This is a genomic window from Variovorax sp. N23 (genome assembly GCF_025486315.1).
Classification (GTDB): Bacteria; Pseudomonadota; Gammaproteobacteria; order Burkholderiales; family Burkholderiaceae_C; genus Variovorax.
Genome location: NZ_JAOOPY010000006.1, coordinates 111,861 through 335,514 on the forward strand (window position 1 = coordinate 111,861; position 223,654 = coordinate 335,514).

General features: G+C 66.5%; 226 protein-coding genes and 3 tRNA genes (1 of these 229 running past the window's edge). 159 read left to right on the forward strand and 70 right to left on the reverse strand.

What is annotated here, in order from left to right; genetic code table 11:
• A protein-coding gene (gene metK / locus N8A90_RS11210; protein WP_262074945.1) for a methionine adenosyltransferase crosses the window boundary here: on the reverse strand, positions 1-305 show its beginning. 877 nt of this gene lie to the left of the window's left edge; the window shows 305 of its 1,182 coding nt (coding positions 1-305); its start codon is at positions 303-305; the stop codon falls past the left edge of the window.
• A 223-nt stretch (positions 306-528) separates the two neighbouring features.
• Here metK and N8A90_RS11215 point away from each other — a divergent pair, with 223 nt between their 5' ends.
• The gene (locus N8A90_RS11215; RefSeq protein ID WP_262074946.1) at positions 529-1,404 is read left to right on the forward strand and encodes a lysophospholipid acyltransferase family protein; all 876 of its coding nucleotides are present in this window, start codon (positions 529-531) and stop codon (positions 1,402-1,404) included.
• Positions 1,401-2,285 carry a lysophospholipid acyltransferase family protein gene (locus N8A90_RS11220; RefSeq protein WP_262074947.1) on the forward strand — a complete coding sequence of 295 codons (885 nt, stop codon included), beginning with the start codon at positions 1,401-1,403 and terminating at the stop codon, positions 2,283-2,285. Before N8A90_RS11215 ends, N8A90_RS11220 begins: the two co-directional genes overlap by 4 nt.
• On the opposite strand, the gene N8A90_RS11225 is transcribed toward N8A90_RS11220, so the two are convergent.
• Both N8A90_RS11225 and yihA read right to left on the reverse strand, forming a co-directional pair.
• The gene (locus N8A90_RS11225; RefSeq protein ID WP_262074949.1) at positions 2,279-3,193 is read right to left on the reverse strand and encodes an alpha/beta fold hydrolase; all 915 of its coding nucleotides are present in this window, start codon (positions 3,191-3,193) and stop codon (positions 2,279-2,281) included. The genes N8A90_RS11220 and N8A90_RS11225 overlap by 7 nt on opposite strands.
• A gap of 52 nt (positions 3,194-3,245) precedes the next feature.
• On the reverse strand, positions 3,246-3,929 hold the full coding sequence (gene yihA, locus N8A90_RS11230; protein ID WP_262074950.1) for a ribosome biogenesis GTP-binding protein YihA/YsxC: 684 nt from the start codon (positions 3,927-3,929) through the stop codon (positions 3,246-3,248).
• Between the two features lie 70 nt (positions 3,930-3,999).
• Between yihA and N8A90_RS11235 the strand changes: the two genes are divergently transcribed.
• From N8A90_RS11235 to N8A90_RS11255, 5 genes are all read left to right on the forward strand, one after another.
• Complete coding sequence (locus tag N8A90_RS11235) at positions 4,000-4,629, forward strand: c-type cytochrome (protein WP_262074951.1); 630 nt, start codon at positions 4,000-4,002, stop codon at positions 4,627-4,629.
• A gap of 122 nt (positions 4,630-4,751) precedes the next feature.
• Complete coding sequence (locus N8A90_RS11240; RefSeq protein WP_262074952.1) at positions 4,752-6,887, forward strand: cytochrome c biogenesis protein ResB; 2,136 nt, start codon at positions 4,752-4,754, stop codon at positions 6,885-6,887.
• Entirely contained in the window at positions 6,884-8,200 is a 1,317-nt protein-coding gene (gene ccsB, locus N8A90_RS11245; RefSeq protein WP_262074953.1) for a c-type cytochrome biogenesis protein CcsB, read from the forward strand. The genes N8A90_RS11240 and ccsB overlap by 4 nt, the downstream gene beginning before the upstream one ends.
• 83 nt (positions 8,201-8,283) lie before the next feature.
• Positions 8,284-9,294 carry a protein-methionine-sulfoxide reductase catalytic subunit MsrP gene (gene msrP / locus N8A90_RS11250; RefSeq protein ID WP_262074954.1) on the forward strand — a complete coding sequence of 337 codons (1,011 nt, stop codon included), beginning with the start codon at positions 8,284-8,286 and terminating at the stop codon, positions 9,292-9,294.
• A gap of 28 nt (positions 9,295-9,322) precedes the next feature.
• The gene (locus N8A90_RS11255) at positions 9,323-9,970 is read left to right on the forward strand and encodes a sulfite oxidase heme-binding subunit YedZ (RefSeq protein WP_262074955.1); all 648 of its coding nucleotides are present in this window, start codon (positions 9,323-9,325) and stop codon (positions 9,968-9,970) included.
• Positions 9,971-9,993: 23 nt separating this feature from the next.
• Here the strand turns inward: N8A90_RS11255 and lysA are convergent, their stop codons facing one another.
• Together lysA and lptM are read right to left on the reverse strand one after the other, a co-directional pair.
• A complete protein-coding gene (lysA, locus tag N8A90_RS11260) occupies positions 9,994-11,271 on the reverse strand; it encodes a diaminopimelate decarboxylase (protein ID WP_262074956.1) in 1,278 nt (425 codons plus the stop codon).
• Positions 11,268-11,495, reverse strand: coding sequence for an LPS translocon maturation chaperone LptM (gene lptM, locus N8A90_RS11265; RefSeq protein WP_262074957.1), 228 nt, complete (start codon positions 11,493-11,495; stop codon positions 11,268-11,270). Before lptM ends, lysA begins: the two co-directional genes overlap by 4 nt.
• Positions 11,496-11,531: 36 nt before the next feature.
• Here lptM and cyaY point away from each other — a divergent pair, with 36 nt between their 5' ends.
• A complete protein-coding gene (gene cyaY / locus N8A90_RS11270) occupies positions 11,532-11,861 on the forward strand; it encodes an iron donor protein CyaY (protein WP_262074958.1) in 330 nt (109 codons plus the stop codon).
• Positions 11,862-11,879: 18 nt separating this feature from the next.
• On the opposite strand, the gene N8A90_RS11275 is transcribed toward cyaY, so the two are convergent.
• Positions 11,880-14,276 carry a penicillin-binding protein 1A gene (locus N8A90_RS11275; protein WP_262074959.1) on the reverse strand — a complete coding sequence of 799 codons (2,397 nt, stop codon included), beginning with the start codon at positions 14,274-14,276 and terminating at the stop codon, positions 11,880-11,882.
• 241 nt (positions 14,277-14,517) lie between these two features.
• On the opposite strand from N8A90_RS11275, the gene N8A90_RS11280 reads away from it, so the two are divergent.
• From N8A90_RS11280 to hisA, 31 genes are all read left to right on the forward strand, one after another.
• Complete coding sequence (locus N8A90_RS11280) at positions 14,518-15,597, forward strand: pilus assembly protein PilM (protein ID WP_262074960.1); 1,080 nt, start codon at positions 14,518-14,520, stop codon at positions 15,595-15,597.
• Entirely contained in the window at positions 15,594-16,238 is a 645-nt protein-coding gene (locus tag N8A90_RS11285; protein WP_262074961.1) for a PilN domain-containing protein, read from the forward strand. The genes N8A90_RS11280 and N8A90_RS11285 overlap by 4 nt, the downstream gene beginning before the upstream one ends.
• An 11-nt stretch (positions 16,239-16,249) precedes the next feature.
• Positions 16,250-16,927, forward strand: coding sequence for a type 4a pilus biogenesis protein PilO (locus tag N8A90_RS11290; protein ID WP_262074962.1), 678 nt, complete (start codon positions 16,250-16,252; stop codon positions 16,925-16,927).
• A complete protein-coding gene (locus N8A90_RS11295; protein WP_410087661.1) occupies positions 16,924-17,463 on the forward strand; it encodes a pilus assembly protein PilP in 540 nt (179 codons plus the stop codon). The genes N8A90_RS11290 and N8A90_RS11295 overlap by 4 nt, the downstream gene beginning before the upstream one ends.
• Positions 17,460-19,622, forward strand: coding sequence for a type IV pilus secretin family protein (gene pilQ / locus N8A90_RS11300; RefSeq protein WP_262074963.1), 2,163 nt, complete (start codon positions 17,460-17,462; stop codon positions 19,620-19,622). Before N8A90_RS11295 ends, pilQ begins: the two co-directional genes overlap by 4 nt.
• A 6-nt stretch (positions 19,623-19,628) precedes the next feature.
• The gene (locus tag N8A90_RS11305; RefSeq protein ID WP_262074964.1) at positions 19,629-20,210 is read left to right on the forward strand and encodes a shikimate kinase; all 582 of its coding nucleotides are present in this window, start codon (positions 19,629-19,631) and stop codon (positions 20,208-20,210) included.
• A 60-nt stretch (positions 20,211-20,270) separates the two neighbouring features.
• Positions 20,271-21,380, forward strand: coding sequence for a 3-dehydroquinate synthase (gene aroB / locus N8A90_RS11310; protein WP_262074965.1), 1,110 nt, complete (start codon positions 20,271-20,273; stop codon positions 21,378-21,380).
• A 25-nt stretch (positions 21,381-21,405) separates the two neighbouring features.
• Entirely contained in the window at positions 21,406-22,539 is a 1,134-nt protein-coding gene (locus tag N8A90_RS11315) for a deoxyguanosinetriphosphate triphosphohydrolase (RefSeq protein WP_262074966.1), read from the forward strand.
• Positions 22,536-23,795 carry a CynX/NimT family MFS transporter gene (locus N8A90_RS11320; protein WP_262074967.1) on the forward strand — a complete coding sequence of 420 codons (1,260 nt, stop codon included), beginning with the start codon at positions 22,536-22,538 and terminating at the stop codon, positions 23,793-23,795. Before N8A90_RS11315 ends, N8A90_RS11320 begins: the two co-directional genes overlap by 4 nt.
• An 80-nt stretch (positions 23,796-23,875) precedes the next feature.
• On the forward strand, positions 23,876-24,409 hold the full coding sequence (locus N8A90_RS11325) for a DUF1415 domain-containing protein (RefSeq protein ID WP_262075176.1): 534 nt from the start codon (positions 23,876-23,878) through the stop codon (positions 24,407-24,409).
• Entirely contained in the window at positions 24,406-25,266 is an 861-nt protein-coding gene (locus N8A90_RS11330; protein ID WP_262074968.1) for a class I SAM-dependent methyltransferase, read from the forward strand. Before N8A90_RS11325 ends, N8A90_RS11330 begins: the two co-directional genes overlap by 4 nt.
• Positions 25,267-25,272: 6 nt before the next feature.
• Entirely contained in the window at positions 25,273-25,965 is a 693-nt protein-coding gene (locus N8A90_RS11335; RefSeq protein ID WP_262074970.1) for a transposase, read from the forward strand.
• Positions 25,966-26,150: 185 nt separating this feature from the next.
• Positions 26,151-30,890, forward strand: a complete 4,740-nt coding sequence (locus N8A90_RS11340) for a glutamate synthase-related protein (RefSeq protein ID WP_262074971.1) — start codon at positions 26,151-26,153, stop codon at positions 30,888-30,890.
• A gap of 37 nt (positions 30,891-30,927) precedes the next feature.
• Positions 30,928-32,406 (forward strand): glutamate synthase subunit beta, encoded by a 1,479-nt coding sequence (locus N8A90_RS11345; protein ID WP_262074972.1) that lies wholly within the window; start codon positions 30,928-30,930, stop codon positions 32,404-32,406.
• Positions 32,407-32,465: 59 nt separating this feature from the next.
• Positions 32,466-33,323: an ABC transporter ATP-binding protein gene (locus N8A90_RS11350; RefSeq protein ID WP_262074973.1), complete on the forward strand. Its 858-nt coding sequence runs from the start codon at positions 32,466-32,468 to the stop codon at positions 33,321-33,323.
• Positions 33,320-34,102: a lipid asymmetry maintenance ABC transporter permease subunit MlaE gene (gene mlaE / locus N8A90_RS11355; protein WP_262074974.1), complete on the forward strand. Its 783-nt coding sequence runs from the start codon at positions 33,320-33,322 to the stop codon at positions 34,100-34,102. The genes N8A90_RS11350 and mlaE overlap by 4 nt, the downstream gene beginning before the upstream one ends.
• Positions 34,103-34,127: 25 nt before the next feature.
• Positions 34,128-34,616, forward strand: coding sequence for an outer membrane lipid asymmetry maintenance protein MlaD (mlaD, locus tag N8A90_RS11360; RefSeq protein ID WP_262074975.1), 489 nt, complete (start codon positions 34,128-34,130; stop codon positions 34,614-34,616).
• Positions 34,613-35,368: a VacJ family lipoprotein gene (locus N8A90_RS11365; protein WP_410087662.1), complete on the forward strand. Its 756-nt coding sequence runs from the start codon at positions 34,613-34,615 to the stop codon at positions 35,366-35,368. Before mlaD ends, N8A90_RS11365 begins: the two co-directional genes overlap by 4 nt.
• Positions 35,369-35,502: 134 nt before the next feature.
• Positions 35,503-36,162 carry a phospholipid-binding protein MlaC gene (locus N8A90_RS11370; RefSeq protein ID WP_262074977.1) on the forward strand — a complete coding sequence of 220 codons (660 nt, stop codon included), beginning with the start codon at positions 35,503-35,505 and terminating at the stop codon, positions 36,160-36,162.
• A 3-nt stretch (positions 36,163-36,165) separates the two neighbouring features.
• On the forward strand, positions 36,166-36,438 hold the full coding sequence (locus tag N8A90_RS11375) for a lipid asymmetry maintenance protein MlaB (RefSeq protein WP_262074978.1): 273 nt from the start codon (positions 36,166-36,168) through the stop codon (positions 36,436-36,438).
• Positions 36,439-36,471: 33 nt separating this feature from the next.
• Positions 36,472-37,419, forward strand: a complete 948-nt coding sequence (locus N8A90_RS11380) for an ABC transporter ATP-binding protein (RefSeq protein WP_262074979.1) — start codon at positions 36,472-36,474, stop codon at positions 37,417-37,419.
• Entirely contained in the window at positions 37,419-38,183 is a 765-nt protein-coding gene (locus N8A90_RS11385; protein WP_262075178.1) for an ABC transporter permease, read from the forward strand. Before N8A90_RS11380 ends, N8A90_RS11385 begins: the two co-directional genes overlap by 1 nt.
• Positions 38,184-38,187: 4 nt before the next feature.
• Positions 38,188-38,430, forward strand: coding sequence for a BolA family protein (locus N8A90_RS11390; RefSeq protein ID WP_262074980.1), 243 nt, complete (start codon positions 38,188-38,190; stop codon positions 38,428-38,430).
• Between the two features lie 29 nt (positions 38,431-38,459).
• Positions 38,460-39,743, forward strand: a complete 1,284-nt coding sequence (gene murA, locus N8A90_RS11395; protein ID WP_262074981.1) for a UDP-N-acetylglucosamine 1-carboxyvinyltransferase — start codon at positions 38,460-38,462, stop codon at positions 39,741-39,743.
• Entirely contained in the window at positions 39,740-40,381 is a 642-nt protein-coding gene (gene hisG / locus N8A90_RS11400) for an ATP phosphoribosyltransferase (protein ID WP_262074982.1), read from the forward strand. Before murA ends, hisG begins: the two co-directional genes overlap by 4 nt.
• 6 nt (positions 40,382-40,387) lie before the next feature.
• Positions 40,388-41,710, forward strand: coding sequence for a histidinol dehydrogenase (gene hisD / locus N8A90_RS11405; RefSeq protein ID WP_262074983.1), 1,323 nt, complete (start codon positions 40,388-40,390; stop codon positions 41,708-41,710).
• 10 nt (positions 41,711-41,720) lie between these two features.
• Positions 41,721-42,074: a hypothetical protein gene (locus N8A90_RS11410; RefSeq protein ID WP_262074984.1), complete on the forward strand. Its 354-nt coding sequence runs from the start codon at positions 41,721-41,723 to the stop codon at positions 42,072-42,074.
• 7 nt (positions 42,075-42,081) lie between these two features.
• Positions 42,082-43,170: a histidinol-phosphate transaminase gene (gene hisC, locus N8A90_RS11415; RefSeq protein ID WP_262074985.1), complete on the forward strand. Its 1,089-nt coding sequence runs from the start codon at positions 42,082-42,084 to the stop codon at positions 43,168-43,170.
• A complete protein-coding gene (hisB, locus tag N8A90_RS11420) occupies positions 43,167-43,826 on the forward strand; it encodes an imidazoleglycerol-phosphate dehydratase HisB (RefSeq protein ID WP_262074986.1) in 660 nt (219 codons plus the stop codon). Before hisC ends, hisB begins: the two co-directional genes overlap by 4 nt.
• Before the next feature lie 46 nt (positions 43,827-43,872).
• Positions 43,873-44,529, forward strand: a complete 657-nt coding sequence (gene hisH, locus N8A90_RS11425) for an imidazole glycerol phosphate synthase subunit HisH (protein ID WP_262074987.1) — start codon at positions 43,873-43,875, stop codon at positions 44,527-44,529.
• Positions 44,530-44,549: 20 nt separating this feature from the next.
• On the forward strand, positions 44,550-45,293 hold the full coding sequence (gene hisA, locus N8A90_RS11430; RefSeq protein ID WP_262074988.1) for a 1-(5-phosphoribosyl)-5-[(5-phosphoribosylamino)methylideneamino]imidazole-4-carboxamide isomerase: 744 nt from the start codon (positions 44,550-44,552) through the stop codon (positions 45,291-45,293).
• Between the two features lie 17 nt (positions 45,294-45,310).
• On the opposite strand, the gene N8A90_RS11435 is transcribed toward hisA, so the two are convergent.
• Positions 45,311-46,300 (reverse strand): TRAP transporter substrate-binding protein, encoded by a 990-nt coding sequence (locus N8A90_RS11435; protein WP_262074989.1) that lies wholly within the window; start codon positions 46,298-46,300, stop codon positions 45,311-45,313.
• Positions 46,301-46,392: 92 nt separating this feature from the next.
• Between N8A90_RS11435 and N8A90_RS11440 the strand changes: the two genes are divergently transcribed.
• The 9 genes from N8A90_RS11440 (at position 46,393) to tatC (ending at position 51,213) form a co-directional block, all read left to right on the forward strand.
• Positions 46,393-47,232: a D-hexose-6-phosphate mutarotase gene (locus N8A90_RS11440; protein ID WP_262074990.1), complete on the forward strand. Its 840-nt coding sequence runs from the start codon at positions 46,393-46,395 to the stop codon at positions 47,230-47,232.
• 29 nt (positions 47,233-47,261) lie between these two features.
• Positions 47,262-48,041, forward strand: coding sequence for an imidazole glycerol phosphate synthase subunit HisF (gene hisF, locus N8A90_RS11445; protein WP_262074991.1), 780 nt, complete (start codon positions 47,262-47,264; stop codon positions 48,039-48,041).
• 43 nt (positions 48,042-48,084) lie between these two features.
• On the forward strand, positions 48,085-48,474 hold the full coding sequence (gene hisI / locus N8A90_RS11450; protein ID WP_262074992.1) for a phosphoribosyl-AMP cyclohydrolase: 390 nt from the start codon (positions 48,085-48,087) through the stop codon (positions 48,472-48,474).
• Positions 48,474-48,848: a phosphoribosyl-ATP diphosphatase gene (locus N8A90_RS11455; protein ID WP_410087663.1), complete on the forward strand. Its 375-nt coding sequence runs from the start codon at positions 48,474-48,476 to the stop codon at positions 48,846-48,848. Before hisI ends, N8A90_RS11455 begins: the two co-directional genes overlap by 1 nt.
• A 10-nt stretch (positions 48,849-48,858) precedes the next feature.
• Positions 48,859-49,248 carry a DUF4870 family protein gene (locus tag N8A90_RS11460; RefSeq protein WP_262074994.1) on the forward strand — a complete coding sequence of 130 codons (390 nt, stop codon included), beginning with the start codon at positions 48,859-48,861 and terminating at the stop codon, positions 49,246-49,248.
• A complete protein-coding gene (locus N8A90_RS11465; protein WP_262074995.1) occupies positions 49,238-49,597 on the forward strand; it encodes a histidine triad nucleotide-binding protein in 360 nt (119 codons plus the stop codon). The genes N8A90_RS11460 and N8A90_RS11465 overlap by 11 nt, the downstream gene beginning before the upstream one ends.
• Positions 49,598-49,642: 45 nt before the next feature.
• On the forward strand, positions 49,643-49,879 hold the full coding sequence (tatA, locus tag N8A90_RS11470) for a Sec-independent protein translocase subunit TatA (RefSeq protein ID WP_262074996.1): 237 nt from the start codon (positions 49,643-49,645) through the stop codon (positions 49,877-49,879).
• 10 nt (positions 49,880-49,889) lie between these two features.
• A complete protein-coding gene (gene tatB / locus N8A90_RS11475; RefSeq protein WP_262074998.1) occupies positions 49,890-50,351 on the forward strand; it encodes a Sec-independent protein translocase protein TatB in 462 nt (153 codons plus the stop codon).
• A 61-nt stretch (positions 50,352-50,412) separates the two neighbouring features.
• A complete protein-coding gene (gene tatC / locus N8A90_RS11480) occupies positions 50,413-51,213 on the forward strand; it encodes a twin-arginine translocase subunit TatC (protein WP_262075003.1) in 801 nt (266 codons plus the stop codon).
• A gap of 43 nt (positions 51,214-51,256) precedes the next feature.
• On the opposite strand, the gene N8A90_RS11485 is transcribed toward tatC, so the two are convergent.
• Positions 51,257-52,420: a S1C family serine protease gene (locus N8A90_RS11485; RefSeq protein ID WP_262075004.1), complete on the reverse strand. Its 1,164-nt coding sequence runs from the start codon at positions 52,418-52,420 to the stop codon at positions 51,257-51,259.
• A 208-nt stretch (positions 52,421-52,628) separates the two neighbouring features.
• On the opposite strand from N8A90_RS11485, the gene N8A90_RS11490 reads away from it, so the two are divergent.
• Genes N8A90_RS11490 through pdxA form a run of 3 tightly spaced genes read left to right on the forward strand, consistent with a single transcriptional unit; the run spans position 52,629 to position 55,835 of the window.
• Positions 52,629-53,960 (forward strand): MFS transporter, encoded by a 1,332-nt coding sequence (locus N8A90_RS11490; protein WP_262075005.1) that lies wholly within the window; start codon positions 52,629-52,631, stop codon positions 53,958-53,960.
• Between the two features lie 10 nt (positions 53,961-53,970).
• On the forward strand, positions 53,971-54,744 hold the full coding sequence (locus tag N8A90_RS11495) for a Nif3-like dinuclear metal center hexameric protein (protein ID WP_262075006.1): 774 nt from the start codon (positions 53,971-53,973) through the stop codon (positions 54,742-54,744).
• Complete coding sequence (pdxA, locus tag N8A90_RS11500) at positions 54,741-55,835, forward strand: 4-hydroxythreonine-4-phosphate dehydrogenase PdxA (protein WP_410087664.1); 1,095 nt, start codon at positions 54,741-54,743, stop codon at positions 55,833-55,835. Before N8A90_RS11495 ends, pdxA begins: the two co-directional genes overlap by 4 nt.
• Here the strand turns inward: pdxA and mscL are convergent.
• Positions 55,822-56,250, reverse strand: a complete 429-nt coding sequence (mscL, locus tag N8A90_RS11505) for a large conductance mechanosensitive channel protein MscL (protein WP_262075008.1) — start codon at positions 56,248-56,250, stop codon at positions 55,822-55,824. The genes pdxA and mscL overlap by 14 nt on opposite strands.
• A gap of 157 nt (positions 56,251-56,407) precedes the next feature.
• On the opposite strand from mscL, the gene petA reads away from it, so the two are divergent.
• From petA to N8A90_RS11535, 6 genes are all read left to right on the forward strand, one after another.
• The gene (gene petA, locus N8A90_RS11510) at positions 56,408-57,022 is read left to right on the forward strand and encodes a ubiquinol-cytochrome c reductase iron-sulfur subunit (RefSeq protein ID WP_262075009.1); all 615 of its coding nucleotides are present in this window, start codon (positions 56,408-56,410) and stop codon (positions 57,020-57,022) included.
• Positions 57,023-57,035: 13 nt separating this feature from the next.
• Positions 57,036-58,436 (forward strand): cytochrome b, encoded by a 1,401-nt coding sequence (locus tag N8A90_RS11515; RefSeq protein WP_262075010.1) that lies wholly within the window; start codon positions 57,036-57,038, stop codon positions 58,434-58,436.
• Between the two features lie 16 nt (positions 58,437-58,452).
• Positions 58,453-59,208 (forward strand): cytochrome c1, encoded by a 756-nt coding sequence (locus N8A90_RS11520; RefSeq protein WP_262075012.1) that lies wholly within the window; start codon positions 58,453-58,455, stop codon positions 59,206-59,208.
• Positions 59,209-59,309: 101 nt separating this feature from the next.
• Complete coding sequence (locus tag N8A90_RS11525) at positions 59,310-59,921, forward strand: glutathione S-transferase N-terminal domain-containing protein (protein WP_262075014.1); 612 nt, start codon at positions 59,310-59,312, stop codon at positions 59,919-59,921.
• A gap of 28 nt (positions 59,922-59,949) precedes the next feature.
• Positions 59,950-60,528, forward strand: coding sequence for a ClpXP protease specificity-enhancing factor (locus N8A90_RS11530; RefSeq protein WP_262075016.1), 579 nt, complete (start codon positions 59,950-59,952; stop codon positions 60,526-60,528).
• 49 nt (positions 60,529-60,577) lie between these two features.
• A tRNA-Thr gene (locus tag N8A90_RS11535) sits at positions 60,578-60,653 on the forward strand.
• 46 nt (positions 60,654-60,699) lie between these two features.
• On the opposite strand, the gene N8A90_RS11540 is transcribed toward N8A90_RS11535, so the two are convergent.
• Positions 60,700-61,011, reverse strand: coding sequence for a DciA family protein (locus N8A90_RS11540; protein WP_262075017.1), 312 nt, complete (start codon positions 61,009-61,011; stop codon positions 60,700-60,702).
• Between the two features lie 161 nt (positions 61,012-61,172).
• Here N8A90_RS11540 and secA point away from each other — a divergent pair, with 161 nt between their 5' ends.
• The 4 genes from secA to mutT all read left to right on the forward strand — a co-directional run bounded on the left by secA (position 61,173) and on the right by mutT (position 66,612).
• Positions 61,173-63,956 (forward strand): preprotein translocase subunit SecA, encoded by a 2,784-nt coding sequence (gene secA / locus N8A90_RS11545; protein WP_262075018.1) that lies wholly within the window; start codon positions 61,173-61,175, stop codon positions 63,954-63,956.
• A 31-nt stretch (positions 63,957-63,987) separates the two neighbouring features.
• Positions 63,988-65,217 (forward strand): bifunctional glutamate N-acetyltransferase/amino-acid acetyltransferase ArgJ, encoded by a 1,230-nt coding sequence (argJ, locus tag N8A90_RS11550; RefSeq protein ID WP_262075019.1) that lies wholly within the window; start codon positions 63,988-63,990, stop codon positions 65,215-65,217.
• Positions 65,218-65,299: 82 nt separating this feature from the next.
• On the forward strand, positions 65,300-66,166 hold the full coding sequence (locus N8A90_RS11555) for an ATP-binding protein (RefSeq protein ID WP_262075021.1): 867 nt from the start codon (positions 65,300-65,302) through the stop codon (positions 66,164-66,166).
• Entirely contained in the window at positions 66,163-66,612 is a 450-nt protein-coding gene (mutT, locus tag N8A90_RS11560) for an 8-oxo-dGTP diphosphatase MutT (RefSeq protein ID WP_262075022.1), read from the forward strand. Before N8A90_RS11555 ends, mutT begins: the two co-directional genes overlap by 4 nt.
• A gap of 7 nt (positions 66,613-66,619) precedes the next feature.
• Here the strand turns inward: mutT and N8A90_RS11565 are convergent, their stop codons facing one another.
• From N8A90_RS11565 to N8A90_RS11610, 10 genes are all read right to left on the reverse strand, one after another.
• Positions 66,620-66,832 carry a DNA gyrase inhibitor YacG gene (locus tag N8A90_RS11565; RefSeq protein WP_262075024.1) on the reverse strand — a complete coding sequence of 71 codons (213 nt, stop codon included), beginning with the start codon at positions 66,830-66,832 and terminating at the stop codon, positions 66,620-66,622.
• A gap of 60 nt (positions 66,833-66,892) precedes the next feature.
• The gene (zapD, locus tag N8A90_RS11570; protein ID WP_262075025.1) at positions 66,893-67,648 is read right to left on the reverse strand and encodes a cell division protein ZapD; all 756 of its coding nucleotides are present in this window, start codon (positions 67,646-67,648) and stop codon (positions 66,893-66,895) included.
• 100 nt (positions 67,649-67,748) lie between these two features.
• Positions 67,749-68,348 (reverse strand): dephospho-CoA kinase, encoded by a 600-nt coding sequence (gene coaE, locus N8A90_RS11575; RefSeq protein ID WP_262075026.1) that lies wholly within the window; start codon positions 68,346-68,348, stop codon positions 67,749-67,751.
• A 19-nt stretch (positions 68,349-68,367) separates the two neighbouring features.
• On the reverse strand, positions 68,368-69,213 hold the full coding sequence (locus N8A90_RS11580) for a prepilin peptidase (protein ID WP_262075027.1): 846 nt from the start codon (positions 69,211-69,213) through the stop codon (positions 68,368-68,370).
• Complete coding sequence (locus N8A90_RS11585) at positions 69,213-70,436, reverse strand: type II secretion system F family protein (protein ID WP_262075028.1); 1,224 nt, start codon at positions 70,434-70,436, stop codon at positions 69,213-69,215. The genes N8A90_RS11580 and N8A90_RS11585 overlap by 1 nt, the downstream gene beginning before the upstream one ends.
• 22 nt (positions 70,437-70,458) lie before the next feature.
• On the reverse strand, positions 70,459-72,186 hold the full coding sequence (pilB, locus tag N8A90_RS11590; protein ID WP_262075029.1) for a type IV-A pilus assembly ATPase PilB: 1,728 nt from the start codon (positions 72,184-72,186) through the stop codon (positions 70,459-70,461).
• Between the two features lie 411 nt (positions 72,187-72,597).
• Positions 72,598-73,155, reverse strand: coding sequence for a hypothetical protein (locus tag N8A90_RS11595; RefSeq protein WP_262075030.1), 558 nt, complete (start codon positions 73,153-73,155; stop codon positions 72,598-72,600).
• On the reverse strand, positions 73,139-74,299 hold the full coding sequence (locus N8A90_RS11600) for a helix-turn-helix domain-containing protein (protein ID WP_262075031.1): 1,161 nt from the start codon (positions 74,297-74,299) through the stop codon (positions 73,139-73,141). The genes N8A90_RS11595 and N8A90_RS11600 overlap by 17 nt, the downstream gene beginning before the upstream one ends.
• Before the next feature lies 1 nt (position 74,300).
• Complete coding sequence (locus N8A90_RS11605) at positions 74,301-75,701, reverse strand: hypothetical protein (RefSeq protein ID WP_262075032.1); 1,401 nt, start codon at positions 75,699-75,701, stop codon at positions 74,301-74,303.
• 2 nt (positions 75,702-75,703) lie between these two features.
• Positions 75,704-76,258, reverse strand: a complete 555-nt coding sequence (locus tag N8A90_RS11610; RefSeq protein ID WP_262075033.1) for a hypothetical protein — start codon at positions 76,256-76,258, stop codon at positions 75,704-75,706.
• Positions 76,259-76,542: 284 nt separating this feature from the next.
• On the opposite strand from N8A90_RS11610, the gene N8A90_RS11615 reads away from it, so the two are divergent.
• From N8A90_RS11615 to N8A90_RS11660, 10 genes are all read left to right on the forward strand, one after another.
• On the forward strand, positions 76,543-76,881 hold the full coding sequence (locus N8A90_RS11615; protein ID WP_262075034.1) for a helix-turn-helix transcriptional regulator: 339 nt from the start codon (positions 76,543-76,545) through the stop codon (positions 76,879-76,881).
• A 147-nt stretch (positions 76,882-77,028) separates the two neighbouring features.
• Positions 77,029-77,724, forward strand: coding sequence for a hypothetical protein (locus N8A90_RS11620; RefSeq protein WP_262075035.1), 696 nt, complete (start codon positions 77,029-77,031; stop codon positions 77,722-77,724).
• An 87-nt stretch (positions 77,725-77,811) separates the two neighbouring features.
• On the forward strand, positions 77,812-78,027 hold the full coding sequence (gene mads1, locus N8A90_RS11625; protein ID WP_262075036.1) for a methylation-associated defense system helix-turn-helix domain-containing protein MAD1: 216 nt from the start codon (positions 77,812-77,814) through the stop codon (positions 78,025-78,027).
• A gap of 23 nt (positions 78,028-78,050) precedes the next feature.
• Positions 78,051-81,287 (forward strand): helicase-related protein, encoded by a 3,237-nt coding sequence (locus tag N8A90_RS11630; RefSeq protein ID WP_262075037.1) that lies wholly within the window; start codon positions 78,051-78,053, stop codon positions 81,285-81,287.
• Complete coding sequence (locus tag N8A90_RS11635) at positions 81,284-82,072, forward strand: DUF4391 domain-containing protein (protein WP_262075038.1); 789 nt, start codon at positions 81,284-81,286, stop codon at positions 82,070-82,072. Before N8A90_RS11630 ends, N8A90_RS11635 begins: the two co-directional genes overlap by 4 nt.
• Before the next feature lie 34 nt (positions 82,073-82,106).
• Positions 82,107-84,107, forward strand: coding sequence for a site-specific DNA-methyltransferase (locus tag N8A90_RS11640; protein ID WP_262075180.1), 2,001 nt, complete (start codon positions 82,107-82,109; stop codon positions 84,105-84,107).
• A 2-nt stretch (positions 84,108-84,109) separates the two neighbouring features.
• Positions 84,110-84,748, forward strand: coding sequence for a DUF4433 domain-containing protein (locus N8A90_RS11645; RefSeq protein ID WP_262075039.1), 639 nt, complete (start codon positions 84,110-84,112; stop codon positions 84,746-84,748).
• Positions 84,749-84,762: 14 nt separating this feature from the next.
• Entirely contained in the window at positions 84,763-85,824 is a 1,062-nt protein-coding gene (locus tag N8A90_RS11650) for a macro domain-containing protein (RefSeq protein ID WP_262075040.1), read from the forward strand.
• The gene (locus tag N8A90_RS11655; RefSeq protein ID WP_262075041.1) at positions 85,821-88,814 is read left to right on the forward strand and encodes a type III restriction-modification system endonuclease; all 2,994 of its coding nucleotides are present in this window, start codon (positions 85,821-85,823) and stop codon (positions 88,812-88,814) included. The genes N8A90_RS11650 and N8A90_RS11655 overlap by 4 nt, the downstream gene beginning before the upstream one ends.
• Before the next feature lie 238 nt (positions 88,815-89,052).
• On the forward strand, positions 89,053-89,316 hold the full coding sequence (locus tag N8A90_RS11660) for a hypothetical protein (RefSeq protein ID WP_262075042.1): 264 nt from the start codon (positions 89,053-89,055) through the stop codon (positions 89,314-89,316).
• 191 nt (positions 89,317-89,507) lie between these two features.
• Here the strand turns inward: N8A90_RS11660 and N8A90_RS11665 are convergent, their stop codons facing one another.
• The 4 genes from N8A90_RS11665 to N8A90_RS11680 form a co-directional block, all read right to left on the reverse strand.
• Positions 89,508-90,182, reverse strand: coding sequence for a hypothetical protein (locus N8A90_RS11665; RefSeq protein ID WP_262075043.1), 675 nt, complete (start codon positions 90,180-90,182; stop codon positions 89,508-89,510).
• Positions 90,183-90,203: 21 nt separating this feature from the next.
• Entirely contained in the window at positions 90,204-90,827 is a 624-nt protein-coding gene (locus N8A90_RS11670) for a hypothetical protein (protein WP_262075044.1), read from the reverse strand.
• A 458-nt stretch (positions 90,828-91,285) separates the two neighbouring features.
• Positions 91,286-91,591 carry a hypothetical protein gene (locus tag N8A90_RS11675; RefSeq protein WP_262075045.1) on the reverse strand — a complete coding sequence of 102 codons (306 nt, stop codon included), beginning with the start codon at positions 91,589-91,591 and terminating at the stop codon, positions 91,286-91,288.
• 18 nt (positions 91,592-91,609) lie between these two features.
• Positions 91,610-92,512: a hypothetical protein gene (locus N8A90_RS11680; protein WP_262075046.1), complete on the reverse strand. Its 903-nt coding sequence runs from the start codon at positions 92,510-92,512 to the stop codon at positions 91,610-91,612.
• Positions 92,513-93,294: 782 nt separating this feature from the next.
• Here N8A90_RS11680 and N8A90_RS11685 point away from each other — a divergent pair.
• From N8A90_RS11685 to N8A90_RS11695, 3 genes are all read left to right on the forward strand, one after another.
• Complete coding sequence (locus N8A90_RS11685; protein WP_262075047.1) at positions 93,295-93,996, forward strand: hypothetical protein; 702 nt, start codon at positions 93,295-93,297, stop codon at positions 93,994-93,996.
• 311 nt (positions 93,997-94,307) lie between these two features.
• Positions 94,308-95,258 carry a hypothetical protein gene (locus N8A90_RS11690; RefSeq protein WP_262075048.1) on the forward strand — a complete coding sequence of 317 codons (951 nt, stop codon included), beginning with the start codon at positions 94,308-94,310 and terminating at the stop codon, positions 95,256-95,258.
• 81 nt (positions 95,259-95,339) lie between these two features.
• Positions 95,340-95,735, forward strand: a complete 396-nt coding sequence (locus N8A90_RS11695) for a hypothetical protein (RefSeq protein ID WP_262075049.1) — start codon at positions 95,340-95,342, stop codon at positions 95,733-95,735.
• A 394-nt stretch (positions 95,736-96,129) separates the two neighbouring features.
• On the opposite strand, the gene N8A90_RS11700 is transcribed toward N8A90_RS11695, so the two are convergent.
• From N8A90_RS11700 to N8A90_RS11710, 3 genes are all read right to left on the reverse strand, one after another.
• Entirely contained in the window at positions 96,130-97,674 is a 1,545-nt protein-coding gene (locus N8A90_RS11700; protein WP_262075050.1) for a site-specific integrase, read from the reverse strand.
• Positions 97,675-97,837: 163 nt separating this feature from the next.
• A tRNA-Pro gene (locus tag N8A90_RS11705) sits at positions 97,838-97,914 on the reverse strand.
• Positions 97,915-97,967: 53 nt separating this feature from the next.
• Positions 97,968-98,960, reverse strand: a complete 993-nt coding sequence (locus tag N8A90_RS11710) for a polyprenyl synthetase family protein (RefSeq protein ID WP_262075051.1) — start codon at positions 98,958-98,960, stop codon at positions 97,968-97,970.
• 186 nt (positions 98,961-99,146) lie between these two features.
• Here N8A90_RS11710 and rplU point away from each other — a divergent pair, with 186 nt between their 5' ends.
• The 4 genes from rplU (at position 99,147) to proB (ending at position 102,087) form a co-directional block, all read left to right on the forward strand.
• Entirely contained in the window at positions 99,147-99,458 is a 312-nt protein-coding gene (rplU, locus tag N8A90_RS11715; protein WP_262075052.1) for a 50S ribosomal protein L21, read from the forward strand.
• A gap of 12 nt (positions 99,459-99,470) precedes the next feature.
• Positions 99,471-99,728 (forward strand): 50S ribosomal protein L27, encoded by a 258-nt coding sequence (gene rpmA / locus N8A90_RS11720; protein WP_015866991.1) that lies wholly within the window; start codon positions 99,471-99,473, stop codon positions 99,726-99,728.
• A gap of 101 nt (positions 99,729-99,829) precedes the next feature.
• Positions 99,830-100,885: an Obg family GTPase CgtA gene (cgtA, locus tag N8A90_RS11725; RefSeq protein WP_262075053.1), complete on the forward strand. Its 1,056-nt coding sequence runs from the start codon at positions 99,830-99,832 to the stop codon at positions 100,883-100,885.
• Between the two features lie 62 nt (positions 100,886-100,947).
• Positions 100,948-102,087: a glutamate 5-kinase gene (gene proB, locus N8A90_RS11730; protein WP_262075054.1), complete on the forward strand. Its 1,140-nt coding sequence runs from the start codon at positions 100,948-100,950 to the stop codon at positions 102,085-102,087.
• A 13-nt stretch (positions 102,088-102,100) separates the two neighbouring features.
• Here proB and N8A90_RS11735 read toward each other — a convergent pair whose 3' ends face one another.
• Positions 102,101-102,598, reverse strand: a complete 498-nt coding sequence (locus N8A90_RS11735) for a CNP1-like family protein (RefSeq protein ID WP_262075055.1) — start codon at positions 102,596-102,598, stop codon at positions 102,101-102,103.
• Complete coding sequence (locus N8A90_RS11740; protein ID WP_262075056.1) at positions 102,585-103,241, reverse strand: RNA pyrophosphohydrolase; 657 nt, start codon at positions 103,239-103,241, stop codon at positions 102,585-102,587. The genes N8A90_RS11735 and N8A90_RS11740 overlap by 14 nt, the downstream gene beginning before the upstream one ends.
• Positions 103,242-103,383: 142 nt before the next feature.
• On the opposite strand from N8A90_RS11740, the gene N8A90_RS11745 reads away from it, so the two are divergent.
• Together N8A90_RS11745 and N8A90_RS11750 are read left to right on the forward strand one after the other, a co-directional pair.
• The gene (locus N8A90_RS11745) at positions 103,384-105,132 is read left to right on the forward strand and encodes a proline--tRNA ligase (protein WP_262075057.1); all 1,749 of its coding nucleotides are present in this window, start codon (positions 103,384-103,386) and stop codon (positions 105,130-105,132) included.
• Positions 105,129-105,806, forward strand: a complete 678-nt coding sequence (locus tag N8A90_RS11750) for a lytic transglycosylase domain-containing protein (protein ID WP_410087665.1) — start codon at positions 105,129-105,131, stop codon at positions 105,804-105,806. The genes N8A90_RS11745 and N8A90_RS11750 overlap by 4 nt, the downstream gene beginning before the upstream one ends.
• Here the strand turns inward: N8A90_RS11750 and N8A90_RS11755 are convergent.
• The 6 genes from N8A90_RS11755 to hemA form a co-directional block, all read right to left on the reverse strand.
• A complete protein-coding gene (locus tag N8A90_RS11755) occupies positions 105,776-107,104 on the reverse strand; it encodes a hemolysin family protein (RefSeq protein WP_262075058.1) in 1,329 nt (442 codons plus the stop codon). The genes N8A90_RS11750 and N8A90_RS11755 overlap by 31 nt on opposite strands.
• Positions 107,105-107,165: 61 nt before the next feature.
• Complete coding sequence (locus N8A90_RS11760; RefSeq protein WP_262075059.1) at positions 107,166-108,170, reverse strand: AAA family ATPase; 1,005 nt, start codon at positions 108,168-108,170, stop codon at positions 107,166-107,168.
• 115 nt (positions 108,171-108,285) lie between these two features.
• On the reverse strand, positions 108,286-108,609 hold the full coding sequence (grxD, locus tag N8A90_RS11765) for a Grx4 family monothiol glutaredoxin (protein WP_262075060.1): 324 nt from the start codon (positions 108,607-108,609) through the stop codon (positions 108,286-108,288).
• 68 nt (positions 108,610-108,677) lie between these two features.
• On the reverse strand, positions 108,678-109,541 hold the full coding sequence (gene prmC / locus N8A90_RS11770; protein ID WP_262075061.1) for a peptide chain release factor N(5)-glutamine methyltransferase: 864 nt from the start codon (positions 109,539-109,541) through the stop codon (positions 108,678-108,680).
• A complete protein-coding gene (gene prfA, locus N8A90_RS11775; protein ID WP_262075062.1) occupies positions 109,538-110,626 on the reverse strand; it encodes a peptide chain release factor 1 in 1,089 nt (362 codons plus the stop codon). Before prfA ends, prmC begins: the two co-directional genes overlap by 4 nt.
• Positions 110,627-110,713: 87 nt before the next feature.
• A complete protein-coding gene (gene hemA, locus N8A90_RS11780; protein WP_262075063.1) occupies positions 110,714-112,000 on the reverse strand; it encodes a glutamyl-tRNA reductase in 1,287 nt (428 codons plus the stop codon).
• 96 nt (positions 112,001-112,096) lie between these two features.
• Between hemA and N8A90_RS11785 the strand changes: the two genes are divergently transcribed.
• Complete coding sequence (locus tag N8A90_RS11785) at positions 112,097-112,375, forward strand: hypothetical protein (protein WP_262075064.1); 279 nt, start codon at positions 112,097-112,099, stop codon at positions 112,373-112,375.
• Here N8A90_RS11785 and N8A90_RS11790 read toward each other — a convergent pair.
• The 6 genes from N8A90_RS11790 to ugpB all read right to left on the reverse strand — a co-directional run bounded on the left by N8A90_RS11790 (position 112,372) and on the right by ugpB (position 119,880).
• Complete coding sequence (locus N8A90_RS11790; RefSeq protein ID WP_262075065.1) at positions 112,372-114,849, reverse strand: DUF3772 domain-containing protein; 2,478 nt, start codon at positions 114,847-114,849, stop codon at positions 112,372-112,374. The genes N8A90_RS11785 and N8A90_RS11790 overlap by 4 nt on opposite strands.
• A 61-nt stretch (positions 114,850-114,910) precedes the next feature.
• The gene (ugpQ, locus tag N8A90_RS11795) at positions 114,911-115,651 is read right to left on the reverse strand and encodes a glycerophosphodiester phosphodiesterase (protein WP_262075066.1); all 741 of its coding nucleotides are present in this window, start codon (positions 115,649-115,651) and stop codon (positions 114,911-114,913) included.
• Positions 115,652-115,653: 2 nt separating this feature from the next.
• Entirely contained in the window at positions 115,654-116,661 is a 1,008-nt protein-coding gene (gene ugpC / locus N8A90_RS11800; RefSeq protein ID WP_262075067.1) for a sn-glycerol-3-phosphate ABC transporter ATP-binding protein UgpC, read from the reverse strand.
• 10 nt (positions 116,662-116,671) lie between these two features.
• Positions 116,672-117,523, reverse strand: coding sequence for a sn-glycerol-3-phosphate ABC transporter permease UgpE (gene ugpE / locus N8A90_RS11805; protein ID WP_262075068.1), 852 nt, complete (start codon positions 117,521-117,523; stop codon positions 116,672-116,674).
• An 84-nt stretch (positions 117,524-117,607) separates the two neighbouring features.
• Entirely contained in the window at positions 117,608-118,489 is an 882-nt protein-coding gene (ugpA, locus tag N8A90_RS11810; protein WP_262075069.1) for a sn-glycerol-3-phosphate ABC transporter permease UgpA, read from the reverse strand.
• 80 nt (positions 118,490-118,569) lie between these two features.
• A complete protein-coding gene (ugpB, locus tag N8A90_RS11815) occupies positions 118,570-119,880 on the reverse strand; it encodes a sn-glycerol-3-phosphate ABC transporter substrate-binding protein UgpB (RefSeq protein ID WP_262075070.1) in 1,311 nt (436 codons plus the stop codon).
• 226 nt (positions 119,881-120,106) lie between these two features.
• On the opposite strand from ugpB, the gene serA reads away from it, so the two are divergent.
• From serA to N8A90_RS11910, 19 genes are all read left to right on the forward strand, one after another.
• A complete protein-coding gene (gene serA / locus N8A90_RS11820; RefSeq protein WP_262075071.1) occupies positions 120,107-121,336 on the forward strand; it encodes a phosphoglycerate dehydrogenase in 1,230 nt (409 codons plus the stop codon).
• 83 nt (positions 121,337-121,419) lie between these two features.
• Positions 121,420-125,298, forward strand: a complete 3,879-nt coding sequence (locus tag N8A90_RS11825; RefSeq protein WP_262075072.1) for an FAD/FMN-binding oxidoreductase — start codon at positions 121,420-121,422, stop codon at positions 125,296-125,298.
• Positions 125,295-125,735 carry an HIT family protein gene (locus tag N8A90_RS11830; RefSeq protein ID WP_410087666.1) on the forward strand — a complete coding sequence of 147 codons (441 nt, stop codon included), beginning with the start codon at positions 125,295-125,297 and terminating at the stop codon, positions 125,733-125,735. Before N8A90_RS11825 ends, N8A90_RS11830 begins: the two co-directional genes overlap by 4 nt.
• Positions 125,735-126,157 (forward strand): DUF971 domain-containing protein, encoded by a 423-nt coding sequence (locus N8A90_RS11835; protein ID WP_262075073.1) that lies wholly within the window; start codon positions 125,735-125,737, stop codon positions 126,155-126,157. Before N8A90_RS11830 ends, N8A90_RS11835 begins: the two co-directional genes overlap by 1 nt.
• Positions 126,158-126,237: 80 nt before the next feature.
• A complete protein-coding gene (gene ubiE, locus N8A90_RS11840) occupies positions 126,238-126,969 on the forward strand; it encodes a bifunctional demethylmenaquinone methyltransferase/2-methoxy-6-polyprenyl-1,4-benzoquinol methylase UbiE (RefSeq protein ID WP_262075074.1) in 732 nt (243 codons plus the stop codon).
• Between the two features lie 34 nt (positions 126,970-127,003).
• Positions 127,004-128,029 carry a Tim44 domain-containing protein gene (locus tag N8A90_RS11845; protein ID WP_262075075.1) on the forward strand — a complete coding sequence of 342 codons (1,026 nt, stop codon included), beginning with the start codon at positions 127,004-127,006 and terminating at the stop codon, positions 128,027-128,029.
• Positions 128,030-128,080: 51 nt separating this feature from the next.
• Positions 128,081-128,638, forward strand: coding sequence for a hypothetical protein (locus tag N8A90_RS11850; RefSeq protein ID WP_262075076.1), 558 nt, complete (start codon positions 128,081-128,083; stop codon positions 128,636-128,638).
• Positions 128,635-130,200 carry a ubiquinone biosynthesis regulatory protein kinase UbiB gene (ubiB, locus tag N8A90_RS11855; RefSeq protein ID WP_262075077.1) on the forward strand — a complete coding sequence of 522 codons (1,566 nt, stop codon included), beginning with the start codon at positions 128,635-128,637 and terminating at the stop codon, positions 130,198-130,200. Before N8A90_RS11850 ends, ubiB begins: the two co-directional genes overlap by 4 nt.
• 45 nt (positions 130,201-130,245) lie before the next feature.
• A complete protein-coding gene (locus N8A90_RS11860; protein WP_262075078.1) occupies positions 130,246-131,694 on the forward strand; it encodes a sodium:solute symporter family protein in 1,449 nt (482 codons plus the stop codon).
• Between the two features lie 84 nt (positions 131,695-131,778).
• The gene (locus N8A90_RS11865) at positions 131,779-132,123 is read left to right on the forward strand and encodes an FmdB family zinc ribbon protein (protein ID WP_262075079.1); all 345 of its coding nucleotides are present in this window, start codon (positions 131,779-131,781) and stop codon (positions 132,121-132,123) included.
• Between the two features lie 10 nt (positions 132,124-132,133).
• The gene (locus tag N8A90_RS11870; RefSeq protein ID WP_262075080.1) at positions 132,134-132,757 is read left to right on the forward strand and encodes a DUF502 domain-containing protein; all 624 of its coding nucleotides are present in this window, start codon (positions 132,134-132,136) and stop codon (positions 132,755-132,757) included.
• 27 nt (positions 132,758-132,784) lie between these two features.
• Positions 132,785-134,590, forward strand: a complete 1,806-nt coding sequence (gene aspS, locus N8A90_RS11875) for an aspartate--tRNA ligase (RefSeq protein WP_262075081.1) — start codon at positions 132,785-132,787, stop codon at positions 134,588-134,590.
• Positions 134,591-134,681: 91 nt separating this feature from the next.
• Positions 134,682-135,143: a dihydroneopterin triphosphate diphosphatase gene (gene nudB / locus N8A90_RS11880; protein WP_262075082.1), complete on the forward strand. Its 462-nt coding sequence runs from the start codon at positions 134,682-134,684 to the stop codon at positions 135,141-135,143.
• Positions 135,140-135,898: an endonuclease/exonuclease/phosphatase family protein gene (locus N8A90_RS11885; RefSeq protein ID WP_262075083.1), complete on the forward strand. Its 759-nt coding sequence runs from the start codon at positions 135,140-135,142 to the stop codon at positions 135,896-135,898. The genes nudB and N8A90_RS11885 overlap by 4 nt, the downstream gene beginning before the upstream one ends.
• Positions 135,899-135,959: 61 nt before the next feature.
• Positions 135,960-136,691 (forward strand): GTP cyclohydrolase I, encoded by a 732-nt coding sequence (gene folE / locus N8A90_RS11890; RefSeq protein ID WP_262075084.1) that lies wholly within the window; start codon positions 135,960-135,962, stop codon positions 136,689-136,691.
• A gap of 5 nt (positions 136,692-136,696) precedes the next feature.
• Entirely contained in the window at positions 136,697-137,119 is a 423-nt protein-coding gene (locus tag N8A90_RS11895; protein ID WP_262075085.1) for a BLUF domain-containing protein, read from the forward strand.
• Between the two features lie 55 nt (positions 137,120-137,174).
• Positions 137,175-138,005, forward strand: a complete 831-nt coding sequence (locus N8A90_RS11900; protein WP_262075086.1) for a DUF429 domain-containing protein — start codon at positions 137,175-137,177, stop codon at positions 138,003-138,005.
• Between the two features lie 132 nt (positions 138,006-138,137).
• Positions 138,138-138,335 (forward strand): CsbD family protein, encoded by a 198-nt coding sequence (locus tag N8A90_RS11905; RefSeq protein WP_262075087.1) that lies wholly within the window; start codon positions 138,138-138,140, stop codon positions 138,333-138,335.
• 20 nt (positions 138,336-138,355) lie between these two features.
• On the forward strand, positions 138,356-138,850 hold the full coding sequence (locus tag N8A90_RS11910) for a BON domain-containing protein (protein ID WP_262075088.1): 495 nt from the start codon (positions 138,356-138,358) through the stop codon (positions 138,848-138,850).
• 67 nt (positions 138,851-138,917) lie between these two features.
• On the opposite strand, the gene N8A90_RS11915 is transcribed toward N8A90_RS11910, so the two are convergent.
• The 3 genes from N8A90_RS11915 to N8A90_RS11925 form a co-directional block, all read right to left on the reverse strand.
• Complete coding sequence (locus tag N8A90_RS11915) at positions 138,918-139,469, reverse strand: bacterioferritin (RefSeq protein ID WP_262075089.1); 552 nt, start codon at positions 139,467-139,469, stop codon at positions 138,918-138,920.
• 90 nt (positions 139,470-139,559) lie between these two features.
• A complete protein-coding gene (locus tag N8A90_RS11920; protein ID WP_262075090.1) occupies positions 139,560-139,934 on the reverse strand; it encodes a hypothetical protein in 375 nt (124 codons plus the stop codon).
• A gap of 161 nt (positions 139,935-140,095) precedes the next feature.
• Positions 140,096-141,439 (reverse strand): CHASE3 domain-containing protein, encoded by a 1,344-nt coding sequence (locus N8A90_RS11925; RefSeq protein ID WP_262075091.1) that lies wholly within the window; start codon positions 141,437-141,439, stop codon positions 140,096-140,098.
• A gap of 131 nt (positions 141,440-141,570) precedes the next feature.
• Here N8A90_RS11925 and N8A90_RS11930 point away from each other — a divergent pair, with 131 nt between their 5' ends.
• Positions 141,571-142,203 carry a response regulator transcription factor gene (locus tag N8A90_RS11930; protein WP_262075092.1) on the forward strand — a complete coding sequence of 211 codons (633 nt, stop codon included), beginning with the start codon at positions 141,571-141,573 and terminating at the stop codon, positions 142,201-142,203.
• Positions 142,204-142,232: 29 nt separating this feature from the next.
• Here N8A90_RS11930 and N8A90_RS11935 read toward each other — a convergent pair whose 3' ends face one another.
• Positions 142,233-142,637 (reverse strand): response regulator, encoded by a 405-nt coding sequence (locus tag N8A90_RS11935; protein ID WP_262075093.1) that lies wholly within the window; start codon positions 142,635-142,637, stop codon positions 142,233-142,235.
• Positions 142,638-142,935: 298 nt separating this feature from the next.
• On the opposite strand from N8A90_RS11935, the gene N8A90_RS11940 reads away from it, so the two are divergent.
• Positions 142,936-144,951, forward strand: a complete 2,016-nt coding sequence (locus N8A90_RS11940) for an AsmA family protein (RefSeq protein WP_262075094.1) — start codon at positions 142,936-142,938, stop codon at positions 144,949-144,951.
• A gap of 22 nt (positions 144,952-144,973) precedes the next feature.
• Here N8A90_RS11940 and N8A90_RS11945 read toward each other — a convergent pair whose 3' ends face one another.
• The 3 genes from N8A90_RS11945 to gpmA all read right to left on the reverse strand — a co-directional run bounded on the left by N8A90_RS11945 (position 144,974) and on the right by gpmA (position 148,011).
• On the reverse strand, positions 144,974-145,735 hold the full coding sequence (locus N8A90_RS11945) for a HesA/MoeB/ThiF family protein (protein ID WP_262075095.1): 762 nt from the start codon (positions 145,733-145,735) through the stop codon (positions 144,974-144,976).
• 13 nt (positions 145,736-145,748) lie between these two features.
• Positions 145,749-147,191 carry a S41 family peptidase gene (locus tag N8A90_RS11950; protein ID WP_262075096.1) on the reverse strand — a complete coding sequence of 481 codons (1,443 nt, stop codon included), beginning with the start codon at positions 147,189-147,191 and terminating at the stop codon, positions 145,749-145,751.
• A gap of 76 nt (positions 147,192-147,267) precedes the next feature.
• On the reverse strand, positions 147,268-148,011 hold the full coding sequence (gpmA, locus tag N8A90_RS11955; RefSeq protein WP_262075097.1) for a 2,3-diphosphoglycerate-dependent phosphoglycerate mutase: 744 nt from the start codon (positions 148,009-148,011) through the stop codon (positions 147,268-147,270).
• A 95-nt stretch (positions 148,012-148,106) separates the two neighbouring features.
• Here gpmA and N8A90_RS11960 point away from each other — a divergent pair, with 95 nt between their 5' ends.
• The 4 genes from N8A90_RS11960 to N8A90_RS11975 all read left to right on the forward strand — a co-directional run bounded on the left by N8A90_RS11960 (position 148,107) and on the right by N8A90_RS11975 (position 150,388).
• Positions 148,107-148,514 carry a rhodanese-like domain-containing protein gene (locus N8A90_RS11960; protein ID WP_262075098.1) on the forward strand — a complete coding sequence of 136 codons (408 nt, stop codon included), beginning with the start codon at positions 148,107-148,109 and terminating at the stop codon, positions 148,512-148,514.
• Positions 148,515-148,547: 33 nt separating this feature from the next.
• Complete coding sequence (grxC, locus tag N8A90_RS11965) at positions 148,548-148,808, forward strand: glutaredoxin 3 (RefSeq protein WP_262075099.1); 261 nt, start codon at positions 148,548-148,550, stop codon at positions 148,806-148,808.
• A gap of 101 nt (positions 148,809-148,909) precedes the next feature.
• Complete coding sequence (gene secB, locus N8A90_RS11970; protein WP_262075100.1) at positions 148,910-149,368, forward strand: protein-export chaperone SecB; 459 nt, start codon at positions 148,910-148,912, stop codon at positions 149,366-149,368.
• Between the two features lie 21 nt (positions 149,369-149,389).
• A complete protein-coding gene (locus N8A90_RS11975) occupies positions 149,390-150,388 on the forward strand; it encodes an NAD(P)H-dependent glycerol-3-phosphate dehydrogenase (RefSeq protein WP_262075101.1) in 999 nt (332 codons plus the stop codon).
• Positions 150,389-150,404: 16 nt separating this feature from the next.
• Here N8A90_RS11975 and N8A90_RS11980 read toward each other — a convergent pair whose 3' ends face one another.
• Positions 150,405-151,202, reverse strand: coding sequence for a segregation and condensation protein A (locus tag N8A90_RS11980; RefSeq protein WP_262075183.1), 798 nt, complete (start codon positions 151,200-151,202; stop codon positions 150,405-150,407).
• 48 nt (positions 151,203-151,250) lie between these two features.
• Positions 151,251-151,457 carry a DUF3460 family protein gene (locus N8A90_RS11985; protein ID WP_262075102.1) on the reverse strand — a complete coding sequence of 69 codons (207 nt, stop codon included), beginning with the start codon at positions 151,455-151,457 and terminating at the stop codon, positions 151,251-151,253.
• Between the two features lie 38 nt (positions 151,458-151,495).
• Between N8A90_RS11985 and N8A90_RS11990 the strand changes: the two genes are divergently transcribed.
• Positions 151,496-151,996 (forward strand): outer membrane protein assembly factor BamE, encoded by a 501-nt coding sequence (locus tag N8A90_RS11990; protein ID WP_262075103.1) that lies wholly within the window; start codon positions 151,496-151,498, stop codon positions 151,994-151,996.
• An 18-nt stretch (positions 151,997-152,014) separates the two neighbouring features.
• Here the strand turns inward: N8A90_RS11990 and metG are convergent, their stop codons facing one another.
• Positions 152,015-154,147 (reverse strand): methionine--tRNA ligase, encoded by a 2,133-nt coding sequence (gene metG, locus N8A90_RS11995; protein WP_262075104.1) that lies wholly within the window; start codon positions 154,145-154,147, stop codon positions 152,015-152,017.
• Between the two features lie 71 nt (positions 154,148-154,218).
• Entirely contained in the window at positions 154,219-154,671 is a 453-nt protein-coding gene (locus N8A90_RS12000) for a phage integrase N-terminal SAM-like domain-containing protein (protein ID WP_262075105.1), read from the reverse strand.
• Between the two features lie 218 nt (positions 154,672-154,889).
• Here N8A90_RS12000 and N8A90_RS12005 point away from each other — a divergent pair, with 218 nt between their 5' ends.
• The 12 genes from N8A90_RS12005 to fdhD all read left to right on the forward strand — a co-directional run bounded on the left by N8A90_RS12005 (position 154,890) and on the right by fdhD (position 167,083).
• On the forward strand, positions 154,890-155,636 hold the full coding sequence (locus tag N8A90_RS12005; RefSeq protein ID WP_262075106.1) for a hypothetical protein: 747 nt from the start codon (positions 154,890-154,892) through the stop codon (positions 155,634-155,636).
• 119 nt (positions 155,637-155,755) lie between these two features.
• On the forward strand, positions 155,756-156,223 hold the full coding sequence (locus N8A90_RS12010; protein ID WP_262075107.1) for a hypothetical protein: 468 nt from the start codon (positions 155,756-155,758) through the stop codon (positions 156,221-156,223).
• A gap of 146 nt (positions 156,224-156,369) precedes the next feature.
• Entirely contained in the window at positions 156,370-157,005 is a 636-nt protein-coding gene (locus N8A90_RS12015; protein WP_262075108.1) for a LysE family translocator, read from the forward strand.
• An 82-nt stretch (positions 157,006-157,087) separates the two neighbouring features.
• Positions 157,088-157,609 carry a M23 family metallopeptidase gene (locus tag N8A90_RS12020; RefSeq protein WP_262075109.1) on the forward strand — a complete coding sequence of 174 codons (522 nt, stop codon included), beginning with the start codon at positions 157,088-157,090 and terminating at the stop codon, positions 157,607-157,609.
• A gap of 129 nt (positions 157,610-157,738) precedes the next feature.
• Positions 157,739-158,776 (forward strand): isocitrate/isopropylmalate dehydrogenase family protein, encoded by a 1,038-nt coding sequence (locus N8A90_RS12025; protein ID WP_262075110.1) that lies wholly within the window; start codon positions 157,739-157,741, stop codon positions 158,774-158,776.
• The gene (locus tag N8A90_RS12030; protein ID WP_262075111.1) at positions 158,777-159,454 is read left to right on the forward strand and encodes a YceH family protein; all 678 of its coding nucleotides are present in this window, start codon (positions 158,777-158,779) and stop codon (positions 159,452-159,454) included.
• A 78-nt stretch (positions 159,455-159,532) separates the two neighbouring features.
• Positions 159,533-160,624 carry an iron-sulfur cluster carrier protein ApbC gene (gene apbC, locus N8A90_RS12035; protein ID WP_262075112.1) on the forward strand — a complete coding sequence of 364 codons (1,092 nt, stop codon included), beginning with the start codon at positions 159,533-159,535 and terminating at the stop codon, positions 160,622-160,624.
• A gap of 17 nt (positions 160,625-160,641) precedes the next feature.
• A complete protein-coding gene (locus tag N8A90_RS12040; protein ID WP_262075113.1) occupies positions 160,642-161,604 on the forward strand; it encodes a LysR substrate-binding domain-containing protein in 963 nt (320 codons plus the stop codon).
• A 178-nt stretch (positions 161,605-161,782) separates the two neighbouring features.
• Positions 161,783-163,495, forward strand: a complete 1,713-nt coding sequence (locus N8A90_RS12045) for an OFA family MFS transporter (RefSeq protein WP_262075114.1) — start codon at positions 161,783-161,785, stop codon at positions 163,493-163,495.
• 76 nt (positions 163,496-163,571) lie between these two features.
• Positions 163,572-165,926, forward strand: a complete 2,355-nt coding sequence (locus N8A90_RS12050; protein ID WP_262075115.1) for an FdhF/YdeP family oxidoreductase — start codon at positions 163,572-163,574, stop codon at positions 165,924-165,926.
• 9 nt (positions 165,927-165,935) lie between these two features.
• Complete coding sequence (locus tag N8A90_RS12055; RefSeq protein WP_262075116.1) at positions 165,936-166,223, forward strand: hypothetical protein; 288 nt, start codon at positions 165,936-165,938, stop codon at positions 166,221-166,223.
• Complete coding sequence (fdhD, locus tag N8A90_RS12060; protein WP_410087667.1) at positions 166,220-167,083, forward strand: formate dehydrogenase accessory sulfurtransferase FdhD; 864 nt, start codon at positions 166,220-166,222, stop codon at positions 167,081-167,083. The genes N8A90_RS12055 and fdhD overlap by 4 nt, the downstream gene beginning before the upstream one ends.
• A gap of 3 nt (positions 167,084-167,086) precedes the next feature.
• Here the strand turns inward: fdhD and N8A90_RS12065 are convergent, their stop codons facing one another.
• Positions 167,087-167,485 (reverse strand): FHA domain-containing protein, encoded by a 399-nt coding sequence (locus N8A90_RS12065; protein ID WP_262075117.1) that lies wholly within the window; start codon positions 167,483-167,485, stop codon positions 167,087-167,089.
• A 206-nt stretch (positions 167,486-167,691) separates the two neighbouring features.
• Here N8A90_RS12065 and N8A90_RS12070 point away from each other — a divergent pair, with 206 nt between their 5' ends.
• From N8A90_RS12070 to N8A90_RS12140, 15 genes are all read left to right on the forward strand, one after another.
• Entirely contained in the window at positions 167,692-168,276 is a 585-nt protein-coding gene (locus N8A90_RS12070) for a DUF3305 domain-containing protein (RefSeq protein ID WP_262075118.1), read from the forward strand.
• Complete coding sequence (locus tag N8A90_RS12075) at positions 168,269-168,934, forward strand: DUF3306 domain-containing protein (protein ID WP_262075119.1); 666 nt, start codon at positions 168,269-168,271, stop codon at positions 168,932-168,934. The genes N8A90_RS12070 and N8A90_RS12075 overlap by 8 nt, the downstream gene beginning before the upstream one ends.
• Positions 168,858-170,981, forward strand: coding sequence for a 4Fe-4S dicluster domain-containing protein (locus tag N8A90_RS12080; RefSeq protein WP_262075120.1), 2,124 nt, complete (start codon positions 168,858-168,860; stop codon positions 170,979-170,981). The genes N8A90_RS12075 and N8A90_RS12080 overlap by 77 nt, the downstream gene beginning before the upstream one ends.
• Positions 170,978-171,601 carry a molecular chaperone gene (locus tag N8A90_RS12085; protein ID WP_262075121.1) on the forward strand — a complete coding sequence of 208 codons (624 nt, stop codon included), beginning with the start codon at positions 170,978-170,980 and terminating at the stop codon, positions 171,599-171,601. Before N8A90_RS12080 ends, N8A90_RS12085 begins: the two co-directional genes overlap by 4 nt.
• A gap of 100 nt (positions 171,602-171,701) precedes the next feature.
• Positions 171,702-171,929, forward strand: a complete 228-nt coding sequence (locus N8A90_RS12090) for a formate dehydrogenase (protein WP_262075122.1) — start codon at positions 171,702-171,704, stop codon at positions 171,927-171,929.
• A gap of 13 nt (positions 171,930-171,942) precedes the next feature.
• Positions 171,943-174,942, forward strand: coding sequence for a formate dehydrogenase subunit alpha (locus tag N8A90_RS12095; RefSeq protein WP_262075123.1), 3,000 nt, complete (start codon positions 171,943-171,945; stop codon positions 174,940-174,942).
• Between the two features lie 9 nt (positions 174,943-174,951).
• A complete protein-coding gene (gene fdh3B, locus N8A90_RS12100; protein ID WP_262075124.1) occupies positions 174,952-175,572 on the forward strand; it encodes a formate dehydrogenase FDH3 subunit beta in 621 nt (206 codons plus the stop codon).
• A complete protein-coding gene (locus tag N8A90_RS12105) occupies positions 175,569-175,817 on the forward strand; it encodes a hypothetical protein (protein ID WP_262075125.1) in 249 nt (82 codons plus the stop codon). Before fdh3B ends, N8A90_RS12105 begins: the two co-directional genes overlap by 4 nt.
• Before the next feature lie 10 nt (positions 175,818-175,827).
• Positions 175,828-177,039 (forward strand): formate dehydrogenase subunit gamma, encoded by a 1,212-nt coding sequence (locus tag N8A90_RS12110; RefSeq protein WP_262075126.1) that lies wholly within the window; start codon positions 175,828-175,830, stop codon positions 177,037-177,039.
• Positions 177,036-177,446 (forward strand): hypothetical protein, encoded by a 411-nt coding sequence (locus N8A90_RS12115; RefSeq protein WP_262075127.1) that lies wholly within the window; start codon positions 177,036-177,038, stop codon positions 177,444-177,446. The genes N8A90_RS12110 and N8A90_RS12115 overlap by 4 nt, the downstream gene beginning before the upstream one ends.
• Positions 177,447-177,524: 78 nt before the next feature.
• A complete protein-coding gene (locus N8A90_RS12120; RefSeq protein ID WP_262075128.1) occupies positions 177,525-178,535 on the forward strand; it encodes an aldo/keto reductase in 1,011 nt (336 codons plus the stop codon).
• Between the two features lie 549 nt (positions 178,536-179,084).
• Positions 179,085-180,041, forward strand: a complete 957-nt coding sequence (locus N8A90_RS12125) for a universal stress protein (protein ID WP_262075129.1) — start codon at positions 179,085-179,087, stop codon at positions 180,039-180,041.
• A 102-nt stretch (positions 180,042-180,143) separates the two neighbouring features.
• Positions 180,144-182,306 (forward strand): alpha/beta hydrolase domain-containing protein, encoded by a 2,163-nt coding sequence (locus tag N8A90_RS12130; protein ID WP_262075130.1) that lies wholly within the window; start codon positions 180,144-180,146, stop codon positions 182,304-182,306.
• Positions 182,307-182,572: 266 nt separating this feature from the next.
• The gene (gene mntP / locus N8A90_RS12135; protein WP_262075131.1) at positions 182,573-183,145 is read left to right on the forward strand and encodes a manganese efflux pump MntP; all 573 of its coding nucleotides are present in this window, start codon (positions 182,573-182,575) and stop codon (positions 183,143-183,145) included.
• Positions 183,142-183,681, forward strand: a complete 540-nt coding sequence (locus N8A90_RS12140) for a cytochrome b (RefSeq protein WP_262075132.1) — start codon at positions 183,142-183,144, stop codon at positions 183,679-183,681. The genes mntP and N8A90_RS12140 overlap by 4 nt, the downstream gene beginning before the upstream one ends.
• Before the next feature lie 36 nt (positions 183,682-183,717).
• On the opposite strand, the gene mnmH is transcribed toward N8A90_RS12140, so the two are convergent.
• From mnmH to N8A90_RS12165, 5 genes are read right to left on the reverse strand one after another with little or no spacing between them, the layout of a single operon-like run.
• On the reverse strand, positions 183,718-184,794 hold the full coding sequence (gene mnmH, locus N8A90_RS12145) for a tRNA 2-selenouridine(34) synthase MnmH (RefSeq protein WP_262075133.1): 1,077 nt from the start codon (positions 184,792-184,794) through the stop codon (positions 183,718-183,720).
• Entirely contained in the window at positions 184,787-185,575 is a 789-nt protein-coding gene (gene phnE / locus N8A90_RS12150) for a phosphonate ABC transporter, permease protein PhnE (protein ID WP_262075185.1), read from the reverse strand. Before phnE ends, mnmH begins: the two co-directional genes overlap by 8 nt.
• A gap of 20 nt (positions 185,576-185,595) precedes the next feature.
• The gene (locus N8A90_RS12155) at positions 185,596-186,405 is read right to left on the reverse strand and encodes a PhnE/PtxC family ABC transporter permease (protein ID WP_410087668.1); all 810 of its coding nucleotides are present in this window, start codon (positions 186,403-186,405) and stop codon (positions 185,596-185,598) included.
• Positions 186,406-186,422: 17 nt separating this feature from the next.
• Entirely contained in the window at positions 186,423-187,244 is an 822-nt protein-coding gene (locus tag N8A90_RS12160) for a phosphonate ABC transporter ATP-binding protein (protein WP_262075135.1), read from the reverse strand.
• 22 nt (positions 187,245-187,266) lie between these two features.
• Positions 187,267-188,124: a putative selenate ABC transporter substrate-binding protein gene (locus N8A90_RS12165; RefSeq protein WP_262075136.1), complete on the reverse strand. Its 858-nt coding sequence runs from the start codon at positions 188,122-188,124 to the stop codon at positions 187,267-187,269.
• A gap of 87 nt (positions 188,125-188,211) precedes the next feature.
• Between N8A90_RS12165 and selD the strand changes: the two genes are divergently transcribed.
• The 4 genes from selD to N8A90_RS12185 all read left to right on the forward strand — a co-directional run bounded on the left by selD (position 188,212) and on the right by N8A90_RS12185 (position 192,156).
• Positions 188,212-189,279 (forward strand): selenide, water dikinase SelD, encoded by a 1,068-nt coding sequence (gene selD / locus N8A90_RS12170; protein ID WP_262075137.1) that lies wholly within the window; start codon positions 188,212-188,214, stop codon positions 189,277-189,279.
• A 501-nt stretch (positions 189,280-189,780) separates the two neighbouring features.
• The gene (locus tag N8A90_RS12175) at positions 189,781-190,245 is read left to right on the forward strand and encodes a GNAT family N-acetyltransferase (RefSeq protein WP_262075138.1); all 465 of its coding nucleotides are present in this window, start codon (positions 189,781-189,783) and stop codon (positions 190,243-190,245) included.
• The gene (locus N8A90_RS12180) at positions 190,242-191,090 is read left to right on the forward strand and encodes an ImmA/IrrE family metallo-endopeptidase (RefSeq protein WP_262075139.1); all 849 of its coding nucleotides are present in this window, start codon (positions 190,242-190,244) and stop codon (positions 191,088-191,090) included. Before N8A90_RS12175 ends, N8A90_RS12180 begins: the two co-directional genes overlap by 4 nt.
• Entirely contained in the window at positions 191,077-192,156 is a 1,080-nt protein-coding gene (locus tag N8A90_RS12185) for a beta family protein (protein WP_262075140.1), read from the forward strand. Before N8A90_RS12180 ends, N8A90_RS12185 begins: the two co-directional genes overlap by 14 nt.
• Here N8A90_RS12185 and N8A90_RS25485 read toward each other — a convergent pair.
• Positions 192,123-192,932, reverse strand: a complete 810-nt coding sequence (locus N8A90_RS25485) for a sce7726 family protein (RefSeq protein WP_410087669.1) — start codon at positions 192,930-192,932, stop codon at positions 192,123-192,125. The two genes, N8A90_RS12185 and N8A90_RS25485, sit on opposite strands and share 34 nt — an antisense overlap.
• Before the next feature lie 304 nt (positions 192,933-193,236).
• Positions 193,237-193,524: a DUF3253 domain-containing protein gene (locus N8A90_RS12190; protein ID WP_262075141.1), complete on the reverse strand. Its 288-nt coding sequence runs from the start codon at positions 193,522-193,524 to the stop codon at positions 193,237-193,239.
• 97 nt (positions 193,525-193,621) lie between these two features.
• Between N8A90_RS12190 and N8A90_RS12195 the strand changes: the two genes are divergently transcribed.
• Together N8A90_RS12195 and N8A90_RS12200 are read left to right on the forward strand one after the other, a co-directional pair.
• A complete protein-coding gene (locus tag N8A90_RS12195; RefSeq protein ID WP_262075142.1) occupies positions 193,622-193,876 on the forward strand; it encodes a type II toxin-antitoxin system Phd/YefM family antitoxin in 255 nt (84 codons plus the stop codon).
• Positions 193,877-193,951: 75 nt separating this feature from the next.
• On the forward strand, positions 193,952-196,468 hold the full coding sequence (locus N8A90_RS12200) for an ABC transporter permease (RefSeq protein ID WP_262075143.1): 2,517 nt from the start codon (positions 193,952-193,954) through the stop codon (positions 196,466-196,468).
• Positions 196,469-196,486: 18 nt separating this feature from the next.
• On the opposite strand, the gene N8A90_RS12205 is transcribed toward N8A90_RS12200, so the two are convergent.
• A complete protein-coding gene (locus N8A90_RS12205; RefSeq protein WP_262075144.1) occupies positions 196,487-197,587 on the reverse strand; it encodes a helix-turn-helix transcriptional regulator in 1,101 nt (366 codons plus the stop codon).
• A 115-nt stretch (positions 197,588-197,702) separates the two neighbouring features.
• Between N8A90_RS12205 and N8A90_RS12210 the strand changes: the two genes are divergently transcribed.
• The 6 genes from N8A90_RS12210 to N8A90_RS12235 all read left to right on the forward strand — a co-directional run bounded on the left by N8A90_RS12210 (position 197,703) and on the right by N8A90_RS12235 (position 201,820).
• Positions 197,703-198,443, forward strand: coding sequence for an ABC transporter permease (locus N8A90_RS12210; RefSeq protein WP_262075145.1), 741 nt, complete (start codon positions 197,703-197,705; stop codon positions 198,441-198,443).
• Positions 198,440-199,147, forward strand: a complete 708-nt coding sequence (locus N8A90_RS12215; RefSeq protein WP_262075146.1) for a phosphate ABC transporter ATP-binding protein — start codon at positions 198,440-198,442, stop codon at positions 199,145-199,147. The genes N8A90_RS12210 and N8A90_RS12215 overlap by 4 nt, the downstream gene beginning before the upstream one ends.
• Positions 199,144-199,995, forward strand: a complete 852-nt coding sequence (locus N8A90_RS12220) for an extracellular solute-binding protein (protein ID WP_262075147.1) — start codon at positions 199,144-199,146, stop codon at positions 199,993-199,995. Before N8A90_RS12215 ends, N8A90_RS12220 begins: the two co-directional genes overlap by 4 nt.
• Entirely contained in the window at positions 199,995-200,750 is a 756-nt protein-coding gene (locus N8A90_RS12225; protein WP_262075148.1) for an extracellular solute-binding protein, read from the forward strand. The genes N8A90_RS12220 and N8A90_RS12225 overlap by 1 nt, the downstream gene beginning before the upstream one ends.
• A 24-nt stretch (positions 200,751-200,774) precedes the next feature.
• Positions 200,775-201,185, forward strand: a complete 411-nt coding sequence (locus tag N8A90_RS12230) for a group II truncated hemoglobin (RefSeq protein ID WP_262075149.1) — start codon at positions 200,775-200,777, stop codon at positions 201,183-201,185.
• 263 nt (positions 201,186-201,448) lie between these two features.
• Complete coding sequence (locus N8A90_RS12235) at positions 201,449-201,820, forward strand: helicase SNF2 (RefSeq protein ID WP_262075150.1); 372 nt, start codon at positions 201,449-201,451, stop codon at positions 201,818-201,820.
• Positions 201,821-201,904: 84 nt separating this feature from the next.
• Here N8A90_RS12235 and N8A90_RS12240 read toward each other — a convergent pair whose 3' ends face one another.
• Together N8A90_RS12240 and radC are read right to left on the reverse strand one after the other, a co-directional pair.
• Positions 201,905-202,564, reverse strand: a complete 660-nt coding sequence (locus N8A90_RS12240) for a Smr/MutS family protein (protein WP_262075151.1) — start codon at positions 202,562-202,564, stop codon at positions 201,905-201,907.
• A gap of 113 nt (positions 202,565-202,677) precedes the next feature.
• Positions 202,678-203,355 carry a RadC family protein gene (gene radC / locus N8A90_RS12245; protein WP_262075152.1) on the reverse strand — a complete coding sequence of 226 codons (678 nt, stop codon included), beginning with the start codon at positions 203,353-203,355 and terminating at the stop codon, positions 202,678-202,680.
• Positions 203,356-203,431: 76 nt separating this feature from the next.
• Here radC and N8A90_RS12250 point away from each other — a divergent pair, with 76 nt between their 5' ends.
• From N8A90_RS12250 to N8A90_RS12270, 5 genes are all read left to right on the forward strand, one after another.
• Positions 203,432-203,890, forward strand: coding sequence for a peptidylprolyl isomerase (locus N8A90_RS12250; RefSeq protein WP_262075153.1), 459 nt, complete (start codon positions 203,432-203,434; stop codon positions 203,888-203,890).
• An 8-nt stretch (positions 203,891-203,898) separates the two neighbouring features.
• Positions 203,899-204,858, forward strand: a complete 960-nt coding sequence (gene ispH / locus N8A90_RS12255; protein ID WP_262075154.1) for a 4-hydroxy-3-methylbut-2-enyl diphosphate reductase — start codon at positions 203,899-203,901, stop codon at positions 204,856-204,858.
• Entirely contained in the window at positions 204,855-205,829 is a 975-nt protein-coding gene (locus N8A90_RS12260; RefSeq protein ID WP_410087670.1) for a threonine/serine dehydratase, read from the forward strand. Before ispH ends, N8A90_RS12260 begins: the two co-directional genes overlap by 4 nt.
• 39 nt (positions 205,830-205,868) lie before the next feature.
• Positions 205,869-207,200, forward strand: a complete 1,332-nt coding sequence (gene serS / locus N8A90_RS12265) for a serine--tRNA ligase (protein ID WP_262075155.1) — start codon at positions 205,869-205,871, stop codon at positions 207,198-207,200.
• 59 nt (positions 207,201-207,259) lie between these two features.
• Positions 207,260-207,347: transfer RNA gene (locus N8A90_RS12270), tRNA-Ser, on the forward strand.
• A gap of 478 nt (positions 207,348-207,825) precedes the next feature.
• Here the strand turns inward: N8A90_RS12270 and N8A90_RS25405 are convergent.
• Positions 207,826-208,299, reverse strand: coding sequence for an RcnB family protein (locus tag N8A90_RS25405; RefSeq protein ID WP_316044017.1), 474 nt, complete (start codon positions 208,297-208,299; stop codon positions 207,826-207,828).
• Between N8A90_RS25405 and N8A90_RS12280 the strand changes: the two genes are divergently transcribed.
• Together N8A90_RS12280 and N8A90_RS12285 are read left to right on the forward strand one after the other, a co-directional pair.
• Entirely contained in the window at positions 208,298-208,627 is a 330-nt protein-coding gene (locus N8A90_RS12280) for a hypothetical protein (RefSeq protein ID WP_262075156.1), read from the forward strand. The two genes, N8A90_RS25405 and N8A90_RS12280, sit on opposite strands and share 2 nt — an antisense overlap.
• 323 nt (positions 208,628-208,950) lie before the next feature.
• Positions 208,951-210,387: a sensor histidine kinase gene (locus tag N8A90_RS12285; protein ID WP_262075157.1), complete on the forward strand. Its 1,437-nt coding sequence runs from the start codon at positions 208,951-208,953 to the stop codon at positions 210,385-210,387.
• Between the two features lie 163 nt (positions 210,388-210,550).
• On the opposite strand, the gene N8A90_RS12290 is transcribed toward N8A90_RS12285, so the two are convergent.
• The 6 genes from N8A90_RS12290 to N8A90_RS12315 form a co-directional block, all read right to left on the reverse strand.
• Positions 210,551-211,165, reverse strand: coding sequence for a LuxR C-terminal-related transcriptional regulator (locus tag N8A90_RS12290; protein WP_262075158.1), 615 nt, complete (start codon positions 211,163-211,165; stop codon positions 210,551-210,553).
• 59 nt (positions 211,166-211,224) lie between these two features.
• A complete protein-coding gene (locus N8A90_RS12295) occupies positions 211,225-212,535 on the reverse strand; it encodes a tryptophan--tRNA ligase (protein ID WP_262075159.1) in 1,311 nt (436 codons plus the stop codon).
• A 95-nt stretch (positions 212,536-212,630) separates the two neighbouring features.
• A complete protein-coding gene (locus tag N8A90_RS12300; protein WP_262075160.1) occupies positions 212,631-213,266 on the reverse strand; it encodes an L-threonylcarbamoyladenylate synthase in 636 nt (211 codons plus the stop codon).
• Between the two features lie 4 nt (positions 213,267-213,270).
• Positions 213,271-214,191 carry a DMT family transporter gene (locus tag N8A90_RS12305; protein WP_262075161.1) on the reverse strand — a complete coding sequence of 307 codons (921 nt, stop codon included), beginning with the start codon at positions 214,189-214,191 and terminating at the stop codon, positions 213,271-213,273.
• Entirely contained in the window at positions 214,188-215,042 is an 855-nt protein-coding gene (locus tag N8A90_RS12310; RefSeq protein ID WP_262075162.1) for a 3',5'-nucleoside bisphosphate phosphatase, read from the reverse strand. The genes N8A90_RS12305 and N8A90_RS12310 overlap by 4 nt, the downstream gene beginning before the upstream one ends.
• Before the next feature lie 61 nt (positions 215,043-215,103).
• A complete protein-coding gene (locus N8A90_RS12315; RefSeq protein WP_262075163.1) occupies positions 215,104-216,114 on the reverse strand; it encodes a transporter in 1,011 nt (336 codons plus the stop codon).
• 150 nt (positions 216,115-216,264) lie between these two features.
• Here N8A90_RS12315 and ppk2 point away from each other — a divergent pair, with 150 nt between their 5' ends.
• The 6 genes from ppk2 to urtD all read left to right on the forward strand — a co-directional run bounded on the left by ppk2 (position 216,265) and on the right by urtD (position 223,474).
• Complete coding sequence (gene ppk2 / locus N8A90_RS12320) at positions 216,265-217,182, forward strand: polyphosphate kinase 2 (protein WP_262075164.1); 918 nt, start codon at positions 216,265-216,267, stop codon at positions 217,180-217,182.
• A gap of 40 nt (positions 217,183-217,222) precedes the next feature.
• Positions 217,223-218,260 (forward strand): alpha/beta hydrolase family esterase, encoded by a 1,038-nt coding sequence (locus N8A90_RS12325; protein WP_262075165.1) that lies wholly within the window; start codon positions 217,223-217,225, stop codon positions 218,258-218,260.
• Positions 218,261-218,408: 148 nt separating this feature from the next.
• Positions 218,409-219,677, forward strand: a complete 1,269-nt coding sequence (urtA, locus tag N8A90_RS12330) for an urea ABC transporter substrate-binding protein (RefSeq protein WP_262075166.1) — start codon at positions 218,409-218,411, stop codon at positions 219,675-219,677.
• 130 nt (positions 219,678-219,807) lie between these two features.
• Positions 219,808-221,388: an urea ABC transporter permease subunit UrtB gene (urtB, locus tag N8A90_RS12335; protein WP_262075188.1), complete on the forward strand. Its 1,581-nt coding sequence runs from the start codon at positions 219,808-219,810 to the stop codon at positions 221,386-221,388.
• Positions 221,385-222,599: an urea ABC transporter permease subunit UrtC gene (gene urtC, locus N8A90_RS12340; protein WP_262075167.1), complete on the forward strand. Its 1,215-nt coding sequence runs from the start codon at positions 221,385-221,387 to the stop codon at positions 222,597-222,599. The genes urtB and urtC overlap by 4 nt, the downstream gene beginning before the upstream one ends.
• Positions 222,596-223,474: an urea ABC transporter ATP-binding protein UrtD gene (gene urtD, locus N8A90_RS12345; RefSeq protein ID WP_262075168.1), complete on the forward strand. Its 879-nt coding sequence runs from the start codon at positions 222,596-222,598 to the stop codon at positions 223,472-223,474. The genes urtC and urtD overlap by 4 nt, the downstream gene beginning before the upstream one ends.
• The last annotated feature ends 180 nt before the right edge of the window (positions 223,475-223,654 follow it).

Genomic DNA, 223,654 nt, shown 5'->3' on the forward strand with positions numbered 1-223,654 from the left:
TTGCTCTGCTTGTCGTAGGCCACCAGCACGGCGCAGCCCTTGTAGTCGATGCCGTACTCGGTGTTGTCGTAGCCGATGCGCTTGATGGTGTCGCGCGCGACCTGGATGTAGTCGACGTGCGCGTTGGTCGTGATCTCGCCGGCGAGCACCACCAGGCCGGTGTTGGTCAGCGTCTCGGCGGCCACGCGGCTGCGCGGGTCCTGCTCGAAGATCGCATCGAGGATCGCGTCGGAGATCTGGTCGGCCACCTTGTCGGGATGGCCTTCGGAGACGGATTCGGACGTGAAGAGGAAATCGTTCGCCATGTGCTTTTAATACTCCATCAGGTTGAAAGGCGCGTTGCCGATTCCGTGGGGAGCTCTGGCGAACGCTTTAGCAGAAGGCCATGTCGGCCAAGGCACAATCGCGCGGCGCTTGTGCGTGTCGCCCTGCAAGTAGTTCCATAACTCAGCGACAATTTCATTCTATTCGAGCCCGGCGGCCTGTGCATGCGTGCAACAGGCGGGCAAGCACCCCCCAGTTCCCTGAATGATCCTTCTGTTCCGATTGCTCGCCCACGTACCGCTGCCCTGGATGCATCGGCTCGGCGTGGCGTTCGGATGGCTGGTGTGGTGGGGGGCGCCCGGCTACCGGCGCCGCTTCCGCACCAACGCCGAGGCCGCCGGCTTCACGCCCGCCCAGTACCGCCCGGCCATCGGTGCGGCCGGTGCAATGGCAGCCGAACTGCCGTGGCTGTGGTCGCGGCCGCGCGGGGAGAGCGTGCTGCCGCGCATCGTGCGCTGGGAAGGCGCCGAAGGCTTCGAGGCGGCCATGGACGAGCGAAAAGGCGTGATCTTCGTGACGCCGCACATCGGCAGCTGGGAGCTGTGCGGCCAGGCGGTCGCCGAGCGGTACGTCGGCACCTACGGGCCGCTCGTCGCCCTGTACCGGCCGCCCCGCAAGGCCTGGATGAACGAGCTGGTGAAGGGCGCGCGCGACCGTGCCGGCCTGCAGATGCTGCCGACCAGCGTCGCAGGCGTGCGCGGGTTGATCCGGGCCCTGCGCGCCGGCGGCTACACCGGGGTGCTGCCCGACCAGGTGCCGCCGCTCGGCCAGGGGGTGTGGGCGCCGTTCTTCGGCCGGCCGGCCTACACGATGACCTTGCTGCAGCGCCTCGCGCAGCAGACGGGCGCGCATGTGTTCCTGTGCGTGTGCGAGCGCCTGCGAGGCGCGCGCTACGCCATCCGCTTCGAGTCCTTCGACGGCACGGCGATGACCGACCCAGCGTCCACGCCCGAGCAGGCCGCGACAGCGCTCAACGGCGGCATCGAATCCCTGATCCGCGCGCTGCCGGGGCAGTACGTCTGGGACTACGCGCGGTTCAAGCAACCCAAGGCCGAAGCGCCCGAAAGCGCCGCGGGATGAGCGTGGCAAGCCGTCTGGGCATCGTCTTCATGCGGGCGATGGCTCATGTTCCCTTGCCGGTGTCGCGCGGGTTCGGCGTGGTGCTGGGCCGCCTGCTGCATGTGGTGGCCGTGCCGCGCCGGCATGTGGTCGACACCAACCTGGCCCTGTGCTTCCCGCAGAAGTCGGCGGCCGAGCGGCGGCGCATCGCGCGCGAGACCTTCGTCTTCGTCGCGCAGTCCTGGCTCGACCGCAGCTGGCTGTGGCATGCGCCGGAATCGGTGGTGCGGCGGCGCCTGCGCGTGGTCGGGGCGGCGCCCGAGATCGAGGAGATGGCCCACGGCAGCGCACCGATGATCCTGTTCGCGCCGCACTTCTACGGGCTCGACGCGGCGGCCACGGCGCTGACCATGCACACGGCGCGGCCGTCGACCACCATCTACACCACGCAACGCGATCCGCTGATCGACGACTGGATCCGCGAGGGCCGCAAGCGCTTCGGCAACGTGATCACGCTCAACCGCACCGAAGGCATCAAGCCGATCGTGGCCGGGCTGCGCAAGGGCGGGCTGCTGTACCTGCTGCCGGACATGGACTTCGGGCGCGACCAGACGGTCTTCGTGCCCTTCTATGGCGTGATGGCCTCCACCATTCCCTCGCTCTCGCGCTTTGCGCGGCTGGGCAAGGCCAAGGTGGTGCCGATCGTGTCCCGGCTCACCCCCACGGGCTACGACATCGAGGTGCTGCCGGCCTGGCAGGACTTCCCGAGCGACGATGCGGTGGCCGACACGGCATTGATGAACCGGCGGCTCCAGGGCTACATCGACGCGATGCCCTCGCAGTACTACTGGGTGCACCGGCGCTTCAAGACGCGCCCGGACGGCGAGCCCCCCGTCTACTGAGTGCGGCGGATGAAGGCGGCGATTTCGGCGATCACCCGCTGCGGCTGCTCATGGACGATCCAGTGCGTCGCGCCGGCGACTTTCACCACATCGAGCGCAGGCACGTAGTCGTCGAGCCCGTCGAGCAGCCCCGGCAGCAGGGCGCTGTCGTCCAGTGCCCAGAGCACCAGCGTCGGGACGTCGACGGTGAGCCGCTCGCGCGGCAGCAGCGGGATCGCATCGGGCGACTGGCCGTCCAGCGGCGGCTTCAGCGGCGTCACCGCGTAGAGGTTGCAGGCCCCGCGCAGTCCCGCGTCCCACAGCGCGCGGTACTGGTCCTTGACGGGCTCGGTGAGCCAGCCGAAGCGCTCGGCGCCGGCGCCCATCGCCAGGAAGAAGGGCCACAGGCGGCGGTAGTCGTCCTCGGCGAGCAATGCGGGCGCGTCCGGGCGGGCCAGGAAGTGCATGTAGGCGCTGGCCTGCTGCTGCGCCGGGTTCTCGCGCAGCTCGCGCGCGAAGGTGCCGGGGTGGGGCGAGTTCAGGATCACCAGGCGCCGGAGCAGTTGCGGAAAGGCGTTGGCGAAGCCCCAGCCGAAGGCGCCACCCCAGTCGTGCGCCACCAGCGTGTCGATGGTGCCGTCGGCGCTCTCGGTGGCGGCGAGCTGGCGCACGTCCTGCACCAGCAGGTGGGGCCGGTAGTCCTCGACGGCGGGCGGTGCGCTGGACTGCTCGAAGCCGCGCAGGTTGGGCGCGATGCAGCGGTAGCCGCCGTGGGCCGGCTGCGCGAAGTGCTCCAGGAGTTCGTCCCAGATGAAGGCGCCCTCGGGGAAGCCGTGGAGGAACAGCATCACCGGGCGTCCGGGTGTGCCGCTCGCGCGGCAGCTGAGCGTGATGCCGTTGGGCAGCGTGCGCTGGAAGGTCTCGATCATGCGGTGGTCTCCGGTCGTGGGCTCAGAAGCCGGCCGACCGGTGCCGCCGGCGTCAGGGCTCGGGGTGCGCCCAGCGCCAGAGCAGTTCGGCGGCCTCGTCGACGCCTTGCTTCTTCAGCGCCGAGAACAGTTTGACCTCGCCGCCACCGGCCTGCAGTCGCATGATGGACAGCGCCTTGGCGCCATCGGAGCGCGTGAGCTTGTCCGACTTGGTCAGCAGGATCAGGAACTTGAGGCCCTGCTCGACGCGCGGGCGGATGACTTCGAGCAGGATCTCGTCGAGCTCGGTCATGCCATGGCGCGGGTCGCACATCAGCACCACGCCGCGCAGGTTCTCGCGGGTGATGAGGTAGTTGCCCATCACGCGCTGCCAGCGCAGCTTGGCTTCGCGCGGCACCGCCGCATAGCCGTAGCCGGGCAGGTCGGCCAGCACGGCGTCGTCGACCTTCTGCTTGCCGACGCCGAACAGGTTGATGTGCTGGGTGCGGCCGGGCGTCTTGGACGCGAAGGCCAGGCGGGTCTGTTGCGTCAGGGTGTTGATGGCGGTCGACTTACCGGCGTTCGAGCGCCCGACGAAGGCGATCTCGGGCAGATCGAAGGCGGGCAGATGCTCCAGCTGGGGCGCGCTGGTGAGGAAATGGGCGGTGTGCAGCCAGCCCAGGGCCGCGCGGATCCGGTCGGGTGCAGGCGCCGCCGGCGGCGTTGCGGGGGCCGGTGAAGGCGCAGGGGTGGTCATGAGAAGGCTTTCGGGACGGGGCGCCATTGTAGAATCGCGGGGTTTTGCGCCACAAAAACGAGCCCCCGATATGAAGTTGTTTGCCCATTTCCTGCTTGCAGCCCTCATGGGTGCCGCCGTCGGTGCCGCTTCCGCCCAGGCGCCGGCCACGCCGGCGAAGCCCGACCTGGTCAAGGGCGAGGCGGCCTACACGGCCAAGGCCTGCGCGTCCTGCCACAACGCCGACGGCAACTCGGCCATTGCCGCGAACCCGAAGCTGGCGCAACAGCATCCGGAGTACATCCTCAAGCAATTGCAGGAGTTCAAGTCGGGCAAACGCAAGAGCGCCGTGATGCAGGGCATGGCGGCCACGCTCAGCGACGAGGAAATGCGCGACGTCGCCTGGTTCGTCGGCTCGAAGACGGCCAAGCCAGGCTTCGCCAAGGAGAAGGACCTGGTGGCGCTCGGCGAGAAGATCTACCGCGGCGGCATCGCCGACCGCACGATCCCGGCCTGCGCCAGCTGCCACAGCCCGAACGGGGCCGGCCTGCCGGTGCAATACCCGCGCCTCGGCGGCCAGCATGCCGAATACACCACCGCCCAGCTCGTGGCCTTCCGCGATGGCGTGCGCGCCAACAGCGTCCAGATGACCGGCGTCGCCGCCAAGCTGAACGACCGCGAGATCAAGGCGGTGTCGGATTACATCGCCGGCCTGCGCTGATTCCCTCGGTGCCTGCGTGAACTAAGCGCCGACAAACCAACCCAACCAGGCGGGCCGATCCAGAAGGATGGCCCGCCTTTGTGCTTTCTAAAGCGCCGTCTTCCTTCCTCTTCGTCCGCCGCATGTCTGTCTCCACCCATGGTCTCCGCGTCCGCCGCGGCCCCCCGGCGATCCGCGCGGGGGTGGAGCTGTTCTCGTCGATGCGCTTCGCGATCGCGCTGCTGACGATCATCTGCGTCGCGTCGATCATCGGGACCGTGCTCAAGCAGCACGAGCCGATCGGCAACTACATCAACCAGTTCGGCCCCTTCTGGGCAGCATTGTTCCGCGCCGCGCGGCTCGACGCGATCTACAGCGCCTGGTGGTTCCTGCTGATCCTGCTGTTCCTGGTGATCAGCACCTCGCTGTGCATCGCGCGCAACACGCCCCACATCCTGAAGGACCTCAAGACCTTCAAGGAAGACATCCGGGCGCAGAGCCTCAAGGCCTTCGGCCAGCGCGCGGCCGCCACGCTCGGCGAAGCGCCCGAGGCGGCTGCGCAGCGCATCGGTCAACTCCTGGCTGGCGGTGGCTGGAAGGTCAAGCTGCAACACCGCGAAGGCGCCGGCTGGATGGTCGCGGCGCGTGCCGGCGGTGCGCACAAGCTGGGCTACATCGCCGCGCACAGCGCCATCGTGCTGATCTGCATCGGCGGCCTGTTCGATGGCGACCTGGTGGTGCGCGCGCAGACCTGGTTCAACGGCAAGAGCGTGTTCACCGGCGGCGGCATGATCGCCGACGTGCCGGCCGAGCACCGGCTGTCGCCCTCCAACCCGACCTTCCGCGGCAACATCCTGGTGCCCGAAGGCGGCCGCTCGAGCGTGGCCATCCTGAACCAGTCCGATGGCGTGCTGCTGCAGGAGCTGCCCTTTTCGATCGAGCTGAAGAAGTTCATCGTCGACTACTACTCCACCGGCATGCCCAAGCTCTTCGCGAGCGAGGTGGTGCTGCACGACCGCGAGACCGGCGCCGAGGTGCCGGCACGCATCGAGGTCAACCACCCGGCCAGCTACAAGGGCGTGGAGATCTACCAGTCGAGCTTCGACGACGGCGGCTCGACCGTGAAGCTCAAGGCGGTACCGATGGCCGCGGCCACCAAGCCCTTCGAGCTCGAAGGCACGATCGGCGGCAGTTCCGAGATCACCAACGGCAGCGACAAGCTCACGCTCGAATACGTCGCGCTGCGCGTGATCAACGTCGAGAACTTCGGCGACGAGGCGAATGGCCCGATGACCAGCGGCGCCGACGTGCGCAAGGTCGACCTGCAGCACAGCCTCGAGTCGCGCCTGGGCGCGGCCAACAAGACCAACAAGCCGAAGGTGCTGCGCAACATCGGCCCGAGCATCGGCTACAAGCTGCGCGACGCGGCCGGCCAGGCCCGCGAGTACCAGAACTACATGGTGCCGGTCGACACCGGCGACGGCCAGCCGGTGTTCCTGCTGGGCATGCGCGAACGGCCCGAAGACCCCTTCCGCTACCTGCGCGTGCCGGCCGACGAGAACGGCTCGATGGACGGCTTCATCCGCATGCGAGATGCGCTGGGCGACGAGGCCCTGCGCGCCCGCGCCGTCGAGCGCTACGTCGCGCGCGCCAGCGATCCGCAGCGGCCCGAACTGGGCGAGCAGTTGCGCGCCTCGGCCACGCGCGCGCTGGCGCTCTTTGCCGGCACCGAGCGTGTCAAGGCCGATGCGACCAGCAAGGGTGGCTGGCAGGCCATTGCCGAATTCATGGAGATCAACGTGCCGGAGGCCGAGCGCGCACGCGCCGGCGCGGTGTTGGTGCGCATCCTCAACGAGGTGCTGTTCGAGGTGCTCAACCTGAGCCGCGAGCGCGCCGGTCTGGCGGCCCTGCCAGGCGACGACAAGTCGCAGGCCTTCCTCACGCAGGCGGTGCTGGCCATGAGCGACGCGCATTTCTACCCGGCCCCGTTCGCCATGATGATGACCGACTTCAAGCAGGTGCAGGCCAGCGTGTTCCAGGTGGCGCGTGCCCCTGGGAAGAGCGTTGTCTATCTCGGATGCCTGTTGCTGATCATCGGCATTTTTGCCATGCTGTACGTGCGCGAACGCCGGTTGTGGGTCTGGCTGGTGCCCGAGGGTGCCGACGGCAGCGGCGCCACGATGGCCTTCTCGGTGAATCGCCGCACGATGGACAGTGACCGCGAATTCGACAACCTCAAGAACAAGCTGCTCGCCCTCGAGAAAGAACCGGCGCCATGACCACCACGACCCTGACCCTCAACGACAGCTGGCTGAATCGCCGCAGCGCCTTCGACTGGGTGTTCGCGGCCATCGTCGTGGCCGGGGGACTCTTTGCGTTCTCGCGCTATGCCGCGGCGATGGACATCTACGAAAAGACGATCCTCGTCGGCACCATGCCCGCGATGATCTGGCTGGGCTGGTTCTGGCGGCCGCTGCGGGTGCTGGCCATCGTGGTCGCCGCTGCGGCGGTGCTGGCCATCACGTCCTACCAGGGCGACCTGGCCCGGGCCGACACGGTGTTCTGGCTCAAGTACTTCCTCTCGAGCCAGTCGGCCATCCTCTGGATGAGCGTGCTGTTCTTCATGAGCACGATCTTCTACTGGCTGGGCCTGTTCGGCGGCAAGCAGGGCGACGCGCTGGAGCTCATCGGCTCGCGCATCGCCTGGGCCGCCGTCACCATGGCGCTGATCGGCACCATGGTGCGCTGGTACGAAAGCCACCAGCTCGGCCCGGACATCGGCCACATCCCGGTCAGCAACCTGTACGAAGTGTTCGTGCTGTTCTGCTGGCTGACGGCGACGTTCTACCTGTACTTCGAAGAGCGCTACGCCACGCGCGCCATCGGCGCCTTCGTGATGCTGGTGGTGAGCGCCGCGGTCGGCTTCCTGCTCTGGTACACGCTGGTGCGCGAGGCCCACGAGATCCAGCCGCTGGTGCCCGCGCTGCAGAGCTGGTGGATGAAGCTGCATGTGCCGGCCAACTTCATCGGCTACGGCACTTTCTCGCTGGCCGCGATGGTGGCCTTCGCCTACCTCATCAAGGAACAGGCGCAGGAGACGCGCTGGTACAAGCTCACGCCGATCTGGCTGCTGGGCGTGGCGCTGTGCTTCGTGCCGGTGGCCTTCCGCCAGCGGGTGCAGGAGGCGGGCGGCAGCTACTGGGTGGTCTATGCGGGCATCTCGGCGCTGATCGCCGCCGGCATTTTGCTGGGGCGCAAGCGCATCGCGGCGCGCCTGCCGGCCAACGAGGTGCTGGACGACGTCATGTACAAGTCCATCACCGTGGGCTTCGCCTTCTTCACCATCGCCACGGTGCTCGGCGCGCTGTGGGCGGCGGATGCCTGGGGCGGCTACTGGAGCTGGGACCCGAAGGAAACCTGGGCGCTGATCGTCTGGCTCAACTACGCGGCCTGGCTGCATATGCGCCTGGTCAAGGGCCTGCGTGGCACCGTGGCGGCCTGGTGGGCGCTGGGCGGCCTGGCGGTTACGACCTTCGCCTTCCTGGGCGTGAACATGTTCCTCAGCGGTCTGCACAGCTACGGCACGCTCTGATCCAGACGCGACGGCGCTGCGTAACCAAATCGGGTTCTGCCACGAATTGAAGGTGAACCATCCCCGTCATTGAAAGGCGCGTCATGCCCATTCGTTCTCGTCAAGATCTCGTCGACCGCGGTTTCATCCACGCGGCCTCCAGCGACATCACGCCCCGCGCCGCCTACGAAGGCCGCCGCGACATGCTCAAACTCCTGGCCGGCGGAGCGGCCGGCGCTGCCCTGGCGTCGTGGGCTGCACGCGATGCGCTGGCCCAGACCGTCGCGCCCGGCAAGCTGGCGCCGCTGAAGGGCGTCAAGTCGAACGTGCCCGGCGCGCAGACGATGGAGAAGCTCACCGACTACAAGGATGCGACGAGCTACAACAACTTCTACGAGTTCGGCACCGACAAGGGCGACCCGGTGAAGAACGCCGGCACGCTGAAGACGCGCCCCTGGACCGTCGAGGTCGAAGGCCTGGTGAACAAGCCGGGCAAGTACGGCATCGAAGACCTTTTGAAGCTCAGCGCCCAGGAAGAGCGCATCTACCGCCTGCGCTGCGTCGAGGGCTGGTCGATGGTGATTCCGTGGGTCGGCTATTCGCTGGCCGAACTCATCAAGAAGGTCGAGCCGCAGGGCAGCGCGAAGTACGTCGAGTTCGTCACCCTGGCCGACCCGAAGACCATGCCCTTCGTCGGTTCGCGCGTGCTCGACTGGCCCTATGCCGAAGGCCTGCGCATGGACGAGGCGATGCACCCGCTCACGCTGCTGACCTTCGGCATGTACGGCGAGGTGCTGCCCAACCAGAACGGCGCGCCGGTGCGCATCGTGGTGCCCTGGAAGTACGGCTTCAAGAGCGCCAAGTCGATCGTCAAGATCCGATTCGTCGAGAAGGAGCCGGGCACCGCGTGGAACAAGGCCGCGGCCAACGAGTACGGCTTCTATTCCAACGTCAATCCGAACGTCGATCATCCGCGCTGGAGCCAGGCGACCGAGCGCCGCATCGGCGACGGCAGCGGCCTCTTCGCCAAGCGCACCAAGACGCAGCTCTTCAATGGCTACGAGGCGCAGGTCGGGCAGCTCTATGCGGGCATGGACCTGAAGAAGTTCTACTGAGCGCGAGCCTTTCCCGATGGGCTCGACCATGAACAAGCTGCTCTTGCACCCGGCCGCCAAGCCGATCGTCTTTCTGGCGTGCCTCGCGCCTTTCGCATGGCTGGTGGTGGGCGCCTTCACCGATGGCCTCGGGCCCAATCCGGCCGAATACCTCATCCGCTCGGCCGGCGACTGGACCTTGCGCTTCCTGTGCATCGTGCTGGCCGTGACGCCGCTGCGCGTGATGTTCAAGCTCAGCGGCCTGGCGCGCCATCGGCGGATGCTGGGCCTGTTCGCGTACTTCTATGTCGTGATCCACCTGCTGAGCTACAGCTGGTTCGACATGGGCTTCGACCTGCCCGAGATCGCGAAGGACATTGCCAAGCGGCCGTTCATCCTCGTCGGCTTCTCGGCCTTCGTGTTGCTCACACCCCTGGCCGCCACCTCGTTCAACCGCGCGATCAAGGCGCTGGGCGCCAGGCGCTGGCAGCGGCTGCACAAGCTGGTCTATGTGATCGCCGGGCTGGGCCTGCTGCATTTCTTCTGGCTGCGCGCGGGCAAGAACAACTTCGCCGAAGTGTTCGTCTACGCCGGCATCGTGGCCGTGCTCTTGGCCTGGCGCGTGTGGCACTTCGTGCGCCAGAAGAAGGCTGCGGCGCGCCCCGTGGCCGTGTCGCGCGCGCAGCCCTCGCGCTGAGGGACGGCGCGCCGCGGCAGGGTTCAGTCCAGGCGTTCCGTGCGCAACTGGTCGTCGAGGCTCTCGCGCCGACGGATGAGCGTGGCGCGGTCGCCGCTCACCAGCACCTCGGCCGCGCGGCCACGGCTGTTGTAGTTGCTGGCCATCGACATGCAATAGGCGCCGGCCGAGAGCACGGCCAGCAGGTCGCCTTCGACCACGTTCAGCGCCCGGTCGCGGCCGATCCAGTCACCGCTCTCGCAGATCGGGCCGACCACGTCGTAGCTCGTCGCGGTGCCGGCGCTGCGCTCGGTCAGCGGCACGATCTGGTGGAAGGCCTGGTACATCGCGGGGCGCGGCAGGTCGTTCATCGCCGCATCGACGATGCAGAAGTTCTTGTCCTCGCCAGGCTTGGTGTAGAGCACCTCCGTCACGCAGACACCGGCGTTGCCCACCAGCGAACGGCCGGGCTCCACGATCAGCCGGCGATCGCCGAAGCCGCGCGCGTCGAGCCGCGCGAGCAGCTGCTTCCACAGCACGTCGGCGGCCGGGGGCGTGTCGTGGTTGTAGTCGATGCCCAGGCCGCCGCCGAAGTCGAGATGGTGCAGCGGGATGCCGGCCTGCTCGATGGTCTCGACCAGGTCGAGCACGCGCTCCAGCGCATCGAGATAGGGCGAGGCTTCGGTGATCTGCGAGCCGATGTGGCAGTCGATGCCCACCACCTCGATGCCCGGCAGCGAGGCCGCGTGGCGGTAGGCGTGCAGGGCGCGGTCGTGCGCCACGCCGAACTTGTTGCCCTTGAGACCGGTCGAGATGTAGGGGTGCGTCTTCGGGTCGACGTTCGGGTTGATGCGGATGCTGATGCGGGCGCGCTGCTTCTGTGCGAGCGCGACCGCGTTGAGCACGTCGAGTTCGGCCTCGCTCTCGACGTTGAAGCAGGCGATGCCCGCGGCGAGCGCCTGGCGCATCTCGTCGCGCGTCTTGCCGACACCCGAGAAGATCACCTTGGCCGGGTCGGCACCCGCGGCCAGTACCCGGGCCAGCTCGCCGCCCGACACGATGTCGAAGCCGCAGCCGGCTTCAGCGAAGACGCGCAGCACCCCGAGCGAGGAGTTGGCCTTCATCGCATAGCAGACGAGCGCGTTGCGGCCCTCGAAGCCGCGGCGGTAGGCTGCCAGTGCGTCGAGCATCCATTGCCTGGAGTAGACGAACAGCGGCGTCCCGTGCTCGCGGGCGAGCGCGGCGAGCGACAGCGCTTCCATCTGCAGCGTGCCATCGCGCACCGCGACATGCGGGTGGCCGGGGAGGCGGGGCGCCGTCACTTCGTGACCCCCGTGCTCGCGGGCGCACTGCTGGCTGCGGCGGGCGGCGTCACGGCGGCGTCCGCCGGCGCGGTCGTCGCTGCCTCACGGCGTGTCGACGGGAGGATCAGGCTCGGCAACGTGGCGCGGTTGGCCGCCTCCGGCACCGTGGGCATGTACAGCGGGCCCTTGAGACCGCAGCCGGCCAAGCCGACCCCGATGGCGCAGAGGCCAGCGGCGCTCATTAGAATTTGACGGACGTTCAACATCGCGAAATTGTAATGACCGACCTCGAATATATGGATCGTGCGGAATCCGCCCTGGCCGCTATCGAGCGCGCCTGCGATCGTTTGAACGACGCCACGGAGGCCGACATCGACAACCAGCGGGTCGGCGGCATGATCACCTTGAGCTTTCCGAACGGTAGCCAATTGATCGTCAACCTGCAGAAGCCGCTGCAGGAGATCTGGCTGGCGGCGCGCTCCGGCGGTTACCACTACCGGCACGACGGCGCGGCGTGGGTGGACACCAAGACCGGCGAAGAATTTTTCTCGAACCTGTCGCGCGAAGCCTCGCTGCAGTCGGGGCTCCGGCTCGAGTTCGCCGCCTGAGCGGCGGGCTCGCTCAGCTCAATTGCGGAACAGGTCGAGGATGCGGTTGCGCTCCTCGGGCGGTGGCGGGGCGCCGATGGGCGCCCCCACGATGGGCTCGCCGTTGGTCGATGCGGCATCGACCCCCAGGCTGGTCACGCCGCGGCCCGGCCCGTAGTCGTCGTAGTACAGCTCCCCGCCGACGGTGACCACGCCCGGTGGTGTGGTGGGCTCGGTCACCGGCACGCCCTTGAGGGCGGTTTCCATGAAGCTGATCCAGATCGGTAGGCTCAGGCCACCACCGGTTTCGCGGTCGCCCAGCTTGCGCGGGGTGTCGTAGCCGATCCAGGCGATGGCGGTCATGGTGGGCTGGAAGCCGGCGAACCAGGCGTCGAGCGAGTCGTTGGTGGTGCCGGTCTTGCCGTAGATGTCGGGGCGCTTGAGCGTGGCCTGGGCCTTGGCGGCGGTGCCGCCGCTGGCCACCGATTGCAGCAGGCTGTCCATGATGAAGGCGTTGCGCTGTGGAATGGCGCGCATGCTTTCGTTGAGGAGCGGCGGCTGGGTCTCGACCAGGACCTTACCCTTGTGGTCGGTCACGCGGGTGATCAGGTACGGGTTCACGCGGTAGCCGCCGTTGGCGAAGACCGAATAGGCCGTCGCCATCTGCATCGGCGTGACCGAGCCGGCGCCCAGCGCCATGGGCAGGTAGGCCGGGTGCTTTTCCTTCTCGAAGCCGAAGTTGCCGATCCAGTCCTGCGCGTAGCGCGTGCCGATCGACTGCAGGATGCGGATGGACACCATGTTCTTGGACTTCATCAGCGCCCGGCGCATCGACATCGGGCCCTCGAAGCCGCCGTCGTAGTTCTTGGGCTCCCAGGGCTGGCCGCCGGTGGTGCCGGCGTCGAAGAAGAGGGGGCCGTCGTTGATCACCGTCGTGGGCGAGAAGCCCTTCTCGAGCGCCGCCGAGTAGATGAAGGGCTTGAAGCTCGAACCCGGCTGGCGCCAGGCCTGCGTCACGTGGTTGAACTTGTTCTTGCTGAAGTCGAAGCCGCCGACCATGGCCTTCACCGCACCGTCGCGCGGGTCGAGCGCGACGAAGGCGCCTTCGACCTCGGGCAGTTGGGTGATCTCGAAGGTGTTCTTGGGCGTGCGCGCGACGCGGATCACCGCGCCGCGGCGCACCTTGATGTTCGGCGGTGCCTTGTCCGACAGCCCCGACTGCGCCGGCTTGAGCCCGTCACCGGTGATCTGCAGCACGTCGCCATTGGCGCGCACGGCCGTGATCTCCTTGGCGCTCGCTTTGAGCACCACGGCGGACATCACGTCGCCGTTGTCCGGGTGTTCGGCCAGGGCGTCGTCGACCGCTTCGTCCAGTTCCTTCGGGTCGTCGGGCAGGTCGACGAACTTCTCGGGGCCGCGGTAGATCTGCCGGCGCTCGTAGTCCATGATGCCCTTGCGCAGCGCCCGGTAGGCCGCCGCCTGGTCGGCGGCCACCAGCGAGGTGTAGACGTTCAGGCCGCGCGTGTAGGTGCTGTCGCCGTACTGGCTGTACATGAGCTGGCGGACGGTTTCCGCCACGTACTCGGCGTGCAGGCGCGTCGGATCGGCGCCGTCCCGCAGGTGCAGTTCTTCCTTCTTGGCCTCGGTGGCCTGCTCGGCGGTGATGAAGCCGGCATCGCGCATGCGATCGATCACATACAGCTGGCGGCCGCGCGCGCGCGCGGGGTTGCTGACCGGGTTGTTGGCGCCGGGCGCCTTCGGCAGCCCGGCCAGCATCGCCGCCTGGGCGATCGTGATGTCCTTCAGCGGCTTGCCGAAATAGGCCTCGGAGGCGGCGGCGAAGCCGTAGGCGCGGTTCCCCAGGTAGATCTGATTCAGATAGATCTCGAAGATCTGGTCCTTGGTCAGCAGGTGCTCCAGCTTGAAGGTCAGCAGCACTTCGTAGATCTTGCGCGTCAGCGTCTTCTCGGAGCTCAGATAGACATTGCGCGCCACCTGCATGGTGATGGTGGACGCGCCCTGGCTCTTGATGCGGTTCATGTTGGCCAGGCCGGCGCGGACCAGGCCCTTGTAATCGACCCCGCCGTGGTCGTAGAAGCGGGCGTCTTCCGCCGCCAGCACGGCGTCCTTCATGACCTTCGGGATGGTGGAGATCGGCGTGAGGTTGCGGCGCTCTTCACCGAATTCACCGATCAACGTGCCTTCGGACGAGAAAACCCGCAGGGGCAGCTTCGGCCGGTAGTCGGCCAGCTCGGAAATATCGGGTAGGTTGGGATACGCCACCGCGAGCGCGACGGCGATGATGCAGACGACCGCGACGGCACCGGCGACGGCGATTCCGACGCCCCAGGCCAGCAGGCGCAGCAGCCAGGTCAGCCACAAGGGGCGCGCCGGAGCGGGTTTTTTCGGGCGCGCGGGGCGGGGAGAATCGGGCATGGAGGGGGGCTGAGTCACCGCGCATTATAAAAACGCCGACTCCGCAAGCGGGGACTGGCTGGGCGCCAATGCGCCGAAATACGCGCCGCGTCACGTAAGTTTCAGAAGCAAACGTCGGCGTGAACTTTTGACAACGCTGCGGCGGCGGCCCCGTCGGGATTCTTGGAGGTCGCGTGATCTTGCTGCTAGCATGCAACCATACGCAAATTTTTCCAATCGTTACAAACGGATGGGATAGACCTTGACCGCCTTCGGATCGTTGTTTCGTCGTCAACCCGCGCCGTTGGTCGGGTTGGACGTGAGTTCGTCCAGCGTCAAGCTGGTCGAACTGGGCCGCGATGCCGGCGGGAAGCTGGTTCTGGAGCGCTGCGCCATCGAGCCGCTCGAGCGCGGCTGGATCACGGACGGCAACGTCGAGAAGTTCGACGAGGTGGCTGAGGCCGTGCGTCGCGTGGTGCGCAAAAGCGGCACGAAGACCCGCAACGTCGCCCTCGCGTTGCCGCCTTCTGCGGTCATCACCAAGAAAATCGTTCTTCCCGGCGGCATGAGCGAGCAGGAGCTCGAGCTTCAGGTCGAGTCCGAGGCGAACCAGTACATCCCCTTTTCGCTCGACGAAGTCAGCCTTGACTTCTGCGTCATGGGCCAGAGCGCCAGTTCGGCGGGCGACGTCGAAGTGCTCATCGCTGCCTCGCGCAAGGAAAAGGTGCAGGACCGCCAGGGCCTGGCCGAAGCGGCCGGCCTCAAGGCCGTGATCCTGGATGTGGAGTCGTATGCATCGCGCCTTGCCACGGCGCGGCTGATCGAGCAACTGCCAGGCCAGGGGCGCGACGCGGTCGTGGCGCTCTTTGAAGTCGGCGCTTACACGACCAGCATGCAGGTCCTGCGCAATCAGGAGGTGCTGTACGACCGTGACCAGGCCTTCGGGGGCGCGCAGTTGACGCAACTCATCGTCCGCCAGTACGGCTTCTCCGTCGAAGAGGCCGAAGCCAAGAAGCGCAGCGGCGACCTGCCCGACGACTACAACGCAGGTGTGCTCAAGCCCTTCGTGGCCAGCATTGCCCAGGAAATTGCGCGCGCCTTGCAGTTCTTCTTCACGAGCACGCCGCACAACCGCGTCGACTACGTGCTGCTCGCGGGCGGCTCCGCGGCGCTGCCGGGGCTGACCAGTGCGGTGACGCGTCAGACCTCCTTCGCCTGCTCCCTCGTGAACCCGTTCGAGGGAATGGAGATCAGCGCGGGCATTCGCGAGAAGAAGGTCAAGCGCGAGGCGCCCTCGTATCTGACGTCGTGCGGCCTGGCGATGCGGAGGTTTCTGCAGTGATCCTGATCAATCTACTGCCGCACCGCGAAGCGGCGCGCAAGCGCCGCCGTGAGAGCTTCTATGCCACGCTGGGCGCCGCCGCGCTGCTGGGTGGCCTGATCGCCGGCGCCGGTTACGTCTGGTTTCAGGCGCAGATCTCCAGCCAGCAGGCGAAGAACAACTATCTGCAGACCGAGATCAAGAAGCTCGAGTCCGAGATCAAGGAAATTGCGACGCTGCAGGCCGAGATCGCCGCGTTGAAGGCGCGTCAGCAGGCCGTCGAGGACCTGCAGGGCGATCGCAACATGCCGGTGCATCTGCTGAATGAACTGGTGCGGCAGTTGCCGGATGGCGTCTACCTGGCCAGCATGAAACAGGACGATCGGGCCGTCACATTGCAAGGCATGGCGCAGTCGAACGAGCGCGTTTCCGAGTTGCTGCGCAACCTCGGCAACAGCAGCCCGTGGCTGGTCAAGCCCGAACTTGTCGAGATCACGGCCGGAACCGTCGCCCTGAGCCCGCGTGACCAGCGCCGCGTCGCGAACTTCACGATGCGCATCGGCCTGAAGCGTCCGACCGATGTGCAGAAGCCTGCTGCCGGCGCAGCGCCGGCGCCGGCCAAAGGCGCCGCGGGTACCGCCGCCGCACCCGTCAAAGGTTAAGGGGGCTGCGCATGGCAACCAGAAAATCCGCTCCTAAAGTCGACATCGGCGACGCGCTGCGGCGCTTTTCCGACCAGTTCAAGGGACTCAACCCCAACGACCCGTCGGTCTGGCCGGCCGTGCCGCGCTACCTGCTGTGTCTCGCCGTCACGGCGCTGGTGCTGGTCGCGCTGTGGTTCGTCTGGCTGACCAACGCCAATGACGAACTGGAAGCCGAACGCGCCAAGGAGGTGACCCTTCGCGCCGACTACCAGAAGAAGGTGGCGCAGGCCGCCAACCTCGACCTCCTGAAGAAGCAGCGCGAGCAGGCCCAGCAGTACGTGACGCTGCTCGAGAAGCAACTGCCCAGCAAGGCGGAAATGGACGCCTTGCTGTCCGACATCAACCAGGCCGGCCTGGGCCGAAGCCTGCAGTTCGAGTTGTTCCGCCCCGGCCAGGTGGCCGTTCGCGACTACTACGCCGAGTTGCCGATCGCGGTTCGCGTCAGCGGCAAGTACCACGACATGGGCGCTTTCGTCGCCGACGTCGCGAACCTTTCGCGCATCGTCACCTTGAACAACCTGTCAATCACGCCGCAGAAGGATGGCGCGTTGACCATGGACGCCACGGCGCGCACCTACCGCTACCTCGACGAAGAGGAGCAGGCCACCCAGCGGCGCGCAGCGGCATCCGGAGCGAAGAAGAAATGAGAAGCGCCAAAGCGTTGGGACTCTGCGCCGTGGTGATGGTCCTCAGCGGATGCTGGGGGGCTGAACAGAAGGACCTGCAGCAGTGGATGGCCGACGAGCGCGCCAAGGTGCGGCCGACGGTCCCCCCGCTCACGGAACCCAAGAAATTCACGCCGCAGGCCTACACCGAAGGCGCAGCGTTCGACCCGTTCAACAGCCAGAAACTGACACAGGCGCTGCGCCGGGACTCCGCGCAGCCCTCCACCTCCGGGCTCATCGGACCGGAACTGACGCGGCGCAAGGAAGCCCTCGAGTCCTTTCCGCTGGATGCGATGGCGATGGTCGGCAGCATGAACCGCAACGGTCAGCCGGTGGCCCTGATCCGCGTGGACAAGCTGCTCTATCAGGTGCGCGTCGGCAACTACCTGGGATTGAATTACGGGCGCGTCACCCGTATCAACGAAACCGAACTCGGCTTGCGTGAAATCGTGCAGGACGCCGCCGGTGAATGGATCGAACGCGTGGCGACGCTGGAATTGCAAGAGAGGTCGAAATGAGTCAACAAAAAGCGATGGTTGTACGGTGGCTCCGCGGTGCCGGCCTCGCGCTCGGAATGTTCGCCACCATGGCGGCGGCGCAGGCGCAGAACGCGATCGAGTCGGTGACCACGTCGCTGCAGTCTGGCTCGGAGGTCGTGCGCATCGATCTGACGCAGCCGCTGAGCACGGCGCCCACCGGCTTCGCCATCCAGACACCGGCACGGATCGCGCTGGATTTTCCGGGGGTCACCAATGCCATCGGGCGTTCGGCCGTGGAAGTGAACCAGGGCAACCTGCGCTCGATCAATGTCGTGCAGGCGGGCGAGCGCACCCGTCTCGTCTTGAACCTGAAGCAGGCCACGGCCTACAGGACCGAGATCCAGGGCCGCTCGCTGCTCGTCTCGCTCGAGCCCGTGGCCGGTGCTGCGCTGGCGACGTCGGCGTCCGCCAGCTTCGCAGAGAACCGCAACCGTGACACCCTGCCGCTGCGCGATGTCGATTTCCGACTGGGCGCCGACCACACCGGCCGCGTGATCGTCGACCTGGCCAACAACCAGGTGGGCGTCGACATCCGCCAGCAAGGCAAGAACCTGGTCGTCGAGTTCACCAAGTCGACCTTGCCCGAGGGCCTGCGTCGTCGCCTCGATGTGGCCGATTTCGGAACGCCGGTGCAACTGATCACGGCGCAGCAGTCCGGCGATCGCGTGCGCATGACCATCGAGCCCAAGGGCGACTGGGAGCACAGCGCTTACCAAAGCGAGAACCAGTTCGTCGTGGAAGTGCGCCCCCGCAAGGTCGACCCGACCAAGCTGACGCAGGGCGTCGGCTACAGCGGCGAGAAGCTGTCGCTGAACTTCCAGAACATCGAGATCCGCTCCCTGCTGCAGGTCATCGCCGACTTCACGAACTTCAACATCGTCACGTCCGACTCGGTGACGGGCGCTCTGACGCTCCGCCTGAAGGACGTGCCTTGGGATCAGGCGCTGGACATCATCATGCAGGCGAAGAACCTGGGCATGCGCAAGAACGGCAGCGTGTTGTGGATTGCGCCGAAGGACGAGATCAACGCCAAGGAAAAGATGGAGTTCGAGGCCAAGGCGGCCATCGAGACCCTCGAGCCCCTGCGCACGCAGTCGTTCCAGCTCAACTACACCAAGGCCTTGACGATCGCTCAGGGCCTCACCGGCACCGGTGCCAGCGCGGGTGGCGGCGGGGGTGGCGGTTCCAACGCTTCCCGTATCCTGAGCCCGCGCGGCAGCGTGATCGCGGAGTCGCGCACCAACCAGCTCTTCGTGTCCGACGTGCCCACGCGGCTGGCGCAAGTCGCCGAACTGATCCAGAAGCTCGACGTTCCCGTGCGCCAGGTGCTGATCGAGGCGCGCATCGTCGAGGCGTCGGACACCTTCGGCCGGTCGCTGGGCGTCAAGCTCGGCGGCGGCGCCATCAACAGCCGCACGGCGATCGGTACCTACCCCAACGTGACGGGCGGTGGCACCACCACCACCACCACGAACGGCGTGACCACCAGCACGTCGACCAGCCCCACCGTCTCGTTCCCGCAGTTCACCCAGAGCAACTTCGTGAACCTGCCGTCGACCGGTGTGTCGGGCAACGGCAACGACCCGGGCACTTTCGCGATCTCGCTGTTCAACTCCAGCCTGTCGCGCATGCTCAACCTGGAAATCTCGGCCCTCGAGGCCGATGGCAAGGGCAAGGTGGTGTCGAGCCCGCGCGTCGTCACGGCCGACCAGACCAAGGCGCTGATCGAGCAGGGTACCGAACTGCCCTACCAGGTGGCGACGTCCAGCGGTGCGACATCCATCGCCTTCCGCAAGGCCAACCTCAAGCTGGAAGTGACCCCGCAGATCACCCCGGAAGGCAACATCATCCTGACGCTGGACGTCAACAAGGACACGGTGGGTCAGGCGACCACGGCCGGCTTCGCCATCAACACGAAGCACGTACAGACGGAAGTGCTGGTGGAGAATGGCGGTACCGTGGTCATCGGTGGTATCTTTGAAATGACCGAAAGCAACAACGAGTCGCGCATTCCGGTGCTGGGCGAGGTGCCTTACCTCGGGGCCCTGTTCCGGACGCGCGAGCGTACTTACAACAAGACCGAAATGCTGGTATTCATCACGCCGAAGATGATCACCGACCGCAACGCCGCACGTTGATGAAGCGTGGAGACTGCTAGCGTCGTCGGAGAACCGACGATCGCTCTCGTCGGCCTGCCGGGCTCGGGGAAGTCCGCCATCGGACGGCGGCTCGGGCAGCAGTTGGGGTGGCGCTTCGTCGACAGCGACCACTGCATCGAGGAGCGGATCGGTTGCACGATCCGGGAGTTCTTCGAGCGCGAAGGCGAGGACGCGTTCCGCGACGTCGAAGCGCAGGTGCTGGCCGATCTGACGTCCTCCCTGCGGCAGAGCGTGATGGCGACGGGGGGCGGTTCGGTTCTGCGGGCATCGAATCGCCAGCATCTTCGCGAACGGACCCATGTCGTCTACCTCCGCTCCTCGCCGGAAGAGTTGCTCAGACGGCTGCGTCACGACACCAAGCGACCGCTCCTGCAGGTGGCCGATCCGCTCCAGCGATTGAAGGAATTGCACGCTGTGCGCGACCCGCTCTATCGGGAGGTCGCGCACACGACGATCGACACGGGCCGACCGTCGATCGCGATGCTCGTGGCCGGCATCGTCCAGCAGCTCGAGGAATCCGGCGTGCTCCCCACGAATCCGGACCGGGACAGGGGCCCGGTGGCCTGAGAGGCTGAGAGGCCGGGACGTCGAAGGAACGGCGCTGCGCCCAGCGCCTAAACTTGCGGGATGCTCACACCGGTTTCTCCCACGGCGCCCCAGCGTGTCGACATCGCGCTCGGCGAGCGCAGCTACCCGATCCTGATCGGTGCCGGCCTGCTCGACGAGCCCGCCAGCTTCGAGGCCGTGCCGAGAGCCGCGAGTGCGTTGATCGTCACCAACACCACCGTAGGACCGCTCTACACGGCAGCGCTCCAGAAGGCGTTGGCGGGCCGCTTCAACGCTGTCCACGTGCTCGAACTGCCGGACGGCGAGGTGCATAAGGACTGGACCACGCTCAACCTGATCTTCGACGCCTTGCTGGGCCACGGCTGCGACCGGAAGACGGTGCTGTTTGCCCTGGGGGGCGGCGTGGTCGGTGACATGACGGGCTTCGCTGCCGCGAGCTACATGCGTGGCGTGCCGTTCGTGCAGGTGCCCACCACGCTGCTGGCGCAGGTGGATTCGTCGGTGGGCGGCAAGACCGCCATCAACCACCCGCTGGGCAAGAACATGATCGGGGCCTTCTACCAGCCACAACTGGTGCTGTGCGACCTCGCGACGCTGACGACACTGCCGCCCCGCGAACTCAACGCGGGCCTGGCCGAAATCATCAAGTACGGGCCGATCTACGACATGGCCTTCTTCGACTGGATCGAGGTGAACCTGCCGGCGCTGCGCGCACAGGAGCCCGCGGCGATGGCCCATGCGGTGCGGCGCAGTTGCGAGATCAAGGCAGAGGTGGTGGGGCAGGACGAGCGCGAGAGCGGGCTGCGCGCCATCCTGAATTTCGGTCATACCTTCGGCCATGCCATCGAATCGGCGCTGGGCTACGGCGAGTGGCTGCATGGCGAGGCGGTCGGTTGCGGCATGGTGATGGCGGCCCAGCTGTCGCGGCGGCTGGGGGGTGTCGACGACGCCTTCGTGCAGCGGCTGACGGCGCTGATCGATCGGGCCGGCCTGCCGACCGTCGCGCCCCGCTTCGGCGCCGAGCGCTATCTCGAACTGATGCGCATCGACAAGAAGTCCGAGGGCGGCGAGATCCGCTTCGTCGTGATCGACAAGCCCGGCTCCGCCGTGATGCGCCCGGCGCCCGACGCGATGGTGCGCGAGGTCCTGGCGGCATGCGGCGCGGCCTGACGGTGGTGCGTTGCGGCGGCCGGCCATGAACGAACTCGCGCCTCACGCCAGCCACCCGGTGCGTTCGCGCGGGCGTCGCCATCCGGAGCCACCCGCGCCGACCCGCGACGACTTCCAGCGCGACCGCGATCGCATCGTCCACTCCACCGCCTTTCGCCGGCTGGTCTACAAGACGCAGGTTTTCCTCAACCACGAGGGCGACCTGTTCCGCACCCGCCTCACGCATTCGCTGGAGGTCGCGCAACTGGCGCGCTCCATCGCTCGCGCGCTGCAGCTGAACGAGGACCTGGTCGAGGCCATCGCGCTCGCGCACGACCTGGGGCACACGCCCTTCGGCCATGCGGGGCAGGACGCGCTGGACGACTGCATGCGCGAACACGGTGGCTTCGAGCACAACCTGCAGAGCCTGCGTGTGGTCGACACGCTCGAACACCGCTATCCGCAGTACGACGGCCTCAACCTCAGCTTCGAGACGCGCGAAGGCATCCTCAAGCACTGCTCGCGCGCCAACGCCGAGCACATCGAGGCCGCGGAGCCGAACGGCGTGGCCCGCCGCTTCCTCGAGCGCACGCAGCCCAGCCTCGAGGCGCAGCTGTGCAACCTGGCCGACGAGATCGCCTACAACGCGCACGACATCGACGACGGGGTGCGCTCCGGGCTCATCGGCATCGATCAGCTCGCCGAGGTCGAACTCTTCGAGCGCTATCGCCGCGAGGCGCTGGCCGAGCACCCCGGGCTCGCCGGTCGCCGCGTTCTGTACGAAACCATCCGCCGCATGCTGAGCGCACAGGTCTACGACGTGATCGATGCGACGCGCGCGGCCATCGCGGCCGCCGCGCCGGCGGACGCCGATGCGGCGCGACAGGCCGGGCCGCTCGTGCTCTTCGGCGACGCGATGCGCGCGCAATCGGCGGCGCTCAAGCGCTTTCTCTTCCACGGGCTCTATCGGCATCCGCAGGTCATGCAGACCACCGCACAGGCCCGCGTGGTGGTGCAGGAACTGTTCGCCGCGTACCTCGGCCATCCGTCGGACATGCCCGAATCCTTTGCCGTGCGCATCGACCGGCCGCGCGCCGTGGCCGACTACATCGCCGGCATGACCGACCGTTTCGCCATGCGCGAGCACGAGCGCCTCACCGGGCGGGCGTGGACGGTATGAACAGTGCGCCGTCGAGGCTGCCTCCCGCGACCCTGGCTGTGCTGTTCGCCGGTGTGAGTGCCGCACTGCACCTCGGCAAGCTGCCCCCGGCGGTGAGCGCCCTGCAGGCGTCGCTGGGCATCGGCCTGGTCGAAGCGGGCTTTCTGCTGGCGCTGGTGCAGGTCGCCGGCATGACGCTCGGCCTGCTGGCAGGGCTGGCGGCCGACGCGATCGGCCTGCGCCGGAGCATGCTGATCGGGTTGGCCATGCTGACCGTCGCGAGCGTGCTTGGCGGTGGGGTCGGCGTCGCGGGTTGGCCCGGCGCTGGCGCCGTGCACGCGCTGCTCGGCCTGCGCGCGATCGAGGGGCTGGGCTTCCTGATGGTCGTGATGCCGGCCCCGGCACTGATCCGCACGACCGCGCCGCCGGGCCGCGAGAAGTCGGCTCTGGGTTGGTGGGGTGCCTACATGCCGCTCGGCGTGGCAGCCGCGCTGCTCGTCGGCCCCTTCCTGATCGGTGCGGCCGGCTGGCCGGCGTGGTGGTGGGCGATTGCGGCGGTCTCCGCTGCCGCCGCGCTGTGCGTCGCGCTCTGCGTGCCGGGCGACGATGCGCATGTGCCGCCGTCGACCGCACCGCGGGCCGCGTCGTGGTCGGCCCGATCGCGCAGCACGCTGCGGTCGACCGGGCCGTGGCTCGTCGCCGCCGCATTCGCCGTGTATTCGTCCCAGTGGATCGCGGTGATCGGCTTCCTGCCGGCGATCTACGCCGAGGCCGGCGTGCCCGCGAAGTGGAGCGCACTGCTCACGGCACTGGCGGCGGCGATGAACATCGGCGGCAACGTGCTGGGCGGGCGCTGGCTGCAGCGGGGTGTTCCGGCAGGGCGCCTGCTGCGCTGGGGGTACGCGTCGATGGCGGTCGGTGCCGTGGCGGCCTTCGCGCAGGTCGGTGCCGGTGTCGACGCCGTGGGCCTGCCGCCGCCACTGCGCTATCTCGCGATCTGCGGCTTCTCCCTGGCCGGCGGCATGGTGCCGGCCACGCTCTTCGTGCTTGCCGTGCGTGTCGCGCCCGGTGCATCGACCGTGGCGACCACGGTCGGGCTGATGCAGCAGGCGTCGGCCTTCGGTCAGTTCGCCGCGCCGCCGCTGGTCGCCTGGCTGGCGCATCGCGCCGGGGGCTGGCAGTGGACCTGGGCCGTGACCGCGGGGTGCGCGGCGATCGGCATCCTGCTGGCCGGCCGGCTCGCGCGGCGCAGCGCGCCGGCCGGAGTGCCCGCATGACGCACGGGGCCCATTCCGGCGGCGGCGAGCCGGTGCGCGCCGTGGCTGAGACAATCACCGCGGCGCAGGCCGAGGCCGACATGCGCCACTGGCTCGAAGCGGCGGTGATCGGCCTCAACCTGTGCCCGTTCGCCAAGGCCGTGCACGCGAAGCGGCAGGTCCACTACGCGGTGCACCTGCCGGCCGATGACGACGCCGGCCTGCTCGACAGGCTGCTGGCCGAAGCGAACGCCCTGGCCGCCCTCCCGGCGGCCGAGCGCGACACCACCCTTCTGATGGCACCCCACACCTTGGCCGATTTCCTGGACTTCAACGATTTCACCGCGCGCGCCGAGCGCCGGCTGGCGCGCGCCGGTTTCGAGGGCACGCTGCAACTGGCGAGCTTCCATCCGCGCTTCCAGTTCGCGGGCACCGAGGCGGACGACATCGGCAACGCCACCAACCGTGCGCCGTACCCGACGCTGCACCTGCTGCGCGAAGAAAGCATCGACCGTGCGGTGGAAGCCTTCCCGGACGCCGAGGCGATCTTCGAGCGCAACATCGAGACGCTCGAGGCGCTGGGCGCCGACGGCTGGGCCGCGTTGCACGTCGGCCCGGGCGGAGCCGCGCGATGAGCAAGCTCGACAAGGCCGCGAAGGCCGAAGCCGACGTGCTGCAGGAGCTGCGGCCGGGCCAGTCCATCGAACTGCTCAAGGAACTGCACATCCTCACGCGCGAAGGCCGGCTGAACCAGGATTCGCGGCGCAAGCTCAAGCAGGTCTACCACCTGTTCCAGTTCATCGAGAAGCTGCTGCGCGAGCTGCCGGGGGAGGGCGCCGGCGCCACGCTGGCCGACCACGGGGCCGGCAAGTCGTACCTCGGATTCATCATCTACGACCTGTTCTTCAAGGCGCTCGGCGGTGGCCATGTCTACGGCATCGAGACGCGCGGCGAGCTGATCGAGAAGTCGCGCGCGCTGGCCGCGCGGCTGGGCTTCGATCGCATGGCCTTCCTCAACCTGACGGTGGCTGAATCGACCCACGCCAGCGAACTGCCGGCGCAGATCGACGTGGTCACGGCGCTGCACGCCTGCGACACCGCGACCGACGACGCCATCGCCTTCGGCCTGGCGAAGCAGGCGAAGTTCATGGTGCTGGTGCCCTGCTGCCAGGCCGAGATCGCCGCCTGCCTGCGCCAGACCAAGGCGCTGGCCCTGTCGCGCACGCCGCTGGCCGAGCTGTGGCGGCATCCGCTGCACACGCGCGAGATCGGCAGCCAGCTCACCAATGTGCTGCGCTGCCTGTACCTGGAAGCGCAGGGCTACCAGGTCACGGTGACCGAGCTGGTCGGCTGGGAGCACAGCATGAAGAACGAGCTCATCATCGCGCGGCGCACCGGCCACGCGAAGGCGAGCGCGGCCGAACGGCTGCGCAGCCTGCTGGCGGAGTTCGGCCTCTCCTCGCTGCTGGAAACGCGCTTCCGTCTGCACTGAGAGGCCATGGCCCGCCTGCCCCGACTCACGCTGCCCGGCCAGCCGCACCACGTGATCCAGCGCGGCAACAACCGCCAGGCCATCTTCATCGACAGCGCCGACCGGGAGCGCCTGCTGGCGCTCTGGGCCGAGCAGGCGCCGCGCTTCGACGTGGCGCTGCATGCCTACGTGCTGATGGACAACCACTTCCATTTGCTGGCGACGCCGGCGACAGCGGATGGGCTGCCGAAGTTCATGCAGGCGGTCGGTCGCAGCTACGTCCGCGCCTTCAACGACCGCCATGGCCGCAGCGGCACGCTGTGGGAAGGGCGCTACCGCGCCACGGTGCTGCAGGCCGAGCGCTATCTTCTGCCCTGCATGGTCTACATGGACCTCAATCCGGTGCGTGCCGGCCTGGTGGCGGAGGCACGCGACTTCCCCTGGTCGAGCCATCACCACTACGCCGGACTCCGCACCGATCGCTTCCTGTCGCCGCATCCGCTGTACTGGACGCTGGGCAACACGCCGTTCGCGCGCGAGGCGGCCTACGCCGAACTGGTGCGAGGCGGCGTCGGCGCGCGCGACCAGCAGGTGTTGACCGAGTCCGCCCTGCAAGGGTGGGCGGCGGGGGACGAGCGCTTCGTGGCCCTGCTGCAGGAGGCGACGGGGCGGCGTCTGGTCAAGGCGCGGGCCGGGCGGCGGCCGTTGCCAAAGGCCTGAGCAACGGCAACACGGCGAACGTGTTGACGTGCTTCCTTAATATGTCCCCAATTAATATCCGAATGGAATAATCAGAATTAATTTAGTATCTGACCCCTATTAAAAAGCTTGGCATTGTTTGTGCAACGCAATATCCTCCGTTTCCCTGCGAATTTCCCGCGAAAAAAATGAAGGAGTGCGTCCCCATGACGACGGAAGCCGAGATCCAACACCTGGAGCAACACGGTCTGTATTCGGCCAGCCACGAGCATGACGCTTGCGGCCTGGGCTTCGTGGCGCACATCAAGGGCGAGAAGCGGCACGACATCGTGACGCAGGCGCTCAAGATCCTCGAGAACATCGACCATCGCGGCGCAGTGGGCGCTGACAAGCTGATGGGCGACGGCGCCGGCATCCTGATCCAGATCCCCGACGCGCTGTACCGGGAAGAGATGGGCAAGCAGGGCATCGCGCTCCCGCCCTACGGGGAGTACGGCGTCGGCATGATCTTCCTGCCGAAGGAGCACGCCTCGCGCATGGCCTGCGAGCAGGAGATGGAGCGCGCCATCAAGGCCGAAGGCCAGGTGCTGCTGGGCTGGCGCGATGTGCCGGTCAACCGCGAGATGCCCATGTCGCCGGCCGTCAAGAAGACCGAGCCGATCCTGCGGCAGGTCTTCATCGGCCGCGGCAACGACGTCATCGTGCAGGACGCGCTGGAGCGCAAGCTGTACGTGATCCGCAAGACCGCCAGCGCCAACATCCAGAACCTGGAACTCAAGCACAGCAAGGAATACTACGTTCCGAGCATGTCGAGCCGTACCGTGGTCTACAAGGGCCTGTTGCTGGCCGACCAGGTGGGCGTGTACTACCTCGACCTGTCCGACGAGCGCTGCGTCTCGGCCATCGGCCTGGTGCACCAGCGCTTCTCGACCAACACCTTCCCCAAGTGGCCGCTGGCCCACCCGTACCGCTATGTCGCCCACAACGGCGAAATCAACACGGTGCGCGGCAACTACAACTGGATGAAGGCGCGCGAAGGCGTGATGTCGTCGCCGGTGCTCGCCGCCGACCTGAAGAAGCTGTACCCGATCAGCTTCGCGGGCCAGTCCGACACCGCCACCTTCGACAACTGCCTCGAACTCATGACCATGGCGGGCTACCCGATCAGCCAGGCCGTGATGATGATGATCCCTGAGCCGTGGGAGCAGCACGACACCATGGACGAGCGCCGCCGCGCCTTCTACGAATACCACGCCGCGATGATGGAGCCGTGGGACGGCCCCGCGTCGATCGTCTTCACCGACGGCCGCCAGATCGGCGCCACGCTCGACCGCAACGGCCTGCGTCCGTCGCGCTACTGCGTGACCGACGACGACCTGGTCATCATGGCGTCGGAGTCCGGCGTGCTGCCGGTGCCCGAGCACAAGATCGTGCGCAAGTGGCGCCTGCAGCCCGGCAAGATGTTCCTGATCGACCTGGAGCAGGGCCGCATGATCGACGACGACGAGCTCAAGGCGTATGTCGTCAACACCAAGCCCTACAAGCAGTGGATCGAGAACCTGCGCATCAAACTCGACAACGTCGAGGCGCCCGCACCCGAAGTGCACGAGAGCACGGTCTCCCTGCTCGATCGGCAGCAGGCCTTCGGCTACACGCAGGAAGACATCAAGTTCCTGCTGAGCCCGATGGCGCAGGCCGGGGAAGAGGGCATCGGCTCGATGGGCAACGACAGTCCGCTGGCCGTGCTGTCGAGCAAGAACAAGACGCTCTACAACTACTTCCGGCAGATGTTCGCCCAGGTGACGAACCCCCCGATCGACCCGATCCGCGAAGCGATCGTGATGTCGCTCAACAGCTTCATCGGCCCGAAGCCGAACCTGCTGGACATCAACCAGGTCAACCCGCCGATGCGGCTCGAGGTGGCCCAGCCCATCCTCGACTTCGCCGACATGGCGAAGCTGCGCAACATCGAGCAGCACACGCAGGGCAAGTTCCGCAGCACTACGCTGGACATCACCTACCCGGCCAGCTGGGGCCGTGAAGGTGTGGAGGCCAAGCTGGCGTCGCTGTGCGCCGAAGCGGTCGACGCGATCAAGGGCGGCAGCAACATCCTGATCGTGAGCGACCGCGCGTTGAGCGCCACGCAGGTCGCCATCCCGGCCCTGCTGGCGTCCAGCGCGATCCACCAGCACCTGGTGCGCGAGGGCCTGCGCACGACCACCGGCCTGGTGGTCGAAACCGGCAGCGCCCGCGAGGTGCATCACTTCGGCGTGCTGGCCGGCTACGGTGCCGAAGCCGTGCACCCCTACCTCGCCATGGAGACGCTGGCCGCGATCCACAAGGACCTGCCGGGCGACCTGTCGGCTGAGAAGGCGATCTACAACTACGTGAAGGCGATCGGCAAGGGCCTGTCGAAGATCATGTCCAAGATGGGCGTGAGCACGTACATGAGCTACTGCGGCGCGCAGCTGTTCGAGGCCATCGGCCTGAACAACGACACCATCGGCAAGTACTTCTCGGGCACCGCCAGCCGTGTCGAAGGCATCGGCGTCTTCGAGATCGCGGAAGAGGCGCTGCGCATGCATGCCGCCGCCTTCGGCGACGACCCGGTGCTGGCCAACATGCTCGATGCCGGCGGCGAATACGCCTGGCGCACCCGTGGAGAAGAGCACATGTGGAGCCCCGACGCGATCGCCAAGCTGCAACACAGCACGCGCGCCAACAACTGGAACACGTACAAGGAGTACGCCCAGATCATCAACGACCAGAGCCGCCGCCACATGACGCTGCGCGGCCTGTTCGAGTTCAAGATCGATCCGTCGAAGGCGATTCCCGTGGAGGAGGTCGAGCCGGCCGCCGAGATCGTCAAGCGCTTCGCCACCGGCGCGATGTCGCTGGGCTCGATCTCGACCGAGGCGCATGCCACGCTGGCCGTGGCGATGAACCGCATCGGCGGCAAGAGCAACACGGGCGAGGGCGGCGAAGACCCGGCGCGCTACCGCAACGAACTCAAGGGCATTCCGATCAAGCTCGGCGACACGCTCAAGAGCGTGATCGGCGAGGCCAACGTCGAGGTCGACCTGTCGCTCAACCCCGGCGACTCGCTGCGCTCGAAGATCAAGCAGGTCGCGTCGGGCCGCTTCGGCGTCACGGCCGAGTACCTGAGCTCGGCCGACCAGATCCAGATCAAGATGGCCCAGGGCGCCAAGCCTGGCGAAGGCGGTCAGCTGCCCGGCGGCAAGGTGACGGAATACATCGGCAAGCAGCGCTACTCGGTGCCGGGCGTGGGCCTGATCAGCCCGCCGCCGCACCACGACATCTACTCGATCGAAGATCTGGCGCAGCTCATCCATGACCTGAAGAACGTCGCGCCGCACGCCAGCATCAGCACGAAGCTGGTGAGCGAGGTGGGCGTGGGCACGGTGGCCGCGGGCGTGACCAAGTGCAAGAGCGACCACCTGGTGATCGCTGGCCACGACGGCGGTACGGGCGCGTCGCCCTGGTCGTCGATCAAGCATGCCGGCGGCCCCTGGGAAATCGGCCTGGCCGAGACGCAGCAGACCCTGGTGCTGAACCGCCTGCGCGGCCGCGTGCGGGTGCAGGCCGACGGCCAGATGAAGACCGGCCGCGACGTCGCCATCGGCGCGCTGCTGGGCGCCGACGAATTCGGCTTCGCGACCGCGCCGCTGATCGTCGAGGGCTGCATCATGATGCGCAAGTGCCACCTGAACACCTGCCCGGTGGGCGTGGCCACGCAAGACCCGGTGCTGCGCAAGAAGTTCTCCGGCAAGCCCGAGCATGTCGTCAACTACTTCTTCTTCATCGCGGAAGAAGTGCGGCAGATCATGGCGCAGCTGGGTATCCGCAACTTCAACGACATGATCGGCCGCGCCGACCTGCTCGACATGAAGAAGGGCATTGCGCACTGGAAGGCCAGCGGCCTCGATTTCAGCCGCCTGTTCGCGCTGCCGAACGTGCCGGACGACGTGCCGCGCTTTCATGTCGAAGAGCAGGACCACGGCCTCGCCAACAACCTCGACACGCGGCTCATCGAGAAGTCGAAGGCGGCGATCGAGAAGGGCGAGAAGGTCCAGTTCATCGAGGTGGCGCGCAACGTGAACCGCACCGTCGGCGCGAAGCTGTCGGGCGCGCTCACGCGGGTGCACCCCGAGGGCCTGCCGGACGACTCGATCCGCATCCAGCTCGAAGGCACAGGCGGCCAGTCCTTCGGCGCCTTCCTCGCGCGCGGCATCACGCTGTACCTGATCGGCGACGCCAACGACTACACCGGCAAGGGCCTGTCGGGCGGCCGCATCGTGGTGCGTCCGAGCCTGGACTTCCGCGGCGAAGCGGTGCGCAACACCATCGTGGGCAACACCGTGATGTACGGCGCCACCACCGGCGAGGCCTACTTCTGCGGCGTCGCCGGCGAGCGTTTCGCGGTGCGGCTGTCGGGCGCGACCGCGGTCGTCGAGGGCACCGGCGACCATGGCTGCGAATACATGACCGGCGGCACGGTCGCGGTGCTGGGCAAGACCGGCCGCAACTTCGCTGCCGGCATGAGCGGCGGCGTGGCCTTCGTGTACGACGAGGACGGCCGGTTCGCCTCGCGCTGCAACCTGTCGATGGTGTCGCTCGAGAAGGTGCTCACCACCGCCGAGCAGACCGCGACCGTCAAGCCCGCGATCTGGCACAACGGCACGACCGACGAAGCGCAGCTCAAGAAACTGCTGGAAGACCACCACCGCTGGACCGGCAGCAAGCGCGCGCGCGAACTGCTGGACGACTGGACCGTCAGTCGCACCCGTTTCGTGAAGGTGTTCCCGAACGAGTACAAGCGCGCGCTGGCGGAAATCCACGAACGCAAGGCGCTGGTGGCCGCGAGCGGCAACGACGCCAAGGCCGGCCTCGAGCCGCACGCCGTGCGCAAGACCGCAGCGGTCTGACACGCAGTCGCCAAGAACAAAGGAACAGGACAGCACGATGGGAAAGATCACCGGCTTCATGGAGTACGAGCGTCTCGAAGAGGGCTACAGGCCCGTCGAGGAGCGCCTCAAGCACTACAAGGAATTCGTCGTCGGCCTCGACAGGGACCAGGCCAAGATCCAGGGGGCGCGCTGCATGGATTGCGGCACGCCCTTCTGCAACAGCGGTTGCCCGGTCAACAACATCATTCCGGACTTCAACGACCTGGTGTACCGCGACGACTGGCAGAACGCCTTCGCGGTGCTCGACTCGACCAACAACTTCCCGGAATTCACCGGCCGCATCTGCCCCGCCCCGTGCGAGGCGGCCTGCGTGCTCAACGTGAACGACGACGCGGTCGGCATCAAGTCGATCGAGCACGCGATCATCGACCGCGCCTGGAACGAAGGCTGGGTGAAGCCGCGCGTCGCCAAGCACAAGACCGGCAGGAAGGTCGCCGTGGTCGGTGCCGGCCCCGCGGGCCTGGCCGCGGCTCAGCAGCTGGCGCGTGCCGGCCATGACGTGACGCTGTTCGAGAAGAACGACCGCGTGGGCGGCCTGCTGCGCTACGGCATTCCCGACTTCAAGATGGAGAAGACGCACATCGACCGCCGTGTCGAGCAGATGAAGGCCGAGGGCGTGACCTTCCGCACCGGCGTGATCGTCGGCGCTGCCAAGGACACGCTGGGCAAGGATTCCAAGGTCACGAACTGGGCCAAGGAAACCGTCACGCCCGAGCAGCTGGACAAGGAATTCGACGCGGTGCTGCTGACCGGCGGTGCCGAGCAGTCGCGCGACCTGCCGGTGCCCGGCCGCGAACTCGACGGCATCCATTTCGCGATGGAGTTCCTGCCGCAGCAGAACAAGGTCAACGCGGGCGACAAGCTCAAGGGCCAGCTGCGCGCCGACGGCAAGCACGTCATCGTGATTGGTGGCGGCGACACCGGTTCCGACTGCGTGGGCACCAGCAACCGCCATGGCGCGGCCAGCGTCACGCAGTTCGAGCTGATGCCGCAGCCGCCCGAGGAAGAGAACCGCCCGATGACCTGGCCGTACTGGCCGTACAAGCTGCGCACCAGCTCCAGCCACGAAGAAGGCTGCGAGCGCGAGTTCGCCATCTCGACCAAGGAATTCATCGGTGACAAGGGCAAGGTCACCGGCCTGAAGACCGTGCGTGTCGAGTGGAAGGACGGCAAGATGGTCGAGGTGGCCGGCAGCGAGCAGATCCTCAAGGCCGACTTGGTGCTCCTGGCCATGGGCTTCGTCAGCCCGGTCGCGAGCGTGCTCGACGCCTTCGGCATCGAGAAGGACGCACGCGGCAACGCCAAGGCCACGGTCGAGTTCACCGGGGGTTATGCCACCAGCGTTCCGAAGGTCTTTGCCGCCGGCGACATGCGCCGTGGCCAGTCGCTCGTGGTGTGGGCCATCCGCGAGGGCCGGCAGGCGGCGCGCTCGGTCGACGAATTCCTGATGGGCTTCAGCGACCTGCCTCGCTGAAACGTGTCGTAACGTCAACCGGTGGAGTCCCTTATCATGGGGGCTCACCGCGAGCCGGGATGCCTGAAGGGCGCCCCGGCTTTTCTTTTTCAAGTATGGACGCCAACACTCCTTCGCTCATCGAGTTCCGTGACGTGACCTTCGGGTACGGCGCGCGTGCGATCCTGGACGGCGTGTCGTTCGCCGTGCCGCGCGGCAAGGTGACGGCGCTCATGGGCGCCTCCGGCGGCGGCAAGACCACCGTGCTGCGGCTGATCGGCGGGCAACTGCGCGCACAGCGCGGCGAGGTGCTGTTCGACGGTGCCGACATCGGCCAGATGAAGGCCCCGGCGCTCTATGCCGCCCGGCGCCGCATGGGCATGCTGTTCCAGTTCGGTGCGCTGTTCACCGACATGAGTGTCTTCGACAATGTGGCTTTCCCGCTGCGCGAGCACACGTCCTTGCCCGAAGCGCTGGTGCGCGACATCGTGCTCATGAAGCTCGACGCGGTCGGCCTGCGCGGCGCGCGCGACCTGCGGCCCAGCGAGGTGTCGGGCGGCATGGCGCGGCGCGTGGCGCTGGCCCGTGCCATCGCGCTCGACCCCGACCTGGTGATGTACGACGAGCCGTTCGCCGGCCTCGACCCGATCTCGCTGGGCACTGCCGCGCGCCTGATCCGCCAGTTGAACGACACGCTCGGCCTCACGAGCATCATCGTGTCGCACGACCTGGAAGAGACCTTCCGCATCGCCGACCACGTGATCATCCTGGCCAACGGCGGCATCGCGGCGCAGGGGCGGCCCGCACAGGTGCGGGAGAGCGTCGACCCGCTGGTCCACCAGTTCGTCAACGCGCTGCCCGACGGGCCGGTGCATTTCCATTACCCCGGGGCTTCGATCGAAGACGACTTCGGCCCCGCGCCGGGAGGACATCGATGAGCATCTGGAATCCGGCCGACGTCGGCTTCGCCGTCCGCAGCAAGCTGGCCGACATGGGCCGCGGCGCACGGCTGTTCATGCGACTGGCCGGTCCGGGCGCACGCAGCCTGGGCCGCTTCTCGCTGGTGCGCGACCAGATCCACTTCCTGGGCAACTACTCGCTGGCGATCATCGCGATCTCCGGGCTGTTCGTCGGCTTCGTGCTCGGCCTGCAGGGCTACTACACGCTTCAGCGCTACGGATCGGCCGACGCGCTGGGCCTGCTGGTCGCGCTGAGCCTGGTGCGGGAACTCGGCCCGGTGGTGGCCGCGCTGCTCTTCGCGGGGCGTGCCGGTACCTCGCTGACGGCCGAGATCGGCCTCATGAAGGCGGGAGAGCAACTGAGCGCCATGGAGATGATGGCGGTCGACCCGGTGCAGCGCATCTTGGCGCCGCGCTTCTGGGCCGGCGTGATCACCATGCCGCTGCTGGCCGCCGTGTTCAGCGCGGTCGGCATCCTGGGCGGCTACGTGGTCGGCGTGCTCATGCTGGGGCTCGATCCGGGCTCCTTCTGGAGCCAGATGCAGGGTGGCGTCGACGTCTGGAAGGATGTCGGCAACGGGGTGGTCAAGAGCGTCGTCTTCGGCTTCACCGTGACCTTCGTGGCCCTGCTGCAGGGTTTCGAGGCGCAGCCCACGCCGGAGGGCGTGTCGCGCGCCACGACACGGACCGTGGTGGTGGCCTCGCTGGCCGTGCTCGGCCTGGATTTCCTGCTGACGGCGATGATGTTCAGCATCTAGTAGAAACGCACAACGAGATCGAACCATGCAACGTTCCAACAATGACATCTGGGTGGGCCTGTTCGTGCTGATCGGCGCGGCGGCGCTGCTCTTCCTGGCGCTGCAGTCGGCCAACCTGCTGAGCCTGAGTTTCCAAAAGTCTTACACGGTCACGGCGCGTTTCGACAACATCGGCGGCCTCAAGCCCCAGGCCGCGCTCAAGAGCGCGGGCGTGGTGGTCGGACGTGTCGAGTCGATCACGTTCGACGACAAGAATTTCCAGGCCAGTGTGACGCTGTCTTTGCAAAATCGCTACAGTTTCCCCAAGGACAGCTCGCTCAAGATCCTGACCAGTGGCCTGCTCGGCGAGCAGTACATCGGGATCGAGGCGGGTGCCGAGGAAAAGAACCTTCAGCAGGGTGACGTGATCACTTCCACGCAATCTGCGGTCGTTCTGGAAAATCTGATCAGCCAGTTCCTGTACAGCAAGGCAGCCGAGGGCAGTTCGCAACCAGCGCCAGCCACCAAGAAATGATGCCCTCCACCTCCGTATCTCCGGCCGCATCGGCCCCGATCCCGCTGCGGCGCGTCCGCTTCGCCGCCGCAGCGCTGATGCTGGCGACCCTGGCCGGCTGTGCCAGCGGGCCTTACCCGAACAAGGCCGACCCCTTCGAGCCCCTGAATCGCGGTGTCTTCAGTTTCAACGACGCGGTCGACCGGACGGTGCTGGTGCCGGTGGCCACGACCTACCAGAAGGTGCTGCCGTCGCCGGTGCGCACGGGGGTCAACAACTTCTTCGCGAATCTGGGTGACGTCTGGAACTTCGCCAACAGCGTGTTGCAACTCAAGCCGCAGAACAGCGCCGAGACCTTCATGCGGCTCAACGTCAACACCTTCTTCGGCCTGGGCGGCCTGATCGACGTGGCCAGCGAACTGGGCATCGACCGGCACAGCGAGGATTTCGGCCAGACCCTGGGCCGCTACGGCGTGCCCAGCGGCCCCTATGTGGTGCTGCCGATCCTGGGCCCGTCCACGGTGCGCGACACGGCGGCCCTGCCGATCGATCTCAAGGGCGATCTGGTCGGCTATGTCCACGACATCCCGGTCCGCAATTCGATGTACGTGCTGCGCGTCGTCGACACCCGCGCCACCTACCTCCGGGCCGGCCGCCTGATTGGCGATGCCGCACTCGACAAGTACTCCTTCACACGCGATGCGTACCTCCAGCGCCGGCGCAGCGAGGTGTACGACGGCAACCCGCCGGACGACGGCGCCGGTGCCGACTGAGGGGCCGCGCTTGCATCCGGTTGCAAGCGCCCACCCCGCGCCCGGAACCCGGCGCGCGCTTTGTTCTTCCAACAGGCTGGAGCCCTGCGCTGCGGGCTCCGTCTTCTGATTCGCTCGAGGAAACCGCTTTGACCATGAACTCCACCGCTACCGTGCAACGCCGCCACATCGGCCGGCTCGCCCTCGCCAGCGCCTTGCTGTTCGGTGCGGCCGCATTTTTCGTCTCGCCCGCCCGTGCCGCCGACGAAGCGCCCGACGCCCTGGTGCAGCGCATTTCCGGTGATGTGCTGGACACGATCAAGGCCGACAAGTCGATCAAGGCCGGCGACATCAACAAGATCATGGTGCTGGTCGACAGCAAGATCATGCCCAACGTCAACTTTCAGCGCATGACCGCCTCGGCCGTCGGCCCGGCCTGGCGCCAGGCCACGCCGGAGCAGAAGAAGCGGCTGCAGGACGAATTCAAGACGCTGTTGGTGCGCACCTATGCCGGCGCGCTCGACCAGGTGAGCAACCAGAGTGTCAGCGTCCGGCCCTTCCGCGGTTCGTCCGACGACAAGGAGGTGCTCGTGCGCACCGAGATCCGCGGTGGCGGCGACCCGGTGCAGCTCGACTACCGCCTCGAGAAGACGCCGGGCGAGGGCAGCGGCTGGAAGGTCTACAACCTCAATGTGCTGGGCGTCTGGCTGGTCGACACCTACCGCACGCAGTTCGCGCAGCAGATCAACAGCCAGGGCATCGACGGGCTGATCGCGGCGCTGGCAGCGCGCAACAAGAGCAACGACAAGAGCTGACCGATGCTGGTCCTGCCGCCCAAGTTGACGCACGACGAAGCCCCCGCCTGCATGCGGATGCTGCAGCAGGGCCTCGCCGGGCAGGACGGCTCCAGTGCCGTGGTCGATGCCAGCGCGCTCGAGCGCTTCGATTCGTCGGCGCTGGCGGTTCTGCTGGAATGCCGCCGTGAGGCGAGCGCGCTGGGCCGCAGCTTTGCGGTCAAGGGCCTGTCGCCCCGCCTGCGCGAGCTGGCTTCGCTCTACGGTATCGCGGGCCTTTTGCCTGCCGCGCCCTAGAAAAGTGCGACCGGCCTAGAATCTCGGGCTCCCATGCCCGCGATCTCCTTCCAGTCGGTCTGCAAGACCTATCCCGCCTCACGTCAACAGCGCGCCCTGGGAAAACCGGGTCTGCGCGCCGTCGATGACGTCAGCTTCCAGATTGAAGAGGGCGAGTTCTTCGGCCTGCTCGGGCCGAACGGCGCGGGCAAGACCACCCTCATCAGCATGCTCGCCGGGCTCTCCCGGCCGACCTCGGGCAGCGTGAGCGTGCACGGCTTCGATGTGCAGCGTGACTACGCCGAGGCCCGGCGCCACCTGGGTATCGTGCCGCAGGAACTGGTGTTCGATCCCTTTTTCAACGTCCGCGAGTCGCTGCGCATCCAGTCGGGCTACTTCGGCATCAAGAACAACGACGCCTGGATCGACGAGCTGCTGCACAGCCTGGGCCTGGCCGACAAGGCGAACGCCAACCTGCGACAGCTGTCGGGCGGCATGAAGCGCCGTGTGCTGGTCGCGCAGGCGCTGGTGCACAAGCCGCCAGTGATCGTGCTCGACGAGCCCACGGCCGGGGTCGACGTCGAACTGCGCCAGACGCTGTGGCAGTTCATCGCCAAGCTCAACAAGCAGGGCAGCACCGTGCTGCTCACCACCCACTACCTCGAGGAAGCGGAAGCCCTGTGCAACCGCATCGCGATGCTCAAGCAAGGCCGCGTGATCGCGCTCGACCGCACCAGCGAACTGCTCAAGTCCGCCGCCAGCAACGTGCTGCGCTTCAAGACCGACGCCGACCTGCCGTGGGCGATCGCGCAGCATGCGCGCATCACCGGGCGCATCGTGCAACTGCCCGCGCAGAACGCGCACGAGGTCGAGCAACTGCTCGGCGCGCTGCGCCAGGCCGGCGTGGCGGTGGAAGACGTCGAGATGCGCAAGGCCGACCTGGAGGACGTGTTCATCGACCTGATGGCGGGCGAGCAAGCGCCGCTGGAGGTCGCACGATGATGATTCGAACCACCGGCTGGCGCACGCTGCTCTACAAGGAAACACTGCGCTTCTGGAAGGTCGGCTTCCAGACCGTCGGCGCGCCGATCCTGACTGCCGTGCTGTACCTCATGGTCTTCGGGCATGTGCTGGAAGACCACGTGAAGGTCTACGGCACCGTCGGCTACACCGCCTTCCTCATCCCCGGCCTGGTGATGATGAGCGTGCTGCAGAACGCCTTCGCCAACAGCTCGTCGTCGATCATCCAGAGCAAGATCATGGGCAGCCTGGTCTTCGTGCTGCTCACGCCGCTGTCGCACTGGGGCTGGTTCCTGGCCTACGTCGGCTCCTCGATCATCCGCGGGCTGGCCGTGGGCCTGGGCGTCTTCGTGGTGACGATCTTCTTCGCGATGCCGGACTTCGCCGCGCCGCTGTGGATCCTCGTGTTCGCCTTCCTGGGCGCCGCGATGCTCGGGACGCTGGGCCTGATCGCCGGCCTGTGGGCCGAGAAGTTCGACCAGATGGCGATGTTCCAGAACTTCTTGATCATGCCCATGACCTTCCTGTCGGGCGTGTTCTATTCGATCGGCTCGCTGCCGCCGTTCTGGCAGGGCGTGAGCCACCTGAACCCCTTCTTCTACATGATCGACGGCTTCCGCTACGGCTTCTTCGGCGTCAGCGACACCTCGCCGTGGCTCAGCCTCGGCATCGTGGGCGGTGCCTGGTTGGTCGTCAGCGCCATCGCTGTTCATCTCCTTCGCATCGGCTACAAGATCCGAGGCTGACCCCATGACCGCCGACCAACTCCAAGCCATCATCGAAGCCGGCCTGCCCTGCGAGCACATCGCGCTCGAGGGCGACGGGCGCCATTGGTACGCCACTATCGTCTCGGCCGAATTCGACGGCCTGCGCGCCATCCAGCGGCACCAGCGGGTCTACAAGACGCTCGGTGCGAAAATGCATACCGACGAGGTGCATGCGCTGTCGATGAAGACGTACACGCCCGCCGAATGGGCATCGGCACCGCGCTGAGCCCCGCTCCCCTTCCTGCTGGATTTTTCATGGACAAACTTCTCATTCGCGGCGGGCGCACGCTCGGCGGCGAAGTCATCGTTTCCGGCGCCAAGAACGCCGCGCTGCCCGAGCTCTGCGCCGCGCTGCTGACCGATCAGCCAGTGACGCTGCACAACGTGCCGCGCCTGCAGGACGTGTCGACCATGCTCAAGCTGGTGCGCAACATGGGCGTGGCGGCCGAGCGGGACGACAACGGCACGGTGCGGCTCGACGCGGGTGACCTGAACAACCCTGAGGCGCCCTACGAGCTGGTCAAGACCATGCGTGCGTCGGTGCTGGCGCTGGGCCCGTTGCTGGCGCGCTTCGGCCACGCCAAGGTGTCGCTGCCGGGCGGTTGCGCCATCGGCTCGCGCCCGGTCGACCAGCACATCAAGGGCCTGCAGGCCATGGGCGCCGAGATCGTGGTCGAGCACGGCTACATGCTCGCCAAGCTGCCGGCCGGCCGCTCGCGGCTCCAGGGCGCGCGCATCCTGACCGACATGGTGACCGTCACCGGCACCGAGAACTTCCTGATGGCCGCCGCACTGGCCGAGGGCGAGACGCTGCTCGAGAACGCCGCGCAGGAGCCGGAGATCGTCGACCTGGCCGAGATGCTCATCAAGATGGGCGCGAAGATCGAAGGCCACGGCACCAGCCACATCCGCATCCAGGGCGTCGAGAAACTGCACGGCTGCGAGCACGCCGTGGTGGCCGACCGCATCGAGGCCGGCACCTTCCTGTGCGCCGTGGCCGCGGCCGGTGGCGAGGTCTTCCTGCGCCACGCGCGCGCCGACCACCTCGACGCCGTGATCGACAAGCTGCGCGACGCCGGCTGCGACGTGAAGCCGGTCGAAGGCGGCGTGCGCATTGCCAGCAGCGGCGGCGCCACGCTGAAGGCGCAGGCCTTCCGCACCACCGAATACCCCGGCTTCCCGACCGACATGCAGGCGCAGTTCATGGCGCTCAACTGCGTCGCGCAGGGCACGGCGGCGGTGACCGAGACCATCTTCGAGAACCGATTCATGCATGTGAACGAACTGGTGCGCCTCGGCGCGACCATCCACGTCGACGGCAAGGTGGCGGTGGTGGAGGGCGGCACCGCCCTGTCGGGCGCGACCGTGATGGCGACCGACCTGCGCGCGTCCGCCAGCCTGGTGATCGCCGGCCTGGTGGCCGACGGCGAGACGATGGTCGACCGCATCTACCACCTCGATCGCGGCTACGACCGCATGGAAGCCAAGCTGCGCGGCCTGGGCGCCGACATCGAGCGCGTGACGGGAGCCGCATCGTGATCACGTTGGCCCTGTCCAAGGGACGCATCTTCGACGAAACCCTGCCGATGCTGGCCGCCGCCGGCATCGAAGTGACCGAAGACCCGGAGAAATCGCGCAAGCTGATCCTCGCGACCACGCAGCCCGACGTGCGGGTGGTGCTGGTGCGTGCGTCCGACGTGCCGACCTACGTGCAGTACGGCGGCGCCGACCTCGGCGTGACCGGGCTCGACGTGCTGCTCGAGCACGGCAACCAGGGCCTGTACCAGCCGCTCGACCTGAAGATCGCCGCCTGCCGCCTGAGCGTGGCGGTGCGCGCCGACTACGACTACGCCTCGGCCGTGAAGCAGGGCTCGCGCCTGCGCGTGGCGACCAAGTACGTCGGCCTGTCGCGCGACTTCTTCGCCAGCAAGGGCGTGCACGTCGACCTGATCAAGCTCTACGGCAGCATGGAGCTCGCGCCGCTCACCGGCCTCGCCGATGCCATCGTCGACCTCGTGTCGACGGGCAACACGCTGCGTGCGAACCACCTGGTCGAGGTCGAGCGCATCATGGACATCAGCGCCCGCCTGGTCGTCAACCAGGCCGCGCTCAAGCTCAAGCAGGCGCCGATCCGCCGCATCCTCGACGCCTTCGCGTCGGCCATTCCGCAAGACTGAAAGCCCATGACCCTGTCCGCCGCCCCCCTTCGCCTGTCCACCGCTGCCGCCGATTTCGAGACGGCGTTCAAGGCGCGGCTGCATTGGTCGGCGGATGCGGATGCGGCCATCGAAGAGCGCGTGGCGGAGATCCTGGCCGATGTGCAGCAGCGCGGCGACGCGGCGGTGCTGGAATACACCAAGCGCTTCGACCGCCTCGACCTGGCCGACATGACGGCGCTGGAACTCACGGCCGACGAACTGCGCGCGGCCTTCGAGTCCCTGCCCGCCGTGCAGCGCGAGGCGCTCGAAGCCGCCGCGCGCCGCGTGCGCAGCTACCACGAGGCCCAGAAGAAGGCGAGCGGCGAAAGCTGGCAGTACCGCGACGAAGACGGCACGCTGCTCGGCCAGAAGGTCACGCCGCTCGACCGCGTCGGCATCTACGTGCCGGGCGGCAAGGCGGCCTACCCGTCGAGCGTGCTGATGAACGCGATTCCGGCGCATGTCGCCGGTGTCGGCGAGATCATCATGGTGGTGCCCACGCCGGGCGGCGAGAAGAACCCGCTGGTGCTGGCCGCCGCGCACGTCGCCGGCGTCAGCCGCGCCTTCACCATCGGCGGCGCGCAGGCCGTGGCCGCGCTGGCCTACGGCACCGCGACGGTGCCGGCGGTCGACAAGATCACCGGCCCCGGCAACGCCTACGTGGCGGCCGCCAAGCGCCGCGTCTTCGGCACGGTCGGCATCGACATGATCGCGGGCCCGAGCGAGATCCTGGTGCTGGCCGACGGCAGCACGCCGCCCGACTGGGTGGCGATGGACCTCTTCAGCCAGGCCGAGCACGACGAGCTGGCGCAGAGCATCCTGCTGTGCCCCGACGCCGCGTACATCGACCGTGTGCAGCAGGAAATCGACCGCCTGCTGCCGACCATGCCGCGCGCCGGGATCATCGCCGCGTCGCTCAACGGCCGCGGTGCGCTGATCCAGACGCGCGACATGGAAGAAGCCTGCGCCATCAGCAACCGCATCGCACCCGAGCACCTGGAAGTGAGCAGCCGCGACCCGCACCGCTGGGAGCCGCTGCTCAAGCATGCCGGCGCGATCTTCCTGGGCGCCTTCACCAGTGAGAGCCTCGGCGACTACTGCGCCGGCCCGAACCACGTGCTGCCGACCAGCGGCACCGCGCGCTTCTCCAGCCCGCTGGGCGTCTACGACTTCCAGAAGCGCTCCAGCCTGATCGAGGTGAGCGAGCAGGGCGCGCAGACGCTGGGCCGCATCGCTGTGACGCTGGCCGAGGGCGAAGGCCTGTCGGCGCACGCCGAGGCGGCCCGGATGCGGCTGAAGGCCAACTGAGATCCTGGCGATGGCCGTGCTCGCACGCACCGTCCTGTTGGCCCTTCTCGCCCTGGGCGCCGGCGCCCACGCCATGAGCATCCGCGAACTGCGCACGCTCGAGGCCAACGAGAAGGACGGCAAGCTCTACGCCAACTACTACCTGGTCGGCGTGATGGAAGGCTTGCGCGAGGCGAGCGACGCCGCGCAGCGCGCCGGCCAGAAGCCGCCCTTCTGCATCGAAGGCCGCCGGCTGGAGCCCGCGATGGCCCGCTCGCTCTACCAGACCGAACTCTCGCGCAACGCCGACAGCTACGAGGCCGACATGCCGGTGCAGCTCGTGCTGTCGTCGGCGCTGCGCAGCAGCTACCGCTGCACCCACTGAAGAAACCATGACCGCTTCGACCACCCCCGCCGCCCTCCAGCGCATCCGCGCCGATGTCCAGTCCATGCATGCCTATGCGGTGCAGGACGCGACCGGCCTCCTCAAGCTCGACGCCATGGAGAACCCGCACGGCCTGCCGCCGGTGCTGCAGGCCGAACTCGGCGTGCGCCTTTCGCGCCTGGCGCTCAACCGCTATCCCGGCGCGCGCGGCGACGACCTCAAGCGCGCGCTCGCGGACCACGCGCAGATGCCTGCCGGCTTCTCGCTGATGCTGGGCAACGGCTCGGACGAGCTGATCTCGCTCGTCACGATGGCCTGCGACCTGCCGGGTGCGGCCATCCTGGCACCGCAACCGGGCTTCGTGATGTACGCCATCAGCGCGCAGCTGCAGGGCGTGCGCTTCGTCGGTGTGCCGCTCACGGCCGATTTCGAGCTCGACGGCCCGGCCATGCTGGCCGCCATCGCGACCGAGAAGCCGGCCATCGTGTACCTCGCGTACCCGAACAACCCGACCGCCAACCTCTGGGACGACGCGACGATCGAGCAGATCGTCCAAGCGCAGGGTGCGCAGGGTGGCCTGGTGATCATCGACGAGGCCTACCAGCCCTTCGCGGCCCGCAGCTACATCGACCGCGTGGCGCGCCATGGCCACGTGCTGCTGATGCGCACGCTCAGCAAGTTCGGCCTGGCCGGCGTGCGCCTGGGCTACCTGATGGGGCCGCAGGCGCTGATCGCCGAGATCGACAAGGTGCGCCCGCCCTACAACATCAGCGTGCTGAACTGCGAGTGCGCGCTGTTCGCGCTGGAGCATGCCGACGTGTTCGCTTGGCAGGCGGCCGACCTGCGCGCGCAGCGCGAGCATCTGGTCGCAGGCCTCGCCAGACTGCCCGGCCTGAAGCAGTGGCCCAGCGAGGCCAACATGGTGCTCGTCCGGGTGCCGGACGCGACAAAAACCTTCGAGGGCATGAAGGCACGCGGGGTTCTGATCAAGAACGTTTCTAAAATGCACCCCTTGCTGGCGAATTGCCTGCGCCTGACCGTCGGGACCGCCGACGACAACGCGCGGATGCTCGCGGCGCTCGAATCCTCCCTATGAACACCCCCACGGCACCCGAGGCCGTCGCCGCCGGCGGCGACCGCAAAGCCACCGCGGATTCGCAGAATCCGCGTACGGCCTCCGTCACGCGCAACACCGCCGAGACGAAGATCACCGCCTCGGTGAACCTCGACGGCAGCGGCCGCGCCAAGCTGTCGACGGGCATCGGCTTCTTCGACCACATGCTCGACCAGATCGCCCGCCATGGGCTGATCGACCTCGAGATCGACTGCCAGGGCGACCTGCATATCGACGGCCACCACACGGTGGAAGACGTCGGCATCACGCTGGGCCAGGCGGTCGCGAAGGCCGTCGGCGACAAGAAGGGCATCCGCCGTTACGGCCACGCCTACGTGCCGCTGGACGAGGCGCTCAGCCGCGTGGTCATCGACTTCTCCGGCCGGCCGGGCCTGGTGATGCATGTGCCCTTCACCAGCGGCATGATCGGCGGCTTCGACAGCCAGCTGACCTACGAGTTTTTCCAGGGCTTCGTGAACCACGCCGGCGTGACGCTGCACATCGACAACCTCAAGGGCGTCAATGCGCATCACCAGTGCGAGACGGTGTTCAAAGCCTTCGCCCGCGCGCTGCGCGGCGCGCTGGAGCTGGATCCGCGCTCGGCCGGTGTCATTCCCTCCACCAAAGGCTCCCTGTAAGCATTTCTGATTGCGCGAGCCCGACCGCTCGCGATGACGCATCCACATGACCACCGCCGCCAACACCGTTGCCGTCGTCGACTACGGCATGGGCAACCTGCGCTCCGTGTCGCAGGCCGTGCAGCACGCCGCCGACCAGGTCGGCGTGGAAGTCTTCGTCACGTCCGACCCCGAGGTGGTGCGCAAGGCCACCCGCGTGGTGCTGCCGGGGCAGGGCGCCATGCCCGACTGCATGCGCGAGCTGCGGGATTCGGGCTTGCAGGCCTCGGTGCTCGAGGCGGCCGCCAGCAAGCCGCTCTTCGGCGTGTGCGTGGGCATGCAGATGCTGTTGTCGACCAGCGAGGAAGGGCCGACGAACGGGCTCGGCCTCATTCCTGGCCAGGTGATCAAGTTCGACCTGGCCGGCCGCACCCAGCCCGACGGCAGCCGCTACAAGGTGCCGCAGATGGGCTGGAACCAGGTGCGCCAGGCGCAGCCGCACCCGGTATGGGCCGGGGTCCCGGACCAGGCGTACTTCTATTTCGTCCACAGCTTCTTCGCCAGGCCGGCCGATCCCAAGCACAGCGTCGGCGAAGCCGACTACGGCGCGCCGTTCACGGCCGCCATTGCGCGCGATAATATTTTCGCCACCCAGTTTCACCCCGAGAAGAGTGCAGACCATGGTCTGCAGCTCTACCGCAACTTCCTCCACTGGAACCCCTGAGCCTTCCGGCTCGCCCTGCCATGCTGCTGATTCCCGCCATTGACCTCAAAGACGGCCACTGCGTTCGCCTCAAACAAGGCGACATGGACCAATCGACCATCTTCAGCGAAGACCCGGCCGCCATGGCGCGCAAGTGGGTCGAAGCGGGCGCCCGTCGGCTGCACCTGGTCGACCTGAACGGCGCCTTCGCCGGCAAGCCGCAGAACCACGCCGCGATCAAGGCGATCCTGCGCGAGGTGGGCGAAGAGATCCCGGTGCAGCTGGGCGGCGGCATCCGCGACCTCGACACCATCGAGCGCTACATCGACGACGGCCTGCGCTACGTGATCATCGGCACGGCCGCGGTGAAGAACCCCGGCTTCCTGAAGGACGCCTGCGTCGCTTTCGGCGGCCACATCATCGTCGGCCTCGACGCCAAGGACGGCAAGGTCGCGACCGACGGCTGGAGCAAGCTCACCGGCCACGAAGTCGCCGACCTGGGCAAGAAGTTCGAGGACTACGGCGTCGAGTCGATCATCTACACCGACATCGGCCGCGACGGCATGCTGTCGGGCATCAACATCGATGCCACGGTGAAGCTCGCGCAGGCGCTCACCATCCCGGTCATCGCCTCGGGTGGCCTGTCGAACATGGCCGACATCGACCAACTCTGCGCGGTCGAATCCGAAGGCGTCGAAGGCGTGATCTGCGGCCGCGCCATCTACTCGGGCGACCTCGACTTCGCCGCGGCGCAGGCCCGCGCCGACGAACTCGCCCTCGGCTGAACGCGGCAGGGGCAGCCTCAGTCGCTGCCCAGCCGCTTCAGGATCTCGTCGGCGTCCGCGCCGACCTTCGCCTGCCACTGCTTCAACGCACCGGTCGAGGCCGACTTCAGCCCCCGCATGACGTCCGGCGCCACCCGCGTGTCGATCACGACGCCGTTGCTGCGCATCGTGCGGTAGTTTTCGTCGAGCCGGCTGCGGATGCGCTGCCACTGGGCCGCCTCCGTTTCTGCCCCGGCCTGGTCGATGGCGGCCTTCCCCGCGGCGTCGAGTGCGTCGTAGGCGGCGAGGTTGATCGTGGTGATCGAAATCGGCATGGCGTAGTTGATCTCGGCGAAGGCCGGCAGGTACTGCCACAGCTTTCGGCCCGCGCCGCCGTCACCGGACGACAAAACGGCGTCGACGTCACCCGCCGCGATGCGCGGCATGGCGTCGGCGAAGGAGATGTTGAAGGCCGTCGCGCCGGCCGCCGTCATCGTCGACTGGGAGATGCCGTCGTAGGTGCGGATGCGCAGCGCCCGCAGGGCGTCGAGCGACCCGACAGGCTTCTTCGACCAGATGCCCGACGCCGGCCAGGGCGTTGTGTACAGCAGCTTCTGACCGTGCGCTCCCAGGAAGCGCTCGTACGCCGGGCGGGCCGCCTTGAGCAGCGCCTCGGCCCGTGGCAGCGAATCGGCCAGGAAGGGCAGCGACGACACGGCGAACAGCGGGTACTTGTTGGCCACGCCGCCGGCGAACGCATCGGCCGCGTCGAGCTTCCGGGCCTGGACGGCGTCGACCATGTCGCCGGACTTGAAGCCCGCCGATGCATCGAAGCTGGGCTCGAAGACCACGCGGCCTCCCGTCTTCTGGGCTACCTTCTCGACGAAGGTGGACATGCCGAGTCCGGGCATCGAGGTGGCCGGGTACTCGGTCGCGATCTTCAGCGTGACGGCCGGCTGGGCGGTGGCCGCGGCGGCGAAGAAGACGGCGATCAGGATGGAAAGACGGGGAAAGCGCGGGCGGGACATGGGGGTTCCTTGGGTGGTGCGAGGGCCTTGCAAGTTGCAGACCGATGTTGCGCCAGGCCGTGTGAGCATCGCGCTAAATCTAGAATCGCGCCATGCCCTTGCAAACCCTCGACGTCCGCGGCCAGCCCGCGGTGCGCCTCACCCTCCCCGAGGGCAGCACCTGCACCGTCGCGTTGCACGGCGCGCAGGTGCTCGGGTGGACCACGGCCGACGGCGTGGAGCGCATCTACCTCAGTCCCGACGCCGTCTTCGACGGCCTGGCCGCCATCCGTGGCGGCGTGCCCGTCTGCTGGCCACAGTTCAACCAGCGCGGGCCGCTGGCCAAGCACGGCTTCGCGCGCAACATGGCGTGGCAGGTCGAGCCCGTCGATCCGGCCGCACCGGGCGACGTGCGGCTGGTGCTGACGGACAGCGACGCCACCCGCGCGCTCTGGCCCCACGGCTTTCGCGTCACCCTGACCGTCACGCTGACGCCTCAGGCTCTGCGCACCGCGCTCGACGTGGTGAACACCGGCACCGCCCCCTGGGCCTTCACCGCTGCGCTGCACACCTACCTGCGGGTCGACGAGATCGCCGATGTGCGCCTCGAAGGCCTGCTGGGCGCCGCCCGCTGGGATGCGGTCTGCGACCTGCGCCATCCCGAAGCCACCGAGGCGCTGCGCTTCGGCGAGGAATTCGACAGTGTCTACGCCGCGCCAGCCGAACCGTTGCGCCTGGTCCAGCCGCGCGGCACGCTCGAGATCGCGCAGAGCGCGAGTTGCACCGAAACGGTGGTCTGGAACCCGGGCCCCGTGCTCGCGGCCAAGCTGTCCGATCTGCCGGACGACGGTTGGCGCCACATGCTCTGCGTCGAGGCGGCACGCATCGACGAAGCCGTGCTGCTCCAGCCGGGCGCCGCATGGCAGGGCTGGCAGCAACTCAGCGTGCGCTGATCCTTCTTTTTCTTCCCAACACCGATCCTATGCTCGCCAAACGCATCATCCCCTGCCTCGACGTGACCGGCGGCCGCGTCGTGAAGGGCGTCAACTTCGTCGAACTGCGCGACGCGGGCGACCCGGTCGAGATCGCCGCGCGCTACAACGCGCAGGGCGCCGACGAACTGACCTTCCTCGACATCACCGCCACCAGCGACGGCCGCGACCTGATCCTGCCGATCATCGAAGCGGTGGCTTCGCAGGTCTTCATTCCGCTGACGGTGGGCGGCGGGGTGCGCACGGTCGAGGATGTGCGCCGGCTGCTCAACGCAGGCGCCGACAAGATCAGCTTCAATTCGGCCGCCATCGCCAATCCGCAGGTGATCGAGGACGCCGCGCGGAAGTACGGCGCCCAGTGCATCGTGGTCGCCATCGACGCCAAGCGTCGCACGCCCGAGGACGTCGCCACGCGCGGTCCGGGCTGGGACGTGTACAGCCATGGCGGACGCAAGAACACCGGCCTCGACGCGGTGCAGTGGGCCGTCGAGATGGCGCGCCGCGGCGCCGGCGAGATCCTGCTGACCAGCATGGACCGCGACGGCACCAAGAGCGGCTTCGACCTGGCGCTGACCCGCGCGGTGAGCGACGCGGTCAGCGTGCCGGTGATCGCCTCGGGCGGCGTCGGCGCGCTCGATCATCTGTCCGACGGCATCCAGATCGGCGGGGCCGACGCGGTGCTGGCGGCCAGCATCTTCCACTACGGCGAATTCACGGTGGGCGAGGCGAAGGCGCAGATGGCCGCGCGCGGTATTCCGGTGCGTCTTTGAGCCTGTTCGCCGGCCGGCATTGACGGTTTGCGACAATCGCCCGATGGATTGGCTCAATGAAGTGAAATGGGACGCGAACGGCCTGGTGCCGGTCATCGCGCAGGAGCAGGGCAGCAACGACGTGCTGATGTTCGCCTGGATGAACCGCGAGGCGCTCGAAAAGACCGCCGAACTCGGCCGCGCCGTGTATTTCAGCCGCTCGCGCAACAAGCTCTGGTTCAAGGGCGAGGAGTCGGGCCACGTGCAGACGGTGCACGAGATTCGCCTGGACTGCGACAACGACGTCGTGCTGCTCAAGGTGACGCAGCTCGGCCACGAGCCCGGCATCGCCTGCCACACCGGCCGTCACAGCTGTTTCTTCAGCAAATACGAGAATGGCCGATGGATTGCGGTCGACCCGGTCTTGAAGGACCCGGAAACGATCTACAAATAATGGAAACGATGACCACCGACGCGCTCGCCCGCCTTGCCGCCACGATCGAAAGCCGCCTGCCTGCGCGCGGCGGCGACCCCGAAAAGAGCTACGTGGCTCGCCTGCTGCACAAGGGGCCCGACGCCTTCCTCAAGAAGATCGGCGAGGAGGCGACCGAGGTCGTCATGGCGGCCAAGGACGCCGACCACGGCGGCGACCGCCAGAAAATAGTGAACGAAGTGGCCGACCTGTGGTTCCACAGCATGGTGGCGCTCGCGCACTACGGCCTCACGCCGCGCGAGGTCATCGACGAACTGGAGCGACGCGAAGGCACCAGCGGCATCGAGGAAAAGGCGCTTCGCAAGGCGCAGGCCCGCGAAGCCTCCAACGACTGAAAGTGAAGCCATGGCCAACGACATCGTGAACGCCGAGCCCGACGAATCGCTCAGGACCTGGGGCTGGGTCAGCTACATCCTGCACCTGATCGTCGCGGTCGGCGCGGTGCTGCCGGGCGCCCAGGCGTCGATCGTGCTGCTGCTCATCGCGCTGGTGATCGACCTGGTCAAGCGCGACGACGCCCGTGGCACCTGGCAGAAGTCGCATTTCAGCTGGCGCATCCGTTCGGTGCTCTGGGCGGGCATCCTCTACGTGCTGACGTCGTGGCTGTGGCTCCTGTTCTTCGTGCCCGGCTGGATCGCCTGGGGCCTGATCTCGCTGTGGTTTCTCTACCGTATCGTCAAGGGCATGGTGCGCATGAACGCCGGCCGTCCGATGGAGCCTGCCGATGTCGTCTGATCCGAACTGCATCTTCTGCAAGATCATCGACGGGAAGATCCCCTCGAAGAAGGTCTACGAGGACGAAGACCTCTACGGCTTCCACGACATCGCGCCGTGGGCGCCGGTCCATTTCATGCTGGTTCCCAAGCGGCACATCGCCTCGATGGCGCAGCTGACGCCCGACGATGCCGGGCTGATGGGCAAGATCATGACCTTGGCGCCGAAACTCGCGCTCGAGCACGGCTGCCGGCCCTATCCGGACGGCGGCTACCGCGTGGTGGTGAACACCGGTGCCGAGGGCGGCCAGGAAGTGCACCATCTCCATGTTCACGTCATGGGCGGCCCCCGCCCCTGGCTCAAGGGCTGATAGCCGGCCCGGTCTAAAATTCTTCACATTCTTCAGGAGTCATCCATGGGTTCTTTTTCTATCTGGCACTGGCTGATCGTGCTGCTCGTCGTGGTCATGATCTTCGGCACCAAGAAGTTGCGCAACATGGGCTCCGACCTGGGCGGCGCCGTGAAGGGCTTCAAGGACGGCATGAAAGACGGCTCGACCACCGACACGCCGGCCACCCCCACGCAACACGTGACCGGCACGCCGGCCGCCGACAAGTCGACCATCGACGTCGAAGCGCGTCAGAAGTCCTGAGCCGACCCGCGTGATCGACCTCGGCATTTCGAAGCTCGCGCTGATCGGCGCGGTGGCGCTGATCGTCATCGGCCCCGAGAAGCTGCCGCGCGTGGCCCGCACGGTGGGCATGCTGCTGGGCAAGGCGCAGCGCTACGTCAACGACGTGAAGGCCGAGGTCAACCGGTCGATGGATCTGGACGAGCTGCGCAAGATGAAGGACACCGTCCAGGAGGCTGCGCGCGATGTCGAACAGAGCATCCACACGGGTGCCAGCGACTTCGAGAAGCAGTTCTCCGAAAGCGGGCAGACGCTGTCGGCGCTGGCCGAACCCGAGGTGCCGTCGTACCCCGAGTACAGGCACCCCCGCAAGAACTGGCGCCTGAAACAGGGCGCCACGCCGCAGTGGTACAAGTCGCGCAACGGCGTGCGTACCAAGGCGCTTTCCGGCGCGGCGCGTGTCGCCCGCTTCCGTCCGCACAAGATCAACTAGCCGCCACGCCGAACCCGGCCGCGCGCAGTGCGCCTCCGATTTCCTGCCCGCAGCGTCCCCCATGGCCGATTCCACCGACAAGAACAAAGAAGACGAACTGGCCGGCACCGAGCAGCCCTTCGTCGCGCACCTCATGGAGTTGCGCGACCGCCTGCTCTACTGCGTCTACGGCCTCGCCGTGGCGGCGGCGCTGCTCGCCTTCTGGCCCGGCCCGGCAGGGCTGATCGACCTGATCGCGATACCGATCCGCGCCCACATGCCCGAGGGCGCCAAGCTCATCGCGGTGGGCGTGTTCTCGCCCTTTTTCGTACCCCTGAAGGTGCTGGGCATGACGGCCGTGCTGCTGGCGCTGCCCTGGCTCATGTACCAGATCTGGATGTTCGTGGCGCCGGGGCTCTACAGCCATGAAAAGAAGTTCGCGCTGCCGCTGATCCTGTTCGGCAGCCTGCTGGCTTATGCAGGCATCGGTTTCGTGCAGTTCTTCGTGCTGGACAAGATGTTCGGCTTCATCCAGCGCTTCACGCCGCCGAGCGTGAATGCCACGCCGGACATCTCCTCGTATGTCGAGGCGATCCTGTCGCTCTACATCGCGTTCGGCTGCGCCTTCCAGGTGCCGATCGTCGTGATGCTGCTGGTGCGCTTCGAGATGGTCACCATCGAGAAGCTGCGCAGCTTCCGCGGCTACTTCATCGTGCTGTCCTTCGTGGTGGCCGCGGTGCTCACGCCACCCGACGTGGTGTCGCAGCTGGCGCTGGCCATCCCGATGTGCCTGCTCTACGAGGTGGGCATCATCGCCGCGCGCTACTTCGTGAAGCACAGCGCGGCACCGGCGGAAGAGGGCGCCGACTCTCCGCAGTCCTGATCGGTCCCGATGCGCTGGCGGCACCGCGCGGTGCCGCCGGACATCATTCGGGGTCGTTCGGGGTGCGACGCACCGGCGTTTTCGGCCGCAGGCCCGGCACCACGTTCAGTTCCATCTTGTCGGTCCCGCGCTGCAGCGCGAAGCGCGATTCGCTGCCCGGCTTCAGGCCGGCCACGGCCGTCAGCAGTTCCTGCACGTTGTCCACCTTCTTGTCGTCGACGCTGGTGATCACGTCGCCCGGACGGATGCCCGCCTGCGCCGCGGGGCCGTTCTGCAGCACGCCGGTGATGATGACGCCCGCATTGGCCTTCACGCCGAAGGTTTCTGCCAGTTCGGGCGACAGATCGTTCGGCTCCACGCCGATCCAGCCGCGCGTGACCTTGCCTTCCTTCACGATGTCGCCCAGCACCTGCTTGGCGATCGAGACGGGAATCGCGAAGCCGATGCCCATGCTGCCGCCCGAGCGCGAGTAGATCGCGGTGTTGATGCCTTCGAGGTTGCCGTTGATGTCGACCAGCGCACCGCCCGAATTGCCAGGGTTGATGGCCGCATCGGTCTGGATGAAGTTCTCGAAGGTGTTGATGCCGAGCTGGTTGCGGCCCAGCGCCGAGACGATACCGCTGGTCACCGTCTGGCCCACGCCGAAGGGGTTGCCGATGGCGAGCACCTGGTCGCCCACCTGCAGCGTGTCGGAGTTGCCCAACACGATCGCGGGCAGCTTGTCGAGCTCGATCTTCAGCACGGCGAGGTCGGTGTCCGGGTCGGTGCCGATCACCTTGCCGCGTGCATGGCGGCTGTCGTTGAGCGTCACCTCGATCTCGTCGGCCCCCTCGACCACGTGGTTGTTGGTGAGGATGTAGCCATCGGTGCTGACGATCACGCCGCTGCCCAGGCCGACCTGCGGCTGGCTGTCGCCCTGGTCGCCGAAGAAGAAGCGGAACCACGGGTCGTTGCTGCGGGGATGGCGCTGGGCCGCCTTGCTGGTGTTGATGCTCACGACCGCGGGCGCCGCCTTCTTGGCTGCGCTGCTGAGGCTGCCGGGCGCTGCCGGAGCCGGCGCGGTGCCGCCCGGGGCTTCGATCACCGAGACGACGCCGGCGAGCGAGGTGCGGCGGTTCAGCCACTCGGGCTTGAGCGTGGCGACGACGAAGTAGGCCGCCAGCAGGACGGTCACGGCTTGGGCAAACAGCAGCCAGGTGCGTTTCATGAAGAGGTCGGAGAGATGAGGAAGTGCGCGCACTGCAGCGTGGCGCCGGGGGCGGTCATTGTCCATCAAAGGCCTTCACGGCTCCGTCAGCGGAGGCCGGGACCGCTCGGACCAGAGCGGGTAACGGCTGCGACTAGGGGAAACCCTTAAAATCGCCGCCCTTGCGCCACGGCGATGCCGTGCCGCCCGCTTCCATTCCTGCCTGCCCATGACTGCCACCATCCTTGCCGAACACGCCGCTTCCGCGGACGCGGCCGGCCGCACGCTGAACGCGCGCGACTACAAGACGCTCTCCCTCTCCGCCCTCGGCGGCACGCTCGAGTTCTACGACTTCGTCATCTACGTGTTCTTCGCGACCGTGCTGGGCGCGCTGTTCTTCCCCATCGACATGCCGGACTGGCTGCGCCAGCTGCAGACCTTCGGCATCTTCGCCGCGGGCTACCTGGCGCGGCCGCTCGGCGGCATCGTCATCGCGCACTTCGGCGACATCCTCGGCCGCAAGCGCATGTTCACGCTGTCGATCTTCCTGATGGCCGCGCCCACGCTGGTGATCGGCCTGCTGCCGACCTACGCCAGCATCGGCGTGGCGGCACCGCTGCTGCTGCTCGCCATGCGCGTGCTGCAGGGCGCCGCCATCGGCGGCGAGATGCCCGGCGCCTGGGTCTTCGTGGCCGAGCATGTGCCGGCCAGGCGCTACGGCTTCGCCGTGGGCACGCTCACGTCGGGCATCACCGGCGGCATCCTGCTGGGGTCGCTGGTGGCGGTGGCCATCAACACGCACTACGCGCCGGCCGAGGTCAACGACTTCGCCTGGCGCATCCCGTTCATCCTGGGCGGCGTGTTCGGACTGGTGTCGGTGTACCTGCGGCGCTTCCTTCACGAGACGCCGGTGTTCCAGGAACTGGCTGGCCGCCGCAGCGTCGCGCGCGAACTGCCGGTCAGGACCATCCTGCGCGAACACCGCGGCGCCGTCGTCTTCGTCGGCCTGCTGACCTGGGTGCTCTCGGCCGCCATCGTGGTGGTCGTGCTGTACACGCCGACCTACCTGCAGAAGGTGCACCACGTGCCGGCTGCGCTGGCGCTCCAGGCCAATGCGCTGGCCACCCTGACGCTCACCCTTGGCTGCATCGTGGTCGGCTGGGCGACGGACCGCCTCGGCACCCGCGCCGTGATGCTGATCGGCTGGGGCGGCCTGCTGGTCACGTCGTACCTGTTCTACACGAGCCTGCCTGGCACGCCGGCCTCGCTGGTGTGGCACTACGGGCTGGTCGGCTTCTTCGTCGGCACGATCGCCACGGTGCCGATCGCCAGCGTGCGCGCCTTCCCGGCACCCATCCGCTTCTCGGGCCTGTCCTTTGCCTACAACATGTCGTACGCGATCTTCGGCGGCCTGACGCCGGTGATCCTCACGCTGTGGCTGCAGAAGGACCCCATGGCGCCCGCGCACTACGTCGGCACGCTGGCGGTGCTGGGCTTGTTGCTGGCCCTGCTGCCGATGGCTTCGCGCGGCTATCCGATGCGGGCGGCGCCGAAGGCGTAACAATGGCGGGATGACGACCACCCGCCACGAACTTCTCCATGCGTTCGACCTGCTGCTGGCGCCCGAGCGCTTCAAGGACTACGGGCCGAACGGGCTGCAGGTCGAAGGCCGCACCACGGTGCGCAAGATCGTCTCGGGCGTGACCGCCAGCCGCGCCTTGATCGAGGCCGCCATCTATGCGGAAGCCGACGCGATCTTCGTGCACCACGGCCTGTTCTGGCGCGGGCAGGACGGCCGGGTCACCGGCTGGATGCGCCAGCGCCTGGGCCTGCTGCTGGGCGACGACGTGAACCTCTTCGCCTACCACCTGCCGCTCGATGCGCATCCGGAACTCGGCAACAACGCGCAGCTGGGGCTGCAGCTCGGCCTGGTCGCGAACACCGGCGCGGCAGGCCGCTTCGGCGAGCAGGACCTGGGCTTCATCGGCGGTCGTGCCGATGGCGGTGTCTTTGCCGATGCGGCAGCGCTCGCGGCGCATGCGCAGGCGGTGCTCGGCCGGCAGGTCACGCTGGTCGATGGTGGACGGCGGCCGATCAGGACGGTGGCCTGGTGCACCGGCGGGGCGCAGGGCCACTTCGAGGCGGCCATCGCCGCGGGCGCCGATGCCTTCCTGACCGGCGAGATCTCCGAACCGCAGGCGCACTGTGCACGCGAGATGGGCGTGGCCTTCCTGGCCTGCGGCCACCATGCCACCGAGCGCTACGGCGCACCCGCCGTGGCGGCGCACATCGCTGCGCAACTCGGGCTGGCGCACGAGTTCATCGACATCGACAACCCGGCATGAGCATGGCCACTGGCACGAACCGGCTGCCCATCGCGATCACGATGGGCGACCCTGCGGGCATCGGACCGGAGATCGTCGTGAAGGCCTTCCGCGATGCGCCCGCGCTGACCCGTGGCTGCTTCGTGGTGGGCGACCTGGCCACCCTGCGCGCTGCGCAGCGGTTGCTGACTGCACCGGCGGGCGTGTCGATCCCGGTCGCGTCGATCGAACATCCCGATGAGGTGTTGCGCCTGCCCCCGAACTGCCTGCCCGTGCTCCAGGCCATCGCACCGCCGGAAGGCGTGGTGACGGGGCAGGTCGGTGCCGCGGCCGGCAAGGCGGCGGGCGACTGCGTGGTGTGGGCGGCCCGGGCCGCGCTCGCCGGGCAGGTGTCGGCGATCGTCACCGCGCCGCTGCACAAGGAGTCGTTGGCTGCCGCCGGCTTCGCGTTTCCCGGCCATACGGAATTGCTGCAGGCCGAGGCCGCGGCGCACCTCCATCGCCCGGTGACCGAGGTGCCCGTGCGGATGATGCTGGCGAACGACGAGATGCGCACCGTGCTCGTGAGCATCCACATGTCGCTGCGTGACGCCATCGACGCGGTGCGTTTCGACGGCGTGCTGGCGACGATCCGCATCGCGCACCAGGCCCTGGGCGCGGCGCTGGGCCGCCCGCCGCGCATCGGCGTGGCCGGATTGAATCCGCATGCGGGCGAGGGCGGACTGTTCGGTTCGGAAGAGCGCGACATCATCGCGCCGGCGATTGCCGCCGCGCGGGCCGAGGGCATCGATGCGCACGGGCCCTACGCGCCCGATACGGTCTTCATGCGGGCCCGCACGACGCCGGCCCAGCCGGGGGAATTCGACGTCGTGATCGCCATGTACCACGACCAAGGTTTGATCCCGGTCAAGTATCTGGGTGTGGAGAAGGGCGTGAACGTGACGCTCGGGCTGCCGCTGGTGCGCACCAGTCCGGACCACGGCACGGCTTTCGACATCGCCGGCACCGGGCGCGCCGACGCATCGAGCCTGATCGAGGCGATCCGGATGGCGCGTGCGCTCGCGCCGGAAGCGCTCACAGGCTCGGACGCTCAGCCTCTCAGGGGCGCTTGAGACTGTCGCGGATCTCGCGCAGCAGGGCGATGTCTTCCGGCGGTGCGGCCACGGCGGGCGCGGCTTCTTCCTTCTTGCGCAGCTTGTTCACCTGCTTGACCATCATGAAGATGATGAAGGCCAGGATGATGAAGTTGACCGCGATGGTGATGAAGTTCCCGTACGCCAGCACCGCCACGCCGGCCTTCTTGAGGTCGGCCAGGTTGTTCGCCACACCGGTCGGAACCGTGCCCAGCACGACGTAGAGATTGGAGAAGTCGAGCTTGCCGAAGACCAGGCCGACGATCGGCATGATGATGTCGGTGACCAGGGAATCGACGATCTTGCCGAAGGCCGCGCCGATGATCACCCCGACGGCCAGGTCGACCACATTGCCCTTGACCGCGAATTCGCGGAACTCTTTCATAACGCTCATCTCAAGCTCCTCGCCGGTGTGAAGGCCGGCCAGTATAGGAGGCATCGAGGGGCACGCACACACCGTGCCACGCCGTGTCGTGCGCGTTGAGGTCGCCTGTGACGCTCCGCTACAATCGCCGGCTGATCCCACCCCAGCGACAAGATTGAGGACCCCCATGAGTGACATCCCCGTCGGCGCCCCCCGGATAGACAAGAGCAAGCGGACGTGGTTGATCGCCTCCAGCTGCGCCGGTGCGGTGGGTGGTGTGGCGACTGCGATCCCGTTCGTCAGCACGTTCCAGCCCTCCGAGCGCGCCAAGGCCGCCGGTGCGCCGATCGAAGTCGACATCAGCGCCATGCAGGTCGGTGAGAAGCTCACGGTCGAATGGCGCGGAAAGCCGGTGTGGATCCTCAAGCGGACGCCGCAGCAGATCGCCGAACTGCCCAAGCTCGACAGTCAACTGGCCGACCCGAAGTCCGAGCGCAATCCTGCCGAATTCACCCCCGAGTACGCCCGCAACGAAGGTCGGTCGATCAAGCCCGAAGTGCTGGTGGTGGTCGGTATCTGCACGCACCTGGGTTGCTCGCCGATCGACAGGCTCCAGCCCGGGCCGCAGCCCTCGTTGCCCGACAACTGGGAAGGCGGCTTCCTCTGCCCGTGCCACGGCTCGACTTTCGATCTGGCCGGTCGCGTCTTCAAGAACAAGCCCGCACCCGACAACCTGCCGGTGCCGCCGCACATGTACCTGTCGGACACCCGCCTGCTCATCGGCGAAGACAAGAAGGCCTGAGGGAAGAGACGACATGGCTGAATTCAAGGACATCTCCCCCAACGCCCCGGCCGCCGAGAAGCTGCTGAACTGGGTCGACAACCGCTTCCCGCTGACCAAGCTGTGGAACGACCAGTGGGGCCAGTACTACGCGCCCAAGAACTTCAACTGGTGGTACATCTTCGGCTCGCTCGCGATGCTGGTGCTGGTCATCCAGATCGTGACCGGCATCTTCCTGGTGATGCACTACAAGCCCGATGCGAACCTGGCCTTCGCCTCGGTCGAGTACATCATGCGCGACGTGCCCTGGGGCTGGCTCATCCGCTACATGCACTCCACGGGCGCCTCGGCGTTCTTCATCGTCGTCTACCTGCATATGTTCCGCGGCCTCATCTACGGCAGCTACCGCAAGCCGCGCGAACTGATCTGGATCTTCGGCTGCGCGATCTTCCTGTGCCTCATGGCCGAAGCCTTCATGGGCTACCTGCTGCCCTGGGGCCAGATGAGCTACTGGGGCGCGCAGGTGATCGTCAACCTGTTCGCGGCCATTCCCTTCGTCGGCCCGGACCTGGCCCTGCTGATTCGCGGCGATTACGTGGTGAGCGATGCCACCCTCAACCGCTTCTTCAGCTTCCACGTGATCGCCGTGCCGCTGGTGCTGCTCGGCCTGGTGGTGGCCCACCTGATCGCCCTGCACGAAGTCGGCTCGAACAACCCCGACGGCATCGAGATCAAAGCCCATCGGGGCCCGGACGGCCATCCGCTCGACGGCATCCCCTCGCACCCGTACTACTCGGTGCACGACATCTTCGGCGTCGTGATCTTCCTGACGATCTTCTCGGCGATCATCTTCTTCGCGCCGGAGATGGGTGGCTACTTCCTGGAGTACAACAACTTCATCCCGGCCGATTCGCTCAAGACGCCGATCCACATCGCGCCGGTCTGGTACTTCACGCCCTTCTATTCGATGCTGCGCGCCATCACCAGCGAAATGATGTATGCGCTCATCGCCTGCGTCGTGGCCGGTGCCGTGTTCGGCGTGTGGAAGGCGCGCGTCGCGGCCCTGGTCAAGGGCGCGATCGTGGTGGCCGCCGTGGTGGTCGCCGTGCTGATGCTGTCGATCGACGCCAAGTTCTGGGGCGTTGTCGTGATGGGCGGTGCCGTCATCATCCTGTTCTTCCTCCCCTGGCTGGACCACAGCCCGGTGAAGTCGATCCGCTACCGCCCGACGTGGAACAAGTACCTCTACGGCGTGTTCGTCATCAACTTCCTGATCCTGGGCTATCTGGGCGTGCAGCCGCCGTCGCCGCTCGGCGAACGCGTCTCGCAGGTGGGCAGCCTGTTCTATTTCGGCTTCTTCCTGCTGATGCCGTGGTGGAGCCGTCTGGGCGAATTCAAGCCGGTGCCGGAGCGCGTGACCTTCACTGCGCACTGAGCTGGAGAGAAGAACAATGAAGAAACTGATCCTCACGCTGATCGCCGCACTCGGTATCGTCACCGGCGTCCACGCTGCGCAAGGCGGTCTCGCCTGGGACAAGGCGCCCAACCGCACCAACGACCTGGCCTCGCTGCAGAACGGCGCCAAGTTGTTCGTCAACTACTGCCTGGGTTGCCACTCGGCGGCCTTCATGCGCTACAACCGCCTGCAGGACATCGGCATCTCCGAGCAGCAGATCAAGGACAACCTTCTGTTCACGACCGAGAGAGTCGGCGACGTGATGAAGGCCAACATCGATCCGCGCCAGGCCAAGGAGTGGTTCGGCGCCAACCCGCCCGACCTGACGCTGGTGGCGCGCTCGCGTGCCGGCCATGGCGGCACCGGTGCCGACTACCTCTACACCTACCTGCGCACCTATTACCGCGACGACACCAAGGCCACCGGCTGGAACAACCTGACGTTCCCGAGTGTCGGCATGCCGAACGTGCTCTGGGAACTGCAGGGCAACCGCCGCCCGGTCTACGACAAGGTGGAGCAGCACGGCCACGAAGTGGAAGTGTTCAAGGGGTGGGAACAGCTCAGCCCTGGCGCCATGACGCCTTTGCAGTACGACCAGGCGGTGGGCGACCTGGTCAACTACCTGCAGTGGATGGCCGAGCCGGCGCAGAACACGCGTGTGCGCGTTGGTGTGTGGGTGCTGCTGTTCCTGGTGATGGCGCTGGTCTTCGTCTGGCGGCTCAATGCGGCTTTCTGGAAAGACGTCAAGTAGCCGTGCATATGCCGATCGGCACGCGCCCCAGGGCGTGGCCGGTCCCACGGAGTGGGTTGCCAACGCGACCCACTCTTTTTGATTTTTAGGAGTCTCCCGCCATGATGGTTCTGTATTCAGGTACGACCTGCCCCTTTTCCCACCGCTGCCGTTTCGTCCTGTTCGAGAAGGGCATGGACTTCGAGATCCGCGACGTCGACCTGTACAACAAGCCCGAAGACATCAGCGTGATGAATCCGTACGGCCAGGTGCCGATCCTGGTCGAGCGCGACCTGATCCTGTACGAGTCGAACATCATCAACGAGTACATCGACGAGCGCTTCCCGCATCCGCAACTGATGCCCGGCGACCCGGTCGACCGCGCCCGCGTGCGCCTGTTCCTGCTGAACTTCGAAAAGGAACTGTTCGTGCATGTCGCGACGCTCGAGAACCGCACCGCCAAGGGTAACGAGAAGGCGCTGGAGAAGGCCCGTGCCCATATCCGCGACCGCCTCACGCAACTGGCACCCGTGTTCCTCAAGAACAAGTACATGCTGGGCGACAACTTCTCGATGCTCGACGTGGCCATCGCGCCGCTGCTCTGGCGTCTGGACTACTACGGCATCGACCTGAGCAAGAACGCGGCACCGCTGCTGAAGTACGCCGAGCGCATCTTCTCGCGCCCGGCCTATATCGAGGCACTGACGCCGTCCGAAAAGGTGATGCGCAAGTAAGCATCATCCAACGCGTTCCCCGTTCCTCATGCTCAACGCACTCGACTCGTCCTCCACCCGCCCCTATCTGATTCGGGCGATGTATGAATGGTGCACCGACAACGGGTTCACGCCCTATGTGGCGGTGCAGGTCGACGACACCGTCCAGGTGCCGCGCGAGTACGTGAAGAACGGCGAGATCGTGCTGAACGTCAGCTTCGACGCCACCAGTTCGCTCAAGCTGGGCAACGAGTTCATCGAGTTCAAGGCGCGCTTTGCGGGCTCTGCACGCGAGATCATCGTGCCGGTTGGCCGGGTGATCGCGATCTACGCGCGCGAGAACGGTCAGGGCATGGCCTTTCCGGCGCCGGCACCTGCCGGAGCGGCCGATGGCGACGGTTCGGCTCCGGCGCCGGTCGTGGCCTCGACGCCCGTGGCCGCAGCGCGCACGCCGTTGCGCGAGGCGTCCCGCGAAGGCGAAGGCGAGACAGGCAAGGTCGTTCATCTGGTGACGACCGAAGGCACGCCGGATGCACGCGACGAGTCCGATGCCGGCGTCGACGGGACCGAGCCGCCGCGCCCGCCTGCCGGTGGCGGTGCCAAGCCTTCTCTGAAGCGCATCAAGTAAGCGTCATCGGGGCGTGCCTCGGTGACCCTTGGATAGAATCCAGCCCCACGCCGCTTTAGCTCAGTTGGTAGAGCAACCGCCTTGTAAGCGGTAGGTCGTCAGTTCGATTCCGACAAGCGGCACCACTTTCTTTTTTTCGCGTCGAGCCCTTCGACGCTTTGGCTGCGCTGCTCAGCGCCGCGTCTGCACCTTGATGCGGATGCTCGCCACCTTCCAGCCTCGCGCATTCAGTCGCGCCACCAGCGTCGGCGCCAGCTGGCGCAGCTTGGCCGCGGCGGCGCTGCCCTGCACGATCAGGCACCACACGTCATCTTCGGCCGGCCCGGGCTTGATGGCCGGACGCATCTCGACCGGAATCAGGCCCTCGATCGCCTTCAGCCGGTCGGCGGCATCCTGCGCGCGCGCCAGCAGCCCCGCCAGGGTGGGCGATCCGTCCGCGGCCTGCAGCAGCGTGAAGGAATTGAATCGGCGAGTCGATGACATGAGGGGATGAGGTCAAGTGGCTAAAATGCCCGGTTTGCCGGCGTTCGCGCCGGCACGGGCCGCTTGTGTTTTGCATCGGCGCGCCCAAGTGCTTTCACCCTATCTTAGGGATTTCGTCGCGGCATCCGAATCCGTTCGGGTGCTCGATCGATCCTTCACACATGGCCACCAACTTCCTCACCCAAATCTTCGGCAGTCGCAACGACCGGCTACTCAAGCAGTACCGCAAGACCGTGGAACGCATCAATGCCCTCGAACCGCAGTTCGAGACACTCAGCGACGATGCGCTGCGCGCCAAGACAGGGGAGTTCAAGGACCGCGTCGCCAAGGGCGAGTCGCTCGACGACCTGCTGCCCGAGGCCTTCGCCACGGTGCGCGAAGGCTCCAAGCGCGTCATGAAGATGCGCCACTTCGACGTCCAGATGCTCGGCGGCATGGCCCTGCACAACGGCAAGATCTCCGAGATGCGCACGGGCGAAGGCAAGACGCTGACCGCCACGCTGCCGGTGTACCTCAACGCGCTGTCCGGCAAGGGCGTGCATGTGGTCACGGTCAACGACTACCTGGCCAACCGCGACGCGCAATGGATGGGGCGCCTCTACAACTTCCTCGGCCTGACGGTGGGCATCAACCTGCCGAACATGCCGCGCGAGGAGAAGCAGGCGGCCTACGGGGCCGACATCACCTACGGCACGAACAACGAGTACGGCTTCGACTACCTGCGCGACAACATGGTCTACGAGTCGCGCGACCGGGTCCAGCGCGTGCTGAACTACGCGATCGTCGACGAGGTCGACTCGATCCTGATCGACGAGGCGCGCACGCCGCTGATCATCAGCGGCCAGGCCGAGGACCACACCGACCTGTACCTCGCGATCAACAAGGTCGTGCCGCTGCTGGTGAAGCAGGAGGGCGAGGAAGACCCGCGCACCGGCGAGGGCGTGACCAAGCCCGGCGACTTCACCGTCGACGAGAAGACGCACCAGGTGTTCCTGACCGAAGACGGCCACGAGAAGGCCGAGCAGCTGCTGTCGGAATTCAAGCTGCTGCCCGAAGGCGCATCGCTGTACGACCCGGCCAACATCACGCTGATGCATCACCTGAATGCCGCATTGCGCGCACGGCATCTGTACCACCGCGACCAGCATTACGTGGTGCAGCAGGGCGAGGTGGTGATCGTCGACGAGTTCACCGGCCGCCTGATGAGCGGGCGCCGCTGGAGCGACGGCCTGCACCAGGCGGTGGAAGCCAAGGAAGGCGTGGAGATCCAGCCCGAGAACCAGACGCTGGCGTCGATCACCTTCCAGAACTACTTCCGGCTGTACGGCAAGCTGGCGGGCATGACCGGCACGGCCGATACCGAGGCCTACGAGTTCCAGGAGATCTACGGGCTCGAAACGGTCATCATCCCGCCCAACCGCATCAGCCGGCGCGACGACCAGCTCGACCGCGTCTACAAGACGACGCGCGAGAAATACGAAGCCGCGATCGAGGACATCCGCGAATGCTACGAGCGCGGCCAGCCGGTGCTGGTGGGCACCTCGTCGATCGAGAACTCGGAGATCATCGATGCGCTGCTGACCAAGGCCGGGCTGCCGCACCAGGTGCTCAACGCGAAGCAGCATGCGCGTGAAGCCGACATCGTGGCCCAGGCCGGCCGCGCGAAGATGATCACCATCGCGACCAACATGGCCGGCCGCGGCACCGACATCGTGCTCGGCGGCAACATCGAGAAGGTGATCGCTGCCATCGAGGCCGACGAGGGCATGGACGAAGCCGCCAAGGCGGCCGAGGTCGCCCGCGTGCGGGCCGAATGGACGAAGGACCACGAGGCGGTCAAGGCCCTCGGCGGCCTGCGCATCATCGCCACCGAGCGGCACGAGTCGCGCCGCATCGACAACCAGCTGCGCGGCCGTTCGGGCCGGCAGGGCGACCCGGGCTCCTCGCGCTTCTACCTGAGCCTGGACGACCCGCTGATGCGCATCTTCGCGGGCGACCGCGTCAAGGCCATCATGGACCGGCTCAAGATGCCGGACGGCGAGGCGATCGAAGCGGGCATCGTCACGCGCAGCATCGAGAGCGCGCAGCGCAAGGTCGAGGCGCGCAACTTCGACGTGCGCAAGCAGCTGCTCGAGTACGACGACGTCTCGAACGACCAGCGCAAGGTGATCTACCAGCAGCGCAACGACATCCTCGACGCGGCCGACCTGACGGCGCAGATCGCAGGACTGCGCGAAGGCTGTTTCTCCGACCTGGCGCGGCAGTACGTGCCCGCCGAATCGGTGGAAGAGCAGTGGGACCTCGTCGGGCTCGAGAAGACGCTCGCGAACGACTGGGCCCTGGATCTTGCGTTGAAGCAGGAGGTCGAGGCCGCTACCGCCATCAGCGACGAGGAGGTCGTCGAGCGGGTGGTCGGCGCGGCCCATGCGTCCTTCGCCGCCAAGGTGGCCCTGGTCGGCCAGGAGAACTTCACGCAGTTCGAGCGCATGGTGCTGCTGCAGAGCATCGACACGCACTGGCGTGAGCACCTGGCTTCGCTCGACTACCTGCGCCAGGGCATCCATCTGCGCGGCTATGCGCAGAAGCAGCCGAAGCAGGAATACAAGCGCGAGGCCTTCGAGCTCTTCGGGCAGCTGCTCGACTCGGTCAAGAACGAGGTCACGCGCCAGCTCATGACGGTGCGCGTGCAGTCGGGCGAGCAGCTCGAGGAAGCGGCCGAGACCATGGAAAGCCGCGCCGAAGCCATTTCCAACATCACCTACACCGCCCCCACCGAGACGGGCGAGGTCGAGGTGCGTGTCGACGAGGACAGCACACGCCGCGCTGCTGCGGCCGGTCTCGGGCTGAGCGCCGGGGCCGAGGCTTTCGCGCGCGTCGGCCGCAACGACCCGTGCCCCTGCGGCAGCGGCAAGAAGTTCAAGCAGTGCCACGGCAAGCTGACCTGATTCACCTGTTCCTCCTTTTGAAGACAACGCCATGCCAGTGAACCTCACCCCTCCCAATCCGGCGACGCTGCATGCGGTGCCGGGCGTGCGCATCGGCGTGGCGGAAGCCGGCGTGCGCAAGGCGAACCGCAAGGACCTGACGGTCGTGCTGATCGACGAAGGCGCTGCCGTCGGCGGCGTGTTCACCCAGAACCGCTTCTGCGCCGCGCCGGTGCAGGTGTGCCGCGCGCATCTGGCCAAGGGCTACGGCATTCGTGCGATGCTGATCAACACCGGCAATGCGAATGCAGGCACCGGCCAGGACGGCCTGGCGCGCACGCACCAGAGCTGCGTGGCGCTGGCGCGCGAACTGAACATCGCGCCGGAGCAGGTCCTGCCGTTTTCGACCGGCGTGATCATGGAGCCGCTGCCGGTCGACCGCATCGAGGCCGGGCTGCCCGCAGCCTTGGCCGATGCGGCGCCCGACCACTGGGCACGTGCGGCCGAAGGCATCATGACCACCGATACGGTGCCGAAGGCCTTCAGCCAGCAGGTGCAGATCGGCGGCGCCATCGTCACGGTCACCGGCATCAGCAAGGGCGCCGGCATGATCCGCCCGAACATGGCGACCATGCTCGGCTTCATGGCGACCGACGCCTGCATCGACCCGGCACTCATCCAGCCGCTGGCCAAGGCGCTGGCCGATGCGTCGTTCAACCGCGTCACCATCGATGGCGACACGTCGACCAACGACTCCTTCGTCGTCATCGCGACGCAGAAGGCCGCGCATGCGCGCATCGATTCGCTCGACTCGGCCGACGGCCGTGCGCTGGCCGCCGCGATGCAGAACGTCGCGCGCCTGCTGGCCCAGGCCATCGTGCGCGATGGCGAGGGCGCCACCAAGTTCATCACCATCCGCGTCGAAGGTGGCCGCGACGGCGCCGAGTGCCGGCAGGTCGCTTATGCGGTCGCGCATTCGCCGCTGGTCAAGACGGCTTTCTTCGCCAGCGACCCGAACCTGGGCCGCATCCTCGCCGCGGTCGGCTATGCCGGCATCGATGACCTCGACCAGACCGGCATCGATCTGTACCTCGACGACGTGCATGTGGCCGTCAAGGGCGGACGCAACCCGTCTTACCGCGAGGAAGACGGCCAGCGTGTGATGAAGCAGAGCGAGATCACGGTGCGCATCGGCCTGGGCCGGGGCGACGCCACCGACACGGTCTGGACCTGCGACCTGAGCCACGACTACGTGTCCATCAACGCCGATTACCGTTCATGATGGCCCCCACGTTCATCACGGTGTGTATTCACTGCCCCCCGAGGGGGTGCTCAACGCCCTTCGGGCGGCCGGGCGGGCGTCGATGAACGAAAAGTTCGAGCACCTCCTCGAGCGCGCCGAGCAACTCATCGCCCGCATCGAGTCGATCCTCCCGCAGCCGCTGCAGGCGCCGGCCGATTGGGACGCCATCGCCTGGCGCTACCGCCGCCGCAGCTCGGGCCACGGCACGCTGGAGCCGGTGCGCCATGTGGCGCCGATGCCGCTCGATGCGCTCAAGGAGATCGACGTCCAGAAGGAGAAGATCGAGCGCAACACGCGCCAGTTCGTCGAAGGCAAGCCGGCCAACAACGTGCTGCTGACCGGCGCGCGCGGCACCGGCAAGTCCTCGCTCATCCGGGCCTGCCTGCAGGCCTATGCGCCGCAGGGCCTGAGGCTGATCGAGGTCGACAAGGCCGAGCTCACCGATCTGCCGGACATCGTCGAGGTGGTGGCGAACCGCCCCGAGAAGTTCATCGTCTTCAGCGACGACCTGAGCTTCGACGAGGGCGAGCCGGGCTACAAGGCGCTCAAGTCCATCCTCGACGGCTCGGTCGCCGCGTCGACGGCCAACGTGCTGATCTACGCGACCAGCAACCGGCGCCACCTCTTGCCCGAGTACATGAAGGACAACCTCAGCTACACCCACACCGACGATGGCGAAGTGCATCCGGGTGAGGTGATCGAGGAGAAGATCTCGCTGTCGGAGCGCTTCGGCCTGTGGGTGAGCTTCTATCCCTTCAGCCAGGCCGAGTACCTGGCGATCGTGGCGCAGTGGCTGTCGTCCTTCGGTGTCGACGCGTCGGCCATCGCCGCCGCGCGGGCCGACGCGCTGGTCTGGGCGCTCGAGCGCGGCTCGCGCAGCGGGCGCGTGGCCTACCAGTTTGCGCGCGACTACGTGGGGCGTGCATGAGCACCGCGGCGGTCGAGACGCGCAAGCACACCGAGGTGGCGGTGGGCATCCTGATCCGCGGCGAGGACGATGCATTGCTCCTGTCGACGCGACCGGAGGGCAAGCCCTATGCCGGCTACTGGGAGTTTCCGGGCGGCAAGATCGAAGCGGGCGAGACCGTGGAACAGGCGCTGCGCCGTGAGCTGCAGGAGGAACTCGGCATCACCATCGCGGGCGCCGAGGTCTGGAAGGTCACCGAGCACGACTACCCGCATGCGCTGGTGCGGCTGCACTGGTGCAAGGTGCGCGCATGGGACGGCGAGTTCGAGATGCGCGAGGGCCAGGCGATGCGCTGGCAGCAACTGCCGCTGGACGTGACGCCGGTGCTGCCCGGCGCGCTGCCGGTGCTGGCCTGGCTGGCGGAAGAGCGCGCTTCAGGCGAATCACGCGCCGCAAGCGCCGGCTGAGCAGGCACTACTGCAGGCGCGGGTCGCCGAAGGGCTCGTCGTCCGGCGGTGCCTCGGCCGGCATGCGGAATTCTTCGCTGGCCCAGGCGCCGAGGTCGACCCCCTTGCAGCGCGCGCTGCAGAAGGGGCGGTAGGCATTGCCGGGGCCGTAGATGCTGTCCTCGCCGCAGGCGGGGCACCGCACGATGCGATCGCCGGTCGGGGTGGTGCGGGTGGTCATGGCTTTTCTCCTGCGCGCCGTGCCGACACGGGCCGCGACGCCGGTTCGTTCATGCGCGCGTCAGGCGCACAGGGTCAGTTCAAAGGGCGTGTCGTCGAGGCTCGCATGCAGGCGATCGTCCGATTCATGCCGCATCATCCGCACCGAGACCATCAGCCGGTTGCCGCTGATCTCCGGGATCACGCCCAGGCGCGGGTCGATGCGCAGGCGCAGCAACTGGAAGCTGCGGCCCTGCGGCAGGTTCTGCTGGAACTGTCCGCCAGCGGCCATCACCTTGTAGGGCACGTCGGCATCCCGCAGCAGCTTGAGCAGGAGGTAGATCGATTCGGCCAGCGGCGCCAGCGTCGACGACCAGCGTTCCAGATCGACGCGGCGCGCGGTGGCCGGCCGGTTCTGCCAGGCGTGGTAGGCCGGCAGATCGAATTCGCAGGTGCCGCCCGGAATGCCCGCGCGGCTGCGGATGCTCATGAGCCACTCGTTCTCCGTCAACGACTGTCCGGCCTTGCCGGGCACGGTGTTGAGGGTGGCGAAATTGCGTTCGAGCTGGCCCACCACCTGGTCGAGCACGGCCTCGGAGATCGCGGGATTGCCGCGGTAGCTGTTGAAGACGTTCTTGTGCTTGTCGAGGTCGCGCAGCACGTCGGACTTGAGGTCGGCGCGCGCGGCCACATCCATGATCTCGAAGATCGTGACCAGCGCGTAGTGGTGCGAGAGGGCGGACTCTGCGGGGACCAGTTCACCCAGGCGGCGGAACAGGTGCTCCAGCCGCAGGTAAGTCCGGATGCGCTCGTTGAAGGGGTACTCGTAAAGAATCACGCGGTATATCGATTTCCTGTCGCGGGATCATAGCCCCAGGGTGCGCGATGTGGTGTGTCGTGTTGCTTCGGGGGCGATCGCCGAGGCGGGGCCCCAGGGTTCAGGCCGCAGGATGCCCGATCCAGTGGGCCCACAGGCTGCGCACCTCGTCCGCGAGCGCCTCGAGGCTCAGGCCATCGTTGAAGACGACGGCGTCTGCGGCGGCACGGCGATCGCGGCGCGGCGCCTGCTGGGCAATCACGGCCCGCACGGCCTCGGGCGCCCATCCCGAACGCGCCAGCACGCGGGTCAGTTGCGTGGCTTCGCTCGCGTCGACCACCAGCACGCGATCGACGATGCGCCGCCAGCGTTTCGACTCCACCAGCAGCGGCACGTCGAAGACGATCGGCGTGCCCGCGGCCGCCGTGGCCTGCCGCTCGGTCTCGATGCCGATGAGCGGGTGCAGGATGGCTTCGAGCCGCCGCTTGGCCTCGGCATCCGCGAACACGATTTCGCGCATGCGGGCCCGGTCCAATCCGCCGGCCGCATCGAGCACGTTGGCCCCGAAGGCCGACTCGATCGCAGGGACGGCCGCGCCGCCGGGCAGCGAGATGGCGCGCGCGATGGCGTCGGTGTCGATCAGCGTGGCGCCCAGGTCACCCAGCATCGTGGCCACCGTGCTCTTGCCGCTGCCGATGCCGCCGGTCAGGCCGATGCGCATGCTGTGCGATCCCTGAGCGTCAGAGCCCGACGACACGCAGGATCGTGTCGGCGCCGAACAGCATGGCGGTGAAGCCGGCGCCCGCCAGAAAGGGGCCGAAGGGCACGTAGCCGCCTTCGCGCAGGCCGTTGTTGAATTTGAGCGCGATGCCCACGACGACGCCGATGACCGAGGCCATCAGGATGATCGGCACCAGCGCCTGCCAGCCGAACCAGGCGCCGAAGGCCGCGAACAGCTTGAAGTCGCCGTAGCCCATGCCTTCCTTGCCCGTGGTGAGCTTGAAGAGCCAGTAGATGCCCCACAGCGACAGGTAGCCCGCGACGGCGCCCAGCACCGCGTTCGTCAGGTTCACACCGGTGAACCCGAGGATGGCGGCCAGCAAACCGGCCCACAGCAGCGGCAGGGTGATGTCGTCCGGCAGCAGCGTGGTATCCCAGTCGATCAGCGCCAGTGTGAGCAGCGCGGCGGAAAAGCCGCACCAGGCGAGCGCTGCCCACTGCCCTGGCATGCGCCACACGCACCAGGCGAACAGCAGGCCGGTGACCAGTTCGACGATCGGGTAGCGCGGGCTGATCCTCGTCTGGCACGACGAGCAGCGGCCGCGCAGGACGACGTAGCTCAGCACCGGCACGTTCTCGTACCAGCGGATGGCGTGCCCGCACTGCGGGCAGCGGGAATGCGGCACCATCAGGTTGAAGGCTTCAGCAGGCGCTTCGGGTGCTGCGCCGTCGATGGCGGCACAGTCGGCCGCCCATTGCCGCTCGAGCATCTTGGGCAGTCGGTAGATCACGACGTTGAGAAAGCTGCCGATCAGTAAGCCCAGGACGCCCGCGAGCGCGCTGTCCACCCCCTGCGACACCCACATCAGACGACCTGGCCGAGCTTGAAGATAGGCAGGTACATCGACACCACGATGCCGCCGATGATCACGCCCAGGAAGACGATGATGATGGGTTCCATCAGGCTGGACAGGCCGGCGACCATGTCGTCGACCTCGGCTTCGTAGAAGTCGGCGGCCTTGCCCAGCATGTGATCGATCGAGCCGGATTCTTCGCCGATGGCCGCCATCTGCAGCACCATCGACGGGAACACGTTCGCATTCGTCATGGCCGAGGTGAGGCTGGTGCCGGTCGAGACTTCCTGCTGGATCTTGGTGGTCGCGTCGGCGTACACGGAGTTGCCCGAGGCACCCCCAACGGAGTCGAGCGCCTCGACCAGCGGCACGCCGGCAGCGAACATCGTCGACAGCGTGCGGGTCCAGCGCGCCACGCAGGACTTGTCGATCAGCGTGCCGAAGATCGGCAGGCGCAGCAGCAGGCGGTCCATGACGCGCTGTACCTTCTCGTTGCGCTTCCAGGCCTGCAGGAAGAAGTAGATGCCGCCACCGAGCACGCCGAAGATCAGCCACCAGTAGGCGACGAAGAACTCGCTGATGCCCATCACGATCAGTGTCGGCGCCGGCAGGTCGGCGCCGAAGGAGGTGAACACCTCCTTGAAGGCCGGGATCACGAAGATCATGATGATCGCCACCACGATGAAGGCCACCACGACCACGGAGGTCGGGTACATCAGGGCCGACTTGATCTTCGACTTGATCGCCTCCGTCTTCTCCATGTAGGTGGCCAGGCGGTCGAGCAACTCTTCCAGAATACCGGCCGCCTCGCCGGCCTCGACCAGGTTGCAGTAGAGGTTGTCGAAGTACTTCGGGAACTTGCGGAAGGCCGCGGAGAGCGAGGTGCCGGTCTCGACATCGCTGCGGACGTCGTTGAGCAGCTTGGCCACGCTCGGGTTGGCATTGCCGCGGCCCACGATGTCGAAGGCCTGCAGCAGCGGGACGCCGGCCTTCATCATCGTGGCGAGCTGCCGGGTGAAGATCGCGATGTCCTTCGGCTTGATCGACTTGCCGGCACGCATGCGCCGCTTCTTGACCTTGGTGAGCAGCACGCCTTGGCGCCGCAGCGCGGCCTGTACCTGGTTCGTGCCGGCCGCGCGGAGTTCGCCCCGGACCTGCTTGCCGTTGCGGTCCTTGCCCTCCCATTCGTACACAAACTCCTTGTGTCCGCGGGGCGTGGATGTTGCCGTTGCCATGGGAGATCTCCGCTTGTGAGTGCTATTCGTTGGTGACCGCCACCACTTCCTCGAGCGATGTCAGCCCCTGCATGACCTTCTGCAGGCCGGATTGGCGCAGGGAACGCACGCCTTCGGCTTCCGATTGCTTCGCGATGTCCATCGCGCTGCCGTCGCGCAGGATGATCTTCTGGATTTCCTCGGACACCGGCATCACCTGGTAGATGCCCACGCGCCCCTTGTAGCCGCCGTTGCAGGCCGAGCAGCCGACCGGCCGGTACGGTTTCCAGGAGCCGTCGAGGTCGGCCTCCTTGAAGCCTGCGTCGAGCAGTGCTTCGCGCGGCACGTCGGCCGGCATGCGGCAGACGGTGCACAGCCGGCGCGCCAGCCGCTGGGCGGTGATGAGGATGACGCTCGACGCGATGTTGAAGGGCGCGATGCCCATGTTGCGCATGCGCGTGAGCGTGGTCGGCGCATCGTTGGTGTGCAGGGTGGACAGCACCAGGTGACCGGTCTGCGCGGCCTTGATCGAGATGTCGGCCGTTTCGAGGTCGCGGATTTCGCCGACCATGATGATGTCCGGATCCTGCCGCAGGAAGGCGCGCAGCGCCGTGGCGAAGGTCAGTCCGGCCTTCTCGTTGACGTTGACCTGGTTCACGCCCGGCAGGTTGATTTCGGACGGGTCTTCCGCCGTCGCGATGTTCACGCCTGGCTTGTTCAGCAGGTTCAGGCAGGTGTAGAGCGACACCGTCTTGCCGGAGCCGGTCGGACCCGTGACCAGCACCATGCCGTAGGGCCGGCCGATGGCCGCGAGCAGGCGCTCTTTCTCGACCGCGTCGTAGCCGAGCGCATCGATGCCCAGGCGGGCACTGCTCGGGTCCAGGATCCGGATCACGATCTTCTCGCCGAAAAGCGTGGGCAGGGTGCTGACCCGGAAGTCGATCACGCGGTCGGGGCCGATCTTGAGCTTCATCCGGCCGTCTTGCGGGATGCGCTTCTCGGAGATGTCCAGCCGCGAGATCACCTTGATGCGGGAGGCCAGCTTGTCCTTGATGACGGGGGGCGGGCTGGCGATCTCGCGGAGCTCGCCGTCGATGCGAAAGCGCACGCGGTACTGGTGCTCGTAGGGTTCGAAGTGAATGTCCGAGGCGCGCATGCCGAAGGCGTCGAGCAGCATCTTGTGGAGAAAGCGCACCACCGGCGCGTCCTCGACCTCGGCCTGTTCGGCCGCGTCGCTGGCGGTTTCGACCGCCGCTTCATCGAACTCGAATTCCGTACCGACGATGGTGTCGATGCTTTCGGCTGCGCTGACGGCAGCCGCCTCGACCATCCGGGACAGCTTGTCGAATTCGGCGATGACCCAGTCCACGCCCATCTGGGAGGCGAACTTGATTTTCTCGACCGCCTGCTGATCGGACGGGTCGGCCGTCGCCACGATGAGGCGGTTGTTGCGCTTGCTCAGCACGACGATGCGGTAAGCCAGGCACAGCTTGGGGTCGAGCAGATCCTTGGGCAGGCGCTGCGGGTCGATTGCGTCGAGATCCAGCAGCGGTGCACCGAAGGCGCTGGAGAGCGTGTGGGCCAGATCGGCGGCCGACACGGCGCCTGTGCCCGTCAATTCCGCGATGAAGCTCGACCGCGAAATGAGGGAGCGCTGATAGATTTCCTCGGCCGTCTTCGCGGGAAGCTTGCCGGCAGAGATCAGCGCTCGGGCGAGGCCCGGGAGGGCGATGGTCGAGCTATCTTTGACGGGAGGTTCGGCGGCGGCCATCAGCGAATGTAAAAAACGTGAAAAAGTGCTTCACGATCATCGCTGATCGCCCTGTGACTGTAAACCGGCGCGCCTCGGATGACCGCGCAGCATTTGGCGTTACAGCCACAAAGGCTGGTCGGGGTGAGAGGATTCGAACCTCCGGCCTCTACGTCCCGAACGGGCAGTATTCCAAAAAGCGGTGCTTTTACGTCGTTCCTTCACCAGTATATGTCCTAGAGAATCAATGACTTAGCTGGTTGGAGAGGTTCGTTTCGCTCACTTTCGTGCGCCTTCGCGAAAACGCTGTAGTCACAGGATAGGCACAGAGCTGCCGGTCCAAACCGGCGCTTAGACTTTGCTAGTTTGTGGTAGCCGAACTGGCGCATCGGGCTGAAGGTTTCACTGCAGTTCCAAATCCGTGTAGCAAGATTAGGCGGCAAGTACCTGCGCCAACAGAGATTGTTCATCTCTGGGTACACCCATCCGTGCAGATGCTCGCGCACTCTCAACCAAATGCCGTACCTTTGACGGCGCCCAGCCCGCACGGTGGGCGCTTGCGATGAAGAGGCGTAGGGAGCTCACCACTACAAGATTTGGCGCGTTCCCGGCAGCGCGGTTTCTGGCTTTGCGTTCGTCAAGGACGATGCACGCACCTCTGGCTGCGATGGCAAGCGCAGCGCTCTCGCCAACGTCGAGTCGCTGGCCCAGAGGTGGAGACACGTAGCCCAAGTACACGCCGTACTCAACATCGGTCATGCGCACCTCCTCCAGCAGGCCCTGCGTTCGCAGTTCGTCGAGGACTGGCTCAATCCGCAGGTCTGGCACTGGATGTTTGCGAACTTCCTTGAGAGTTCGCTCTTCGACCAGGCTACGATGTCCAAGCGCGCGCAGAACCTCGACCGGCTGGTGCGTGCCAAGAAGGTTGATGATGACGCTCGCGTCCAATACCGGCTGACCGGCGGGTAATTGGTCAATCAGCCAAGTCAAGAACCAACTCCTCGTCACCGGCTTCGGCCTCCTGGAGGGCTCGGCGGACGTCTAGCAGGTTGAGTTCCAGCATGGACGCAATCTGCTGCTCCGACAGAAGCTCGCGGTTGTAGGCCGCACCAGCAAGCAGCAGGGTGCGAGGCGTAAAGGGCCTAGCCTCATCCTCCGCGGCCATTTCTTCGGCGACGCGCTCCCGATGCTCCAAACCGATGCCCTGGACCCGGAGCGACTCGTAGGTGCCCTGTGGCAGCATCTCCAAGGTCTCCATTCGGCGGGTCATCGCTTCGATAGATACACCGAAGAAAACGGCAACCATCAGCAGCTGCCGTACGGAGAACTCGCCGGACAGCTCTTTGAGCTCTTTTGCCTTGCGGCGCACCGCGGCAGCGGGGGTCAAGAACGCCACGCCCAGTAGGTCGCAGAACCGCTCCGCCCGGTCGGTGGAGCGGGCACCTTCGAAGTGCACTGCGATACCGTTCGTGCGCGTCAAGACATGCCCGGCCTCGTGAACGGCAGTGACTCGACGGCGGGGCAGGATGTGCTTCGAATTCAGGAGCACGAAGCCGCCGAACTTCTCATCGAAGGCAACCGCTCCGGAGATGCGTGCAGGTAGGGGGCGCTCAAACACTCGCAGCCCCATCTCGAACTCCATGAGTGCCCAGAGGTTCTGAATGGGACCCATGCCGATGCCGAAGCGAGAGCGCAGATTGAGGGCCACGTCTTCGGCGTGGCGCTCAAGTGCGCCGGTCTTCGGGACTTCGACAAAAGGTAGGTCCACTGGACGATGGGGTTGTCCGAGCAGGGCCTCGATCTGTAGCGAAGAATTGGCGAGCCGGTTGAGCATGTTCGCCACAAGCACTTCTTCTGCGGCCACCTTCGCTGATGGCGTGCTGCGGAACTGGACATCTAGCTCCAGAGGCGCCTCGCCCTGGTCGAGGAGGTCGCCTTCGGTCAAATCGTACAGCCCCGCGAACTGGCGGAGCTCATGGCTTGAGATGCCACGCTTGCCAGCTTCAATGGCCACAAGGGTGGTCCGAGCGATACCGAGCCTTGTCGCAACGGCCTCTTGCGTCATCCTATGTAGGGTCCGGGCATGGCGAAGTTTCGCCCCCAGTACTTCGGGGCGAGTGGTGATGTCGACCATGTCAGTTCCTCGCGAGGTCCGCGACCCAGGAGGAGGGGCCACACATCTCAAGGAACTGCAACCATTCGGCTTTGTGTTGGTGCAGGAACTGCTCCATCTTTTCTCTCACTTCGTCTATTGGCTCGCCAAGGGCGCGAGACAGGCTGGCAACCTCCGTGACCACCCGCGTGTTGCGAGGGACCCCTGCCAAGTCTGAAAGGCGCTGCATGGAGCGGATACTGTTGAGGGCGACGTCGTGTTTCGCCGCCACGGTTCGAGGAGGTCCCTCGGTGAACGATGCTTCAAAGGTAGCGGCGCTCAGGTCATCTGCCTCGTATTCGGTGGAGTCCTTGAGCTGCGCCCACTGCGTGGCGACACGGCGAAGGATGCAGTTCCCGCAGACGCCACAGTGCATGCTTCGCTTGCCTCGACTTGAGTGCCTTGCGTCGTAGGAGCAGGAGCGATGTCCCGCCAGCCATCCTTCAGTTTCTGGATTGTGAGCGGCGAGACCGGCGAGAACCTGCCCCTTGGTCTTAAATAGGGCAGGGTGCTCGATGGTCACAAAGACACCGGTCAGGGCTTCAACGAGGAGTGACAGGCGCGACGTGAATCCGGGGTGGCAACTGCGGTGGGGTGCCTCGAAGCCCAATGGGACTAGCGTCCCACCGAGGCTGCCCTGGCCATTCTCGGGAATGAGCACCTTTGCGGGCTGGGCCATGGCGGCGCCATGGCAAGCCAGCATGTCGTAGATGAGGGGCCGCGAGCGAAACGTCGGTTCGGTCCTGTGCGGTTCCTTGAAGTGGTAGGCCACTTTGACTGCGTTCAGTTCGTTGTCGCGAGTGCGCCCGAGGTTCTTCCAGTCGGTCAAATTGTGTGCCGCCTGGACATTGACCAAGATGAGCTCGACGTCGGAGCGCTCCCGCTGAATCTGAGAGGCAAGAGCGAAGGAGTCGAGCCCGCCGCTGTATGGCAAAAATGCCCGCTCCTGACCGGGTGGAGAAAGCAGGTGTGCCTGAGCAGACACCGTTGGCTGGCCTTGGCGCGATCTGAACTCCACGCTCCAGCGGTCGCCGGTGAGGTACTGCAAGGCTTCCACCAGCGCATCGGACACGCGGGGCGACTGCCACAGCGCACGTTCGTACACAGGAACCTCAATGCCCAGCGAGCGAGCCCAACCCGTGCCGTGGAGGCGAGGGCCAGCGCGGTCGGCCGTGCGCACCGCACTCAGAACCGCTGCGACATCCTCCTGTAGGGCCGAGCCGCCGTTGAAGCAGTAGCGGTGGACATGGTCAGCCTCGATGCGTACGTGCTCGCCAAGCTTCAGGCGAAGCGGCCGATTCGCGCGCCTAGGTAGCCGTCCCTCGTAGAGGACGACGGAGTAGCTCGGCGGTTGTGCCGCTTTCTCTAAGAGATTGGTCCTCATGGTCAGAAGCTCACAGCAAGTGGGGTGCGGAGACCATCTTCAACGGAGGGCTTGGGAAGGCGCTCCTTGGCACGAGGACGTTCGGACAGGTCGCAGTTGTGAATCTCCGAGTACAGCCTGCGCCTAAGCTCTCCGGCATGCTGGCCCGGCCGTTCACACGCAACTCGTGCTGCCGCAGCTTCGATCCCGTCCTCGAGTCCCGCTTCAAGGACAGCCTTTCGAACTTGGCGTAGGACATCCTCGCCGGGTTCGGCATTCAAGAGCAAGGCGTGCGCCACTTCACAAGCTCGGCGCGCGAAATGATCGGGAGCGGTCGCTTCTAAATGACGAAGCGAACGCTCCAGGCGCTGTTGGCTAAACATGTCCTGCTGCGGTGCGTTGAGTAGGTTTTGGAATGAAGCGCCCCAGCCCGAATCCCACCACCCCGCAACTGTTGCCCACACGGCTCGCGTCATCGCGTCCGAGAGGCGCCCGTTCAAACCGGGGTTGCAAGCAATCTTCACCACCGCGCGCCAAGGACTGGTGAGCGGTAGCGAATGATGGAGGTCGTCACGCATAGGAGCTCCTGACATCGTCAGAACCAACTCTACCCAGATTTTTGACAATGTCAAACGAAGAGTGCTGATCTGACTTGACATTGCCGGGGGCGGCCAGAATAGGCGTGACGGCCTCAAAGGGCGGCTCGGCTTGTCACGTCTACCGCGGCCAGCAGAGTGGCGGGTGCACGTAATTTGAAAAACGAGCCGTGAATCGGCCCTGAATCTGCCGTGGGCGCCACCTTGAGCGAAATCATGCGGCATTCGGTGCCCTATATCTCTGAATCAGCACTCATGCAATTCAGATGGACACCCCCACCCCCTTCAAGCCTCTCACGAAAGAAGACGTCGCCGAAGTCTTCCGCGTCACCCCCCGAACGGTAGAAAACTGGGTCGGCCAAGGCTTGATGCCTGCACCTATCAATGTGGGCAATCGCGTCTTCTGGCACCCCGACGTGTTCTGGGGGTGGCTCAATGAATTGCTGCGCGTTTCCGCGGACCGGCCGGCTCGCGAGCGCGTTGCGGAATCGATGGCCTCTGTGCCGAAGAGTCGGCTTGTAGCCGATGCCGCGCGCGATCAGTTGCGCAGCCGGAACCTCAAACGACTCGCCGACCTCGAGGTGACCGACGAACAACCTTCGTAGCCTCACGATTTCTTCGCAAACCCTTTCAAGCCCGCCGCGCAAATGCGCGCGGCCGGCCTCTCGCTCGCATTGAGGTAATTCGCGCGCAGGCTCATGCCCTGCTTCTGAGGTCAGACATGGACGCGAGCGCTTCCAACGGAGCGCCCCATGCCTCAACTCTCCATCCCGACGGCCCACCGCCTGGTCGTCAAGCCTGACCTTGTCAGGAAGACCGAAACAAGTCCGGCGAACCACCGAAAGCGCATCCTGCATCTGAAGCGAAAGCTCGCCAGAATCACCAAGGAGCACTGGCGCATGGCGAAGAGTCATGGGCTGTACGCCGTTGCCTTGACGCTTACCTACGGTGTTGGGTCCCTGCCCTCTGGCAAGGACGTCTCCACCTTCCTAGACAAGCTGCGTGCCAGACTCCGGCGCTTGGGGAAGCCTCTGCTGTACGCCTGGGTACTGGAGTGCAAGCGGGCCTACCACTATCACCTGATGCTCTGGTTGCCGCGCGGCATGCGCCTCGATTCCGAACTGCTGGCTCGCTGGTGGGCACGTGGGCACACCCAAGCAGAGATGTGCCAGTCGCCGTTCCGCTGGTCGCGTTATATGGCGAAGTCGGAGACCAAAATGCATCTGCCGCCGGGGCAGCGATTGTTCGGCTGTGGTGGTTTGGACCAGGCCGGCGAAGACGCTGTGCGGCGGGCCTGCCTGCCGCGCTGGTTGCAGCAGGCGCTGCCCGTGCTATCGCGCCCGCGTCGCTGCCCGGGCGGTGGTTGGGTGGACGTTCTGACCGGTGAGCTGTTCCTCTGCCCGTATGTCTGGACGCCGCGCGGAATCATCTGGCGTCCGAGGCCTTGAACTGAAAGCTCGCGGGTGCGTGATGCCATGCCGTGAGCCCTCTTGTACTCCTTTACACTGGCTTCTCGCCCGCTCCCCTGCCTTGCCATGCACACCGCGACCGACAGCGTCATGACCGTGAAGGAAGTCGCCGACTACCTGCGCGTGAACCAACGCACCGTCTACCGACTTGCCGTGGACCGAAAGTTGCCTGGGTTCAAGGTGGGAACGACTTGGCGCTTCAAGCGTGCGGACATCGACCGTTGGATCGACGCTCAGGCCGCCTCTGGCCTACCTGAGCGGGAGCAGGCATCAGCTCGCTAACTGACACGACAGGAGGAGAGTTCATGAAGCTGGTGCAAAACAGCGGCTCAGACCGCGTGATCGACCTGCTGCTGCCGCACTTGGTGTCCGGCAGCAGGTTGGGCTGCGTCACGCCTTCGTTTTCGCTGCATGCCTTCGCCGAGCTTCGCGAGGCCCTCGACGGGCTCGGACAGGTGCAACTCGTCCTGCCTGCCGACAACAGCCAACTGGAGCTTCTTGGTGGGGAGGGCGACCGCGCCCAGAGGAACCGTCTACAGGCGCGCTGGTTGGCCAACCAATGCGCGCAGTGGCTTGCGCAGAAAACCGAGGTGCGTCGTGCCCATGGTCGAGTTCCGCAGGGTGCAGCCGTACTGACGGGTGCCAGCGATGAGCCTGCACAGGTGGTTCTGGGCTCGTTTGCCCTCAGCTCTGAAGGTTTAGGTCTGGCCCCAGGCAACCCCTTGAACCTAATCCAGGCGTCGCAGTCGCCCGAGGAGGCTCGCACACTGGCGCGTTGGTTCGACCTGCAATGGAGTGGTCTGCGGCACCAGCCAGATGGCGCGCAAAGCCTGATCGACTCCCTCAACCGCATGGCGGCGCATCGAGCACCCTTTGAGGTGTACGCGCTCATCCTGCATCACCTGCTTGGCAGCCGTGACGAAGCGCTGGACGAGGATCGCATCGTCAAGGCGGCCACAGGCATTCGTAACACCGTCATCTGGAAGAAGCTCTTCAAGTTCCAGCGCGATGGCGTCGTGGGTGCCATCGACAAGCTAGCCCGCTTCGGCGGCTGCATCATTGCTGATAGCGTGGGCTTGGGTAAGACCTTCGAAGCGCTGGCCATCATCAAGTACCACGAGCTGCGTAACGACCGCGTGCTGGTGCTAGCCCCCAAGCGCTTGCGCGACAACTGGACGCTCTACAAGGCTAACGACCTGCGCAACATCCTGGCCGCTGACCGGCTCAACTACGACGTCCTGAACCACACCGATTTATCGCGTGATGGCGGTCAGTCCGGCGACATCGACCTAGCCCACGTGAACTGGGGCAACTACGACCTGGTCGTCATTGACGAATCGCACAACTTTCGCAACAAGAAGTCCCCCAAGCAGGGTTCCGAGACGCGCTACCACCGCTTGATGCGCAAGATCATCAGGGAGGGCGTCAAGACTCGGGTGCTGATGCTATCGGCCACACCGGTCAACAACCGCCTGTCCGACCTGCGCAACCAGATCGCCTTCGCCACCGAGGGCGATGACACGGCACTGCAGGACCATGGCATCGCCAGCATCGAGCAGACGACCCGCAAGGCACAGATTCAGTTCAACCGCTGGCTGGACCTGCCCGAGGAGGAGCGTGTCCCCGGCCGCCTGGTCGAGATGCTGGGCTTCGACTACTTCACCCTGCTGGACCATCTGACCATTGCCCGGTCGCGCCGGCACATCGAGCGCTACTACGGCACCGAGGAGACCGGCCGTTTCCCGGAGCGTCGCGCCCCCATCAACATCAAGGCCGATGTCGACACCGCCGGACAGTTCCGGGCCATTCGCGACATCAACCTCGAGATTCGACGGCTCAACCTGGCTTCCTACGCGCCGATGCGTTACGTGCTGCCTCATAAGGCAGAGGCCTACGACGCCAAGTACAGCACCGAAATCCGCGGCGGCGAGAGCATCTTCCGCCAAGCTGATCGTGAAGAGAGCCTGATTCATCTGCTGCGCGTGAACGTGCTCAAGCGCATGGAGAGCGCCGTGTCCTCGTTCGCGCTGACCATCCAGCGGCAGCTCAAGGACGTCGAGGCAACGCTGGCCCGCATCGAAGGCCATGCCGCAGATGCTGACGAAATAGAAGAGCTGGACATCGCTGATGTCGACATCGACGACCCGGCCTTCGAGCAGTTGTTGGTCGGCCGAAAGGTGAAGGTGCTGCTTGGCGACGTGGACCTCCATCGCTGGAAACAAGACCTCATCGAAGACCGCAACCGGCTAGACAACCTGCTCAAGGCCGCCCAGCAAGTGGACTCGACACGGGACGCCAAGCTGGCGAAGCTGCGCGAGGTCATCGAGCTCAAGTGCCGCGAGCCCATCAACCAGGTCAACGGTCGCGCCAACCGTAAGGTCATTGTCTTCACAGCTTTCTCGGACACAGCGCAGTACCTCTACGCGCAGCTCGCGCCTTGGGCGAAAGAAAAGCTGGGGCTTGAGTCCGGCCTGATAACCGGCTCAGCCGGCATCCAGTCCACACTGCCCGGCCTGCGCAAGAGCATGAGCAGCGTGCTCTCTGCTTTCGCGCCGCGCGCCAAGGAACGTCCGGCCGAGCTCGCCGATGAGGGCGAGGTCGACCTGTTGATCGCCACCGATTGCATCAGTGAAGGCCAGAACCTGCAGGACTGCGATTGGCTCGTCAACTACGACATCCACTGGAACCCGGTGCGCATCATCCAGCGCTTCGGGCGCGTGGACCGCATCGGCTCGCCGAACCAGAGCGTTCAGCTCGTCAACTTCTGGCCGAACATGGAGCTGGAGGAGTACATCGGCCTGGAGCAGCGGGTCAGCGGCCGTATGGTGTTGTTGGACGTGTCGGCCACTGGCGAGGAGAACCTGATTGAGCAGCAGTCGGGCAACCCGATGAACGATCTGGAGTACAGACGGAAGCAACTGCTGAAGCTGCAGGACACGGTCATCGACATCGAAGACCTCTCCAGTGGCGTTTCCATCACTGACCTGACGCTCACCGATTTCCGCATCGACCTGGCTCAGTTCCTCAAGGGGCACCCGGGCGTGCTGGAGGAAGCGCCCCTCGGCAGTTATGCCGTGACATCTACCATCGATGCTGACATCCCTCCAGGGATCGTTTTCTGCCTGCGGGCAGAGGCGGCCGCCGCCGCAAAGGGCGAGGCGTCGGACTACCCGCTGGCGCCGATCTACCTTGTCCACGTTGGTGACAATGGCGCCGTGCTTCTGCCATATCCGCAGGCCAAGCGCATCATGGACCGCCTCAAGCGCGTGGCGCTGGGCCGCGAGCTACCCGACGACGGCGCCTGTGCCCGGTTCGACCGGCAGACCCGCCAGGGCGAGGACATGCGTCATGCGCAGAGGCTTCTGGCCGCGGCCATTGCTTCGGTGGTGGGCAAGGCTGAAGAGCGCGCGGTGGCCAGCCTGTTCTCGCCTGGTGGCACCCATGCCATGAAGGGTGAGTTTGCTGGCTCGAATGACTTCGAAGTGATGGCCTTCATGGTCATCCTGCCGAGCAGCCCGCAGGCGCAAGGAAGCGAGGCGTGAGCAACGACGCTGCACGCGCCTTGCACGAGGCCATCGTCGAGTCCCTGGCCCTGCCGGCGAGCAGCAGGGTGAACCAGCGTGTGCCCAAGAAGATGCTCGCCGAGTATGGCGGTGCAACTGCGACAGACCGCCGGCTGCTGACCGAAGGCATCGAAGAGGCCCATTGGCTAGCAGCGATTAAGCCGGCCACGGCGGCCGTGCCGGCATGGCGTGACGAGGTGCGGGAGTACCTGGAGGTGGCGGTACTCAGCGTCGAGCTTCGCGCCAGTCATGCTCGGGCCACGCAGCTCCAGCGCCTGACCGAGCTCGTCCACCGGGCCGTGCCTTATCCGGTCCTGCTAATCCTCCTGACCCCGGGCGCGGTGGAACTAAGCCTGGCGCACAAGCGCGCGGCCCAGAACGAGGCCGGCAAAGTCGTTTTGGATGGCGACATCGTCAGTCTGGCTCTGGACGCCGGGCTGTCGCATCCGGCTAGCCTGCTGGCGGCGCTGCCGGTCGATGCCCAGCCCCACACCCACCTGCATGCCCTGTATCAGGGCTGGATGGATTGCCTGATCGCTGCACAGGCCGAACGCGTGACGGGCAGCTTCAGTGTCGCCGTAACACCCGACCAGGCCGCCATCCGGCGGGCCGCTTTGCTCGAACACCAGCGACTCGAGTTGGAGGCCGCCCGCTTGCGGGCTCTGGCTGCCAAAGAGACCCAGATCGCCAAGCGCGTTGAACAGAACCTGGCCCTGCAGCGGCTGCAGGGCGAACTGACGGCAGTGCGCGCTCGGCTCCAATGACACAAGAACAGACACATTCATGACGAACAAGAATATGCAGAAGATCGACGCCGCCGCGCCCGAGGCCCAGTCCGCAGACCTGGTGGCCGGCAACATCGCCCATCTCAGGGCGTTGTTCCCCGAACTCGTCACCGAGGGGGCTAAGGGTGCCTCCGTCAACCTGGACGTCCTCAAAGCCCTGGTGGGCGACGCCACGGTCACCGATGCGGAAGAGAAGTACGGTCTGAATTGGCATGGCAAGCGCCGGGCACGTCAATTGGCCCTGACGCCCAGCACCGGCACACTGCGTCCCTGCCCAGAGGAGAGCGTGGACTGGGACAGCACCCAGAACTTGATGATCGAGGGAGACAACCTTGAGGTGCTCAAGCTGCTGCAGAAGAGCTACGCCGGCAAGGTCAAGCTCATCTACATCGACCCACCGTACAACACGGGCAAGGACTTCGTGTACCCGGATAACTTTCAGGACGGTATCCAGAACTACCTCGCGCTGACAGGGCAGACGGAGGGTGGCGTGAAGGTGTCTACCAACACCGAGTCTAGTGGCCGCTTCCACACTGACTGGCTAAACATGATGTACCCGCGTCTAAAGCTGGCGCGTAACCTGTTGCGGCCTGATGGCGTGCTTTTCGTCAGCATTGACGACCAAGAGGTTGCGCATCTTCGTGCAGTCTGTGATGAGGTATTTGGCCCTGAGAACCTGGTCGCTGAGATGGTTTGGGAAGGGGCGAACAAGAACGACGCGAAGCAGATTGGGGTATGCCACGAGTACGTCCTGGTCTACGCGAAGAACCGAGAAGCGGTGCCGCGCGAGTGGGGATTGAAGAAGGAAGGGGTAGATGCAGTCCTCAAGGAGGCGAAGCGCCTACGTGCAGCTCATGGTGACGACTTCGATGCGGCCTCTGAGGCCCTCGCCGGTTGGTATCGAGCCATGAAGTCAAGCGAGTCGTTCGCACATAGGCGCTATCGCTTTATTGATGCCAGAGGGGTCTACAAGGAAGAGAACCCCACCGCGCCCGGAGGGCGGAAGTTTCAGCTGCTTGATCCACGAAACGGCAACGAGATTCGACTCCGGGACAACCGGGGTTGGGCCTTCGATCAGCTCGAGTTCAACAAGCTTGTGGCGGAAGACCGCATAAGGTTCGTTACGGAGTCAAGCATCATGCTGAAGCTCTACCTGCACGAAACCGACTCAATGACGCCACCGAGCGTCTTTTATCAGCCCGCGCGGTCGGCATCTGAACGACTTTCCAAGCTGATGGGTACGGAGGTTTTCGACTTTCCAAAGGATGAACTTGTGCTGCAGAAGTTCGTCGAGATGGCGGCTTCCTCAGACGATTTTGATTGCTATGTCGTCGACTTCTTTGCAGGGTCGGGCACAACAGGTCACGCTGTGATGGCCCAGAACGCGCGCGATGGCTCGAAGCGCAAGTACATTCTGGTCCAGCTGCCTGAACAGATAGACTCAGCGAATAAAGAGCAGGCGAGTGCAGCGGTGTATTGCGATGGACTTGGGCGCCCGCGCACTATCGCTGAACTCACCAAGGAACGGCTGCGGCGTGCTGGCGAAAAGGTTAAGACCGAGAATCCCGCGTGGGTAGGAGATGTGGGCTTCCGGGTATTCAAGCTTGAGCCATCGAACGTGCAGGCTTGGAATTCAAGGCCCATAGACTTGGGGCAGTCACTGCTTGAGCATCAGGAGCACTTGTTGGCAGGGCGCACAGAGGAAGACCTCCTGTATGAACTGCTGCTAAAGCTCGGCTTGGACCTCTGCGTCCCCATTCAGCGGCAGACCATTGCCGGCAAGGCCGTGCATGCGGTCGGCGCTGGCGTGCTGCTGGCCTGCCTAGACGAGAGCCTCACCGCCACCGAGGTAGAGAAGCTGGCCGAGGGCATCGTTCAGTGGCACCAGCAACTCGCGCCGGCCGGCGACACCACCTGTGTGTTCCGCGACAGCGCCTTCGCCGACGATGTGGCCAAGACGAACATGGCGGCCATCCTGCAGCAGCACGGCATCCAGAACGTGCGGAGCCTCTAACCATGGCCGTGCCCGACCGCCCGAAGCTGTACCACATCTGCCATGTGGACCGGCTGCCGTCCATCATTGCCAGCGGCGGTCTGCTGTCCGACGCGGCCGTCGTGCAAGCTGCGGCGCCAGGGACGGTCATCGGCATGAATCACATCAAGCAGCGCCGCATGGCGGAACTGCAGCTGACCAGCCACCCGGGGTTGTACGTGGGGCAATGCGTGCCGTTCTACTTCTGCCCTCGCTCGGTGATGCTCTACCTGATTCACAGGCAGAACGTGGACCTGGTCTACAAGGGTGGGCAAGGGCCCATCGTGCACCTGGAGGCTGATCTGCACGCTACCGTGGCCTGGGCTAACGGCCAGGGGTTGCGATGGGCGTTCACGCTCTCGAACGCTGGGGCGCGCTACTTTGAAGACCGTGCCGACCTTGGCCGACTGGGCGAAGTTGACTGGGACGCGGTGGGTGCCCGCAACTGGAGTGGCCAGAAGGAAGGCAAGCAGGCAGAGTTCCTGCTGGAACGTGGTTTCCCTTGGCAATTGATTGAACGCATTGGGGTGCTGTCGCAGCCCGTTGCTACCCAGGTTGCGCATGCGCTCCCCGTTGGAGGCCATAGGCCCACGGTGGAGTTCATGCCTGCCTGGTACTACTGAATCGGAGACTGACCATGATCGAACTCACCAGTGGTGACATCCTGAAAGACGACGCGGATGCCATCGTGAACACGGTGAACTGTGTCGGCATCATGGGCCGCGGTATTGCACTGCAGTTCAAGAACGCCTGGCCCGAGAACTTCAAGGCCTACAAGGCGGCCTGCGAGCGCGAGGAGGTTCAGCCGGGGCGCATGTTCATCTATGAGACGGCGCAACTGGCGGCGCCGCGCTACATCGTCAACTTCCCGACCAAGCGCCATTGGAAGGGCAAGAGCCGCATGCAGGACATCGACGCTGGCCTGGAGGCTTTGGTGCGCGACGTTGCCCGGCTGGGCATCCGCTCGATAGCCATTCCGCCGCTGGGCAGTGGCCTGGGCGGGCTGGAATGGGACGAGGTTCGCCCGCGCATAGAAGCCGCCATGCAGGCGCTGCCTGACGTGCACGTCCGCATCTACGAGCCCAAGGGAGCCCCGCAGGCGGACAAGATGCAGCACAGCCGTGACGTGCCTCGCATGACGGCTGGCCGGGCGGCGTTGGTCGAGCTGATGAACCGCTATGTTCAAGGGCTGCTGGACCCGGCCATCACGCTGCTCGAGGTGCACAAGCTGATGTACTTCATGCAGGCGGCGGGCGAGCCGCTGCGCCTTAACTACGTGAAGGCTGCGTATGGGCCATATGCGGAGAACCTTCGGCATGTGCTGCAGAAGATCGAGGGGCACATGGTGGCGGGGTACGCCGACGGCGGCGACGACCCTACCAAACCGCTGACCGTGGTGCCCGGAGCTATCGAGGAGGCCGGCGCCTTCCTGGGTGAGCACGTGGGCACGCGCGCGCGATTCGACCGTGTCGGTGATTTGGTGGAAGGCTTCGAGACGCCTTTCGGGCTAGAACTCCTGTCGACGGTTCATTGGGTGGCTACACATGGGCAAGCGGGTGTCGTCGTGGATGACGTTGTTCAGGAGACGCATGCATGGAATGACCGCAAAAAGCAGTTCACCCCCCGTCAGATCGGTATTGCATTGAACGTGCTCGAGGCCAAGGGCTGGCTTCCCGCCGCAGAACAGGTGGATGCGTGAAGCTGCATTTCGAGCCCGACCTGGACTACCAGCTGCAGGCCATCGAGTCGGTTTGCGACCTTTTCCGCGGCCAGGAGATTTGCCGGACGGAGTTCACCGTCACGATGCGCCTGCCCGAGCAGCAGTTGACCCTGGGCGTCGCGGAGACTGATCTGGGCGTCGGCAACCGCCTCACGCTGCTAGATGACCAGTTGCTGAAGAACCTGCGGGACGTTCAGCTGCGCAACGGCCTGGCGCCGGCCGGCACGCTGGCGTCTGGTGACTTCACTGTGGAGATGGAGACCGGCACCGGGAAGACCTACGTCTACCTGCGCACGATCTTCGAGCTGAACAAACGCTACGGCTTCACCAAGTTCGTGATCGTCGTGCCCTCGGTCGCGATCAAGGAAGGGGTCTACAAGTCGCTGCAGATCACCGAGGAGCACTTCAAAGCCTTGTACGCCGGCGTGCCGGTGGACTTCTTCCTGTACGACTCGACCAAACTGGGCCAGGTGCGCAACTTCGCCACCAGCTCGGCCATCCAGGTGATGGTGGTCACCGTTGGAGCCATCAACAAGAAGGACGTAAACAACCTCTACAAGGACAGCGAGAAGACCGGTGGCGAGAAGCCCATCGACCTGATCCGTGCCACTCGGCCTATCGTCATCATCGACGAGCCTCAAACGGTGAGTGGCGATCTGAGCGGGGCAGGTAAGGCGGCATTGGACGCGATGAACCCGCTGTGTACCGTTGGTTATTCGGCTACGCCGGTAGACAAGCGCCACATGGTGTTCCGGCTGGACGCGGTGGACGCTTACGAGCGCAAGCTGGTCAAGCAGATCGAAGTGGCGGCGGCCACCGTGGAAGACGCCTTTAACAAGCCCTTTGTGCGGCTGGTGGGGGTCACCAACAAGCGTGGAAGCATCAGCGCACAGCTGGAACTGCATGTTCAGGAAGCTACCGGTCCGAAGGTGAGGGTGAAGTCAGTCAGCGACAGCGACGACCTGCAGCAGGTCACGAAGCGCGCGATCTATGCCGATTTCCGCGTGGGCGAAGTCAACACCTCCAAGGGCTCCGAGTTCGTGGAGCTGCGCTACCCCGGTGGCGAGGTGGTCCTGGCCATCGGCCAGGCACATGGCGGCATGGATGAGCTGGCCGTGCAGCGCGAGATGATCCGCCGCACGATCCGCGAGCACCTAGAGAAGGAGAAGCTGCTACGGCCCAAGGGCATCAAGGTGTTGTCGCTGTTTTTCATCGACTCAGTAGAGCGCTACCGCAAGCTCGACGCTGAGGGGCAGGCGGTGAAGGGCGACTACGCGCGCATCTTCGAGGAGGAGTACCGCCGTGCGGCTAAGCTTCCTAGCTTCCAGAGCCTGTTCGCCGAGGTGGACCTCGCCACGGCTGCCGAGGAGGTCCACGATGGCTACTTCTCCATCGACAAGAAGGGTGGCTGGACTGAAACGGCGGACAACAACGCGGCCGGCCGCGAGAACGCCGAGCGGGCTTACAACCTCATCATGAAGGAGAAGGAGCGGCTGCTGGATTTCGCCACGCCGCTGAAGTTCATCTTCTCCCACTCGGCCCTCAAGGAAGGCTGGGACAACCCCAACGTCTTCCAAATCTGCGCCCTGCGCGAAATGGGCTCAGAGCGCGAGCGGCGCCAGACCATCGGCCGCGGCCTGCGCCTGTGCGTGAACCAGGCTGGGGAACGGGTGCGGGGCTTTGACATCAACCGGCTCACCGTGATTGCGACCGAGTCCTATGAGGAATTCGCTGAGAACCTGCAGAAGGAAATCGAGGCCGACACGGGCATCCGATTCGGTATCGTGGAGCCGCACCAGTTCGCTGGTATCCCGGTGGCGGGCGCTGACGGGCAGGTGACGGCCCTGGGGGTGGAGCAGTCCAAACAGCTCTGGGAACATCTCAAGGCTGACGGGCATATAGACGCCAAAGGGAAGGTGCAGGACTCGCTGAAGCACGCTTTGAAAGACGGCACGCTTGTCTTGCCCGACGCATTCGCCGCACAACGCACACAGGTGCTCGAACTGCTGCGCAAGGTCAGCGGCCGCCTGGAGGTGAAGAACGCGGACGAGCGCAAGTCCGTAGCGCTGCGCAAGGGAGCGGATGGCAAGGCGATCACGCTGGGTGACGAGTTCCAGGCCCTGTGGGACCGCATCAAGCACAAGACTACCTACCGGGTCCAGTTCGACAACGCCAAGCTGCTCCTGGGCTGCACCCAGGCGTTGCGCGACGCGCCCCCGATTCAGAAGGCTCGGCTGCAATGGCGCAAGGCGGACATTGCCATCGGGAAGGCAGGCGTAGAGGCCACCGAGCGCGAGGGTGCGGCTACCGTTGTGCTAGACGAAGCGGACATTGAGCTGCCGGACCTGCTGACCGACCTGCAGGATCGAACTCACCTGACCCGCCGCAGCCTGGTCAGCATCCTGCGCGAGTCTGGACGGCTGGATGACTTCCGTCGCAACCCTCAGCAGTTCATCGAGCAGACGGCCGAGCACATCAACCGCTGCAAGCGCATGGCGCTCGTCGATGGCATCAAGTACCAGAAGCTCGGCGACCAGCATGTCTATGCTCAGGAGCTTTTCGAGCAGCAGGAGCTGACGGGCTACCTCAAGAGCATGCTGCAGGACACGGCCAAGGCTATTCACGAGCATGTCGTCTACGATTCCATGACCGAGCGCGACTTCGCCCAAGCCTTGGAGTTCAACCAGGACGTGGTGCTATATGCCAAGTTGCCTAGCTGGTTCAAGGTGCCCACGCCCTTGGGCAATTACAACCCTGACTGGGCTGTGCTGCTGCAGAAGGACGGCGTGCAGCGGCTGTACTTCGTCGTGGAAACCAAAAGCAGTTTGTTCGTCGACGATCTACGCGACAAGGAGTGGGGCAAGATCGAATGCGGCCGCGCGCACTTCGCTGCCCTGGCTACCGGTGAGAATCCGGCGCGTTATGTCGTGGCGCGGTCGTTCGGTGACGTGCTGCAGTCGGTCAATTGACAGGAGCTGCACACTCCTCGCGCGGATCGTAGCGGCCCCGAGCGCGAAGGCTGTAGGTGCAATTGCGATCCGGTACGGGCCTCACGCGCATTTGGACCAAGATGCGCAACGCCAGCTGGCAATGCATATGACAAGCATATTCACGAGCAAGCAGAAAGCAGGCTTTATCGTTTGCTTCGACTCCTATACGGAATGAGGAGTGGCCGATGTGGCAACTCAAAATCAGCCGTGAGGAAACATGATAATCGTTCAAGCTCAAGACCAGAGTCAGATACCGCTAGACCCACCTGCCTGGACACGCGAAGAACTCGACAGATTCAATGAGGAGTTGCTTTTTGACCGTCACCACCAAAGCGTGCTGGACATGCAAAAGTCCATCAACCTAGACTGGGAACATGCCGTCGATTGGGTGTTGTCGTCGATCCCATGGGCACAAGAACTCGATCTGTATACGCAGGGCATATTAGCATCGGCAGCGCTGCACCTGGGTCTGCCTGACTAGCGCTCTTCCACAACTCTTGGCCCGGACCCGCTCCGGGCCAATTACTCTTTAGGTGCCGTCCTTGCCGGTCCTTCGGGTACGTCCTGGGCGTTCTTAGGTCCTCTTTCCCCACCACTCCCACGACAGTTCGTCGACGCCGTAACGAGCGCAGTCTAGGGTTTCATCGTTCTCATAAGCTTCATTCAAAGCGCTTAGCTAGGCAACCACCCTTTTTCAGTTTTCATGAAGCTTGACCAGGCCTGTCGCGGAATACCGTTTCCTATTTTCGCGTCATCCTTAAAACCAAGTTCATCAAAAAACTCCCATGAGGAGAAAAAGGTTGTAAAACGCACGCTTTCCTCGTTCTTTGAGAGCCCATTGTCGTTTAGATAAACGACGCACGCAGCGCAATTTTCCATCATTTTTAAGTATCTTGGCTTAAAATCGTCACCTTGACTCTCAATCCAATCGTTCACATTGGCTGCTTGCTGTACGGACTCTAGCGTATTGCTTAATGCGTTCATGCCAAGGAAGCCGCCGACGGCTTGTTTTTTCCTCAACTCTACTTCACTCAACAGTTTTTTCGCATTGGCAAGCACTATCTCCGGATAAGGCGTCGTCAACCGCAAGCTATAGTTATATCGAATGGTGTAACGGTTGGGCGCCTGGTTGTCGACCCATCCGTTCTCGCGACTGAAATCCGCAACCTCTAGGCCAAAGCGCGCATCGCGCTCAGCAATTTTCCGGATCGTATCGGAGGCAAGCCTATCGCTAGGCCTGTCTTCGCCGCACGCAACGAGCAAATGCAGTGCGCACAAGACAATCCCCGCTTTCCACCATCGTTCCATATTGACTCCAAAATCTAACATCAGCTCAAGGGAATTCAAGACAATCCGAAATGGCTGTAGCTAATCAGTTTTGCTCTCGACAGAAGGCTCACTGCGTGCCGCTTCGAAGCTCAATGGCACTTCCCTCACAGAGGTGCTGCGCAAAGGCAACGCCTTGCTCAGCTCAATGGTAGAAGCGGCTAAAAATCGTTTAGCCGCTTCATTCTTTTCCGCCATTAATTCCATGCGATTGACAGCTTGCGCAAACCATGGCGGCACCTTGTCCGTTGGCGTGTCTAGCATGTCCCCCGCTGGGAAGTGACTCGTTTTATCGACCATACGCTCTTTGAAGAACTGCTTCCGCGTCACCGGCAAGCCTGCACGCAGGATTGGCTCCGGGTCTTTACCCTTGCAGGCCTTGCGCGTTACGACCGCAACATATCCGACGATGACGTCTGGTTCAGGCGGCAGGACAACCGTTTCGCCGCCGCGTTGAATTTCCTCCGGCCACGTACGGGTATACGGGACCAAAACGCCTGTGAACTCACATTTTCCATTGCCGTCATCACGCCACCATTCTCGGTTGAAGCTCATCTCTACGAACGAGTCTTTCACCGTCGGAACGAGCGTTTCCCCCTGGGGATACAGCGTAATGCTGGAGAACAAGATGGCTCCCAGATAAACGATATTAAGAAGGTCGAGCATCGTGTGTGCAGTTATTAATTTCTACAAATTTCGGGCGGACTGGTCGCGGCATCTATCGGCAAAAAATCTCAACGCTGATCGCATGACGTCGAGCGTCGCGGACCCCGCGGGACGCTGCTTGGTCGCGAGCCTAATCGAACCATCCGATATCTTCCGCAACCATCGCGGTATTTTTCGCTTGGCTTTGCAGATTTCGCGTTTCTTGATATAGAAAAGGTTCTGTTTTTTGGCTTGCGGTCGCTTGCAAACCCTCCACCCTATGCCTCAAGATAATTTGAGTACAGAGGGCGTATATTTCCTCAAGCGATTAATGCGTGCGCCATACATCAGAGTCGGTGGCGACCACAAGCGCACACCCCTGGGCACGACCGGCATCTTTCTCTGCTCGTCTATGCTCAACGGGTGCAACTGCAAAATTGCAAATGGCTCGTCTGCACCTTGGTGAAACCACCGTCACTTTATCGCCCGAATTCCTTTTCGTATGACTTGGTAATCTCACGCTGAACATGTTGGAAGATTGCCAATTCTTGTTGCTCGCGCGCAGCGATTGCAATTTCCTGGGCTGTAGGCATTCTCCCTCCCGAGCTAGTTTCAGCGGGAAGGCTCTCCGGAAGCCACGCTTGCGGAAGCGGTCGAGAGCCGGTTGCCATCTCAGCGCTCTCACGAATGATGTTCGGATCGATAAATCCACCCCATTGCGCGCTTGCTTGAATAGCAAATGCCATCAAGGCTATACATACGATGCTCTTATTCTCGAATTTCATTCACGGCTTCATGTAAGGTTAGAGTGGGCGGCTCTTCAAGACGTCGCAGGTGCGTGTTGCATTTGCGTCCGTTCCGAATCGAGATGCGCATGCGTTGGTTTTGGAAAATTCCTGACACTTCTTTGATGCATCGCTCACATACTTGGTGGCTACGCGCTTGCAAAAGTCTTCTCTGCGGGCGATCTGCGCCTTTGATCTTGCCAATCCTTCTACGATGTCGTCTACGCGGTCCCGGCAAACGCGTGCCTCCGGCGATCCTGGTGCGAATTGAACACAGTATTTCGCCGGCTTTGCTGGGATGAAGCGCGGCAGATATCCCTTCAGTTCAGGCAGCTTTTCCAACACCACATCTGCCTCCTGCATTGCGGCGTCCAACTCGCTGATTCGAGCGCGGGCCTTCCCGACCAGCCCATCGGGATCAGCATTCTGATATCGGATTACGAACCTCTGTAGTTCGGCCTTGTTCGTCGCTGCCGCGAACTGCCTCCGGTATTCGGGGGTCATCCTAGCGATCACAACCGTGTCGATGGCCGCTGGGGCGCCAGCGTTAACCAGCATGGTAGCCATGGCTTTCCAATCAACGCGTCCGCCACTCAAGGCGAAGTGGGTTGTGCAAACAGAGTAATTGGCTTTCGGACCAATCAGGGTGGCGAGTCCGCAGTTGATTGGCTCTAAAGGAGTGGGCACGGGACCCATCGTACCCACGCTGACCTTTTCAAAAACTGGCTTAATTATTTTCTTATCCGGATCGATTGAGAAGACTTCGGATTGCTCATCCGAGCGCTGTCCTGGGCGCTTCTCGAAGACTTCGACACGCCATTGGCCATTCGATTTGCTCGCCTTCAAGAACAAAGTTTCAGGATTGCGAGCATTTCCTTGCGCCAGGCGGTAGGTTCCAACCGCAACAAAGGAACGATCCATTTCAGCGACCTCGCGTTGAAGCTGGGTCTCAGTCGTGATCGTGCATCCAGCCGAGCTGAGCATAATGCCCAACGTAAGGAGCCTGAGCGAGAAGTGTCGTAGTTTAAGAGTCATATTTGCTGCTAAAAATCTCTGGGATCACGCACAGGGCAATCAACGTGCTAAGACGCAACGCGTTCTCCTATAACAATTGGTGAACTCGTCGCGATATCGACTGGTTTACTGTGGTTACAGCCCGTGGTTTGAGTTTGTATCGAACGATGATTAGTGCTTCCAAGGGTATATCGGCAGAATCTCTGAGAACTTTAGCGGAGTTGCTAGCTGATCGATATTCAATGACACCTCGAAGGGGCGTGCGTCGCTTGCAAGATGGCGAATCGGGCCGGGCAAGCACTGAACATCACATGTTGAAGTGCGCACCAGGCGCGGCGCAGCCCATAAAGGGCTAGTGACATCCCCAGGCACCTCGTAGCCCTAAGGAGCGCGCGGGGCGTGCTAGCGTCAGCCAGTCGAGGACTGGCCTTGGGATTGCTTGGCCGCCCGCCCTGGCCAAGCTGATCGGAGGGGCTCCTATGAAAATTCCGGAATACCAATTCCGAGAGGCGTCTAAACCATCAATTAATGTCCCTGTGCCTGCGGACAATTCCTTTCGGGGGCGATCAAATGGCCCACTAAAAGACTTGGTTTTTTATAGCAAAGAATGAGCAATTTGCCAAATTTTGACAAATCACGATTAAGTGTGCTTAAATTTGGCATCCAATTTTCTGGATTGACGTGTGCTAATGAAGAAACTGGTCTTGGACCTTGAGCGGCTTCTTAAGGATGGGAAATTTGAACGAGCCATCGACTTGGCTCGAAATTGGTTGGAATACGCGCAAGCCGGTGAGCCGCAGAAGTTGCTGAGCGCGTGTTCCCCGCGGATGCGCCCCCATTTGGCGCTTCTGATGCGTGACCTTATCGCGGGGTATCCGGAGATGTTGATTGGCTGCCCGGTGCTGATCTACGCAACCCCGGAATTGGAGCTGGACAGCCCGACGCCGCCGTACTTGGCGCTTCCCTGTCCTGAAGTAACTACCGCGCAGCCGTGTGCCAATGTGCAGTTCCTCGGCTGGCTACCCGCAACCGCACGTGCGCCCTTGCCCCAGCCTTTGCAGCTCGAGAGCTTCGACGCAGCCATTTCTTGGTCCGTGCCCACTGCAGCCGTAGCGCTCTTCCGCGCTGGAGCCGAAGCCATAGCGTCGGGTGTCGACCTGCCCGCCACGTGGTGGGGTCAGCTGTTCGCGGCTACGGGAGGCAACGTTTTTCTGACCGGTCGACTCTTGTTGCCGTATCCCGATGCGCTCGAAGCCGCTGGAACGCTGCAAGCGACAGCGCGTCCGGGGTCAGAGCCGGAAGGCGCGGTGTTTCTGACAGAGACTGAGTGGGCTCGAGAAGAGGGCATGCAATTCCAAGCCATGTGCAGCAGGAATCGGTTCCCGGGTTGAAGAGCTTCAGGGGCAATGCGCAAATCATGCGAAGGGCGAATGTGATGACTTCGGCCGGTAAATTGGTGCTGGCGGGTCTGCTAGTAGCCATGACGGTCCTCATCGTGCGGTCGCCGGCCGCGCAACAAGTGGTTGCGCCCGGCGCCGTCGCTACGACGCGTAGTAGTGGTGATCCACTGGGGCGCTCGACTTCCCAACCAGAAATGACGTCCGCCAAAGGCGCACGTCGCGGCGCTGAACGTCCATTTGCCTTAGCGGGCCAAGCAGTCGGCGTTTCCACGCGAATGGAGCTGCGAGCACTGACTCGCCGCATGCCCGCCCTGGATGGCAGCGCTCCCGACGAGCGCGACCCGCGGACCGGCGTAACACGTGCGCTTATCACCGGAGCCCTGATCGGCCGCACATCGACCCGGACTGTATTCAGCTATTCCAGCAATGGCGTCTTGCAAAGCATCGACATTGTCGTTCCAGAAGGCTCGGCGGCGGATGCGTTCAACCGGATCGTCAGGAATGCTCGTCGGTTGCCCGGCAACGACATCGCGTTCAAGCGCGGTCAAACGCTGGCCAGGTTGATCCGGCCCGACCCGAAACTTGCCGACGCTGGTCTGGCACCGGCGACCGCCAGGATCGAACTGATGACGCCTGCGGTGCTCGAAGCCCGCACACGATCCGCGGCCGACAGGAGAACCGAAGAGACTATGTTTGCAATCGCAGTACTGACCGGGCTCTTGCTAATCGCGGCGTTCGTTGCCTACAAGCTCATTTCGTGCCTCAGCAGTTGGCTGAAGCAGGCGAAGCGCGCACGCTTCGCCGAGGTTGCGCTCGCCGACGAGCACAGGACGCGCAGTTCGGCGACGCCAAGCTCAGCCGGAGCGATTTGGAACGCGAGACTGTCTGCCCCCGATTCCGACAATAGAGCCCCTAGCGCCCTCGGCGCGAGGTTGCCCGCGGTGACGCTGATTGCGGAGGGTTTGTCCGGCCTGGATGTTGACATTCTTGCTGCTCAGGGCCCGCTCGACCTACTTCTTCCCGCACCGCCCATGGTGAACATCAACGGGATGCCGATGCTGGGCGGGATTGATGGCGTGGACATCTTCGGCAATGCCTACGGGGAAACGATCAATGATCCACAGGGCGCTAGCAACGATTACCGCGCATTCGAAATTCAGCAAAGCTGCGGCGGAGCGCATTGGTGCGGCTCCCCTATGGACTTCAGTCACGGCGCGGACTATGGCGCGAGCGTCACCCTCTTCGGTGGGTGAGCAATGCACCAGTGGGCTAACCGATGTTCAAGACGATACCGACGATCACGCGCGAGTTTGCGCTAACTCACCAATATGAGAATGACCAATCGAACACACGCATTTCGCGTCATCGAGGGTGGCGCATCCGTCAAAACGCCCGCAGCGGCTCCATGCAGCAAGTCTTCCATGCAAAAGGCGCGGCTGAACCAGGCAATCCTGCGTCTCCCGGTTCCCGAAACCGGCGTGACGGTCGAAGAAGCACTGCAGGAGCTGTCGGACAAGGTCGACAGCGAAGAGGAAGCCGACTTCTTGCGCCTTCGCATCCTCCAGAACCAGGCGGAACACTTGGGCCTCTGGTTCCGGCTAGCGGTTCCGCAAATGAACTTGGTGCGCGAGTGCTACTTTATGCTCGCGTGGCCCGAGCGGCTTGTCCGGGTCCACCCCGAGCTCAGGGCTCTCTACCCCGAATCGCACCCTTTGATGACGGTCGGCTAAGGGGACGCAAAAAAGCGGCGTTCCGAGAAAATGGAACGCCGCAATGCCGCGGAGGAGAGGAAACGTCGGACCGTTGGCGAGGAGCGCGGCGCCCACCTACTTACGTATAGCGCGCCAACTGTAGGTTTTGCGAAGTTTCGACTTGACGGGGCGAAACCCACCGAAAGAGCGCGGGTGAGTACCCGCAGACGGAGCTCTCGTAAAGTCGGACCGCACAGATGGGCTGCATGACTCTTCTCTAACGTCGGATTGCTCGGCTACCCTACGTCGAGAAGCTCTCGGCTTAACCTCTTGCGTGATGCCCCAGGACTGGATCGCGCAGGGATCAGCGAACACGCACATCGCATTCGACTCCTTACCCCGGCATCCCGATACTCGCGTAGAGCGGGGCGAACTACGCTGCGGTCCTGCGATAGGCATCGAGTTTCACGACCTTGTTGGCTCCCGGTTCGCTCATCAGAGGGGTCAACATCAACTCGGACATGGACAGAGCGGCCTTCTTGGTGAGACGCCGCCGGCCATGATGCGTCGTGACATTTGCATCCTCTGCAAACGCAGCATCGAGGCGTTTGGCCAATCCCGTTGGCGTGAGGTGTGCGTAGCGCATGAGCATGCGAGGGTCGCGGTGGCCGCTGAATGCTTGGAGGTCAAGGAGCGAGAAGCCGCCCGGCGTTCGGCTACCTGCTTCGGCAACGCGCGAGATAGCTTCGTGCCGCAGGTCATGGATGCGCAGGCGCTCGTCTCCCTCCGTCGCAATACCGGCCGCCTCGCAGATTCGCTTCCAAGCCTTGCGCAAATAGTCCATCGGAATGGGGAACACGTACTCGCTAGCGCGCGGAAGCTCCTTCAGGAGTGCCACCAAATCTGAGCGGACGGGCAGGGTGCGCGCCCTGCCGTTCTTGGTTTCAGGCAGGAAAGCGGTTTGCTCGTCCAGTTGCAGTTGGCTCCACTTGAGCTGGAGCGTCTCGCTTCGTCGGGCCCCGGTCATAAGCTGGAACTGGATGAAGGTGGAGAACAGAGGCACATGGTGGGACCCCGTCAATACGGTTTCCCGAGCCATCTTCAGCGCCTGAAGGCGCTGGTATTTGGTGTCTGAGTCCATCTGTGCGAACAGTTCGTCGCCGAGTGCGCGAGCCGACCAGAGTTGGTCTTCCGCATGCGCCGACGCCATGATTCGGTTCTCCTCGTCACCGCGCAGGCGCCGGTCTCGCTCGTTGAAATATCTCGGGCGCTTGACCCCAGCCATAGGGTCGGTGTGAACGTGAATGCGCCACTGGTTGATGGCTGCAGTGCAGACGGCGCGAAACACGTCGAGTTCCCGGTCCACCGTGGCAGGTTCTGCCGATTGCAGGCGCTCGTCGATGTACTCGTGAAAGTGTTCCGGCTCGAGGCTCGCGAATGACTTTCGAATAAATGTGGCGGCTTCGCAGGGTTGGGACATGCGTTTGCCAGTTGGCCTGGGAATGTGGAGGCTTCGATTTTGCGGGTTGGGGTGCGCGGCGTGTATGGCCGCGATGTCCTGACGCGGGAGACCGGCGTCGTGCAGCCACGAATTGATTTGATAGCCCGCGACCAGGAAGCCCTTGTTCCGCGGCGCCTCGTCTTGGAGATACCGAATGAGCAGGTCGGCCAACGAAGTCTGGTGAGCCTTGGTGTAGTCCACAAAGAGGCCGCTGTACTGTTCAGCTTCAATGCGTTTCTTGATGGCGATGGCTTCCGCTTCGGTCGTCGCGGTGTGGCTCTTGCGCTTGCCGTTGACATAGAAGCGCACGAGGTAGGCCTCATCAAGGAGGGTGACCATTGGCTTGTGGCCGGCCACCCTAAGGCCAGCGACATACTGCTTGGCCTCGTCTTCTTTGTCGAAAGGGAAGAACTTTGTGAGGGTGATGTGGTTTTTGACCGAAACCTGGGTGCGCGAGCGATTCTCGATGGATGCCATGGATGAAGTTCCAAAAGTTTGAGGAACTCCGTATAGGCAAATCGAGTGGGCATGATTCGCTCACTTTCGCGAGCGGCAGCTATCGCTAGCCACAGATTAGCCACTTGCCGCTACCTTGCCGGTCGAACAACTTGGAAAAGTCGTTGATCTACAAGGAAATATCTGGTCGGGGTGAGAGGATTCGAACCTCCGGCCTCTACGTCCCGAACGTAGCGCTCTACCAGGCTAAGCTACACCCCGATGGTGGTTGCAAGAAAAGAGGAAGTCGTCTGGTTGCCCACGAAGTGGGCTGGCTAGGCGCGTCGCTCAAGCAACTGAGCCGCTAATTGTAGCAAACCCTTCGCGTGCGGATTCGCAGAAAAACCACGCAATGCATCGATGGCGCGTTGCGCCTCGGCGGCAGCGGCCGCGCGCGTGGCGTCGAGGGCACCCGTTTCGCGGACGATGGCAACGATATTGGCCAGCTGGCTCGTGTCGCCGGTCTCGATGGCGCTGCGCACCAGCGCGCTCTGCGCGGGTGCTGCACGCTGCATCGCCAGGATCAGCGGCAGCGTCGTCTTGCCCTCGCGCAGATCGTCGCCGACGTTTTTCCCGGTTTCACTGGCGTCGCCTTCGTAATCGAGCACGTCGTCGATCACCTGGAAGGCGGTGCCGATGGCCTGGCCATAGGAGGCGCATGCTTCCTCGGTAGCGGCATCCGTGCCGGCCAGAACGGCAGCCAGACGTGTGCTCGCCTCGAAGAGCTTGGCCGTCTTCGAGCGGATCACGCGCAGGTAGGCGGCTTCGTCCAGCGAGGCGTCGTGCATGTTCATGAGTTGCAGCACTTCGCCTTCGGCGATCACGTTGGTCGCCTCCGCGAGAATCTGCATGACCCGCATGTTGTCGGCATCCAGCATCATCTGGAAGGCGCGCGAGTACAGGAAGTCGCCGACCAGCACGCTGGCCGGATTGCCGAACGACTCGTTGGCCGTGGGGCGGCCGCGCCGCAGTGTCGATTCATCCACCACGTCGTCGTGCAGCAGCGTGGCCGTATGGATGAACTCCACCACGGCCGCCAGGTTGAAGCGCTGCTCGCCCCGGTATTCGAGCGCGCCTGCCATCAACAGCAGCAGCGCCGGCCGCAGCCGCTTGCCGCCGGCCGAGATGATGTACTGCGACACATGGCTGACGAGCGGAACGCCGGTGTCCAGGCGCCGCGCGATCACGCGATCGACTTCTGCCATGTCGGCGATGATCAGGCCGAGGACGGAGGTGGTCGGAGAGGAGTCGGCGGCGGGACTGGGCAAGGCGAGGGCAGCTGGGCGCCGCGTGAGGTGGAAACGTCGGCCAACGGCCGGGAACCCGCAAATTATAGGGAGCGCGGCCGCAGACGGCAGGGATGCGTGCCGACGTCGAAGGGTTCCGGAGGGGCCGTGCTAGAATCTTGGGCTCTACGGAATTCGCCGTGGAGACTCAATTTCTAAGAGGTTCACATGTACGCGGTCATAAAAACCGGCGGCAAGCAGTATCGCGTTGCTTCCGGCGAAAAAATTAAAGTAGAACAGATTGCTGCGGACGTAGGCCAGGAAATCGTGATCGATCAGGTGCTTGCAGTCGGCAACGGCTCGGACATCAAGATCGGCACGCCCCTGGTGTCCGGCGCTTCCGTCACGGTCACCGTGCTCTCGCACGGCTTGCACGACAAGGTCCACATCTTCAAGATGCGCCGTCGCAAGCACTATCAGAAACGTCAAGGCCATCGCCAGCAGTTCACCGAACTGCAAATCGGCGCGATCGCCGGTTAAGGAGAAGGCACCATGGCACAGAAAAAAGGCGGCGGCTCCACGCGAAACGGGCGCGATTCCAAGCCCAAGATGCTCGGCGTGAAAGCGTTCGGCGGCGAACTGATCAGCGCAGGCTCGATCATCGTGCGCCAGCGCGGCACCCAGTTCCACCCCGGCGTGAACGTCGGCGTGGGCAAGGACCACACGCTGTTCGCCCTGGTCGACGGCCACGTGTCGTTCGGCGTCAAGGGTGCACTGAACAAGCACATGGTCAACGTGACGCCGGCCTGAGCCCCGTCACTTCGATCTGCTCGAAGCCCCGCTTGTCGGGGCTTCTTCGTTTTTCACACCGGCGCCGCAAGACGGCCTCCCGTTTGTAAACTGGACATCCCATGAAGTTCGTCGACGAAGCCTTCATCGACATCGCCGCTGGCGATGGCGGCAACGGCTGCGTGTCGTTCCGTCATGAGAAGTACAAGGAATTCGGCGGCCCCAACGGCGGGGACGGCGGCCGCGGCGGCCATGTCTTCGCGGTGGCCGACGTCAACCTCAACACGCTGGTCGACTTCCGCTATTCGCGCCGTCACGAGGCCAAGCGCGGCCAGCACGGCATGGGTTCCGACATGTTCGGCGCCGCCGGCGACGACATCGTCCTGAAGATGCCGGTCGGCACCATCATCACCGACGCCGAAACGGGTGAGGTGCTGTACGAGCTGCTGGTGCCCGGTGAGATGGTCACCATCGCCAAGGGCGGCGACGGCGGCTTCGGCAACATGCGCTTCAAGAGCGCCATCAACCGGGCGCCGCGCCAAAAGACGCCGGGCTGGCCGGGCGAGAAGAAGAGCCTGAAGCTCGAACTGAAGGTGCTGGCCGACGTTGGCCTGCTGGGCATGCCCAACGCCGGCAAGTCGACGCTGATCAGCGCCATCTCCAATGCCCGCCCCCGCATCGCCGACTACCCGTTCACGACGCTGCACCCGAACCTGGGTGTGGTGCGCGTCGGGCCGGAGCAGAGCTTCGTCGTCGCCGATCTTCCCGGCCTGATCGAGGGCGCGTCCGAAGGCGCCGGGCTGGGGCACCTCTTCCTGCGGCACCTGCAGCGCACGCGCCTGCTGCTGCATGTGGTCGACCTCGCTCCCTTCGACGAGAGCGTCGACCCGGTCGCACAGGCGAAGGCGATCGTCGGCGAACTGAAGAAGTACGACGCCGGGCTGTACGAGAAGCCGCGCTGGCTGGTGCTCAACAAACTCGACATGGTCGCGGCCGACGAGCGCGCGGCGCGCGTGAAGGACTTCGTCAAGCGCCTGCGCTTCAAGGGCCCGGTGTTCGAGATCTCGGCGCTCACGCGCGAGGGCTGCGAGCCGCTCGTGCAGGCGATCTATCAGCATGTGAAGGCGCAGCAGGTGGCCGAGCAGCCGCCTGCGGACATCGATCCCCGCTTCGCCTGAACGACGCCCTCCCGCAGCGCGGTGCCATCACCGTTTCACCTCCGACCATCGACAGACCCCCCATGAGTTCCAGTCCCGGTTCCAATGCACTGCGCGATGCGCGTCGGATCGTCGTCAAGGTGGGCTCCAGCCTGGTGACCAACGAGGGGCGCGGGCTCGACGAGAAGGCGATCGGCGAGTGGTGCCGTCAACTGGCCGCCCTCATGCGCGACGGTCGGGAGGTCGTGATGGTTTCCAGCGGCGCCATCGCTGAAGGCATGAAGCGCCTCGGCTGGCGGACCCGCCCGCGCGAGGTGCACGAGCTCCAGGCCGCGGCAGCCGTGGGCCAGATGGGCCTGGCCCAGATGTACGAGACCAAACTGCGCGAGAACGGCGTCGGCAGCGCGCAGGTGCTGCTCACGCATGCCGACCTGGCCGACCGCGAGCGCTATCTGAACGCGCGCTCCACGCTGCTCACGTTGCTGGGGCTCGGCGTGGTACCGGTCATCAACGAGAACGACACCGTGGTCAACGACGAGATCAAGTTCGGCGACAACGACACGCTCGGCGCGCTCGTGGCCAATCTGGTCGAGGCCGATGCGCTGGTCATCCTGACCGACCAGAAGGGCCTCTACACCGCCGACCCGCGCAAGAACCCCGATGCGCAGTTCGTGCACGAGGCGCGTGCTGGCGATCTGGCGCTCGAGGCGATGGCGGGCGGTGTCGGTTCTGCCATCGGCAGCGGCGGCATGATCACCAAGATCCTCGCGGCCAAGCGGGCGGCAGGGTCCGGCGCATCGACCGTGATCGCCTGGGGCCGTGAGCCCGATGCATTGCTGCGCCTGGTGCGCGGCGAGCCCATCGGCACGATGCTGGTGGCGCAGACCGCCAAGCACCAGGCGCGCAAGCGCTGGATGGCCGACCATCTGCAGCTTCGCGGTTCGGTGACGGTGGATGCCGGCGCGGCCGGCAAGGTCCGCAGCGAAGGCAAGAGCCTGCTGCCGATCGGCATGACGGGCGTCGATGGCGAGTTCTCTCGCGGCGACGTCATCGCGGTGCGCGACCCGAACGGTGTCGAGCTCGCGCGCGGCCTGGCCAACTATTCGAGCGCCGAGGCGCGCATGCTGTGCCGCAAGCCGTCCAGCGAATTCGAGCGGCTGCTCGGCTATGCGGCCGAACCGGAGATGGTGCACCGGGACAACATGGTCCTGACGGCGCGTTGAGCGGCGTTGCCGGTTACTGCACTTCCGGCAGCGGATTCTTCAGCCGCTGCACCATCTCGTTGACCGAGCCGCGCGGCGCGGCGCCACGGCAGAGGCCTTGCTGCGACAGCAGCAGGGTGTAGCTCGAATTGAGCGTGAACATCTTCTTCCACTCCGGGTCGGGCAGCACGTCCCAGCGCCCACTGCCATAGCGGGCATAGGTCTTCATTTCACCCGTGGCGCAGCGCACCCCTTCGTAGAAGGCATTGGTCGCACCGCCGGCCTTGTTGCTCGCCACCACGACGTAGCGCACGACCCCGTCGCCGGTGATCGCGATGGTGGCCGGGTCGACGCCGAATTTCAGCGTCATGTAGCGCGGCATCTCGATCGGCACCAGGCGGGTTTCGTCGAAGGCCGGCGGCGGCGGCACGGGGGTTTCCTTCCACTCCGGGTCCGTGAACACCTGGGCCGACGCCCCGCCGGCTGCGCCGAGCAGGCAGGCCAGCGCGAGCGCGCGGCTAGCGCGGCGCATGAAGGGGGTCGGACGGCGGGAGGTCGGTGGCAGTGTTGGCATTGGGATCCGGGTCGAAGCTGGCGCCCGGAGGCAGGTCGAAGAGGTGGTGGTCCTGGCCGCCGGCAGGGGACTGGCGGTCGAATTCGCGGGTGCGCACATTGCTGCGCAGGAAGCGATTTCGGAAATCCTGCCGTGGCAGGTAGCGTGCGAGTTCGGTCAGCGCCATTTCGTAGACGCCGCGCTTGAACTCCACGACGACGTCGAGCGGCACCCAATAGTCGTGCCAGCGCCAGGCGTCGAACTCCGGATGATCGGTGGCGCGCAGGTTGAGATCCCAGTCGTGCCCGACCAGCTGGAGCAGATACCAGATCTGCTTCTGGCCCTTGTAGTGGCCTCGTGCGTCACGGCGGATGAACCGATCCGGCACCTCGTAGCGCAACCAGTCACGGGTACGGGCGACGATCCGCACATGCTCCGGATGGAGGCCCACTTCTTCGTGCAGTTCCCGGAACATGGCTTGCTCGGGACTCTCGCCGCGATCGATGCCGCCTTGCGGGAACTGCCAGGAGTGGGTGCGTATGCGTTTGCCCCAGAAAACCTGGTTTCTCTGGTTGAGCAGGATGATGCCGACGTTGGGCCTGAAGCCGTCCCGGTCGAGCATAATCAAACCCCAATTTTTGAACTGCGTCGATTATGCCTGCCGGGTCGCACTCGGCAAGTGAGCGGTTCCTGCGGCAAGCCGCCGACGGCCGGCCGATCCCCCGTTTCGACACCCCTTTTCGACACCCTTTCGAGCGCGACCGATGAAAGCTTCCCGTTTCTTTGTCTCCACCCTGAAGGAAGCGCCGGCCGATGCCGAAGTCGCGAGCCACCGGCTCATGATGCGCGCCGGCATGATCAAGAAGCTCGGTGCGGGCATCTACACCTACATGCCGATGGGCCTGCGCGTGATCCGCAAGGTCGAGGCCATCGTGCGCGAGGAGATGAACCGTGCCGGCGCCGTCGAGCTGACCATGCCGGTGGTGCAGCCGGGCGAGTTCTGGCAGGAGACCGGCCGCTTCGAGGCCATGGGCCCCGAACTGCTGCGCATCAAGGACCGCCACGAGCGCGACTACGTCGTGCAGCCGACCAGCGAAGAAGTGGTGACCGACATCGCGCGCCAGGAGATCCGCAGCTACAAGCAACTGCCGCGCAACTTCTATCAGATCCAGACCAAATTCCGCGACGAGCGCCGCCCGCGCTTCGGCCTGATGCGGGGCCGCGAGTTCACCATGAAGGACGCCTACAGCTTCGACCGCGACCTCGATGCTGCCAAGCGCAGCTACCAGGCCATGGCGCAGGCCTACCGCCGCATCTTCGACCGCTTCGGCCTGACCTACCGTGCGGTGGCGGCCGACAGCGGCGCCATCGGCGGCGACCTGAGCGAGGAGTTCCAGGTGATCGCCGCCACCGGTGAGGACGCCATCGTCTACTGCCCGGACAGCGACTACGCCGCGAACATGGAGAAGGCCGAGGCGCTGGCGCCGACCGCCCCGCGCGGCGCCGCCACGAAGCCGCTCGCCAAGACGCCGACCCCGGGCAAGAGCACCTGCGCCGACGTGGCGCAGCTGCTTGGCATGCCGCTGTCGACCACGGTGAAGTCGCTGGTGCTGGCGACGGACGTGCTGGACGACGCCGGGAATCTGCAGGGCTCGCGAATTTGGCTGCTGTTGCTGCGCGGCGACCACGACATGAACGAGATCAAGGTGAGCAAGCTGCCGGGGATGGAGCAGGGTTTCCGCTTCGCGACCACGGCCGAGATCGACGCGCATTTCGGTTGCAAGCCGGGCTACCTCGGCCCTCTCAATCTCGTGGGGCTCCCGGTCACCATCGTGGCCGACCGCGAGGTCGCCGTGATGTCCGACTGGACCACGGGCGCCAACGAGGTCGACTTCCACATGACCGGCGTGAACTGGGGCCGCGACCTGCCCGAGCCCACGTTGGTGGCCGACATCCGCAACGTGGTGGCCGGCGACGCCTCGCCCGACGGCAAGGGCGTGCTCGCCATCGAGCGCGGCATCGAGGTCGGTCACGTCTTCGTGCTCGGCACCAAGTACAGCAAGAGCATGAACGCCACCTTCCTCGACGAAGGCGGCAAGCCGCAGTTCCTGGAGATGGGCTGCTACGGCATCGGCATCACGCGCCTGCCGGCCGCGGCCATCGAACAGAACCACGACGAGCGCGGCATCATCTGGCCCGACGCGCTGGCGCCGTTCACCGTCGTGCTGTGCCCGATCGGCATGGACCGCAGCCCCGAGGTCAAGCTTGCGGCCGAAATGCTCTACGAGCAGTTGCTGGCGGCCGGTGTCGACGTGCTGCTCGACGACCGCGGCGAGCGTCCCGGCGCGATGTTCGCCGACTGGGAGCTGATCGGCGTGCCGCACCGCCTGGTGATCTCCGACCGCGGCATCAAGGAAGGCCAGTTCGAGTACCAGCATCGGCGCGAGACGGTCGCCACCAAGGTGCCGGCCGCGGCGGCGCTCGGCTTCCTGCAATCCAAGCTCGCTGCATGACGATGAAGCCGGCGGCGGACCGAGGCTCGCCCTTGTCTCGTCGGCTGGTGCTTCGTCGGATGGCGCTCGGCGGCGCCGCGGCCGGTGCCTTGATGCTGGCCCTGCCGCGCAGCGCACGGGCCGGCGCGCAGATCGAGGAGCCGCTGATCGATTCGGTGCGCAACGCGCTGAGCGCTGCGATCCACAGCAACGCCCCGCCGCAGCTCGAGTTCCAGGACACCGATTCGCGCCTGGCGTACCTGCGCTGGCTCGGCGAGATGAGCCAGCGGCTCAAGCGCAAGATCCCGGGCCACCAGGAGCGCCTCGAGCTGCTGCAGACGGTCTGGTACGAGAGCAAGCGGGCCGGGCTCGACGTGAGTCTGGTGCTCGGGCTGATCCAGGTGGAGAGCAACTTCCGCAAGTGGGCCATCTCGAGCGCGGGCGCGCGCGGGCTCATGCAGGTCATGCCGTTCTGGACGCGGGTGATCGGTGACGGCGATGCCAACCAGCTGTTCAAGATGCAGCCCAACCTGCGCTTCGGCTGCGTCATCCTGCGCCATTACCTCGACCGCGAACGCGGCGACCTCTTCATGACGCTCGGGCGCTACAACGGCAGCCGCGGCCGCGCGCCGTACCCCGACGCGATCTTCGCCAACCAGCGGATCTACGCCTTCAAGGACCGCGCCGCCGCCTGAGCCGCGCCTTCGACGTCGGTCACCATCACCTGGTCGATGCGGTAGCTGTCGACGTCCATCACCTCGAAGGTGTAGCCGCCCCAGCTCACGCTGTCGGTGCGCTTGGGCACGCGGCGCAGCATCACCATCAGGAAGCCGGCCAGCGTCTCGTACTCGTCGGCGTGGGGCAGAGGGGCGTCGAGGTCCAGCGCCCGCTGCACGTCCTGGATCGGCGTCACGCCGTCGATCAGCCAGGAGTTCTCGTCCCGCCGAACGATCTGCTGCTCCTCGTCCTGCGGACCGACCAGGTCGCCCATCACCGTGCTCATCACGTCGTTGAGCGTGATCACCCCGACCACCAGGCTGTACTCGTTGACGATGATCGCGAAGTCCTCGTGCGCGTGGCGGAACTGCTCGAGCACCTCGGTGAGCGACAGCCGGTCGGGCACCACCAGCGCCTTGTGCAGCGGCACGCCCTGGTCGAGCGCCAGCGGCTGGCCGCTGAGCACGCGCTGGAACATGTCCTTGGCGTCGACGTAGCCGAGCACGTGGTCGATGTCACCGTCGCACACCGGGTAGGCCGAGAAGGGCTCGGCGACGATGCGCGCGCGCAGCACGGATTCGGGGTCGTCCTTCTGGAACCAGGCGATGCGGTCGCGCGAGGTCATCACGCTGTTCACCAGCCGGGTGTCGAGCTCGAACACGTTGGCGATCACCTGCTGCTCGCGCACGGCCAGCACGCCGGCCCGCGCGCCGGCCTCGGTCATGGCGAGAATGTCGGCCGAGGTGATCTGCTCGTCGCGGTGCGCCGGCATGCCCAGCAGCTTGAAGAGCAGGTCGGTGCTGCGGGTGAAGAGCCACACCAGCGGCATGAAGGTGGTGATGAGCACCTGCATCGGGCCGACCATGCGCACCGCCAGCCGTTCGGGGTTGTTCATGCCCAGCCGCTTGGGGAACAGGTCGGCGAACACCAGGAACACCGCGATGATGGTGACGAAGGACGCGGTGAAGGCCGCCGCCTGCGCCGTGTCGGGGCTGAACCACAGGTCGAAGACCCGTGCGAAATAGGGGCTGAGCGAGCCTTCGCCGACCACGCCACCCAGGATGGCGACGGCATTCAGGCCGATCTGCACCACGGTGAAGTAGTGGCCGGGCTGTTCCTGCACGCGCAGCACCCGCTCGGCCCGCACGTCGCCCTCGTCGGCCATCTGGCGCAGACGCAGGCGGCGTGAGGCGGCCAGCGTGATCTCGGCCAGCGAGAAGAAGGCGCTCAGGGCGATGAGCGCAATGATGATGAGGATGCTTTGGGTGAGGGTCATGGCGAGCGCGAACAGCCCGCCAATGGTGCCACGGCGGCCGCCCTCCGCCGTGGCCCGTCGCTTACTGCATGAAGCCGATGCGGCTGCGGCCTGCGGTGCCGCGCGGCAGATCGTCCACCTGCACGTCTTCGCGGTGCGCGAGGCGGGCATTGCCGAAGCCGGTCATCAGCGCCCGCCGCATCTCGCGCGGCGCCACGGTCGCCAGGTGATCGAGCACGTCGTCGCTCGGCTCGGGCGACACGAGGCGGCCCCAGTCGTGGTCGGCGCGGATCGACGCATAAAGTTGCCGCGCGATCTGCCGCGCCGCCTCGTGCGACGGCGCCTCGACCTCGAACACGTTCATCCGGTTGAGGATGGGTTCCGGAATGCCGCGCGCGTCGTTCGCGGTGGTGATCCAGATGACCTGGCTGGCGTCGATCGGCACCTCGGCGAATTCGTCGACGAAGGCATGCGCGGTGTCGTGCTCCAGCAGGCCGTAGAGCGCGCCGAGCGGGTCGTACTGGGCGTCGGTGCCGGCCTTGTCGATCTCGTCGATCACCATCACCGGGTTGGCGTACTCGCCATCGACCAGCGCCTCGAACACCTTGCCCGGCTTGGAGCCCTTCCATTGCGACGAGGCGCCCGAGAGCAGCCAGCCGGCCGTCATCGAGCTCATCGGCACCAGCGACATGCCGGTGCCCAGCAGGTCGGCCAGCTTCTTCGCGAAGTGGGTCTTGCCGATGCCCGGCGGGCCGAGCAGCAGGATCGGCGTCACTTCGAGGCCGTCGCGGCTGTCTTGCGCCAGGGCGACGTGGCGGCGCACGTCGTCGAGCACGTCGGTGAAGTTGGGGAGCTGGGCGTAGAGCGAGGCCATGTCGGGCACGCCGCTCGGCTTGACCTGGAAGCGGTCGGGGCCGCGTTCGAGCATGCGCTCGTAGGTGATGCGCAGGTGTTCGTGCTCGCGGTCGGGGAGTTTGGCGAGCTTGCGTTCGACGTCGTGCGGCTGGAACACGCTGCGCAGCTGCGCCACGGGCAGTTGAAACGACGACGAAGCAGGGACCAGGTCGTGGGACGAGCGGGAATCCATGAACACCTCCGATGACGGACAGTCCAACACAGCATAAGGCGTGCCGGACACCATCGAATGTGGATGTTTTCGCGCTTTCCCGTGTTTGCGACAGCGGTCCCGCGTGTCAGCCGTTTCAGGCGGGCGTGTTTATCACCTGCTGCAGCTCGCCGGACTCGTACATCTCCATCATGATGTCCGAGCCCCCGACGAATTCGCCCTTCACGTAGAGCTGCGGGATCGTCGGCCAGTTGCTGTATTCCTTGATGCCCTGGCGGATTTCCTGGTCGTCCAGCACGTTGACGGTCTTGAGCGCCTTGGTGTCGACGCCGACCGCCTTGAGGATCTGGATCGCGCGGCCGGAGAAGCCGCACATCGGGAAACTGGCGTTGCCCTTCATGAAGAGCACGATGTCGTTGGTCTTGACGAGGTCGTCGATGCGTTGCTGAGCGTCGGGCATGGTGGGGACTCCTGGAATGGGCTGGGTGGATTATTTCACTGCAGCGGTTTCTCCGCCGCCCGTGGGGGTCAAGCCCCGGCGCGCCGTGCGCCGGAGCAGCGTTCGATGCCGGCCAGGTCGGGGCGCGACTGCGCCGCCTCCAGGCCGGCGGCGGTCAGCAGCGCACGCACCGCGGCGGCCTGGTCGTGGCCGTGCTCGAGCAGCAGCCAGCCGCCGGGCGCCAGGTGGGCCGGCGCGTCGGCGACGATGCGGCGGATGTCGTCCAGGCCGTCGGCGCCCGAGACCAGTGCCGATGCGGGCTCGTGCGCCAGCGCCGGCAGGTGCGGGTCGCCGGCGGCGATGTAGGGCGGGTTGGAGACGATCAGGTCGTAGCCCGTGGCCGCACCCGCCAGCCAGTCGGCCTGGGCGAAGCGCACCGGCAGCCCCAGCCGCCGCGCGTTCTCGCGCGCCACGGCCAGTGCGTCGGCACTCGCATCGACCGCGTCGACCCCGGCATCGGGCCGCGCATGCTGCAGCGCCAGGGCGATCGCGCCGCTGCCGGTGCCAAGGTCGAGCACCGTCGGGCGTTCCCGGCCCTGCGCCACCTCCAGTGCCCAGTCGACCAGCGTCTCGGTGTCGGGCCGCGGCACCAGCACGCGGGCGTCGACCTGCAGCGGCAGGCCGTGGAATTCCTTCTCGCCCAGCAGGTAGGCCACCGGCTCGCCCGCCCGGCGTCGTGCGCACAGCGCCGCCAGGCCCGCCCAGGTGCCGGCCGGCAATGCATCGCCATCGTGCGCCAGCAGCCAGGCGCGCTCGTGCACCGGCCGGCCCAGGGCGTGCAGCAGCAGCAACTGAGCGTCGAGCCGGTCGATGCCCAGCGCCGCGATGTCACGCAGGGCCTGCGCCACCGTGGTCGGCGCGGCCTCGTCGATGGGGACAGCCGCGTCGGTCATGCCGGCAGGCTCGATTCCAGCTCGGCCAGCTGCTCGGCCTCGCGCGCGGCCTGCAGGGCGGCGAGCACGTCGCCCAGGTCGCCTTCCATGATCGACTGCAGCTTGTAGAGCGTGAGGTTGATGCGGTGGTCGGTGAGCCGGCCCTGCGGGAAGTTGTAGGTGCGGATGCGGTCGCTGCGGTCGCCGCTGCCGACCAGGCCCTTGCGCAGCGCCGCATCCTTGGCGGCGCGTTCGCTGCGGTCCTTCTCCTGGATGCGGGCCGACAGCACCTGCAGCGCCTTGGCCTTGTTGCGGTGCTGGCTGCGGTCGTCCTGGCACTCGGCGACGATGCCGGTCGGGATGTGTGTGATGCGCACCGCCGAGTCGGTCTTGTTGATGTGCTGGCCGCCGGCGCCGCTGGCGCGATAGGTGTCGATGCGCAGGTCGGCCGGGTTGATCTGCACCGCCACCGTCTCGTCGGGCTCGGCCAGCACGGCCACCGTGCACGCGCTGGTGTGGATCCGGCCCTGCGTTTCGGTGGCGGGCACGCGCTGCACGCGATGGCCGCCGGACTCGAAGCGCAGCTTGCCGAACACATCGTCACCGACCACGCGGACCACGACCTCCTTGTAGCCGCCCAGTTCGCTCTCGCTTTCGCTCACCACCTCGCAGCGCCAGCCGACGCGTTCGAAGTAGCGCGTGTACATGCGCAGCAGGTCGCCCGCGAACAGGGCGGATTCGTCGCCGCCGGTGCCGGCGCGTATTTCCAGGAAGGCGTTGCGTGCGTCGTCCGGGTCCTTGGGCAGCAGCAGGCGCTGCAGCTCGTCCTCGAGCTTGTGCAGATCTTCCTCGGCAGCGGCGATCTCCTCGTGCGCCATCTCGGCCATGTCGGGGTCGTCGAGCATCTCGCGCGCACCCGCCAGGTCGGCCTCACGCTGCTGGTAGCGGGCATAACGCCCGGCGATCTGCGTGACCTCGGCGTGTTCGCGCGAGATGACGCGGTACTGCGCCATGTCGGACATGATGTCCTCGCGCGAGAGCAGGAAGTCCAGCTCGCCGAGGCGTTGCGCATAGCGCTCGAGTTGGTGGCGCAGGAAGGGTTTCACGGAGAGAACGACCAGAAGAAAGAGAGGGGCGTCGCCACGAGCGACGGAAGCGGCGGCCGCTGCGGGCCACCCTGCGAACCCGCGTCGCTAACGCTCTTTGCGCGGTTCGCTGCGCAGGAACAGGCGCGAGATGGTCTGCGCCGTCTGCGCGCGCGCGGCGGCATCGCCGGCATGCAGTTCGGCCAGTGCGCCGTGCAGCATCTTCTGCGTGAGGCCGCGCGACAGCGCCTCGAGCACCGCGTCGACCGATTCGCCCTTGGCCAGCAGCTTGCGCGCACGGGCCAGCTCGGCGGCACGCCACTCGTCGGTCTGCGCATTGAGCTGCTGGATCAGCGGCACGGTGCCGCGCTGGCCCAGCCAGTGCATGAAGTTCTGCACGCCGGCGTCGATGATGACCTCGGCCTGCGCCACCGCGGCCTGGCGGTTGGCCTGGCCCTGCTGCACCACCTGGGCGAGGTCGTCGACGGTGTAGAGGTAAACGTCTTCCAGCGCCTTCACCTCGGGCTCGATGTCGCGCGGCACGGCCAGGTCGACCATGAACATCGGGCGGTGCTTGCGCTGCTTGAGCGCCCGCTCGACCGCGCCCAGGCCGATCAGCGGCAGCGTGCTGGCGGTGCAGCTCACGACGATGTCGAAATCGGCCAGCCGCGCCGGCAGGTCGGCCAGCCGCATGGCCGTGCCGCCGAAGCGCGTGGCCAGCTTCTCGCCGCGCTCGAGCGTGCGGTTGGCGATGGTGATGGACTTCGGCTCCTTGGCGGCGAAGTGCGTCGCGGCCAGGTCGATCATCTCGCCCGCGCCCACGAAGAGCACGCGCGTTTCCCGGATGTCCTCGAACAATTGACTGGCCAGGCGCACCGCGGCGGCGGCCATGCTGATGGAGTGCGCGCCGATCTCGGTGGCGGTGCGCACTTCCTTGGCGACCGCGAAGGAGCGCTGGAACAACTGGTTGAGCGTGCTGCCCAGCGCGCCGGCGCTTTCGGCGGCGCGCACGGCGTCTTTCATCTGGCCGAGGATCTGCGCCTCGCCCAGCACCATGGAGTCGAGCCCGCTGGCCACCCGGAAGGCGTGGCGCGCCACGGCGTCGTTGTGCAGGGTGTAGGCGTGCGAGCGCAGCAGGGCCGGGGCGACGCCGCCGCTTTCGGCCAGCCAGCCGACCGCGTGGTCCAGCGCGGCGGCATGGTCGGCGGCACAGTAGATCTCGGTGCGGTTGCAGGTGGAGATGATGGCCGCCTCGACGGCCGGGTGCCGGCCGGACGCGAAGGAACTGCGCAGGCTCTGCAGCGTGGGGGCGATCTGGTCGAGCGCGAACGCGAAACGACCGCGCAGGTCGAGCGGCGCGGTCGTGTGGTTCAACCCGAAGGCCCAGACTGACATAGACCGCGATTATAAAATTTGTGGAGCGTCGTGCCGTTTGACGCCGCGCAAGTCCCGTCCCGCCGCTGCGGCATGCCCCGTTCTCCACTGCCCCGAATGCCGCCCCTCGCTTTCATCGACCATCTGCTCAACTTCGTCGCGCCCGCCTTCTTCGTGGCGCTGACGCTGGTGCTGGCCGCACGGTGGCTGCTGCGCCGGCAGGCCGGGTCGCCCGGCTTCTGGGCGCAGTTCGTCGTCAACTTCATTGCGGGCGTGGCCGTGCTGGCGGTTGGCCTCGGGTACTTCGGCCGCGATGGAAAGATGGCCACCTATGCCGCGCTGGTCGTGGTGTGCGGCAGCGTGCAGTGGTTCCTGGCAGGCGGCTATCGCCGTTAGCCGGCCGGAACCGGCGCTGCCGTGACCGGCACCGGCTCACCCGGCACGGGTGGCTGAGGGGCGGGCGCCGCCGCATAGGCGGCCAGCGGAAGGTCGGCCTGCTTGAGGCCGTCGAGCATGCCAAAGAGCAGGTCGCTGCGCACGCCGCCGGCCAGCCGCGGGCTCTGCACGTAGGCGATCACCTGGAAGATCAGGAAGCCGTTCTCGATGCCGTCGAGCATCACCGAGGCCGCGGGCGTCGGCAGGACGCCGTCGTGCGCGCTGCAGGCGGCCAGCAGCACCTCGCGCGCCCGGTTGGCGTCGGTGGTCAGCGGCATCGGCAGGCGGATCAGCACACGGCCCTCGGCGTTGGCCAGCGTCATGTTGCGCACGGTCTTCGTGATGAATTCCGAATTCGGCACGATCAGCGTCGAGCGGTCGCCCAGCTGGATTTCGGTGGCGCGCACGTTGATGCGCCGCACGTCGCCTTCGGCGGTGCCGAGCACCACCCAGTCGCCCACCTTCACCGGCCGCTCGGCCAGCAGGATCAGGCCCGAGATGAAGTTCTGCACGATGGCCTGGAGGCCGAAGCCGATGCCCACCGACAGCGCACTGGCGACCCATGCGATGCGTTCCACGCCGATGCCCAGCGCCGACAGCGCCGAGGCGATCACCAGGATGCCGCCGACGTAGCCCAGCAGTGTGGTGAGCGAACTGCGCATGCCCGGCTCGAGCGTGGTGCTCGGCAGGTAGCTGTTGTCGAGCCAGCGCTTGAAGACGCGCAGCACCGCGAAGCCGATGACCAGCACCCCGAGCGCGCCCAGCAGCGCGCCCGGCACCAGCTCGAACTGCCCCACCTTGAGGCTGGCGCCGACCTTGCCGCTGCGCTCGAACAGCTCGTCGGGCGTGGTGCCCAGCGGCGCCAGCAGCGCGATGACGAGGTAGAAGAACAGCGTGATGCGGATCACGCCCGACAGCACCACGGCCGCCTGGTCCAGGGTCGTTGGCGCCACGTTCAGGCTTTTCTGCAGGCGCTGGCCGACATTGCTGCGCGAGGACAGCAGGGCCATGGACAGGTCGTCGGCGAACTTGAACAGCAGGTAGGCCGCCGCGGCCACCACGCCGGTCCAGACCAGCTGGCTGGCGATGAAACTGGCGAGCGACACGTAGCCGACGGCCACCAGCACGCAGATCGCGATCAGCACCGCCGCCACGCCGCCGGTCAGCAGGCCGACCCAGAGGGGGCGCTCGGGCAGGGGGGCGTCCGCAGCGGCCGGCGTTTCGGTGCGCTTGGCGTCGGCCGGTTTGCCCGGGTCGGCGGTGCCGAGGTCGGCCTCGGGCAGGCGCAGGCGCAGCACCATGATGGCCGTGAGCGCGGTCAGCGTCAGCGCGCTCGCCGCATGCGTGACCACGGTGGCCGCAAGGCTCGCATCCATGATCGTGTTGACCTGCGTGGTGAGCCAGCTCAGCGTGCTGACGCCGGCGATCAGCCACGGGAAGAAGGCCATGCGCGCGGCCATGCCGTCGGCCATCGGCGGCAGCCGCCAGGACGGGCGGCGCTGCGCCAGCAGTGCCCGTCCGAGGCCGATCACGAAGCCCACGAAGAGCGCGAAGCGGGCCATCGCATCGCCCAGGCGCTCCGCCATCGGTCCCCACTCGCCGGCGCCCTGCAGCGACTGCCAGGCCCACTGCGCCGCCAGCCCGACGATGAACACCGTCGCCACCACCGTGCTGAGCGCCAGCAGCGAACGCCGCAGGCGGCCCATCGGAAAGACCCGGGCCGCCACCTGCGTCAGGGCGTGCTCGGCGGCCCAGGTGCCGACGAAGGCCAGCAGCAGCGCGCCGATGAGGGCCGTCGTGACCATGCCGCCGTGCTCGCCGCGCAGGGCGGTCGAGGCGCCGGTGCGCACTTCCGCCTCGAAGGTTTTCAGCCGCGCGCTGTCGGCCGGCCAGGCGGCCGCGATACCGCGCCAGAAGGCGCCGCCCAAGGGCGAGTCCGAGCGCTCGAGCAGACGGGCCTCGAACAGGGCGCGGCGCTGCGAACGCAGGTCGCTGGCGCGTTGCTGGGCGTCGACCGATACCAGCCGGGCGAGGCGGATGTCGGCGTCGAGCGCATTGCGCTCCTTCTCCAGGGCCGCGCGCTGGCGTGTGATGTCGGGGTCCTCGGCCGAGCCCTTGGGCGGCGCCGTGCCCAACTCGCCGAGACGGGCGTTGAGGTCGGCCAGGGGGCCCGCGCGCGAGGTCACGAAGCGCTGGGCGAGCGCGACGATGTCCTGCGTCTCGGCGACGAAGGCGGTGATGTCCTCGTTGCGCTCGACCGTCTCGGGAATCTTGTCGAGCCGCGCGCGCAGTGCGGGTACGGTGACCTCGGGATCGAGCGCGGCGGCGCTGGTTGGCGCGGAGGTCGCGGTCGGGCCCTGGGCCCAGGCGGCGCCCGCCGTGGCGAGCACCGTCGCCAGGAGCCAGACCGCGAGCCAGCGTGGAAGGAAAGTCATCCGGTCGATTATGGAAGCCCGGCCGGTGACAGAACGCTACCGGCCGGTGGGCTGCCGGTGCTCAGCCGGCGGGGCTGAACAGGTCGACCCGGTCGGTGATGACGCCGTCGGTGCCGAGCGCGATCAGCCGCTCGGCCGCCCACTCGTCGTTCACCGTGTAGCTCAGGGTGCGCAGGCCGGCATCGCGGGCCTGCGCGACGGTGTGTACGTCCCACAGCGCGTGGTTGCAGACGATGGCCGTGCAGCCGAGATCGTGTGCCGCGGCCAGCCAACCGTCCCACAACGTATCGAGCAGCAGGCCGCGCGGCAGTTCGGGCGCCGTGTCGCGTGCGCCGGCCAGCGCTTCGGTCTTGAAGGACGTCATCAAGGGCGGGATCGCCTGGCCGGCCCACAGCCGCTGGGCGTCGCGCGCCACCACGTCGCCGGTGCGGCGCTCGACACCGGGCGTCGGCTTGATCTCGATGTTGAGCAGGTAGCCGTTGTGCAGGCAGAAGCGCGCGGCGTTTTCCAGCGTGGCCAGGGGCTCGCCGGCGTAGGCGCGCGAATGCCAGCTGCCGGCGTCGAGCTGCGACAGGGCGTGCCAGGGCTGGTCGCCGCCGATGCCGCGGCCACTGGTCGTGCGCTCCAGCGTGGCGTCATGCATCAGGAAAGGCACGCCGTCGGCGCTCAGCTTGGCGTCGCACTCGAACATGCGGTAGCCGTGCTGCGCGCCCAGCCGGAAAGCCGCCAGCGTGTTCTCCGGCGCGAGCTTGCCGGCGCCGCGGTGGGCGACCCAGCGGGGGTAGGGCCAGTCAGCGCGCATCGTCAGGTAGCACGTTTTCCGGAGCCGGCGTCGAACCAGTGCAGGCGTTCCGGGGGGGCGGAGATGTGCACCGTGTCGCCGGCCACCGGCGGGCGGTCGGCCTCGTCGGTGCGCATGATGATCTGCTCGTCGCCGATGCGGCCGTACACCAGGCGCTCGGCACCCAGCAGTTCGACGTGCTCGACCTGCACCGTCCAGCCGGTCTGGTCGAGCTTGAGGTGTTCCGGCCGCACACCGAGGATGTGGCCGGGGCGCACGCCGGGCGCGTGTTTGAGGAGGTTCATCGGCGGCGAGCCGATGAAGCTGGCGACGAAGGTGGTGGCCGGACGGTTGTAGACCTCCTCGGGCGTGCCGAACTGGTCCATCACGCCGCCGTTCATCACGATGATGCGCTGCGCCAGCGTCATGGCCTCGACCTGGTCGTGCGTGACGAAGAGCGAGGTGATGCCGAGTTCGCGGTGCAGCTTCTGGATCTCGATGCGGGTCTGGGCGCGCAGCTTGGCGTCGAGGTTCGACAGCGGCTCGTCGAACAGAAAGACCTGCGGCTGCCGCACGATCGCGCGGCCCATGGCCACGCGCTGGCGCTGGCCACCCGATAGCTCGCGCGGCTTGCGCTCGAGCAGGTGGCCGAGTTCCAGAATCTTCGCCGCCTTGTCGACGCGCGTCTTGATCTCGGGCACCGGCACCTTGGCGATCTTCAGGCCGTAGGCCATGTTGTCGAACACGCTCATGTGCGGGTAGAGCGCGTAGTTCTGGAACACCATCGCGATGTCCCGTTCGGAGGGTTCGAGGTTGTTCACCACGCGTCCGCCGATCGCGATCTCGCCGGCGGAGATTTCTTCCAGCCCGGCGACCATGCGCAGCAGCGTGGACTTGCCGCAGCCCGAGGGGCCGACGATCACGATGAATTCATGGTCGGCGATCTCGGCGCTCACGCCGTGGATCACCTGGTTGGCCTTGGGGCCGACGCCGTAGCGCTTGATGACGTTGCGAAGGGAAAGAGCAGCCATATCTTCTTGTTTACTTTTCTGTGTCGACCAGGCCCTTGACGAACCATTTCTGCATCAGCACCACCACCAGTGCAGGCGGCAGCATCGCCAGGATGGCGGTGGCCATCACGACGTTCCATTCGTTCTGGCCGTCGCCGCCGGCGATCATCCGCTTGATGCCCACGACCACCGGGTACATGTCTTCGCCGGTGGTGGCCAGCAGCGGCCAGAGGTACTGGTTCCAGCCGTAGATGAACTGGATCACGAACAGCGCCGCGATCGAGGTCTTCGACAGCGGCAGCAGCACGTCGAAGAAGAAGCGCATCGGGCTCGCACCGTCCATGCGCGAGGCCTCGGTGAGTTCCTCGGGCACCGTCAGGAAGAACTGCCTGAACAGGAAGGTGGCGGTGGCCGACGCGATCAGCGGCACCGTGAGGCCCGCATACGTGTTGAGCATGTGCAGGTCCGACAGCACCTGGTAGGTCGGCAGGATGCGCACTTCCACCGGCAGCATCAGCGTCACGAAGATCGCCCAGAAGCAGAGCTTCTTGAAGGGGAAGCGGAAGTAGACGATGGCGAAGGCCGACAGCAGCGAGATGGCGATCTTGCCGATCGAGATCACCATGGCGGTCACGAAGCTGACCCACATCATGTGGGCCACGGGCGCATTGGAGCCCGCTGCCGAATCCCGGCCGAACAGCGCGCCCTTGTAGCTGTCGAGCATGTTGCTGCCGGGCAGCAGGGGCATCGGCGCCTGCACGATCTCCTGCGCCGTGTGCGTGGAGGCGACGAAGGCCAGGTAGAGCGGGAAGGCGACGATGAAGACGCCCAGCACCATCACCACATGCGCCAGGATCCCGTGGGTTCCGCGTTTTTCGACCATGTCAGGACTCCCGCCGGGCCGCCCCAAGGGAGGCCTCGCCCCCTCGGGGGGCAGTGAATACACGAAGTGAGGAACGTGGGGGCATCAGTAATTCACTTTCTTCTCGACGTAGCGGAACTGGATCACTGTGAGCGCGACGACGATCAACATGAGCACCACCGATTGCGCGGCCGATCCGCCCAGGTCCATGGCCTTGAAGCCGTCGTAGTACACCTTGTAGACCAGGATGGCCGTGTCCTTGCCCGGACCGCCCTGCGTCGCCGCGTCGACGATCGCGAAGGTGTCGAAGAAGGCGTAGACGACGTTGATCACCAGCAGGAAGAAGGTGGTCGGCGAGAGCAGGGGGAACTGCACCGTCCAGAAGCGGCGCCACGGGCGGGCGCCGTCGATGGCGGCGGCCTCGATCAGCGATTTCGGAATGGACTGCAGGCCGGCCAGGAAGAACAGGAAGTTGTACGAGATCTGCTTCCACACCGAGGCCATCACGATCAGCGTCATGGCATGGCCGGAATTGAGCAGGTGGTTCCAGTCGATGCCGACCTTGCCCAGCGCATAGGCCACCACGCCCAGCGAGGGCGAGAACATGAAGACCCACAGCACCGCCGCGACGGCCGGCGCCACGGCGTAGGGCAGGATCAGCATGGTCTTGTAGAAGGTCGCACCGCGCGCGACGCGGTCGGCGAACACGGCGAGCATCAGCGACAGGCTGATGCCGATGCCGGCCACCAGCACCGAGAACAGCGCGGTGGTCTTGAACGACTCGACGTAGCTCGGGTCGTCGAACAGCTGCCGGAAGTTGTCCAGGCCGACGAATTCGACCGAGGTGCCGAACGGATCCTGCTGCTGCAGCGACTGGAACAGCGCCTGACCCGCAGGCCAGAAGAAGAACACCAGGATGACCAGCATCTGCGGTGTCAGCAGAAGCCACGGCAGCCAGCCGGAGCGGAAGAAGACGCGTTTTTCCATAGGAACCCTGGATAAAGAAAACCCGCCGGGCTCGGAAGCGCGGCGGGGCGAGTCTACTGTGGCCGAGGCCACTTCAAGGCTCAGCTCTTGTTGGCTTTCTGGAAGCGTTCCAGCTGCTCGTTGCCGCGCTTGACGATCGAGTCGAGCGCTTCCTTGGCGGTTTTCTTGCCGCCCCAGACCTGCTCGAGTTCCTCGTCCTCGATGGCGCGGATCTGGACATAGTTGCCAAGGCGGATGCCGCGGCTCTTGTCGGTCACCTTGCGGATCATCTGCGTCACGGCCACGTCGGTGCCGGGGTTCTGCTTGTAGAAGCCGGAGTCCTCGGTGAGCTTGTACGAGGCCATCGTCACCGGCAGGTAGCCGGTGCGCTTGTGGCTGGCGGACTGCACTTCAGGCTGCGAGATGAAGCTGAAGAACTTGGCCACGCCCTTGTACTCGGCCGGCTTCTTGCCCGACATCACCCACAGGCTGGCGCCGCCGATCACGGTGTTCTGCGGGGCGCCGGGCACGTCGGGGTAGTAGGGCAGCGGTGCCACGGCGTAGGCGAACTTGGCGTTCTTCGCGACGTTGCCGTAGAAGCCGGACGACGTGTTGATCATGGCGCACTCGCCCGACACGAACGAGGCCTCGGGCACGTTGCCGCGGCCCTTGTAGATGAACAGACCCTGCTTGGACATGTTCGCCAGGTTCTCGATGTGGCGCACGTGCAGCGGCGAATTGATCTTCATGCGGGCGTCGAGGCCGGCCAGACCGTTGCTCTTGGTCGCGAATTCGACGTTGTGCCAGGCCGAGAAGCTCTCGAGCTGGGTCCAGCCCTGCCAGGCCGTGGTGAACGGGCACTTGTGGCCGCTGGCCTTCAGCTTGGCGGCGGCGGCGGCCACTTCAGGCCAGGTCGACGGCAGCTTCGTCGTGTCGATGCCGGCGGCCTTGAAGGCGTCCTTGTTGATGTAGAAGACCGTCGTCGAGCTGTTGAACGGGAAGCTCAGCATCTGCCCGTTCGGCGCGGTGTAGTAGCCGGCCACGGCGGGGATGTAGGCGGCCGGGTCGAATTTCTCGCCCGCGTCCTTCATGACCTGGCCGACCGGCACGATGGCGCCCTTGCTGGCCATCATGGTCGCGGTGCCCACCTCGAAGACCTGCAGGATGTGCGGTGCATTGCCGGCGCGGAAGGCGGCGATCGACGCCGTCATCGATTCGTCGTACGTGCCCTTGTAGGTCGGCACGATCTTGTAGTCCTTCTGGCTCTCGTTGAACTGCTTGGCCAGGTCGTTGACCCATTCGCCGTTGACGGCGGTCATCGAATGCCACCACTGGATTTCGGTCTGGGCCTGTGCCGTGTTGAACAGGGTGGCTGCCAGCGCCGAGGCCAGGGCGAGCGTTTTGAATCGCATGAAGACTCCTGAGGGGGGATGTGAGAAGCGCGGATGCTAGGGGCTGCGTGTGACACAGCCGCGTCACATTTGTCGCATGGAGGGCGGCGAGCCACCAAGCGGGGAAACCCTTTTGGTGCCATGTGCCCAACGGCGCCCCGTAAGCGTGCTGCGCTGCACCATGCTAGCATTTCCAATCGTTTTTCGGCTCTGCCTCCGAGCCCTGTCGGGGGCCTCCATGACCGCCATGAGCAAGACCTCCCTCGACAAAAGCAAGATCAAGTTCCTCCTGCTGGAGGGCATCCATGCGTCGGCATTGGAGGTCCTGCGCGGCGCGGGCTATACCCAGATCGAGACCTTGCCCAAGGCCCTGCAGGGCGAGGAGCTCAAGGCCAAGCTGGCCGACGTTCACTTCCTCGGCATCCGGTCCCAGACCAAGCTGACGGCCGACGTGCTGTCGGCCGCGCCCAAGCTGGTGGCCGTCGGCTGCTTCTGCATCGGAACCAACCAGGTCGACCTGAACGCGGCGCGCGAACGCGGCGTGGCGGTCTTCAACGCGCCGTACTCCAACACCCGCTCGGTGGCCGAGCTGGTGCTGGCCGAAGCCATTCTGCTGCTGCGCGGCATCCCGGCCAAGAACGCGCTGGTGCATCGAGGCGGTTGGATGAAGTCGGCGGCGCAATCGCATGAGATCCGCGGCAAGACGCTGGGCATCGTGGGCTACGGCTCGATCGGCACCCAGCTGTCGGTACTGGCCGAGTCGATGGGCATGCACGTCGCCTTCTACGACGTGGTGAGCAAGCTGCCGCTGGGCAATGCGCGCCAGGTGTCGCGGCTGCACGACCTGCTCGCGCAGAGCGACATCGTGAGCCTGCATGTGCCCGAGCTGCCGTCGACGAAGTGGATGATCGGCCCGGCCGAGATCGCCGCGATGAAGCCGGGCGGCATCCTGATCAATGCCGCGCGCGGCACGGTGGTCGACATCGACGCGCTGGCCGAGGGCGTCAAGAGCGGCAAGCTCTGGGGCGCGGCCATCGACGTGTTCCCGGTCGAGCCGGGCAGCAACAACGAGGAATTCCAGTCGCCGCTGCGCGGGCTGGACAACGTCATCCTCACGCCGCACATCGGCGGCTCGACGATGGAGGCGCAGGCCAACATCGGCGGCGAGGTGGCCGAGAAGCTGGTGAAGTACAGCGACAACGGCACCTCCATCACCTCGGTGAACTTCCCCGAGGTGGCGCTGCCGGCCCACCCTGGCAAGCACCGGCTGCTGCACATCCACCACAACGTGCCGGGCGTGCTGTCGGCCATCAACCAGGTGTTCGCGGACAACCACATCAACATCGCGTCGCAGTACCTGCAGACCGACGAGAAGGTGGGCTACGTGGTGACGGACATCGACGCGGCGTCGTCGGAACTGGCCCAGGAAAAGCTGGCCCAGGTGCCCGGCACCATCCGCAGCCGGGTGCTTTTTTAATCGGTCAGCGCTGCAGCCGGCACTGACTTAAAATCGCCGGCCCGGTTCAAGGGCGCGCAGCGTCCTGCCGAGGCTGCTCCCCGATGAACGCTCCGATCGCGCTGACTGCGTTGTTGACGCAGGCCGCAGAGCCCGCCCGACTCCGCGAGATTCCGTACAACTACACCAGCTTCTCCGACCGCGAGATCGTCATTCGCCTGCTCGGCGAACGCGGCTGGTCGCTGCTGCAGTCGCTGCGCGACGAGCGCCGTACTGGCCGATCGGCCCGCATGCTGTACGAGGTGCTGGGTGACATCTGGGTGGTGCAGCGCAACCCCTATCTGGTCGACGACCTGCTGGACAACCCGCGCCGGCGCGGACAGCTGGTGGACGCGCTCAACCACCGGCTGACCGAAGTCGGCAAGCGCCGCACCCCCGACGTGGATGCGCAGCGCGATCTGCTCGTCGGCGAACTGACCGCGCTGGTGGCCCAGGCCATCGCCAGCTTCGACACCCTGTTCGACGACGTGGCCGCGCTGCGCCGCAGGGCCACCCGCGCCTTCCGCCGGCTGACGGCCAAGGACAACATCAAGTTCGACGGCCTCTCGCGCGTGTCGCACGTGACCGACGCGACCGACTGGCGTGTCGAGTACCCCTTCGTCGTGCTGTGCCCCGACACCGAGGCCGAGATGGCGGGGCTGGTCAAGGGCTGCATCGAACTCGGCCTGACCATCATCCCGCGCGGCGGCGGCACCGGCTACACCGGCGGCGCGATCCCGCTGACCTGGAACAGCGCGGTCATCAACACCGAAAAGCTCGAAGCCATGACCGAGGTCGAGCTGATGGCGCTCCCCGGGCTCGGCGACCCCGTGCCGACCATCTGGACCGAGGCCGGCGTGGTCACGCAGCGCGTGGCCGATGCGGCCGAGCGCGCGGGCTACGTCTTCGCGGTCGACCCGACCTCGGCCGAGGCTTCGTGCGTCGGCGGCAACGTCGCGATGAACGCGGGCGGCAAGAAGGCCGTGCTGTGGGGCACGGCGCTCGACAACCTGGCCTCGTGGCGCATGGTGACGCCGCAGGCCGAGTGGCTCGAGGTCACGCGCGTGGGCCACAACCTCGGCAAGATCCACGATGTCGAGAGCGCCGTGTTCGACCTGCAGTACTTCGCCGCGGACGGGAAGACGAAGCTGCGCAGCGAACGCCTGGAGATTGCCGGCAAGACCTTCCGCAAGGAAGGCCTCGGCAAGGACGTGACCGACAAGTTCCTCTCGGGCCTGCCCGGCATCCAGAAGGAGGGCTGCGACGGCCTGATCACCAGCTGCCGCTGGGTGGTCCACAAGATGCCCGCGCACACGCGCACGGTGTGCCTCGAGTTCTTCGGCAATGCCAAGGACGCGGTGCCCAGCATCGTCGAGATCAAGGATTTCATGTTCGCCGAGCAGAAGCGCTCGGGCGTGCTGCTGGCCGGTCTGGAGCACCTGGACGACCGCTACCTGAAGGCGGTGGGCTACGCGACGAAGTCGAAGAAGCACGGCGGGCTGCCCAAGATGGTGCTGTTCGGCGACATCGCCGGCCATGACGCCGACGACGTGGCGCGCGTCACGTCGGAAGTGGTGCGCATCGCGAATTCGCGCAGCGGTGAAGGCTTCATCGCCATCAGCCCCGAGGCGCGCAAGAAGTTCTGGCTCGACCGCAAGCGCACCGCGGCCATCAGCCGCCACACCAACGCCTTCAAGATCAACGAGGACGTGGTGATCCCGCTGCCGCGGATGGCCGAATACACCGACGGCATCGAGCGCATCAACATCGAGCTGTCGCTGCAGAACAAGCTGGCCTTCGCCGATGCGCTGGAAGCCTTCTTCGCCCGCGGCGACCTGCCGCTGGGCAAGACCGACGATGCCAACGACATCCCGTCGGCCGAGCTGCTGGAAGACCGCGTGGCGCAGGCCATCGCGCTGGTGCAGGACGTGCGCGCCCTGTGGGCTGGCTGGCTGCAAGATGTCGATGCGCTGTTCCCGCAGTTGCAGGACCATTCGCTGCGCGCCAGCTGGAAGACGCAGATCCGCACGCCGCTGCAGCAGATCTTCACCGGTGCCGAGTTCGCGCCGATCCTCGCCGAGTGCAACGCCATCCACCAGCGCGTGCTCAAGGGCCGCGTCTGGGTCGCGCTGCACATGCACGCGGGCGACGGCAACGTGCACACCAACATCCCCGTCAACAGCGACAACTACGAGATGCTGCAGAGCGCGCATGCCGCGGTGGTGCGCATCATGGCGCTGGCGCGCTCGCTCGACGGCGTGATCTCGGGCGAGCACGGCATCGGCATCACCAAGCTGGAGTTCCTCAGCGATGCCGAGCTGCAGCCCTTCACCGACTACAAGCAGCGCGTCGACCCCGAAGGCCGCTTCAACAAGGGCAAGCTGCTGCGTGCCGACACGCCGGCCTCGCACGGTCTGCATGCCGACCTGACCAACGCCTACACGCCGAGCTTCGGCCTGATGGGCCACGAGTCGCTGATCATGCAGCAGAGCGACATCGGCGCCATCGCCGATTCGGTCAAGGACTGCCTGCGCTGCGGCAAGTGCAAGCCGGTCTGCGCCACCCACGTACCGCGCGCCAACCTGCTCTACAGCCCGCGCAACAAGATCCTCGCGACCTCGCTGCTGGTCGAAGCCTTCCTCTACGAGGAGCAGACGCGCCGCGGCGTGAGCATCAAGCACTGGGAGGAGTTCGAGGACGTGGCCGACCACTGCACGGTCTGCCACAAGTGTCTGAGCCCGTGCCCGGTGAAGATCGACTTCGGCGACGTGTCGATGAACATGCGCAACCTGCTGCGCAAGATGGGGCAGAAAAGCTTCCGCCCCGGCAACGCGGCGGCGATGTTCTTCCTGAACGCCACCAACCCGTCGACCATCAAGGCGATGCGGGTCGGCATGGTCGACATCGGCTTCAAGGCGCAGCGCCTGGCCAACGATTTCTTCCGGCTGCCGGCCAAGAAGCAGACCGCGGCGCCGCCGGCCACGCTCGGCCCGGCGCCGATCAAGGAACAGGTCATCCACTTCATCAACAAGAAGATGCCCGGCGGCCTGCCGAAGAAGACGGCGCGCGCGCTGCTCGACATCGAGGATGCCGACTACGTGCCGATCATCCGCAACCCGAAGGCGACGACGGCCGAGACCGAGGCGGTCTTCTACTTCCCCGGTTGCGGCTCGGAGCGCCTGTTCTCGCAGGTCGGTCTCGCGACACAGGCGATGCTGTGGCACGCCGGCGTGCAGACGGTGCTGCCGCCGGGTTATCTCTGCTGCGGCTATCCGCAGCGCGGTAGTGGCCAGTTCGACAAGGCCGAGAAGATGATCACGGACAACCGCGTGCTCTTCCACCGCGTTGCGAACACGCTGAACTACCTCGACATCAAGACCGTGGTGGTGAGCTGCGGCACCTGCTACGACCAGCTGCAGGGCTACCAGTTCGACAAGATCTTCCCGGGCTGCCGCATCATCGACATCCACGAGTACCTGCTGGAGAAGGGCATCACGCTCGGCGCGGCGAGCGGCGGTGGCTACCTGTACCACGACCCGTGCCACAGCCCGATGAAGCTGCAGGACCCGATGAAGACGGTGAAGGCCCTGGTCGGTGACAACGTGCTGAAGAACGATCGCTGCTGCGGCGAATCCGGCACGCTGGGCGTGACGCGGCCGGACATCTCCACGCAGATCCGCTTCCGCAAGGAAGAAGAGCTGAAGAAGGGCGAGGCCTCTCTGCGCGAAAGCGGCAAGGTCGGCGCCGCCGACAACGTGAAGATCCTCACCAGTTGCCCGAGCTGCCTGCAGGGCCTCTCTCGCTACGGCAACGACCTGAACAATGGCCTGCTCGAAGCCGACTACATCGTGGTCGAGATGGCCAACCGCATCCTCGGCGATCAGTGGTTGCCGGACTATGTGGCGGCGGCGAACAGCGGCGGCATCGAGCGGGTGCTGGTGTGACCAAGGTGTCGGGCTGCGTGCTGTGCGAAGGCGCTGGCGGGCGCCTGGTGTTCGAGGCGCCGGCGTTCCGCGTGATCCATGCGGAAGAGGCCGGCTTCCCGGCGTTCTATCGGGTGGTCTGGAACGATCATGCGGCCGAGTTCACCGATCTGTCGCCGGTCGAGCGCGCGACGTGCATGGAGGCCGTGGCCACCGTCGAGCAATGCCTGCGTGACCATCTGGCCCCCACCAAGATCAACCTCGCCGCGCTCGGCAACATGGTCCCGCACCTGCACTGGCACGTCATCGCGCGGTACGAGGGGGACACGCATTTCCCGGCGCCGGTCTGGGCCGCCGCGCAGCGAGACCGCGACGCCGGCAGGGAGGCCGCGGTGCACGCGCAGCTGCCGGCGGCCGAGGCTGCGATGATCGCGGCACTCAGCAAAAGGACATCCTGATGGCAGGTCTGCAAGCCGGCGCACCGACGCCGCAATCGATCACGGTGCACAACAAGTCGAAAGTGCTGGAAGTCGGCTTCTCCGACGGCGCGAGCTTCCGCATCCCCTTCGAGCTGATGCGCATCTATTCGCCGTCGGCCGAAGTGCAGGGCCACGGCCCCGGCCAGGAGATCCTGCAGACTGGCAAGCGCAACGTCGGCCTGCTCGAGCTCGAACCGGTCGGCAACTACGCCGTGAAGCCGGTCTTCACCGACGGCCACGAGAGCGGCATCTTCTCGTGGAACCTCCTCTACGAACTCGGCCAGAAGCAGGACGAGCTCTGGGCCGAGTACGAACGCCGCCTGAGCGCCGCCGGCGTCGATCGCGACGCCCCCATGGCCGCAGCGACCGGCGCAGGCGGCCATGCCTGCGGCAGCCACTGAGCTGCCCTCCATCAAAGCCCGGCGTCCGAGCGGGGTCGTCCGCTCGATCCCGTCGCCAACGGCCTAACATCTGAGAAACCATGAGCACCACCCACTTCGGATTCGAGAACGTCGACGAGAGCGAGAAGGCGCGCCGCGTGCGCGGCGTGTTCGATTCGGTCGCCACGCGCTACGACCTCATGAACGACCTCATGTCCATGGGGTTGCACCGCGCCTGGAAGGCCTACACCGTGATGGTGGCGAACGTGGGCGAAGGCTCGCGTGTGCTCGACATCGCCGGCGGCACCGGCGACCTGGCGCTGGCCTTCGCGAAGAAGGTGGGTGCCAGCGGCCAGGTCGTGCACACCGACATCAACGAGGCCATGCTGCGCACCGGCCGTGACCGGCTGCTCGACGCCGGGGTGTCGCTGCCGACCATGGTGTGCGACGCCGAGAAGCTGCCGTTCCCCGACAACCACTTCGATGTGGTCACGGTGGCCTTCGGCCTGCGCAACATGACGCACAAGGATGTGGCGCTCAAGGAAATGAACCGCGTGCTCAAGCCCAACGGCAAGCTGCTGGTGCTGGAGTTCTCGAAGGTGGCCAAGCCGCTGCAGAAAGCCTACGACTGGTATTCCTTCAAGGTACTGCCGCGCCTGGGCAAGGCGGTGGCGGGCGACGACGCGAGTTATCGCTACCTCGCGGAATCCATCCGGATGCATCCCGCGCAGGAAGAGCTCAAGACCCTCATGAAAGAGGGTGGTTTCGGTCATGTGGACTATCACAACATGACGGGCGGCGTGGTCGCCCTGCATGTTGGAATCAAGTGTTGAATCCGCGGAGTTCCTTCGCGCACGAGGAGATGAAATGAAGAAGTTGGGATCCCTTTTGATGGTGTGCGTGCTGGCCCTGGCGAGCGTGCAGGCCGACGCGGCCCGCATCGGCGGCGGCAAGTCCTTCGGTCGCCAGTCGGGCAACGTGACCCAGCGGCAGGCCACGCCGCCCGCGAACCAGGCCACGCCGGCCGCGCCGGCACAGAACGCCAACCCGGCGGCGCGCCCTGGCACGCCGGCCGCTGCCGCCGCACCGAGGCGCCCGTGGGGCGCGATGCTCGGCGGCCTCGCCGCCGGCCTGGGTCTGGCCTGGCTCGCGCATTCGCTCGGCCTGGGCGCCGGCTTCGGCAACATCCTGCTGATCGGTCTGCTCGTGCTGGCGGCCGTGGTCGCCTGGCGCATCTTCGCGGCACGTCGCAACAACGCGCCGCGCAGCAACCAGGGCGGCTTCGCCTTCCAGGGTGCGGGCGCATCGCCCTCGGACGCCGCCACGCCGGCGCAGTACAGCCCGGGCAAGGTCGGCAACGACGCCTCGGCACGTCCGTGGGAGCACAACGCGACCGCTTTCGACGCAACGCCCGAGCGCAGCAGTGGTTCGTCCATGGCCGGCGCCGCGGGTGCCGCGGGCGGCAGCATGATCGGTTCGGCGCTGAGCGGCGCGCAGTCCTGGGGCATCCCGGCGGGCTTCGACGTCGACGGCTTCCTGGGGGCGGCGAAGCGCAACTTCGTCACCCTGCAGGACGCCTGGGACCGTTCCGACATCACGATGTTGCGTTCGATGATGACCGACGCGATGGTCGGCGAGATCCGCTCGCAACTGGCCGAGCGTGAAACGCACACCGGCGGCCAGCCCAACAAGACGGAGGTCGTGATGCTCGACGCGCAACTGCTCGGCATCGAGGAACTGCCCGACGCCTACATGGCCAGCGTCGAGTTCTCCGGGATGATCCGCGAAGACGCCTCGGCCGGCCCGAGCCCGTTCCGCGAAGTCTGGAACATGACCAAGCCGACGGACGGCCGGGGCGGCTGGGTGGTCGCCGGCGTGCAGGCGCTGCAGTAAAACGGCGCTGTCCGGCGGCAACGGGCCGCCGACGCCATCGATAATGGGGACATGGCCACACCATCGTCCCCTTTTTCTTTTCTCGACGGCTTGTTCGAGCGCATCGGCAGCCGAATCCAGCCGCCCGCCTGGGCGGTCCACGAGATCCAGCATCGCGCGGTGCTGTTCCTGAACCACGTGCTGCAGCAGGAGCCCGAAGCCCAGCAGCGGCTGGTCCGCCAGAAGGGCCGGGTGGTGCAGTTCGAGTGGCGCTTCGTCTCGATGCGCCTGGTCGCGACGCCTGCCGGGCTGCTCGACCTGGCGCCCGAAGGTGCCATTCCCGAACTCACGCTGATGGTGGTCGATGCGTCGCCGCTGGACATCGCGCGCAGCACACTCCGCGGCGACAAGCCGACCGTGCGCATCGTCGGTGACGTGCAACTGGCGGCCGAGGTCAACTGGCTGGTCGACCATGTGCGCTGGGACGTCGAGGACGACCTGGCACGCGTGATCGGCGACGTGCCGGCGCACACGGTGGCCGGCGTCGCGCGCAAGGTGGCGGCCGCGGTGCGGCAGTTCGCGTCCGGCAAGCCGGGACAACCGGGCTCCGGCGGCGCGAGCGCTGAATGAGCCGCCTGTACCGCGGCGTCTTCATCGTCTGGGTCGCGCTGCGCTACGGCCTGGACGAGCTCGTGCTCACGAGCTTCCAGAAGCCCTGGCTGCGCATCGTGGCGCGCATCGTCTCGGTCGGGCGCAACCTCGACGCGCCGCGCGGCCAACGGCTGCGCGAGGCGCTGGAGCGCCTCGGCCCCATCTTCGTGAAGTTCGGCCAGGTGCTGTCGACGCGGCGCGACCTGCTGCCGCCCGACATCGCCGACGAACTGGCGTGGCTGCAGGACCGGGTGCCGCCGTTCCCGTCCGCCATCGCGATCGCGACCATCGAGCGGGCCTTCCGGCGGCCGATCGCCGACATCTTCGTGCAGTTCGACGAGACGCCGGTGGCCAGCGCATCGATCGCGCAGGTGCATTTCGCGACCATCCGCGACCGCCAGGGCATCGTGCGCGACGTGGCCGTGAAAGTGCTGCGCCCCGGCATGCGCGTCGTCATGGAAAAAGACCTGGCCCTCATGAAGATGATGGCCGGCTGGGTCGAGAGCCTGTCGGCCGACGGCAAGCGCCTGAAGCCCCGCGAGGTGGTGGCCGAGTTCGACAAGTACCTGCACGACGAGCTCGACCTGGTGCGCGAGGCCGCCAATGCCGCGCAGTTGCGCCGCAACATGGAGACGCTCGAGCTGGTGTTGATCCCAGAGATGTTCTGGGACTTCTGCCACCCCGAGGTGATGGTGATGGAGCGCATGCACGGCGTGCCCATCGCCCAGCTCGACCGCCTGCGCGCCGCCGGCGTCGACATCCCGAAGCTGGCGCGCGACGGCGTCACCATCTTCTTCACCCAGGTGTTCCGCGACGGCTTCTTCCACGCCGACATGCACCCGGGCAACATCCAGGTCAGCCTGGCGCCGGCCACCTTCGGGCGCTACATCTCGCTCGACTTCGGCATCGTGGGCACGCTCACCGAGAGCGACAAGGAATACCTGGCGCAGAACTTCGTCGCCTTCTTCCGGCGCGACTACAAGCGCGTGGCCGAGCTGCACCTCGAGAGCGGCTGGGTGCCCGAGGGCACGCGCATCGACGAGCTCGAGGCGGCGATCCGCACCGTGTGCGAGCCGTACTTCGACCGGCCGTTGAAGGAAATCTCGCTGGGCATGGTGCTGATGCGCCTGTTCCAGACCTCCCGCCGCTTCCACGTCGAGATCCAGCCGCAGCTGGTGCTGCTGCAGAAGACGCTGCTCAACATCGAAGGGCTCGGGCGCCAGCTCGACCCCGAGCTGGACCTGTGGGCCACGGCCAAGCCCTTCCTTGAGAAGTGGATGATCGACCAGGTCGGGCCCAAGCGGCTGTTCGCGCAGCTGCGCGCCGAGGCGCCGCGCTACGCGAAGCTGCTGCCGCAGTTCCCGCGCCTGCTGCACGAGTTCCTGCAGAACCGGCCCGCCGACCACCGCCGCGAACTGCTGGAACTGCTGGCCGCACAGAAGCGCACCAACCGCCTGCTGCAGATCGTGATTGCGGTTGGCATGGGTTTTGTATTGGGTCTGATCGTGATGCAGGCCGTGGTCCGCATCCGCCTTTTCTGAGCCCTTGCCGGCGGCTGCCGGATTGAACAACGAGGAGAGTCCGTCGTGCTGTTGACCCTGGTCATCGTCTATCTGCTGGTCACGATCGCCATCGGCCTGTACGCGGCAAAGCGCGTCAGGAACACCACCGACTTCGCGATCGCCGGGCGGCACCTGCCGCTCTTCATGATCGTCACGACGACCTTCGCCACCTGGTTCGGTTCCGAGACGGTGCTGGGCATCCCGGCGAAGTTCATCGAGGGCGGCCTGGGCAGCGTGGTGGAAGACCCCTTCGGCGCCGGCACCTGCCTGATCCTGGTGGGCCTGTTCTTCGCGGGCAAGCTCTATCGCATGACGCTGCTGACCATCAGCGACTATTACCGCGAGCGCTACGGCCGGGTGGTCGAGGTGGCTTGCTCGCTCATCATCATGCTGAGCTACCTGGGCTGGGTGTCGGCGCAGGTCACGGCGCTGGGCCTGGTGTTCAACGTGCTGTCGGCCGGCGCCATCAGCGTGGCCATGGGCATGGTGATCGGCGTGCTGTCGATCCTGGCGTACACGCTGTTCGGCGGCATGTGGTCGGTGGCCGTGACCGACTTCATCCAGATGATCATCCTGGTTGTCGGGCTGACGGTGATCGCCGTCTTCGCCGGGCAGATGGCCGGCGGCGCCGACAAGGTGGTGGCCTTCGCGGTCAGCAAGGACCTCTTCAAGTTCTGGCCCGAGCCGAACTACAAGGACATGGTGTTCTTCTTCGCCGCGGCCATCACCATGATGCTGGGCTCGATTCCCCAGCAGGACGTGTTCCAGCGCGTGATGTCCGCCAACAGTGTGAAGGCGGCCAGGCGCGGGCCGGTGATCGGGGGCATCGCCTACATCCTGTTCGCCTTCGTCCCCATGTTCCTGGTCGCCAGCGCGCTGCTGATCATGCCCGAGCAGACCGCGGCGCTGCTCAAGGACGACCCGCAGAAGGTGCTCCCCACGCTGGTGCTCCAGAAGATGCCTTTCGTGATGCAGGTGCTGTTCTTCGGCGCGCTGCTCTCGGCCATCAAGTCGACCGCCTCCGCCACGCTGCTGGCCCCCAGCGTGACTTTCACCGAGAACATCTGGCGCCAGTTCCGGCCCGCCGGCACCGACCGCGAGAACCTGCTGACCATGCGCATCACCGTGCTCGTCTTCAGCGCCGCGGTGCTGGCCTACTCGATCCGCATGCAGGGCACGCCGATCTACGAGCTGGTGTCGGGTGCCTACCAGGTGCCGCTGGTCGGCGCCTTCGTGCCGCTGGTGTGCGGGCTGTACTGGAAGCGTTCCACCACGCAGGGCGCGATGGCGGCGGTGCTGCTGGGCATCGGCATCTGGCTGCTCTTCCTGGCCATGCCCTGGAGCGCCGAATTCCCGGCTCAGTTGGCCGGCGTGCTGGCGGCGTTCGTGGGCATGGTGGCGGGTTCGCTGGCGCCGCAGTGGGTGGCCAACACCCACACACCGCACCGCCCACTGGCTGTCGATCCCGCCTGAGGTGGACGGGGGCGGCGAGCGCCGACCCTATAATCGAGAGCTTTGCGAGCGGCCGCTGCGCCGCCTATTCTTCGCTCCAATTCCATGCCCATCTACGCCTACAAATGCAGCGCCTGCGGCTTTGCCAAAGACGCGCTGCAGAAAATGTCCGACGCTCCCCTCACGGTGTGCCCGGCATGCGGTGCGAGCGCATTCGAAAAGCAGGTCACCGCCGCCGGCTTCCAGCTCAAGGGCTCGGGCTGGTACGTGACCGACTTCCGCGATGGCGGCGGCAAGACCAGCGCCCCGGCGACGGATGCGGCCGGCACGGCCACCCCGGCCAAGCCGGCAGAAGGTGCCGCGGCGCCGGCCCCGGCTTCTGCACCGGCTGCGGCTGCCCCGAGTCCCGCGCCGGCCCCCGCACCCGCGCCGGCGGCCAAGAACGACTGAGGCCGCCGCCATGCACGCGCTGCGCAAATGGCTGCTGTCGGGCTTGCTCGTCATCGTGCCGCTGGTCATCACGCTGGGGGTGCTCAACTGGATCATCGGCACGCTCGACCAGACGCTCTGGTTGCTGCCCGAACAGTGGCAGACCTGGCTGACCGAGCACCGGGTGCGCGGCCTGGGCGTGCTGTTCACCCTGGCGATCCTGCTGGTGGTCGGCGCGGTCGCCAGCAATTTCGTCGGCAAGCGCCTGCTGGGCTGGGGCGACGCGGTGGTGCGACGCATCCCGGTCGTGCGCTCGATCTATTCGAGCGTCAAGCAGGTGTCCGACACGCTCTTTTCCGAGAACGGCAATGCCTTCCGCACCGCGGTGCTGGTCCAGTGGCCGCGTGAAGGGGTCTGGACCATCGCCTTCGTCACCGGCACGCCCGGTGCCGACGTGGTCGAGCATCTGGGCGGCGGCGACTTCCTCGGCGTCTACGTGCCTACCACGCCGAACCCCACCGGCGGCTACTTCGTGATGCTCAAGCGCAGCGACTGCATCGAACTCAAGATGAGCGTGGACGACGCGCTCAAGTACATCGTTTCGATGGGTGTGGTCGTTCCTGGCGGACCGGCAACCCTCGCAACCCACAAATAACGCGCCCTCCGGCGCCGGAATCGACTTATGGCCATGCGTTCTCACTATTGCGGTCTCGTGACCGAAGCCCTGATGGGCGAAACCGTCACCCTGTGCGGCTGGGTCAACCGCCGGCGCGATCATGGCGGCGTGATCTTCATCGACGTGCGCGACCGTGAAGGCTACGTCCAGGTGGTGTGCGATCCCGACCGTGCCGGCACCTTCGCCGTCGCCGAGGACCTGCGCAACGAGTTCTGCGTGCAGATCAAGGGCCTCGTTCGCGCACGCCCCGAAGGCACCACCAACGACACGCTCAAGAGCGGCAAGATCGAAGTGCTGTGCCACGAGCTGAAGGTGCTCAACCCGTCGGTCACGCCGCCCTTCCTGCTGGACGACGACAACCTGTCGGAAACCACGCGTCTCACGCACCGCGTGCTCGACCTGCGCCGTCCGGCGATGCAGCGCAACATGATGCTGCGCTACAAGGTCACGATGGAAACGCGCAAGTTCCTCGACGCCAACGGCTTCATCGACATCGAGACGCCGATGCTCGGCAAGTCCACGCCCGAAGGCGCGCGCGACTACCTCGTGCCCAGCCGCGTGCACGACGGCAGCTTCTTCGCGCTGCCGCAGTCGCCCCAGCTCTTCAAGCAGCTGTTGATGGTGGCCGGCTATGACCGCTACTACCAGATCGTCAAGTGCTTCCGCGACGAAGACCTGCGCGCCGACCGCCAGCCCGAATTCACGCAGATCGACATCGAGACCTCCTTCCTCGCCGAAGAAGAGATCCGCGAGATGTTCGAAGGCATGGTCCGCACCATGTTCCGCAACGCCGCGGGCATCGACCTGCCGGTGTTCCCGACCATGACGTACGGCGACGCGATGTTCAAGTACGGCTCGGACAAGCCCGACCTGCGCGTCAAGCTCGAGTTCACGGAACTGACCGAGCTGATGAAGCGCGTCGAGTTCAAGGTGTTCTCGAACGCCGCGACGATGGAAGGCGGCCGCGTGGTCGCGCTGCGCGTGCCGGGCGGTGGTGCCGAAGGCGGCCTGTCGCGCGGCGAGATCGACGCCTACCAGGAGTTCGTCAAGATCTACGGCGCCAAGGGCCTGGCCTACATCAAGGTCAACGACGCGGCGGCGGGCCGCGACGGCCTGCAAAGCCCGATCGTCAAGAACCTTGACGACGCGACGCTCGCCGAGGTCGTCGCCCGCACCGGTGCACGCAACGGCGACATCCTGTTCTTCGGCGCCGACAAGGCCAAGGTCGTCAACGACGCGATGGGTGCCTTGCGCGTGAAGATCGGCCACAGCGCCTTCGGCAAGAAGGCCGGCCTGTTCGACGACCGCTGGGCGCCGCTCTGGGTGGTCGACTTCCCGATGTTCGAGTTCGACGAGGAAGGCCAGCGCTGGAGCGCCGTGCACCACCCGTTCACCGCGCCCAAGGACGGCCATGAAGACCTCATGGACACCGCGCCGGAGAAGTGCATCGCCAAGGCCTACGACATGGTGCTCAACGGCATCGAGATGGGCGGTGGCTCGGTCCGTATCCATCGCGAAGAGGTGCAGAGCAAGGTGTTCCGCGCGCTCAAGATCAGCGCCGAGGACGCGCAGCTCAAGTTCGGCTTCCTGCTCGACGCGCTGCAGTACGGCGCGCCGCCGCACGGCGGCATCGCGATCGGCCTGGACCGCCTCGTGATGCTCATGACCGGCGCCGAGTCGATCCGCGACGTGATCGCCTTCCCCAAGACCCAGCGCGCACAGGACCTGCTCACGCAGGCGCCGAGCCCGGTCGATGAGAAGCAGCTGCGCGAACTGCACATCCGCCTGCGCAACGTCCAGCCCGCGGCCTGACACAGGCACCGGGGCGCGCGAGTGAACGCGACACGAAAGGGCATCTTCGGGTGCCCTTTTTTGCGCTTGCCGCACTGACCGTGCCATCGCGATGACGCCTTTCAAGATTCCCGAGTCGGTGCTGGTCGTGATCCACACGCCCGCACTCGACGTGTTGTTGATCAAGCGCGCCGATGCCGACGATTTCTGGCAATCGGTGACGGGCAGCAAGGATGCGCCCGACGAGCCGATTACGCTGACCGCGGCGCGCGAAGTGGCCGAGGAGACCGGCATCGACTGCGGTCCCGGCAGCGCGCTGGCATCGCAATTGCGTGACTGGCGGGTGCAGAACGTCTACGACATCTACCCGCGCTGGCGTGCCCGTTATGCGCCCGGCGTGACGCGCAACACCGAGCACCTCTTCGGCCTGTGCGTGCCCGAACGCATCGTGCCGGTGCTCTCGCCGCGCGAGCACACGGCGTGGCAATGGCTGCCTTATTGCGATGCGGCGCACGCCTGTTTTTCCCCTTCGAATGCCGAAGCGATCCTGCTGCTGCCACAATTTGTCCCATGAACGCGACCGCGAACACCTTTCGGGTGGCGACTTACAACATCCACAAGGGCGTGCAGGGCATCGGGCCGGCCCGTCGGCTCGAGATCCACAACCTCGGCCATGCCATCGAGGGCCTCGACGCCGACATCGTCTGCCTGCAGGAAGTGCGCAAGATGAACCGGCAGGGCGCCTTGCGCTTCGCCCGCTGGCCCGACATGCCGCAGGCCGACTTCCTCGCGCCCGAGGGCTACACCGCCGTCTACGAAACCAATGCCATCACCCGGCATGGTGAGCATGGCAATGCGCTGCTCACGCGCTGGCCGGTGGTGCGCACCAGCCACCGCGACATCTCCGACCACCGCTTCGAGCAGCGCGGCCTGCTGCACGCGCATATCGACGTCGATGGCCGGGCGGTGCATGCCATCGTGCTGCACCTGGGGCTGATCAAGGGCAGCCGCGTGCGGCAGATCGCGCAGCTGCGCGACTTCATCGAACGCGAGATCCCGCCGGAAGACGCACTGATCGTCGCCGGCGACTTCAACGACTGGGGCGCACGCATGCGCTATGCGATGAATGCGATGGGTCTGCGCGACTCGAGCGACCTGCGCGGCCCGCCCACGCTGACCTATCCGTCGCGCCTGCCGGTCACGCAGCTCGACTTCATCTACGCACGTCGATTCGCGCCGGCAGCCTGCAGCGTGCCGCGCGGCCCGATCTGGGCGCGGATGTCGGATCACCTGCCGCTGCTCACCGACTTCATGCTTTCTCATTCGTAGCGCTGCAGGGCGAGCGCCCCTGCAGGGCATGCGTTTTGGGGTTCGCTGGTACGATTCCCGCATGCTCAGGAAGATCGACGCCCCCCAGACCTCCGACACCCCGGCCGACGACGAGGGCACGCCCGTCTCCGTCAAGATCCGCGAGCGCCTGCAGGCTGCGCGCAAGCGCTTCAACGCCAACGACAACATCGCGGAGTTCATCCAGCCCGGCGAACTCGAGGCGCTGCTCGACGAGGTCGAGACCAAGATGAAGGGGGTGCTCGACAGCCTCGTGATCGACGTCGAGCATGACCACAACACCGACAACACCGCGCGCCGGGTCGCGAAGATGTACCTCAACGAGGTGTTCCGCGGCCGCTACGTGCCGGCGCCCTCGCTGACCGAATTCCCCAACGCCGAGCATCTGAACGAGCTGATGATCGTCGGGCCGATCACCGTGCGCAGCGCCTGCTCGCACCACTTCTGCCCGATCATCGGCAAGCTCTGGATCGGCGTGATGCCCAACGAGCACACCAACGTGATCGGCCTGTCGAAATACGCCCGCCTCGCCGAATGGATCATGGGCCGCCCACAGATCCAGGAGGAGGCAGTGGTGCAGCTGGCCGACCTGATCCAGGAAAAGACCCAGCCCGACGGCCTGGCCCTGGTGATGGAGGCCGAGCACTTCTGCATGAGCTGGCGCGGCGTGAAGGAAACGGGCAGCAAGATGATCAATTCCGTCATGCGCGGCGTCTTCCTGAAAGACCCGAACCTGCGCCGCGAATTCCTTTCACTCCTGCCGCGTGATCGCTGAACACCATGCTTGTACGACTTCTCTACGCCAGCCGCGCCGTCGACACCAGCAGCCCGGCGATCGACGCGATCCTCGCGCAATCGCGCGCGCACAACACGGCCTGCGGCATCACCGGCATCCTCTGCTACGGCGGCGGCATCTTCCTGCAGGCCATCGAAGGCGGCCGCAATGCCGTCAGCGAACTCTACGGCCACATCCAGAAGGACGTGCGCCACAAGGACGTGGTGCTGCTGCACTATGAAGAGATCGCCGAGCGCCGCTTCGGCGGCTGGACCATGGGCCAGGTGCACCTCACCAAGATCCATGCGGCGATCCTGCTGCGCTACTCGGAACGCCCGGAACTCGACCCCTACGCCGTCTCCGGCAAGGTCTCGCTGGCGCTGCTCGAGGAGCTGATGGCCACGGCGGCCATCGTCGGGCGCACCTGATCCACCGCCGCTTGCTGTCGCTGCCGGGCGTGACCCGGGCCAGCGGCATTGCCGCATGACGACCCTGCTGCTGGGCTGCGACTTCTCCAGTGCGCCGACCGTGCGCAAGCCGATCGTCGTGGCGCTCGGCCACGAGCGCGGCGGCCGCGTGACGCTGGCGCAGTTGCTGCCCTTCACGACACTCGATGCCTGGGGCCGATGGCTGCACGACACGCCGGCCTGGGTCGGCGGCTTCGATCTGCCCTTCGGCCTGCCGCGCGAGCTGGTGCTGCAACTGGGCTGGCCGGTGACCTGGCCCTCACTGATGGCGCACTACGCGGCGATGAGCCGGGCCGACATCCGCGCCGCCTTCGTCGCCTTCTGCGCCGCGCGCCCGGTCGGCGGAAAGTTCGCCCACCGTCGCACCGACGGCCCCGCCGGCGCGAGCCCGTCGATGAAATGGGTGAACCCGCCAGTCGCCTTCATGATGCATGCGGGCGTGCCGCGCCTGCTGGCCGCCGGCGCTTCGGTGCCGGGGCTGCATGTCGGCCCCGGCGATGGATCGAAGGTGGCGCTCGAGGCCTATCCCGGCCTGCTCGCGCGCGAGCTCATCGGCCGCCGCAGCTACAAGAGCGATACGAGCGCACGTCAGGACACGCCCCGCTGGGTCGCGCGGGCCGACCTGCTCTCGGCGCTGGAGCGCGGCCAGACCCGGCTCGGGCTGCGCCTGTCGCTCACGCACGCGCAGCGCGACCAATTGCTGGCCGACGCGCGGGGCGATGCGCTCGACGCGGTCCTGTGCCTGGTGCAGGCCGCGTGGAGCCAGGCACGTCGCGACAGCCTGGGGCCCGGCTACGGCCTGCCCGCGGACATCGATCCGCTGGAGGGCTGGATCGCCACGGCATAGATGGACAGTGGACTCTGCCCCCGTCCTACAACGCCACGCGGCGCCCGCGCCCGTGCCGTTCGCGGGACCGGTCCTAGATTGGCTTCAGGCGGTTCGGTCGAACCGTTGCAACCAACGCAAAAGGAGTTCGCAATGAACAAGGATCAAGTCGAAGGTCGTGTCGATCAGGTCAAGGGCAAGGTCAAGGAAGTGACGGGCCGCGTGACGGGCGACGCGTCGCTCGAAGCGAAGGGCGCGGTGGAAAAGGCCGGCGGCAAGGTGCAGAGCACCTATGGCGACGCCAAGGAAAAGACCAAGGACGCGCTCAAGTCGGGCGTCGACAAGCTGTGACTACGCTGGCCGGAGCAGGCGTGCCGAGGCCCGTCTTGCGCTGGACGTCCGCCTCGCTGGTGGCACTGGCCCTGGGCCTGGCCGGATGCGGCGACCAGGGCGACGGCCAGACGGCCGGTCAGAAGGTCGATGCCGCCATCGCCAAGACACAGGAGGCTGCCGAGCGCGCCAAGGACAAGGCCGAGGTGCTGGCCACCGAGGCCCGCGACAAGGTCGTGGCGTCGGAGCCGGCGATGCGTGAAGGTGCAGCGAACGTGAAGGAAGCGGCGCGCGAGACGGGCGCGGCCGTGGTGAACACGGTCGACGACATGGCGATCACGGCCAGTGTGTCGAGCAGCCTGGCGAAAGACCCGGAACTCAGTGCGGCGCGCATCGACGTCGACACCCAGGGCGGCGTTGTGAAGCTGCAGGGGCCGGCGCCGAGCGCTGCCGCCAAGGCACGCGCTGGCGACATCGCCAAGGCGGTGAAGGGTGTTTCCAGTGTCGACAACCAGCTGGACGTCAAGGCGATGTGATCGGCATTCACTCGGCCGAAAAAAAGCCCGGCATCGCCGGGCTTTTTTGGGGGGCCGTCCGATGGCCTCAGTGGCCGAGCCAATCCTTGAGCTCGTCGGCGTGTTCTTCCTCGTCGGCCAGGATGTCCTCGAGCATGCGGCGTGTCGTCGGGTCCTTGTCGCCGATCAGCACGATCATCTGACGGTAGGTCTCGACGGCGATGCGTTCGGCCACCAGATTCGCCCGCACCATCGCCTGGAGGTCTTCCGACGCATCGTAGCCGGCGTGGCTGCGTTCCAGCAGCGTCGCAGGCGAGAAGTCCGGGTCACCGCCCAGTTGAACGATGCGTTCGGCGATGCGGTCGGCATGGGCGGACTCTTCGTTCGCATGCACCAGGAATTCGTCGGCGATGGCCGGCGAGGACACGCCGTTGGCGGTGAAGTAGTGGCGCTTGTAGCGCAGCACGCAGACCAGCTCGGTGGCCAGCGCGCCGTTCAGCAGCTTCACGATGTCGTCGCGCCACGGGCCGTAGCTGGGCGTCAACGCCCCGTCGTCCAGGCTCTTGCGCGCAGCGTCGATGGCGTCTTCGTCCAGAGTGAGCCGTTCGCCCGATGTGGGCGGTGATGCTGTTGCATTCATCGTCGATCCTTTGGTGGGGTGGCGGTGTCGTCCTTGCCGTGTCGGGAGCGGTGAGCAGCGGGCCCGCCGGCCACACCGACTGCCGGCGACTCAGTAGTCGTCGCGCGGATTGCGGCGGCTGGCCAGGACGATCAGCGCGGTGATGGCCGCGCCAGCGGCTGCGGCGATGAGCACCGAGCGCATGGGCTGATCGGCAATGTATTTGCCGGTCACGTCCGCAGCCTGCTCCAGGCGGCGCTGCGCGCGCGCGCTGGTGGTCGATGCCGCGTCCAGGCCGCGCTGCACGGCCTGCTGGACGCGTGCGGCGATCTGCTCGACGGTCGGCTCGGCTTCACGGCGCAGATCGCGCACCTTCTCACCCGCGGCGTTCACGGCGTTCTGCGCATAGGCACGGGTCGACTCGATGGCGTCGTTGGCCGTCTTGCTGGCTTCGTCGGCGAGCTGCGATGCTGTCTTGATGTTCATGGGAGTTCCTTTCTGAGGGTGATGAATGTGCGAGGCCTGCCCATCCTAACGACGTTGCGCTCCCGCGCAGCGTGGGGGGAGGGCGCGGCTTGGCTCAACGATAGCGCGGCCGGCTCGCGGCCCTGTCAGCAGCCGCGGGCGAGCGTCGTAGGAGAGGAGCGTCAGCCGGCGGCGCGGCCGCCCGCCTTCGAGCGGGCGCCGACGGGCAGCATGATGCTCACCCGCGTGCCCTTGCCGGGGGAGGATGTCACGGTGAGCTTGCCCTGGGCAGCCTCGACGCGATGGCGCATGCCCGCCAGACCGTGCGTGGCGGGCCGCAGGCGTTGCGGGTCGAAGCCCTTGCCGTCGTCCACCACGTCGACCGTGACATGCGTGCCGTAGTCCTTCATCACGATCGTCGCCTCGGTCGCGTCCGCGTACTTGCCGATGTTCGTGAGGCTCTCCTGCACCATGCGGTAGATCGTGAGCTGGCGGGCCTCGTCGAGCACCACCGGTTCGAGCGCCCACTCGACCTGGATGTCCGAGCGGTCGGCGAACTCCCGGCCCAGGATCTCCAGCGAGGCCACCAGCCCGAGGTTGGCGAGCGAGGAGGGCCGCAGGTCTTCGATGATGCGGCGCTTCAGGGCGATGCCGCTGTTGAGCAGTTCGGTCAGGTGCTGCAGCCGCTGCGCCGCGTCGGGGGCGTCGGCCAGGCGCGACTTCAGCCGCGCCACGTCGAGCTTCGCGGCCGTCAGCAGCGAGCCGAGCTCGTCGTGCAGCTCGCGTGCGAGGTGGCCGCGCTCGTTCTCCCGCACGTCCTGAAGATGGGTCGCGAGTTCGGCCAGGCTGGCGGTCCGCTCCTGCACTTCGGTCTCGAGCGCGTTGCGTTCGCGTTGCAGTGCTTCCTGCTGGCGCTCGCCGATCGAGCGCAGGACGTGCGTCTGCCGCAGGTAGAGGTAGAAGGCGATGAGCGCAATGACCGCGATCAGCGCGATGCCCAGGCGGGCGAGGCGCAGCGACTTGGCGATCTGGGCCTGTCCGCTGCGCAAGGCGACATCGCTGCGGCCGATGAGGGCATTGGCCTGCGTGCGGATCGCGTCCATCTCCTCACGGCCCACATCGGTGGTGATCACGAACTTCCAGGCGTCTTCCTTGCCGTCCTTGCGCAGTCGGACGCTCATGTCCATCTCGGCCATCTTGCGGCCGACGTGCGTGGCCAGCTGCGTCAGCTGTGCGCTCTCGGTGGGCCGACCGGCGTAGAAGGTGCGCAGGGTGCTCAGCTGGCCGTCGACTTTGCGCACCGCCTGGTCGTAAGGTTCGCGATATTGCGCCTCGCCGGTCAACAGATAGCCGCGCTGACCCGTTTCTGCATCGACCACGTTCAGAAGAAGTTCGTGGAGTGTCTGCCGGACGCTCTGGGCGTCCCGGACCTCGGCCAGCGCCCGATGCGACTGCCGGAAGCCGACCTCGTTGATGCCCACGAGCATCAGCGCGGCCAGGGTGGCCAGCGCGAGACTCAGGGCCATCTTCGGAAAAGCTAACCAGCGCATGAGGTCTCCGCAAGACGCCTGACAGTCAAATTCGTGAATAATCGATGCCGTTCAGGGTCCAGCATATTGCGACGGTCGAACGCGCAGGAAAACAAAGAAGGTAACAGATGATCAAGATCGGAATTGTGGATGACCACGCCATCGTGCGCTCCGGCTTGCGCCAGTTTTTCTCCGAGCACGTGGACCTGCGGGTGGTTGGTGAAGCCGGCACGGGGCGTGAAGCCATCGAACTGGTTCGCACGACCGAACTCGATGTGTTGGTGATGGACCTGTCGATGCCCGGCCAGAGCGGCATCGACGCGCTCGCGATGATTCGCGCAAAGGCGCCGGATGTGGGGATCCTCATCCTGAGCGGCTACCCCGAAGAGCACTACGCCATGAACCTGATCCGTCAGGGGGCGAGCGGCTACCTGAACAAGGAATGCGATCCGATCGAGATCGTGAACGCGATCCGTACCGTCTCGCTGGGGCGCCGCTACATCACGCCGGCGGTGGCCGAACTGCTGGCGCGCCAGCTCGACCGCAAGGACGATGCGGCGCCGCACGAGCAACTGTCGGAGCGCGAGTTCCAGGTCTTCCTGAAGCTGGCCAAGGGCGAGACGGCCGGCGACATCGCCAAGACGCTGTCGCTGTCGGTCAAGACGGTGAGCACGTACCGCACGCGCCTGATGGAGAAGATGAATCTCTCCTCCAACAGCGACCTCACGTACTACGCATTGAAGAACAAGCTCATCGATTGATGGACGAGCAGGCCTGTCGAGCGCAAGGCTCAGCGGGCGCTGCTCTTGGGTCGGCGCGCCGAGGTCTGCGCAATGCAGAAGTCGATCAGTGCGTCGATCTCGTTGGATTTGTCGAACACCGCATCCACGCCCAGTTCGGCGCAGCGCTTGCGGATCTCCGTCGTCGCGTAGTTGCTCAGCACCACCACCTTCTGATGCGGCTGCCGCGTGGCGCACGCCTGCAGCACGCCGAGGCCGCTGCCCTGTTTCAGGAACAGATCGACGATCGCCAGCTCCCAGTCGTTGGGATGGTCGCTCAGCCATTGGCGTGCCTCGCTCTCGGCCTCCGCATGCCCGATGGTCTCGATGCAGGTGAGCTCCTCGAGCGTGCCCACGAGGTTCTCGCGGATCGTGGCGTTGTCTTCGACGATGTAGGTTCTCAAGCGGGTGTCCATGCCGAAAAGAGGGCTCCCGTGCGTGTCGCCGGATGGTCTGCTGTGCAGGTGAAAGGCATCGTGAGAGATTCTGGCGACTGCGTGGATGATCGTGCCGGGCGATGCGGACTCGCCCTGTAGGTGGATTCTGACCGTATTTCAAGTCGCTCTGCCGTAGGCAATCGCCCACACCTCCAGCCGGGCGACGCCGACCGCCGTGCATGCAGGCGCGGCATAGGCTCGAGCGTCGTGGTGGCCCGCGGCGACAGGCGGCCATCCGCCTCGTCGCGAAGACACCATCCAACAAAAGGGACAGCCCATGCAGAGCGAATCTTCCCGTGTGCCGCGCAGGGCCTTCATCGTGGGCGCCAGCCTGTCTGCGCTCGTCCTCGTGCTGGTGCTCGTCGTTCTCTTCTTTCCGTGGAACACGCTGCGTGAACCGGTGAACCGCTACGTGAGCGAGAAGACGGGGCGCAAGTTCGAGATCACCCGACGCCTGGACGTCGACCTCGGCTGGCGCACCGCCACCGTGAAGCTCGATGGCATCGAGTTCGCCAATCCGTCCTGGGCGCGCGACCCCTACCTCGTGAAGGCCGAGCGCGCCGAAGTCGAGTTGCGACTCTGGCCACTGTTGCGCCAGACGGTGGTGATCCCGCGCCTCATGCTGGTGTCGCCGACGGTCGGCCTGCAGATGGAGAAGGATGGCCGGCGCACCTGGGCACTCGGCAAGGACACGTCCGACGAAGGCACCGTCCCCACCATCGGGCTCGTGCAGGTCGACCGCGGCGCCATCGACTTCCTGGCCACGCACCTCGGCGTCGACCTGCATGTGGACGTCGACTTCGACAGTGCGCGCGGCGAGATGCCGATGAACTACCGCATCAAGGGCAGCTACCAGCGACAGCCGCTGACGGCGCAGGGGCGCACAGGCAACGTGTTGCAGCTCACCGAAGCGGGGCAGCCGCCGTTTCCGTTGGAGATCGATGCGGCCGCGGGCCAGACCAAGCTCAAGGCCAAGGGCACCGTGGCCGCGCTGAGCGGGCTGGACGGCATCGACGCCAGCTTCGACGTGCGCGGGCAGAGCCTGGGCGATCTGTACCGTCTGCTCGGCATCGCCTTGCCCGAAACATCGCCCTACGCGCTGAGCGGTCGCCTGCACAAGCGCGCTGCGCTGTGGGAGGCCAAGGACATGAAGGGCAAGCTGGGCCTGTCGGACATCGGCGGCGACATGCAGTTCGACCAGGGCCAGAAGGTGCCGCGGCTGGCCGGCAGCCTGCGTTCGGCCGTGATGGACATGGACGACCTCGGGCCCTTGATCGGCCTGCCGCCGACGGAGCGTTCTGCCAAGGCCGTGGAAGGCGTGACGCCGCCACCCTCGGCCGACCCGGCGAAGCGCGCCTCCCGCGCCGGCGGCAAGGTGCTGCCGACCGCCACGCTCGACTTCGAGCGGCTGCGCGCGATGAATGCCGACGTGCGCTACACGGCCGATCGCATCCGCAATGTGCGCGAGATGCCGCTCGACAAGGGCAGCGTGCACGTGACGCTGCAGGACGGCGTGCTCACGCTCGACCCGCTCGACCTGGGGGTGGCCTCCGGCAAACTGGTGGGCGCAATCCGCATCGATGCGGCACAGTCGCCGGCGGACATCCGCGCCTCGCTGGAGATCCGGGCCCTGCAGCTCAACCGGTTGATTCCCAAGATCGAAACCCTGCGCACCAGCTTCGGCCGGCTCGACGGCCGCATCAACCTGTCGGGCCGCGGCAATTCGGTGGCGAGCTGGCTGGGCGGTGCCTCGGGTGACGTGAGTGCCATCACCGGGCGTGGCGCGTTCAGCAACCTGCTGCTCGAATTCATGGGGCTCGACGGCGCCGAGATCGTCAAGTTCCTGCTGCGCGGCGACAACAACGTCACCTTGCGTTGCGCCGCGGTCGCCTTCGACGTGGACAAGGGACTGATGACCGGGCGCAGCCTGGTGTTCGACACCACCGACACGGTCTTTCATGCCGAAGGGCAGGCCAGCCTGGCGAACGAGACGCTCGACTTCGTGGTGCGTCAGGAACCGAAGGACATGAGCATCCTCTCGCTGCGCACACCGCTGGTCATCGGCGGCACCTTCGGCTCGCCCAAGGGCGGCGTCGAGGCGGCACCGCTGGCCGCGCGCGGCCTCGCCGCGCTCGCCCTGGGCGCGATCAATCCGCTGCTGGCCCTGGCGGCGACGATCGAGACCGGCCCGGGCGTGGACGCCGATTGCCAGGAGGTCCTGAAGCGGGCGCGCCAGCCGATCTCGAAGGCCGCCACCGACGGTGCGGCCAAGGGCAAGGGCGCCAGGCAGTGAGGCGTGCCCGGCAGGCCGGCTGTCAGCGCCCCGCGCGCTGCGCTGCGCAAACGGGGCACTCGGGATCGCGCGCCAGCTGCAGGCTGTCGAAGCGCGTGGCGCGCCCGTCGAACATCAGGAGCCGCCCCGCCATCGACGGCGAGATGCCGGCGAGCAGCTTCAAGGCCTCGCTCGCCTGCAAGGTGCCGATGGTCCCGACCACCGGGCCGAAAGCGCCCAGCACGGCGCAGCGCGTTTCCTCGAAATCGGCGTCGGCGGGGAACACGCAGGCGTAGCAGGGCGACGCCGCATCCCGCGTGTCGTACACGCTGAGCTGTCCGTCGAAGCGGATCGCGGCACCGGCCACCAGCGGCTTGGCGTGCGCCACACAGGCGCGGTTGACGGCGTGTCGCGTCGCGAAATTGTCGCTGCAGTCGACCACCACGTCGGCGGCGGCCACCCACACGTCCAGCAACGCCGCGTCGGCGCGCAGCGCGTGCGTGGCGATGACGATGCCGGGGTTGATCGCGTGCATCGCCTCGGCGGCGGAAGCCACCTTGGACTGGCCCACACGCGCCGTGGTGTGCGCGATCTGGCGCTGCAGGTTGGTCAGGTCGACCTGATCGTCATCGACCAGGGTGATGTGCCCGACGCCTGCGGCCGCGAGGTAGAGGCAGACCGGCGAGCCGAGCCCGCCTGCGCCGATGACGAGCACATGGCCGGCATCGACGCGCGCCTGGCCGTCGATGCCGTATTCCTCCAGCAGGACGTGGCGCGAATGGCGCAACAGGGCGTCGTCGTCCACGCGCGCCGCCTCCTCAGTTCTCTTTCTTCTCGTCCTTGTTCTCGACGATGATCTGCGTCTTGCTGACCAGCACCGGCGCGCCCTTGAGTCGGTTGAGCGCCTGCACCAGGGGGAAGTCCGTGGTGGTTCCGAACTCGGGCACCTTGCGGTCCTGCGGCGGCTTCTTGGCTTCTTCCTCGAGGCGCTTGCGGGCCTCGTCGCGGGCCTTCTCGCGTTCCGGGTCCTTCTGCTCGGGGCCCTGGCCGCTGGCCAGGTGCTTCTCGAGGTCGGCCTCGCGCATGCGCAGCGCGGCGAAGGGGCTGCCCTCGGCGCTTTCGTCGACCAGCACGTTGGGCACGATGCCCTTGGCCTGGATCGACGCGCCGCTCGGCGTGTAGTAGCGGGCCGTCGTGATCTTCAGGCCGGTGTCGGGGCCGAGCGGACGCACGGTCTGCACCGAGCCCTTGCCGAAGGTCTGGCTGCCCATGATGGTCGCGCGCTTGTGGTCCTGCAGGGCGCCGGCCACGATCTCGCTGGCCGAGGCCGAGCCTTCGTTGACCAGCACCACCAGCGGCACCGTCTTGAGCGCCGCGGGCAGGCCGCGCAGCGGGTCGCTCCCGGCACGGCGCTGGTAGAACTCCGGCGCCGCCTTGTAGACCGACTTGCTCTCGGCCAGCTGGCCGTCGGTGGACACCACCGTCACGTTCTCGGGCAGGAAGGCCGACGAGATGGCGACGGCCGCGTCGAGCAGGCCGCCCGGGTCGTTGCGCAGGTCGAGCACCAGGCCCTTGAGGTTGGGTTCCTGCTTGTAGATCTCTTCGACCTTCTTGACGAAGTCGTCGACCGTGCGTTCCTGGAACTGCGACAGGCGGATCCAGCCATAGCCCGGCTCCATGACCTTGCCGCGCACCGATTGCGTGCGGATTTCCTCGCGCGTGATCGTCACCGGGAAGGTGCGGTTCTCGTCCTTGCGGAAGATGGTCAGCAACACCTTGGTGTTGGCCTCGCCGCGCATGCGCTTGACCGCGTCGTTGAGCGACAGGCCGCGCACGGCGGTGTCGTCGATCTTGGTGATCAGGTCGTTGGGCTTGAGGCCGGCACGGAAGGCCGGCGAACCCTCGATCGGCGAGACGACCTTCACCAGGCCGTCTTCCTGCGAGATCTCGATGCCGACGCCGACGAAGCGGCCGGTCGTGCCTTCGCGGAATTCCTTGAAGGACTTCTTGTCGAAGTACTGCGAGTGCGGGTCGAGCCCGGCCACCATGCCGGAGATGGCGTCGGAGATGAGCTTCTTCTCGTCGACGGGTTCGACGTAGTCGCTCTTGACCATCCCGAAGACCGCCGCCAATTGCTGCAGTTCTTCGAGGGGAAGGGGGGCCAAGGAGCCGCGCGCCACGGTCTGAAGCGAGACGGTGGTCAGCACGCCGGCCACGGCGCCGGCTGCAACCCAGCCGGTGATTTTGAGTTTCTGGCCCATGGAGTGTCCTAGTCGGGTGTCAAGGCAATATAGCTAGCTTTGAAGCAATTCGCTTGCCGGGGTTCCTTGAACGCGATCAACCTTTTCCCTGCAAGGCCACCGCGGCCGCGGCTTTCTCGGCCGCCGCGGCATCGCCGAGGTAGTAATGGCGCAGCGGCTTGAGCTCGTCGTCGAGCTCGTAGACCAGCGGAATGCCGTTCGGAATGTTCAGCCCGACGATGTCGCTGTCGGAGACGCCGTCGAGGTACTTGACCAGCGCGCGGATCGAGTTGCCGTGCGCCGCGACGACCAGGCGGCGGCCGGCGCGGATGGCGGGGGCCATCGATTCGTTCCAGAAGGGTAGCACGCGGGCCACCGTGTCCTTCAGGCACTCGGTCAGCGGAATCTGTTCGGGCGAGAGCTTGGCGTAGCGGATGTCGCTGCGTTCGCTGCGCGGGTCGTTCGCGTCCAGCGGCGGCGGCGGGGTGTCGTAGCTGCGGCGCCAGACCAGCACCTGTTCGTCGCCGTACTTCTTCGCCGTCTCGGCCTTGTTCAGGCCCTGCAGGCCGCCGTAGTGGCGCTCGTTGAGGCGCCACGAGTGCACCACCGGCAGCCAGGTGCGGTCGAGTTCGTCGAGCGTGTGCCACAGCGTGCGGGTGGCGCGCTTGAGCACGCTGGTGTAGGCCACGTCGAAGTCGTAGCCCTCGGCCTTGAGCAGCCGGCCGGCCTGCTTGGCCTGCTCGATGCCGGTCTCGGTCAGGTCGACGTCGGTCCAGCCGGTGAAGCGGTTCTCGAGATTCCAGGTCGATTCGCCGTGGCGGATCAGTACCAGTTTGTGCATGGGAAAAGGCCTTTGGGCGGGAGGATGGAGGGAGAGGGCGGCGGGCTGCCGGATGCGCCATTCTAAAATCCGTGGTTTGCCATTCAAGGAACACCGTGAAATTCATTGTCGACAACTGGATGCTGATCCTGATTGCGCTCAGCTCGGGTGCCATGCTGGCCTGGCCGCTCATCCGCGGTACCGGCGGCGGGTCGCTCACGGCGCAGGGCGCGGTGCAGTTGATCAACCGTGAACGCGCCGTGATGATCGATGTGCGCGACGCCGCGGAATACGCCCAGGGCCACGCCACCGGCGCGCGCAACGTGCCGCTCGACCAGCTCGAGCAGAAGCTGCCGGGTACGGTCAAGAACAAGTCGGTGCCGGTGCTGCTGATGTGCGCCACGGGCGCCCGCGCCCAGCGCGCGCTGGCGACGGCCAAAAAGCTCGGCTATGAGCAGGCCCAAGTCGTGGGCGGCGGGCTGAAATCGTGGAAAGACGCTAACCTTCCCATCGAAAAGGCCTGAGCATTCCGCCGGGCCACCGGATTGGAAGTGACCATGCAAGCCGTCAAGATGTACACGACCGCCGTCTGCCCCTACTGCATTCGCGCGAAACAGATTCTCAAGAGCAAGGGTGTCGAGCAGATCGAGGAGATCCGCATCGACACCGACCCCCAGGCCCGCGCCGTGATGATGGAAACCACGCAGCGCCGCACGGTGCCGCAGATCTTCATCGGCGACACCCACGTCGGCGGCTGCGACGACCTGATGGCCCTCGACAGCCGTGGCGGTCTTGTTCCCCTGCTGCAGGCTGCCTGAAGAGCCGTCATGTGCAGGGGCGATAATCGCCCGTTCATCCTCTCAGCCCGCTTCGGAACGCCTTCCGGGCGGGCGTTGTTTTGATACCCGAAAGTTCAGCCATGGCCGACAACCAAGATCCCGTGTTCCAGATTCAGCGCGTCTACCTGAAGGACCTGTCGCTCGAGCAGCCCAATTCGCCGGCCATCCTGCTGGAGCAGGAACAGCCCACCGTCGACATCCAGCTGGGCGTGGACGCCCAGCCCGTGACCGACGGCATCTACGAAGTCACCGTGTCGGCCACCGTGCAGACCAAGGTGCAGGACCGCACCGTGTTCCTGGTCGAAGCCAAGCAGGCCGGCATCTTCGAGATCCGCAACCTGCCGGAAGACCAGATGGGCCCGATCCTCGGCATTGCCTGCCCGCAGATCGTCTACCCCTACCTGCGCGGCAACGTGGCCGACGTGATCCAGCGCGGCGGTTTCCCGCCGGTGCACCTGGCCGAGATCAACTTCCAGGCCATGTTCGAGCAGCAACAGGCCGCGGCTGCCGGCCAGCCGTCGTCCGTCCTCACGCAGTAAGCGCCTCGGCGCAGGGCATCGATGAGGATCTGCGTGCTCGGGGCCGGTGCCTGGGGCACCGCGCTCGCCGTCAATGCAGCCGACCGGCATGCCGTGACGCTGTGGGCACGCGATGACGCCCAGCGGGCTGCCATGGCCGCTTCGCGGCAGAACGAGCGCTATCTGCCTTCCATTGCGCTGCCGGCCTCGCTGCGCCTGGCCGGCGGCCCGGCGCGGGTCGCGGCAGGCGAGGCCGACCTGGTGATCGTCGCCACCCCGATGGCCGCCCTGCGCGAGCAACTCGGCGCGCTGGCGGGGCTCACGGTGCCGGTCGCCTGGCTCTGCAAGGGCGTCGAGACGGCCGCCGGCGTGGGCGCCTTCGGGCTGCTGCCGCACGAGATCCAGGCCCAGGTCGCCCCCGCCTTGCACGCCGGCGCGCTCAGCGGCCCCAGCTTTGCGCAGGAGGTGGCGCACCGCCAGCCCACCGCGCTGGTGGCGGCGAGCGCGCACGCCGACGTGCGGGCCGCGCTGGTCGATGCCTTCCACGGGCCGAGCCTGCGTGTGTACGCCAACGACGACATCGTGGGCGTCGAGGTCGGCGGCGCGGTCAAGAACGTGCTCGCCATCGCCACCGGCCTGTGCGACGGCCTCTCGCTGGGCCTGAACGCCCGCGCCGCGCTCATCACGCGCGGCCTGGCGGAGATGACCCGCTTCGGTCTTGCGCTGGGCGCGCGCGCCGAGACCTTCATGGGCCTGTCCGGCCTGGGCGACCTGGTGCTGACCGCCACCGGCGACCTCTCGCGCAACCGGAAGGTCGGGCTGCTGCTGGCGCAGGGCCGCACGCTGGCGCAGGCGGTCGAATCGCTCGGCCACGTGGCCGAAGGCGTCTACTGCGCGCGCAGCGTGGTGCAGCGGGCCCGGCACCTGGGGGTGGAAATGCCGATCGCCGAGGGCGTCGTCGCCTTGCTCGACGGCCGCATGCAGCCGGCCGAGGCGGTAGCCGCACTGATGGGCCGGGACCCGGCTTCGGAAGCCGCCTGAGCCGGGGCGCGTTGGCTCAGACCGGCGCGTACGCCAGCCGCACGTAGATCGGCGCGAAGGCCTCGGCCTGCGTGATCTCGACCAGCGTTTCCTTGCCCAGCTCGAGCAGCGCGATGAAGGTGACGATCAGCACCGGCACGCCGCGGTTGACGTCGAACAGCTTCTCGAACTCGACGAACTGCCGCCCCTGCAGGTGGCGCAGCACGATGCTCATGTGCTCGCGCACGCTGAGCTCCTCGCGCGAGATCTTGTGGTGCTGCACGAGCTTGGCGCGCTTGAGGATGTCGGCCCAGGCGTCGCGCAGGTCGACCACGTTCATCTCGGGGAAGCGCGGCTTGAGCGACTGCTCGATGTAGACCTGCGCCTTCCAGAAGTCGCGGCCGTAGGTCGGCATGGCGTTGATCGACGCGGCCTGCAGCTTGGTCTGCTCGTACTCGAGCAGGCGGCGGACCAGTTCGGCACGCGGGTCTTCGGCTTCCTCGCCGTCGGCCACCTTCTTGGGCGGCAGCAGCATGCGCGACTTGATCTCGATCAGCATCGCGGCCATCAGCAGGTACTCGGCCGCGAGTTCGAGGTTGGTCCGGCGCACCTGGTCGACGTAGGTCAGGTACTGGCGCGTCAGCCCGGCCATCGGGATGTCGAGGATGTTGAAGTTCTGCTTGCGGATCAGGTACAGCAGCAGGTCCAGCGGACCCTCGAAGGCCTCGAGGAAGACCTGCAGCGCCTCGGGCGGGATGTACAGGTCGTTGGGCAGCGCGAACAGCGGCTCCCCGTAGAGCCGGGCCAACGCCACCTGGTCGACGACCTCGGGCATGGCGGCGATCGGCGGGGCGCCATCGTCCTGCGTGACAGCAGGCCGCACTTACTTCGTTTGGGTCTGGTAGACGTACGGCTGCTGGGCCACGCGGGCCTGGCCGTATTCGTCGAGCTGGCTGCGGTCGAGGGCCTTGTCCCAGAGCAGGGCGCGGCCGGCGCGCTGTTCCGCCTCGAGCGAGGGCTTCTTCCGCTTCAGTTCGTCGATGAACTGGGTGGCTTCGGAGGTGTAGTGGGGGCGGGCGAAGATGGACATAGACTGGACCTTTGCGGCGGATTTTACCGGGGACGGACATGACACAGGGAAACTGGCGAAAGGCGACGGCCATCGGCCTGCTCGGCACGCTTCTGGCGCTCGTAGGTTGCGACAACCAGGCCATCAAGGAGCTGGAGGAGGGCGTTTCCACCGAAACCGACGTGGTCGCGCGCTTCGGCCAGCCCGAGAACATCTGGGACGCCCCCGACGGCCGCGTCTTCGAATACAACCGCCAGCCTGCCGGCCAGAAGAACTACATGATCACCATCGGCCCGGACGGCAAGATGCGCGCGCTGCGCCAGGTGCTCACGCCCGAGAACTTTGCCAAGGTGCAGCCCGGCATGTCGATGGAAGCGCTGCGCAAGATGCTTGGCAAGCCCGCCAAGGTCACGCCGTACCCGCTCAAGCGCGAGACCGAGTGGGACTGGCGCTGGGTGCAGCCGCCGAACTCGCCGATGGTGTTCACCGCCGTGCTGAACGACGACCTGCGCGTGCTGCGCAGCGGCTCGTCGCCCGACCGCAGCACCGAAGCGCCCTGACGTCGCGGCGGGAGTTTCTCAGCGCACCCGCATGCCGGGCACCGCACCCGGCCACGGCTCCAGCACATGGATGCCAGGGTTAGCCTTTTCGTCGGCGTGGCTGGCGGCGAGCACCATGCCTTCGCTGATGCCGAACTTCATCTTGCGCGGCGCGAGGTTGGCGACGAGCACGGTCAGTTTGCCGACCAGTTGCTCGGGCTCGTAGGCCGATGCGATGCCGCTGAACACGTTGCGCATGCGGCCCTCGCCGGCGTCGAGCGTGAGTTGCAGCAGTTTCTTCGAGCCCTCGACCTTCTGGCAGTCGACGATCTTCGCCAGGCGCAGGTCGATTTTCACGAAGTCGTCGATGGTGATCGTCGGCGCGATCGCTTCGCCACCGGGCAGCGTGGCGTCGGTTGCGACGGGTTCCATAGCCGCTTGCGCAGCCGGGGCGGCCACTGCAGGCTGATTGGACTCAAAGAGCTGGTCCAGCACGTTGGCGTCGACGCGCTGCATCAGGTGCTTGTAATCGCCGATGGCGTGGCCAGCCGGCAGCGGCGTGGCAGCGTCTTCCCAGGTCAGCGGCCCGATCTTCAGGAAAGCCTCGACGTTGAGCGCCAGCGCGGGCAGCACCGGCTTCAGGTACAGCGTGAGCAGGCGGAAGGCCTCGATGCACACGGTGCACACGTCGTGCAGTCGCGCCTCGGTGCCTTCCTTCTTGGCGAGCTCCCAGGGCTTGTTGGCGTCGACGTACTCGTTCACCTTGTCGGCCAGCGCCATCACGTCGCGCAGTGCCCGTGCCGTGTCGCGCGCTTCGTACGACGCGTTGATCGCGGCGGCCTCCGCACGCAGCAGTGCCAGCAGGCTCGCGCCATCGTCCGACACCGTGCCCAACTGCCCGCCGAAGCGCTTGCCGATGAAGCCGGCCGCGCGGCTCGCGATGTTGATGTACTTGCCGACCAGGTCGCTGTTCACGCGCGCGACGAAGTCGTCGGCGTTGAAGTCGATGTCTTCGTTCTTGCCATTGAGTTTGGCCGCAAGGTAGTAGCGCAGCCACTCGGCGTTCAGGCCCAGGCTCAGATACTTGAGCGGGTCGAGGCCGGTGCCGCGGCTCTTGCTCATCTTCTCGCCGTTGTTCACGGTGAGAAAGCCGTGCACGCAGATCTTGTCGGGCGTCTTGCGTCCGCTGAACTTCAGCATCGCGGGCCAGAACAGCGTGTGGAAGGTGATGATGTCCTTGCCGATGAAGTGCACCTGTTCCAGGTCGGGCTGCGCCATGTACTGGGTGTAGCCGATGGCGCCGTCGCCGGCTTCCACGCAGGCCTTGTCCAGCAGGTTCTTCAGCGAGGCGAGGTAACCCACGGGCGCATCGAGCCACACGTAGAAATACTTGCCCGGTGCATCGGGAATCTCGATGCCGAAGTAGGGCGCGTCGCGGCTGATGTCCCAGTCGCCCAGGCCCTCGCTGGTGGTGCCGTCGGGGTTGGTGCGCACGCTGAACCATTCCTTCACCTTGCGCGCGACCTCGGGCTGCACGTGCTGGCCGTTCTGCGTCCACTCTTCGAGAAAGCTCACGCAGCGCGGGTCCGACAGCTTGAAGAAGAAGTGCTCGGAGTTCTTCAGCAGCGGCTTGGCTCCCGTGAGGGTCGAGTAGGGGTTGATCAGGTCGGTCGGTGCATAGACCTTGCCGCACACCTCGCAGTTGTCACCGTACTGGTCCTTGGCGTGGCAGTTGGGGCACTCGCCCTTGATGTAGCGGTCGGGCAGGAACATGTTCTTCTCGGGGTCGAAGAACTGCTCGATGGTGCGCGTCTCGATCAGGTCGTTGGCCTTCAGGTCGCGGTAGATCTGCTGCGCCAGCTCATGGTTCTCGGGTGAGTCGGTCGAGCTCCAGTTGTCGAAGGCGATGTGAAAGCCGTCGAGGTAGGGCTTGCGACCCGCGGCGATGTCGGCCACGAACTGCTGCGGCGTCTTGCCGGCCTTTTCGGCCGCGATCATGATCGGCGCGCCGTGCGCGTCGTCGGCGCCGACGAAGTTCACCTCCGCACCCGTCATTCGCTGGAACCGCACCCAGATGTCGGCCTGGATGTATTCCATGATGTGGCCAATGTGGAAGTTGCCGTTGGCGTAGGGCAGGGCGGTGGTGACGAAGAGCTTGCGCGGGGCGGACATGGAAGAGGGGCGCTTTCAGAGAGAAGGGTCGCGAGGCCGAAGGCGCGCGATCGGGCGAGCGGAATGGCATTTTAGGTGGGCGTGATGGCGGCGCTCGACGCCGCCGCGCTGCGCCCGATGGTCGGTCTCCCACACGGCGCGGGCATGCCTCCACTCCGGGCGAGCAGTGCCATTTCGCCGTTCAGGAACTGAAACAGCAAGGCCACCTCCTCGCGGGTCAACACACTGGGAATTCGCCGCTTCTGCGTGGGCCTGTTCACACCAGCGAGCCATGGCAGGTCAACCCCGAGCACCTCGCGATAGAGAAACAGCAAGGCGCTGAGGGCCGGGTTGTGGGTGGATGCCGACACATGCCGGTCGGCCACCAGCATGGTCAAGAATGCCTCGACCTCGGCGGCGCCCATATCGCGCGGGTGCCGCATGGTGCCGCCTTGCCCATGCCAGCGGATAAAAAAGCGCACCCAATACAGGTAGGCCTTCTCGGTCTGGAGGCTGTAATGAAGGTAGCGAATACGCTCGCGCACCTGGTCCAGTAGGCGAAGGGAGCGCAAAACAGGGCGCCGGGTTTCATACCTTGTTTACATCTGTACAAAAACACAGCATCAAGCGCGTAAGCCTATGATGAGATACGTTTTTTGTGGAGGAAGCCATGTCAAGAATATTCCGCACCATCCAGCTTATCTCGCAGGTTCTGCGGGATACATTGCGTTAGATTTCCACTCACATCACCATTGGACTAAATATGGCCCAAAAAACTTGCTTTGTTGTAATGGCTATCGGGGATCAATTAAGCGGGGAACAGCAAACATCCTCAGCTGACCTTAAAAGCAAATACGACAACTTAATTAAAGAAGCAATTCTTAAAGCACGACCAAACCTTGAAGTTGTGCGCGCCGATGAAGTATCCCTGCCTGGAACAATAACCACCGACATAGTTTCAAGGTTAATGCACTCTGACTATGTAATAGCAGACGTATCTCACCCCAATCCAAATGTATTCTATGAGCTTGGGTTAAGGCACGCATGCAAGTGCGGCACCATTATCATTAAAGACAAAAATGCCCCTCGCGTGCCTTTTGATATAGCCCATCTTCGTTATGTTGAGTATGAAAATACTACCGCCGGATTGAAAAATCTATCTCATCAACTTTCAGCGTATTTTGATCATTTCGATAAAAATCCAGAAAAGCCAGACAATCACTTTCAAGAGTTTGCGAAACTAACCTCGTATTCTTTTCCGAACTACAAGAAAGAAGATGAGGCACCGCTGGAGATGCAAGCCATCATGGGGCTAATGGAATCCCCTGAGCTGTTGGATATGATCATCAAGCAACAGAGCGGAACTCCGATAAACGATAGCGATTTAATTGGCGTCTTCATGAAAAACCCCAAAGTAGCACAGCCATTTTTTCAAGCGATGATTCAGTCGGGCGAAATTTCATTCCCAAAACCAGCGGCACCAAAAAGAATACCTCGTAAGCGTAAATAATCTAACCCTTCCGTCGAGAGGGGCCGCCCACAAGCTGCGCTTGTGGGTTCCCTTCGCGGCTTCGCCGCTACGGCGGCCCCTCACGTCAAACGTTAGGCGTCAGAATTGGAGCATCCTCGATGGCATGGACAGAAATTAGTTTTGGGAAGCACGCAGGTAAGTCGCTACCGCAGATCTTATTCACTGATCCAGATTGGTTTTTCTGGGCCGTGGAAACAGGCGTATTTTCTAAACGTCCCGCTCTGGCAATTGAAGCCGCCCAGTTGGATAGTCGCGCGAGACATATCAAACCACCATCCAAAAATCTTACGAATCCAATTGTCGAATATCTCATTCATCGCCCGACGATGAAGTTCTCACACTTCAACATCGTCGAGCGTGAGCAGGAGCTTCATATAGGCGGAAGCCCAGCATTTCGATCCAATGTCATCGACATGAGCGTTCCCCGCCGCATCGCTCAATATGACAAGACCGGATGCAAGAGCCTAATTTCATCACTCAAGCTTCATATTTTCGGAAGCAAATCTGCACGCATAACACGCGAACGAGCTGAAGCATTTTTCTCAGATGTCTCCAATTTTCTGTGAGGCTAGGCAATGAACTGACGCCTAACCATTCGCTCAACCGGACCCATTGCGGCACGCGGCCAAAAGCCCGCCATTTCATTCTGGGCTTTTAGCCACACGCCGCAACGGTCCGGTTAGCTCAAACGTTAGGCACCAAGGAAACAACCATGTCCTACGAAACTCTGCTCCTCTTTGTCCCTGCGTGCTTTGCACTGAACATGGCGCCTGGTCCAAACAACCTGCTTTCCGTGTCTAACGCTACACGCCATGGATTCTGGACTTCTTGCATCGCTGGTGCCGGGCGTCTCGTTGCCTTCGTCGGAATGATCGCAATTGCATCCGCAGGCCTTGCGACACTGCTTACAACGTCGCAGGTTCTCTTCTATGCAGTCAAAGTCGTTGGCGCCGTCTATCTCTTCTATCTGGCCTACCAGCTTTGGTTTGCCGAGCCATCAGTCAACGAAGCCCATACCGTTTCAGAGAAGATAAGTACATTCGCCCTGGCCAAACAGGAGTTCTTTGTGGCTGCGGGAAATCCAAAAGCGATCCTCATATTCACCGCATTTTTGCCACTGTTCATCGATGTCTCGAAGCCCGCCACGTATCAGTTTGCCGCGCTTGGCGCCATATTCTTGACGCTGGAGTGGATCGCAATCGCGGCCTATGCCTACATGGGTAGTCACTTGCGGAGGTGGTTCTCACATCCTAAAAGGCAAAAACTATTTAATCGAACCTGCGGCTCGCTTCTGGGCATGGCTGGCATCGGGTTGCTAGCCGCGAGGCGTTCCGCAAGTGGTGCCTAACCTGTTAATCGATCCGACGGCCTCCGGCGTGCTTCGCGCGCGTGCATCCGAGGCTCATCTTCAACGTTAGGCGCCACAAGAGATGACATGTCGCCATCTGTATATCTTTCTCACTGCTTCCGCCGTAGTGCTCGGCATCGGGTTCGCAATTCCTGAGCAGCCCCTGATCCCTGTGGCTGGTGCTACCGTCAAAGACTGGAATCCAAAGTCATTCTGGTACGAGCCATGGGGCGTCTCAGGCGTGCACAAAGGCATTGATGTCTTCGCCCCCCAGGGCAGAGATGTCGTTTCCGCAATCCCCGGCGTTGTCATCTATCAAGGTCACCTTGGTATTGGCGGCAATGTCGTAGCCGTTTTGGGGCCGAAGTGGCGGGTGCACTACTACGCACACCTGGCCAATTCCGATCCGTCGCCGCGTTTCCTCTTCAGGGGAGAAAAGCTTGGTTTGGTCGGAACAAGCGGAAACGCCGCAGGGAAGCCCTCGCATCTGCACTATTCAGCTGTGTCCCTCGTCCCTCTGCCATGGCATTTCAGTTCAGGCAAGCAAGGGTGGAAGAAAATGTTTTTCCTGGATCCAGGCGCACTGCTGCAACGTGGCGCCTGACCCTTCCTGAGCTAGCGAATAGCACAGACAGGGGTCGCAGGAAAAGGTGCCACCGCCGCGGCGTATGCTTCCCGCTGCGTGCGGCCCATGCGGTGCCGCGCTTCCCGAACCCGACCCCGAAAGCTGCCGATGACCACCCCCATTCCTGCCACCCTGATCGCCGGCGACGGCATCGGCCCCGAAATCGTCGATGCCACGCTGGCCGCCTTCGATGCGCTGAAGGTTCCCTTCGAATGGGACCGCCAGATCGCCGGTCTCGGCGGCGTGCAGCAGGCGGGCGACCCGCTGCCGGCCGCCACGCTCGACAGCATCCGCCGCACGCGGCTTGCGCTCAAGGGCCCGCTCGAGACGCCCTCGGGCGGCGGCTACCGCTCGTCCAACGTGCGGCTGCGCGAGGAGTTCCAGCTCTACGCCAACCTGCGCCCCGCGCGCACGCTGATCCCGGGCGGGCGTTACGACAAGATCGACCTGGTGGTGGTGCGCGAGAACCTCGAGGGCCTCTACATCGGCCACGAGCACTACGTGCGCATCGACGACGACCCGCACGCCGTGGGCATGGCCACCGGCATCAACACCCGCCAGGGCTGCCATCGCCTGCTCGAGTACGCCTTCGACACCGCGATCGCCACCGGCCGCAAGAAGGTCACGCTGGTGCACAAGGCCAACATCATGAAGGTGCTGACGGGCCTGTTCCTGGAGACCGGCCTGCGCCTGTACGAAGAGCCGCGCTACAAGGGCAAGTTCGAGCTCGAAACGATGATCGTCGACGCCTGCGCGATGAAGCTGGTGCTCAACCCGTGGCAGTTCGACATGGTGGTCACGACCAACCTGTTCGGCGACATCCTGTCGGACCTGGTGGCCGGCCTGGTCGGCGGCCTGGGCATGGCGCCGGGCGCCAACATCGGCACCGACGCGGCGATCTTCGAGGCGGTGCACGGCTCGGCGCCCGACATCGCGGGCAAGGGCATCGCCAACCCGACCGCGCTGCTGCTGGCCGGCGCGCTGATGCTCGACCACTGCAAGCTGGTCGACCAGGCCACGCGCCTGCGCCAGGCCATTGACGAGACGCTCAACATCGACAAGGTGCGTACCGGCGACCTGGGCGGCACGGCCAACACGGCGGCCTTCACCAAGGCGCTGGTGGCCCGCATCGCCGGGGCGAACTGAGTGTCGGACGCGTCCGCGGCGCGGCCGCTGCCGATCCTCTCGCTGCTGGAGACCCGCGTGCTCGGCGTGCTGGTCGAGAAGCAGCGCACCGTGCCCGACAGCTATCCGCTGACGCTCAACGCCGTGCTGTCCGGCTGCAACCAGAAGACCAGCCGCAACCCGGTGCTGGAGCTGAGCGACGCGCAGGCGCAGGCCGCCATCGACAGCCTGAAGGGCTACCACCTGGTCGACGAGAGCAGCGGCGGCCGGGCCTCGCGCTACGCCCACAACATGGACCGCGTGCTGCGCATCCCCTCGCAGTCGAGCATCCTGCTGACCGTGCTGATGCTGCGCGGCCCGCAGACCGCGGGCGAGCTGCGCATCGCCACCGAGCGCATGCACAACTTCGCCGACATCTCGTCGGTCGAGGGCTTCCTCGACGAGCTGGCCGAACGCCCGGCCGGCGCGCTGGTGGTCAAGCTGCCGCGCCTGCCCGGCGCGCGCGAGAGCCGCTGGGCACATCTGCTGAGCGGCGAGCCCGCCATCGACGATGGGCCGGTGGCGACGGCGTCCGGCACCGATGCCTCGCTGGGCGAGGTCGCGGCACTGAAGGCGAACGTCGCGCGGCTGGAGGCCGAGGTCGCCGACCTGAAGGCGCTGGTGCTGCGCATCGCGTCGGAGCTCGGCGTCACGCCATAGCGCTGGCGGGGCCATTGGCAGCGCTGGCGGGCCGGCCGCCGGCTCGCCTCGTAGACTACCCCGATTCAGGAGTTGTCAATGGCAGTCACGCAAGCGGTGATTCAGGATGCGCTCAAGGCGGTCCTCGATCCCAACACCGGCAAGGACTTCGTCAGCACCAAGGCGCTGAGGAACCTGCAGATCAGCGAAGGCGACGTCTCCTTCGACGTCGAGCTCGGCTACCCGGCCAAGAGCCAGCACGCGGCATTGCGCAAGGCGCTCGTGGCCGCGGCGCGCGCCGTGCCGGGCGTCGACAACGTGTCGGTCAACATCACGACCAAGGTGGTCAGCCACGCGGTGCAGCGCGGCGTGCAGCTGCTGCCCAACGTGAAGAACATCGTGGCCGTGGCCTCGGGCAAGGGCGGCGTGGGCAAGAGCACCACCGCCGCCAACCTGGCGCTGGCGCTGGCCGCCGAGGGCGCTTCGGTCGGCCTGCTCGACGCCGACATCTACGGCCCCAGCCAGCCCATGATGCTGGGCATCGACCGCCGCCCCGAGAGCGACGACGGCAAGACGATGGAGCCGCTGGAGAACTATGGCGTACAGGTGATGTCGATCGGCTTCCTGATCGACGCCGATGAAGCCATGATCTGGCGCGGCCCGATGGCCACGCAGGCGCTCGAGCAGCTGCTGCGCCAGACCAACTGGAAAGACCTCGACTACCTGATCATCGACATGCCGCCGGGCACCGGCGACATCCAGCTCACGCTGAGCCAGCGCGTGCCGATGACCGGCGCGGTGATCGTCACCACGCCGCAGGACATCGCGCTGCTCGACGCCAAGAAGGGCATCAAGATGTTCGAGAAGGTCGGCGTGCCGATCCTGGGCATCGTCGAGAACATGGCGGTGCACGTGTGCTCCAACTGCGGCCACGTCGAGCACATCTTCGGCGCCGATGGCGGCAAGAAGATGGCGGCGCAATACGGCATGGACTACCTCGGCGCGCTGCCGCTGGACATCAACATCCGCCTGCAGGCCGACAGCGGCAAGCCCACGGTGGTGGCCGACCCCGACGGCGAGGTCGCGGCCATCTACAAGGCCGTGGCGCGCACCGTCGCCGTCGGCATCGCCGAGAAGGCGAAGGACTTCTCGGCCAAGTTTCCGACGATCACCGTCAGCAAAGACACCTGAACGACAAGCGCGGCGCCATGAACGTCCTCGCGTCCATGCGCTACCTGGCGGCGCTCAACGAGCACCGCCACTTCGGCCGCGCCGCGCAGGCCTGCCACATCACGCAGCCGGCACTGTCGAACGCCCTGCGGGCGCTCGAAGGCGAGTTCGGCGTGCTCATCGTCAAGCGGGGCCGCGCCTTCGAGGGCTTCACCGTCGAGGGCGAGGCGGTGCTCGCCACCGCGCAGCGCATGCTGCAGGAACAGGAACTGCTGCGCGAGCGCCTGCGCAGCGAGGCCGGCCAGCCCCGCGGGCGCCTGCGGCTGGCGGCGGTGCCGACCGGCATGACGATCCTCTCGCGTTTCGCCATCGCGCTGCAGAAGCGGCACCCGGGCGTCGCGCCCACGGTGGTGTCCCTGAGTTCGCTGGAGATCGAGACCGCCCTCGACAGCATGTCGCTCGACCTCGCGCTCGGCTACACCGACCGCACCCGCGTGCGCCATGTCAGCCTGGCGGTCTGGCCGCAGTGCGTCGAGACCTACTACCTGGTGCAGCGCAAGCCGGGGCCGGTGCGGCCGGGCCGGGCGGTGCGCATCGGCGAACCGGTCGGCTGGGCCGAGGCCGCCACCCTGCCGCTGTGCCTGCTCACGCCCGACATGCACAACCGGGCGATCGTCGACCGCGCCTTCAAGACCGTCGGCCTGCGTGTCGATGCGGCCATGGAGACCAATTCGATCCACACGCTGGCCAGCAGCGTCGGCGCCGGCGCGCTGGCGTCGGTGCTGCCGCAGGCCGCCCTGGAACTGCTGTCGCGCGACGACGGCCCCTACGAGGCGCGCCCGCTGATCGCACCGCTGCTGGAGACGCCCCTGGGCTTCATGACGCACGCCAGTGACCGCATGACCCGCGCGCTGCAGGCGGCGGTCGAGCTGGCGTCCAGCCCGGAGTGGCTCGACACCTTGCAGCCCGATGCGGCCGGCAAGGGCTCCCTGCGCGCCTGAGCATCCGGCCGGCCCTCGCAGCCGCCCCTCTTTGAGAGCCTTTCGCATTCATTTCCAAATTGAATCGGGCGATGTCTCGATCCAATTGGATGCAATTTGTCACCAACCGTAGACTCCGCCGCGCCCCGACGGTCGAAGACCTTGACCGGATCGAGGGACAAAACCAACGAGGAGTGCTATGGCAGGACCATCTACCGGGGCTTTGAACGAAGCCGTCGCGACACCCGGGCAGTTTCCCTCCGCAGCGGGAAACCATGTCCCTGGTTGGCTGGACAAGGAACGCATCATCGCGGGCCCCGGCTTCAGCCGCTGGGTGGTGCCGCCCGCCGCGCTCGCGATCCACCTGTGCATCGGCATGGCCTACGGCTTCTCCGTGTTCTGGCTGCCCCTGTCGAAGATGCTGCAGACCGCCGGCACAGGCGCCGCGGCCTGCGGCAAGGACATGAGCTTCTTCGCCGAGCTGTTCGCCACGGGTTGCGACTGGCGCGTCGCCACGCTGGGCTGGATGTACACGCTCTTCTTCGTGTTCCTCGGCTGCTCCGCCGCCGTGTGGGGCGGCTGGCTCGAACGCGCCGGCCCGCGCAAGGCCGGCGTGGTGAGCGCGCTGTGCTGGTGCGGCGGCATGCTGCTGTCGGCGCTGGGCATCCACACCCACCAGTTCTGGATGATGATCCTGGGCTCGGGCGTGATCGGCGGCATCGGGCTCGGCCTGGGCTACATCTCGCCGGTGTCGACCCTCATCAAGTGGTTCCCCGACCGCCGCGGCATGGCCACCGGCATGGCGATCATGGGCTTCGGCGGCGGCGCGATGATCGGCTCGCCGTTGGCGGTCGAGCTGATGAAGTCCTTCGCCACCCCGACCGACCCCGGCGTGATGCAGACTTTCGTCGTGATGGCGCTGGTCTACTTCGTCTTCATGATGGCCGGTGCGCTCGGCTACCGCGTGCCGCCCACCGGCTGGAAGCCCGCGGGCTGGACGCCGCCGCCCGCACAGGTCGGCAACGCCATGATCACGCAGCGCCACGTGCACGTGAAGAAGGTCTGGGGCATCCCGCAGTTCTGGCTCGTGTGGATCGTGCTGTGCATGAACGTGTCGGCCGGCATCGGCGTGATCGGCATGGCCTCGCCGATGCTGCAGGAGGTCTTCGGCGGCGGCCTGATCGACGTGCCGAAGAAGTTCGGCGAACTCGACAAGACCCAGCTCGCGGCGATCGCCGTGGTGGCCGGCGGCTTCACCGCGCTGCTCTCGCTCTTCAACATCGGCGGGCGCTTCGTCTGGGCCAGCCTGTCGGACAAGCTCGGCCGCAAGCTCACCTACACGGTCTTCTTCCTGCTCGGCGGCGTGCTCTACGCCAGCCTGCCCTCGTCGGCCGCGGCGGGCAACACGCTGCTCTTCGTGGGCGCGGTGTGCATCATCCTGTCGATGTATGGCGGTGGCTTCGCGACGGTGCCGGCCTACCTGGCCGACCTGTTCGGCACCCAGTTCGTCGGCGCCATCCATGGCCGCCTGCTCACTGCCTGGGCGACGGCCGGCATCCTGGGGCCGGTGGTGGTGAACTACATGCGTGAATACCAGCTGGGCCTGGGCCTGCCGCGCGAGCAGGTCTACAACCAGACCATGTACATCCTGGTCGGCATGCTGGTCGTCGGCCTGATCGCCAACCTGCTGGTGCGTCCCGTGGCCGACAGGCACTTCATGAGCGACGCGGAACTCGCCGTCGAGAAGAAGCTCGCTCACGAGAAGGCCGCCGCGTCCGAAGTGGGCAGCGGCTCGGGCCGCGCCGACAGGACGCCGACCTTTGTCGTCGCGCTGGCATGGGTCGCCGTCGGCATCCCGCTGGCCTGGGGCGTGTACAAGACATTGATCAGCGCGGCCAAGTTCTTCCACTGAAGCTGCAGCATTTGGCCATGGGCCCTTCAGGGCCGGCGTCCCAAGGGCGCCGGCCCGAAGTCGTCAGGAGACCGCGATGAGTGAACAGAAGATCGAGTTCTACAAGGGCCCCGCCGGCGGCTGGGGCGCGCTGCGCAGCGTGACGGCCACGCTGCTCAAGCAGGACATCCCGGTGAAGGGCGCCAAGACGCTGCTCTCGGCCAACCAGCCCGACGGCTTCGACTGCCCCGGCTGCGCCTGGCCCGACCGCAACCATGCGTCGACCTTCGAGTTCTGCGAAAACGGCGTGAAGGCCGTCGCGGCCGAAGCGACGGCGCGCCGCGCGGGTCCCGAGCTGTTCGCGACCCACACCGTGGCCGAACTCGCCAAGCAGAGCGACTTCTGGCTCGAGGACCAGGGGCGCCTGACGCACCCGATGGTCTACGACGCTGCCAGCGACAAGTACGTGCCGATCGCATGGGACGACGCCTTCGCGCTGGTCGCCAGGCACCTCAACGCGCTGCCCGACCCGAACCAGGCGATCTTCTACACCTCGGGCCGCGCCAGCAACGAGGCGGCCTTCCTGTACCAGCTGTTCGTGCGCGAGTACGGCACCAACAACTTCCCCGACTGCTCGAACATGTGTCACGAGCCGAGCGGCAGCGGGATGCGCCCGCAGATCGGCGTGGGCAAGGGCACGGTGACGCTCGAGGACTTCGAGAAGACCGACGCCATCTTCATCTTCGGTCAGAACCCCGGCACCAACCATCCGCGCATGCTGGGCGAGCTGCGCGCCGCCCACAAGCGCGGTGCCAAGATCGTCAGCTTCAACCCGTTGCGCGAGCGCGGCCTGGAGCGCTTCGCCGATCCGCAGGACAAGTTCGAGATGGCGACGCTGACGTCGACCGCCATCAGCACGCACTATTTCCAGCTGCGCGTGGGCGGCGACATGGCGGTCGTCGCAGGGATGATGAAGCACCTGATCGATCGCCAGGACGCGGGCGAGTCGCTGCTCGACCTCGACTTCATCAGCGAGCACACCACCGGCTTCAGCGACGTCGCCGAGCGCCTGCGCGGCGAGACCTGGGCCATCCTCGAAGAAGAGTCGGGCCTGTCCGAAGCGCAGATCCGCGCGGCGGCCGACATCTACGGCGCCGCCAAGAGCGCGATCTTCTGCTGGGGCATGGGCATCACGCAGCACCAGAACTCGGTGGGCACGATCCAGATGCTGGTCAACCTGCTGATGATGCGCGGCAACATCGGCCGGCCCGGTGCCGGCCCGTGCCCGGTGCGCGGCCACAGCAACGTGCAGGGCGACCGCACGATGGGCATCTGGGAGAAGCCGCCGGCCGCGCTGCTCGATAGGCTGGGCGAGGTCTTCGGCTTCGAGCCGCCGCGCGCGCACGGCTGGGACACGGTCGAGTCGATCGCCGCCATGCGCGACGGGAAGGCCCGCGTCTTCTTCGCGCTGGGCGGCAACTTCGCGGCGGCCACGCCCGACACCTACGAGACCTGGAAGGCGCTGCGCCGCTGCGACCTGACGGTGCATGTCACCACCAAGCTCAACCGCAGCCACGTGGTGCACGGGCGCGAGGCGCTGATCCTGCCGTGCCTCGGCCGCACCGAGATCGACATCCAGGCCGGCGGCGCGCAGGGCGTGACGGTGGAAGACTCGATGAGCATGGTGCACATCTCCACCGGCATCAACCCGCCGGCGTCGGAGCATCTCCTGTCGGAGCCCGCCATCGTCGCGCGGCTGGCGGCGGCCACCATCGGCCACAGCAGCAGCACCCCGTGGCTCTGGCTGATCGAGGACTACGCCCGCATCCGCGACAAGATCGAAGCGGTGTTCGCCGACTTCAAGGACTTCAACCTGCGCGTGGCCGTGCCCGGCGGCTTCCGCCTGCGCAACACCGCGAGCGAGCGGGTGTGGGCCACCCCGACGCAGAAGGCGAACTTCGTGGCGCACGCGGTGCCGCGCGACACGCCGTCGCACCGCGCCCGCGCGCGCTTCGCGGGCAAGGGCGACACGGTCGTCTTCACGCTGCTCACCACGCGCTCGCACGACCAGTACAACACCACCATCTACGGCCACGACGACCGCTACCGCGGCGTGTTCGGCCAGCGGCGGGTGGTCTTCATCCACGAAGCCGACATCCGCGCGCTGGGCATGAAGGACGGCGACTGGGTCGACATCCAGACCGTGTGGGAAGACGCGGGCGATGGTGCCCAGGTCCGCAGGGCCGACCGCTTCAAGCTGGTGGCCTACGACATCCCGCGCGGCAACCTCGCCGCCTATTACCCCGAGACGAATCCCCTGGTGCCGCTGGATTCGGTCGCGCTCAACGCCGGCACGCCGGCCTCGAAGTCGATTCCCGTGATCCTCACGCCGCACACCGCGCCGGTCATGGCCCAGGCCGACCACGACACCAGCGCCTACGCCATCGGCTAAGGTGTGGGCATGACCATCGGCACCGACCTCGATCCGCTTTCGCACGCGATCCTGCACGCCCTGGCCGACGCACCGCGCGACGGCGGCGTGTCGCTGCCGCGGCTGGGCAAGCAGCTGGGCCAGGGCGCGAGCGTGCTGATGCGCCAGCTCACCTTGATGGGCGACGCCACGCTCGGGGGCGTGCGGGGGCCGGGCTGGGTGCGCGTGGTGCAGATGGACGACCGCTGGGTGGTGCACCTCGAGGCACCGGGCCGGGCTTTGGTGGCCGCGCTGCCGCCTCAAGAGGCGGCGTCGTGAACGCCGAGACGAGCCCCGTGCTGCCGCCGCTGTCGCACCGCACGGTGCAGGTCTTCGGCGGCACGGCCGATGCGCAAGGCACGGCCAGGCACGACGTGCTGGCGGCCGAGGTGCCGGTGGCGCTGGTCTTCAACGGCATTTCGCACGCGGTGATGATGGCCACGCCGCAGGACATCGAGGCCTTCGCGCTCGGCTTCGCGTTGAGCGAAGGCATCCTCGATGCCGCAGCCGACTGTCGTGGCATCGAGGTGAATACGGTCGCTGCCGCCGAAGCCGGCCTGCCGCCGGGCGTCGACGCGATCGAGGTGCAGCTCGAGATCTCCACGCGCAGCTTCGAGCGGCTCAAGGGCCGGCGCCGCAGCCTGGCGGGCCGCACCGGCTGCGGGGTCTGCGGTGTCGAGAGCTTCGCCGGGCTGGAACTGCAATCGGACCCGCTGCCGGCGAACGACTGGGCTGCACGCGTCGACCTGCCGACCGTGCTGCGCGCCATCGACGCGCTGCCGGCCTGGCAGCGCCTCAACGCCGAGGCGGGCGCCATCCATGCCGCCGGCTGGTCCACGCTGGACGGCGAACTGGTCGCGGTGCTGGAAGACGTCGGCCGTCACAACGCGCTCGACAAGCTGATCGGCACGCTGGCCCGCATGGAGCGGCTGGGCGAGCCGGGCTTCGTCGTGCTGTCCAGCCGGGGCAGCCACGAGCTGGTGCGCAAGTGCACGCGCGTGGGCATCGCCGCGCTGGCCACGATCTCCGCGCCGACCGCGATGGGCGTGCACGTGGCCGAGCTGGCCGGGCTGCGTCTGTGGGGGCTGTGCCGGGCGCCGCGGGCGGTGCTGTATGTGGCAGGCTCCGCGTCGGCCTGACGCTCAGGGGTGGGCGTCCCAGCCCGGCGGTGCGGCCTGGGGCGCACTGTAGGCGCTGTGGAATTCCGCGGTCAGCGAGTTCAGGTCGAGCGGGGCGCTCATCGTGTGCATCGGCTTGTCGTTCAGGAAGCGCAGCACGCAGTCGCCCATCGTGATGGTGTCGCCGTGGCGCAGGCGCCGCACCCGCACCCGCACGTCGTTCACGTAGGTGCCATTGCGGCTGCCGAGGTCGTGCAGCTTCACCGTGCTGCCGTCGCGCGAGAGCACCGCATGGTTGCGGCTGACGCTCTCCGCGTCGATCACGATGCTGTTGAGCGAGCCGCGTCCGACGGTGGTCTGGCCGGTGTGCAGGGGGATCAGCTTGGTCAGCCCTCGCTGGTTGATGACGATCAGTTTTGGCATGTCGGTGTCCTCGAATCTTCGTTCACGGATCGCCCGACGGGGCGGCGACGCCGCCCGGTCGCCTTTGGCGCCGTCGAACCAATGTAGGCGCGGGCCATGGAGAACCAAAGTACGAACAGAGCGGCGGAAGCCGCGCATCTCGCCGCTTTGGCCCTATGGCGCGCAGGCTTTGAGCAGTCCGTCACACATCGGCTATCGTCCCGTTCATGTCGACCGATGCATCTCTTTCGCCCGCCCCGCGCCCCGCGCTGGACGTGGCCGTCATCATGCGGCGCGAGCGCGTCCACGGGCCGTCCGCCCACTGGCAGCCGTGGCGCTGGATCCTCGACAGCGTGGTGCCCGACGAACCCGCCTTCGGCACCGTGCCGCGGCTGCTGCACGAACACGACGGCGCACAGCGCTGGCTGCATCCCGGCTTCAAGGCCGAGCTCTTCCGCGACGATGCCGAGGGTTACCACCTCAACGTGACCACGCCGGCCCCGTGCTGGTTCGTGCTGTGGCGCATGGAGGAGGAGCCGCAGCTGGCCGAGGAGCCGATCCCCGTGCCCGTGGTCGTGAGCCTGAGCTACAACGAAGCCGGCCGCTGGCTCGATGCGCAGGAGACGGTCGAGCAGGTGCCGGCGCCGCCCGAAGTCGTCGAGTGGGTGCGCGCCTTCGCGGCCGAGCACTACGTGATCGAGCCCAAGCGCCGCAAGCGGCCCGAGAGCTTCCGCCCGCTGACCGACCGCTTCGGCAACGTGGCGAGCGTGTCCACCGAGAAGAAGCGCGGGCGCGGGGCGGGCGATGTCTGAAGGCTTCTTCGACCGCTGGTCGCGGCGCAAGCAGCAGGCGCGCGCGGAGGATGCGCCGGCGGTCGTCCCGGCCGAGGGGCCGCCCGATGCTGTACCACCCGCGCAGGCCGTGTCGACAGACGCACCACTGGTCGTCGCACCGCCCGCTCAACCCGGTGACCCGGACGCGCCGCCGCCGCCCACGCTGGCCGACACCACGTCACTCACCATCGACTCCGACTTCAAGCCCTTCCTCGCGAAGGGCGTGGCGCCCGAAGTCAAGAACGCCGCCTTCAAGAAGCTCTTCGCCGACCCGCACTTCAACGTGATGGACCGGATGGACATCTACATCGACGACTATTCCATCCCGTCGCCGCTGCCCGAGAGCGTGCTGCGCCAGATGGCGAGCGCGAAGTTTTTGAAGCTGTTCGACGAGGAGCCCGACGCCCCCGACGCCCCGCAAGCACAGGACGAGGCGGCCTCGCCAATGCCCGGAGTAACCCCGAACGACGCTGCCGAGCCCGCCGTGGCACAGTCCGAGCCTTCCGCGGCCCTTCCCAGCCCGCTGGTTGCCGATGCGCAACCTGCCAGCCAACCGACCGATGACCCAAACGCTGATCTGCGATTGCAACCAGACGATGCCGCTCGCGCCGAAGACGCTCGGCACCGCACTGGCTGAAACGCTGCCCCTTCATTCCGCGCTGTGCCGCCGCGAGGCGAGCGCCTTCCAGCGCGCGATCCAGTCGGGCGACGACGTGATCGTCGCCTGCACCCAGGAACGCCGCCTCTTCGGCGAACTGGCCGAGCAGACGCCCGACGCCACCTCGCCCATCCACTTCGTCAACATCCGCGAGACTGGCGGCTGGAGCCGCGACGCGAAGCAGGCGATGCCGAAGATCGCCGCGCTGCTTGCCGCCGCGGCGCTGCCCGAACCCGACCCGGTCGCGACCGTGAGCTACGCCAGCCAGGGCCGGCTGCTGATCGTCGGCCCGCTCGACCAGGCCGAGCAGGCCGCCGCGCTGGTGGCCGACACGCTGGACGTCACCATCCTCTCGCAGGGCCCCGGCGTGGCCGGCGGCATGCAGGAGCGCCGCTGGCCAGTGGTCGCCGGGCGGGTCGATGCCTTCTCGGGCTGGCTCGGCGCGTTCAAGCTGCAGTGGACGCGCAGCAACGCGATCGACCTCGATCTGTGCACCCGCTGCAACGCCTGCGTCACCGCCTGTCCCGAACAGGCCATCGGGCTCGACTACCAGATCGACGAAGCCAGGTGCACGTCGCACCGCGACTGCGAGCGCGCCTGCACGGTGGCCGGCGCGATCCGCTTCGGCCGCGCGCCGGAGACGCTCGACGCCGCCTTCGACCTGGTGCTCGACCTCGGCGCCACGCCGCTGGTCGACTGGCACGCGCCGCCGCAAGGCTACTTCCGCCTGCCGGGCGGGCTCGGCACCGCCGAGGCGCTGCAGACGCTGCTGCGCCTGCGCGAGATGGTGGGTGAGTTCGAGAAGCCGAAGTTCTTCGACTACAAGCAGAAGCTCTGCGCCCACAGCCGCAACGAGCAGATCGGCTGCAACGCCTGCGTCGAGGTGTGCTCGGCGCATGCCATCTCGAGCGACAAGGAACGCCAGCGCATCGTCGTCAACCCCAACCTGTGCGTGGGCTGCGGCGCCTGCACCACGGTCTGCCCGACCGGGGCGCTGGGCTACACCTACCCGCGCGCGCCCGACCAGGGTCTCAAGCTGCGCACCCTGCTCGCCACCTACGCCAAGGCCGGCGGGCGCGAGCCGGCACTGCTGCTGCACAGCCAGGAGGCCGGCCAGGCGCTGGTCGAGCAACTCGGCCGGCAGGCGCAACTCGGCCGCGCGAACGGCGTGCCGGCCCGGGTGATCCCGGTCGCGCTGTGGCATGCCGCCAGCACCGGCATCGACCTGTGGCTGAGCGCGGTCGCCTTCGGCGCCACGCAGGTCGCGGTGCTGTCGACCGGCGAGGAAGCGCCGGACTACCTTGCGGCGCTGAAGCAGCAGATGGACATCGCCGAAGCGTTGCTGCGCGGGTTGGGCTACGCCGGCACGCATTTCCAGCTGATCGAGGCGCGCACGCCGGCCGCGCTCGATGCCGCGCTGGCAGCGCTCGGCCAGACCCGGCAGCAGGTGCCGGCGCAGGCGGCCCGCTTCGCCGTGGGCGCCGACAAGCGCAGCACGCTGGAGATGACGCTCGACCATCTGATGGATACCGCCCCGGCGCTGCAGGCGCGCGACGGTGATGCACCGATCGCACTCGCGATCCCGCTGCCGGCCGGCTCGCCCTTCGGTGCGATCACCGTCGACAAGGCCACCTGCACCCTGTGCCTGGCCTGCGTCAGCGCCTGCCCGGCCAGCGCCCTGCAGGACAACCAGAACGCGCCGCAGCTGCGCTTCGTCGAGAAGAACTGCGTGCAGTGCGGCCTCTGCGAGAGCACCTGCCCGGAGAACGCCATCCAGCTCGTGCCGCGCCTGCTGGCCGCCCCCGAGCGCCGCCAGCCCGTGGTGTTGAACGAGGCCCAGCCCTGGGCCTGCATCCGCTGCAGCAAGCCCTTCGGCACCGTGAAGGCCATCGAGGCGATGCTCGGCAAGCTCTCTGGCCACGCGATGTTCCAGGGCGAGGCGCTGGAGCGCCTGAAGATGTGCAGCGACTGCCGGGTCATCGACCTCTACAGCGCCTCCAACGAACAGAAAATCACCCCGCTATGAGCGACGTCACGCCCCCCGTTTCTTCCGCCCTCGACGAGGAGATCGCCCGTGCCGAGCTCTACGGCCTGCTCGCGCGGCTCTGGTATGCGGCGCCCGATGCTGGTCTGCTCGACGCGCTGCAGGTCGCCGTCACCGAGGCGCCCGCGTCCGGCGCCTTCCTCGAGGAGCCGTGGCGCGCGCTGGTCGGCGTGGCGCGCGGCATGGACGCCGCGGCGGCGCACGCCGAGTACGACGTGCTCTTCGGCGGCATGGGCAAGCCCGAGGTGTACCTCTTCGGCTCCCATTACCTCAGCGGCTTCCTCAACGACAAGCCGGTGGCGCAGTTGCGCAACGACCTCGACGCGCTGGGCCTGGCGCGGGAGGAGGGCATCTACGAAACCGAGGACCACGTCGCCTTCCTGTTCGAGGTGATGCGCTACCTGATCGCCGGCGACGACGTGGCCGTCGCCAACCTGACGCAGCAGCGCGCCTTCTTCGCCACGCACGTGATGCCCTGGCTGCCGGCGCTGTGTGACGCGGTGGCACAACACCCGAAGGCGCATCTTTACGCAGCGCTGGCCGGTTTCACGCGGGCCTTCGTCGAGGTCGAGGCGCAGGGCTTCGAGATGCTCGACGCCTGAATGGCGCACTGGTGTGGTGGGGCTTCAGGGTCTCGACTAGTATCCAGACGTATGTAATTGAGTTCATATCTGGTTTTCGCCAGCCACTCCTGGAGTTTTGATGCAGGACAGCCAATCGAAGGAGCCCATGCCGGGCTCGCGCCGCACCTTTTTCGTGGGTGCCGCAACCGTGGGTGCGGTCGCCGCCGTGGTGGCCGCCTTGCCGCAGGTCACCGAATCGCCGGTCGCCGCCGAGGCCGCCCCGGCGCTGCCGCCCGCACCGGACAACGGGGGCGGGTACTCGCTGAGCGAGCACGTCAAGCGCTACTACCGCACCGCCGCGGCCTGAGGAACGCACCACCATGCTGTTGACCAAGAAGTCCCCCGGTGCCGTGCGTGCCGGCCAGGCCACCGCCCCTTCCGCCTCTGCCGGCGCCTCCCCGTTCATCCACAGCCTGCGCCGCGGGCTGTCGAATGCCCTGCCGACGATGGACCGCCGCGCCTTCCTGCGCCGCTCGGGCCTGGGTGTCGGTGTCGGCCTCGCCGCCACCCAGCTCACGCTGATCCGCAAGGCGAACGCCGCCGATGCGAGCCGCCCGACGGCCGTCGGCAAGGGCAAGATCGAAGTCAAGCGCACCGTCTGCTCGCACTGTTCGGTCGGCTGCGCGGCGGATGCCGTCGTCGAGAACGGCGTCTGGGTGCGCCAGGAAGCGGTGTTCGATTCGCCCATCAACCTCGGCGCGCATTGCGCCAAGGGCGCGGCATTGCGCGAGCACGGCCATGGCGAATACCGCCTGCGCTATCCGATGAAGCTGGTCAACGGCAAGTACGAACGCATCAGTTGGGACACCGCGCTCGACGAGATCACCGCCAAGATCAAGGACCTGCGCCAGGCCAGCGGCCCCGATTCGGTCTACTGGATCGGTTCGTCCAAGCACAGCAACGAGCAGGCCTACCTGCTGCGCAAGTTCGTCAGCTTCTTCGGCAGCAACAACTGCGACCATCAGGCGCGCATCTGCCACTCGACCACCGTCGCGGGCGTGGCGAACACATGGGGCTACGGTGCCATGACCAATTCGTACAACGACATGCGCAACGCCAAGGTGGCGCTGTACATCGGCTCGAACGCGGCCGAGGCGCACCCGGTGAGCATGCTGCACCTGCTGCATGCCAAGGAAAACGGCTGCAAGGTGATCGTGGTCGACCCGCGCTACACCCGCACCGCGGCCAAGTCCGACGAGTACGTGCGCATCCGCTCCGGCTCGGACATCGCTTTCCTGTTCGGCGTGCTGCACCACATCTTCAAGAACGGCTGGGAAGACAAGAAGTACATCAACGACCGGGTCTTCGGCATGGACAAGGTCCGCGAAGAAGTGCTTGCCAAGTGGACACCGGACAAGGTCGAAGAAGCCTGCGGCGTGAAGGAAGCGCAGGTGCTGAAGGTCGCGACCTGGCTCAACGAGAACCGCCCCGGCACCATCGTCTGGTGCATGGGCCAGACCCAGCACACCATCGGCAACGCGATCGTGCGTGCCTCCTGCATCCTGCAGCTGGCCCTGGGCAACGTGGGCAAGAGCGGCGGCGGCACCAACATCTTCCGCGGCCACGACAACGTGCAGGGCGCGACCGACGTCGGCCCCAACCCCGATTCGCTGCCCGGCTACTACGGCCTGGTCGAAGGCTCTTGGAAGCACTTCGCCAAGGCGTGGGGCGTGGACTTCGAGTGGATCAAGAAGCAGTTCGCGTCGCCCGCGATGATGAGCAAGCCCGGCATCACGCTGTCGCGCTGGATCGACGGCGTGCTCGAGAAGAACGAGCTGATCGACCAGGACTCGAACCTGCGCGGCGTCTTCTACTGGGGCCATTCGCCCAACTCGCAGACCCGCGGTCTGGAGATGAAGCGGGCGATGGACAAGCTCGACCTGCTGGTCGTGGTCGACCCGTACCCGTCGGCGACGGCGGCCATGGCCGCCATGCCCGGCCGCGCGGAAGACCAGAACCCGAACCGCGCCGTCTATCTGCTGCCGGCCTGCACCCAGTTTGAGACCAGCGGTTCGTGCACCGCGTCGAACCGCTCGCTGCAATGGCGCGAGAAGGTGATCGAGCCGCTGTGGGAAAGCCGCAGCGACCACATGATCATGCAGCAGTTCGCCGACCGCCTGGGCTTCGGCAAGGAACTGAGCAAGAACTACAAGATGCAGAAGGTCAACGGCATGGACGAGCCGGTGCCCGACGACATCCTGCGCGAGATGAACCGCTCGGTGTGGACCATCGGCTACACCGGCCAGAGCCCCGAGCGCCTGCAGGCCCACATGCGCAACATGGGCGCCTTTGACGTGAAGACGCTCAAGGCCAAGGGTTCGGTGAAAGACAAGGTCAACGGCTACGACATCGCCGGCGACTACTTCGGCCTGCCGTGGCCCTGCTGGGGCACGCCCGAGTTCAAGCACCCGGGTTCGCCCAACCTGTACGACACGTCCAAGCACGTGATGGACGGCGGCGGCAACTTCCGCGCGAACTTCGGTGTGGAGCGCGACGGGCAGAACCTGCTGGCCGAAGACGGCTCCTATTCGTTGGGCGCCGACATCACGACCGGCTACCCCGAGCTCGACCACCTGCTGCTGAAGAAGCTCGGCTGGTGGGACGAACTCAACGAGACCGAGAAGAAGGAAGCCGACGGCAAGAACTGGAAGACCGACAACTCCGGCGGCATGATCCGCGTGTTCATGAAGAACCACGGCTGCCACCCGTTCGGCAACGCCAAGGCACGTGCCGTCGTCTGGAACTTCCCCGACCCGATTCCGCAGCACCGCGAGCCGCTCTACGGCAACCGGCCGGACCTGATGGTCAAGTACCCGACGCACGACGACAAGATGGCGTTCTGGCGGTTGCCCACGCTGTACAAGACCATCCAGCAGAAGAACATCGCCGACAAGGTGGCCGACAAGTTCCCGCTGGTGCTCACCTCGGGCCGGTTGGTCGAGTACGAAGGCGGCGGCGAAGAGACGCGCTCGAACCCCTGGCTGGCCGAACTGCAGCAGGAGATGTTCATCGAGATCAACCCGCAGGTGGCGGCCTCGAAGGGCATCCAGAACGGCGGCCGTGCCTGGGTCCACACGCCGACGGGCGCTAAGCTCAACGTGCAGGCCCTGGTGACCGAGCGCGTCGGGCCCGACACCGTCTTCATGCCGTTCCACTTCTCCGGCCACTGGCAGGGCGCAGACATGCTGCCTTACTACCCCGCCGGCGCGCACCCGATCGTGCGCGGCGAGGCGATCAACACCGGCACCACGTACGGCTACGACAGCGTGACGATGATGCAAGAAACGAAAACGACGATCTGCAACGTCGAGAAAGCCTAAGGACTGGCCATGGCACGAATGAAATTTGTCTGCGATGCCGAGCGTTGCATCGAGTGCAACGGCTGCGTCACGGCCTGCAAGAACGAGAACGAGGTGCCGTGGGGCGTGAACCGCCGCCGCGTCGTCACGCTCAACGACGGGGTGCCGGGCGAGAAGTCGATCTCGGTGGCCTGCATGCATTGCTCCGACGCGCCCTGCATGGCGGTCTGCCCGGTGCAGTGCTTCTACCGCACCGAAGAAGGCGTGGTGCTGCACGACAAGGATGTCTGCATCGGCTGCGGCTACTGCTCGTACGCCTGCCCCTTCGGCGCGCCGCAGTTCCCGACGCAGGGCACCTTCGGCGCCCGCGGCAAGATGGACAAGTGCACCTTCTGCGCCGGCGGCCCCGAGGCCAACGGCTCCGAAGCCGAGTTCGAGAAGTACGGCCGCAACCGCCTGGCCGAAGGCAAGCTGCCGGCCTGCGCCGAGATGTGCTCGACCAAGGCCCTGCTGGCCGGCGACGGCGACGTGGTGGCCGACATCTTCCGCACCCGCGTGCTGCACCGCGGCAAGGGCGCCGAAGTGTGGGGCTGGGGCACCGCCTACGGTTCGCAGCAGGCGGGCACGCCGACCAACGGGGTCAAGCAATGAGCCGCGCCGGCATCGTTGCGATGGCGCTGACCGGCTGCGCGCTGGTCTCAGCCTGCGGCGAGAAGCCGCAGACCAACGCGCAGGGCGTCAAGTACGACGCCGTGCCCTGGAGCGGCACCGGCGAGCAGGCCAACACCGGCACGGTCTTCACGGCCCCCGGCTGGAAGGTCGGCGACAAGACCGCCTGGGAACAGCAGATCAAGACCCGCATGCTGGGCCAGAACGAATACAACAAAGAGAACTGAGCGAGGCCACATGAGACATGTGCTGACGACAGCTTCCCTGGTTCTGGCGATGGCGCTCGGCGTCGGCACGGCTGCGGCGCAAGCGCCCGGTGCTTCCGTGAGCGGCACCGTCACCGAGGCGCCGGCCACCACGCCTGCGCCCGTGAACGGCGGCATCCGCAGCCAGAACATCTTCGACGTCAAGCCAGAGGCCAGCGCCGACCCCAACTACCTGAACCAGACCAACGGCGAGCGCGCCAAGGTGCAGCCGGGCAACAACGCGCCGATGTGGCGCCAGGTGGGGCAGGGCACGACCGGCTACAGCAGCCTGCCCAAGAGCGAGGCCCCCGAGGCCGGCAACCTGATCCAGCCCTTCGTGCAGTACCCCGGCTCGCGTTACACCAATGCGGGTGAGGCCTGGCGGCAGGTGCGCAACGACTGGATCATCCCCTACGGCGCGGCGCTGCTCTTCGTCACGCTGCTGGCGCTGGCCATCTTCTATTTCACGCGCGGCACCATCGGGCTGCATGGCTCCGAGACTGGCCGGAAGATCGAACGCTTCACGCCCTTCGAGCGCGCCACGCACTGGTCGAACGCCATCGCCTTCGTCACGCTGGCCATCTCCGGCATCGTGATGGCCTTCGGCAAGTTCTTCCTGCTGCCGATCCTCGGCGGCGCGATCTTCGGCTACCTGACCTACGCGCTGAAGACCATCCACAACTTCGTTGGCCCGCTGTTCGTGGTGACGACCATCTTCATGATCGTCACCTTCATCCGCAGCAACTGGCCCACCATGGCTGACCTGAAATGGCTGCGCCATGCCGGCGGTTTGTTCGGCGGCAAGGAAGTCCCGTCCCACCGCTTCAATGCCGGCGAGAAGGCCGTGTTCTGGGGCGGTGTGCTGTTCCTCGGCACCTTTGTGATCGGCTCGGGCCTGTTCCTCGACAAGCTGCTGCCGGGCTTCGTCTACACCCGCGGCGAGATGCAGATCGCGCACATGGTCCATGCCGTGGCCACGCTGTGCATGACGGCGATGATCATGGGCCACATCTACATCGGCACGCTGGGCATGTCGGGCGCCTACAAGGCCATGCGCACCGGTTATGTGGACGAGACCTGGGCCAAGGAGCACCACGAACTCTGGTACGACGACATCGTGGCCGGCAAGATCCCGGCGCAGCGCTCGACCGACGCTCGCTCGACTCCGGCACGCAGCGTGCCGGCCGAAGGAACCCCCTCATGACTTTCACGATGAACACCTTCGCTCCGGCGCTGTTGGCCCTGGCGCTGGCTGCGCCATCCGCTTTCGCCAAACTGCCCGCACCCAACCCGACGCCCGAAGCCAAGGCCAAGGCCGCCGAAACGGCTGCCAAGGCGGCCTGGGCCGCCAAGGTGGACAACCTCAAGCTGTGCCAGGCGCAGGACCGTGTGGCCGCCAAGTACCGCACCAGCGCGGCTGCGGCGGGCAAGCCGGTGCCCACGCCGGTGGCCACGCCGCCGTGCGCAGACCCGGGCCCCTTCGCCTACGTGCCGCCGGTCGATCCGAAGCCGATCGAAGCCGCGGGCGCCCATTCCCCGGCCACGACGGCGACGGCGCCGCCCAGCACCAACCAGAAGGCCGCCGAGGCCATCCCCGACGCCAAGAAGTGAGGGCGCTGCGCGGGGCGCGCGCACGGGCGGGATGGATTGCCTAAACTGGCCGACCATCGTCACCCGAAGGGCCTTCGCATGAGCATCCCCACCACCCGCCTCGGCCGCACCGGCCTGACCGTGTCGCGCCTCGCGCTCGGCACCATGACCTTCGGCCTGCAGACCGAAGAGTCTGTCTCGCACGCCATCCTCGACAAGGCCACCGACGGCGGCATCAACTTCCTCGACATCGCCGACGTGTACCCGCTGGGTGGCGGGCTCGACACGGCCGGGCGCACCGAAGAGATCGTCGGCCGCTGGCTGAAGAACCAGGGCGCGAGCCGCCGCGAGAACTTCATCGTCGCCACCAAGGCCGTCGGCAAGATGGGTCCGAACGCCTGGGACCAGGGCGCGTCGCGCAAGCACCTGCTGAGCGCCATCGACGCGTCGTTGAAGCGCCTGCAGCTCGACCATGTCGACCTGTACCAGCTGCACAGCGACGACCGCGAGACGCCGCTGGACGAAGCCGTCGAGGCGATGGACACCATCGTCAAGTCGGGCCGCGCGCGCTACATCGGCGTGTCGAACTTCCTGGCCTACCGCCTGGCGCGCGCGCTGGGCCGCGCGGACTACCTGCGGCTCACGCGCTTCGTCTCGGTGCAGCCGCGCTACAGCCTGCTGTTCCGCGAGATCGAGCGCGAGCTGCTGCCGTTGGTCGGTGAAGAGGGCCTGGGCGTGATCCCGTACAACCCGCTTGCCGGCGGCCTGTTGACTGGCAAGTACAAGCCGGGTGCCAAGCCCGAGGAGAACACCCGCTTCACGCTCGGCACCGCCGGCGCGATGTACCAGGACCGCTACTGGAACGACCGCAGCTTCGATGCGGTGCAGCGTTTGCATGCCGTGGCCGAAGAAGCCGGCGTGCCGCTCGCGACACTGGCCGTCGCGTGGGTGATGGCCAACCCGTTGATCGCTGCGCCGCTGCTGGGCGCCAGCCGGCCCGACCAGCTCGACGCCACGCTGGCCGCGGCCGAGTACAAGCTCGACCCGGCGCTGAAGGCGAGGCTCGACGAGCTGACGGCCGAGTTCCGCAAGGGCGACGCGCCTCGTTGATCGTCGCTGTGCGGCCCAATCTGGCAAGAGGCATGAGGCCATTGCTCATGCAAAAGGCATGTTGGCCCGCTGTTGCCTAGACTCTCTGCATGACTACCCTCGTTGTTTGCAACCACGCTGCCTTGGCCGCACTGCTTCTTGCAGCGGCCTACGCACGCGCGGTCGCAAAGATGCGGCGTCGTCAGCTGACGCCCGCACATTCCTAAGCCCGGCGGTCGCTCTCTCTCCCTTCAGCGCAACCATCCACCGCCGGGCACAAGCCTCGCGCGTCAGCGGACGTCCGACATAGCCGGCGTTCGCATCGATGGAGTGCTGCCATGCATGCAGTCGTTCACGGCGAGCCGACGCTCGTCGACTTTGATCACGCACGTCTCACGAAGCTGGTAGCTCACCAGCCTAAGCCCCCCGGCGACCGCACCCGGTAGCCTGCCGGCCGCGCCCCATCGCTCCAGGCTCACACGCGAGCCGCCTCGTTCCGCCACTGCGTTCCAGTCGCCGCGACAGCGTGCGCCTCGAAGGCTGGCGTCAGCCATTCGCAAAGGATTTCCCATGACCCCTCGTTCCATTCTTGCCGTGACCGACTTCTCGATTCACGGAGGCAGGGCGCTGGACCGTGCGGCGCTGCTGAGCGCCGAGCACGGCGCGGTTCTCAAGCTGGCCTGTCTAGCCTACCCGGGAGAAGCGCCACCGTCGGATGCGGCCACCCGGCTCGCCCACCATGCGCTGCAGCTCTCGCAGATCCACCGCATCGATGTCCGTGCCGTGAGCCGCCTTGCCCATGCGGTTGAGGATCTGCTGCCCGAGGTGAGCGCTGCCGACCTGGTCGTGTGCGGCACCGCGCCGGTGAGAAACCTGCGTTCGTTCTTCCTGGGCCAGCCGGTGGAAGCGCTGATCCGCAACGCGCGGCGGCCCGTGCTGGTTGCGCGCCGGAGCGCCAAGCGTTCGTACCGCAACATGCTGGTCGCCGTCGACTTCTCGGAGGCCTCGCGTGGCCTGGTGGACATGGGCTTCTCGCTCGGCAAGACGGCTTCGGTCGAGCTGTTCCATGCCGTCAGCACCGCGAACGAAGGGAAGCTTCGTTATGCCGAAGTGTCGGATCGTGCCATCAAGGCCTACCGCGACCAATGCAGGCGCCACGCCCAGGACCGGATGTTCTGGCTCACCGACTCTTACGATTCGCGGCGCAACCGGGTGCAGTCGGCCCTCGCGCACGGCGACCCCGCCAGGCAGACGTTGGTGCAGCAGCAACGCAACGGGTCGGAGCTCATCGTCGTGGGCAAGCACCCCGCCTCGACCTTCACGGACATGCTGTTCGGGAGCGTGGCAGTCCGCATCCTGGCCTACTCGGCCACGGACGACCTGCGTGCCGACGTGCTGATCGTTCCGCATGACTGGCAACCTGCGTCGAGCACGTCTGCGGCCAGTCGGCTGCAGGCTGAGCGGCTTCCTTCACGCCGGGTCAGGGCTGGCGCACCGCAGTCGCCGCGTGGGCCCTCGATGATTTGAGTCTTGGATCAATCCATCTGAAATTTCGATTTTACGGATGGTTGGGTGCGTCCTACATTGTCTCCGGGCAAGACACGACCCATCACAACGACCGGAGACAACATGACCACTCGACCGCGCCTGCGGGCGCTCTTCGCTGCGGCATCCGCAGCCGCTTTCATCTCTGCATGCGGAGGTGGCGGAGGCTCCTCGTCGCCGCCACCGACGGCCCCGCCGCCCTCGACGGCTGCCACGCCGCAGCTGAAGATGACGGTCACCGCGACCACCGACTTCCCCGGCACCTTCGGAAGCGTCGGCGCCTACGAGCAGGTCAGCGGCACCATCAGCGGCGAACTCGATCCCAAGGACTCGAAGAACGCGATCATCCAGGACCTCGAACTCGCGCCGGTGAACGCGCGGGGCATGGTCGAGTACAGCGCAGACTTCACGATGCTCAAGCCCAAGGACATGGGCAAGGCCAATGGCGTGCTGCGCTACGACGCGCCCAATCGCGGCAACATCCTGACGATGCCCAACCTCGCGGCCAACCCGAGCGACGCGGAGTTCTTTGAACGCGGCTACGTCTGGATGTTCTCGGCCTGGCAAGGCGACGTGCCCAAGAGTTCGCCGCAGCGACTCACGGCGACAGTGCCGGTCGCCCGCAACAAGGACGGCTCGTCGATCACCGGCCCCTATGCGACGGAGCTGCTGGCCAGCGCGGCCACACCATCGATCGCGCTGCCCGGCGGCGTCTTCAACGGCACCATGATCCCGTATGCACCGGCCGATCTGGACAACACCCGCCCTGGCTACCTGCTGACGCAGCGCGTCAACGAGACGGACCCTCGCGTGGCCATTGCACCGTCGGACTGGAAGTTCGCTGCCTGCGATGCGGCCGCCAACCCTTTCCCCGGCACCGCCGATCCGACGCGCGTCTGCCTCAAGGGCGGCTTCCAACCGAATCGCCTGTACGAATTGCAGTACGTCGCCAAGGACCCGAAGGTGATGGGCGTCGGCCTGGCGGCCCTGCGTGACACGGTGAGCTTCTTCCGCGGCGCGGCTGCGGATGCCGCCGGCACGCCGAATCCGCTGGCCGGAAAGATCAAGTTCGCCATCGGCCAGGGCACCTCGCAGTCCGGCAACGCGATGAAGACCTTCCTGCACCTGGGCTTCAACCAGCGACTCGACGGGGGCAAGGTCTTCGACGGCGTGTATGCCCATGTGGCCGCGCGCCAGACCAACATCAACACACGCTTCGCCGTGCCGGGCGGCGGTGGCGGGCTGCGCACCGACCATCGCGCGTTCGGCCAGACCGCGCCGCGTGGGCTGTCGGCCGACTATGTCGACTCGGTCTCGGGGCGCCAGGGCGGCGTGATGAAGCGCTGCGAGGCGACCGCCACCTGCCCGAAGTTTTTCCTCGGCTTGTCGGGCACCGAGTTCTGGCAGCTGCAGGGCTCACCTGTGCTGACGGACGCCTTCGGCTTCAGCGACCTCACGCAGCCGGCCAACGCACGCATCTACTACTACGCCAGTTCGCAGCACTCCACGGGCACCGGCGGGCTCGCGGCCGGCATCGGCTTCAACCCAGCCGCGACGGTCTACCCGGCCGGTTCCATGGTGGACACCGCCGACACCTTCCGCGCCCTGTTCGTGAACCTGGAAGCCTGGGTGACGCAGGACGTGCCGCCGCCGGCGAGCCAGGTGCCCAAGGTGGCGGACGGTACGCTCGTGCCGCCCAGCCAGCTCGTCTTCCCGACCATTGCGGGCCTCAGCTGGACACCGGCCGGCGGCTCGCCCACGGCGATCCCGGCATTCAGCTACCTCGCCCGCTACAACGGCTTTCCATTGCTCGACTACGGCCCGCAGTACCGCCCGGAAGACGAGTCGGGCGTGCCCACCCTGGTGCCGCCTTCGTACGCAGGCCGCGACTACGCCATCCTGGTGCCGCAGGTGGACGCGAGCACCGGTCTGACCAAGGCCGGAATCCGCGCCGTCGACGTGCAGGCGCCACTGGGTACCAACCTGGAGTTCAACTACGTTGCGACGCCCGGGATCGTCGACCTCGTGAACCTGTCGGGGGCCTTCCTGCCTTTCCACAAGACCGAGACCGCACGCATCGCGGCCGGTGACACGCGGCCGTCGCTCGAATCGCTCTACACCGACCAGGCGGGGTATGTCGCGGCAGTCACCACGGCGGCGAACAGTCTGGTGTCGCAGCGCTTCCTGCTTCAGCGCGACGCCGACCGCCGCGTGCAGCGGGCGCAAGCCAACCCGGTGCTTCCGTAGCAGTCCGAGGTCAGCGAGGAGCTCGACGAGTTCCGCAAGGGCGCCGCGCCGCGCTGAGGGCGCACCCTTATACTGCCCATCCCTTTGGGGAGTAGCCGGCTTCCGCTTCTGGAAGCGCCTGCGTCAACACACTCGGCATCTTGCATGCTGTGGCGCCGGCATCCGTTCATTCGGTTGGCGAGACCATCGGCATGTCACCACGACTTAGGTCGGGCAGTGGTGACGTGCCGTTGCGCTCTCGCCCGACCCATTAGAACGAATCCCACATGAATTTCGCTTCCACCGCGTTGCTGGCCCTGGCCATGTCGACCGATGCATTTGCCGCGGCCGTCGGCAAGGGCACCGCACTCCAAAAACCGAAATGGTCCGAGGCGCTTCGCACGGGCGCCATCTTCGGCGTGATCGAGGCGATCACGCCCCTCATCGGCTGGGGGCTCGGGTTGGCCGCCGCCGACTACGTCAAGACCTTTGACCACTGGATCGCGTTCGTGCTGCTGCTGGTGCTCGGCGGACGCATGGTCTGGGCGGCCGCGCAGAAGCCGGACGAGGCAGAGGCCGCGAAGCCGAGCAGGCACGGTTTCTGGCTGCTGGCGGTGACGGGGTTCGCGACGAGCATCGACGCGATGGCGGTCGGTGTGGGCCTGGCCTTCCTGAATGTGAGCATCGTGCCAGTCGCCGCCGCGATCGGCCTGGCGACCTTCGTGATGGTCACCCTCGGCGTGATGGTCGGCCGCCTGCTGGGCAACGTGGTCGGGCGTTGGGCCGAAGGGATCGGCGGCCTGCTGCTCATCGGCATCGGCTCGTTCATCCTCTACGAACACCTCACGGCCCTCGCATGAACACCCCTAACGGATCGCGCTACCCTGCATTCCTGCGCCACACGCACTGGATCACCTTCGTTCTCGTGCTCCTGGCTTACATCGCCATCAACGCGAGGAAGTTTCTCGAGCGCGGCTCCGCGGAGCGCCTCTTCGTCGTTGAATCGCACTTCCTGCTCGGCATGCCGGTGTTGCTGATCACCGTGCCGAGGATTCTCGTGCGCCTGCGGCACACGGCCCCGCCGATCATCCCCGAGCCCGGCGCGGCTTCTCGCCTGGCGGCATGGACGGCGCATCTGGCGCTTTTCGTGTTCTTGGTCGTGCAGCCGGTGCTGGGCATCGCGTCCAGGCTGCTTTCCGGCCGCGGCATCGGCTTGCCGTTGACCGAGTGGGCGATTCCCTCGTTCGGCGCGGCGCAACCCGAGCTGGCGAAATCCCTGGAGCATCTGCACGAGTTCATCGGCGAGGCCTTCTACTACGTCATCGGCATCCACATCCTGGCGGCGCTCTGGCACTGGCTCGTCCGGCGTGACAACACACTGCAGCGGATGCTCTAGCCGCAAGCGCGGCGGGCGTGGTGGCCGGCGCGCCGGTCAGGTCCGCGCTGGCAACTGTCTGATGGCCTCCGCCACCGCATCGATGCCTTCAGCCGTCAGATCCGGCGCCGCCACCCGGTCGCGCTGCGGCCAGGCCGCGAAATGGCGCGCCTGCGAACGCTCGTAGTGCGGGTCGTAGTGCAGCGCCATCAGCTCGGCGAACAGCGGCGGCAGGTCGCCGGCCTCGGCCCAGGCCTGCCAGCGCTGCACGGTTTCCTTCCCCTGCATTTCCTTGAGCCGGCCCAGCGTCTCGGCCAGCGCGTGGCGGTCGTCGGCGAGGTAGGCGTAGTCGCGCAGCAGGAAGGCCAGCCGCGCCTCGGGCGTTGCCTCGACCTCGATGCAGTGCGCCGCGCGCATGCGCGTCACCAGCGGAACCGGCAGCGCGATGCGGCCGATGCGCGCGCTCTCGCCCTCGATGTACAGCGGGCGCGACAGGTCGAGGGTTTCGAGCGCGGTCGCGATGAGCGTCTCGAAGCGCTTCTGCGACGGCTGCGGCACGCCGGGCAGGCCGCCCAGCAGCGATCCCTTGTGGCTGGCGCAATGCTCCAGGTCGAGCACCTGTTCGCCGCGCGCGGCCAGCGCTTCGAGCACCCGCGTCTTGGCGCTGCCCGTGGCGCCGCAGATCACCTTCAGCTGCAGCCGTGGCACGACCGTCTCGATGATCTCCAGCACATGGTGGCGGAAGGCCTTGTAGCCGCTCGCGAGCTGGCGCGCGTCCCAGCCGACCAGGCGCATCCAGTTGACCATCGAGCCGCTGCGCAGCCCGCCGCGCCAGCAATAGACCATCGGCCGCCAGTTGGCCGGCTTGTCGGCCCACTGCTCGCGCAGGTGGCGCGCGAGGTTGGCCGCGACCATCGCGCCGCCCACGCGGCGGGCCTCGAAAGCGCCGGTCTGCTTGTAGATGGTGCCGACGATGCGGCGCTCCTCGTCGTCGAGCACCGGGCAGTTGACGGCGCCGGGAATGTGGTCGAGCGCGAACTCGGCCGGCGAGCGCGCGTCGATGATGGTGTCGAAGTCGTGCCGGTCCGTCACGCGGGTCGGCTGTCGGCGATGGTTGTTGTTGTCTTCAGGCATAGGCAGGCCCCAGTGTGCGCCGCAGCCGGCCGCTGGCGACGTCGACCAGGGCCACCAGCGCGAACATGGCGATGAGTACCGTCATGGCCTGCGGCTGCTGGAAGATCGACAGGTGAAAGTACAGCAGCTGGCCCAGCCCGCCGCCGCCGACGAAGCCCAGCACCGCCGCCATGCGGATGTTCATTTCCCAACGGTAGAGCGTGTAGGCCAGCCACTGCGGCAGCACCAGCGGCAGGCTGCCGTAGGCGAAGGCCGCGACCGCGCCGGAGCCGCTCTGCAGCAGCGCCTGTTCGGGCTCGCGCGGCGCGTTCTCCAGGCTCTCGGCGAACAGCCGGCCCAGCACGCCGGTGGTGTGCAGCGCCAGCGCCAGCGCACCGGCGAAGGGGCCGATGCCCGCGGCCAGCACCATCAGCGCGGCCCAGACCAGCTCGGGCACGCTGCGCAGCAGGTTCAGCACGAAGCGCGACGCCTGCCGCGCCACGGCACCGCCACGGCCCGATGCGGGCAGCGCCAGCACCGCGCCGGCGGCAGCGGCGAGCAGCGAGCCGAGCGCGGAGACGGCCAGCGTCTGCAAGGCGCCCCACGCGGTCTTGGCCACGAAGCCGGCCGACAGGTCGGGCGGGAAGAACTCCGCGACGAAGGTGCCCATGAACCCCAGCGACTCGCGCGTGAACAGTGCGCGGTAGTCGATGGCGAGGTAGACGAAGCTCGCGACCACGGCCGCCAGCACGCCGCCGAGCACGGCCCAGCAACGCACGCAGGGCGGTGGTGCGGTCGGCATCGTGCGGACAGCGGTCGTGTTCAAGCCAGAAGCCTCCGCAGCGCATTGCTCAGCGCATCCGCCAGCAGCACCAGCGCCAGGAACACCAAGAGGATGCTGCTCGCCTCGCCGCCGTTGAGCATCTTCATCGACTGGTCCATCAGCTGGCCCAGTCCACCGGCGCCGACGAAGCCCATCACCACGGAAGCGCGCACCGCGCATTCCCAGCGGTACACGGTGTACGAGACGAGCTCCTGCGCGCAGTTGGGCAGCAGCCCGTAGCACAGCGCGGCGAACCGGCTGCTGCCCGCTTCGAGCAGCGCGCGCGACGGGCGCGTATCGGTCGACTCCAGCACCTCGGCGTACACCTTGCCGAGCATGCCGCCGTAGGTGATGGCCAGCGCCAGCACGCCCGCGGCGGGGCCGAGGCCCAGCGCCCGCACGAAGATCAGCGCCCACACGATTTCCGGGATGGCGCGCAGCACCATCAGCACGCTGCGTCCGCCCTGCCGCACCACGCCCGCCCGCACGCGGCCCGGCCCCGGGCCGATGCGCGACACCGACAGCGCGCGCGTCGTGACGAAGGCCAGCGGCGCGCCGATGACGAAGGCCAGCGCCGTGCCGGCCGTGGCCATGGCCAGCGTTTCGAGCGTCGCCTTGAGCAGCATCGCGAGAAAGGCCGGCGCCGTCTCGGGCGGCAGGAAGGCGCCGAGGAAACCGCCGATGACCTGCAGGTTGCCCGAGGCGAACAGCGCGGCCGGGTTGAACTCGGCCAGCGTCAGCATGGGCCAGGCGATGACGAGCGCCGCCAGCACGCCGACCAGTCGCCGCCGCGCGGCCGGGTCGTGCAAGGGGACGCTTGCCGAGGTCACAGGCAGTCCGGCCGCGCCACGGCCACGGCGGCCGCGCGCACCGGTAACGCATCCGCCACGCCCTGCATCGGCAGCGCGCCTTCGCTCGCATACAGCGCGGTCAGCATCTGCGGCGTGACGTCGCCCACCGGCGCGTCGAACATCACCTGCCCGTCGCGCATGCCGACGATGCGCGGAAACCAGCGCAGCGCCAGGTCGACCGCATGCAGCGAGGCCACCAGCGTCGCGCCGGTCGATTCGCTCTGCGCCACCAGCTGTTGCAGCGTGGCGTCGGCCAGCGTCGGGTCGAGCGCCGACACCGGCTCGTCGGCCAGCAGCAGGCGCGGCCGCTGGTACAGCGCGCGCGCGATGCCCACGCGCTGCAGCTGCCCGCCCGAGAGGCGGTCGCAGCGGTCGAACAGGCGGTCTTCCATCGCGACACGCGACAGCGCGGCGTGCGCGCCCGCGATGTCCGACGGATGCAGCAGCGACGACAGCGCCCGCAGCGCCGACCAGTCGCCCAGCCGCCCCGACAGCACGGCCGTCACCACGCGCAGCCGCGGCGCGATCGGCGGGCTCTGGTGCACCGTGCCGATCTGCGCGCGCAGCCTGCGCAGCGCCGGCCCGCCGAGCTGCCACGGCGCCGCGTCGAGCAGCGTGGCCGTGCCCTCGCTCGGCCGCAGCGCGGCGCCGAGCACGCGCAGCAGCGTCGTCTTGCCCGCGCCCGACGGCCCGATGACCGCGAGCCGTTCGCCCGCGCGCGCCGCCAGCGTCACGCCCTGCAGCGCACGGTGCCCGTTGGGGTGCACCAGGCCGACGGCGGCCAGGGAGAAACTCATCCCTGCAACCGGACCATGAAGGTCACTTGATCAGGCCGGCCGACTTGCCCGCCGTCTCGATGCCGTCGTAGTTCGACGACTTGGTCGGGATGAACTTGCTCGCGCGCTGCAGCGCCATGATTTCCTTGTCCGCCGGGTTGGCCGGGTCGAGCTTGAGGAAGGCGTCGGTCAGCTTCTTCTGCAGGGCCGGGTCCATGCCGGGACGCACCGTCCAGTTGTAGTCGTAGTAGGTCGGCGTGGTCGCCAGCACGCGCACCTTGGCGGCGTTGGGGTTCTTCGACTCGACCAGCTTGTCCCACACCGACGCGTTGAGCACGCCCGCTTCGGCGCGCGACGCGGCCACGAAGGCCACCGTGGCGTCGTGCGCGCCCGAGAACGCGACCGTCTTGAAGTCCTTCTCGGGGTTGATGCCCGCCTGCAGCAGGAAGTAGCGCGGCATCAGGCTGCCCGACGTGGAAGAGGGCGCGCCGAAGGCGAAGGTCTTGCCCTTCAGGTCCGCCAGCGTCTTGGCCGTGCTGTCGATCGGCACGATGAACTTGCTGGTGAACACCTCGTCTTCGGCCCGCTGCACGATCGGCACCGCGCCGCCGTTGGTGCGGATGCGCGCCTGCACGTAGGTGAAGCCGCCCAGCCACGCCAGGTCGATCTTGTTCGTCGCCAGGCCTTCGACCACGGCGGCGTAGTCGGTCACGGGCGTGAACTGCACGTCCATGCCGGTTTCCTTCTTCAGGTAATCGCCCAGCGGCGCGAACTTGCGCTGCAACTCGGTCGGCGCCTCGTCGGGGATGGCCGACACGCGCAGCACCTTGCCCTGTGCGGAAGCACCGAGCGCGGCGAAGGAAAGGGACAACGCAAGCGTCAGTCGGAGGATCGTTTTCATGGGGGTGTGCCTCGGAGGCATGCGGACAAGGAAGGGCGCCATTGTAGAAACCGGCGCCATGACGCGATGACTTCGATAATCCACCGCATGAACCCCACGCCCATGAACCCGCTCGCGCCGCTGCGCCTCACCAGTTTTTCGCACGGCGGCGGCTGCGGCTGCAAGATCGCGCCCGGCGTGCTGTCGGAGATCCTCAAGAACAGCGGCGGTGGCCTCATCCCGCCCGAGCTGCTGGTCGGCATCGAGACCGCCGACGACGCGGCCGTCTACAAGTTGAACGACAGCCAGGCGCTCATCGCCACCACCGACTTCTTCATGCCGATCGTGGACGACCCCTACGAATTCGGCCGTATCGCAGCCACCAACGCCATCAGCGACGTCTACGCCATGGGCGGCAAGCCCATCATGGCGCTGGCCCTGGTCGCGATGCCCGTCAACCAGCTGCCGATCGAAGTCATCGGCGACATCGTGCGCGGTGGCCAGGACGTGTGCCGCGCCGCCGGCATCCCCATCGCGGGCGGCCACACCATCGACTCGGTCGAACCCATCTACGGCCTCGTCGTGATGGGCCTGGTGCACCCCGACCGCGTGCGCCGCAACGCCGGCGCCAAGCCCGGCGACGTGCTCATCCTCGGCAAGCCGCTCGGTGTCGGCGTGCTCTCGGCCGCGCTGAAAAAGGAGCAACTGAGCGAAGCCGGCTACCGGCAACTGATCGACACCACCACCAAGCTCAACACCCCCGGCATCGCGCTGGCGCAACTCGACGGCGTACACGCCCTGACCGACGTCACCGGCTTCGGCCTGGCCGGCCACGCGCTGGAACTGGCGCGCGGCGCGGGGCTGACGGCCGTGATCGAGTGGTCGAAGGTGCCGCTGCTCGACGGCGTGGAAGCGATGGTGGCCGAGGGGTTCGTGACCGGGGCTTCGGGGCGGAACTGGGCGGGCTACGGGGCCGATGTCGAATTGGCCGAGGAGCTGCCGGCGACGGCGCAGAGTCTGTTGAGCGATCCGCAGACTTCGGGGGGGCTGCTGGTGAGTTGTGCTGCCGAGGCTGTCGATGCGGTGCTGGAGGTTTTCGGGGGGGAAGGGTTTGGTGGCGCGCAGGTGATTGGGCGCGCGGAAGCGGGCGTGACAGGTTTGACAGTGCTGCGCTGACTCGAGTTGCGGGCGAACAGGCCCCGCTTCAGTTGAGCGCCGACACCTATCGAAACGCATCCATATTCGCCTGCAGCTGGAAGTAGGCGAACTGTCTTGTTATGGCGAGCCTGGCGCGTGGCTTGGGGGTCTCCGATTCTTGTCAATCTCGCCACGACTACCGGATATTGGAAGGAGGGCTGCTGTGCGAACTTCCTTGCTGCTCCTTGGCGCCCCATGACCCTGCGCCTAGCAGCATTGAAATCAATGTGACAGTGTGTGACAATGCAAACAAAATACTTAGGAGACGCCGCTTTGGATCCTATACAGGCCAAGCTCGAGGAGCTGCGTGACTTGCTTGCGAGGTCGCCAGATACGGCACCTGCTGCAGTGGCTGTAATTGGGGAAGGCGTACTTACTTCAAGGTCAGATTCAAAGGTCCCCTATGAGCTCCGTGTGGGGTGGGATCCAGTCAGGGCGCATCTTTGTGATCGAACCTGGGGGGTCTTCAATGTGCAGCTCATGGCGTACGTCGAGGCGCAGCGCTATACGGAGCAAGAGCTCAGGGCTGTTTTGGGGGAAATCCAAATCGACGATAGCCATTGGCGCTGGCTGAGAAAATCTCTCAACTACGCCTCCGACGATCAGTACAAGTGGTTCTTTTTGATCGCTGAAGGCTACCCCCAGGCTGCGTGTCTTGTTTATCACCCGAAGCCAAGCGCATTGCACGACGGTCAGATTTTCTACATCGAGTTCATTGCTGTTGCGCCATGGAATCGGGAGAACCCTTTAGCTCCGCGCTCGTTTGTGGGCGTGGGAAAACTTCTTGTGGAGGAGGTCCGAAATTTCGCCAAAGAAGAGCTTGGGCTGCATGAGGGATTTTCATTGCACGCCTTACCTAGAGCTTCTGGATTCTATCTCGCGCTTGGTATGAAACGCCTACCTGAGCATGATAAGGAAGTACTTCAGTACTTCGAGATGACATGAGCGAGTACGCCGATTTCCCTCTTTCGCCCGATTGTTGGGCCGATGGCTATGGGTACTACCAGGCGTTCCTTAAGGCAAAGAAGCATTTGTCTTCTTTGCCGCCTCGACATCGTGGAGCCGATCCCGATAGGACGCTATATGAGCTGACGACCCACTTGTACGCGGGCTCTGGTAAACCAGAGGCTTTGTATCGAGCGCGGCTAGGCGAGCTGAGTTCTGCGGCTGTCGTGTGGCTCGCGCGAGTTCGCGTCTTGTCGGAATGGTTTGTTGCTTCGAATGCCATTCCGCCGTTCGACGGTTTGAGCGATCAGACTCTTCAACAGTTGCGCGGCCTTGCCTCTGATGCGAGCGGACTTATTCAGGTCGCCTCTGTACTTCATGCGAAGGGCATCCTTCTGATTTATGAGCGTTCACTGCCTGGCTTGAAGGCCGACGGCGCAGTGTTTTTACTGCCCTCCGGTACCCCAGTTGTCGGGATGAGTCTTCGTCATGCGCGTCTGGACAACTACTGGTTCACCTTAATGCATGAATTGGGGCATATCAGGTTGCACGTTGACCAGTTGGAGTCACCAATTGTTGATGACCTCGACGAGGAGCGTCCCACTGTGACGGAGAGGCAAGCGGATCGATTCGCATCCGACGAACTCATTCCGCGAAGTGACTGGCGCAGTTGCCCTGCCAAGTACACCCTTAGCGAAGACGACATCTACGCATTTGCAAAGAAGATGGCGATTGCGCCACAGATTGTGGCGGGAAGACTGCGCCGTGAGTTGCGACGGCATGAGCTTTTCTCCGATTTGGTAAATGCGGTCAATACGCGGGAGATTCTGCTTGGCAAAGATTAAGTACACGCCCTTTTTGAAGCTCAAGTCGAACGAGGTGGGCGCGCTGGCCGTGCTGCCGGCCGCCATAAAGGAGTGGATCGTTCCATTTTTCGATCTGCCTCGGAAGGATGGAATGACGGCCAAGTCCTACCAAGTGCTGCTGGAGAAGAGCGCCCGTAAAGTCGAAAAGAATCTCGGGGAGGCGCAGCCATTTTTTCTAGACAACTTTGATATCCCGGATGATGTGGCAGCTGCCGGTGCATCGACATATGCCAGCGTAATCCAGCGGTTCCAGAACACAAGCTTTATCCCTGTATTGGGGCTCGATCGCTCACCTCATCACGTCAATGCCGTTTTTTTGGCAAAGGGACAGGGGATTATCCAGTCCGACGTGGCCGCTATTCGGTTGCTAGAGGAAGATTTCGACTCGTTCGCTCTGATCGAATCTGATATCCAAGACTTGATTGATCGAGGCATTGATTTTTCATCCTGGCGTTTGATTCTTGATTCGCGGATGTGTAGCAACGTTAATGTGATCGGACACGCGAAAAAGCTTGCAGATTTCATTGCGGCATCCCGCGTGGCGTTCAACTTCTCGGAGATTATCGTCGCCGGCTCATCTGTTCCGGCATCTATCGGCGAGGCGGCGAAATCTAACCAAACAACCAGTCTCGATCGCACTGAACTGCAGCTATTTCGAGAGATTCAGGATGTGCACGGTTTGGATGACATCGGGTTTGGCGACTACACTGTAGTGAGCCCGATGTATTCAGACATTAGCATCCCCCCGGAGATGATGCAAAACGTCATGGCGCCGAAGATTATTTACAGTGACGACCTCCATCATCACATTTGGCGAGGTGGTGCATTAAAAACGCACGCGAGGGGAAGTCTCCAGTATAACGATATTGCTTTGCAGATAGTGTCGCAATCGTTCTACCGTGGATCGGCTTATTCCTACGGGGATGCGTACCTTGATCAAAAAGCGAAACTGCTCGGCAGCGGCGTCACTCCTAGCAGCATTCTAAAGCCAACGATCAACGCGCACATCAGCTACATGGCAACTGACCACCCATTGTTGCAATGACGCGCGAGTAGAAATTCTGCGATTCGCTCGCTGACGTCGCGCGCAGCATTTGTTTGTGCAACCAGTTCACTCAAGTTTGCCCGATTTAGCCTTTCGAGCTTCTTGTCTCGGTCGCTACACATTGCGAGGAGTTCGCTCTTCCAAAGTGTAAGTAAGGCGACCTGCTTATTGAAACTTGGACTCACGGTTGCCTTCCGAAGGTAACGCAACTTTACGCAATCGGACGCATCCGAAGTTGCCAGAATCATGCCCCAATGGCACGGCGCCAGTGCCGCAGCCTGAGCAACATGATTGTCCGTGGTCACTAGCGTTATTCGCTCGAATGCCTGATCGTAAAAGGCACCTTGGCGAAGAATTCGAGCGACAGTGTCCGTTTGGCCCTTTATCTCGTAGCAGTGGGCAGAACGATGAATTGCCACCACATCCGCGATGGCATTTCCATTGTGAACTCGAACCTCTTCCAAGACCGCTCGCGGAACGGCTGATCGACCTCGAAGGTGTGAGATCAACGTTGCTCGAATGGATTTATCGGAAAGTTGGGCCATGGTGGCTAGAGCTGGAACCTGGGGACGGAGAGCATCTGTGATCATACGAGGGGATATTGGATGCGGCCACGCGCTCCCCGCTGGGGTTTGACCCTTCGGGCGTTGCCGATCGTTAGCATGCGGTAGTCGTCCCTTTGCTCCAACGTGCCCCTCGTCGTTGGAGATACCGAATGCAGTTCCACGCCGTTGGTGCTCACAACCGTTCGCCGGACGAGCTCGATCAGTTTGCATCGGGACTGATCCTTACTCTGCTCACCTCCGGAACTGCATTTCGCAGTTTTGCGGTCGCTCATGCAAGGTGCGACTTGAAGCTCATGAACATCCTGTACGGTGACGGTCAAGGCAACTCAGTCGCTACTGACCCAGTCAAGCTAACTCATTCTTGGAGCTTGGCTTCGCTGCCTTGGTGGGCATGAATCGGCCCCTCGTCGATGAACGTTTGCTGCTTGCGTATAGACCTTGAAGGAGACCTCAGTTGCCTAGACGTGGAAGTTGGCAAACGCTGCATTGCGTACGTCTTGCTAAAGGCGCTTTGTCATGGCCGCCGAATCCGGATAGGCCCACCCTTTGAAAGTGCGTCGACTTCCATGGCCCCGCGTGTCACCTTCGCCCGTCCCTCCACCGCAAGTTGCCCCGCCACGCGCCGGATGGCGGGCATCTGCGCGCGCCAGATGCGCTGGTCGGATGACAGCGCACGCGCCACGTCGGAAGGGAAAATCGACGTCGAGGGCGCACGGGAAGCGAGCAGCGTCAGGATCTTGTCCGCGATGGCTTGGTCTTCTTGCAAGTCGGCGTCAGGAAGTCGAAGGTCGGTGCGTCGCATGGATCATGGGGTGCAAGATGCCGGCCGGTAAGCATATGGCGGCATGGACGAATCCTTCGATTTTGCGTACGTTCGTTGTCTCTCTCTGGAGCGAACCATGACCCCACCGATCACCGCCAGTGAAGCGCGTGCAAGCCTGCATCGGCTGATCGATCAGGCCAACGAATCGCATCAGCCTATCCTGATCTCCGGCAAGCGCAACAGCGCGGTGCTGGTGTCTGCTGACGACTGGCAGTCGATTCAGGAAACGCTGTATTTGCTGTCGGTTCCCGGTATGCGGGAGTCCATCAAGGAGGGGCAGGCAGAGCCGCTGGGTGAGAGCGGAGCCACTACGAGTGAACGGGGCGACTGAAGGCCGAGGCCTGCGACGGCGCCGCCTTCCCCCCATGAGATGGCCGCCTACCCCACCTCCGCTATCGTCCACCCCATGACTTCCTCCCTCCGCCTCGGTTGGCGCACCCTCTGGCGCGATCTGCGCGCTGGCGAGCTGCGGCTTCTCATCGTTGCCGTGCTGCTCGCGGTGGCTGCGCTCACGGCCGTCGGCTTCTTTGCCGACCGGCTCAAGGGCGGGCTGCAGCGCGATGCGCGGCAACTGCTGGGGGGCGACGCGGTGCTGGCCAGCGACAACCCGACGCCTGACGCCTTCGTCGAGCGCGCCAAGTCGCTGGGCCTGGAGGCCACGTCGACCTACGGCTTCCCGACCATGGCCCGCGCGTCCGACGCGCAGGGCGGGGCGAGCAAGCTGGTGTCGCTGAAGGCGGTGACCACCGGCTATCCGCTGCGCGGCAGCGTGCAGGTCGCGACGACGAGCGACGGCCCCGGCCAGGCCACGCGGGACGTGCCGGCACCGGGCGAAACCTGGGTCGATGCGTCGCTGCTCGAATCGCTGGGCCTGAAGGTCGGCGACACGCTGCTGCTGGGCGACACCGGCCTGCGCGTGTCGCGCGTGATCACGCTGGAGCCGGACCGGGGCGGTGGCTTCGCGAGCTTTTCGCCGCGCGTGATGCTCAACCAGGCCGACGTGGCGCGCACCGGGCTCGTGCAGCCGGCCAGCCGCGTCAACTACCGCTTCGCCGTGGCGGGCGAGGCGGGCGCGGTGAAGCGCTTCAGCGACTGGGCCGATGCCTCGCTCAAGCGCGGCGAGGTGCGCGGCGCGCGGCTCGAATCCTTCGAGAGCGGCCGGCCCGAGATGACGCAGACGCTCGACCGCGCCGAGAAATTCCTCAACCTGGTGGCGCTGCTCGCGGCGCTGCTGAGCGCTGTCGCCGTGGCGCTGGCGGCGCGCGGCTTCGCGGCCAGCCACCTCGACGACTGCGCCATGCTGCGCGTGCTGGGCCAGAGCCAGCGCACCATCGCCGGCGCCTACGCCTTCGAGTTCTTCATCGTCGGCCTGGTCGCGAGTGGGCTGGGCGTGGCGATCGGCTTCGGCGTGCACTACGCCTTCGTGCTGCTGCTGGCCGGCCTGGTCGAAACGGCGCTGCCGGCGCCCACGCTGTGGCCGGTGGCCTTCGGGCTGGGCATGGGTCTGGTGCTGCTGTTCACCTTCGGGCTGCCGCCCGTGCTGCAGCTGGCGCGCGTGCCGCCGCTGCGCGTCATCCGGCGCGATGTCGGCGGGCTCAAGCCGGCCTCGCTGGCGGTGCTGGGCATCGGCGCGCTGGGCTTCGTCGCGATGCTGCTGGCGGCCAGCAGCGATTTGAAGCTGGGGCTGATCGCGGTCGGCGGCTTCGCCGGCGCGGTGGCGGTGTTCGCGTCGCTGAGTTGGGTCGCGGTGAAGGTGCTGCGCCGCAGCGTCAACGAGACGACGGCGCCGCGCTGGCTGGTGCTGGCCACGCGGCAGATCTCCGCGCGGCCGGTGTACGCGGTGGTGCAGGTCAGCGCGCTGGCGGTCGGCCTGCTGGCGCTGGTGCTGCTGGTGCTGCTGCGCACCGACCTGGTGTCGAGCTGGCGCCGCGCGACGCCGCCCGATGCGCCCAACCGCTTCGTCATCAACGTGATGCCCGACCAGAGCGAGGCTTTCCAGAAGTCGCTGCGCGACGGGGGCGTCGCCAAGTTCGACTGGTACCCGATGATCCGCGGCCGGCTGGTCGCGATCAACGACAAGCCGGTCTCGCCCGACGACTACGCCGACGACCGCGCCAAGCGCCTGGTCGACCGCGAGTTCAACCTCAGCAACAGCGCCGAGGCGCCGGCGCACAACATCGTCAATGCCGGCGCCTGGACGCCCAACGCGCCGGGCGAGGTGAGCGTGGAAGACGGCCTGGCCGAGACGCTGGGCCTCAAGCTCGGCGACACGCTGCGCTTCGACATCGGCGGCATCCAGAACGACGCGCGCATCACCTCGCTGCGCAAGGTCGACTGGGGTTCGCTGCATGCCAACTTCTTCGTGATGTACACGGTGGCCGAGCTGCCCGACGTGCCGGTGACCTACATGGGCGCCTTCCGCGCGCCCGAGACCAAGGGCTTCGACAACGCGCTGGTGCGCGCCTACCCGAACGTGACCAACGTCGACATGAGCGCGACCATCGGCCAGGTGCAGCGGGTGCTCGACCAGGTGATCCGCGCGGTGGAGTTCCTGTTCGGCTTCACGCTGGCGGCCGGCCTGGTGGTGCTGTTCGCGGCGGTCACCGCCACGCGGGAGGAGCGCGCCCGCGAGTTCGCGGTGATGCGCGCGGTCGGCGCGCGTGCGTCGCTGCTGCGGCAGGTGCAACGCGCCGAGCTGGTGGGCGTCGGGTTGCTGGCGGGCTTCCTCGCGAGCATCGCCGCGTCGGCCATCGGCTGGGGCCTGGCGCGCTACGTGTTCGACTTCACCTGGACGGCGTCGCTGTGGGTGCCGGTCGCCGGTGCGCTGGCCGGCGCGGTGCTGGCGCTGGCGGCGGGCTGGTGGGGGCTGCGCGAGGTGCTGCGCCGGCCGGTGGTCGCGACGCTGCGGCAGGCCGCGGAATAGACGCGATCCCGCCGCGACTCATGCGGCGGGCTTGCGGTCCTTGAAGGTCCACCACGGCAGCAGTGCACTGAGCGACTGCACCTCGCCGCTCGCGACGCTCTCGTAGCCCGGCAGGGTGCCCAGCTGGTGCTGCCACTGCGCGCCACGCAGCACGGTCAGCAGCGCCTTGATGGCCGGCTGCTTCAGCGCGTCCTTCAGGCAGGCCAGGTGGTAGCGCTCGCGCACCAGCGGCACGAAGCCCAGGCCCGCTTCGCGCGCGGCCGATTCGAGACCGAGACCCGCTTCCGCTTCGCCCGAGGCCACCGCATGCGCGACGGCCGCATGCGAGGGCTCGATGCGGTCGTAGCCTTCGACGTCTTCGGGCGACAGCGACGCGCCGGCCAGCAGTTCGTCGAACAGCAGGCGCGTGCCGGTGCCGATGGCGCGGTTCACGTAGCGGGCGCGGCGCTGCACCACGTCGCCCAGCGAGCGCAGCGCGAGCGGGTTGCCGGCCGCGACGATCAGCCCTTGCGTGCGCCGCGCGAAGCCGATCAGCTTGTGCTGCCCCGGCTTGAGCAGCGGCTGATAAGTGCGCTGCGCCAGCGAGCCGCGCGGCGGCTCCTCGAGCGTGTGGAAGCCCGCCATCACGCAGCGGCCCTGGTTCAGCGCGCGGATGGCGTCCACGCTGCCGGTGAACTGGATGTCGAGCTGCAGCCGCGCGCCCGCGGCCTGCGTGCGCAGCAGCGCCAGCGCGTCGTCGTGGCTGGCCTGCAGGCTGAGCACATGGGTGCGCGGGTCGAAGGCGATCGCGAAGGCGCGTTCGAGCTCCGCGTGCAGCGCCTCGATCTGCGGGGCCAGCCGCGCCTGCGCCTGGCGCTCGGCCCACAGCAGCTTGTCGCCGAACTCCGAGAGATGCGCGCGCTGGCCCTGCTCGCTCATCACCAGCGCGTGGCCCAGCGTCTCTTCCCAGCGCTTGAGCTCGCCCCACACATGGCGGTACGACAGGCCGACCGCGCGCGCCGCCGCGGAGATCGAGCCGTGGTCGCGCACGGCCTGCAGCAGCGTCATCAACGGGTTGCGCACCATGGCGCGGCCGCTGCGGCGCGGCGCGATGGCGTAGGAGAGTTCGATGGCGTGCACGGGGAAAAAGAAGAGAAGAGGGCGCGTCGGTCTGGGGCGCGATTATGCGCACCCACCTATGCAACGTCGTGCATAGGTCGGCCCGTGGTGCGCCCGATACTCGCCCGCACCCACGATGAACACATTCACCGACAGCGTGACCTCCGCTGCGCACCTGATCGCGTCCGCCGATCCGGTGCTGCTCGCCATCGTCGGCCGTTCGCTGGCCGTCAGCGCCAGCGCCTGTGTGCTGGCCTGCGGCTTCGGCCTGCTGCTCGGCGCCTGGCTCGCCGTGGCGCGCTTCAAGGGCCGCGCCGTGGTGCTGGCGGTGCTCAACACCTTCCTCGCGCTGCCCTCGGTGGTGGTGGGCCTCGTCATCTACCTGCTGCTGTCGCGCTCGGGGCCGCTCGGCTTTCTGGGGTGGCTCTTCTCGTTCAAGGCCATGGTGCTGGCGCAGACGGTGCTGGTGCTGCCGATGGTCACCGCGCTCACGCGCCAGGTCATCGAGGACGCCGATCGCGGGCACGGCGAGCAGCTGCGCTCGCTCGGGGCCGGGCCGCTGGTCCGTTCGCTGCTGATCGCGGCCGACGAGCGCTATGCGCTGATCACCGTGCTGATCGCGGCTTTCGGCCGCGCCGTGTCGGAAGTGGGCGCGGTGATGGTGGTGGGCGGCAACATCGACGGCTTCACCCGCGTCATGACCACGGCCATCGCGCTGGAGACCAGCAAGGGCGACCTGCCGCTGGCGGTGGCGCTGGGCATCGTGCTGCTGCTGGTGGTGCTGGTGCTCAACCTCGCGATCGCCGCGCTGCGCGGCTGGCGCGAGCGGGCCGACGGCGGCGTGGCCGAGGCGATGCGCGGAGGGCAAATCGCATGAGCGATCTGCGGCCGGGCGAAACACTGTTCGCCTTGCACGACGTCGAGGTGCGCTTCGGCCATGTGCTGGCGTTGCGCGGCGCGACGCTGTCGATCGGCGCCGGCGAGCGCGTCGCCCTGATCGGCGCCAACGGCAGCGGCAAGAGCACGCTGCTGCGCCTGCTGCACGGCCTGGTGCCGCATGCCTCGGGCGCCGTGTTGCGGCGCGCGCCGCAGCCGCGGCAGGCCATGCTGTTCCAGCGGCCGCACATGCTGCGCGCGAGCGTGGCGACCAATGTCGCGCTAGCGCTGTGGCTGCGCGGCGGTGGCTGGCGCGCAGCCCGGCAGGCGGCGCACGAGGCGCTCGGCCGCGTCGGCATGACCGACCTTGCTGCGCGCAACGCACGCACGCTCTCGGGCGGCCAACAGCAGCGGCTCGCGCTGGCCCGCGCCTGGGCGCTGCACCCCGAGGTGCTGCTGCTCGACGAGCCCACGGCCAGCCTCGACCCCACGGCCAAGCGCGAGGTCGAGGCGCTCATCGCCGAGGCCGCCGCAGGCCGCACGCTGATCTTCGCCAGCCACAACCTCGGGCAGGTCAAGCGGCTGGCCACGCGCGTCGTCTACCTCGAGCAGGGGCGCGTGGTGGCCGACCTGCCCGTGCACGATTTCTTTCACGGGCCCCTGCCGGAAGAGGCCCACCTGTTCGTCAAAGGAGAACTCGCATGACCTTGAATTTCCTCCAGCGCGCGCTGCGCCCGGTTGCCAGTGCCGCTGCCGCCGTGGCCTTCGTCGCGTTCGGTGTCGCGGCCCAGGCCGGCACCATCACCATGGCCTCGACCACGTCGACCGAGCAGTCGGGCCTGTTCACGGTCCTGCTGCCGGCCTTCAAGCAGGCGACCGGCGTCGACACCAAGGTGGTGGCCGTGGGCACCGGCCAGGCCATCGACATGGCCCGGCGCGGCGATGCCGACGTGCTCTTCGTGCACGACACCACGGCCGAAGAGAAGTTCGTCGCCGACGGCTTCGCGGCGAAGCGGCTGCCCGTCATGTACAACGACTTCGTGCTGATCGGGCCGAAGAACGATCCGGTCGGTGTGAAGGGCAAGGACATCGTCGCGGCGCTCAAGAAGATCGCGGCCGCCAACGGGCCCTTCGTCTCGCGCGGCGACAAGAGCGGCACCGACGCCGCCGAGCGCCGCCTCTGGACGCAGACCGGCGTGGCCGACGCGGGCCAGCCAGTGCCCAACGACAAGAAGGGTAGCGGCTACAAGGAATGCGGCTGCGGCATGGGCCCGGCGCTGAACATCGCGGCCTCGAACGGCAGCTACGTGCTGGCCGACCGCGGCACCTGGCTGAGCTTCAAGAACCGGGCCGACCTGGCGGTGGTGGTCGAGGGCGACAAGCGGCTCTTCAACCAGTACGGCGTGATGGTGGTGAGCCCGACCAAATTCCCGAACCTCAACAGCGCCGACGCGCAGAAGTTCGTCGACTGGGTGACGTCGCCGGCCGGGCAGTCGACCATCGCCGGCTACAAGATCGGCGGCGAGCAGCTGTTCTTCCCGAACGCCAAGTGATGCAGCCGGCGGCGGGCGCGATCACCGTGTTCGCCGCCGGCAGCCTGCGCGCGCCGTTCACGCAGGCGGCGCGGGCCTTCGAGGCCGAGGCCCCCGGCCTTCGCATCGACTTCGTCTTCGGCGCCTCCGGCCTGCTGCGCGAGCGCATCGCCGGGGGTGAACGGGCCGATCTCTTCGCGTCGGCCAACCTGGCGCATCCGCAGGCCCTGGGCGATGCGCACGGGTACGGGCCGACCCGCGTCTTCGCCCGCAACGCGCTCTGCGCGCTGGTGCGGCGGGGGCTGGCCGTGACGCCGGAGACGCTGGTGCAGGCCATGCTCGACCCGGCCGTGCGGCTGGGCACGTCGACACCCGGGTCCGACCCGTCCGGCGACTACGCCTTCGCGTTCTTCGAGCACCTCGAGCGCTGCGGTGCCGCCCCGCCCGGCGCTGCGGCCGCACTGGCCGCCAAGGCGCTGTGCCTCACCGGCGCGCCCGGCGTGCCCAAGCCGCCGGGCAGTGGCAACGTCTACGGCCGGCTGGTGGCCAGCGGTGCGGCCGACGTCTTCCTCACCTACCGCACCAACGCCGGCATCGCCACGGCCGAGCAGCCCGGCCTGCAGTGGGTCGAGATCGGTCCGCACCTCAATGTCGGCGCCGCCTACGGCCTGACGGTGCGTGGCGATGCGCCGCCCGCAGCGCAGCGCCTGGCCGATGCGTTGTGTGGCGGCGCCGGCCAGGCGGCGTTGCACGACGCCGGCTTCCTGCCGCCCTGAGCGCGCTGCACCGACAATCGACCCATGCAGATTCAAGACAAGCCGCCCGTCGATAGCCCGTTCGAGTGGATCGGTGGCGAGCCCGCCGTGCAGGCGCTGGTCGACCGCTTCTACGACCTGATGGACCTGGAGCCGGCCTACGCGCGCCTGCGCGCGGTGCACGGCAACACGCTCGACAACGCGCGCCAGCGCCTCTTCTGGTTCCTCTGCGGCTGGCTCGGTGGCCCGCAGCACTACACCGACCGCTTCGGCCACCCGATGCTGCGCGCGCGCCATCTGCCGCAAAGCATCGGCGGCCACACCATCGGCCTCGCCGAGCGCGACCAGTGGCTGGCCTGCATGGACCAGGCGATGGGCGAGACCGGGGTCGACGAGGCGCTGCGTGCGCGCCTGCGCGACTCGTTCTTCAAGACGGCCGACTGGATGCGGCACTGACTCTCCGCCGACGGGGCAGTACGAATGCCGATTGCAGCACCCTGTAGGAAAAAGGCCTGCGATTGTTTCAATTTCGTGAATAGCGCGGTTCATTTTGGCAAGGGTTTCCACCTAGATCCCGGCGCACAATTCATCCAACAGAGCAGCACACACAACAAGTTGAAGACGCTGTTCTGGGTGAGCTTGGCACCGAGCGGTGGCCGCCTGATGGCGGTGCCCCCGATACCGGTTCGAAAATCATCCAACCTACTGAAAGAAACGAAATGAAGACCTCGAAGATCATCGCCGCCGCAACCCTGTCGCTCCTCGCCGCTGTCGGCGCCCAGGCGGAAACCTATGACGGCGTGCTGACCGTGAACTCGGTTGCCAGCCGCGCCGACGTGGATGCCCAGGCCCGCGCCACGGCCCGTGCCGGCGACGTGTTTGCCGACGCTGCGTTCTCCGGCGTGACCCCCGCGCTGACGGCCAGCGCCGACCGCGCCACGGTGCGCAACCAGGCCGTGCAGACCGCGCGCCAAGGCAACATCTACGGCGAAGTCGCTTCGGCCGGCGTGCTGTCGGTCGGCGGCAGCCAGGTCGACCGCGCCGCGGTTCGTGCCGATGCACGCAACGCGACGCGCACCAACGCGCTGTAATCGCCGCGCCGGCTTGCCGGCATCGTGAAAAAGCCCGCTACCGGAAGGTGGCGGGCTTTTTCTCTGGGCGCCTGCTTCCGAGGCTCAGCGCTTGCCAGGCGCCAGCAGCACCACCAGCGCCCCCGCCCCGCCTTCGGCCGGCTTGGCCTGCACGAAGGCCAGCACCTCGTTCTTCTGGATCAGCCAGCGCTGCGTCTTGGTCTTGAGCACCGGCTGCTTGCCGGGCGACCCCAGGCCCTTGCCGTGCACCACGCGCACGCAGCGCACGCCTTGTTTGTGCGCAGTGCGGATGAAGGCACCCAGCGCCTCGCGCGCCTCGTCGCTGCGCAGGCCGTGCAGGTCGACCTGCTGCTGAATCGTCCATTCGCCCGCGCGCAGCTTGCGCGTCACGTCGGTGCCGATGCCGGGGCGGCGAAAGCTCATGGCGTCGTCGACGTCGAGCAGGGTGGTCACGTCGAACTCGTCGGACAGCGATTCGCGCAGCACGCGCTGCTCGTCCAGCTGATGCTGCACGGGGATCGGCGCCGGTGGCTCCGGCGCCAGCGGCACGGCGGCGCTGCGTTTGCTGAGCGGTTGTGTGGCGCCGATGGCCCGGGCGAAGAGGTTCTGCTCGGCCTGTCGCTTCTTTTCGGCCGCGGCGCGCTGGGCCGCAGCCTCTGCTTCACGGGCGCGCGTTTCGGCGAGCGTGCGCTGCACCTGCTGCAGGTCGGCGAGGCTCTTGAGGGGTAGGGAGGAGCGGGGCATGGCGTGGGATCTCGCGGCAGGCCGGCCGTTGCAAAGGCCGGGTCCAGGCGCACAGGTTAACGCGTCGCCGCGGCGGTGGACCCGCCTCGGGGGCTTTTCGAGTCTCAAGCGTCTCAAACGAGGCCGCGCTCCGCCATGGACAGCGTCTGGCCGCGCGCCACGACGATGTGGTCGAGCACCCGCACGTCGATGAGCGCGAGCGCGGCTTTCAACGTCTGCGTGAGCGCCTCGTCGGCGCGCGAGGGCTCGACGCCGCCGCTCGGGTGGTTGTGGGCGAGGATCACGGCCGCGGCGTGGTGGTGCAGGGCGCGCACCACGACTTCGCGCGGGTACACGCTGGTCTGGCTGAGCGTGCCGCGGAACAGCTCCTCCATCGCGATGAGCCGGTGCTGCGCATCGAGAAAAAGCGCCGCGAAGACCTCATGCGGCCGCGACGCGATGTGCAACTGCAGGTAGTGGCTCACCGCGGCCGGCGAATCGAACACGGTGCGTTCCCGCAGCCGCTCGGCCATCGCACGGCGTGCCAGCTCCAGCACGGCGGTGAGTTCGGCCCGTTTGGCCGGCCCGCCGAGGCCCTTGACCTGGCGCAGGTCGTCGACGCCGGTCTGCAGCAGGCCGGCGATGCCGCCGAAGGTGTCGAGCAGCTCCTGCGCCAGCTGCAGCACGTTCTTGCCGACCATGCCGGTGCGCAGCAGCAGGGCGAGCAGTTCGGCGTCGCCCAATGCGCCGGCCCCGCGGGCGAGCAGCTTCTCGCGCGGTCTCGCTTCCGCCGGCAGATCCTTGAAAGACATCGCGCCGCAGGGGCTTGTGCCCCACTCCCTAAAATGACGGATTCAGTGTACCGGGGCCTTCGCGGCCGATCCCACCTTGTCCTCGCCCACCACCCAAGCCGTCGTCACCGCTGGCTCTTTTCTCACGCTGCACTACCGGCTGGCCGGGCCTGCGGGCGACATCATCAACACCTTCGCCGACAAGCCGGCCACGCTGTCGCTGGGCACCGGCGAGCTGTCGCCGGCCGTCGAGCAGCGGCTGATGGGCCTGGAAGAGGGCGCGCACACCACCTTCGACCTGCCCGCCGGCGAGGCCTTCGGCGACCGCAACCCCGAGATGCAGCAGTGGGTCGCGCGCAGCCTGCTCGCCAAGATGGGCGACCCCGACGAGCGCTACGCCGTCGGCGACGTGGTGGAGTTCCCCACGCCCGACGGCATGGGCAGCTATGCCGGCGCCGTGATCGCGTCGAGCGACACCGCGGTGCAGTTCGACTTCAACCACCCGCTGGCCGGCCAGCCCGTCACCTTCGAAGTGCGGCTGATCGGCGTGCTGTGACCGGTCCGATGGAAAAGGAAATCCTGCTCGCCGAGCCGCGCGGCTTCTGTGCGGGCGTGGACCGCGCCATCGAGATCGTCGAGCGCGCCATCGCCAAGTTCGGCGCGCCGATCTACGTGCGCCACGAGATCGTGCACAACACCTACGTGGTGAACGAGCTCAAGGCCAAGGGCGCCATCTTCATCGAGGACCTGGCCGACGTGCCGCCGGGCTCGACGCTCGTGTTCAGCGCCCACGGCGTGAGCAAGGCGGTCGAGGCCGAGGCGCAGGCAGGTGGCTTCGACGTGTTCGACGCCACCTGCCCGCTGGTGACCAAGGTGCACGTCGAGGTCGCCAAGCTCGCGAAAGAGGGCTACGAGTTCATCATGATCGGCCACAAGGGCCACCCCGAGGTCGAGGGCACGATGGGCCAGCTGTCGAGCGGCATCCACCTGGTGGAAGACGTGGCGGACGTGGCCATCGTGCAGCCGGGCCAGACCGACAAGCTCGCCGTCGTAACGCAGACCACGCTGTCGGTCGACGACGCCGCCGAGATCGCTGCCGCCGTGCGCGCGCGCTTCCCGAAGGTGCGCGAACCGAAACACCAGGACATCTGCTACGCCACGCAGAACCGCCAGGACGCGGTGAAGATCATGAGCCCGCAGGTCGACATCCTGATCGTGGTCGGCAGCCCCACCAGTTCCAACAGCAACCGCCTGCGCGAACTCGCGCAGCGCCTGGGCACCGAAAGCTACATGGTCGATTCGGCCGATGAATTGAAGCCCGCGTGGTTCGAGGGCAAGACCCGCGTCGGCCTCACCGCGGGCGCCTCGGCGCCCGAGGTGCTGGTGCGCGAGGTCATCGATCGCGTGAAGGCGCTCGGCGCGGTGTCGGTCCGCAAGATGGACGGCATCGAAGAGACGCTGAAATTCCCGCTGCCCAAGGGCCTGAAGCTCGATCACATGCCCGCACCCGGACACATCTCTTGAACCTGAACGACATCGACTGGCGCGCCGACATCGAGCGCGCCGCCCAACGCCTGGCCGCGCACCGCGGCGCCTACCTGCGCGAGACGCCCCTGTGGAAGCTCTCGCCCGACGCCTTCGGGCTGCCGACCGAACTCGCCGCTTCCGGCGTCGAGGTCTGGCTCAAGCTCGAGCACCTGCAGATCGCCGGCAGCTTCAAGGCGCGCGGCATGATGAACCGACTGCTGGCCAACGACATCCCCGCCGCCGGTGTGGTGGTTGCTTCCGGTGGCAACGCCGGCATCGCCACGGCCGCCGCGGCGCGCGCGCTGGGGGTGCGCTGCGAGGTCTTCTTGCCCGGCGTGTCGCCCGAGGCCAAGCGGGCGCGGCTGCGCGCGCTGGGCGCCGAGGTCACGGTGGTCGGCGAGGCCTATGCCGATGCGCTCGCCGCCTGCCTCGCGCGCCAGCGCGAAAGCGGCGCACTGCTGACGCACGCCTACGACCAGCCCGAGGTGGTGGCCGGTGCCGGCACGCTCGGCCGCGAGATCGAGGCGCAGGGCGGCCTGCCCGATTCGGTGCTGGTCAGCGTCGGCGGTGGCGGCCTCATCGGCGGCCTGGCGGCCTGGTTCGGTACGCGCAGCCGCGTGGTGGCGCTCGAGCCCGAGCGTGCGCCGACGCTGTTCCGCGCCCGCGAAGCCGGCGCGCCGGTGGATGTCGAGGTCGGCGGCGTGGCCGCGGATTCGCTCGGCGCCAAGCGCATCGGCGAGCACGCCTGGGCCATCACGCAGCGCGAGGTGCGCGACGCGCTGCTGCTGTCCGACGACGCGATCCGCGCGGCGCAAGTGTGGCTCTGGAAAGAAATGAAGCTGGCCGTCGAGCCGGCGGCGGCGCTGCCGCTGGCGGCGCTGCAGACGGGGGCCTACGTGCCGCGCGCGGGCGAGAAGGTCTGCCTGATCGTCTGCGGCGCGAACGTCGACCCGGCCACGCTGGCCTGAGTACAGGGTGGGTTCGCGGCGCCCACCTAAAATCGCCCGATGCTCGATATCACCATGCTGCGCAAGGACCTGGCTTCGGCCGTGGCCCGCCTCGAAACGCGCAAGAAGAACCAGCCCTACCTCAACGTCCACGCCTTCACGGCGCTGGAGGCCGAGCGCAAGACGCTGCAGGTCCGCACCGAGGAACTGCAGGCCCGCCGCAACACGCTCAACAAGCAGATCGGGCCGCTGAAGGCCAAGGGCGAACCCATCGATGCGCTGATGACCGAGGTCAACGCGCTCAAGGCCGAGCAGGAATCGCAGTCCGCGCGGCTCGAGGCGATCCAGCCCGAATTGCAGGCCTTGCTGCTGGCCGTGCCCAACCTGCCGCACGAGAGCGTGCCGGTGGGCGAGGACGAGAGCGGCAACGTCGAAGTGCGCCGCTGGAGCCCGCAGGGTGGTGCCGGCACCGACGCCGCGCCGCTGGCCTTCGCGCCCAAGGACCATGTCGACCTCGGCCTGCCGCTGGGCCTGGACTTCGAGATGGGCGCCAAGCTCGCCGGCTCGCGCTTCAGCGTGATGAAGGGCCCGATCGCCCGGCTGCACCGCGCGCTGGCGCAGTTCATGATCGACCTGCAGACCGAGCGCCACGGCTACACCGAGTGCTATGTGCCCTACATCGTCAACGCCGACTCGATGCGCGGCACCGGTCAACTGCCGAAGTTCGAGGGCGACCTGTTCGCCGCGAAGAAGGGCGGCCAGGACGGCGAGCCGGTGCTGGACAACCAGGCGCTCTATTTGATTCCGACCAGCGAGGTGCCGCTGACCAACTTCGTGCGCGACGAGGTCGTGGCCGAGTCGCAACTGCCGATGAAGCTCACCGCGCATTCGCCGTGCTTCCGCTCCGAAGCCGGCAGCGCCGGCCGCGACACCCGCGGCATGATCCGCCAGCACCAGTTCGACAAGGTCGAGATGGTGCAGATCACGCACCCCGAGAAGAGCTACGAAGCACTCGAAGCCATGACCACGCACGCCGAGGCCGTGCTGCAGGCGCTGGAGCTGCCGTACCGTGTGGTGCTGCTGTGCACCGGCGACATGGGCTTCGGCTCGAGCAAGACCTATGACCTGGAGGTCTGGCTGCCCGCGCAGGACACCTACCGCGAGATCAGTTCCGTGTCGAACTGCGAGGCCTTCCAGGCGCGCCGGCTGCAGGCGCGCTTCAAGAACGCGCAGGGCAAGAACGAGCTGGTGCACACGCTCAACGGCTCCGGCCTGGCCGTGGGCCGCGCCCTCGTCGCCGTGCTGGAGAACCACCAGAACGAAGACGGTTCCGTGCGTGTCCCCGTCGCGCTGCGCCCCTACCTCGGCGGCCTCGACACGTTGCGCGCCTGAGACGCTTCGCGCGCGGGCTGCCGGATTCTGCTGCTAGAATCGAAGGCTCGACAGACACCGGAGAGGTGGCAGAGTGGTCGAATGTACCTGACTCGAAATCAGGCGTACGGAAACGTACCGAGGGTTCGAATCCCTCCCTCTCCTCCAGAGATCGGTCCGACAGCATGTCAGGACACCTCAGGAAACAGCAAAAAGCCCCGCCAGCCGGGGCTTTTTCACGTCCGTTGGTCCAAGTTGGGCCTTTGACATCCCATGCGCATCGGGGGCAATCTGCTCCCAAAACTGCCGCTTCACTTCACCTCTCGATGCGCAAACGGTCGGGGGAACCATCTCGGGCGCCGATCGACACCCGCTTGCATCAGGACGCCTTCTTATGATCCGGCAGAGGGACTCCGCTGGCAGTCATCTGGGCGAGAACGCCCGCAGGGATGGGCCGGCAGCCACAGTGTTTGGCGTGTGCCAAATGCCACTCGATGCGTTGCGCGAGTGAGGCTGGCTTCGGCATGGGATGCGTATCGTGCCAAACGCGATTCATGAGCCGATCGTAGCGTTCTCGCCGTGTTTGGCATTCACTCGACGTTGGAGCCCGTGACGCGCCGTGTGGACGGAGACCGGTCGAAGCCGTTCAACGGCGCCCAAAGCCGGGACCCGGGCCTGGGCCCCCATGACCAAACATTGCCGCAAGGAAGGCCGCGGCGATGATGCCCGTGGCGACGGTTGCCAGCACATATTGCCCATCGACGTAACTCCAGCGATAGCCCGGGGGCGGCTCATAAAGGCCCCGCGACTGCCAGTCGGTGACGACATAGGCCTCACCCCGATAGCCAGGGGGCAGCGGTTGCCCGGGCGCCAACGTGACAGTGGCAGCGGGGGGCGCGACGACGCACCCACTCATGGACGTGGCTGCAAAGACGGCCAAGACCGATGCAGCGGTGAGCCTTCTGGCGATGAATCGCATGTTGAGATGTCCTCGTGCGTGGAAGAGGTGCGAAGGGTAGAGATGAACTTTGGGGAAATCTGGGAGCGGTGGATTTCCTCTCTTCTGCGGAAACGGGTGGTCACCTAGATTTCTCCGATTTCTGCTTTCAGCATCGCCCATGATGTCTGCACTGCCTCGAAAGAAGATCCGCCTCCGTTGGCTCGTGCCGTACCTCGGGGAACTGCTGGGGCACGTCGATCAGGATGGTTTGGCCTGGGAGAGCGATACCCCGGAGATGCGGGCGGAATTGGCCGCCCTTGCTGCGCTTGGCAACGAGAGATTCGGTGCAGGGACGCACTGGGTTGAGCCCGAGCCCAATGAGTGGCCGGAGCAGGGGCGCACCATCCAGGCTGAATGTCTATGGCGCGCCAGGGCCTCGGCTCAAGAGCGACTTTTCATCGAGCACCTCGAGACGGTGGAGCAGCGCATGAAGGAGGCGCAGGTGTGACGGCGAGTCTCTCCGAACGCTTGCTGCCCCACCCGGCAGGCGCCCCCGGCTGCGCGCCGCCTTGATCGGGCGAGGGGGGCAGGGCAAGACTCCCTCCCCTCCAGGAGAGCCTCGTGCAGGGGCTATTTTTTTGTCCGGGCGAAACACGAAGTCCGGGGGTGAAGCGCACCCGTCGACGCCGACGGACGCGGCCACCGGCCGGCGGGTTGGGTCGGCACAACACTCGGGTCGGCGGATGCGACGCTGCCCCTAGAATCGCGGCCAAGCCAACGCCCTTCGGAGGGCCGTTCCAACAAGGGGTCAGTTGACACAGGTTTTGAGCCATGAAGGGTAATTCGTCGTTCGTGGGTCTCGGCAACTCGTCGTTTGCGAGTTTGACGCCGGCCCCCGCGACGGCGGACGAAGCCGAGCCGTGGGTGCGCGGGGAATTGATCCGCAGCCTGATGCGTGCGGCACGCGGCTCCTACCTGCTCGCCGCGGCGCTGATGCCGGCCATGATCGGCCTGAGCTGGGGCCATGTGCCGCGCTGGCAGTTGTTCGTCTGGCTTGCGATCGGCATTGCGGCCACCGGCTGCCGCGTCTGGGGCGAACGCCTCTACGTGCGCGACTACGCCGACAAGGATTCGGCCTCGCAGCAGGAATTCGTCGACCGCTACCGCTTCCTGTGGGGCACCAGCGCCTTCGCCTGGGGCCTGTCGATCCTGATCTTTTTCGAGCGCACGCCGCTGGTCAACCAGTTCATGAGCTGGCTCATCGTGGCCGGTGTCGCCACCTTCCCGCTCAACGGCCTGGCGCTCTATCCGCCGCTGCTGCGCCGCTACGTCAACGTGCTCTTCATCACCATGATGGCGGCCGTGGCCTTCCGCGTGGTCGAGCTCAACTTCCAGCGGCCGCACTTCCACTACGGCTTCCTGATGCTGCCGGTGTTGCACTGGTGGCTGCTGCTGCGGGCCGGCCGCCGCATCCACGAGACGGCGCGCAACAGCTTCGAGCTGCTGTTCCACAACCACATCCTGATCAATTCCCTGACCCAGCAGCGCCAGGCCGCCGTATCGGCCGTCGCCATGAAGAACCGCTTCCTGGCGAGCGCGGCGCACGACATGCGCCAGCCGGTGCTGGCGCTGTCGCTCTACGCCGACTGGCTGCGCAACGAACCGGAGCTGGTCCAGGAGATCGCGCCGAAGATCGTCCGTGCCACGCATGCGGTGAACGCGCTGTTCGATTCGCTCTTCGACCTGGCGCGCATCGATTCGGGGCAGGTCCGGCTGCACATCGAGCGGGTCGACGTGGCCCAGCTGCTGCACGACCTGGAGCTGCAATACCGGCCGGTGGCCGAGGCCAAGGGGCTGCGCTTCCGGGTGCACATCAGCCGCGGCACCGTGCTGACCGACCCGATCCGGGTGCGCCGCATGATCGGCAACCTGCTGGCCAACGCCATCAAGTACACGGTGGAGGGCGGCATCCTGCTCGCGTCGCGGCAGACCAAGGACGGGCTGCGCGTGGAGGTGTGGGACACCGGTATCGGCATCGCCCGCGAACACCTGCGCGACGTGTTCCTGGAGTTCTACAAGGTGGCCGACCATGCCGGCACGTCGGATGGCTTCGGCCTGGGCCTGGCGATCGTGGCGCGCCTGTCGCACGCACTGGGCCATCCGGTGAGCGTGCGCTCGCGCCTGGGGCGTGGCAGCGTGTTCCGCGTGGCGCTCAACGACGCCGACGAGTCGCAGGCGCAGACCCGCATCTCGGGCGCGGTGGGCTGAGAACGCGTGAATGAACCTGCTGCGCACCCCGATCTCGCATCTGCGGTCCTCACCGCACGCGAGTGCGGCTCCGGTCCGGGGCGCAAGCTCGGGGCGCTCGCGACGGTTCCTTCACACGTTCTGACTGCGCTGCCCGGGCGGCGCAAGCCCGGTTAGACGCAGATCACATCGACCCTGAAGACGACAGCAGGCCGTGATTGCGCGCGTGGTGCAGGGCCTGCGTGCGGCTCTTGACGCCCAGCCGGCGGAACAGGCGCCACAGGTGGACCTTGACGGTGTGCTCGCTGATCTCCAGTTCGGTCGCGATGTCGCGGTTGCTCATGCCCTTGTCGAGCATGGCGATGAGCTGGGTCTGGCGCTTCGAGAGCTTGCCGCTGTTGGCGGCGGCGGCCACCGGCTCCTCGGCATCGGCGTCGGCCATGAGCAGCCCGCGCAGCACGGCGGTGAGTTCGGCCGAGCTGGCCGACTTCTCGATGTAGGTATCGGCACCGGCCTCGATGCAGGCCTCTTCCATGTCGGCCGCCGGCGAGGCCGAGTACACGGCGATCGGCACGTCCGGATAGATCTGCTTGACCGCGATCACGCCGGAGCAGCCGGTCGTGTCGGGCAGCTTCAGGTCGAGGCAGAACAGATCGGGCATCCCATGCTGCTTGACGGCGCTGGCCAGCTTGTCCAGCCGCTCCAGTTCGACAATGTTCTCTGCGGGGCGAAGGCGCCGCAGCACCATCACGATGGCGTCGCGCATCAGGGGGTGATCGTCGATGACGTAAATGCTCATGGTCTGCTTTCTGAGTGAACGCTCGGCCGACAGATGCCGGCCATGGTTGATTCTGTTCCTTAACCGCCGCTGGTGGCCGCCAGCGCCTCCAGGGCCTCGGCCGCGGCACGCATCTTGTCATTGTCGGCCGGTTCGAACTGCTCGGCGAGTGCCGACAGTGCGGCGCCGCCTTCCTGCTGGAGGCGGCCGATGGCGCGGCCGGCATCCTGCGGCGATGCGAAAGCGAGGCTCTGCAGGAGCAGGTCGCCGTGGGCGTCGAGCAGCTTGAAATAGAACTGGCCGTCGCTTTCGCGGTACTGCTTGAAGCTCGGTCGGGCCACTTTCGCGGCCTTGCGGTGGGTCGCGGCGGCGGGTGCCTCGAGCCTGCGCAGCCCGACGGCGTGGCGCAGCCGGGCGATGAAGGGCTGCGACAGCGCGCGCGCCTTCTCGGCGCCGGCCAGCAGGATGCGCTCGATCTGCGCCGGGTCGTTGATCAGCGCGTCGTAGTGCGCACGCATCGGGCCGACCTCGCGGTCGATGCGCTCGAACACCAGCTGCTTGGCGTCTCCCCAGGCGATGCCGTCGGCGTAGGCCTGGCGCAGCGCGGCGGTTTCATCGGCGTCGGCGAAGGCCTGGTAGATCTGGAACAGGGCGGAGCCTTCGGTGTCCTTCGGCTGGCCGGGTGCGCGCGAGTCGGTCACGATGGCGCCGATGAGCTTCTGCAGCTGCGCACGCGGCGTGAAGAGCGGGATCGTGTTGTCGTAGCTCTTGCTCATCTTGCGGCCGTCGAGGCCGGGCAGCGTGGCCACCGCGTCGTCGATCTCGGCCTCGGGCAAGGTGAAGTGCTCGCCGTACAGGTGGTTGAAGCGCTGCGCCATGTCGCGCGCCATCTCGATGTGCTGCACCTGGTCGCGGCCCACCGGCACCTTGTGCGCGTTGAACATCAGGATGTCCGCGCCCATCAGCACCGGGTACATGAAGAGGCCGGCACTCACGTCGGCGTCTGGGTCCTCGCCCTTGGCGACGTTCTTGTCGACCGAGGCCTTGTAGGCGTGCGCACGGTTGAGGATGCCCTTGCCAGTGACGCAGGTCAGGAACCAAGTGAGTTCGGGGATCTCGGGGATGTCCGACTGGCGGTAGAACGTGACGCGCTCCGGGTCGAGCCCGCAGGCCAGCCAGGTGGCCGCGATCTCCAGCGTCGAACGCTGGATGCGCAGCGGGTCGTCGACCTTGATGAGGGCGTGGTAGTCGGCCAGGAAATAGAAGCTCTGCACATCGGCTCGGCGGCTGAAACGCACCGAGTGGCGCACCGAACCCACGTAGTTGCCCAGGTGCGGCGTGCCGCTGGTCGTGATGCCGGTGAGAAAGCGGGTGGGAGAGGGCGGAGTCATGGCGAACAGGGGGCGGGCAAGAGGCGATCGAAGGCGGGGCCGGCCGCGAAGAAAATAGGGCACATTGTGTCAGACGGTTCCTGTCGGCCGCAGCGTCAGAGACCGAGCCGCGACACCGGGCCGCGCCCGAGCCGCACCACCACCGGCTCGCCGCCCTCGCCGACGGGGGTGAGGTCGACCACGGTGGTCGGCTCCGAGGCGCAGGCGCCAGCGTCGATCACGGCGGCGATCAGCTTCTCGAAGCGCTCCCGGATCTCCTGCGCGTCGTTGAGCGGGGCGGTCTCGCCCGGCGGGATCAGCGTGGTCGCCAGGAGCGGCGCGCCATGCAGGGCCAGCAGCTCGGACAGCACCTTGTGGTCGGGCACGCGCAAGCCGATGGTCTTGCGCTGCGGGTGGCTCACCCGGCGCGGCACTTCCTTGGTGGCTTCCAGCAGGAAGGTGTAGGGCCCGGGCGTCGCCGCCTTGAGCAGCCGGTACTGCCTGTTGTCGACCTTGGCGTAGTTGGCCAGCTCGCTCAGGTCGCGGCACAGCAGCGTCAGGTGGTGCTTGTCGTCGACCTGGCGGATGCGGCGCAGCCGGTCGACCGCGTCCTTGTCGTCGAGGTGACAGGCCAGCGCGTAGCTCGAATCGGTCGGCACGGCGACGATTTCGCCGCGCTCGAGCAGCACCACGGCCTGCTTCAGCAGGCGCTGCTGGGGGTTCTCGGGATGAACTTCGAAGTATTGAGCCATGGGGTTAGCCTTCCGCAGGTTCGATGGGGACGCGGCGCTCGCGCACCGTCAGCCAGGCGCCGGCCGCGCCGCAGGCGGCGATCATGCCCATGCCCACCAGCGAGACGACGTCGGGCACGTGCGAGAACACGAGCCAGCCGCCGAGCATGGCGAAGGCGATCTGGGCGTAGAGGTAGGGCGTGAGCGTCGAGGCCGGCGCCCGCTGGAAGGCGAGGATGAGCATGAAGTGGCCCACGGTGCCCATCAGGCCCATGAGGCACAGCAGCGCCCACCACTGCCACGACGGCAGGCTCTGCCACACGAAAGGCAGCGCCACCGACGCCAGCAGGGTGCCGGCCCAGCCCGTGTAGAAGTGCATGGTGAGCGGGTTCTCGGTCTGCGCCAGCTTGCTGGTCAGCACCTGGAACCAGGCGTTCGTCACCACCAGGCCGAAGGGCAGCAGCATCGCCCAGCTGAAGGCGGTGCCCCCGGGGCGGAGGATCACCAGCGTGCCGGCGAAGCCGCCCGCCACCAGCGCCCAGCGCAGCGGCGACACCTGCTCCTTGAGCACGGTGGCCGCCAGCAGGGTCACGGCCAGGGGTGCGATCAGCACGATCGACGTGAACTCGGCCAGCGGCATGTAGCGCAGGCTGAAGAAGGCCAGGATGCTGGTGACCAGCAGCAGCGCCCCGCGCAACAGGTGGTAGCGCGGATGCGCGGTGCGCAGCAGGGCGACGCCGTGGCGCGGCAGCAGCACGAGCGACGTGGCCACGGCCTGGAAGGCGTAGCGGAACCACACGCCCATCAGAATCGGCACCGTGGTCACGGAAACCTTGGTGGCGGTGTCGAGCGTCGCGAAGCAGGCGACCGAGAGCAGCACCAGCCCGATGCCGGCGAGGATGCGTTCCGATTCGCGGTCGCGCGCGCCTGCTTGCTTGGCGCTCACTGGATGCGGTCTTCGAGCAGTTCCCAGACCGGTGTCAGGGTGCCCGGGAGCCAGGGCAGCTTGCCCAGGTCGACGTGGCTCTCGTCGGGGCTGTGGAAATCGCTGCCGCGCGACGCGGCGAAGCCGTATTCCAGGGCCTTCTCGGTGTACTCGACGTATTCGGCGGGGCTGTGGCTGCCGGTCACGACCTCGATCGCGCGGCCGCCGTGCGCCTGGAATTCGATGAAGAGCGCATGCTCCTCGTTGGCGGTGAAGTTGTAGCGCCCCGGGTGCGCCACCACGGCGATGCCGCCGCCCGCCGTGATCCAGTGCACCGCGTCCTTCAGCGTGGCCCAGCGGTGCGGCACGTAGCCCGGCTTGCCTTCGGTGAGGTACTTGCGGAACACCTCCGAGGTGTCGCGGCAGACGCCGCTCTCGACCAGGAAGCGCGCGAAGTGGGTGCGCGAGATCAGTTCCGGATTGCCGACGAAGGTGAGGGCGCCTTCGTAAGCGCCGGGGATGCCTACCCGCGCCAGGCCCGCCGACATCTCCTGTGCGCGCTCGCCGCGGCCACCACGGGTGGCCTGCAGGCCGGCGCGCATGCGGGCGTCGTCCGGGTCGAAGCCCAGGCCGACGATGTGCACGGTCTCGCCGGCGAAGGTCACGGAGATCTCGCAGCCGGTGAGATAGCGCATGCCCTGGGCCTTGGCCGCCGCCATGGCGCGGTGCTGGCCGCCGACCTCGTCGTGGTCGGTGAGCGCCCACAACTCGACGCCGTTGGCCGCGGCGCGTTCGGCCAGCGCCTCGGGCGTGAGCGTGCCGTCGGACACCACGGAGTGGCAGTGCAGGTCGGCATTGAGGATGGAAGGCACGCGCCGATTTTAAGTGCTCGCCTCGTTGGGCGCCGGGCGCTCCGGCGACAACCCTGCGGGACTATCGGTCCCTGCGGCGCCGCGCCACCCAGGCCGCGATGGCGGTGAAGCCGCCCACGATGGCCACCACGATCCAGAAGCCGTGCCTGTCCTCGGCCAGCGGGATGCCGCCGACGTTCATGCCGAACAGGCCGGCCAGGATGTTGATGGGCAGGGCCAGGACGGTCACCACCGTCAGCACGAACAGGCTGCGGTTGTTGTCCTCGTTCACGCTGGCCGCGATCTCTTCCTGCAGCAGCTTGATGCGCTCCTGCAGGCCCTGCATGTCGCGCAGGACGACCGAGAACTCCTCGCTGGCGCCGCGCAGTTCCTGCACGTCGTCCTCGGCCATCCAGGCGGGTGGATGCTGCAACAGGCGGAACAGCGCCGCCGGTTCGGGCGCCAGCAGCCGCTGCAGACGCACCAGCAGCCGGCGCAGCACGCCCAGCCGCGCGCGCTTGCGGTCGAGCCGGCCGCTCAGCAGCTCGTCCTCGACGTGATCGACGCGGGTGGTCACGCCGCGCACGATCTCCACCAGCCCGTCGGCCTGGGTGCGCATCAGCTGCTCGAGCAGCGCGACGCTCGAACGCGGCGATTCGCCGTACCGCACCGCGGTGCGTAGCGCGTCGACGCTGCGCAGGGGCTGCGTGCGCGCGGTGACCACCAGCCGGGGGCCGACGCTGATCCACAGCGTGGCGATGTCCGAGGGCTCGAAGCCGAAGTCGAAGTGCACGTCGTTCACCACGGCGATGAGCGCGTCCTCGTCGCGCTCGATGCGGGTGGAATGCGAGCCGTCCTTGAGCGTCTCGTAGAAGGCGTCGGACAGCTGCGCGTGGCGCTGCAGCCAGCGCTCGGCCTGCGCATGGCTCAGATTGAAATGCAGCCAGAGAAAGCCGTCGGGCGCGCTGGGGTCGGCCAGCCAGTGGGCCGCCGCGTCCAGGTCGACCGGGCGCGCCGCACCGGTCTCGACGGGGTCGAACAGGTAGCCGCAGATCAGGCCCGCATCATCCTGAGCGGGGGCAGGCGTGGTCATGGTAGGCAAGCGAAAAGCGTCTGTCGTACAGGGAGGAGCGGCCGATGCTTGCTCAGGCGCATGACAGCCGTGTGTCAACGTCACGGTCTTGTCATGCCGCCGTCATCCGGCCGCGGCAGCATCGCCACCACCTTTTCGAGCCCCATCACCATGACGCTGCCGAACGCCCAACCCGACCACGACGAACTGATGCGGCGCATTGCGCGCGACCTGGTCGACAGCTACGACGAAGAACTCGAACTGGAGATCGAGGACCGCAACGTCGACGAGGACGGCGCGCCGGTCGGCGTCGACAAGGCCGCCCGTGCCGCCTATTTCCGCGAGCTGTTCCGCCTGCAGGGCGAACTCGTGAAGCTGCAGGACTGGGTGCAGCACAGCAAGCAGAAGGTCGTGATCCTGTTCGAGGGCCGCGACGCGGCGGGCAAGGGCGGCGTCATCAAGCGCATCACCCAGCGGCTGAACCCGCGCGTGGCCCGCGTGGCCGCGCTGCCCGCGCCCAACGACCGCGAACGCACGCAGTGGTACTTCCAGCGCTATGCCGCCCACCTGCCCGCAGCCGGCGAGATCGTGCTGTTCGACCGCAGCTGGTACAACCGCGCCGGCGTCGAGCGGGTGATGGGCTTCTGCTCCGATGAAGAGTACGAGGAGTTCTTCCGCAGCGTGCCCGAGTTCGAGAAGATGCTGGTGCGCTCGGGCATCAAGCTCATCAAGTACTGGTTCTCCATCACCGACGACGAGCAGCACCTGCGCTTCCTCGGCCGCATCCACGACCCGCTCAAGCAGTGGAAGCTCAGCCCCATGGACCTCGAAAGCCGCCGCCGCTGGGAGGAATACACCAAGGCGAAGGAAACCATGCTCGAGCGCACCCACATCCCCGAGGCGCCCTGGTGGGTGGTGCAGGCGGTCGACAAGAAGAAGGCGCGCCTGAACTGCATCGCCCACCTGCTCGACCAGTTGCCCTATCACGAGGTGGCGCACGCGCCGGTCGACCTGCCGGCGCGCGTGCGCAACCCCGACTACCTGCGCCTGCCGGTCCCCGCGAGCATGTACGTGCCCGAGCGCTACTGACCATCGTCCTGCGCGGCGCGGAAGCTGCTACCGTGCGGGCATGGTTCGCCGTTCCACCACCTCCGCGCTGACGCGTGCCTATGCGCGCAACCTGCGGGCGCTCACCAAGGTCACCTTCGGGGCCGGCAAGCGCGCCGCGGCGCAATGGCAGCAGGCTGCCGTCCAGCAGAACAAGCCCCCGCCCGGGCCGGGCGACTGGCTCTCCGGCATGGCGGTCGGCCCGGCCGGGGCGCGCCGCTATCACCTCTATCGGCCACCGGGGCTGACGCTCGCGCCCGGCGAAAAGCTGCCGCTGCTGGTGATGCTGCACGGTTGCGGCCAGACCGGCCGCGACCTCGCCGCCAGCAGCCGCATGAACCGCCTGGCCACGCGCGAGCGCTTCCTCGTGCTCTACCCCGAGCAGGACCGCATGGTGAACCCGCACGGCTGCTGGAACTGGTACGACACGCGCAGCGGCAAGGCCCGCGCCGAGGCCGCCACGCTGATGGCCGCGGTCGACCAGGTCTGCCTGTTCCATCCGGTGGACCGCGACCGCATCGCCGTCGCCGGGCTCTCGGCCGGCGCCAGCATGGCAGTGCTGATGGCCACGCACTACCCCGGTCGCTTCAAGGCCGTGGCGATGCACTCGGGCGTGGCGCCGGGGGCCGCGCAATCGCCGGCCACGGCGCTCGGCGCGATGCGCGGCAAGCGCACGCCGGTGGTGTCGGTGACGGCCGTCGGCAAGGCGCTCGGCGCGGCCGCGGTGGGCGCGAGCCTTCCGCCCTTGCTGGTGCTGCATGGCGATGCCGACAGTGTCGTCACGCTGGGCAATGCGAGCGACACCGCCGCCGTGTGGGCCACCGCCACCGGCGCCCGGCCCGGTGTGCTGCGCACGATGCAGCGCGGCAAGCGGCATCCGATGCGCGTGCTCGACTTCACACGCGACGGCCGCACGTTGGTGCGCCTGTGCGAGATCTGCGGGCTCGGCCACGCATGGAGCGGCGGCACTGCGCGGCAGGCCTTCAGCGACCCGGCCGGGCCGGACGCGTCAAAGCTGGTGTGGGCGTTCGTGGCTAAGCAGTTCGCCCCGGCACGCTGAGTCGGACGCCGCGTTGCCGGCGTGTCGGCCCGTACGCCACCCGGCGTATTTGTGACTTCCTCCCTGCCGAAGAGACTTCGCTCCATCGCTGCGCATCACCCCGATGACCGCAACGGTTCAAGTCAATCACACAGGAGCAGGAGTCACCATGCAACGTCGTTTCACCCTCAAGGCGCTCAGCGCCGCCGCCCTGCTGGCCAGCATTTCCGCTGCACCCGCATTCGCCGCCGACACCATCAAGGTCGGCGTGCTGCACTCACTGTCGGGCACGATGGCGATCTCTGAAACGGTGTTGAAAGACACCGTGCTGATGGCCATCGAGGACATCAACAAGAAGGGCGGCGTGCTGGGCAAGCAGCTCGAACCCGTGATCGTCGACCCGGCCTCCAACTGGCCGCTGTTCGCCGAGAAGACCAAGCAGCTGCTAGGCCAGGACAAGGTCTCGGTCATCTTCGGCTGCTGGACCTCGGTGTCGCGCAAGTCGGTGCTGCCGGTGGTCGAGGAAATGAACGGCCTGCTGTTCTACCCGGTGCAGTACGAAGGCGAAGAGCTGTCGAAGAACGTGTTCTACACGGGCGCGGCCCCCAACCAGCAGGCCATCCCGGCCGTCGACTACCTGATGAGCAAGGAAGGCGGCGGCGCCAAGCGCTGGGTGCTGCTGGGCACCGACTACGTGTACCCGCGCACCACCAACAAGATCCTGCGCGCCTACTTGAAGAGCAAGGGCGTGAAGGACACCGACATCGACGAGAAGTACACGCCGTTCGGCCACAGCGACTATCAGACCATCGTCGCCGACGTCAAGAAGTTCTCGGCCGGTGGCAAGACGGCGGTGGTGTCGACCATCAACGGCGACTCCAACGTGCCTTTCTACAAGGAATTGGGCAACGCCGGCCTGAAGGCCAAGGACGTGCCGGTCGTCGCCTTCTCGGTCGGCGAAGAAGAACTGCGCGGCGTGGACACCAAGCCGCTGGTGGGTCACCTGGCCGCATGGAACTACTTCATGTCGATCAAGAACCCGACCAACACCGCCTTCATCAAGCAGTGGAGCGACTACGCCAAGGCCAAGAAGATCCCGGGCCACATGGACAAGCCGCTGACCAACGACCCGATGGAAGCCACCTGGATCGGCATCCACATGTGGAAGCAGGCCGTCGAGAAGGCCAAGTCGACCGACACCGACAAGGTGATCGCCGCCATGGCCGGCCAGACCTTCAACGCACCGTCGGGCATCGTCTCGAAGATGGACGAGAAGAACCACCATCTGCACAAGAGCGTGTTCATCGGCGAGATCAAGGCCGACGGCCAGTTCAACGTGGTGTGGAAGACGCCGGGCCCGGTCAAGGCCAAGCCGTGGAGCCCGTACATCGAAGGCAACGACAAGAAGCCGGATCAGCCTGCCGGCAAGTCGATGTAACTTGGCTCGCCCCCAGGATGCGGCGCACTTCGTGTCGCCTCCTCCCACCCCCTACCGGGGGCAACACCTGCGGCCCGGCGAAGCCGGTTCCGCGGTGTTCCCACATCAGAGAGACGCCGTGCGAATACCCATGCGCTTCATCCATTCCTGCGCGGCGGCGTTCGCGCTTCTTGCGGCCCTGTCCGCCCACGCACTGACGGCCGACGAGGCCAGGGCGATCGCCTCGGGCGACACCGAGGCGCGCATTGCCGCGCTCGACAAGGCGGTGCTCACCGCCGACGAGAAGACCGCGGCCTTCATCCAGGCGATGGCCGACGACGCGGTCAAGTACACCGCCGACAAGGTGTTCGTCATCAAGGACGACAAGGGTTACGACCCGGTCACCGGCGCCGAAGCCAAGGTGCCCGACGACGCCGAGGACGTCGTCAACAACAACCTGATGCGCGGCGCCTTCGACGCCGCGCAGGCCGTGCTGCAGCTGACCAGCCCCGACGAGAAGGTCCGCGCCGAGGCGGCACAGGCCCTGCTGAAGGAGCCGAGCGAATCGCGCCTGCCGGCCGTCGAGCGCGCGCTGGCGGCGGAGACGAACCCCGCGATCAAGGCCCAGCTCGAACTGGTGCGCGCCGCCTCCATGATCAACAGCGTCGACCCGGCGCGCCGCATCGCCGCGGCGCAAGCGCTGGCCGAGCGCAAGAGCCCCGACACCAAGCTGCTGCTCAACCAGCGGCTGGCCGATGAGGCGGACGCGAAGGTGAGGCGCGCCATCGCGGCCTCCATCGCCAGCATCGATGGCGCGCTGGTCTGGGGCGACCGCATCAACGCGATCTTCAGCGGCATCAGCCTGGGTTCGGTGCTGCTGCTGGCCGCGCTGGGCCTGGCCATCACCTACGGGCTGATGGGTGTGATCAACATGGCGCACGGCGAACTGATGATGATCGGCGCCTACGCGACCTACGTGATGCAGGGCATCTTCCAGCGCTACGTCCCGGAATCGATGTTCGGCCTGTACCTGGTCGCGGCCATCCCGGTGGCGTTCCTGGCCTCGGCGCTGGTCGGCGCGGTGCTGGAGCGCGGCGTGATCCGCTTCCTGTACGGCCGGCCGCTCGAGACACTGCTGGCCACCTGGGGCATCAGCCTGATGCTGCAGCAGATGGTGCGCTCGCTCTTCGGCGCGCAGAACGTCGGCGTGGAGAACCCCGGCTGGATGAGCGGCGGCTTCACCATGCTGAGCAACGTGACGCTGCCGTGGAACCGCATCGGCATCATCATCTTCGCAGGGCTGGTGCTGCTGGCGATGGGCTGGCTCATCGGCAAGACACGGCTCGGCCTGTTCGTGCGCGGCGTGACGCAGAACCGCCCGATCGCCTCGTGCATGGGCGTGAACACGGCCCGCATCGACACCTACGCCTTCGCGCTGGGCTCAGGCATCGCCGGCCTCGCGGGTTGCGCGCTGAGCCAGATCGGCAACGTCGGCCCCGACCTCGGCCAGAGCTACATCGTCGACTCGTTCATGGTGGTGGTGATGGGCGGCGTCGGCCAGCTCGCCGGCACGGTGTACGCGGCCATGGGCCTGGGCATCCTGAACAAGTTCATCGAAGGCTGGGCCGGTGCGGTGCTCGCGAAGATCGCGGTGCTGGTCTTCATCATCATCTTCATCCAGAAGCGGCCGCAGGGCATCTTTGCCATGAAGGGTCGGAGCGCAGAGGCATGAGCAAAGTCGTACTACCTTCCAAGGGCCCGCTGCTGAGCGGCAAGGGCTGGACCGTGTTCTTCATCGCACTGATCATCGTGTGCGCCGTGGCGCCCATGCTCAACCTGCTGGTGCCCCGCGACAGCACCTTCTACATGAGCGACTACGCGGTGGCGCTGGTCGGCAAGATCATGTGCTACGCCATCTGCGCGCTGGCCATGGACCTGATCTGGGGCTACACCGGCATCCTGTCGCTCGGCCACGGCATGTTCTTCGCACTGGGCGGCTACATGATGGGCATGTACCTCATGCGCCAGATCGGCCGCGACGGCAACTACAAGAGCGACCTGCCGGACTTCATGGTGTTCCTCGACTGGAAGACGCTGCCCTGGCACTGGACCTTCAGCGACAGCTTCGTGATGACGCTGATCCTGATCGTCGCGGTGCCGGGCCTGATCGCCTTCGTGTTCGGCTTCTTCGCCTTCCGCTCGCGCATCAAGGGCGTCTACTTCTCGATCATCACGCAGGCCATGACCTTCGCGGCGATGCTGCTGTTCTTCCGCAACGAGACCGGCTTCGGCGGCAACAATGGCTTCACCGACTTCAAGCGCATCCTGGGCATTCCGATCGCGACGCAGGAGATGCGCATGACGCTGTTCGCGCTCACCGGCGCCACGCTGCTGGGCTTCTTCCTGTTCAGCAAGTGGCTCATCGGCAGCAAGTTCGGCCGGGTGCTGCAGGCCATCCGCGACGCGGAGACGCGCGTGATGTTCTCGGGCTACAACCCGCTGCCGTACAAGCTCACGATCTGGGTCATCTCCGCCATCATGTGCGGCGTGGCCGGCGCGCTGTACGTGCCGCAGGTCGGCATCATCAACCCGGGCGAGATGAGCGCGGCCAACTCGATCGAGATCGCCGTGTGGGCCGCGGTCGGCGGGCGCGCGACGCTCATCGGCCCGATCATCGGCGCCTTCATCGTCAACGGTGCGAAGAGCTGGCTGACGGTGGCCTACCCCGAGTACTGGCTGTACTTCCTGGGCGCGCTGTTCATCGCCGTCACGCTGTTCCTGCCGAACGGCATCGTCGGGCTGGTGCGCAAGTGGCGGGCGAAGGACAGGCGCACATTGAGCGATGGCCGCCTGGAGGCCCAGCGCGCGCTGGCCGCCTCCGAAGGCGTGGAACCGAGCGCCTTGCCGTCGATCGCCGTCGAGCCGAAAGGAGCCCGCGCATGACGCCCGACCTGATGGAAGCCGGCGCCGAGCGCGCGGCGCGTGCCCACGGCCTGCCATACCCCGGCGGCAGCACTGAATCCGGTGGCCGTTCTGCCGACTTCGGCCGGCACGCGACGCCCGGCGAAGTCGACGTCACGCACGGCCGCATCCTCTACCTCGAGGACGTGTGCGTGAGCTTCGACGGCTTCAAGGCGATCAACAGGCTGAGCCTGGACATCGCGCCCGGCGAGCTGCGCTGCATCATCGGCCCGAACGGCGCGGGCAAGACCACGATGATGGACATCATCACCGGCAAGACGCGGCCCGACTCGGGCACTGTCTTCTTCGGCAGCACCATCGACCTGCTGCGCCACAAGGAAGCCGAAATCGCCCAGCTGGGCATCGGCCGCAAGTTCCAGAAGCCGACGGTGTTCGAGCAGCTCACGGTGTTCGAGAACCTCGAACTCGCGCTGAAGACGGACAAGGGTGTGAAGCGCTCGATGCTGTTCAGGCTCGACTCGGCGCAGAGCGACCGGCTGGCCGAGATCATCGAAACCATCCACCTGGCCGACAGCGTGTCGCGCATGGCGGGCAACCTGAGCCACGGCCAGAAGCAGTGGCTGGAGATCGGCATGCTGCTGATGCAGGACCCGAAGCTGCTGCTGCTCGACGAGCCTGTGGCCGGTATGACCGACGAGGAAACCGCGCGCACGGCCGAGCTGTTCCTCACGCTCAAGGGCAAGCACTCGCTGATGGTGGTGGAGCATGACATGAGCTTCATCCGCACGATCTCGGAAATCGTGACGGTGCTGTGCGACGGGTCGGTGCTGGCGCAAGGCACGTTGGATGAAGTGCAGGCGGATGAGCGGGTGATCGAGGTTTATCTTGGGCGCTGAGGTTCGTTTGTTGCCGGTTTCCGATGCGCGTGGGGCGTCGGCGGGCGGTAGGGCTGTGGGCGGCAGACGACTGCGGTCCTTCGGACTTCGCTGCTGCTCCTCGCGAAAGGCGGGGTCCGCGCAAACTCGTTTCGCTCAAACATGCGCGGCCCTGATCCGCCTTTCGCTGCGGTGCTCGCC

Bases quoted from the DNA above. Each gene is read 5' to 3' on its own strand.
- N8A90_RS11215 (WP_262074946.1), top strand. From the start codon at position 529: ATGATCCTTCTGTTCCGATTGCTCGCCCACGTACCGCTGCCCTGGATG.
- N8A90_RS11220 (WP_262074947.1), top strand. From the start codon at position 1,401: ATGAGCGTGGCAAGCCGTCTGGGCATCGTCTTCATGCGGGCGATGGCT.
- N8A90_RS11225 (WP_262074949.1), bottom strand. From the start codon at position 3,193: ATGATCGAGACCTTCCAGCGCACGCTGCCCAACGGCATCACGCTCAGC.
- yihA (WP_262074950.1), bottom strand. From the start codon at position 3,929: ATGACCACCCCTGCGCCTTCACCGGCCCCCGCAACGCCGCCGGCGGCG.
- N8A90_RS11235 (WP_262074951.1), top strand. From the start codon at position 4,000: ATGAAGTTGTTTGCCCATTTCCTGCTTGCAGCCCTCATGGGTGCCGCC.
- N8A90_RS11240 (WP_262074952.1), top strand. From the start codon at position 4,752: ATGTCTGTCTCCACCCATGGTCTCCGCGTCCGCCGCGGCCCCCCGGCG.
- ccsB (WP_262074953.1), top strand. From the start codon at position 6,884: ATGACCACCACGACCCTGACCCTCAACGACAGCTGGCTGAATCGCCGC.
- msrP (WP_262074954.1), top strand. From the start codon at position 8,284: ATGCCCATTCGTTCTCGTCAAGATCTCGTCGACCGCGGTTTCATCCAC.
- N8A90_RS11255 (WP_262074955.1), top strand. From the start codon at position 9,323: ATGAACAAGCTGCTCTTGCACCCGGCCGCCAAGCCGATCGTCTTTCTG.
- lptM (WP_262074957.1), bottom strand. From the start codon at position 11,495: ATGAGCGCCGCTGGCCTCTGCGCCATCGGGGTCGGCTTGGCCGGCTGC.
- cyaY (WP_262074958.1), top strand. From the start codon at position 11,532: ATGACCGACCTCGAATATATGGATCGTGCGGAATCCGCCCTGGCCGCT.
- N8A90_RS11275 (WP_262074959.1), bottom strand. From the start codon at position 14,276: ATGCCCGATTCTCCCCGCCCCGCGCGCCCGAAAAAACCCGCTCCGGCG.
- N8A90_RS11290 (WP_262074962.1), top strand. From the start codon at position 16,250: ATGGCAACCAGAAAATCCGCTCCTAAAGTCGACATCGGCGACGCGCTG.
- N8A90_RS11295 (WP_410087661.1), top strand. From the start codon at position 16,924: ATGAGAAGCGCCAAAGCGTTGGGACTCTGCGCCGTGGTGATGGTCCTC.
- pilQ (WP_262074963.1), top strand. From the start codon at position 17,460: ATGAGTCAACAAAAAGCGATGGTTGTACGGTGGCTCCGCGGTGCCGGC.
- aroB (WP_262074965.1), top strand. From the start codon at position 20,271: ATGCTCACACCGGTTTCTCCCACGGCGCCCCAGCGTGTCGACATCGCG.
- N8A90_RS11315 (WP_262074966.1), top strand. From the start codon at position 21,406: ATGAACGAACTCGCGCCTCACGCCAGCCACCCGGTGCGTTCGCGCGGG.
- N8A90_RS11320 (WP_262074967.1), top strand. From the start codon at position 22,536: ATGAACAGTGCGCCGTCGAGGCTGCCTCCCGCGACCCTGGCTGTGCTG.
- N8A90_RS11325 (WP_262075176.1), top strand. From the start codon at position 23,876: ATGCGCCACTGGCTCGAAGCGGCGGTGATCGGCCTCAACCTGTGCCCG.
- N8A90_RS11330 (WP_262074968.1), top strand. From the start codon at position 24,406: ATGAGCAAGCTCGACAAGGCCGCGAAGGCCGAAGCCGACGTGCTGCAG.
- N8A90_RS11335 (WP_262074970.1), top strand. From the start codon at position 25,273: ATGGCCCGCCTGCCCCGACTCACGCTGCCCGGCCAGCCGCACCACGTG.
- N8A90_RS11340 (WP_262074971.1), top strand. From the start codon at position 26,151: ATGACGACGGAAGCCGAGATCCAACACCTGGAGCAACACGGTCTGTAT.
- N8A90_RS11345 (WP_262074972.1), top strand. From the start codon at position 30,928: ATGGGAAAGATCACCGGCTTCATGGAGTACGAGCGTCTCGAAGAGGGC.
- N8A90_RS11350 (WP_262074973.1), top strand. From the start codon at position 32,466: ATGCCTGAAGGGCGCCCCGGCTTTTCTTTTTCAAGTATGGACGCCAAC.
- mlaE (WP_262074974.1), top strand. From the start codon at position 33,320: ATGAGCATCTGGAATCCGGCCGACGTCGGCTTCGCCGTCCGCAGCAAG.
- mlaD (WP_262074975.1), top strand. From the start codon at position 34,128: ATGCAACGTTCCAACAATGACATCTGGGTGGGCCTGTTCGTGCTGATC.
- N8A90_RS11365 (WP_410087662.1), top strand. From the start codon at position 34,613: ATGATGCCCTCCACCTCCGTATCTCCGGCCGCATCGGCCCCGATCCCG.
- N8A90_RS11370 (WP_262074977.1), top strand. From the start codon at position 35,503: ATGAACTCCACCGCTACCGTGCAACGCCGCCACATCGGCCGGCTCGCC.
- N8A90_RS11375 (WP_262074978.1), top strand. From the start codon at position 36,166: ATGCTGGTCCTGCCGCCCAAGTTGACGCACGACGAAGCCCCCGCCTGC.
- N8A90_RS11380 (WP_262074979.1), top strand. From the start codon at position 36,472: ATGCCCGCGATCTCCTTCCAGTCGGTCTGCAAGACCTATCCCGCCTCA.
- N8A90_RS11385 (WP_262075178.1), top strand. From the start codon at position 37,419: ATGATTCGAACCACCGGCTGGCGCACGCTGCTCTACAAGGAAACACTG.
- N8A90_RS11390 (WP_262074980.1), top strand. From the start codon at position 38,188: ATGACCGCCGACCAACTCCAAGCCATCATCGAAGCCGGCCTGCCCTGC.
- murA (WP_262074981.1), top strand. From the start codon at position 38,460: ATGGACAAACTTCTCATTCGCGGCGGGCGCACGCTCGGCGGCGAAGTC.
- hisD (WP_262074983.1), top strand. From the start codon at position 40,388: ATGACCCTGTCCGCCGCCCCCCTTCGCCTGTCCACCGCTGCCGCCGAT.
- N8A90_RS11410 (WP_262074984.1), top strand. From the start codon at position 41,721: ATGGCCGTGCTCGCACGCACCGTCCTGTTGGCCCTTCTCGCCCTGGGC.
- hisC (WP_262074985.1), top strand. From the start codon at position 42,082: ATGACCGCTTCGACCACCCCCGCCGCCCTCCAGCGCATCCGCGCCGAT.
- hisB (WP_262074986.1), top strand. From the start codon at position 43,167: ATGAACACCCCCACGGCACCCGAGGCCGTCGCCGCCGGCGGCGACCGC.
- hisH (WP_262074987.1), top strand. From the start codon at position 43,873: ATGACCACCGCCGCCAACACCGTTGCCGTCGTCGACTACGGCATGGGC.
- hisA (WP_262074988.1), top strand. From the start codon at position 44,550: ATGCTGCTGATTCCCGCCATTGACCTCAAAGACGGCCACTGCGTTCGC.
- N8A90_RS11435 (WP_262074989.1), bottom strand. From the start codon at position 46,300: ATGTCCCGCCCGCGCTTTCCCCGTCTTTCCATCCTGATCGCCGTCTTC.
- N8A90_RS11440 (WP_262074990.1), top strand. From the start codon at position 46,393: ATGCCCTTGCAAACCCTCGACGTCCGCGGCCAGCCCGCGGTGCGCCTC.
- hisF (WP_262074991.1), top strand. From the start codon at position 47,262: ATGCTCGCCAAACGCATCATCCCCTGCCTCGACGTGACCGGCGGCCGC.
- hisI (WP_262074992.1), top strand. From the start codon at position 48,085: ATGGATTGGCTCAATGAAGTGAAATGGGACGCGAACGGCCTGGTGCCG.
- N8A90_RS11455 (WP_410087663.1), top strand. From the start codon at position 48,474: ATGGAAACGATGACCACCGACGCGCTCGCCCGCCTTGCCGCCACGATC.
- N8A90_RS11460 (WP_262074994.1), top strand. From the start codon at position 48,859: ATGGCCAACGACATCGTGAACGCCGAGCCCGACGAATCGCTCAGGACC.
- N8A90_RS11465 (WP_262074995.1), top strand. From the start codon at position 49,238: ATGTCGTCTGATCCGAACTGCATCTTCTGCAAGATCATCGACGGGAAG.
- tatA (WP_262074996.1), top strand. From the start codon at position 49,643: ATGGGTTCTTTTTCTATCTGGCACTGGCTGATCGTGCTGCTCGTCGTG.
- tatC (WP_262075003.1), top strand. From the start codon at position 50,413: ATGGCCGATTCCACCGACAAGAACAAAGAAGACGAACTGGCCGGCACC.
- N8A90_RS11485 (WP_262075004.1), bottom strand. From the start codon at position 52,420: ATGAAACGCACCTGGCTGCTGTTTGCCCAAGCCGTGACCGTCCTGCTG.
- N8A90_RS11490 (WP_262075005.1), top strand. From the start codon at position 52,629: ATGACTGCCACCATCCTTGCCGAACACGCCGCTTCCGCGGACGCGGCC.
- N8A90_RS11495 (WP_262075006.1), top strand. From the start codon at position 53,971: ATGACGACCACCCGCCACGAACTTCTCCATGCGTTCGACCTGCTGCTG.
- pdxA (WP_410087664.1), top strand. From the start codon at position 54,741: ATGAGCATGGCCACTGGCACGAACCGGCTGCCCATCGCGATCACGATG.
- mscL (WP_262075008.1), bottom strand. From the start codon at position 56,250: ATGAGCGTTATGAAAGAGTTCCGCGAATTCGCGGTCAAGGGCAATGTG.
- petA (WP_262075009.1), top strand. From the start codon at position 56,408: ATGAGTGACATCCCCGTCGGCGCCCCCCGGATAGACAAGAGCAAGCGG.
- N8A90_RS11515 (WP_262075010.1), top strand. From the start codon at position 57,036: ATGGCTGAATTCAAGGACATCTCCCCCAACGCCCCGGCCGCCGAGAAG.
- N8A90_RS11520 (WP_262075012.1), top strand. From the start codon at position 58,453: ATGAAGAAACTGATCCTCACGCTGATCGCCGCACTCGGTATCGTCACC.
- N8A90_RS11525 (WP_262075014.1), top strand. From the start codon at position 59,310: ATGATGGTTCTGTATTCAGGTACGACCTGCCCCTTTTCCCACCGCTGC.
- N8A90_RS11530 (WP_262075016.1), top strand. From the start codon at position 59,950: ATGCTCAACGCACTCGACTCGTCCTCCACCCGCCCCTATCTGATTCGG.
- N8A90_RS11540 (WP_262075017.1), bottom strand. From the start codon at position 61,011: ATGTCATCGACTCGCCGATTCAATTCCTTCACGCTGCTGCAGGCCGCG.
- secA (WP_262075018.1), top strand. From the start codon at position 61,173: ATGGCCACCAACTTCCTCACCCAAATCTTCGGCAGTCGCAACGACCGG.
- argJ (WP_262075019.1), top strand. From the start codon at position 63,988: ATGCCAGTGAACCTCACCCCTCCCAATCCGGCGACGCTGCATGCGGTG.
- N8A90_RS11555 (WP_262075021.1), top strand. From the start codon at position 65,300: ATGAACGAAAAGTTCGAGCACCTCCTCGAGCGCGCCGAGCAACTCATC.
- mutT (WP_262075022.1), top strand. From the start codon at position 66,163: ATGAGCACCGCGGCGGTCGAGACGCGCAAGCACACCGAGGTGGCGGTG.
- N8A90_RS11565 (WP_262075024.1), bottom strand. From the start codon at position 66,832: ATGACCACCCGCACCACCCCGACCGGCGATCGCATCGTGCGGTGCCCC.
- coaE (WP_262075026.1), bottom strand. From the start codon at position 68,348: ATGCGCATCGGCCTGACCGGCGGCATCGGCAGCGGCAAGAGCACGGTG.
- N8A90_RS11580 (WP_262075027.1), bottom strand. From the start codon at position 69,213: ATGTGGGTGTCGCAGGGGGTGGACAGCGCGCTCGCGGGCGTCCTGGGC.
- N8A90_RS11585 (WP_262075028.1), bottom strand. From the start codon at position 70,436: ATGGCAACGGCAACATCCACGCCCCGCGGACACAAGGAGTTTGTGTAC.
- pilB (WP_262075029.1), bottom strand. From the start codon at position 72,186: ATGGCCGCCGCCGAACCTCCCGTCAAAGATAGCTCGACCATCGCCCTC.
- N8A90_RS11600 (WP_262075031.1), bottom strand. From the start codon at position 74,299: ATGGTCGACATCACCACTCGCCCCGAAGTACTGGGGGCGAAACTTCGC.
- N8A90_RS11605 (WP_262075032.1), bottom strand. From the start codon at position 75,701: ATGAGGACCAATCTCTTAGAGAAAGCGGCACAACCGCCGAGCTACTCC.
- N8A90_RS11610 (WP_262075033.1), bottom strand. From the start codon at position 76,258: ATGCGTGACGACCTCCATCATTCGCTACCGCTCACCAGTCCTTGGCGC.
- N8A90_RS11615 (WP_262075034.1), top strand. From the start codon at position 76,543: ATGGACACCCCCACCCCCTTCAAGCCTCTCACGAAAGAAGACGTCGCC.
- N8A90_RS11620 (WP_262075035.1), top strand. From the start codon at position 77,029: ATGCCTCAACTCTCCATCCCGACGGCCCACCGCCTGGTCGTCAAGCCT.
- mads1 (WP_262075036.1), top strand. From the start codon at position 77,812: ATGCACACCGCGACCGACAGCGTCATGACCGTGAAGGAAGTCGCCGAC.
- N8A90_RS11630 (WP_262075037.1), top strand. From the start codon at position 78,051: ATGAAGCTGGTGCAAAACAGCGGCTCAGACCGCGTGATCGACCTGCTG.
- N8A90_RS11640 (WP_262075180.1), top strand. From the start codon at position 82,107: ATGCAGAAGATCGACGCCGCCGCGCCCGAGGCCCAGTCCGCAGACCTG.
- N8A90_RS11645 (WP_262075039.1), top strand. From the start codon at position 84,110: ATGGCCGTGCCCGACCGCCCGAAGCTGTACCACATCTGCCATGTGGAC.
- N8A90_RS11650 (WP_262075040.1), top strand. From the start codon at position 84,763: ATGATCGAACTCACCAGTGGTGACATCCTGAAAGACGACGCGGATGCC.
- N8A90_RS11660 (WP_262075042.1), top strand. From the start codon at position 89,053: ATGATAATCGTTCAAGCTCAAGACCAGAGTCAGATACCGCTAGACCCA.
- N8A90_RS11670 (WP_262075044.1), bottom strand. From the start codon at position 90,827: ATGCTCGACCTTCTTAATATCGTTTATCTGGGAGCCATCTTGTTCTCC.
- N8A90_RS11675 (WP_262075045.1), bottom strand. From the start codon at position 91,591: ATGAAATTCGAGAATAAGAGCATCGTATGTATAGCCTTGATGGCATTT.
- N8A90_RS11680 (WP_262075046.1), bottom strand. From the start codon at position 92,512: ATGGATCGTTCCTTTGTTGCGGTTGGAACCTACCGCCTGGCGCAAGGA.
- N8A90_RS11685 (WP_262075047.1), top strand. From the start codon at position 93,295: ATGAAGAAACTGGTCTTGGACCTTGAGCGGCTTCTTAAGGATGGGAAA.
- N8A90_RS11690 (WP_262075048.1), top strand. From the start codon at position 94,308: ATGCCCGCCCTGGATGGCAGCGCTCCCGACGAGCGCGACCCGCGGACC.
- N8A90_RS11695 (WP_262075049.1), top strand. From the start codon at position 95,340: ATGACCAATCGAACACACGCATTTCGCGTCATCGAGGGTGGCGCATCC.
- N8A90_RS11700 (WP_262075050.1), bottom strand. From the start codon at position 97,674: ATGGCATCCATCGAGAATCGCTCGCGCACCCAGGTTTCGGTCAAAAAC.
- rplU (WP_262075052.1), top strand. From the start codon at position 99,147: ATGTACGCGGTCATAAAAACCGGCGGCAAGCAGTATCGCGTTGCTTCC.
- rpmA (WP_015866991.1), top strand. From the start codon at position 99,471: ATGGCACAGAAAAAAGGCGGCGGCTCCACGCGAAACGGGCGCGATTCC.
- cgtA (WP_262075053.1), top strand. From the start codon at position 99,830: ATGAAGTTCGTCGACGAAGCCTTCATCGACATCGCCGCTGGCGATGGC.
- proB (WP_262075054.1), top strand. From the start codon at position 100,948: ATGAGTTCCAGTCCCGGTTCCAATGCACTGCGCGATGCGCGTCGGATC.
- N8A90_RS11735 (WP_262075055.1), bottom strand. From the start codon at position 102,598: ATGCGCCGCGCTAGCCGCGCGCTCGCGCTGGCCTGCCTGCTCGGCGCA.
- N8A90_RS11740 (WP_262075056.1), bottom strand. From the start codon at position 103,241: ATGCTCGACCGGGACGGCTTCAGGCCCAACGTCGGCATCATCCTGCTC.
- N8A90_RS11745 (WP_262075057.1), top strand. From the start codon at position 103,384: ATGAAAGCTTCCCGTTTCTTTGTCTCCACCCTGAAGGAAGCGCCGGCC.
- N8A90_RS11750 (WP_410087665.1), top strand. From the start codon at position 105,129: ATGACGATGAAGCCGGCGGCGGACCGAGGCTCGCCCTTGTCTCGTCGG.
- N8A90_RS11755 (WP_262075058.1), bottom strand. From the start codon at position 107,104: ATGACCCTCACCCAAAGCATCCTCATCATCATTGCGCTCATCGCCCTG.
- N8A90_RS11760 (WP_262075059.1), bottom strand. From the start codon at position 108,170: ATGGATTCCCGCTCGTCCCACGACCTGGTCCCTGCTTCGTCGTCGTTT.
- grxD (WP_262075060.1), bottom strand. From the start codon at position 108,609: ATGCCCGACGCTCAGCAACGCATCGACGACCTCGTCAAGACCAACGAC.
- prmC (WP_262075061.1), bottom strand. From the start codon at position 109,541: ATGACCGACGCGGCTGTCCCCATCGACGAGGCCGCGCCGACCACGGTG.
- hemA (WP_262075063.1), bottom strand. From the start codon at position 112,000: ATGTCAGTCTGGGCCTTCGGGTTGAACCACACGACCGCGCCGCTCGAC.
- N8A90_RS11785 (WP_262075064.1), top strand. From the start codon at position 112,097: ATGCCGCCCCTCGCTTTCATCGACCATCTGCTCAACTTCGTCGCGCCC.
- N8A90_RS11790 (WP_262075065.1), bottom strand. From the start codon at position 114,849: ATGACTTTCCTTCCACGCTGGCTCGCGGTCTGGCTCCTGGCGACGGTG.
- ugpQ (WP_262075066.1), bottom strand. From the start codon at position 115,651: ATGCGCGCTGACTGGCCCTACCCCCGCTGGGTCGCCCACCGCGGCGCC.
- ugpC (WP_262075067.1), bottom strand. From the start codon at position 116,661: ATGGCTGCTCTTTCCCTTCGCAACGTCATCAAGCGCTACGGCGTCGGC.
- ugpE (WP_262075068.1), bottom strand. From the start codon at position 117,523: ATGGTCGAAAAACGCGGAACCCACGGGATCCTGGCGCATGTGGTGATG.
- ugpA (WP_262075069.1), bottom strand. From the start codon at position 118,489: ATGGAAAAACGCGTCTTCTTCCGCTCCGGCTGGCTGCCGTGGCTTCTG.
- ugpB (WP_262075070.1), bottom strand. From the start codon at position 119,880: ATGCGATTCAAAACGCTCGCCCTGGCCTCGGCGCTGGCAGCCACCCTG.
- serA (WP_262075071.1), top strand. From the start codon at position 120,107: ATGAGCAAGACCTCCCTCGACAAAAGCAAGATCAAGTTCCTCCTGCTG.
- N8A90_RS11825 (WP_262075072.1), top strand. From the start codon at position 121,420: ATGAACGCTCCGATCGCGCTGACTGCGTTGTTGACGCAGGCCGCAGAG.
- N8A90_RS11835 (WP_262075073.1), top strand. From the start codon at position 125,735: ATGGCAGGTCTGCAAGCCGGCGCACCGACGCCGCAATCGATCACGGTG.
- ubiE (WP_262075074.1), top strand. From the start codon at position 126,238: ATGAGCACCACCCACTTCGGATTCGAGAACGTCGACGAGAGCGAGAAG.
- N8A90_RS11845 (WP_262075075.1), top strand. From the start codon at position 127,004: ATGAAGAAGTTGGGATCCCTTTTGATGGTGTGCGTGCTGGCCCTGGCG.
- N8A90_RS11850 (WP_262075076.1), top strand. From the start codon at position 128,081: ATGGCCACACCATCGTCCCCTTTTTCTTTTCTCGACGGCTTGTTCGAG.
- ubiB (WP_262075077.1), top strand. From the start codon at position 128,635: ATGAGCCGCCTGTACCGCGGCGTCTTCATCGTCTGGGTCGCGCTGCGC.
- N8A90_RS11865 (WP_262075079.1), top strand. From the start codon at position 131,779: ATGCCCATCTACGCCTACAAATGCAGCGCCTGCGGCTTTGCCAAAGAC.
- N8A90_RS11870 (WP_262075080.1), top strand. From the start codon at position 132,134: ATGCACGCGCTGCGCAAATGGCTGCTGTCGGGCTTGCTCGTCATCGTG.
- aspS (WP_262075081.1), top strand. From the start codon at position 132,785: ATGGCCATGCGTTCTCACTATTGCGGTCTCGTGACCGAAGCCCTGATG.
- nudB (WP_262075082.1), top strand. From the start codon at position 134,682: ATGACGCCTTTCAAGATTCCCGAGTCGGTGCTGGTCGTGATCCACACG.
- N8A90_RS11885 (WP_262075083.1), top strand. From the start codon at position 135,140: ATGAACGCGACCGCGAACACCTTTCGGGTGGCGACTTACAACATCCAC.
- folE (WP_262075084.1), top strand. From the start codon at position 135,960: ATGCTCAGGAAGATCGACGCCCCCCAGACCTCCGACACCCCGGCCGAC.
- N8A90_RS11895 (WP_262075085.1), top strand. From the start codon at position 136,697: ATGCTTGTACGACTTCTCTACGCCAGCCGCGCCGTCGACACCAGCAGC.
- N8A90_RS11900 (WP_262075086.1), top strand. From the start codon at position 137,175: ATGACGACCCTGCTGCTGGGCTGCGACTTCTCCAGTGCGCCGACCGTG.
- N8A90_RS11905 (WP_262075087.1), top strand. From the start codon at position 138,138: ATGAACAAGGATCAAGTCGAAGGTCGTGTCGATCAGGTCAAGGGCAAG.
- N8A90_RS11915 (WP_262075089.1), bottom strand. From the start codon at position 139,469: ATGAATGCAACAGCATCACCGCCCACATCGGGCGAACGGCTCACTCTG.
- N8A90_RS11920 (WP_262075090.1), bottom strand. From the start codon at position 139,934: ATGAACATCAAGACAGCATCGCAGCTCGCCGACGAAGCCAGCAAGACG.
- N8A90_RS11925 (WP_262075091.1), bottom strand. From the start codon at position 141,439: ATGGCCCTGAGTCTCGCGCTGGCCACCCTGGCCGCGCTGATGCTCGTG.
- N8A90_RS11930 (WP_262075092.1), top strand. From the start codon at position 141,571: ATGATCAAGATCGGAATTGTGGATGACCACGCCATCGTGCGCTCCGGC.
- N8A90_RS11935 (WP_262075093.1), bottom strand. From the start codon at position 142,637: ATGGACACCCGCTTGAGAACCTACATCGTCGAAGACAACGCCACGATC.
- N8A90_RS11940 (WP_262075094.1), top strand. From the start codon at position 142,936: ATGCAGAGCGAATCTTCCCGTGTGCCGCGCAGGGCCTTCATCGTGGGC.
- N8A90_RS11950 (WP_262075096.1), bottom strand. From the start codon at position 147,191: ATGGGCCAGAAACTCAAAATCACCGGCTGGGTTGCAGCCGGCGCCGTG.
- gpmA (WP_262075097.1), bottom strand. From the start codon at position 148,011: ATGCACAAACTGGTACTGATCCGCCACGGCGAATCGACCTGGAATCTC.
- grxC (WP_262075099.1), top strand. From the start codon at position 148,548: ATGCAAGCCGTCAAGATGTACACGACCGCCGTCTGCCCCTACTGCATT.
- secB (WP_262075100.1), top strand. From the start codon at position 148,910: ATGGCCGACAACCAAGATCCCGTGTTCCAGATTCAGCGCGTCTACCTG.
- N8A90_RS11975 (WP_262075101.1), top strand. From the start codon at position 149,390: ATGAGGATCTGCGTGCTCGGGGCCGGTGCCTGGGGCACCGCGCTCGCC.
- N8A90_RS11980 (WP_262075183.1), bottom strand. From the start codon at position 151,202: ATGCCCGAGGTCGTCGACCAGGTGGCGTTGGCCCGGCTCTACGGGGAG.
- N8A90_RS11985 (WP_262075102.1), bottom strand. From the start codon at position 151,457: ATGTCCATCTTCGCCCGCCCCCACTACACCTCCGAAGCCACCCAGTTC.
- N8A90_RS11990 (WP_262075103.1), top strand. From the start codon at position 151,496: ATGACACAGGGAAACTGGCGAAAGGCGACGGCCATCGGCCTGCTCGGC.
- metG (WP_262075104.1), bottom strand. From the start codon at position 154,147: ATGTCCGCCCCGCGCAAGCTCTTCGTCACCACCGCCCTGCCCTACGCC.
- N8A90_RS12005 (WP_262075106.1), top strand. From the start codon at position 154,890: ATGGCCCAAAAAACTTGCTTTGTTGTAATGGCTATCGGGGATCAATTA.
- N8A90_RS12010 (WP_262075107.1), top strand. From the start codon at position 155,756: ATGGCATGGACAGAAATTAGTTTTGGGAAGCACGCAGGTAAGTCGCTA.
- N8A90_RS12015 (WP_262075108.1), top strand. From the start codon at position 156,370: ATGTCCTACGAAACTCTGCTCCTCTTTGTCCCTGCGTGCTTTGCACTG.
- N8A90_RS12020 (WP_262075109.1), top strand. From the start codon at position 157,088: ATGACATGTCGCCATCTGTATATCTTTCTCACTGCTTCCGCCGTAGTG.
- N8A90_RS12025 (WP_262075110.1), top strand. From the start codon at position 157,739: ATGACCACCCCCATTCCTGCCACCCTGATCGCCGGCGACGGCATCGGC.
- apbC (WP_262075112.1), top strand. From the start codon at position 159,533: ATGGCAGTCACGCAAGCGGTGATTCAGGATGCGCTCAAGGCGGTCCTC.
- N8A90_RS12040 (WP_262075113.1), top strand. From the start codon at position 160,642: ATGAACGTCCTCGCGTCCATGCGCTACCTGGCGGCGCTCAACGAGCAC.
- N8A90_RS12045 (WP_262075114.1), top strand. From the start codon at position 161,783: ATGGCAGGACCATCTACCGGGGCTTTGAACGAAGCCGTCGCGACACCC.
- N8A90_RS12050 (WP_262075115.1), top strand. From the start codon at position 163,572: ATGAGTGAACAGAAGATCGAGTTCTACAAGGGCCCCGCCGGCGGCTGG.
- N8A90_RS12055 (WP_262075116.1), top strand. From the start codon at position 165,936: ATGACCATCGGCACCGACCTCGATCCGCTTTCGCACGCGATCCTGCAC.
- N8A90_RS12065 (WP_262075117.1), bottom strand. From the start codon at position 167,485: ATGCCAAAACTGATCGTCATCAACCAGCGAGGGCTGACCAAGCTGATC.
- N8A90_RS12070 (WP_262075118.1), top strand. From the start codon at position 167,692: ATGTCGACCGATGCATCTCTTTCGCCCGCCCCGCGCCCCGCGCTGGAC.
- N8A90_RS12075 (WP_262075119.1), top strand. From the start codon at position 168,269: ATGTCTGAAGGCTTCTTCGACCGCTGGTCGCGGCGCAAGCAGCAGGCG.
- N8A90_RS12080 (WP_262075120.1), top strand. From the start codon at position 168,858: ATGACCCAAACGCTGATCTGCGATTGCAACCAGACGATGCCGCTCGCG.
- N8A90_RS12085 (WP_262075121.1), top strand. From the start codon at position 170,978: ATGAGCGACGTCACGCCCCCCGTTTCTTCCGCCCTCGACGAGGAGATC.
- N8A90_RS12090 (WP_262075122.1), top strand. From the start codon at position 171,702: ATGCAGGACAGCCAATCGAAGGAGCCCATGCCGGGCTCGCGCCGCACC.
- N8A90_RS12095 (WP_262075123.1), top strand. From the start codon at position 171,943: ATGCTGTTGACCAAGAAGTCCCCCGGTGCCGTGCGTGCCGGCCAGGCC.
- fdh3B (WP_262075124.1), top strand. From the start codon at position 174,952: ATGGCACGAATGAAATTTGTCTGCGATGCCGAGCGTTGCATCGAGTGC.
- N8A90_RS12105 (WP_262075125.1), top strand. From the start codon at position 175,569: ATGAGCCGCGCCGGCATCGTTGCGATGGCGCTGACCGGCTGCGCGCTG.
- N8A90_RS12110 (WP_262075126.1), top strand. From the start codon at position 175,828: ATGAGACATGTGCTGACGACAGCTTCCCTGGTTCTGGCGATGGCGCTC.
- N8A90_RS12115 (WP_262075127.1), top strand. From the start codon at position 177,036: ATGACTTTCACGATGAACACCTTCGCTCCGGCGCTGTTGGCCCTGGCG.
- N8A90_RS12120 (WP_262075128.1), top strand. From the start codon at position 177,525: ATGAGCATCCCCACCACCCGCCTCGGCCGCACCGGCCTGACCGTGTCG.
- N8A90_RS12125 (WP_262075129.1), top strand. From the start codon at position 179,085: ATGACCCCTCGTTCCATTCTTGCCGTGACCGACTTCTCGATTCACGGA.
- N8A90_RS12130 (WP_262075130.1), top strand. From the start codon at position 180,144: ATGACCACTCGACCGCGCCTGCGGGCGCTCTTCGCTGCGGCATCCGCA.
- mntP (WP_262075131.1), top strand. From the start codon at position 182,573: ATGAATTTCGCTTCCACCGCGTTGCTGGCCCTGGCCATGTCGACCGAT.
- N8A90_RS12140 (WP_262075132.1), top strand. From the start codon at position 183,142: ATGAACACCCCTAACGGATCGCGCTACCCTGCATTCCTGCGCCACACG.
- mnmH (WP_262075133.1), bottom strand. From the start codon at position 184,794: ATGCCTGAAGACAACAACAACCATCGCCGACAGCCGACCCGCGTGACG.
- phnE (WP_262075185.1), bottom strand. From the start codon at position 185,575: ATGCCGACCGCACCACCGCCCTGCGTGCGTTGCTGGGCCGTGCTCGGC.
- N8A90_RS12160 (WP_262075135.1), bottom strand. From the start codon at position 187,244: ATGAGTTTCTCCCTGGCCGCCGTCGGCCTGGTGCACCCCAACGGGCAC.
- N8A90_RS12165 (WP_262075136.1), bottom strand. From the start codon at position 188,124: ATGAAAACGATCCTCCGACTGACGCTTGCGTTGTCCCTTTCCTTCGCC.
- selD (WP_262075137.1), top strand. From the start codon at position 188,212: ATGAACCCCACGCCCATGAACCCGCTCGCGCCGCTGCGCCTCACCAGT.
- N8A90_RS12175 (WP_262075138.1), top strand. From the start codon at position 189,781: ATGGCGTACGTCGAGGCGCAGCGCTATACGGAGCAAGAGCTCAGGGCT.
- N8A90_RS12180 (WP_262075139.1), top strand. From the start codon at position 190,242: ATGAGCGAGTACGCCGATTTCCCTCTTTCGCCCGATTGTTGGGCCGAT.
- N8A90_RS25485 (WP_410087669.1), bottom strand. From the start codon at position 192,932: ATGCAAACTGATCGAGCTCGTCCGGCGAACGGTTGTGAGCACCAACGG.
- N8A90_RS12190 (WP_262075141.1), bottom strand. From the start codon at position 193,524: ATGCGACGCACCGACCTTCGACTTCCTGACGCCGACTTGCAAGAAGAC.
- N8A90_RS12195 (WP_262075142.1), top strand. From the start codon at position 193,622: ATGACCCCACCGATCACCGCCAGTGAAGCGCGTGCAAGCCTGCATCGG.
- N8A90_RS12200 (WP_262075143.1), top strand. From the start codon at position 193,952: ATGACTTCCTCCCTCCGCCTCGGTTGGCGCACCCTCTGGCGCGATCTG.
- N8A90_RS12210 (WP_262075145.1), top strand. From the start codon at position 197,703: ATGAACACATTCACCGACAGCGTGACCTCCGCTGCGCACCTGATCGCG.
- N8A90_RS12215 (WP_262075146.1), top strand. From the start codon at position 198,440: ATGAGCGATCTGCGGCCGGGCGAAACACTGTTCGCCTTGCACGACGTC.
- N8A90_RS12220 (WP_262075147.1), top strand. From the start codon at position 199,144: ATGACCTTGAATTTCCTCCAGCGCGCGCTGCGCCCGGTTGCCAGTGCC.
- N8A90_RS12225 (WP_262075148.1), top strand. From the start codon at position 199,995: ATGCAGCCGGCGGCGGGCGCGATCACCGTGTTCGCCGCCGGCAGCCTG.
- N8A90_RS12230 (WP_262075149.1), top strand. From the start codon at position 200,775: ATGCAGATTCAAGACAAGCCGCCCGTCGATAGCCCGTTCGAGTGGATC.
- N8A90_RS12235 (WP_262075150.1), top strand. From the start codon at position 201,449: ATGAAGACCTCGAAGATCATCGCCGCCGCAACCCTGTCGCTCCTCGCC.
- N8A90_RS12240 (WP_262075151.1), bottom strand. From the start codon at position 202,564: ATGCCCCGCTCCTCCCTACCCCTCAAGAGCCTCGCCGACCTGCAGCAG.
- radC (WP_262075152.1), bottom strand. From the start codon at position 203,355: ATGTCTTTCAAGGATCTGCCGGCGGAAGCGAGACCGCGCGAGAAGCTG.
- ispH (WP_262075154.1), top strand. From the start codon at position 203,899: ATGGAAAAGGAAATCCTGCTCGCCGAGCCGCGCGGCTTCTGTGCGGGC.
- serS (WP_262075155.1), top strand. From the start codon at position 205,869: ATGCTCGATATCACCATGCTGCGCAAGGACCTGGCTTCGGCCGTGGCC.
- N8A90_RS12280 (WP_262075156.1), top strand. From the start codon at position 208,298: ATGATGTCTGCACTGCCTCGAAAGAAGATCCGCCTCCGTTGGCTCGTG.
- N8A90_RS25405 (WP_316044017.1), bottom strand. From the start codon at position 208,299: ATGGGCGATGCTGAAAGCAGAAATCGGAGAAATCTAGGTGACCACCCG.
- N8A90_RS12285 (WP_262075157.1), top strand. From the start codon at position 208,951: ATGAAGGGTAATTCGTCGTTCGTGGGTCTCGGCAACTCGTCGTTTGCG.
- N8A90_RS12290 (WP_262075158.1), bottom strand. From the start codon at position 211,165: ATGAGCATTTACGTCATCGACGATCACCCCCTGATGCGCGACGCCATC.
- N8A90_RS12295 (WP_262075159.1), bottom strand. From the start codon at position 212,535: ATGACTCCGCCCTCTCCCACCCGCTTTCTCACCGGCATCACGACCAGC.
- N8A90_RS12300 (WP_262075160.1), bottom strand. From the start codon at position 213,266: ATGGCTCAATACTTCGAAGTTCATCCCGAGAACCCCCAGCAGCGCCTG.
- N8A90_RS12315 (WP_262075163.1), bottom strand. From the start codon at position 216,114: ATGACCACGCCTGCCCCCGCTCAGGATGATGCGGGCCTGATCTGCGGC.
- ppk2 (WP_262075164.1), top strand. From the start codon at position 216,265: ATGACGCTGCCGAACGCCCAACCCGACCACGACGAACTGATGCGGCGC.
- N8A90_RS12325 (WP_262075165.1), top strand. From the start codon at position 217,223: ATGGTTCGCCGTTCCACCACCTCCGCGCTGACGCGTGCCTATGCGCGC.
- urtA (WP_262075166.1), top strand. From the start codon at position 218,409: ATGCAACGTCGTTTCACCCTCAAGGCGCTCAGCGCCGCCGCCCTGCTG.
- urtB (WP_262075188.1), top strand. From the start codon at position 219,808: ATGCGCTTCATCCATTCCTGCGCGGCGGCGTTCGCGCTTCTTGCGGCC.
- urtC (WP_262075167.1), top strand. From the start codon at position 221,385: ATGAGCAAAGTCGTACTACCTTCCAAGGGCCCGCTGCTGAGCGGCAAG.
- urtD (WP_262075168.1), top strand. From the start codon at position 222,596: ATGACGCCCGACCTGATGGAAGCCGGCGCCGAGCGCGCGGCGCGTGCC.